Here is a 221,637-nt window from a genome sequence, read left to right on the forward strand (position 1 = left end):
CCGGTGGTGGTGGCGTGGGTCAGAAACAGCAGGTCGCGCCAGATCCGCTCGATCTCCATGGCCTCGCGACCGATGATGGCCGGCACGAGCGTGCGCTTGAGCAGTTCGATGACCGAGTGCCCACCAGTGCCGATGGTATAGCTGTAGCCGGTGCCGGTGATGCCATCGGTGTCGGTGATCCGGACGATCGGCGTTTCCTGACTGACAAAGGACTGGATGGCGTCGACCCGCTTCACCTTGGGCTGGAGATCGACCATCAAGACTTCAACGCGTTCGATCCTGCTCATCTCAGTGACATCCCCGAAGCCTTGTCAAAGACATGCAGGCGCTGCAGGTCCAGAGTGAAATCCAGCACCTCGCCGGGCTGCACAGGACGCGGGTTCAGCATCTTGCCCTGGATTTCCAGGCCGCCGACGGAGGCGAACAGTATTGTCTCGGTGCCGAGCGGCTCGGCAATGGTGACGGCGCGCTGAATATCCAGCGACTGGTCGGCGCCATGCAGCGAGTGACCCTTGGGGGCAAAGCTCTCCGGCCGAAATCCGACGACGACCTCCTGCCCATCGCTGACGCGGACATCGGCAGGCAGCGGCACCTCGACACCGTCCTGCAGACGGGCCTTGCCACCCGAAATCACGGCATCGAGCTGGTTCATTGGCGGCGAACCGATGAAGCCAGCGACGAAAGTATTGACCGGCTTCTCGAAGACCTCTGTGGGCGTGCCGACCTGCTCGACATGGCCGTCGCGCATGATGACGATCCGGTCAGCCAGCGTCATGGCCTCGACCTGGTCATGGGTAACGTAGATCACCGTGGTCTTGACGCGCTGATGCAGCTTCTTGATTTCGACCCGCATCTGCCCGCGCAGCTTGGCGTCGAGGTTGGAGAGCGGCTCGTCAAAGAGGAACACATCCGGATTGCGGACAATGGCGCGCCCCATGGCGACGCGCTGGCGCTGGCCGCCACTGAGGTGCTGCGGCAGGCGATCCATGTAGGGTTCAAGACCAAGTATCTCGGCGGCATCGCCCACCCGCTTCCTGATCTCCTCTTCCCCCTGTCCCGCGATCTTCAGGCCGAAGCCGAGATTTTCGCGCACCGTCATATGCGGGTAGAGGGCGTAGGACTGGAACACCATCGAGATGTTGCGCGAGCGCGGCGGCAGCTGGTTGACCACGCGGTCGCCGATGCGGATCGTGCCGTCGGTGATTTCCTCGAGGCCGGCGATCATGCGCAGCGTCGTCGACTTGCCGCAGCCCGACGGCCCCACCAGGACCACGAACTCATTGTGCGCGACCTCAAGATCGATGCCGTGCACGATCTCGAGCTTGCCGTAGCGTTTGACGACCTTTTCCAGGCGAACTTCAGCCATGGCTTATCCTTTGACTCCACCGAACGTCAGTCCGGCGATGAGGTGCTTCTGCACGATGAAGGTGAGAATGAGAGCCGGGATGATGATCAGCACCGCCATGGCGCTCATGCCGGTCCAGTCGACCGTGAACTGGGCCGTGAAATCCATCAGCCCGACGGGCATGGTCTTGCTGGCTGTCGTGCGGGTCAGCTGGCTGGCGAGGGCATATTCGTTCCACGATGTCAGGAAGGCAAAGATCGCCGCCGAAGCGAGACCCGAGCGGGCCAGCGGGAACTCGACTTTCCAGAACGCCTGCCAGCGGGTGCAGCCGTCAATCTGGGCGGCCTCGCTGAGATCGACCGGGATCTGCCGGAAGAAGCCATCGGTGAGCCAGATGGTGAAGGGGATGTTGACGGCGAGATAGACGATGATGAGGCCAAAGCTGGTGTCGATGATGCCGAGGCGTGCCCAGAGAATGAAGAGTGGCAGGCTCAGCGCCACGCCCGGCACCGTGCGGCTCAGCATGAAGCCCAGGAACAGGGTGGCCTTGCCCTTGAAGCGGAAGCGCGCGAAGGCGTAGCCGCCCATCATGCCGATGGCGATGGCGATGACCGTGGAGGTGATCGAGATGACGAGCGAGTTGATGAAGTAGTTGCCGACAGGCAGCCCCTGCTGCGTCGACAACTGGCCGAATATGCCGAGGAAATTGTGCAGCGTCAGGTTCTGCGGGATCCACACCGCGGGGCGTGCCAGAACTTCGATGTTGGGACGGAAAGCGGTGAGCACCACCCAGGCGCCCGGCACCACCAGGATCAGCATGGCGATGAAGACGCCCAGCCGTATCAGCCAGCGCTGCCAGGACTTTTCGATCGACCGGCTCATTGCGCACCGCCCATGAAGGCGCGGGCCGCCACCAATTTGCGGTAGAAATAGAAGGTAAAGACGATCGACAGCAGGATCGAGACGTAACCCATGGCGTTGGCCATCCCCATCTGGCTGTTCTGGTAGCCGGTGCGTGTCATGAGGGTCCAGATGATCTCGGTACGCCCGGCCGGCCCGCCATTGGTCATGATGCGCACCATGTCATAGGCGCGGGCGACGTCGAGGGAGCGGATGGTCATGGCGATGAAGACAAAGGGCATCAGGAACGGCAGCGTGATGTGCCGGAACACCTGGATCGGGTTGCAGCCATCCACCTTGGCCGCCTCGATCGGATCCTTGGGCAGCGCCATCAGGCCGGCGAGCAGCAGGATGGCAAACACCGAGGTCGACATCCAGATTTCGGCAAGAATGATGGTAAGCGGCGCCAGCGTGCCATCGACCAGCCAGGGGATCGGCGCCGTGATGATGCCGAGGTCGAACAGCGCATTGTTCACGAGGCCGACGGCATCGTTGAACATGTACTTGAACTGGAAGCCGACCAGAATGGGCGAGAACATCATCGGGAACATCATGATGGTGCGCAGCGTGCGCTGCCCCCACGTGATCTTGTTGACCAGCAGAGCCAGACCGAGGCCCAGGACCAGCTCGAGATTGAGCGCGATGGTGATGAAAACGACCGTCCGGCCGAAGGCCCACCAGAACTCCTCGTTGCCCAGCAGGCGCTGGTAGTTCCGCAGCCCGACGAACTGGAACAGGGTTGCCGGCTTGGTGAGGTTGTAACCGGTAAAGCTCGTCCAGAACGAGACGATCAGCGGTACCAGCACGACCGCCAGGATCACGATGATCGATGGCAGCAGCAGGAGGTAAGGGGTCGCGCGCGGCGATCGGAAGATGTTCATCGCAACCTGGTGAACTGCCTATCAGGAAAAATGACCGGCGCCGTCGCGGGGCCGGTGATGACCGGCGCCCCCTGGGACGCCGGCCGTCCGTTTGCTACTGCAGCAGGCCAGCGTCCTGCATGATCACGGTCGCATCGGCCACCGCCTGATCGAGGGCTTCCTTGGCCGTCTTGTCGCCAACGATGGCGGCCTGCACCGCGGGCCAGACAATGTTGGACACTTCGATCCATTGTGCCACCAGCGGCGGCGTCCGGGCTTCGGCGAGCGAGGCTTCCCAGGCCGAGAACATCTCGACCATGAAGGCCTTGTCGTTGGCCTTGAACCATTCCTTGACCGCCGGATAGGTGGCGCTGCGGGTCGGCAGGTTGCCCGCCTGGGCCTCCATCATCTCGCTCTCGTCATTGGTGAGGAACACCGCAAACGAAACCGCCGCCGGCTTGTTGTCGCAGGTCTCGGTCACCGAGAACGAGTGCGAGCCGGACCAGCCGCCGCGCACGCCGGCCGAACCGACCGGTGCCGTGGCGAAGCCGAGGTCGTCAGAGATCTTGGAGGCCGTCGGGTCGGAATAGAAGCCGGCGAAACCCGGCCAGTCGAGGTCGATGGCCAGCTGGCCGGCGGCCATGGCCTGGCCGATGTCGTCCCAGGTGTAGTTGACGGTACCGGCCGGAACGGCCTTGGCGTCATAGATATCCTTGAACCACTGGACGGCAGCGATACCGGCCTCCGAATTGAAGATCGGCTTCCAGTTCTCGTCGAACATGTCGCCGCCATTGGCGCGCAGGATTTCCATGAAGCGGCCGGACATGCCCTCGTCCTTGCCGGCGAAAGCCGTGCCGTACAGGTTCGGCGGATCGGCGAAGAAGATCACCTGCTGCTTGAATTCGTCATAGGTCTTGGGCGGAGCCAGGTCGGTGCCGGTCTGTTCCTTCCACTTGGCCTGGTTCGCCGGATCCTCATAGAGGCTCTTGCGGTAGTAGAGATTGGAAACGTCGGTGACGCGCGGCAACTGCACCAGGCGACCATCCACGACGGCGGAGGCCAGCGTGCCAGGAACATACTTGTCGAGTTCGGCCTGCGGAATGAAGTCCTTCAGGTCGATGTAGAGATCACCGTACTGCGGCGCAAAGCTGGTGTGGTTGGAGCCGACGCACCAGTTGATCGCCCCCGAGGCGATGTCCTGCTTGATTTCGCGATCGAGGTCGAAGTGGTTCTTGGACGAAACGATCTCGACCTTGGCGCCGGTCATCGCCTCCCACTCGGGAATGCGGGTGTAGAGCTTCTCGTACTGCGTGCCACCGATCAGCTTCACCTTGAGCGTGTAGCCGTCGAACTTGCCGTAGTCGAAGTCCTGGGCGAGCGCTGCGCCACCCAGACCGACAATGGCGCAAGACGCCAGCAGCGTCCGCCACAAGTTTCTGTTCATGCTGTTCTCCTCCGAGAGTGCCTTTCACACATCGGCGTCCTCAACGCCCTTGATCATCCATATGTGAAAAGTCTATTCGTAGGTAAGCATAGCGGAGCGCAGATCGTCAACGGTCGCATTTAATCCGCAAGGAGGAGGTTGCAGTGAGCGGTGTCGACGATCTCGACAAGTACCGGGCCCCGGCCCTGGACAAGGGTCTGGATATCCTTGAGCTTCTGGCCGCGACGAGCGAGGCCTTAAGCCAGGCCGAAATCGCCAAGGCGCTGGATCGCACTCCCAATGAAATCTACCGCATGCTCGACCGGCTGGTGCGCCGCGCCTATGTGCGCCGGACGCAAGGCGACCGCTACGAACTGACGCTGAAGCTGTTCGAGCTGGCCCACATGGCGCCGCCTGTGGCGCGGCTTGTCGGGCAATGCATGCCGGTGCTGCGGACCTTTGCCCGCGACGCGCAACAGGCCGTGCATCTGGTCATCTACGATCGCAATGTCCTGGTGGTGGTGGCGCAGGTTGATAGCCCCGGCTACTGGAATGTCTCGATTCGGGTGGGGTCACGCATCGGCATGGTCAATACCGGCTCGGGCCACGTCTTTCTTGCCTATGCCTCGCCCGAGGAGCGGCAGCTGATGCTCGAAGACCCGGTCACCCGCACGCAGGAGGAACTTCCCGAGGGCCTCGAAACCCGCCTCGCCCTGGTGCGAGAGAGCGGCTACGAGAGCATGGCCAGCCTGCAGACCGCCAGCGTGACCAACCTCTCGGTGCCCATCTTCGGCCCGCTGGGCAGCATCATTGCCGCCCTCACCTGCCCCTACACCGACCGCCTCGACTCGAGCGACGCCCCTGACAAGGACGCCGCGCTCGAACTGCTGCGCACGGCCGGTCACGACGTTTCGGATCGCTACCGGGTTTCGGCGCCATGAACGGGAGGACGCCCATGCGCATCGTCGATACGCACCTGCATCTGGTCTACCAGGACCGCTTCACCTACCCTTGGCTCGAGGGGGCCCCGCCGCTGAACCGGCAGTGGACGGCGGACGATTACTTCGCCCAGGCCGAACCACTGGGCATTGAAGCGGCGCTGCACATGGAAGTCGACGTCGTTGACGCCCAGATGCTGGCGGAGACGGAGTTCATGCTTTCGGTGCACCCGCGCATCGTCGGCGCCATTGCGGCGGCACGGCCCGAGTCGAGTGATTTTCCTGTGCATCTCGACCGGCTGCTGGCCCTCCCCGGGGTCAAGGGCGTGCGACGCATTCTCCATACCTCGCCTGACGAACTCAGTGCTTCACCGCTCTTTGCGGAGAGTATCCGTCGGCTCGGCAGCAAGGGCCTGCCATTTGACCTCTGCGTCCTTGCCAGACAGCTACCGGTCGGCATGGCATTGGCCGACAAGTGCCCGCAGACGCAGTTCGTGCTCGACCACTGTGGCGTGCCTGACGTTGCCGGCGTGGTACTCGATCCGTGGCGCGCCGACATCAAGGCGCTGTCGCGGTCGCCCAACGTGGCGGCCAAGATTTCCGGGGTCGTGGCCTATGCCAAGCCGGACTGGAGCGTCGACGACCTGCGACCGTTCATCGAGCATGTGATCGAGTGTTTCGGCTGGGACCGCGTGGTGTGGGGCTCGGACCATCCGGTGTGCACCCTCACGGCCAATCTTGAACGCTGGGTTGCCGCCACCCGGCAGATCGTTGCCGGCGCTAGCGAAGCGGAACAGGCAAAGCTGTTCCACGGCAACGCCGAACGCATTTACAAACTCTAGGGAGGGACAGCATGCAGCGCTACGGATCGGTAATCGGCCTTCGACCGGAGGCTATGGCGGAATACAAGCGCATCCATGCGGACGTGTGGCCGGATGTTCTGGCGCAGATCGCGCGGTCGAACATCCGCAACTACTCGATTTTTCTCAAGGAGCCAGAGAACCTGATGTTCTCCTACTTCGAGTATCACGGCACCGACTTCGAGGCGGACATGGCCGCCATGGCTGCCGACAGCCGGACGCAGGAATGGTGGGCCGTCTGCAAACCGATGCAGAAGCCGCTCGACACCCGCAAGGATGGCGAGTGGTGGGCAGGCATGTCCGAAGTGTTTCATGTCGACTGATCCCGCGACACCGCTGAATGTGAGTGGGTTGCGGCAGGCCTGGCCTAGGCCGGCGCAGCCTCGGCCGATTGTCATCATCGGATGCGGCGGCATCGTCAATGACGCCCACCTGCCCGCCTACCGGCTCGCCGGCCTGCCGGTCGCCGGGGTTTTCGACCTCGACCGCGACAAGGCGCGTGCAACTGCCGCCAAATGGCAGACGCGGGCCTTCGAGACACTCGAGGAGGCGGTGTCGTCCACTCCGGATGCGGTGTTCGACCTGGCCCTGCCCCCGGCGGCGCATCTGGACGTGCTGCCCGTCCTGCCGGATGGCGGGGCCGTGCTGCTACAGAAGCCGATGGGTCGCAATCTGGAGGAAGCGAGCGCCATTCTGGCGCTCTGCCGCCGGAAGTCGCTCAAGGCAGCCGTCAACTTCCAGCTCCGCTTCTCGCCGATGATGCTGGCTGTGGCCGATGCGCTGGAGCGCGGCTGGCTGGGCCGGCTGATCGATGTCGAGGTGCATCTGAACCTGGTCACGCCCTGGCACCTGTTCCCCTTTCTCAAGGGCATGCCGCGCGTCGAAATCGCGGTGCACTCGATCCACTATCTCGACACCATCCGGGCGTTGCTGGGCAATCCGCTCGGCGTGCATGCGCGGACGCTCGGTCATCCCTCGACCGAGCTGGCGCAGACCCGGACCTCGGCGATCTTCGATTTCGCGGCGGATCAGCGGGTGACGCTGTCGATCAACCACAATCATGACTTCGGTCGCCGTTTCCAGGACGCCAGCTTCCGCTTCGAGGGCACCGAGGGCGCGGCAATGGTCAAGCTCGGCCTGCTGCTCAACTACCCCGAGGGTGAGCCGGATGAACTCTGGATCACCAGCGGCGATGCCGACTGGACCCAGGTGCCGTTGCAAGGCGGGTGGTTTCCGCATGCCTTCATCGGCACGATGAGCAACCTGCAGCGCTTTGCGGCGGGCGAGGACGCCGTCCTCGTCAGCTCCGTCGATGACGCGTGGCACACCATGGCCATGGCCGAGGCGGCCTTCGAGTCATCTGCCCGTCCGGCCACCCCTGTGAGGAATGCTCCATGAGCGACAGCAAACCGACGGTCGGCGTGCATTCGACCACCCCCAAGACCATGCCGGTGGAGCACGCACGCTTGCCGGTCTGGAATGCCGAGAACTGGTTCTACGAGGACTTCGAAGTCGGCCACAAGATCCGCTCGCTGCGCCGTACCATTTCGGAAGGCGAGTCGATGCAGTTCAACGCCCTCGTCACCGACATGCATCCCTATGTCGCCGACGAGATCTTTGCGACCAGCGAGGGCCTCTTCGGCAAGCGCCTGGTGGCCGGTGCTTTCGTCTTCTCCGCCGGGCTGGGACTGGTCGCCACCAATTGCATCAACGCGTTCAGCTACGGCTACGACAAACTCCGCTTCATCAAGCCGACCTTCATCGGCGACACCATCTACACCATCCGCACCAATCTCGAGAAGCGGCCGAAATATGCCGAACTCGGCCTCGTCCGGGCGAGCTACGAGGTGTTCAAGGGCGAGGGAGAGCTGGTGCTCTACTGCGAGCACCTGCAGACCGTCAAATACCAGAACCCTGCCGATTGGGCGGGCAAGACCGAGAAAGCATGATGCCTGTAGATCAAGAGCCACCGCTCGCCGGCCTTGTGGTCGTCGACCTCTGCCAGTTCCTCTCCGGCCCTTATGCCTCGCTGCGGCTGCAAGATCTGGGGGCACGCGTCATCAAGATCGAGCGACCGGACGGCGGCGACCTCAGTCGCCGGCTGTACCTGAGCGACACCGAGATCGGCGGCGACTCCACGATCTTTCACGCCATCAACCGCAGCAAGGAGAGCCTGGCGCTCGACCTCAAGAATCCGGACGATCTGGCGGCGCTCAAGAAGCTGCTCGGCAAGGCCGATGTCATGCTGCAGAACTTTCGGCCCGGCGTGATCGAGCGCCTGGGTCTCGACTACGACTCAGTCAAGGCCATCAACCCGCGCCTCGTCTACGGGTCCATCACCGGCTACGGCTCGGAGGGCCCGTGGGTGCAGCGTCCAGGGCAGGATCTGCTGGCGCAGGCGCGTTCGGGCGTCATGTGGCTCAACGGCGATGAGAACCAGGGGCCGGTGCCGTTCGGCCTCGCCATCGCCGACATGCTGGCTGGCGCGGCCATGGCCCAGGGGGTGCTGGCCTCGCTGGTCCGCCGTGGCATCACCGGCGCCGGCGCCCATGTCGAAACCAGCCTGCTTGAAGCGCTGGTCGACTTCCAGTTCGAGGTGCTGACCACGCACCTCAATGACGGGCGCCGGGTGCCGAAGCGCTCCAACTTCCGCTCCGCGCATGCCTATCTCTCCGCGCCTTACGGCGTCTACCCGACGGCCGACGGCTATCTGGCGGTCGCCATGACGCCGCTGGGCCGGCTGGCGGATCTGCTCGAACTCGATGCCCTCGCCCCCTATCGGGATACCCCCGCCAGCTGGTTCACGCAGCGCGACGACATCAAGCGGATCATAGCCGAACGCCTCGCTACCGAGCCCACCGAGCACTGGCTTTCCATCCTCGAGCCGGCCGACATCTGGTGCGCCAAAGTGCTGAGTTGGCCAGAGCTACTGGAGACAGAAGGGTTCAAGGCTCTCGACATGCTGCAGACTGTCACCCGTAACGACGACGTTTCCATTCTCACCACCCGGTCGCCGCTCCGCATCAACGGGCAGCGCCCCGCAACCAGGCGGGCGGCGCCACAAATCGGCGAGCAGAGCGCAGACATCAGAGCGGAGTTCGGCCTATGACCTCCCTGCTCGGTATGACCTGGAGCCATCCTCGCGGTTACGATCCGATGGTGGCAACCGCAGACCTCTGGCGCCAGAAGACCGGCGTGGAAATCGTCTGGGAAAAACGCAGCCTGCAGGATTTCGAGGCTTATCCGGTGGAGGAACTGGCCCGGCGCTATGACCTGATCGTCATCGATCATCCGCATGTCGGCGAGGTTACCGACCAGAACTGTCTGGCACCGCTGGACGTGGCCGGTCGCGAAGATGAACGCTCGGCACTCGCCCGCGCCTCGGTTGGCCAGTCCTATGCCAGCTACACCTACGCGGGACACCAGTGGGCCTTTCCCATCGATGCCGCCACGCAGGTCATGGCATTCCGTCCGGATCTGATCGAGGCACCGCGCAGCTGGGACGACGTGATCGGTCTCGCCAGGCAGGGCAAGGTGGCCCTGCCGATGCTGGCACCGCACAGCCTGATGTGCCTCTATACGCTCTGCGCCAATCTCGGCCATCCGTGCAGCACCGAGAAAGGCGAGTTCATCGAAGCGGCGACCGGCACCCGGGCGCTGGACATGCTGGCCGCCGTCACGGCCCATATCGATCCGGCCAATTTCGAGATGGATCCCATTGCCGTCTCCGAGGCCATGGCAGCCGCCGCAGCGGCACCTGCCGTCATGCCGCTGGGCTATGGTTATGTCAGCTACGCCATGGACGGTTTTCGGCCAAATCGTTTGCAGTTCGGCAACATCCCCCTGCCCGGCTCGCGCGGCGGCGCGCTCGGCGGCACCGGCATCGCTGTTTCGGCCTATTCAAAGCACGTTCCGGAAGCGATCGACTATGCCTACTGGGTTGCGTCGGGCGAGGTGCAGGCCGGCGTCTACGCCGCCTCTGGCGGTCAGCCGGGCCATGCGCAGGCCTGGGAGGCCGATGCCGTCAACGCCGCGACCGGCAATTTCTACCGCGGTACACGCGAGACACTGGAGCGCTCCTACGTCCGCCCGCGTCACCACGGCTATATGGCCTTTCAGGATGCGGCCAGCAGACGCCTCAACGCGGGGTTGCTGCAGGGCGAAAAGCCTGCCGCCATTATCGCCGACCTCAACCGCATGTTTCTGGAGAGCTTCTGATGGAGCGGTCACGCCATTTCGAGGATTATGCCGTCGGCGAGTTGCGCAAGACGACGGGCCGCACCATCACCGAGACCGACTTCGTCGTTCATGCTGGCCATACCGGCGACTTCTTCCCGCATCACATGGATGTCGAGTTCATGAAGGGGTCGGAGTTCGGGCAGCGGATCGCGCATGGCACGATGACATTCGCCATCGGCATCGGCCTGACCGCCAGCGAGATCAATCCGCTGGCCTTCAGCTACGGCTACGAGCGGCTGCGCTTTCCCAAGCCGGTATTCATCGGCGACACCATCCACACCGAACTCACCATCAGCGCACTGGAGCCCGACCCCAAGCGACCGGCCTATGGCCGGGTCATCGAGCAGGTGCGGGTGATCAACCAGCGCGGCGAGACTGTGCTGGCCTGCGACCACATCTATCTGGCGCAACGCAAGGCCTAGAACCGGTCACGAAGCATCTGTGTCGGGTTCCGGGGGCGCCGCCGCAACCCACTGACGGGATGGAAGTTATGTTGGCAGATGCGGCGCGTGCCAACCGGCCGTGACCGGGAAGGGAAACAGTGCGATTTTGCCGGTTTCCCGCGCTGGCCAACGAAATGGCAGACGAGTCCCTCACCGGTCCGCGCCGCATCTTCCCCTTCAATCGGCGAGCGTGACCACGACGGCGCCGCGGCGGGTCGCCACGATGGTGTGTTCGTACTGGACGGTGAACGCATCGCCATTGGCGGACAGCGTCCATTCATCGTCTTCGTACCTTTGTTCGGCCTCGGTGCCGCCGAGCGACAGGAACGGCTCAACGGTAAACACCTGACCGTCGGCGATCCGGCGCCGCTCGGAGCGGTCTGGCCAGGTCGGAATCTCGCCCGGTTCGTCGTGCAGGCTGTCGCCGACACCGTGGCTGGCGAGATTGCTGATCAGCGTATAGCGCTGCTTCCTGGCAAAGGCGCCGATGGCGTTGCCAATGTCGGCATACGCCCCACCGGAGCGGACGGCACGGATGCCCAGCCACATGGCGCGCTTGCCGTCGCGGCAAAGCCGCTCAAGCTTCGCATCGCCGGCCGGCACGAGGTAAGAGGCGCCGGTATCGGCAAAGACGCCGTCCTTGACCGCCGACACATCGATGTTGACGAGGTCGCCGGCGGCAATGACGCGGCTGCCAGGAATGCCGTGGGCGATTTCCTCATTGACCGAGATGCACGTTGCGCCGGGAAATCCGTAAGTCACGACCGGTGCCGATTGCGCGCCATGCGCCTCCAGCACCTGCAAGCCGACCAGATCGAGCTCCGCCGTGGTCATGCCCGGCGTGAGGGCTGCCGCCATGGCATCGCGGGCCAGGGCGCAGACGCGTCCGATGGCCTTGAGCCGCTCGAGGTCGTCTTCGCTGGTGATGGTCATCAGGAACGCAGGCGATGATAGAGCGCCAGCAGGCCCCGGGTGGAGCTGTCATGGCCGTCGCTCTTGGCCGAACCCTCGACCTTGGGCAGCAGCGCCTTGGCCAGCTGCTTGCCGAGCTCGACGCCCCACTGATCGAATGAATTGACGCCCCAGATGGTGCCCTGCACGAAAACCTTATGCTCGTAGAGCGCGATCAGGCTGCCGAGGATTTCGGGGGTCAGCTTGGGGTACATCAGCGTATTGGACGGGCGGTTGCCGGGGAACATCTTGTGCGGGGTCAGCGCCTTGATCGCGTCCTTGTCGAGCCCCTGGGCCTTGAGCTCGGCCACGACCTCTTCCTTGGACTTGCCGAGCATCAGGGCTTCGGACTGGGCGAGGCAGTTGGCGACGAGCTTGGCGTGGTGTGGCGGCAGCGTCTCATGCGGCTGTGCAGCCAGCAGGAAATCCACGGGAATGACGTCGGTGCCCTGGTGGATCAACTGGTAGAAGGCATGCTGGCCGTTGGTGCCGGGCTCGCCCCAGACGATGGGCCCGGTGCTGTAGTCGACGGGCTTGCCGTCGAGGGTGACAGACTTGCCGTTCGATTCCATGTCCTGCTGCTGCAGATAGGCGGCAAAGCGGCTCAGGCGCTGGTCATAGGGCAGCACGGCGTGGGTCGAGAAGCCCCAGGCGTTGCGGTACCAGACACCGAGCAGGCCCATGATGACCGGCAGGTTGTTTTCCAGCTTGGTCTTGAGGAAGTGCTGGTCCATTTCGTAGGCGCCCTTGAGGAACGCCTCGAAATTGTCAAAGCCCACAGCAATGGTGATCGGCAGGCCGATGGCCGACCAGACCGAGTAGCGACCGCCCACCCAGTCCCAGAAGCCGAAAATGCGCTCGGACTTGATGCCGAAATCGGCGCATGCGGCTAGGTTGGTCGAAAGGGCGGCAAAATGATCGGGAATGGCGGCGTTCCCGAGAGCCTCGGAAATCCAGGACCGGCCGGTCGCAGCATTGGTCATGGTTTCGTCGGTCGTGAAGGTCTTTGACGCGACGATGAACATGGTGCGCTTGGGGTCGAGCCCCTTGAGCGTGTCGTGAATATGGGCGCCGTCCACGTTGGAAACGTAGTGCACCCGAAGGTTGTCGCGCGTGTACGGGGCAAGCGCCAGAGTGACCATGGCGGGCCCGAGATCAGAGCCGCCGATACCGATATTGACGACATCGGTGAACTGCTCGCCAGTGGCGCTGCGAATGGCCCCGGACCGGACCGCCTCGGAGAAGTCCTTCATGGCGCGGAGTACGTCCTGCACCTGGGCACGCACATCCGTGCCATCGACCTTGACCGGCTTGTCGCCCAAGTAGCGCAGCGCCATGTGCATGACGGCGCGATCTTCGGTCGAATTGATGTGCTTGCCCGCCCACAGGTCCTTGCGGCGACCCTCCAGGTCAACGGCGCGCGCCAGTTCGAACAGCGCTTCGAGGGCCGGCTCGTCGATGCGGTTCTTGGAATAGTCGAGCACGATGTCGCCCGCGGCGGCTGAATAACGCTTGAAGCGGTTGGGATCGATGGCGAACTGCACACGCATCGGCTGGTCCTCGAGACGCTTGCGGTGCTTCATCAGCTTGTTGAGGAGCGACTTGCGAGACGTGGCCATCGACATTTCTCCTAGAGTGGCGACAGGTCGCCCTGCGACCATTGCGCGCGCGTTTGTGCCGCAAAATCGGCAAAGCCGCCAGCCTCAATTGCCGCACGGGAGCCGCGCACCAGCTCCTGATAGTAGGCGAGGTTGACCTGGCTGAGGATCATGGCGCCAAGCATTTCCTCGGTGCGGATCAGGTGATGCAGATAGGCGCGCGAAAAGCGCCGGCAGTTGGGATTGGGCGACGTCTCGTCGAGCGGTCGCGGATCATCCTTGTGACGGGCGTTCTTCAGGTTGATGACGCCCATGCGGGTATAGGCGTGGCCGTGCCGTCCGGCGCGAGTGGGGTGGACGCAGTCGAACATGTCGACGCCGCGTTCGATAGCGCCAAGGATGTCGTCCGGCTTGCCGACGCCCATCAGGTAGCGTGGCTTGTCGGCGGGTAGCTGCGGCGTGATCTCGCCGAGCACGCGGAACATCGTTTCCTGCGGTTCACCGACGGCGAGGCCGCCGATGGAATAGCCGTCAAAGCCGATAGCGGTAAGGCCGGCTGCCGAGCGGGCCCGCAATTGGGCGTCGTCGCCGCCCTGCACGATGCCGAACAGCATGCGATTGGGCTGGTCCCCGAAGCGGGTCTTGGAGCGCACGGCCCAGCGAAGCGACAGCTCCATTGCGCGTTCCATCTCCTTGTGCTCTGCCGGCAAGGAAATGCACTCATCGAGTTGCATGATGATATCGCTGTCGAGCAGCAGCTGGATCTCGATGGAGCGTTCCGGCGTCAGTTCGTGGGCGCTGCCGTCGATATGGGAGCGGAAGGTGACCCCCTGCTCAGTCAGCTTGCGCAGCTTGGCCAGCGACATGACCTGGAACCCACCGGAATCGGTGAGGATCGGCCGCTGCCAGTCCATGAAGTCGTGCAGGCCGCCCAGCCTGGCCACTCGCTCGGCACCGGGCCGGAGCATCAGGTGATAGGTATTGCCCAACAGGATGTCGGCGCCGGTGTCGCGGACCTGCTCGGGATACATGGCCTTGACGGTGCCAACCGTGCCAACCGGCATGAAGGCCGGTGTCTCGATCTCGCCACGCGGCGTATCGATGCGGCCACGACGGGCCCGGCCGTCTGTGGCCTGGAGGGTGAATGCGCAATTGCTCATGCGGCGGGTCATACCCGCCGCATCGTGCCTTGTCACCTGGAACGGATCAGCGAAAGAAACACCAGTCAGTGTCGCCGATCCATCACGGCGGCTTTCTGCCTCAGTCGAGATCGTCCTCTTCCCGCTGCCGCTGGCGGAACAGCAGGCTGGCGTCGCCGTAGGAATAGAAGCGGTACGCGTTATCGATGGCGTGGCGGTAGGCCGCGTGCATGGTGTCGAAACCGGCAAAGGCCGAGACCAGCATGAAGAGCGTCGACTTGGGCAGATGAAAATTGGTCATCAGCAGGTCGACGACCCTGAATCGATAGCCGGGCGTAATGAAGATGTCGGTGTCGCCGGAGAACGGCGCCAATGAACCGGTCTTGCGCGCGGCGCTCTCGAGCAGACGCAGGCTGGTGGTGCCGACAGCGACGACGCGGCCACCCTTGGCCTGAGCGTCACGGATACGATGCACCACGGCCTCGGGGATCTCGCCCCACTCGGCATGCATCTGGTGATCCTTGATGTCCTCGACCTTGACCGGCAGGAAGGTCCCTGCCCCGACATGCAGCGTGACGCGCTCGACCGAGACGCCATGGTCGGCCAGCTTCTGCAGCAGCGCCTCGGTGAAATGCAGGCCCGCGGTCGGCGCGGCAACGGCACCATCGCGGGCGGCGTAGACGGTCTGGTAGTCGCGCTTGTCGCGCTCTTCGGTGTGACGCTTGGCTTCGATATAGGGCGGCAGCGGCATGGCACCGTGTGCCTTTATGGCCTCGTCGAGTTCGGCGCCACCGAGGTCGAAGGACAGCGTCACCTCGCCGGTGTCGCCCTTGCCAGCGACGCTTGCGCCCAGGCTCTCATCATCGCCGAGGGCCAGGCGGTCGAGCACATGCAGACGTTTGGCAGGCCGAGCGAAGGCTCGCCAGGTGTTGGAATCGACGCGCTTGTGGAGGTTGAAGGCAACCTTGGCGCGGTTGTCGCCACGGATGCGCGTGCCCGCGAGTTCGGCGGGCAGTACGCGGGTGTCGTTGACCACCAGTACGTCGCCGGGCTGCAGGATGGTCAGCAGGTCGGTGACCTTGCCGTCGACCAGCGGCTCGCCGGGCCGCACCACCAGCATGCGGGCCGCATCGCGCGGCTCCACCGGGTGGAGGGCAATGCGGGCGGCGGGGAGTTCGAAATCGAAATCGGAGAGCTTCATGCGCTTCCGATAGTCCGGGCGCCCTCCGGCGTCAAACGCCTCGCGAGGCGCCGCGGAGGTCAGAGAGCCTGATCAGGGACCCGAGCAACTCACAGTCCAGGCGCCGATACCGGGAATGTCGAGCGTGCCGCCATAGACCGGCAGGTCCGGTCCATCGGCAACAAACAGCCGGAGCCGGGCTATCAGAGACCCTTCATAGACCGCGTCGACGAACACCATGCCATTGCCCTGAAAGCTCTGGCCGAGTTCGACTGGATCTCCCGGGCCGTTGGCGACGTCGCTGGCCCAGACCCTTTCGCCGGCCGAGATGGTGATCGCAGCAATGGCCGGAACTTCACCGCCGCCGACGAGGTAGTCGAAGCTGGCGGCACCTGTCGTATCCGCGCAGTTGACCCATTCAGTAGCAAAAGCCGGGCTCGAAAGCCCGGCCAACAGGGTGATGCTGAGTGCACAAGTGCGCAGCATCAGGCGTCCGCGGCAACCCTGACGGTGACCATGCTGTCGGGATCCTTGACCGGCTCGCCGCGCTTGATCTTGTCGACGTTTTCCATGCCTTCGATGACCTTGCCCCAGGCCGTATACTGACGGTCGAGGAAGCGGGCATCGTCGAAGACGATGAAGAACTGGCTGTTGGCGCTGTCCGGGTTCTGCGAACGGGCCATCGAGCAGACACCACGAACGTGCGGCTCGGCGTTGAATTCCTGCTTCAGGTTCGGATACTTCGAGCCGCCCATGCCGGTACCGGTCGGATCGCCGGTCTGGGCCATGAAGCCATCGATCACACGGTGGAAGACGATGCCGTCATAGAATCCCTCGCGGACGAGCTTCTTGATGTGTTCGACATGGTTGGGCGCCAGGTCGGGGCGCATCTCGATGACAACCGGGCCCTGGGTGGTTTCGACCAGCAGGGTGTTTTCGGGATCCTTGTAGTCAGCCATGCATCTGGCTCCTTATTTGTACTCGATCTTGGCGGAAATGATCTTGTCCGGGTTGGCCGGCGGCTCGCCCCGGGTGATCTTGTCGACGGCTTCCATACCCGAGACGACGCGACCGAATACGGTGTACTGGCCGTCGAGGAAGGTGCAGTCGGCAAAGCAGATGAAGAACTGCGAATTGAAGCTGTTGGGGTCCGAGCTCCGGGCTGCACCGACGGCGGCACGGGTGAAGGACTCCTGGTTGAATTCGGCGACAACGTCGGGCTTGTCTGAGCCGCCCATGCCGGTGCCGGTGGGGTCGCCGGACTGGGCCATGAAACCGTCGATGACGCGGTGGAAGACGATGCCGTCGTAGAACTTGGCATCGGTCAGTTCGACAATGCGCTCGACGTGCTTGGGAGCGACGTCGGACAGCAGTTCGATGTCGACCGAACCGTCCTTGAGCTCAAGGATCCAGTGCGGCTTGCCGGACTGAGCCATGGCCGCATGCGGCGTCATGGCGGTGAATGCAAAAATAGCGACCACGGCCGCGGCGAGTATACCGACAATGGCGCCGGCGCGCTTGAGTGCTGGGTTCATGTTGTTTTGAGTGCCTCGAGGACGATGGGCGGAACGAATTTCGAGATATCTCCGCCAAGCTGAGCGATTTGGCGCACGAGCGTGGCCGAGATGTGGCGGACAGGCGGTGACGAGGGCAGAAACACCGTCTGCAGGTCGGGCGCCATCTGGGCATTCATGCCCACCATCTGCATTTCATAGTTGTAGTCGGTTGTGTCGCGCAGCCCGCGGATGATCAGTTTGGCGCCATTCTGGCGCGCCGCGCTGACGGCCAACCCTTCGAACTCGACAATCCTGAACTCGGTGTCGGTGCGCTTGCCCACTGGTTCAAGCACGGCCTTGAGCAAGGTCAACCGATCCTCGTGCGAAAACAGCGGCGTCTTGGTGGCATGCGTGCCGACCGCCACCACCAGCGTATCCACCAGCTTGCAGGCCCGCTCGATGACGTCGAGATGGCCATTTGTCAAAGGGTCAAACGAACCGGGATAGAAGCCGACAAGTTTGGTCATCAGTGAGGTCCCTCCCCCGCAAATCGCGCGGGGTTTGTGTCATGGGGCAGCCAGGATGGCAAGCTTGCTACAGGGTGATCGGTTCGATCAGCCCGTTGCGGAGGGTGACGATGCGGTCGGCCCGGCGGGCCAGATCGTGGTTGTGGGTCGCAATCAGTGCAGCAGCGCCTCGGTCCTTGATCAGCGACGCCAAAGCATCGAACACCTTGTCGCTGGTCGCCGGATCGAGATTGCCGGTGGGTTCGTCGGCGATGATGACGCGCGGATTGTTGGCAGCCGCACGGGCGATGGCGACACGCTGCTGCTCGCCGCCGGACAATTCTGCCGGGCGGTGCTTGGCACGCGGTCCCACCCCCAGCAGTTCAAGCAGTTCCAGGGCATGGCGCTCTGCCTCGGCCTGGCCCTTGCCGGCGATCAGCTGCGGGATGGCGATGTTCTCGAGCGCGGTGAATTCGGGCAGCAGATGGTGGAACTGATAGACGTAACCGATGGTGCTGCGGCGCAGCAGCGTGCGGCCCCGTTCATTCATATGCGTTGTCGGCGTACCGACGATCTCGACTTCGCCCTGCTGCGGGCGTTCGAGCAGGCCACCAATGTGCAGCAATGTCGACTTGCCGGCGCCGGACGGCGCGACGATGGCGACCAGTTCGCCGCCATGCACGGTAAGGTCGGCCGCTTCGAGGACCCTTACCTGCCCGGGTCCTTCGCCGAAGTGACGGTGAACCTGGGTGAGCCTGAGGTGGACCTCACTCATAGCGCAAGGCCTCCACCGGGTCATACTGTGCGGCGCGCCAGGCCGGATAGAGCGTCGCCAGGAACGACAGGCCGAGCGCCAGGCAAGCGACGGTGGTGACTTCTCCGGCGTCGATCTTGCTGGGCAGTGAGGAAAGGAAGAAGACCTCGGGCGGGAAAATGGTCACGCCGAGGGCCTCCGAGATGAAGGCCCGCAGGGATTCGGCATTGACGGCGATAACCAGTCCGAGGACGACGCCGATGGCCGTTCCCATGACGCCGATGGCGGTTCCCGTCATCGAAAAGATGCGCATGATCGACCCACGGGTCGCCCCCATGGTGCGCAGCACGGCGATATCCGCCCCCTTGTCCTTCACCAGCATGACGAGGCTCGAGATGATGTTGAAGGCGGCCACGACGATGATCATCGACAGGATGACGAACATCACCACGCGCTCGACCTGCAGCGCCGAAAAGAAGGTTTCGTTGCGCTGCTGCCAGTCGGTCAGGATCAGCGGCCGGCTGATGCCGGACTGCAGGGCCTTGCGCATGTTGATGATGTTGTCGGGATCGTCGATGAAGACGTCGACGGCCGTGGCCATGGCGACGCGGTCATAGGCGGCAGCGATCTCCTCATCGGTGGCCATGACGCCGGGTGGCTCCACCCCGGGCTTGAGGACATCCTCGAACAGCTTGAAATAGGACTGCGCCGGCTCCATCGGCATGTAGAGATAGAAGGAGTCGAACTCGACCATGCCCAGGTTGAAGACCACATTGACCGGATAGGAGCGGATCTGGGGAGTCTTGCCGAACGGCGTGCTGGTGCCGTTGGGATTGACCACGGTCACCGCGTCACCGACCGTGACCCCCAGTTTTTGCGCCAGTCGCCAGCCGATGGCGACGCCGTTGGAGTCGTCCCACTGGTCCCAGCCACCCAGTTGCGCGGAGTCCTTGAGGAGCGGCATCGAGTTGAGCGATACCGCACTGATGCCACGGACCGAGACTCCGGTGGACTGGATCTGGCCGGACGCCAGGGCCTGGCCCTCGACATAGGGGATGACCGCCACGACCCCGGGGATGCGCTGCATCTCGGCGACAATTTCGTCATAGTCGGTGAAGCGCTGTTCGATCGGATAGGCGGTGAAGTGCCCGTTCAGGCCAAGAATCTTGCTCAGCAGCTCCTCGCGGAAGCCATTCATGACCGACATCACCACAATCAAGGTGGCGACACCGATGGCGACGCCCGTCAGCGTCAGACCGGCAATCACGGAAATGAACGCATCCTTGCGGCGGGCGCGCAGATAGCGTCCCGCAATCAGGAACTCAAAGCGGGAGAATGGCCCGCTGGTCGCTGCCGGTTCGTTCGCGGGGACGGTCAAATGGTATCCAGGCGTTGCGGGACGACGAGAGCAACGATCCGCGCCACCGCGTCGGCAATCGGCAGCGTCTCGCGCTCGCCGGTCTTGCGGTGCTTGATTTCGGCCTGCCCTTCCTTGAGGCCACGGGGGCCGAGGATCAGTTGGTAGGGGATACCGATGAGGTCGGCGGTGGCGAACTTGCCGCCGGCGCCCTGGTCGCGATCGTCGTAAAGGACGTCAATGCCGGCGGCCTGCAGTTCGGCGTAGAACTTCTCCGACGCCGCATCGCTTTCCGCATCGCCGACCTTGAGATTGATGACCACGGCTTCGAACGGCGCCACGCTGACGGGCCAGGCAATGCCGGCGTCGTCGTGGAACGCTTCGATGATGGCCGGCACGAGGCGCGTCGGGCCAATGCCATAGGAGCCCATCTGTACCAGCACATCCTTGCCATCGGGGCCGGTGACGGTCGCCTTCATCGGCTCGGAGTATTTGGTGCCGAAAAAGAAGATGTGGCCGACTTCGATGCCGCGCGCCGACAATTGCTTGTCTGCCGGCACGGCGGCCTTGAATGCAGCCTCGTCCGTCATCTCGTCCGTCGCCGCGAACAGCGAGGTCCAGTCGTCAAAGATCGGCGTCAGGTCACCCTGGAAATCGGTGTCGATCGACGGAATCGGCTTGTTGGCCAGATCCTTGTCCAGATAGACGGCGCTTTCGCCGGTTTCGGCCAGGACGTGGAATTCGTAGCTCATGTCGCCGCCGATGGGGCCGGCGTCGGCCCGCATCGGAATGCCGGTCAGTCCCATGCGATGGAAGGTGCGCAGGTAGGCGACAAACATGCGGTGGAAGGCGCGGCGGGCACCGGCCTCGTCGAGATCGAAGCTGTAGGCGTCCTTCATCAGGAATTCGCGCGAGCGCATGGTGCCGAAACGCGGGCGCACCTCGTCGCGGAATTTCCACTGGATGTGGTAGAGGTTGAGAGGCAGATCCTTGTAGCTGCGCACATAGGTGCGGAACACGTCGGTGATCATTTCCTCGTTGGTCGGACCGAAGAGCATCTGGCGCTCCTGCCGGTCCTCGATGCGCAGCATTTCCTTGCCATAGGCATCATAGCGGCCGCTTTCCTTCCACAGGTCGGCGGACTGCACCGTTGGCATCAGCATCTGGATCGCGCCCGAGCGGTTCTGCTCTTCCTCGATGATGCGGACGACCTTGTTGAGCACCTTGAAGCCGAGCGGCAGCCACGTGTAGCTCCCCGCTGCCTGCTGCTTGATCATGCCGGCGCGCAGCATCAGCTGGTGCGATATGATCTCCGCCTCCTTCGGAGTCTCCTTGAGGACGGGCAGAAAGTAACGGGTGAGACGCATGAAGACTCCTCGGGCGCGCATGCCGGATTCGGTGGACCATCGTATAGCGCACAGGCGCGCCGAGAGGGAACCGCATTTCAGGGCGAAACTGGGGCGACACCGGCGACCATTGGGCGCGGTCGCCGGCCACTGGAACGGCATGAAGCTCCATGTGAATTTGCAATGGCTGCCATGCAGAATCTGCGTGACAGGAGCGTGAAGCGTTGTTAGGTTCCGTCTCAATAAGAATACAGGCAGCTGGAAGTTGCCGGACGTCGACAACGTCAAGGGAGGAGCATTGGCTGCCGCCTACGTGCGTGCCTAAGACCAATGTATTGTCGATCAAACTGATTCAGGCAGGGCTTCGGCCCTGCTTTTTCTTTTCCGGAGGTCCAAGGTGGCGACTTCAGGCGATCTGCGACGAATTGCATTGTCGCTGGAAGGGGTTACCGAGGCTCCCCATTTCGATCGCACGGCCTTCAAGGTGAAGCGCATCTTTGCGACGCTGACCGCAGACGGAACGACCGCCAACCTCAAACTCCTGCCAGAGGAACAGGAATTCAAGGTGATGATGGCGCCCGAGGTGTTTCGGCCGGTCGGCAATGCGTGGGGCCGGCAAGGCTGGACGACGATCGACCTGCCCCGCGCAAGCGAGGCGGATCTGACGGTCGCTCTGGAACTGGCCTGGACCCACGCCTCCGGTCCGGCCCGCAAATCGGGCTAGCGCCAGTACTCGCGCAGCCACTCCGCCGATAATCCCCACATCAGCAAGGCTGTCAGCACGACCGCCAGCAGCGTTGTGGCCAGAAGCTTTGGCCACAGGCTGAAGACCCCGGCGGGCGCGCCGGGATCGGTGCCCGCTACCCAGTTGCCTGCATCCACCTGGTTGCGCACCCGGAACGGCAGCACGAGAAACAGGCAGATCCACCAGACAACAAAGAAGATGGCGAAGGCAGTGACGATCGACATGGCTAGATCCGATGCACGAAAACGGCGACGTTGGGCTTCTTGCCCCAGTAGTTCGAGACTTCGCTGCGGATCGAACGCTGCAGCGCGGTGTTGACGAGGTCGGCGTCGCCACGCCGCTTGGGCGGAATGCTCTTGAGCGTGCCCGTCACCGTGCGGCGAACCAGATCGGCGATGGATTCGTCATCCTCTTCCACTTCCGGCAGTCCTTCGATCGCCATCTGCACGGCGCCGACCAGATGTCCCTGACTATCGGTGGCGAGGCTGACCACAATATGGCCACCGAACATCAGGCGACGCCGGCCACGAACGCCCGATTCATCAGGCGTGCAGAGAATGTTGCCGTCGAGATAGAGTTCGCCGGTGCGGACTTCGCCGGGGAAGTGCGTGGCTTCCGGGAACAGCCGGACCATGTCGCCATTTCGCGCATGCACAACCGTGGCAATGCCGTGCTGACGGCCAAGACGGGCATGTGCTTCCAGATGAGCCGCCTCGCCGTGAACCGGCACCAGTACCGCCGGACGGACCAGGTCATAGAGCCGCTTGAGTTCCTCGCGCCGCGGGTGGCCGGTGGTGTGCACGAGGGCATCGGACTGCGTGATGACCTCGATGCCGCGGTCGATCAGCAGGTTCTGGATGTCGATGACCTCGCGCTCGTTGCCGGGAATGGCCCAGGAGGAGAAAATCACCCGGTCGCCGGCATTGAGGTCGATCATCGGGTGCTCTTCGCGCGCAATGCGGGCGATCGCCGCCCTCGCCTCGCCCTGGCTACCGGTACAGAGCAGCACCACCTTGGAGCGCGGCAGGGTCTTGTACTCGTCCTGATCGAGGAACGGCGCGATGCCTTCCAGCATGCCCAGCTCTCGGGCAATGCCGGAGATCCGGTGCAGCGCCCTGCCCGAGAGGACAACCTGGCGCCCGGCCTGTGCCGCAGCCCGGGCGATGGAGATCACCCTCCCGACATTGGAGGCAAAGGTCGTCATCACCACGCGATGCGGGGCATCGGCAATCAGCGCGGCAAGGTTCGACGCCACCTCGTCCTCGGAGGCGCTGGTGCCATCCTTGAGTGCATTGGTGGAATCGCAGATCAGGGCGATGGGCGAGGAGGTGTCATCGCCGATCTCGCCAAAGCGCTTGATGTCGGTCGGCGGCCCGCCGACCGGATGCGGATCGAGCTTCCAGTCACCGGTGTGGATGGCGCGACCGATCGGGGTCTTGATCAGCAGGGCGCAGCTCTCCGGAATCGAGTGCGCGACGTTGATCGCCTCGATGGTGAAAGGGCCGACATCGAACGGCTTGCCCGTCTGCATGCGCCGGACCTGCACGTTGTCGACGATCTGGTCCGAAGCCCGCTTGGCCGCCAGCATGGCGGAGGTGAAGGCCGTGGCATAGACCGGCCGGTCAAAGGCCGGCCACAGGTCGAGCACGGCGCCATAGTGATCCTCGTGGCTATGCGTGAGGATGAGCGCCAGCACATCGTCGGCGTTCTCTTCGAGAAACGTCGGATCGGCCATGATGAGTTCGATGCCGGGCTGGTTGGGGCCGCCAAAGGTGACGCCACAATCGACCACGATCCACTTGCGACTGCGCTCCGGGCCGAAGCCGTAGGCGGCCATGTTCATGCCGATCTCGCCAACGCCGCCTAGCGCCACAAAAACCAGTTCGTCCTGCTGCTGCTGTCTAGCCATAAAACCTCTCAGGCCCTGACGCTTGCGGTGGCGCCGAAATGCACGTCGCCCGCAGTGATTGCGACACGGGTATTGTCATTCGCACGGACGATCAGGCGTCCGGCGTCGTCTATCGTTTCAAAAATGCCGCGAATGATATCGCCATCGCGGTTGACGGCAACCGGCGCGCCGATTCCGGCAGCCGAGGCTCGCCACAGCTCGAGAACGTCGGCAACACCCCGGCCATTGTCCCAGAGCGCGACCGCTTCGACCCATTCATCGCTGAGCGCACCAAGGATGTCCTGCGGCGTGACGTTCCAGCCAAGGCTGGCGATCGAGGCCGCCGGATAGGGCAATCCCTCAGGCGCCGCGACGACATTGACCCCGATCCCGACAATCACGGCGTGGCGACCATCCGGCCGCTTCTGCGCCTCGAGCAGGATGCCGGCCAGCTTGGCGCCATCCGCGAGCACGTCATTGGGCCATTTGAGCGCGATGCGCGCCCTGCCCGCCGCCTCTTCGTCGATGGCGACAGACGGCACCAGTGATGTCAGCGCCCGGCTCAGCGCCACGCCCGCGACAAAACCGAGCGTTGCTGCCAGGGCAGGATCGCAGTCGGGGACAACAAGCAGGCTGGCCGCCAGATTGCCATGCGGCGTTTCCCACTGGCGGCCACGGCGCCCCCTGCCCTCGGTCTGCTGCAGGGCCGCGAACCAGACATCACCGGAATCGCCGGCCTGGGCAGCACGCGACGCTTCCGTGCTGGTTGAGCCCACGGTATCGAAACCGTGGAGGCGGTAGCCGCGCGCGGATGCTTTGGTGCCGAGCCAGAAGCCCGGCACCTAGAACAGGCTTCCTGCCGCGACACGCGCAGCGCTGGCTAGCGGCGACCCCACCGTCACGAAATAGGTGACGACGAGAAAGCCCGAAATCGCCAGCACGGCGGTCAGTTCGCGCGGCACCGCGGCGAACTCCGTCACCGGCTCGTCGAAATACATCACCTTGACGATGCGCAGGTAGTAGAAGGCGCTCACGGCACTCGCCAGCACGCCGATCACAGCCAGCACGAAGAGGTTCTGCTGGATGGCAGCGAGGAAGACGTGCCACTTGGCAAAGAAGCCGGCGAGTGGCGGCAGGCCGATCAGCGAGAACATCAGCAGCGCCATGATGGCGGCGACGAACGGACGCTTCCTGGAGAGGCCAGCCAGTTCGGCAATGGTTTCCACATAGCCGCTCTCGGTCTTGAGCGAGAGAATGGCGGCGAAGATGCCGATGGTCATGGTGACATAGATCGCCATGTAGACGGCAACGCCTTCGACGCCGGCATCGGTGCCGGACGACAGTCCCACCAAAGCGAAGCCGACATGACCGATCGAGGAATAAGCCAGCAGTCGCTTGAGATTGTTCTGGCCGATGGCGGCAAAGGCCGCGAGGACCATCGAGGCAATCGAGAGGAAGATGATGATCTGCTGCCAATCGCCGGTGACGCCAGAAAAGCTGACCGAGACGACGCGCAGCAGCAGCGCCATGGCGGCCACCTTCGGCGCAGCCGCAAAGAAGGCCGTCACGGGCGTGGGTGCGCCTTCGTAGACGTCAGGCGTCCACATGTGGAACGGCACGGCCGAGATCTTGAAGGCGATGCCGGCGAGCAGGAACACCATGCCGAAGACGAGACCGATCGAGCGGCTCTCCGAGGTGATGGCGGTCATGATCAGGTCGATCTGGGTGTGGCCGGTGAAGCCATAGACCATCGAGGCGCCATAGAGCAGCATGCCCGAGGACAGGGCGCCGAGGACGAAATACTTGAGGCCGGCCTCGGTCGCCTGGGCGCTGTCGCGCTTCATGGCGGCGACGACGTAAAGCGACAGCGACTGCAGTTCGAGCCCGACATAGAGGCTCATCAGGTCGTTGGCCGACACCATCAGCATCATGCCGAGAGTGGCGAGCAGCACCAGCACGGGATACTCGAACTTGTTCAGCCCGTGTTCCCTGGCGCTCGAGAACGACAGCAGCAGGGTGAAGGCGGAACCGCCCACAACCAGCAGCTTCATGTAGCGCGCGAAGGCGTCGTTGATGAAGCCGCCATTGAAAATGACGCCGGGCGTGTCCGAAAACAGCAGGCCACCGGCGACGATGACCAGCAGGATGACGGCCAGGGTCGAAATCGCGGCGGAACTGCTCTCCTTGAGAAATACCCCGACGAGCAGCAGGATCACCGCACCAATGGCGAGGATCAGCTCGGGATAGGCCGGCGCGAGAGAAGCGAAGCTCGAAATATCAGAAATCACGAGACGCCTCCTAGTGCGCCGCCGCAGCCACGGGCGCTACGGCACCCACGGCATTGGCAAAGTTGTCCGCGACGAGTTGCACCGATGCGGCGGTCGCATCGAGGATCGGCGCGGGATAGAACCCGAAGAGGATGGTGAGCAGCAGCAGCGGCACCAGGACGATGGCCTCGCGGCGGTCGAGATCGAGAATGCCCTTGAGGCTGTCCTTGGTCAGCGCACCGAAGATCACGCGGCGATAGAGCCAGAGCGCGTAGCAGGCCGAGAAGATCACGCCGAAGGCGGCGAAGAAGGCCACCCAGGTATTGACCTCGAAGACGGCGATCAGGGTGAGGAATTCTCCGACAAAGCCGGACGTCCCAGGCAGGCCGACATTGGCCATGGTGAAGACCATGAAGACCACTGCATAGAACGGCATGCGCTGGACAAGGCCGCCATAGGCCTCGATGTCACGGGTGTGCATGCGGTCGTAGACGACGCCGACGCAGAGGAAGAGCGCTCCCGAGACGATGCCGTGCGAGATCATCTGGAACAGTGCGCCCTGGATACCCATGACGCTGCCCGAAAAGATGCCCATGGTGACAAAGCCCATATGGGCCACCGACGAATAGGCGATCAGCTTCTTGATGTCGGTCTGCACCAGAGCGATCAGCGAAGTCAGGACGATTGCCGCCACCGAAAGGGTGAACACGAACGGCGCAAACATCTGCGACGCATCGGGGAACATGGCGATCGAGAAGCGGATGAAGCCGTAGCCGCCCAGCTTGAGCAGGATGGCCGCCAGGATGACCGAGCCGCCGGTTGGCGCCTCGACGTGGGCTTCGGGCAGCCAGCGATGGAACGGCCACATCGGCATCTTGACGGCGAACGATGCGAAAAAGCCGATCCACAGCCAGGTCTGCGCTTCAGGCGAAAACTTGAACTGCAGCAGCTGCTGGATGTCGAGCGTTCCGGCCTGCCAGAACATGAACATGATGGCCAGCAGCATCAGCACGGTGCCGGTGAAGCTGTAGAAGAAGAACTTGTAGGTCGCCTGGATGCGACGGGCGCCGCCCCAGATGCCGATGATCAGGAACATCGGGATCAGGGTGCCTTCGAAAAAAACGTAGAAGATCGCCAGATCGAGCGTGGCGAAGGCGCCGATCATGAAGGTCTCGAGCACCAGGAATACAATCATGTACTCCTTCACCCGCGTCTGCACCGAGGTCCAGGCCGAGATCACCACGGCCGGCATCAGCAGCGCGGTCAGCGGGATGAACAGCACCGAGATGCCGTCCACGCCCATGCGATAGCCGATGGATTCGCCGATCCAGTCGAAGTCCTCGACGAACTGGAAGCCGGTATTGGCGGGATCGAACATCGCCCAGAGCCACAGGCTCAGGGCCAGGGTCAGCAGCGTGACGACGAGCGCAATCCAGCGCACCAGTGTGGTGGACGCCTCGCCCCGACCGGGGACGAACAGCAGCAGCAGGGCGCCGACCGTCGGCAGAAAGGTGATGACGGTCAGGAGGTTGGCGCTCAAATTCATCCCAGAAGTCCCCCGGCCGCGATGGCCCAAGTGAGCAGAGCGGCAATGCCGATGAGCATCGCGAATGCATAGTGATAGAGGTAGCCCGACTGCAGCTTGACGACACGCGCCGTCACATCCTTGACCCGGTGGCCAAGGCCCTCGACGAGGGTCTGGTCGACCAGCCAGTCGTCAAAGCCCCGCCACAGGGCGCGACCGAGCCACAGTGCCGGCCGCACGAAGATGCGGTCATAGAGCTCGTCGAAGTACCACTTGTTGAGTAGGAACTTGTAGAGCCCCGGATTGGTGTCGGCGACGCGCTTGGGCATGCCCGGATCGCGAATGTACATCTGCCAGGCAGCGGCAAAGCCGAGCAGCATGGCGATAGTGGCCGACCACTTGACCCAGAGCGGGATGCCGTGCGCGGCCTCGATGGCCTCTTCGGAGACGACGAGCGACCCCTGGAAGAAGTGTTCGATGTGCTCGGCATGGCCGAAGAACAGATCATGGAAGACCACGCCGGCCAGCACTGCGCCAACGGCGAGCACATAAAGCGGGATCAGCATGACACGCGGGCTTTCATGCGCATTGTCGTAGGCGCTGCCGTGATGGCCATGATCGTCATGCGCGTGGTCGTCGGTCGCATGAGCGGCGTCATGACCATGGGCAGGGGCGCTGCGCGGCTTGCCGTGAAAGGTCAGGTGGATCAGCCGCCACGAGTAGAAGCTCGTGAACAGGGCAGCGATGACCAGCATCCAGAAGGCGAACTGCCCCGCACTGCCACCCGCCGCGTAGGCGACTTCGATGATGGCATCCTTGGAGAAGAAACCGGCAAAGCCAAGCGGCGTGCCCGGGATACCGACGCCGGTCAGCGCCAGGGTGCCGATGATCATCATCCAGTAGGTGATAGGGATCTTCTTGGCGAGCCCACCCATGTTGCGCATGTCCTGCTCGTGATGCATCGCATGGATGACCGAGCCGGCGCCAAGGAACAGCAGCGCCTTGAAGAAGGCGTGGGTGAACAGGTGAAAGATGCCAGCCGAATAGACCCCTGCCCCGAGCGCCACGAACATGTAGCCGAGCTGCGAACAGGTCGAATAGGCGATGACGCGCTTGATATCGTTCTGTACCAGGCCGACGGTCGCCGCGAAGAACGCGGTGATGGCGCCGACAAGCATGACCGTGGTCATGGCAAATTCAGATGCTTCGAACATCGGCGACAGGCGGGCGACCATGAACACGCCGGCGGTGACCATGGTGGCAGCGTGGATCAGGGCGGACACCGGGGTCGGGCCTTCCATGGCGTCGGGGAGCCAGGTGTGCAGCAGGAACTGCGCCGACTTGCCCATGGCGCCCATGAACAGCAGCAGGCAGACAACGGTCATGGCGTGGAATTCCCACGACAGGAAGGTCATCGTGTCCCCGGCATGGTCGGGCACGGCATGGAAGGCGCCGTCGAAGTCGAGATGGCCGAGCACGACCCAGGCGCCAAAGATGCCGAGCGCAAAGCCGAAGTCACCGACGCGATTGACGACGAAGGCCTTCATGGCGGCGGCGTTGGCCGATGGCTTGGTGTACCAGAAGCCGATCAGCAGGTAGGACGCCAGACCCACACCTTCCCAGCCAAAGAACATCTGCAGGAAGTTGTCGGCGGTCACCAGCATGAGCATGGCGAAGGTGAAGAGCGAGAGATAGGCGAAAAAGCGCGAGCGGTGCGGATCCTCGGCCATGTAGCCGATCGAATAGACGTGCACGAGGCTCGAGACCGTCGTCACCACGACCAGCATGACGGCCGTCAGCGTGTCGACACGCAGCACCCAGCGCAGGTCGAGGCCGCCGGACTGGATCCAGCGCATGACTTCGACCTTGAACACCTCGGCGTGCTCGGCGCCATGCGCCCCTTCAGCTGCTTCCGGCGCAAACCAGAAGCCGGCAAAGGTGATCCAGCTCAGCACGGCGGCCGCAATCAGCAGACCGGTCGTGATGTACTCGCTGGTCCGGTGCCCGATCACCCGGCCCAGCAGTCCCGCGATCAGCGCACCGATCAGCGGGAAAAAGACGATTGCCTGGATCACGGCGTCAGCCCTTCATCATGTTGACGTCCTCAACCGCGATAGAGCCGCGGTTGCGGTAGAAGATCACGAGAATGGCGAGGCCGATGGCGGCCTCGGCAGCCGCGACCGTCAGGATCAGCAGCGCGAAGACCTGGCCGGCCAGATCGCCCAGTTCGGCCGAAAAGGCCACGAAGTTCAGGTTGACCGCCAAAAGGATCAGTTCGACCGACATCAGGATGACGATGACGTTCTTGCGGTTGAGGAAAATCCCGAACACGCCAAGCGTGAAAAGGATGGCGCCAACGGTCAGATAATGACCCAGCCCGATGCCTGTTGCTGCCAGCATGCTAGAGCCCCTGCCCTGATTTGACCTTGATGACCTCGACGCCCTCGTGGCGCTTGCGACCGGTCTGCTTGAAGACATCCTGCCGCTTGACGCCGCTCTTGTGGCGCAGCGTCAGCACAATGGCGCCGATCATGGCAACCAGCAGCACGCCGCCGGCGGCTTCGAACAGGAAGACGTAACGGGTATAGATGAGCTGGCCGAGGGCGCGGGTGTTCTCGACGCTGGCGTCGATCGGCACCACCGCCGTCGCCGCCGTTTCCGGCGTCAGCGCCACACTGCCGGCAACCAGCAGCAGTTCGAGCAGCAGGATGATGCCGATCACCACGCCAATCGGGGCATATTGCAGCATCCCCTTGCGCATCGAGGCGAAGTCGACGTCCAGCATCATGGTGACAAACAGGAACAGCACCGCGACGGCGCCGACATAGACCACAATGAGGATCAGGGCAAGGAATTCGGCGCCGGCGAGCATGAACAGGCCCGCCGCGTTGACGAATGCCAGGATCAGGAACAGTACCGAGTGCACCGGATTGCGCGACGCGATCACCATCAGGGCGGACGCCACCGTGATGAACGAGAACACATAAAAGAAGAAGAGCGGTAGAGTCATCCCGGCCCCTTAGCGAAACGGTGAGTCAGTGGCTATGTTGAGCGCGATTTCACGCTCCCACCGGTCGCCATTGGCAAGGAGCTTTTCCTTGCTGAAATAGAGTTCCTCGCGCGTTTCCGTCGCGAATTCGAAGTTCGGCCCCTCGACGATGGCATCGACCGGGCAGGCCTCCTGGCAGAAGCCGCAATAGATGCACTTGACCATGTCGATGTCGTAGCGAACCGTGCGGCGGGTGCCGTCGTTCTGGCGCGGACCGGCCTCGATGGTGATGGCCTGAGCCGGGCAGATCGCCTCGCACAGCTTGCAGGCAATGCAGCGTTCCTCGCCATTGGGATAGCGGCGGAGCGCGTGCTCACCGCGGAAACGCGGCGACACCATGCTTTTTTCGAACGGGTAGTTGATCGTCTTCTTGGGTGCGAAGAAGTAACGCATCGAGAGGAAGAACGCCCCGACGAACTCCTTGAGCAGCATGCCATTGAGGAACTGGAAGAACTTCATCAGACGACACCTCCGTGCCAGCCCCAGCCGGTGAGCTGGAGGATCGCTGCGACTGCAATGACCATCACGAGGGAGATCGGCAGGAACACCTTCCAGCCGATACGCATCAACTGGTCGTAGCGGTAGCGGGGGACGAAGGCTTTGACCATGGCGAACATGAAGAACACCACGCAAACCTTGAGAATGAACCAGATCGAGCCCGGCACCCAGGTGAAGGGCACGATATCGATGGGCGACGTCCAGCCCCCGAGGAACAGGATGGTGGTCATCGCGCACATCAGGATGATGGCGATGTACTCACCCAGCATGAACAGCAGGTAGGGCGTCGAGGCATATTCGACCATGAAGCCGGCCACCAGTTCGGACTCGGCCTCCGGCAGATCGAATGGCGGACGGTTGGTTTCCGCGAGGGCCGAGATGAAAAAGATCACGAACATCGGGAAAAGCGGCAGCCAGTACCAGTTGAGGATGGTCAGCCACGGCACGCCGAGCATGTCGGCGAGGCCGCCATGCTGCTGGGCAAACACCACGTCCTGCAGGTTGAGCGAGCCGACGCAGAGCAGGACGGTAATGATGACGAAGCCGATCGAGACTTCGTAGCTCACCATCTGCGCCGCCGAGCGGAGGGCACCGAGGAAGGCATATTTGGAGTTGGAGGCCCAGCCACCCATGATGACGCCATAAACGCCGAGCGACGAGATGGCGAAAATGTAGAGGACGCCGACATTGATGTTGGCGAGGGCCCAGCCGGCATCGATGGGGATCACGGCATAGGCAGAGAGCGCCAGCACCGACGTGACCAGCGGAGCGAGCAGGAACACGACCTTGTCGGCGCTGGCCGGGATCGAGGGCTCCTTGAAGACGAACTTCAAGAGATCCGCAAAACTCTGCAGCAGGCCGAACGGGCCAACCACGTTGGGACCGCGGCGCACCTGAACGGCGGCCCAGACCTTGCGGTCGGCCAGCAGGATATAGGCGGTGAAGATCAGCAGCCCGACGAGAAGCAGAAGCGCCTTCCAGACGAATCCCACTTCGGTGCCCAATCCGATGATCGGCACGCCGAGAAGGTAATTAGCTGCTGCGGCAATGAATTCCATTGTCAGTCCCTACTCCGCCGCCTGCTTGAGGCCCGACGCAAGCGCCGCGCACTCGCCCATCACCGCCGAAGCGCGGGCAATGGGGTTGGTCAAATAGAACTCGGAGATCACCGGCGCAAACTTCGCCCTGGTGGTCTTCACAGCCTTGTTGGCCAGAACGCCGAGATCGGACGCCGCAGACGGCGCGATCTGGTCGAGCCGCGCCAGATGCGGGAACTCGGCATAGATGGCGGCCCGCAGCTGGGTCAGCGAGTTGAACGGCAGAGCCGTGCCAAGCACCGCGCTCAGGGCACGGAATATGGCCCAGTCTTCCTTGGCGTCGCCGGGCGGGAACACGGCGCGCTCGGCGAGCTGCACACGCCCCTCGGTATTGACGTATGTGCCAGATTTCTCGGTGTAGGTTGCAGCCGGGAGGATGACGTCGGCGCGGTGGGCGCCGGCGTCGCCATGCGTACCGACATAGATGACGAACGCCTTGCCCATGGCCGAGGTGTCATATTCGTCGGCGCCGAGCAGGAAGAGCACGTCGAGTTCGCCCTTGCCGGCGAGGCCGATCTGGTCGGCGGAACAGACGCCACCGTCATGCGGCACGAAACCGATATCAAGACCGCCGACGCGCCCTGCCGCGTTGTGCAGCATGGCAAAGCCATTCCAGCCTGCGTCGATGCCGCCATGTCCGGCCAGCAGCTTGGCGGCCAGCGAAATGACATCACGGCCGATCTGCTTGGAGCCGGCGGCGCCATGCGATACGGCGCCCTCGCCCACGATGATCAGCGGCTTCTTGGCCGCCTTGAAGGTCTCGGCCCAGCCCTTGCCCGCGGCAATGTCGGCGAGGATGGAGAAATCGTCCCCGAGATAGTCGGCGGGATAAGTCAGGTCGGCGTTTTCGCCGATGACGGCGATCGGCAGGCCCTTGGCGCGCCAGGTCTTGCGGATGCGGGCATTGAGCACCGACGCCTCGAGGCGCGGGTTGGCGCCGATGATGAGGATGGCGTCGGCATCCTCGATGCCGGCAATGGTCGGGCCGAAGGTATAGGCGGCGCGTGGCATGCCGGGGTCGATGCCCGACATGGCCGGACGGCAGTCGGTCATGCCCGAGCCCAGCGAGGTCATCAGCGCCTTGAGGGCGTACATGTCCTCGACCGAGGCCAGGTCGCCGGCAATAGCGCCCACCTTGTTGCCGCCGCCGGATGCCTTAACCGCCCTGGCGATGGCGGCGAACGCCTCTTCCCAGCTGGCCGGCTTGAGCTTGCCGCCGCTGCGGACATAGGGGCGATCGAGGCGCTGGGCCTTCAGACCATCCCAGACGAAGCGGGTCTTGTCCGAAATCCACTCTTCGTTGATCGCGTCATTGACGCGCGGCAGGATGCGCATGACTTCGCGGCCGCGGCTGTCGACGCGGATGTTGGAGCCGACGGCATCCATGACGTCGATGGATTCGGCCTTGGTCAGTTCCCACGGACGAGCGTGGAAGGCATAGGGCTTGGAGGTCAGCGCGCCGACCGGGCAAAGGTCGATGACATTGCCCTGCAGCTCGCTCGACAGCGCCTTTTCAAGATAGGTGGTGATCTCGGCGTCTTCGCCGCGACCGATCAGGCCCATCTCGGAAATGCCGGCGACTTCGGTGGTGAAGCGGACGCAGCGCGTGCAGTGAATGCAGCGGTTCATCGACGTCTTCACCAGCGGGCCGATATACTTGTCCTCGACGGCGCGCTTGTTCTCGGCGTAGCGGTTCTTGTCCACGCCATAGGCCATGGCCTGGTCCTGCAGGTCGCACTCGCCGCCCTGATCGCAGATCGGGCAATCGAGCGGATGGTTGATCAGCAGGAACTCCATCACGCCTTCGCGGGCCTTCTTGACCATGGGCGTGTTGGTGAACATTTCGGGCGGCTCGCCGTTCGGACCGGGACGCAGGTCCTTGACCGACATGGCGCAGCTGGCCTGCGGCTTGGGCGGACCGCCCTTCACCTCGACCAGGCACATGCGGCAGTTGCCGGCGACCGACAGGCGCTCGTGATAGCAGAAGCGCGGAATTTCGGCGCCGGCGGCCTCGGCGGCCTGCATCAGCGTGAAATAGTCCGGGACCTCGATGAGCTGGCCGTCAACTTTGATATTTGCCATGGGCTAAACTTTCTGCCGCCGCGTCAGGTAGAGCCCGACCAGGGTCAAACCGATGCCGGCATACCACGCGAAGGGCGAATAGACCGGGATAGACGAAGGACCGATGAAGTCCTGGAAACTGCTGCATTCCATCGTGTCGCCATTCAGACAGGCGAACTTGATGTCGAGTAACGACAGGCCCTGCCACTGGCTGTAATAGGCCAGCCACCAGATAGCCGCAGCCGCCATCACCGCCAGCCCGACGAGGAGCAGCGGGTGGAGTTTGCGTCTTGCCGGCGCTGTGTCAGCCATGGCGGTCATGCTCGGCGATTACTCTGCAGCAATGGAGGGAACGGCGCCGTCGGAGGTGGACGACCAGGTGTACTGGTCGATCCGCGCTTCGATGACGTGGCGGAAATTCTTGATCAGCCCCTGGATCGGCCATGCGGCAGCGTCGCCGAGAGCACAGATGGTGTGACCCTCGATCTGCTTGGTGACCTCAAACAGCATGTCGATCTCGCGCTTCTGGGCGCGGCCCTCGACCATGCGTTCCATGACACGCATCATCCAGCCGGTGCCTTCGCGGCACGGCGTGCACTGGCCGCAGCTCTCGTGCTTGTAGAAGGCCGAGAGGCGCCAGATGGCTTTGATGATGTCGGTGGAGTTGTCCATGACGATGACGGCCGCGGTGCCCAGCGAGGAGCCGACTTCCTTCAGACCATCAAAATCCATGATGGCGTGACGGATCTTCTCGCCCGGCACGCAGGGGACCGACGCGCCACCCGGGATCACGGCAAGCAGGTTGTCCCAGCCGCCGCGGATACCGCCGCAATGCTTTTCGATCATCTCTTCGAACGGAACGCCCATGGCTTCCTCGAAGGTCGCCGGCTTGTTCACGTGGCCGGAGACGCACATCAGCTTGGTGCCGGTGTTGTTGGCGCGGCCGATGCCGGCGAACCAGGCGCCGCCGCGGCGCAGGATTTCCGGCACGACGGCGATGGATTCCACGTTGTTGACGGTCGTCGGGTTGCCATAGACGCCCATGGCGGCCGGGAACGGCGGCTTGAGGCGCGGCTGGCCCTTCTTGCCCTCCAGAGATTCCATCAGTGCGGTTTCTTCGCCGCAGATATAGGCGCCGGCACCGTGATGGACGACGATGTCGAAGTCCCAGCCGTGGATGTTGTTCTTGCCGATCAACCGGGCATCGTAGGCCTGCTGCACGGCAGCCTCGAAGTGATGGCGCTCGCGGATGAATTCGCCGCGGATATAGACATAGGCGATATGCGCACCCATGGCGCGGCCGGCCAGCAGGCAGCCTTCGACCAGGTGGTGCGGATCGTGGCGCAGGATCTCGCGGTCCTTGCAGGTGCCCGGCTCGGACTCGTCGGCATTGACCAGCAACTGGCTCGGACGGCCGTCACTGACGCCTTCCTTGGGCATGAAGGTCCACTTGAGCGCGGTGGGGAACCCTGCCCCGCCACGGCCACGCAGGCCCGAACCCTTGACCTCGTTGACGATCCAGTCGCGGCCCCGCTCGATGAAGGTTGCCGTATCCTGCCAGGCGCCGCGCGCCTTGGCGCCGTCGAGGCCCCAGTCGCCGGTACCGTAGAGGTTGGTGAAGATGCGATCCTGGTCAGCGAGCATCAGCGTGGGTCCTTGCCGAAGCGTTTGATATATTCCTCGACACCGCCCGTCGCGAGCGCGTCAGCCTGCTCGATCCACTGGTCGCGCTGCATGCGGCCTTTGAAATTGAGTTCGGCCTCGACCGCGTCGATCTGCTCGGGCGTCAGCTTGGCCACCTGAGCAAAGGTGGTGATGCCGACGGCGTTGAGCGTGCGCTCGAGCACCGGACCGACGCCGGAAATCATCTTGAGGTCATCGGCGGCCGCAGCCGGAGCGTCGAACAGCTTCTTGACGGGCGCTTTACCCGTCGGCTTGCCGACAGCCTTGCCGCCATTGGTCTTGCCTGCTGGCGACTCGGCGCCAGTGGCGTCCTCGCGCATGGCCTTGTTCGGTTCGCCATCGGCGTTGGCCGCAGCATCAGCCTTCTGGCGCTCGCTCTCGGCCTTGGCCGTGGAGACGTTCGGTGTTCCGGTGCCGTCCTTGATGGCCGGTGCGGATTCCTCGGGCACGTCCCGTTTCTTGCCCGGTGTGGTCGGCGCCTGATCGGCAGCCGGCTTTGCATTTGCGGCCGGGCTTGCCGGCGCATCGGTACCCGGGGCGGGTGCTGGCGGGGGCGGCGGCGGGAAGGCCTTGTAGGTGCGCTTGGCAGTTGGCGGCTCAAGCAGCGTCGTCTGGCCGCCTTCGGCAGCCGAGAACTGCCGATTGGCACGCGTGCCGGCCTTGACCGGGCGACCGGCCTCGAAATCGTCGATCATCTGCTCGAGCAGTTCGGGCGTCAGATCCTCGTAGGTGTCGCTGAACACCGCAACCATGGGAGCGTTGACGCAGGCACCGAGGCACTCGACCTCCTCCCAGCTCAAAGTGCCGGCAGCATTGGTCGTGAACGGGTCGTGGTGGATCTTGTTCTGGCAGACTTCCCGCAGGTCTTCGGCGCCGCGCAGCATGCAGGGCGTCGTGCCGCAGACCTGGATGTGGGCCTTGGTACCCACCGGCTTGAGCTGGAACTGGGTGTAGAAGGTCGCAACCTCGAGGACACGGATATAGGCCATGTCCAGCATCCGGGCGACGGTCTCGATGGCCGGACGCGAGATCCAGCCATCCTGCTCCTGGGCGCGGAACAGCAGCGGAATCACCGCCGACTGCTGGCGGCCCGGCGGATACTCGGCGATCTTCTTTTCCGCCCAGCGCTGGTTGTCGTTCGAAAAGGCGAACGACGCGGGCTGGATGGTGTCATCTGCAAGACGGCGGACAGACATCAGCGATCAACCTCACCAAACACGATATCGAGCGACCCGAGGATGGCCGAGACGTCGGCCAGCATGTGGCCGCGGCACAGGAAGTCCATGGCCGAGAGATGGGCAAAGCCCGGCGCCTTGATCTTGCAGCGGTAGGGCTTGTTGGTGCCATCGGACACCAGATAGACGCCGAACTCGCCCTTGGGCGCCTCGACGGCAGCGTAGACTTCGCCGGCCGGCACCTTGAAGCCCTCGGTATAGAGCTTGAAGTGATGGATCAGGGCTTCCATCGACTGCTTCATCTCGCCCCGCTTAGGCGGCACGACCTTGCCGTCGGTCGAGGAGACGGGCGTCTTGCCCTCGGCCGAATTGAGCAGGGTGATAACCTGGCGCATGATGCGGATCGACTGGCGCATTTCGTCCATGCGGCAGAGGTAGCGATCATAGCAGTCGCCGTTCTTGCCGACCGGAATGTCGAACTCCAGGCGATCATAGCACTCGTAGGGCTGCGCCTTGCGCAGGTCCCAGGGAGCGCCCGAGCCGCGGATCATGACGCCCGAAAAGCCCCACTTCCAGGCATCGTCGAGCGAGACGACGCCGATATCGGCGTTGCGCTGCATGTAGATGCGGTTGCCGGTCATCAGGCCTTCGAGATCGTCGAGCACCTTGAGGAACGGGTCGCAGAAAGCTTCGATATCGTCGATCAGGTCCTGCGGCAGGTCCTGATGCACGCCGCCGGGCCGGAAGAATGCCGCATGCATGCGGCTACCCGAGGCGCGCTCGTAGAACACCATGAGCTTTTCGCGCTCATCGAAACCCCAGAGCGGCGGCGTCAGAGCTCCGACGTCGAGCGCCTGCGTCGTGGTATTGAGAATATGGCTGAGCAGCCGGCCGATTTCCGAGAACAGCACGCGGATCAGCTGGCCGCGCAGCGGCACTTCCAGCCCCAGCAGCTTTTCCACGGCGAGGCAGAAGGCATGCTCCTGATTTATCGGCGCGACATAGTCGAGGCGATCGAAATAGGGCACGGCCTGCAGATAGGTCTTGGTCTCGATCAGCTTTTCAGTGCCGCGATGCAGCAGACCGATATGCGGATCGACGCGCTCGACGACTTCACCGTCGAGTTCGAGCACGAGGCGCAACACGCCGTGCGCCGCCGGGTGCTGCGGTCCGAAGTTGATCGTGAAATTTCTGACGTCGGCTTCGCTCATTGCGGCTTGGCCTTTTCATCGCCGGGCAACACGTAGTCGGTGCCTTCCCAAGGGGAGAGATAATCGAAGGTGCGGAATTCCTGCGGCAGGCGCACCGGCTCGTAGACGACGCGCTTGCGCTCCTCGTCGTAGCGCACCTCGACAAAGCCTGTCGTCGGGAAGTCCTTGCGCAGCGGATGACCGTCGAAACCGTAGTCGGTCAGGATGCGGCGCAGGTCGGGATGGCCCGAGAACAGCACACCGTAGAGATCGTAGGCCTCGCGCTCGAACCAGTCGGCGCCGGGGAAGATGCCGGTGATCGACGGGACCGGCGTCTGGTCGTCGGTCGACAGCTTCACCCGCACGCGGATGTTCCGCGTCGGATTGAGCAGATGGTAGACCACCTCGAAGCGCTCTTCGCGCTCCGGATAATCCACGCCACAGATGTCGACAAAGGAGATGAACCCGGACTTCTCACGCAGCGACGCGATGACGTCGACGATGCTGTCGCGCCCGACCGTCAGCGTCAGTTCGCCGAAGGCGAGCTGGGTGCCGGTGATCGCATTGCCCAGCGCCGCCTTGGCTTCGTCGGCAAGGGCTTCAAGTTTGGCAATCGTATCCATGGGGCTACCGCTCGATCGTGCCAGTGCGGCGGATTTTCTTCTGCAGCATCAGCAGGCCGTAGAGCAGAGCTTCCGCCGTAGGCGGGCACCCCGGAACGTAGACATCGACCGGGACGACGCGATCGCAGCCGCGCACCACCGAGTAGGAATAGTGGTAGTAACCGCCGCCATTGGCGCACGACCCCATCGACACCACGTAACGCGGCTCGGGCATCTGGTCGTAGACCTTGCGCAGCGCCGGCGCCATCTTGTTGGTCAGTGTGCCGGCGACGATCATCACGTCGGACTGCCGCGGCGAGGCACGCGGCGCGAGGCCGAAGCGCTCGACGTCGTAGCGCGGCATCGACATCTGGATCATCTCGACGGCGCAACAGGCGAGACCGAAGGTCATCCACATGAGCGAGCCGGTGCGGGCCCAGTTGATCAGCTCGTCGGTCGAGGTAACGAGGAAGCCCTTGTCGGCCAGCTCGTTGTTGATTTCCATGAAGAACGGATCATCGGCCCCGACGGGCTTGTTGGTGCGTGGATCGATCACACCCCGAGGGGCAGGCGCCACCAGCGTACCGCTTTGCGGGCTCAATCCCATTCCAACGCACCTTTCCGCCATTCGTAGATAAAGCCGACGGTGAGCACGCCGAGGAAGATCATCATCGAGCCGAAGCCGAACCAGCCCACGTCCCGAAAGGCCACCGCCCAGGGAAACAGGAAGGCAACTTCCAGATCGAAGATGATGAAGAGAATCGACACCAGATAGAACCGGACGTCGAACTTCATGCGGGCGTCGTCAAACGCTTCAAAGCCGCATTCATAGGCCGAGACCTTTTCGGGGTCCGGCCGTTTGACGGCCACGATGAACGGCGCCACGAGCAGCGCCAGGCCGATAACGGCGGATAGACCGATGAAGATTACGACCGGCAGATAATTGCTGAGCAAGTCAGTCATGCGGCAGCCTGTTCAATAGACCGGTCCGGGTGACCGGGAGCGCGGAGCAGCAGGCAATTTTGGGCGAGCTGCGCGACGCAAAAGCGATGGGGATGGGCTTAGCCCACAGCCATAGCCTATTCAAGGAAAACAAAACCTGAGTTCATTTGTCCAGTTCATGCACTCAGGCCCCGCGGGCCGCGGGTTTGCACGAGGTTGTCCGGACGCAGGGCCGCCCTGCCCCGGCCTGCAACGTCGCGGCGCCGGAGAATCAAAAAGGCCCGCCGCAATGCGACGGGCCAGTTGCATGGGATCGACGTCGCAGAACAGGTCAGTCGAGGTGCCAGAGCAGGCCGGCGGTGATCTTGCCGCCGTTGACGCCGCCGCCCCAGCCGCCGGTGACCATGCCTTCGCCGCGCACGCTGAACTGCTGCGCGACGGCCATTTCGATGCCGGCGCCGAGACCATAGGACGGCGTACCGGTTAGCCAGCCGCCGCCGGCGGTACCGTAGACCATCATGTCGTCGCTGAGATAGCCGCCGAGCTTGCCCAGAAAGAGCGCGTTGACGCCGTAAAAGCCCGCACCGTTCCAGACCGTGTCGCCCTGGAACTCGACGCCGGTGACGATGGCGTCGGTGACTTCGAAGTTGGCGCCGACCACCACGCCGAGGGTGCCGTTGCCGCCCGGACCGGGCTGCGTGCCGAGTCCGGCGGTACCACCGACATAGAAGCCTTCGAAGCTGAACAGCGGGCTGTCGTAGATCTGGTTTGCCGGCATCAGCAGGTCAGCCGCCTGGGCGCCGGAGGTGAAGAGAGCTGCGGCGGCGACGCCGAGCATCAGACTCTTGGAAAAGGTCATCTTGGTCCCCTGGGAGGTGAAGGATCGAATTGACCTTCAGTCTGGGCTTTGCGCGCCCGCAGGACCAGATGCGCGGCAGGAAACTTGCCGAACGCAGATAAGAAAGGCTGAGCAGATGCAGGCGTTTGGCCGCAGATCGGCGCAATTTGTATCAAATTGAAACGATCGCCCAAAAAACAAGGGACCCCGCCGAGGCGGGGTCCCTGTTCGATGTCGTCGGTTCAGGCCGCTGGCCTGAGCTGTCCGAAATCTTAGAAGTGGAAGTTGAAGCCGATCTTGCCGACGTGAGCCGACTGGGCGCTGTTGTCCCAATCCCACTGGTAGGTGTACTCGGCCTTGACCGACAGGTTGTCGGCAACGGCGAATTCAGCACCGACACCAACCGGGACATAAGCACCGGTCGACGAGTTGGCACCAACACCGAGGTGAGCGTAGATGAGGGCAGCGTCAGCAACGAAGCCGAGCTTGCCTTCGACTTCACCCTGCCAGGTCGAGTTCGACAGCCAGGCGACTTCACCTTCGAAGCCGGCCAGCAGCGACTGGTCGATCATGACATTGACGCCGAGGTTGGCGCCCAGCGAGTAAACGGACGGCGTGGTCTGGCCACCGAGCCAGAGGCCGACATACGGGCCTTCCCAGTCAAAACCGACGGAATTGTCGATATAGGCCGGTTCGGCAACGATCAGGTCCGCGGCGAAGGTCGCCGAGGAGAAAGCCACGGTTGCCGCAGTGGCCAGCAGGGCGATCTTGAGAGTGCGCATCTGAGAATCCTTCTATGCATCAGTCAGTCAGGTTCAAGTAGGTCACATCGGCCGCGTGATGCAAGCGGTGCGCCCCACTATTGTGCGATTTGCGGACCGGTTCGGTCTAAATTGAGACGGCCTGTTGCAGACGCGACACAAGTAAAACCAACAAATGGTTAAGCCATGCACAACGAAGGCGGCCCACTGCTGGACCGCCTCGTCAAACAAGGCAAAATTGCGACGCAATCCTAGAAGTTGAAGTGGGCGCCGACGGTGAACTGATCCTTCGGGTTGCCACCCGAAATGGGGAATCCGTGCAGGTACTGGGCGCGCACGCTGATGGCCTCGGCGACGGCGAGTTCCACGCCACCACCAAGGAGGAAATCGTCCTCGGCCGGGGCCCCCAGATCAATGCCGTAACCGGCAGCCGTATAGAGCAGCACATTGTCGGTCAGGATCACACCGGCCTTGCCGATCACCTGGCCATAGGTGGTGTCGATCGTGCCACCGGTGAGGCCATGCAGCGCAACCTCGGCGCCGACAAGGTAGAAGTCGAACTGGGCATTGACGCCGGCATTGATACCCGCACCGTACTGGGTGCCGCCGGCGGGGCTGTTCTGCACCACGCCGTAGACGCCGGTATAGAAGCCATTCCAGTCATATCCGGTCGAGGCGACCGGCACTTCGACCGGCGACGAGGACACGGGCATGGTGATCAGGTCCGCGGCGTGCGCCGCGGTGATGCCGAAGCCGGCAGTGCCGATCAGTGCGGCAGCGGCGATGGTGTTGAACACACGCATTGTGGTCTCCTTGGATCGTTCGGACAAGGAAACGCCGCAAAGCTGCCGCGGTTCCAGGCCGGGTGCTTGGCCGCCCGGCGCCGCGACGGGAGGGTGCGCGTCCCCAGCACGGCCAGAACAGCAGTCTTTTCCGAGGATATGGACGTATTATGCCCGCCGGCCGGCAGGATTATGGCACCTCGCCGGCGTGGCAGAGTTGCAACAGAGGCTCCGAGGAGGCACCCTGCCCTCGGCCCGTCGGACCGCGACACTTGCAACCATCAATGTGAGGGGAAGTGGCGCGAGAGACGGGGCTCGAACCCGCGACCTCCGGCGTGACAGGCCGGCGCTCTAACCAACTGAGCTACTCCCGCAGCAGCGGCTCTGCCGCGCAACGTGGCGTCCGTTTAGAGGGCGGTTCGGGGATAGTCAAGCGCCAAAAACCCGAATTGGAGAGATACAAACATCCGTCCGAGGGCGCGCCCCTGCGGCGTCGCCATTTCAGGCGATCCGGCAGCGTTTTCCGAACCTTGTGGGATTGGCGCCAGGCCATGAATCTGGTGGGCGGTGACGGTCTCGAACCGCCGACCCTCTCGGTGTAAACGAGATGCTCTACCAACTGAGCTAACCGCCCGCTCTGGCGCGAAAGCGCCGACAGCGGCGCTCTACCTAGTTAGTTGCCGGTGGCGCGTCAACCCGCGCCTGAGAAAACGGCCCCGGCGGTGAAGCGCGGAGCCGTTTGCATAACCAGTCGGAAACGATGGCTTAGTTGATCGAGTCTTTCAGGCCCTTGCCGGGCTTGAACTTTGCCTGGTTGGAAGCCGGAATCTTGATCTCGGCGCCGGTGGCCGGATTGCGGCCGATGCTCGCCTTGCGCTTGGACACGGAAAACGTGCCGAAACCAACGAGGCGCACTTCGTCGCCCTTCTTCAGGGTCTGGGTGATCGCGTCAAAAACGGCGTCAACAGCTTCGCCGGCCTGCGCTTTTGTGATGTTCGCGCCGTCGGCAACCACGCCGATCAGATCGTTCTTGTTCATAGCGTTTCCTCACTTTGAAAGCCCGCCCTCGTGGGGCGGACTGAGACGCGCAACCCTTCGTCGATTCTGCTCGGAACGCAAGGAAATCCGGCCTTTTCAACCGGTCCGTCGCTGCAATTCTGTTAATGAAACGGAAATTTAGTCACAAGTTCGAACCGGCTATTGAGCCGAGACAGGTTTCTGCTCCCGCTTGATCCCCAGAAGCAGCGGCAGGGCAATAAGATAGCAGGCCCCGGCGGCCAGCCAGACGGCTCCCGGCCAGTACGACTTGACGGCAAAATAGCCGGCCGAGAAGGCCAGCGGACCAAACACCGCTGCCAGGCTGACGAGGCTGGCCAGGACGCCCTGCAACTTGCCCTGGCTGTCGCCATCAACTTGCCGGGTGGTGAGCGACTGCAGTGCCGGCATGCCGATGCCGCCCAGGGCAAAGAGCGGTCCGAGGGCGAACAGGATCCATCCCTGCGTGGCAAAGGCCAGGATGACCAGCGCCGTCACCTCGAAGGCGAGACCGAGGATGAACGCACGCTTCTCCCCCAGCCGGGCCGCCGCCGGTCCGGTGAGAAACGCCTGGGCGCCGGCATGGAACAGGCCGAACGAGCCCAGCGACAAACCGATCATCAGGCCGGACCAGCCGAACATGTCCTCGCCGAACAGCGCCCAGACCGTACCGTAGCTGGTGCCGACGAAATTGATCAGCACGAAGATCGCCATCAGCGGCAGCAAGGGCCTGAAACTCAGGGCCCAGCGCAGCGGCCGGAATGGATTGAGATTGGCGAAGTCGAATCGCGCCGAGGCATCGCCCTTGCGCGACTCGGGCAGGACGAACAGCGCCAGCGCCAGATTGACGCCATTGAGCAGGGCCGCCGCGAGGAACGGCGCGCGCAGCCAGACCTCGCCCAGCACGCCGCCCAGCACCGGCCCGATGATGAAGCCGATGCCGAACATGGCGTGGAAGTACCCAAAGCGGCGCGCCCGCTCGGCCTCGGCCGAAATGTCGGTGATATAGGCGGTGGCCACGGCCATGTTGGCGCTGGTCGCGCCGGCAATGGCGCGGCCGAGGACCAGCACCCAGAGTTCGGGCGACAGCGCCATGATCAGGTAGTCAATCGCGGCGCCCGCCAGCGAGACCAGCAGCACCGGGCGCCGCCCGTAGCGATCCGACAACACACCCAGCACGGGCGAGAGCAGGAACTGCATGGCGGCATAGAGCGCCAGCATCAGCCCGAACAGCGGCGCGATGTCGGCCGAGTGTGCCACGTCGCGCAGCAGGGCGGGCAGGATGGGGAAAATCAGGCCGATACCGACGGCATCGAGCATGACGGCTGCAAGAATGACGACCAGAGCCTTGTTCATCAACCAGCCTCACCATCGGGATCTGAACGATGTTCCTTATTCGTTCCCTTGCAGCAACGCAAGCTGCCCTGCCGAGAGCTCGTCTAGAGGTAGCCTCTGCCCTCGACCCAGAGCCCGCGGGGGACTGGCAGACCATCGGCGAGCCGCACGCGCAGCAGGTCGGCGCGCAGGCCCGGCGCGATGCGGCCACGATCGGCAAGACCGAGTACTGCAGCGGGGGTCGACGTTACCGTGGCGATGGCGGCCGGCAGGTCCATGGGCCCGTCGGCCAGCACGAAGGCCGCGTGCAGCAGGCTCGCCGGCACATAATCTGAAGTGAGGATGTCGAGCAGCCCTGCCCGGGCCAGTTCAAGCGCCGAGACATTGCCGGAGTGCGAGCCGCCGAGCACGACGTTGGGAGACCCCATGACGATCTTCATGCCGCCGGCGCGGGCATGTTCGGCAGCAAGGCGCGTGGTGGGAAACTCGCTGATGGAGATGCCGTCCGCGATCGCCTGGGCGACGTCTTCGGCACTGGTGTCGTCGTGGCTGGCGATTTCGAGCTGATACTCGGCTCCGAGCCGCGCCACCAGTTCGCGTGCGCCCGGCACATGCCGGTCCTGATGCTCGCGCCGTTCAGCGAGATAGAGATCGAACTCGGTATCGGTCCAGACATTGTTGTTCTTCTTGCGCCGGAACTCGCGATAGAGCGCCACATCATGCCACTGCCGCTGTCCCGGGGTGTGATCCATCATGGAGAGCAGGCGCAGATATGCATTGTCGATGTGCTGCTCGACCAGCGGCGGCAGCCCGCCGTCCGAGAGCTCGCAGCGGAAATGGAAATAGTGGTCGGCCTTGAGCAGCCCGCCCTGCCGGGCGGCCGTGATGCCGTCGATGGCGGCGACCAGCATCCGGGTGCGGCGCCCCTTGCTGTCGTAGTCGCCGAGCGACAGCGCATCGAGAACGGTGGTGATGCCGCTGCCCAGCACCTGGGTATCGTGCGCCAGCACGGCGGCGGTGGCCGACGGCCAGGTGACGCCGGGCCGCGGCTGCAGGTGATGCTCGAGGTTGTCGGTATGCAGGTCGATGAGGCCGGGAAGCAGATAGTCTCCCTCGAGATCGACATCGTCCGCACCGGGCGACAGCCGCTCGCCGATTCGACCTCCGACGATTGCCAGATCACCCTCGATGACACGGTCCTCGAGCACGAGGCGCGCGTTGCGCAGGTTGAGGGTTCTGCTGTCGTCGGTCATGTCGTGTCCTGCGCCTTGATCCATCGTGCCACAGCCTTGCGGCGGGGATGCGTCGGCTACAGCGCCGGCATTGCAGAATTGCGACAAAAAAGAAACGGCGCCCGAAGGCGCCGTCTCCATGGTTCTGTTCCGCTCGCCTAGTGCGGCAGGCCGGCAGTAGCCTCGTCGCCATCGACGGCGGGGTCGATCTTGGCTGCCGCGGCGGCCTTTTCCTCGTCCCACTTCCACTCGATCGGCTCGGGCTGGCTGACCAGGGCGCGGCTGAGCACCTCGTCCATCCGGCTCACCGGAATGATCTCCATCCCCTTGGTGACGATCTCGGGAATTTCCTTGAGATCGCGAACATTCTCCTCGGGGATGAGGACCGTCTTGATGCCGGAGCGCAAGGCCGCCAGCAGCTTTTCCTTGAGCCCGCCGATGGGCAGCACCCTGCCCCGCAGCGTCACTTCGCCTGTCATGGCAATGTCGTGCCGGACCGGAATACCGGTCATCAGCGAGACGATCGCCGTGGCCATGCCGATACCAGCCGACGGGCCATCCTTGGGCGTGGCGCCTTCGGGCACGTGCAGATGGATGTCGCGCGTGTCGAACAGCGGCGGCTTGATGCCGAGGTCGACGGCGCGCGAGCGCACGTAGCCGGATGCGGCAGTGATGGATTCCTTCATCACTTCCTTGAGGTTGCCGGTCACCGTCATGCGGCCCTTGCCGTGTGTCATGACGCCTTCGATGGTGAGAATCTCGCCACCGACCGAAGTCCAGGCCAGGCCCGTCACCGCGCCGACCTGCGGCTCCGCATCGATCTTGTCATTGCGGAAGAAAGCCGGACCGAGATAGTCCTCGATGGTCTGGGCATCGATGACGACCTTCTTGACCTTCTTGACCAGAATGTCGCGAACCGCCTTGCGCATCAGCTTGGAGATCTCGCGCTTCAGGTTCCGGACGCCGGCTTCCCGCGTGTAGTTGCGGACAACCGTCATCAGTTCCTCGTCGCCGAGTTCGAATTCCTTGGCGTCGAGCCCGTTTTCCTTGAGGGTTTCCGGGATCAGGTGGCGTCGGGCAATCTCGAACTTCTCCTCTTCGGTGTAACCGGCGAGGCGAATGATCTCCATGCGGTCCATGAGCGGGCCGGGAATGTTGAGCGTGTTCGAGGTGGTCACGAACATCACGTCCGAGAGATCGTAATCGACCTCCAGGTAGTGATCGGCAAAGGTGTGGTTCTGCTCCGGATCGAGCACTTCGAGCAGTGCCGAGGACGGATCGCCACGGAAATCCTGGCCCATCTTGTCGATTTCATCGAGCAGGAAGAGCGGATTGGACTTGCCGGCCTTCTTGAGCGACTGGATCACCTTGCCGGGCATCGAACCGATATAGGTCCGGCGGTGGCCGCGGATTTCGGCCTCGTCGCGGACACCGCCGAGCGCCATGCGCACAAATTCGCGGCCGGTCGCCTTGGCGATCGAGCGTCCAAGCGAGGTCTTGCCGACACCCGGGGGGCCGACGAGGCAGAGGATCGGGCCCTTGAGCTTGCCGGTGCGTGACTGCACGGCAAGGTACTCGAGGATGCGTTCCTTGACCTTCTCAAGTCCGTAGTGATCGTCGTCGAGCACCTTCTCGGCAAAGACCAGGTCGCGCTTGACCTTGCTCTTCTTGCCCCAGGGCAGCCCGAGCAGCGTGTCGAGATAATTGCGCACCACCGTGGCTTCGGCCGACATCGGGCTCATGGTCTTGAGCTTTTTCAGCTCTGCCTCGGCCTTGGCGCGGGCTTCCTTGGAGAGCCGGGTCTTGCCAATACGCTCCTCGAGCTCGGTGAGTTCGTTCGAACCTTCCTCGCCGTCGCCCAGCTCGCGCTGGATCGCCTTCATCTGCTCGTTGAGATAGTACTCGCGCTGCGTCTTCTCCATCTGCCGCTTGACGCGGGAGCGGATGCGCTTTTCCACCTGCAGCACGCCGATCTCGCCTTCCATCAGACCGAGAATCTTCTGCAGCCGCTCGGCAACCGAGACGGTGGACAGCAGATCTTCCTTCTCGTTGATCTTGATGACGAGGTGGCTGGCGATGGTGTCGGCAAGCTTGCTGGCGTTCTCGATCTGGCCAACCGCAGTGACCACCTCGGCCGAGATCTTCTTGTTGAGCTTCACATAGCTCTCGAACTCGGTCTGGGCCGAGCGGGCCAGAGCCTCGATCTCGACGGCATCGCCTTCCGGCTCCTCGAGGATGGAGGCTTCGGCCTCGAAGTAATCCTCGGTCTGCAGGTAGCGATCGATAGTGGCGCGGTGCAGGCCCTCGACCAGCACCTTGACGGTGCCATCGGGGAGTTTCAGGAGCTGCAGAACCGACGCAATGGTGCCCGCATCGTAGATCTGGTCGGGCGACGGATCATCGTCCTGAGCATTCTTCTGGGTCACGACAAGAATGTGCTTGTCGTCGCGCATGACTTCCTCGAGCGCCTTAACGGACTTCTCGCGCCCCACGAACAGGGGAACGATCATGCCCGGGAACACGACGATGTCGCGCAAGGGAAGGACCGGATAAACCCGGTCCCGGTCGAAATCAGCGGCGCCTTTGGTGACGTCCGACATAAGCGGTCCTTTCCTGGTGCGCGACAGGCGGGAGAAGGAAACGCGCGCACCCTAGTGGCAATCAGCTGGCCCCTCACAGTGAGCAGGATGGCTGATTCTGCATGATAGATAGGTTCTCACCATCCAAGGGCAAGTCAACCTAACCGAAAAGACGGGACAAAGTCTTGATGCAGGTCAGGATATCGGCGTGCGCCGCCCGCCGGCCCGCGCAAGCTGCCCGCAGACTTCCGCTTGGTAGTCCTCCCTACTGTCCCTGACAACCCGGAGGTTGGACACTGCACGCAACAAGCAGCCTGTGCCGCAACTGTGGAGGGATGTGTCATGGCCAGTGTGTTGTCGATCAGTTCGGTGCAGCTGATGCTGCAGAAATCCAGTCCGCCATCGATCATCGTGCTGGTGTCGGGCCAGGTCGGAACGCCGGGCTGGCGAAACATTGAACTGAGGCCGCTGGAAACCAAGTTGTCCGACGACGGCATTCTCGATCTCGATATGGTCGGGACGCCGCCCGAAGGCATCGTCATCCAGCTGGTTACCACGGTCTCCACCGACTTCATCATCACCGAGGACGTCGAGAAAATCGTCGGCGTCGCCATCCATTCGCGCAGCGGGGTTACCACCCAACTGCTCGACAGTGCGCCGACGACCGGGCACCCGCCCGAGCCAGCGTCCCGGCTGACGACATTGGCGCTGGGCGAAGAGGATATGTTCCCGAAACTCCCGCAAGAAAAGCTGCCGTGGGGAGAAAAGCTGCCCTGGGGGGAGAAGTTTCCGCCCGGCGAGAAGTGGCCGCTCGAGACCATGGCCACGCACGGCGGCGAGAGCGGTCCGTTCTCGTTCGAAAAGAACCCGATCACCGATGTGACCGTTGGCGGCCAGACCTTCCCCGGCGAGGACAAGGTTTCCATCAACGACATGCTGATCCACACCTCGCCGTTCTTCGGGTTCCGGCGTGGATGATGGCCTGCTCGTCGCCGGCGGCAGCGCAGACCCCAATCTGGTCTGGCTGGCTGAGGCGGCAGCGGCGCTTGGTGTCGAGTATCGTACCGTCCTGATTGATCCGGACCGTCCGCCCGATTTCTGCTGGCACCTCGACGGCGCGCTGCTGGTCGATGGCGCCCGGCTCGACTGCCAGGCGCTGTTCTGCCGCCACGACGTGTTTGCAACGCTCGCCAATCCCGATCCGATGCTGGCGGGGGCCGTCTCGGCCTGGCATGCGTCACTGATTGGTTACGGATTGAGCCGGGAGCTCAAGATGTTCAACCGCAGCATCGACGCGCAAACCGCCAGCAAGGCCGCCATGCTGGGTCTCGCGGCTCGGCACGGCTTTGCGGTTCCGGAGACGGTCATCACCAATGGCGAGGTCCACCTGCCCGACAGCCACGGTGGATGGATCGCCAAGCCTGTGGCCGGCGGCAGCTACGTGATGCAGTTGAAAGATGCACTGGCAAAGAGCGGATCACGCTCGGCGCGCCTTGCTGCACCGGCCATCGTCCAGCCGGAACTCTCCTATCCCGAACGACGGGTGTATCGGATTGGCGACAGCCTCTACGTCTTCGACATCCGCTCGCGCACCGTCGACTCGCGTCTCGACGGCAATTGCGAGATCGTGCCCCTGCCCCTGGCTGCGCTACCGGAGGGCATGCCGAAAAAGCTCATCGCCCTGACTGATGCCGTCCGCTGCGATTTTGGCGCCATCGACCTCAAGACCGCTGCCAACGGCGAGCTCACGTTCCTCGAGTTGAACAATGGACCGATGTTCGTCGGCTATGACCGGACCACCGGCGGCGTGATGGCGCGGAAGATGGTCGAAGTTCTCACAGCTCGGCACTGATGGAGGGGCCGACATAGCGGGCCCGCGGGCGGACGCGCTGCCCCGAGCTGATCTGCTCGAGCATATGCGCCAGCCAGCCCACGGTCCGCGCCAGAGCGAAAAGCGTCAGCGGCGCATCGCGCGGCATGCCGTAATTGGCCGTCAGGACTGCCAGGGCGAAGTCGATGTTGGGCTTGTTGCCGGTGATCTCCTCGACCGCCCGGCGCAGGTCGCCATAGGCGCGCGGCATTTCCATCAGCGACAGCAGTTCGATCGCCCGGACGTCGCCACCGGGGTAGAGCCGGTGGTTGAACGCCGGGATGGGACGGCCCTGCCCCAGCCACTCGCGCACGGCCTTGGCAGCGCCGATACTTTCGGAGCGATCGACGAGGCTGAACAGCGGTCGCGATGCGTCCCCATGCAGCGGGCCGCTCAATGTGGCGAGGCCGGCCAGCGTTCCGGCCGCCAGGGTCGTGCCAGTGGAGATCGACACGCGCGCGGCAAAGGTCGACGAATTGAGTTCGTGGTCGGCCAGCAGCACCAGGGCGCGGCGGATGAAATCCTTGGCCTCCGGCAGCCCCCACAGGTTGGCCAGCCGGCCGTGCAGCGAGCCGGTCTGCGGACCGGTGAGCGCGCCCGCAACCGTCATGAGGATCGAGCCCGCCTCTGGCCGCAGCACCTCTTCGGAGCGGCCATAGGTCGGCACGTCATGGCTGGCCCTTATGGCCAGTGCCGTGAAAGCCGCAGGAATGCCGCCAGCCTCGGTGGCCGCAGTCTCGTGCGGTCCGTGCCAGTCGCCATCCCAGAGAAGGGTCGCGATATTTTCCAGTCGCGCCGTGCGCGAGAGTTCCACGGCGTCCTTGCCGCGATAATAGAGCCTGCCGCCGATAATGGTGGAGAGCGCCGAGGGCAGCACCGGCTCCCCCCACTTCACCGTTTCCTCGGCTATCACCCTGGAACTGCGCCGCCCCCGCGATCGCTTTGCCAGGCGGTCCACGTCCTCGACGCTATAGAGACTGCGGCGGCTATCCTGCGGGTCGGGCTTGGCGGTGATGCGACCGCGGCTGACATTTGCATAGAGCGTCTGCGGCTTGCTGCCCAGACGCGCCAAAGCTTCAGTCGCCGTCAACCACATAATCCCTCACATTGATAAATTCGGTCAAGATTGACGTCAATCTTACGCCTCCTATTGTCAACTGCAACCACAGAGGTGACGCAAATGACTGATGGACTGGAAAACGTAATCGCGGCGGAGACGGCGCTCTCGGATGTTGATGGCCTCGCCGGGCAGCTGGTGATCCGCGGCCTGCCGCTCGGTGCCATCGCCGGCCGGATGAGCTATGAGGCGACGTTGATGTTGCTGTGGGAGGGCCTGTTTCCCGACCTGCCAGACGACCTGGTGCCGTCGCTGGCGGCAGCCCGCGTATCGGTGTTTGCCGAGCTGTCGCCGCAGTTTGCCGCCGTTTCGCGGCTCGATGCCTTCGACGCCGTCCGCGCACTGATGGCGCATCTGCCGGACGGCACGGACCTGGGCAGCGCACTGCGCCTCGCGGCGGCACCGGGCGTCTGTCTCGCCGCCTGTCTGCGGCTGCAGTCCGGCCAGCAGCCGATCGCGCCGGATGCCGGCAATAGCCACGCCGTCGATGTTCTTCGCATGCTATCGGGCGCGGTTCCGCTCCCGGCACAGGCCGCGGCGCTCGACAGCTATCTGGTCACGGTGATTGATCACGGCCTCAATGCGTCAACATTTGCCGCTCGGGTCGTTGCCTCGACGCAGGCGGGCCTGACGTCGGCGGTGCTGGCAGCGCTGGGTGCCCTCAAGGGTCCGCTGCATGGCGGCGCACCCGGCCCGGTGCTGGACATGCTCGACGCGATCGGCACGGCGGAGAATGCTGCTCCCTGGATCGAAAGCGAACTGGCGAACGGCCGCCGGCTGATGGGGTTCGGGCATCGCATCTATCGGGTGCGCGATCCGCGGGCCGACGCGCTTGGTGCGGCGATCGGCCGGCTCAAGGCGTCCACACCCGTCAACGCAGAGCGGATGGCGCTGGCGGCCGACGTCGAGACGGCAGCGCTTGCCGCCCTCAGGCGCCACAAGCCCGACCGGGCACTGCAGACCAATGTCGAATTCTACACGGCGCTACTGCTCGAAGCGCTCGGCTTTCCGCGCCACACCTTCACGGCGGTGTTCGCCATGGGCCGGGTCGGCGGCTGGATTGCGCATGCGAAGGAACAGGCAGCCGGTAGCCGCCTGATCCGTCCCAAGTCACGCTATGTCGGCCCGGCGCCGCAGGCAGCTGCCTAGGCTGCTGCAGGCTTGGGCGGCAACTGGCCGAACGGCGTCGACATCGAGATCTTCGTCTCTTCCTCGGTCATGTCTGCCGGAACATCGGCAAACAGCGGGGTCGACAGGTAGCGTTCGCCGGTGTCGGGCAGCATGCAGAGAATGTTGCTGCCCGGCGCTGCCTTTTCGGCGACCTTGAGCGCCGTTGCGAAGGTGCCGCCGGAGGTAATGCCGACGAAGATGCCCTCCTTCTGGGCCAGGTCCATGCTGCACTTCATCGATTCCGGCCCGGCGACGGTGATGATCTCGTCGATCAGCCCCTCGCTCTGGGCGAGGCCGGTGATCCGCGGAATGAAGTCAGGGCTCCAGCCCTGGAACGGATGCGGCTTCCACGCCGCGTGGCTGGCGGTGGGGGCACCGTCCTCGCGCCGCGCCTGTTCCTCGCCGCTGAGCAGCATGGGCGCGCCATCGGGCTCGCCGACGATGATCTTGGTGTTGGGGCTTTCATTGCGCAGGACGCGGCCGACGCCCGTCAGGGTGCCGCCGGTGCCGAAACCGGTCACGAAATAGTCGAGCAATTCGCCCTCGAAATCGTTGAGGATTTCCCGCGCCGTGGTGCGCGAATGCGTCTCGGGATTGGCCTCGTTCTCGAACTGGCGGGTCTGGAACCAGCCATTGGCCTTGGCCAGTTCCTCGGCCTTGGTCACCATGCCGCCGGCACGGGCCGCAGCCGGGGTGAGCACCACCTTGGCGCCCAGGAAACGCATCAGCTTGCGGCGTTCGACCGAGAAGCTCTCGGCCATCACCAGCACCAGCGGATAACCCTTGGCGGCGCAGACCATGGCGAGGCCGATGCCGGTATTGCCCGACGTGGCTTCGACAACCGTCTGCCCGGGCTTGAGCGTGCCGGCCTTTTCGGCCGCCTCGATGACGCCGAGCGCCAGGCGGTCCTTGACCGAGCCCAGCGGATTGAAGGCTTCAACCTTGACGTAGAGATTGACGCCCTTGGGACCGAGCTTGTTGATCCGGACGACAGGTGTGTTGCCGACTGTCTCGAGAATGTTCTGATATTTGTGGCCCATGGCAGCCTCCCTCGTTTGCGTGGGCGGAGACTACGCCGGGCGCACGGGCGGTGGAACCCCCTCCGGCAATTGGCGTGCGCCCATGCGCCTGCTACCAAGGTCGTAACGGGAGATAGCGCCATGGTCGACGCAACGACGGCAAAGCGGATCGAATTGCTGGGGCTGGCGACCGATGCCGGCGCGGCGACTCGGGGCGCCACGATGGGTCCGGAAGCGCTGCGGATTGCCGAACTGGCAGAGACGCTCGAGTCGCTGGGGCACACGGTCGTCGACCGCGGGGATTTCCGGCCGGAGGAAAGCGGCCCCAGACCGGAGCGACGCCGGGCCGAAATCCTGACTGTCGCCAGGCACGCCAGCGATACCGGCCTCGACATCCTCCGCTCCGGCGGCCTGCCGATCTTCATGGGCGGCGACCATTCGATCTCGATGGGCTCGGTATCGGCGGTGGCGCGCTGGTGCGCCGAGCGCGATCAGGAGCTGTTTGTCCTCTGGTTCGATGCGCACGGCGATTTCAACACGCCGGAGATCTCGCCATCGGGCAACCTGCACGGCATGGCCTTGGCGCTGCTGTGCGGCGAGGACGAGTTCGACGACGCCTTCGGCGGGGCCTGGCGTGGCGAAGTCGACCCGGCCAAGGTCACCCTGTTCGGCGCCCGCTCGATCGACGGGGGCGAGCGGGCCCTGCTCGAGGCGCGCGGCATCAATGTCATCGATATGCGTATGATCGACGAAGAAGGCGCGACGGCACCCATCCGGCGCCTCATCGAAGAGGTCGAGGCTGTTGGCGGGCATCTGCATCTCAGCCTCGACGTCGACGCGCTGGACCCTGCAATTGCTCCGGCAGTGGGCACGGTGGTGCCCGGCGGCTTGACCTATCGCGAGGCGCATCTGGTCATGGAGATGCTGAACGACGCGCAGATCGTCGGTTCGCTCGATATTGTCGAGCTCAACCCCTTCCTCGATCATGCCGGCAAGAGCGCCCTGCTGCTGGTCGACCTGGCGGCCAGCCTGTTCGGCCGCAAGATTATGGGCCGGCGTCGCTGAAGTCGTCGGGGGCTATTGCCCCCGGTGTTCGAGGCGCCAGACGGCGATGGCGCCCTCAATGGCGCGCTTGAAGTCGTCCTTTGCGGTCGCTGCGCTCTCGACGATTTCGCGGACGCGCCAGAACTCCAGCGCAGCGAACGAGCCAACTTCCGCCCGCACCAGCAGGTTGGGGCGCATCTGGCTGACGGCGGCATCGACGAGGCGCTGCGACATGATTTCTGTGGCGGTGATCGCCGCATCCATGATGGTAGGTTCGGTCGGCGTCAGCGTCAGGTCGGGAAACCGTTGAACGTCGATACCGATCACCAGATCGCAGAGCCCATTGAGGCGGTTGACCGGTAGCGGGTTCGTGACGCCGCCATCGATGTGATAGCGGCCACCGATCAGCACCGGGCGGAAGAGGCTGGGAATGGCCATCGAGGCGGCAATGGCCGGCGCCAGCGGGCCGGACTCGAATACCACCTCCTGCCACGCATGATAGTCGGTGGCGACGGCCTTGAAGGGAATTTTGAGATCGTCGAAATCGGCCGGGAAGTCTATGGGCAGGAACGTGTTAGTGACTTCCACCGCGTCGGGCTGCAGTGACAGGCCGTTGGCGAACAGCCGTTGCAGATTCAGCGGGTTGCGGGTCCAGAAGGTGCTGGCGATCTGCTGCACGCTGCCCAGTACATGGTAGGCATGCTCGCGCAGCTCCGCACCCGTCATGCCGTTGGCCCAGCCGGCGCCGATCAGCGCGCCGATCGACGCGCCGGCTACCGCAGCCGGGCGCAGGCCGAGTTCGTCCATGGCTTCGATATAGGCGATATGGGCCAGTCCGCGCGCTGCGCCGCTGCCCAATGCTACCCCGATCCGCATGATCCCGTCCCCAAAGCAGAAAGGCCCCACCGGGTGCGGCAGGGCCTTTCAGATGTCACTGCGTCGCCGGCATCAGGCGCTGGCGGGCGCGTCTTCCTTCTTGCGCTCGGCGTAGATATAGAGCGGGCGCGCGTCCTTGCCGTTGACGACTTCCTCGCTGATCACGACTTCCTCGACGCCTTCCAGCGACGGCAGGTCGTACATGGTATCGAGCAGGATGCCTTCCATGATCGAGCGCAGGCCGCGGGCGCCGGTCTTGCGCTCGATGGCATGCTTGGCAATCGCCAGCAGCGCATCCTCGTGGAAGGTCAGTTCGACCTCTTCCATCGAGAACAGGCGCTGATACTGGCGTACCAGGGCGTTCTTGGGCTCGGTCAGGATCTGGATCAGCGCCGCCTCATCGAGATCCTCGAGCGTCGCCAGAACCGGCAGACGGCCGATGAACTCGGGGATCAGGCCGAAACGGACCAGATCTTCCGGCGCGACTTCGCGCAGGATGTCGCCGACGCGGCGATCCTTGGGGTCCTTGACGACGGCAGCAAAGCCGATGCCCGAGCCCTCGGAGCGAGCCGAGATGATCCGCTCCAGACCCGCGAACGCACCGCCGCAGATAAAGAGGATATTGGTGGTATCGACCTGCAGGAATTCCTGCTGCGGATGCTTGCGCCCGCCCTGCGGCGGCACGGAGGCAACGGTGCCTTCCATGATCTTGAGCAGAGCCTGCTGCACGCCCTCGCCCGAAACGTCACGGGTGATCGAGGGGTTGTCCGACTTGCGGCTGATCTTGTCGACTTCGTCGATATAGACGATGCCGCGCTGGGCCTTCTCGACATTGTAGTCGGCGGCCTGCAACAGCTTGAGGATGATGTTTTCCACGTCCTCGCCGACATAGCCGGCTTCGGTCAGCGTGGTCGCATCGGCCATCGTGAACGGCACGTCGAGGATGCGGGCAAGGGTCTGCGCGAGCAGGGTCTTGCCGGTACCGGTCGGGCCGATCAGCAGGATGTTCGACTTGGAAAGCTCGACATCCTGGTTCTTGGTCGCGTGATGCAGACGCTTGTAGTGATTGTGGACGGCCACCGACAGCACGCGCTTGGCGCGGTACTGGCCGATGACATAATCATCCAGGATCTTGCAGATATCTGCAGGCGTCGGAACGCCGTCGCTGGATTTGACCATCGAGGTTTTGTTTTCCTCGCGGATGATGTCCATGCAGAGTTCGACGCATTCATCGCAGATGAACACCGTCGGGCCGGCGATGAGTTTCCTCACCTCGTGCTGCGACTTCCCACAGAAAGAACAGTAGAGCGTGTTCTTCGAGGATTCGCCGCTGGTATTGTCCTTGGACATCCTGTCACTCCCGGGAGGCTACCTCCCAAAACCACGCTAGCAATCACGCTAACGCACGACACCTAAAGAAAATGTAAGTCGGACCGACCTTAAAGGCCAGCCCGACTCGCCGCAATTACGGGAGTGTCACACTCCCGTGTCCATTTGAGTTGGCGTTAATGCCTAAAATGCTCACGAAGCCTCGGGGATGGCGCGCTTCTCGAAGACGCTGTCGATCAGGCCGAGTTCCTTGGCTTCCTCGGGGCTGAGGAAGCGGTCGCGCTCGAGCAGGTTCTCGATCTCGTCGTAGCTGCGGCCACTGTGCTTGACGTAGATTTCGTTCAGGCGGCGCTTGAGGTTCTCCGATTCACGGGCGTGAATCATGATGTCGGTCACCTGGCCCTGGTAGCCACCGGAGGGCTGGTGCACCATGACGCGGCTGTTGGGCAGCGAGCCGCGCATGCCGGCTTCGCCGGCCGTCAGCAGCAGCGAGCCCATCGAGGCCGCCTGCCCCATCACCAGCGTCGCCACGGCCGGGCGGATGAACTGCATGGTGTCGTAGATCGACAGACCCGACGTCACCACGCCACCGGGCGAATTGATGTAGAGGCTGATTTCCTTCTTCGGGTTTTCCGACTCGAGGAACAGCAGCTGCGCGCAGATCAGCGCCGCCATGTTGTCCTCGACCACGCCGGTTACGAAGATGATGCGCTCCTTGAGCAGGCGCGAGTAGATGTCATAGGCACGCTCGCCACGGTTGGTCTGCTCGACCACCATGGGCACGAGCATATTCATGTAGGTATCAACCGGATCTCTCATTGGGGTCCCTTGCAAGGATTCGAATCAGCGTCGGGCCGATTGCAGCGGATGCCGCCTTAACGGGCGGTAAAGGCAGACATAGGCGGCACTGTGACGGCAATCAACCGGCCCAAGATGGCTGCTTGATAGGCTGGTAAACAGCTACCTAGATGGGGAGGGCAACGGGCGGGTCGCAGGACTTGTGGCAAGTAAGGAATTTCCTTACATTCGGGCATGATCACCAGCAAGCTCAGCAGCAAGGCACAGACCACCATCCCGCACGCCGTACGGACCGCACTTGGCCTCCGGGAAGGCGACGAGATCGCCTATGTCATCGAAAATGGTCGCGTGGTGCTGAGCAAAGCCGCAGCACCAGTGGTGGACGACCCATTTGCGATGTTCGACGAGTGGAACAGCGAACAGGACCGCACGGCCTATGCCGATCTTTAGGCGCGGCGCAGTCATTGCCGTGCCATTTCCCTATGTCGAGCTACAAGTTCGCGAAAGGCGCCCGGCGCTGATCGTATCGGACGGCGGAGTCGGGGATAACGAACAGCTCTACTGGGCGCTGATGATCACCAGTGCACAGAACAACCCCTGGCCAGGCGATGTCGCCATCCCGTCCAATGTCCTGCTGACCGGTCTTCGCGCCGATTCCGTTGTGCGGACGCGAAAGATCGCCACCATCGACGCGGGCTCTGCGCGCCAGATTGGTGTCGTGCCCGAGCATGTGCTGGCTGCCGTTGACGCAGAACTGCGGCTGGTTCTCGGACTCTAGCTCGCCGCGAAAGTGACGGCGACGCCCTTCTTGCGGAAGTAGGACTGCATCAGCTTGCGGCCCTGGCGGTTGTTCTGGGCCAGCTTCGAGTGCTCGAACACGGCCTCCTTGGCACCCTCGCGCAGCATGGCCGACTTCAGAGCGGCAATGTGCAGGTCGAGCTCGTGGTTGTCGGCCTTCAGCGAGGCGTAGACGTTGTCCATGGCTTCGGAAAGGGTAAGGTCGCTCACGGGCAGGCTCCGGTTCGGCTTTTCATTGGCGCTTTCCCTAGCCTAGTTTTGCGGCACCGCAAGGCCCTTTCTTCAACCGCGGACCTTTGCAGCGATTGCATCGGCCCGGCGAAACCCTAGACTTGCGCGTCCGCAACCCCTTCGAAAAGTCCATGGCCGCCATCCTCCAGCTCAAGCCGGTCACCGGCGTTCCCGACGTCCGCAAAGCCTCCGCCCGCCCCGGCGATCCGGCCTTCTACCAGAACCCTTACAGCTTCTATGACCAGCAGCACGCCAGTCACCCGGTCTTCTTCTGGGAAGAGTACGGCCACTGGTGCTTTGCCGGTTTCAAGGATGTCAGCGCCCTGCTCCGCGACAAGCGCTTCGGCAGGGACATCCTGCATGTGGCCACGCGCGAGGAACTCGGCATGCCCGAGCCGAAACCGCATACCGCCGACTTCGACCTCACCGAAAAGTACTCGCTGCTCAATCTGGAGCCGCCGGCCCACACCCGGCTCAGGACATTGGTCAATCGGGCCTTCGTGTCCCGCCATGTCGAGCAATTGCGGCCGCGGATCGCCAGGCTTGCGAACGAACTGATCGATGGTTTCGAAGCCGATGGCGAGGTCGAGCTGCTCAAGGCCTTCGCCGCGCCGGTTCCGGCGGTTGTCATTGCCGAGATGATCGGCCTGCCGGCCGAGATGGCAACCCAGTTGCTGGCGTGGTCCAACCGCATGGTCGCCATGTACATGTTCGGCGTCAGCGAGGCGACCGAACTCGACGCCAATGCCGCTGCAGTCGCCTTCACGGATTACCTCAAGAGCGTCATTGCCGAACGGCGCAAGGCTCCGAAGGCCGACCTTCTCACCCATATGCTGACCGCCGAGATCGACGGCGAGCGCCTCTCGGAGGGCGAGGTCATTTCGACCGCCATCCTGCTGCTCAACGCCGGGCACGAGGCTACCGTGCACACCACCGGCAACGGCGTGAAGGCCATTCTGGAAAGCGGGCTGGATCCCGAAGTCCTGTTCGGCAGCGACCAGCAGACCGAGGCCACGGTGGAAGAGTGCCTCCGCTTCGACGCGCCGCTGCACATGTTCACGCGCTATGCGCTGACCGATATCGAGCTGGACGGCGGCGTGTCGCTGCGCAAGGGAGATGTCATCGGCCTCATGCTGGGCGCGGCCAACCGCGACCCGGTGCGCTTCCAGGACGCCGGGCGCTTTGATCCCTTCCGCAACGATGGCGCCAATGTCAGCTTCGGTGCCGGCATTCATTTCTGCATCGGTGCGCCGCTGGCTCGGCTGGAAATGCAGGTGGCGATGCAGACGCTGTTCGCCCGCCTGCCAGGGCTGCGACTCTCAGCCACGCCGCATTACAAGGACGTGTACCACTTCCATGGCCTCGACAGTCTGCAGGTCGCCTGGAGGTAAAACGCGCCATACGGCTTCGTGATGCATCGAAACCGGGCCCATGTCCGTTCAAGTGCCACCAGGAGGTGTCGCCATGAGCAGCAACGCAGAAATCGCCAAACGCCTGCATCACTTCGCCGAAAACATCGATCGCTGGCGCGCCGAGGCGACCCGCCTGAAGCAACTTGTCGGCCGCATGCGCGACGACAAGGCCGAGGTCGACCAGCTGGTGGCGCTGGAGGAGACTGCCAACGAGATCTACGCCGACGTTGCTGCCTTTCGCGAGACCGTCGACGAAATTGCCCAGAAAAGCCCCGAGGCCGCATCGCAACTGGCGGGCGTCAGCGACGCCCTGCATCTGGTGCTGCTCGAAATCACCGAACTCGGCCTCAAGCTCTACGAGAAGCACTCGGGCCTTCCAGAACTGGCCGAACCCGCTACAGCCCAGTAGCGCCTAGAGGTCGCGCAGCACCCTGGGCACCAGATCAGGCAGATCCTCTGCCGTCATGCCGGGGCCGCCGAACGCTGCGGCTGCAGCGCCGTGCACCCAGACGCCGGCGGCTGCCGCCTTGGCCCCGTCCATTGTCTGGGCAAGAAAGCCGGCCACCAGTCCAGCCAGCACATCCCCGGCGCCGGCCGTCCCGAGCCAGGCCGGCGCATTGGCATTGATTGCCGCGCGGCCGTCCGGCGCGGCAATCACCGTATCGCTGCCCTTGAAAATGACGATGGCGCCGGAGCGCGACGCAGCGGTCCGTGCCTGATCGACTTTCGAGCCGGCGACCTCGCCGAAGAGCCGCTTGAACTCGCCGCCATGCGGGGTCATCACCACCGGCCGCGGCTGCGCCTTGACGGCCTCGAAAAGCGTCTCCGGGTCGTCCCTGAAGCTCGAGAGCGCATCGGCGTCGAGCACGGCGGCCGCGCCGGACTCGAGGATGGCCAGTACATTGGACCGGCTGGCCTCGCCGATGCCTGCCGCGGGGCCGATGACCACGGCCCTGACCTTGTGCTGATCGATCAGCAGCGACAGGCTGGCCGCCCCCTCGGCCGGCTTGAGCATGATCGCCGTCACGTGGTTGGCATGGACCAGCAGCGACTGCTGGCTGCCCGTCAGCGTCACCAGCCCCGCCCCGGACCGCAGCGCCGCGGTGGCCGACAGGCGCGATGCCCCGGTCTGCAGCGGGCTGCCCGATACCACCAGCACATGGCCGCGGTCGAACTTGTGCCCCTCCGTCGACGGCTTTGGAATGCTCCAGAGCGCTGGTCCGTTTTCCCACAAGGCGGGGGCGATGGTTGCGAGGACGGCGGACGGAATTCCTATGTCGGACAGCGTCAGGTCACCACAGAGCGCCCTGCCCGGCTGCAGCAGATGCCCGGGTTTCTTGCGAAAGAAGGTGACGGTCTGCTGCGCCTTGATGGCCACGCCGCGGACCTGTCCCGTCGCCCCGTCGAGCCCGCTGGGCACATCGATGGCGACAACCTGCCGGCCCGCTGCATTGACCGCTTCGATCAGCGACTGCAGCTTGCCCTCGACATCGCGATCCAGTCCTGCCCCCAACAGGGCATCGATGATCAGTTCGGCGTCGCCGATCTGCTCGGGCGTCGCCTCGGCCACCTGCCCGGTCCATTTTCCGGCCATGGCAGCGGCATCGCCCTTGAGCTTTGCAGGATCGCCGAAGAGCGCCAGCCGCACCGTCCAGCCCCGGTCGCGCAGCAGCCGGGCGACCACGAAGCCGTCGCCGCCATTATTGCCCGGACCGCAGAAAACGAGGGTCTCCACCTTCTCGAAGGCGCCGACAATCGCATCGGCCACGGCGGTGCCCGCCGCCTCCATCAGCTCCAGCGAGGCGATTCCGGCGTCCACGGCCAGCTGGTCGGCGCGGGACATTTCCTGAGGCGTCAGAAGTTCGTGCATGCAGAGGACTTTAGCGCGGTTCGACCGGCGCCGGAAGCATCAGGCGCCGGTATTGCCGCGCGGCGGACCTCAGCCCGGGCCGTTTTCGAAACAGGGCACGTCCTCAAGCTGGCTGTCCCAGTCCGCGCGCGAGCCGATGAAGATGTGCGCGGCGGGCCGCATCTCCACGCCGCTTTCGAGGCTGCCGGCCGGCACCTTGACGCGACCGCCGGGCAGCGCCAGCGGCAGCGGCGAGCCGCAGGTGGCGCAAAAGCTCCGCGAATGGCGCGTCCCCTCTACCGAGAAGACCCGCACCTGATCCTCGCCGGAGAGCCAGTGGAGTTCGGCGTCGTCGGCAAAGAGGTTTGACGCATGGGCCGAACCGGTGCCCTTCCGGCAGCGACTGCAGTGGCAGAGGAAAAAGCGCGTGAACGTGCCCGAAATCTCGAAGCGCACGGCGCCGCAGAGGCAGGAGCCGGTATGTGGGTGCTGGGTATCTGTCATCTTTTCCGCCCGGTTCTGTGTCGCGGTATCGACTGCCTGCGCACGCCGGACCTGTCAACCGGCGCAGCCGGGCCGAGCCCAAACAAAAAAGGGCCGCCCCGAGGGGCGGCCCTGATCCGGTCAGAAAAGCTCACTCAGTGGTGATGCTCTTCCGGAACCTCGTCCTCGTCGGCGGCGATGATCTTGGCCAGTTCGGCGCGGGTCATCTTCTTGTCCTCGGAGGTCGCCAGTTCGCGCACAAAGTCGACGACCTTGTTCTCGAACACCGGCGCACGCAGCCCGGCGAGGGCCTGCGGGTTCTTGCGGTAATAGTCGTAGACCTGCTGTTCCTGACCCTGGAAGCGACGCACTTCGGCGATCAGCGCCTGCTGGTGCTCTTCCTCGGTCACGTCGATCTTGTTGACGTTGCCGATCTCGGCAACCACCAGGCCAAGGCGCACGCGGCGCTCGGCGATCTTGCGATACTGCTCGCGGGCGGCTTCCTCGGTCGTGCCTTCGTCCTCGAAGGAACGGCCATGGCTCTGCACCTCGTGCTCGACCCGCTGCCAGATGCTCTGGAACTCGGCGTCGACCAGATCGGCCGGGACGTCGAACTTGTGGCCTTCATCGAGTGCATCGAGGATCTGGCGCTTGACGGCCTGGCGGCTCATCGAATCCAGCGCCGCAACCATCTGCTCACGCACGGCTTCACGCAGCTTCTCGACGCTGTCGAGGCCGAGCGACTTGGCGAAGTCGTCGTTCAATTCGCCGGCCTTGGGGCCGTCGACATGCAGCACGGTGACTTCGAACTCGGCCTTCTTGCCCTGCAGGTCCTTCTGGGCATAGTCGTCCGGGAAGGTCACGGACACGGTCTTGGTGCCGCCCTTCTTGACGCCGATCAGCTGCTCTTCAAAGCCCGGGATGAATTCGCCCGAACCCACGGTGAGGTGGGCGTGGTCGGCGCTGCCGCCGGCAAATTCCTTGCCGTCGATGGTGCCCTTGAAGGACAGGCCGAGACGGTCGCCGTTCTCGACGACGCCTTCGTCGCCCTTGTCCTCGAAGCCGCGCTGCTGCGCGAAAACGCTGCCGACTTCCGCGTCGACTTCGGATTCCTCGAGCTCGACCACCGGCTTTTCCAGCTTGACGGACTTGAGGTCCATCAGCACCACCGGCGGCAGGATTTCATAGCTGACGTCGAAAGACAGGTCCGACTCGCCCTCGAGCACCTTGTTGATCGTCTGCTGGTCGTCCGGCAGGTCGATCTTGGGCTGCGTGGCAGCGCGCTCGGAACGCTCGTCGAGGGCCTTGCCCACTGTGGCGTTGATGGCATCGCTCATCACTTCGGACATGGCCGAGCGGCCATAGACCTTCTTGAGATGCGTCATCGGCACCTTGCCGGGACGGAAGCCCTTGATGTTGGCCTTGTCCTTGAGTTCGACCAGGCGCTCGTCGAGGCGCTGGTTGAGGTCCGACGCCGGGATGACCACGGCGAGTTTGCGCTTGAGGCCCTCATTGAGGGTTTCTGTGACCTGCATTCGGTACGTCCCGTTCTCGTTTGTCTCGTTTGGCCGAGGTTTCTTGCGCACCGCTCACACTTGCAAGCGTCTGGTGCGGGTGAGAGGGCTCGAACCTCCACGCCTTGCGGCGCTGGAACCTAAATCCAGTGCGTCTACCAGTTCCGCCACACCCGCAAAGGCGCACCCATCGGCCGGGTCGCGTCGCATATATGGGAAGAGCAGCGGACAGTCAAAGCCTCTGTGCAGCCTGAGCCCGCCGCGTCCCCGCTCAAATTCGCAGCAGTCAGGCGTGAGCGCACTTCGTGACTTGATTATTCTCTCGCCAAGATGCCTATTGTTTAGGCATACACCGCCGCGCGGCAATCCATTTTGACATGAACTCTGTCACGCAATACGCTGAAATCCCGCAATAAACTTACCCGTTGGCAGTGCTGGCATGCGCCCTGCATACGAATGGGAAGCGCCCGATGACGGCGCACTTGGAGGCCGGTAATGAAAAAGATCGAGGCTATCGTAAAGCCTTTCAAGCTCGACGAAGTGAAAGAGGCACTGCAGGAAGTTGGCCTGCAGGGCATCACCGTGACGGAAGCGAAGGGATTTGGCCGACAGAAGGGCCATACCGAGCTCTATCGCGGTGCCGAGTATGTCGTGGACTTCCTGCCCAAGGTGAAGGTCGAGGTGGTATGCCCCGATGACCTCGCCGAGAAGGCTATCGAAGCCATACGCGCCGCTGCGCAGACAGGTCGCATCGGCGACGGCAAAATCTTTGTCTACACCATCGAGCAGGCAATCCGTATCCGGACAGGCGAATTCGGCGACGACGCGCTTTAGGGCAGACCCTGCCGCGTCCCAGCCAGATAACAATCAACCCAGACTTACATAGGGGAACTCTATGACCACTGCAGCCGACATCCTCAAGCGCATCAAAGATGAGGACATCAAGTACCTGGATCTGCGCTTCACCGACATGCGCGGCAAGCTGCAGCATGTCACTTTCGACCAGACCATGGTCGACGAAGACCTGTTCGAAGAAGGCACGATGTTCGATGGCTCCTCGATCGCCGGCTGGAAGGCGATCAACGAGTCCGACATGGTTCTGATGCCCGATCCGGACTCGGCCTATATGGACCCGTTCTTCGGCGCCTCGACCCTGTGCATCAACTGCGACGTGCTCGAGCCGCTGACCTACCAGCCCTACTCGCGCGACCCGCGCACCACCGCCAAGAAGGCGGAAGCCTACGTCAAGCAGCTGGGGATCGGTGACTCGGTCTATTTCGGCCCGGAGCCGGAATTCTTCCTCTTCGACGACGTCCGCTACTCGAACACCACTTACAAGGTCGGCTTCGAAGTCGATCACTCGGAACTGCCGACCAACAACGATACCGAGTACGAGTCGGGCAATACCGGCCACCATATCGGCCTCAAGAAGGGCTACTTCCCGGTGCCGCCGCTCGACAGCGCGCAGGACATGCGCGGCGAGATGCTGCAGGCCATGGGCGAGATGGGCGTGCCGATCGAGAAGCACCACCACGAAGTGGCCTCGGCCCAGCACGAACTCGGCATCAAGTTCTGCCCGATCATCAAGGCTGCTGACTCGGTCCAGATCTACAAGTACGTGATCCACCAGGTCGCCCAGGCCTACGGCAAGACGGCAACCTTCATGCCCAAGCCCGTCTATGGTGACAACGGCTCGGGCATGCACTGCCACCAGTCGATCTGGAAGGACGGCAAGCCCCTGTTCGCCGGCGACCAGTATGCCGGCCTGTCGATGGAAGCCCTCTACTACATCGGCGGCATCATCAAGCACGCCAAGGCCATCAACGCCTTCTCGAACCCGACGACCAACAGCTACAAGCGTCTGGTCCCCGGCTTTGAAGCCCCCGTGCTGCTGGCCTATTCGGCCCGCAACCGCTCGGCGTCGTGCCGTATTCCCTTCGGCCAGTCGCCGAAGTCCAAGCGCGTCGAAGTGCGCTTCCCCGATCCGCTCGCCAACCCGTACCTCGCCTTCGCGGCGATGCTGATGGCCGGCCTCGACGGCATCAAGAACAAGATCCACCCGGGCGACCCGATGGACAAGGATCTGTACGAGCTGCCCAAGGAAGAGCTGATGCAGATCCCGACCGTTGCCGGTTCGCTGCGCGAGGCCCTCGAGTCGCTGAGCGCCGACCGCGAGTTCCTGCTCGCCGGTGGCGTGTTCGACGACGACCAGATCGACAGCTACATCGACCTCAAGATGACGGAAGTCATCAAGTTCGAGCACACGCCGCACCCGGTCGAGTACGAGATGTACTATTCGGCCTGAGGCCGGACACAACGCTGGAACTGGAAGGGCCCCGTCGGGGCCCTTTCTCGTTTCAGGGTCTCGGGTTAGCCTTGTGCGTGCAGCCAATCCGGCATTCCCGAGTTCTGGTTGACCTGAACCGCACCGATGTGCCGGGAGACCCTGATGAGCGTTGGACTGCTGAGATTGCTCGATGACGTGACGGCATTGGCCAAGGTTGCCGCCGCCTCGATCGACGATGTGACCGGTCAGGCGGCCAAGGCCGGGCTGAAGGCAGCAGGCGCGGTGATCGACGACACTGCCGTCACACCCAATTATGTCAGGGGCTTTGCGGCCGCACGCGAGCTGCCCATTGTCTGGCGCATTGCCGTCGGCTCGGTCCGCAACAAGCTGCTGTTCCTGCTGCCGGCCGCCCTGGCGCTCAGTCTGCTCGCGCCCTGGCTGATTACCCCGCTGCTGATGTTCGGTGGCGCCTACCTCTGCTACGAGGGCGCCGAAAAGGTCTACGAGGCCGTTTTCCCCCACGAGGGTCACGCCCATGAAGCGGCGGTCGAAGGCGACGCCTCCGATGCAGAGGCGCTGGAGAAGGCCCGCATCGCCGGCGCCATCCAGACCGACTTCATCCTCTCGGCCGAGATCATGACCATCGCCCTCGGGGCGCTCCCGGAAATGCCGTTCTGGGAACAGGCGGTGGTGCTGGCTCTGGTCGGCATCGGCATTACCCTCGCCGTCTATGGCGCCGTAGCGATCATCGTCAAAGCCGATGATGTCGGTCTCGCCATGGCCCGCGGTGCCAGAACCCATCTGGGGCGGGGGATCGGTCGCGGCATCCTGGTGGCCATGCCCTATGTCATGGAGCTCCTCAGCGTCGTCGGAACCGCCGCCATGATCTGGGTCGGAGGCGGCATCGTCATCCACGGTCTCGGCAGCTTCGGCCTGCCGCAGCTCGACCACTGGATCGAAGGCCTGGCTCATGCCGCCGGCAGCATGATCCCGCAGGTCTCGGGGCTTGTCGGCGAACTGACCATCATCCTCGCCGACGGCATATTCGGTATCGCCCTGGGACTGCTGCTCATTCCGGTCGTCGGCACGCTGCTGCTCCCCGCGTGGCGCCGCCTGCGCCAGATCGCAGGTCGCTGACACTGTGATCGCGTATTTAACTTTCTGGTTGACTACGCTCTCGGCTTGGCGTTATAAACCCATCAGTTAAATACAAGGCATCCAGGTTTCATGGCAACTGACCAGCTCAGTCTCACACTGTCGGCTCTCGCCGATCCGACCCGGCGGGCGATCCTCGCCCGCCTGGCCCGGGGTGAGGCTTCGGTGACGGAACTGGCAGCGCCGTTCGAGATGAGCCTGCCGGCCGTCAGCAAGCATCTCAAGGTGCTGGAAACGGCCGGGCTGATCTCTCGCGGCAAGGAGGCGCAGTGGCGGCCTTGCCGCCTCGAGGCCGGACCGATGAGGGACGCGGCGGCGTTTCTGGAAAACTACCGCCAGTTCTGGGAAGGGAGCCTCGACCGGCTCGACGACTATCTGCAGGCCTTGCAGCGTGGAGACCCCGGCGGCCCCAGGAACTAGCCGCCGACGTCCAGACCAGAGAATTGACCCGCGGAACGCGCCTATGGCGCGCATGGCGAAGCCATGCCGCAGCAGAAAGGAACCGCCGGATGGCGCGACATGGGCAGGATCATTTCATTCGGCGCCTATCGGGCACGACTGCGGCGCAGATCACTCTGGATGCGGCAGCTTGAGTTTCACCGGCGGATCTGGGGCGCCAGCCTCAACCGCCTCGCCATCTACATCGACACATTGAGCAGAGAACCGGACATGACAGACAGGAAAGACCTCAAGATTGACGCCCCCGCCGGGCAGCCGCACATGGTGCTGACCCGCACATTCGACGCGCCACGCTCGCTGGTCTGGCGCGCCATGAGCCAACCCGAGCACATCGTCCGCTGGTGGGGCCCGCATGGTCACGCCAACAAGGTACTGAGGTTCGACTGGCGCGTCGGCGGTGGCTGGCGCATCCAGTCGAGCATGTCCGACGGCATGGTGATCGTGTTTCACGGCGAGTACCGCGAGATCGAACCGGAGTGGAAGACCGTCCAGACGTTTGCCGTGGAAGGCATGTTTGACGGCCAGTACAGCGTCGAGACGCTGACCCTCGAAGAGGTCGACGGCAAGACCCGCTACAAGGTCGTGTCCGTCTTGCCCGACGTTGCCGCCCGCGATGGCATGCTGCAGTCGGGTATGGAAGTCGGCGTCGTCGAGGGCTTCGAGCGGCTCGATGCCATCCTCGTCGAACTCAAGGCAGACGCCAGCTAGGCGTCAGGGAGAGAACCCGAAGTGTCGCATTTCGTCACGTCAAACGATGGTACCCGCATCGCCTACGAATATTTGGGCGACGGCCCGCCCCTGATCCTCGTGGATGGGGCCCTCTGCTATCGTGCGTCGGGCCCTGCCCTGCCGCTGGCCGAACAGCTCAAGGACCAGTTCACCGTCTATGTCTATGACCGTCGCGGACGCGGCGAGAGCGGCGATACCCAGCCCTACGCGGTGGAACGCGAGGTCGAGGACCTGCAGGCCATCATCGCGGCGATCGGCAGGCCGGTCCTGCTCTACGGCATCTCGTCGGGCGGTGCGCTGGCGCTCGAGACGGCGAACAAGACGGCCAGCGTCTCAAAGGTCTTTGTCTATGAGGCGCCGTTCATCACCGATACCAGCCGCACGCTCAAGCCGGGCTATGTCGAGACAATGAACGATCTCGTCCGCCGGGGCGACCGCAGCGGCGCGCTCAGGCACTTTATGCGCACCGGCGTGGGCATTCCGGCCTTTGCCGTTCTCATGATGCAACTGATGCCGGTATGGAAAAAGCTGAAGTCCATCGCCCCCACGCTGGCCTATGACACGGCTATCGTCGGCCCGCTGATGCAGAGCCGGCCCATCGCCAAGGGCACCTGGGCCAACCTTGCGCAACCGGCGATGATTGTCGGCGGCACCAGGAGCGACACCTGGATGCGCAACGCCCAGAAGGCCATCGCCGACGCACTGCCCAATGCCCGCCACCGCGAACTGCAGGGCGAGAACCACATGGTCAAACCGACTGCCATTGCCCCGCTGATCAAGGACTTCTTCGCGCCGGACGGCGCGAGCTGAGGAGACAACGATGGAACCGGTTATCCTGCTCCCTGACGAACAGCCGACGCTGAGCATCGAACGGACGTTCGGCGCCCCGCGCGAACTGGTCTGGAAAATGTTCTCGGATCCGCTCCATCTGGTGCGCTGGTGGGGCCCCAACGGTTTCACCAACCCGGTCTGCGAGCTCGATTTTCGCGTCGGCGGCCGCTGGCATCACGTCATGCGCGGGCCAGATGGGCGCGACTACCCCGCCGACAGCACCTTCGTCGAGATCGTCCCGCCGGAGCGGATCGTCTATCGCAACCGGGTGGTGGACGCCGAAGCTTTCGATGGCAATCCGCCACCGAGCTTCAAGCGCACGCTGACCTTTGCCGAGGCCAACGGCAAGACGACGCTGAGGCTCTTCGCCGAATTCGAGACCCTGGACCAGCGCGAAGCTGCCCGCCGCCGCGGCTTCATCGAGGGCACGCTCGAGAGCTACGACAAGCTTGCCGCCCATCTGGAGGCGCCTGCATGAGATCATCCAGCGCGGCCTGACGCTGCCTATCGCACATGACCCAGACGACCTGCGCCCGGCTGCGCCACGGAGCCGCTCGACCGAAATCACCCGTCACCCGGAGAACTCCAATGCTTCGCCGTACCCTGCTTGCCATCGTCACAATGGCCGGCCTAACCCTCACCTCACCTGCCCATGCCCAATCGGAAGGACCGCACATGCCCACACCCAGCACATCCGGCTACGCCCCGGTCAACGGCGTCGAAGTCTACTACGCCTCCTATGGCGCGGGAACGCCGATCGTCCTGCTGCATGGTGGCCTGATGTCGGGGAGTTCGTTCGCGCCGATCCTCGATACCCTGGCCGAGAGCCATCAGGTGGTGACCATCGACCTGCAGGGCCACGGCCACACCCTGCCCTTTGACCGCCCCATGAGCTTCGAGGCCATGGCCGACGACGTCGCCGGTGTCATCGACCATCTCAAGCTCGAAAAACCCGCCGTCCTTGGCTACTCGCTGGGGGCCACGACGGCGCTGCGCCTCGCCATCCAGCACCCTGACCTGGTCGGCAAGCTGGTGCACGTCTCGGCGCCCTACGCCTTTGCGGATGGCTGGCACGACTACAATCTGGAAGGCATGCAATCCATGTCGGGCGCCCTTGCCGAGGGCATGATGCAGTCGCCGATGTATGCCGCTTACGCCGCCGAGGCGCCCGATGCCAGCAACTTCCCCGTGCTGCTCGACAAGGTCGGCGACATGATGCGGGCTGGTTTCGACTATTCGGATGGGGTCAGGCAGCTCAAGGTGCCGACCATGCTGGTCTATGCCGACTGGGATGCCGTGCGGATCAGCCATGCTGCAAAGTTCTTCGAACTGCTCGGCGGCGGCCTGCAGGATGCCGGCTGGGACGGATCGGGCATGAACCAGAACCGGCTGGCCATCATCCCCGGCCTCACCCACTATTCGATGGTGTCGCCGCAGCTGGCCGCCACCGCGCTTGGCTTCATCGATGGCAAGTGATCCCAAAGGCGCGGCCCTCTCCCGCCCTGCCCGTTCGGAGGCTGCAATGAGCAAGTCCATCGTCACGGCGCCGACCGGCGCCAACTGGTTCGAGATCGTCCGCGAGTACGAAGGCCCGATTGCCTTGCTCTGGAAGGTCTTTACCGAGCCGCAGCACATGGTGATGTTCTGGGGCGGCAAGGACGCGTCCAACCCACGCTGCGAGATGGATGTCCGCCCCGGCGGCATGTGGCATCACACCATGGCCTGGCCCGGCGGCAACACCTACAGCTACTCCAACCGCTTCCTCGAAGTGGAGCCGCCCACCCGGCTGGTCTGGCGCGACGCACCCATCGACGCCGGCAGCGACGACGAACTGCCGCCGGTCAACATGCTGACCATCGTCCAGCTCGAACAGGTCGGCAGCAGAACGCGGGTTAGCACGCGGGTGGAACTGCCCTCCAGCGCGGCACGCGATGCCACCATCGCCAACGGCTTTGCGACCGTGGTCGACGGCTCCGGTGAACGGCTTGATGCGTACCTCAAGACGCTCGAAGGGAGCGGGGGCTAGGTCTTGGACTCATAACTTCTGGTCCAGAGTGGGATTGAGGCGAGCAGAACGCTGGCGAGGAAGTTGCGGGCGAGCTTGTCGAATCGTGTGGCGACGCGACGGAAGTGTTTGAGTTTGCAGAAGAAGCGCTCGACCAGATTGCGTTCGCGATAGAGGCCCCGGTCAATGCTGCGCTGGACCCTGCGGTCTTTCTGTGTGGGGATGTGGGCACGGGCTCCCCGTGCCGCAGCCAGGTCGATGAGGACGCGAGCGTCATAGCCGCGGTCGGCAACAAGGTCGCGGGTGCGTGTAAGGCTCTCGATGAGGACGGCGGCGGCCTGCTTGTCGGAGGCTTGGCCGGGAGTGAGCATGATGCGGATCGGCAGGCCGGTCCCATCGACCACGGCATTGATTTTGGTGCTCAGTCCTCCACGAGACCGACCGATGGCGTGATCCGGGCCCCCTTTTTTCCGCCCGCGGCGTGCTGGTGTGCCCGGATGATCGAACTGTCGATCAGCGCCATCGACTGCGGCGAGCGCTCGGCGAGGGCTTCGAATATCCCGAGCCACACCCCGGCCTTGGCCCACCGGTTGTACCGGTTATAGGCGGTCGTATAGGGGCCGTAGCGCTCCGGCAGGTCGCGCCAGGGCGAGCCGGTGCGCAGCACATAGAAGATGGCGTTGATCACCCGTCGGTCATCGGTGCGCGGCACTCCGCGCGGCTTGTTGGGCAGGAGGGGCAGAATGATCCGCCACTCCGCATCGCTGAGATCAAATCGAGCCATCGCCACCTCCATTCAGGAGGTTGAATCAGCCTTCGTACTCAAAGGGAATCCCCTTTATGGGTACAGAACCTAGCCCCGCTCCTCCGCCATCTCGGCAAAGAACCCCTCCGGGTCCTCGACTTCCTTGAGCCGCTTGCCATCGATGCGCAGATAGCGCGTGCCGATATTGCGCACGAAACTGCGGTCATGGGAGACGAGGATACAGGTGGCACCATGCTCGAGGATTTCGCTCTCGAGCTTTTCCTGCCCGGCAATGTCGACATGGTTGGTCGGCTCGTCCATCAGGTAGAAATTGGGCTCGGTGAGCCGCAGCGCCAGCAGGCCGAGCCGCGCCTTCTGTCCGAAGGACAGTTTCGAGACCGGCTTTTCCTGCCTTTCCACCGCAAACCCGGCGCCGGCCAGCAGGGCCCTGCTCCGCTGGTCGCCGACCTTGAAGCGGGCGACCACGTCGCTGGGCGTCGCGTCGGGCGGCAGCTGCGACATGTCCTGGTCGGTGTAGCCGAGCACGACCGAGGGCGTCACCTTGATGCCGGCAACCTCCGCGCCGGTCATGGCGCGGTGGATCAGCTTGACCAGCTGCGACTTGCCGGCGCCGTTCCGCCCCAGCAGCACGATGCGATCACCCTGGAAGACGTGCAGTTTTTCCACCCGGAACAGCGGCTGCCCGGCCGGGGTCGTCACCGCCACGTCCTCGATGCTGAGCAGCACCTTGGCGTGGGTGCCGCTATTGGCGAGGCGAATATCGCCCGAGCGCTCCTTGTGCACGGCGGTCGCCGTCGCCTCGATCTTCGAGGCCCGGTCCTTGAGCTGCTTGGCCTTGACGGTCAGCAGGTCGCTGCCTGAGTTGATGCCGATATTGGTCAGCTTGGCCGCCTGCTTGCGCAATTGCCTGGCGTCCTTGAGCTCGCGTTCAAGCCTGGCTTCGTCGGCGGCGTCGCCCTCCTCCAAAGCCTGTCGCGCCGCGGCATAGGGCAAGGCGAAGTAGCGCGAGTTTTCGGGCCGCAGGAACAGCGTGCGGTTGGTGACGGCGTCGAGAAAGTCGCGGTCATGGCTGGCGATCAGCACCGGCAGGTTCCGCGCCGCCCGGTTCAGCCAGCTCTCGAGCTGCAGGATCTTCTGCAGGTCGAGATGGTTGGTAGGTTCGTCGAGCAGCAGCGCATCGGGCTGCTGCACCCAGACCCGCATCAGCAGCATCAGCCGCTGCCAGCCGCCGCTGAGCGCGCTGACCGGCCGGGTGCGCATCGCTTCGGGCGTCTCGAACTCGTCGAGCACCACGTCGACGCGCCAGCTGTCGGTCTCACGCTCGACCTCCGGCAGCGCGTCGAGCACCGCGTCATGGAGCGTCAGCGCCTGCAGGTCCTGCGGCACATCCTGCTCGACATAGCCGATGCGCAGCCCGCGCGAGCGCACGATGTCGCCGGCGCTCGGTTCGGCGCTGCCGGCAATGCAGCGCAGCAGCGTGGTCTTGCCCATGCCGTTGCCGGCCACGAGGCCGACGCGGTCTCCGTCCTGGATGACCAGGTCGAGGTTCTGGACCAGCGGCACGCCGGCGGTAATGGAAAGGTTCTTGAGGCTGATCGAGCCCATCTTGTCGTCTCACTGGAATTTTGGCGCACAGCGCCTGGCCTGGCGCCGGCACGGCGCCCTCAAGGGCAAACCAGAGGAGATGAGACGAGAAGCGTCGGACCTGCTCGGTCAGCCCTGCAACACAAGCTGCAGGGCGTGCACAGGGCCACGCTGGCGATGGGGGCGGTAAAAGGTCATCCTGCCCCTCCTGTCTGGCTGAAATGCGGGACAAGCCTGATTAGCGCGACGCCTCCGGAAAGGCAACACGCCACTCAGCTGAAGTAAAACAGCGCAGTAACAGACAGCACTGCGAGGCTGCGGGGGAAGGTCAAATGGGCAAGCCGGTACGCAAAACTAGTAATTCCGGCTTGCAGCCACTGATCAGTCAAACTCCGCGCCGACGGTCCGGCCGATAACTCAGTACGTCGACCTTGGTTGGCGCTCATACGGCAACTCCATACACAAACCGTATGGCGACTTTTCTAGCAGGGGCGACTTAAGAAAGTGCTTCCGAGAAGCGAACGGAATCTAAACCGGGTGCGTCAAAACGGGCCGCGGCTAGGCCGGGCGCAACCGCTCGCGGTCGTAGACACGCCCGGAACAGGCATTGACGTCGAGCAGGTAGACCCACCTGCCCTTGGTGGCCCGGGCCTGGATGTAGCGATCGTTCTGCACGTTGAGATAGACGTTGGTGTAGCCCTGCCGCTCGATGGCACGACGGATGGCGCCATTGCCGATCAGGCAGACACGGCTCGGACCGTCCAGAAACAGCGTATCGAACGGCTTAAACAGGTTGCCGGCCTGTGCGGCGGGCATGGCCGACGCCATGGCGAGAGCGACAAGACCGGCTTTGAAGATCGCGTTTTTCACTTTTGTCTCCTCTGAAAGCAAAAATCCCGGCCGCTGGGGCCGGGATCTGGTTCACGCCGGGATCGATGCGATCCTTAGAAGTTGAACTGGAACGACAGGCCGGGGCGGTAGGTGTTGCGCAGGCGCGTCACGCGATCGACTTCGCCCGAACAGCGGTCAACGCGCATCGAGTAGTAGCGGTTGCCCTTGCGAGCGACGACGCCAACCCGGTCGCGGCGCAGGTCTTCGACGATTTCCACATCGCGGTAGCCTTCGCCGCGCAGCGCCCGGACGATGTCACGGTCCGACATGCAATAGCGCTCAAAGCGATCCCGACGGTCGCGGCGGTCGTTGTCCTGGTTGACGCCGACACCGAAGCTCGGCTTGCCATCAGGGCCGACGCCGAACTGGAAGTTGAAGGACGGCTGCGACTGCGCCATGGCGGGAGCGGCCGAAAAGACCGAGGCGCCGAGCGCCAGGGCGACAATCGCGGCGCGGCCGCCGGTCTTGAGAGTGGTCATGAGATGGGTCATTGGTGTTCTCCTTGGAACGTGTTCTTTTGCCGCCGCGAGTGGAAGCGTGCAGCAACACTATTGGTTCCGGACTGAACGCGTCCCGACTGGCCCGTTCATCCCCCGTTCATGATGGCGCAAAACCGGGTCGCGTGAAATAGCGATCATGGCCAGGGCGTAGGGGCGGGATCGCAGCGGACGCGTCCGGCACTGCCTACCGGCCGGAACCTGGCGGGCCGCGATCCCGACGCCGCCTATGCGCAAGTTGCTGTGAACCGGTCGCCAACCCGGCGTTCATAGCGGGTTCATGGCGTTGACGAGGGCAGCGTGCCGCGCAATATGCACACTAACCCTGACCCCTGCCGAATCTGCTAGTGCTGGTGGACGCCCGATTCGCGTCCCTGCAAGGATACCGATGGATCTCTTCTCGCCCGACGATACAGCCAAGCCGCAAGCCGCCAAACCCGCGGTGCCGCCGAAGGACAAGGCGGCCAATGTCGCCCATGCCAATTCCTACTCGGCCGCCGACATCGAGGTTCTGGAAGGTCTGGAGCCGGTACGGCGTCGCCCGGGCATGTATATCGGCGGCACCGACACCAATGCGCTGCATCACCTGTTCGCCGAAGTCATCGACAACTCGATGGACGAGGCGATTGCCGGGCACGCCAATCGCATCGAGGTACACCTGGGTGCCGACGGCTACCTGACCGTCGTCGACAATGGCCGCGGCATCCCGGTCGAGAACCATCCGAAATTCCCGGGTCGCTCGACGCTCGAAATCATCATGACGACGCTGCATGCCGGCGGCAAGTTCGACTCCAAGGCCTACGAAACCTCCGGCGGCCTGCACGGCGTCGGCGTTTCGGTGGTCAACGCGCTGTCCGACGATCTCGTCATCGAGGTCGCCCGCGACCAGATGCTCTATCGCCAGTCGTTCTCGCGCGGCAAACCGACGAGCGCCGTCGAGCCAGTGGGCAAGGTGCAGAACCGCCGCGGCACGACGGTCCGTTTCCATCCCGATCCGCAGATCTTTGGCGACAAGGCCGAACTGGTGCCGTCGCGCCTGTTCAAGATGACGCGCGCCAAGGCCTACCTGTTCGGCGGCGTGGAACTGCGCTGGAGCTGCGACGAGAGCGTTGCCACTGCCGAGGTGCCGGCCAAGGCGACCTTCCATTTCCCCGGCGGTCTCAAGGATTTTCTCGCGGCCCGCATCGAGGGCGAACCGCGCATTGTCGACGAGATTTTCTCGGGCAATGCCGGCAAGCCGGGGACGCATGGCGCTGTCGAATGGGCGGTCAGCTGGAACCTGGGCGACGGCTTTGTCTCGTCCTACTGCAATACCGTGCCCACCGCCGATGGCGGGACGCACGAACAGGGCCTGCGAGCTGCCCTGCTCCGCGGCCTGCGCAACTATGCCGATCTGACGGCGAACAAGCGTGCGGCGCAACTGACGGCCGAAGATGTGCTGGCGCATTGCTCGGCCATGCTGTCGGTCTTTGTGCGCGAGCCGGAGTTCGTCGGCCAGACCAAGGACAAGCTGTCCTCCCCCGAGGCGACGCGCCTCGTCGATACTGCCCTGCGTGATGCCTTCGACCACTGGCTCGCCGCCTCGCCCAACCAGGCTTCCAAGCTGCTCGACTGGGCGCTGGAACGGGCCGAGGAGCGGATGCGCCGCCGCAAGGAGAAGGAAGTCGACCGGGCCAGCGCCACCCGCAAGTTGCGGCTGCCCGGCAAGCTGGCCGACTGCACCCAGTCGGCTGCCCAGGGGGCGGAAATCTTCATCGTCGAAGGCGACTCGGCCGGCGGTAGCGCCAAATCGGCGCGCGATCGCAAGAGCCAGGCCGTGCTGCCGCTGCGGGGCAAGGTGCTCAACGTGGCCGGTGCGACGCGCGAGAAGCTGGCGGCCAACCAGCAGATTGCCGACCTCATCCAGGCCCTCGGTGCCGGGACGCGCGACCGCTACCGCGAAGACGACCTGCGGTACGACAAGATCATCCTGATGACCGATGCCGACGTGGACGGCGCCCACATCGCCTCGCTGCTGATGACCTTCTTCTTCCAGGAGATGCCCAAGCTGATCGATGACGGGCATCTCTATCTGGCGCTGCCGCCGCTCTACCGCATCAGCGCCGGTGCAAAAGTGCTCTACGCCATGGACGACGCGCACAAGGATGCGCTGATCGAGACCGAGTTCAAGGGCAAGAAGACCGACATCACCCGCTTCAAGGGTCTCGGCGAGATGCCCTATGTGCATCTGCGCGAAACAACCATGGATCCGAAGACGCGCACCCTGCTGCAGATCCGGGTTCTGCAGGATCGCGACGACACCAGAACGTCGGTCGACCGCCTGATGGGCAGCAAGCCTGAGGCGCGCTTCGAGTTCATCCAGGCGAACGCTCAGTTCGTCACCGATCTGGATATTTGACCCAAACACCCCATATGGGACGGGTACGCAGCCACAATTGGCTCCGCCCGTGTTCGCGACGTTAACCCCGGCGCCGCGAAACCCGTTGACTTGCAAGGGGTTTCCTCTATGTTCCGCCCGCGTCTTTTAGTGACTGGGTGAGGCGGCACCGGAGTCGCTGCGCAGAACTTTGTTGCGTAAGCGCGCGGTTCGCCGCGCGAATGTTACCGACCACGTGTCGACCCGCACCTTCCTCAAGTAGATGCCTGTCGACCTCCTCCTGATACTTGAGTTGGACCATACGTTTTGGCAGATGACTTTTCCGGGCTCGGACTGAGCGCCAAGGTGACCGAAGCGGTCGCGGCAGCCGGTTATACCAAGCCCACCGACATTCAAGCGCAGGCGATCCCGCATGTTCTTGAAAAGAAAGATATTATCGGGATCGCACAGACGGGCACCGGCAAGACCGCGTCGTTCGTACTCCCCATGCTGACGTTGCTCGAAAGCGGCCGCGCCCGGGCTCGCATGCCCCGCACGCTCATTCTCGAACCGACGCGCGAACTCGCCGCGCAGGTGCACGAGAACTTCGAGAAATACGGCAAGAACCACAGGCTGAACGTGGCGCTGCTCATTGGTGGCGTGTCGTTCGAGGACCAGAACCGGATTCTCGATCGTGGCGCCGATGTGCTGATCGCCACGCCGGGCCGCATGCTCGACCAGTTCGAGCGCGGCCGCATCCTCCTGACCGGCGTCGACATCCTGGTGATCGACGAAGCCGACCGCATGCTCGACATGGGCTTTATTCCCGACATCGAGCGCATCTGCTCGCTGTTGCCGGCCCGCCGCCAGACCCTGTTCTTCTCGGCCACCATGCCGCCCGAGATCCAGCGCCTCACCAGCCGCTTCCTGCGCGATCCGATTAAGGTCGAGGTCGCGCGGCAGAACTCGACCGCCGAGACCATCGACCAGAAGCAGGTTCGCGTGTCGAACAAGCCCGATGAAAAGCGCGCCATCCTGCGCCAGCTCATCCGCGGCGAGGACAAGCTCAAGAACGCGATCATCTTCTGCAACCGCAAGCGCGACGTCGCGACGCTCGCTCGGTCGCTGCAGCGCCACGGCTTTTCGGCGGGTGGCCTGCATGGCGACATGGACCAGAAGAGCCGCACCGAGACACTGGACGCCTTCAAGTCGGATCGGCTGACCCTGCTGATCGCCAGCGACGTTGCCGCACGCGGTCTCGATATTCCGGCAGTGAGCCACGTGTTCAACTTCGACGTGCCCACCCATGCCGAAGACTATGTGCACCGCATCGGCCGCACCGGTCGGGCCGGTCGTTCGGGCACCGCCATCACCCTGGCGACGACCTCGGACGGCAAATATATCGACGCGATCACCAAGTTGATCCAGCGCGACATCCCCAAGATGAATGTCGATACCACCACGTCCGCTCCGTCCTTTGACCCCGCCGAAGAGCGGAGACAGAGCGATGCGCCGCGCGAGGAACGTTCACGCAGTCGCCGCACCCGCGGTCGCCGCACGGAAAAGCCGGTAGAGGCTGCGCCTGCGGCGGTCGAGGCCGACGCGCCGGCTGCTGCCAAGGCGCCGGTTGCTCCAAAGGCACCGGCCGAGCGGAACGCGCCCCGCAACGAGTCTGCACCGAAGTCCGAACGCCGGCCGCGCAAGACCGAGTCGCGTCCCGAGTCGCAGAGCGACTCGCCGTTTGGCTCGGATGGCCCGATACCGGCCTTCCTGTTGCGCCCCACGCGAGTTGTCTGACATATGATTACGTTAATACGCCTCGCGGCGTAAGAACGTGATCATAAATCGACGCCTAAAGCGCTGCCTGTACTGCGGATTTTACTGGGTGTTAATTATCCAGAGCCAAAAGTGCTCCCAATGAAAACGCGAGTGGACGCGCGGGGGAACAGTGCAGGATCAAGAATTCAAACGTGCGTTAGGTTACGCCAACTCGGCAATGGACCTGTTGAAGCGCGCCACCATTCCTCCCTACCCGCAATTCTATGAATTGCTCTACACCTATGCCACTGGCGTCAATCCGCAGCTCAACACGCGGATCAACGCCATCTTCCGCGAGGGCGACCCGACGGTCGACCTGGCGGAGCGCATCTACGACGAATTCCTGAAATCGCAGGATGTGAACGAGCGCATCTCGAGCGTGTCCGAGCGCATGTCGACACGCATCGACGCCGTGCACGAAGCCATCGACACGGCGATGACCACGGCAAACGCCTATTCCGGCGCCCTGCAGGCGGCCAGCGGCGACCTTGATACCGAGACCGATCCGCACGTGCTCAAGGTCATGGCCCGACGCCTGCTGACGGAAACGCGGCGGATGCAGGATGCCAACCACCAGCTGGAACAGAAGCTGCAGGCGTCACGGGACGACATCTCGGCGCTGCAGCGCGACCTCGACGATGTCCGGCGCGAGGCCTCGCTCGACCCGCTGACCAAGATCTGCAATCGCAAGGCCTTTGACGAGGACCTGCTACACGCCGTTGCCGACGCCCGCAGCGGCAATATCCCCACCTCGCTGATCCTGCTCGATATCGATCATTTCAAGCGTTTCAACGACACCTGGGGCCACCAGACCGGTGATCAGGTGTTGCGGCTCGTCGCCATGACGCTGAAGAGCAACATCAAGGGCAAGGACACCGCGGCCCGCTATGGCGGCGAAGAGTTCGCGGCCATTCTGCCCTCGACCGACCGTGCCGGTGCCGTCATCGTCGCCGAGAACGTGCGGAAGGCGATCCAGGCCAAGGAATTGCTGAAGCGCTCGACCAATGAAAAGCTGGGACGCATCACCGCGTCGCTGGGCGTGGCGACTTTCCGGCCCGGCGATACGCCCTCGACGCTGATCGAACGCGCCGACCGCTGCCTCTATGCCGCCAAGCATGCCGGCCGCAACCGCGTCATCGACGAGACCGAAATCAAGGACGACGAGATCGTCGCCGCCTGACCGGACCGGTCAGGCAGGTTTTCCCGAAAAGACTGAAGATATTCAGGCGCTGGCGCGCGCGTCGGCCAGGGCCTTGAGGTCGGCTGGCTTGAGCTGCACGCTTTCGCCGCAGCCACACTCGCCGGTCTGGTTGGGATTCTTGAAGGTGAAGGCGGCCTTGAGGTCGGTTTCCTCAAAATCCATCACCGTGCCGAGCAGGAAGAGCGTTGCCTTGGGCTCGACATAGACATGGACGCCGCCCTGCTCGAGGTGATCGTCACCGGCGACCGGCGCATCGATATAGGACAGCGTGTAGGCCATGCCCGCGCAGCCGGCGTTTTTGACGCCGACACGCACGCCGGTCACCGGCTTGTCGCTATCCTCGATGATCTCGTTGATGCGCGCGATGGCGGCATCGGTCAGGGTCATGATCTTGAGGGCCATCTCGTCACTCTATCGGTTCGGAGTCTTCATCGTCGAAAGGCGATATATAGGCCATCGTGGCCCGGATTACCACCAGTTCAGCGCCACCTGTGCCTCTTCCGACATGCGGCTGGCGTCCCAGGGCGGATCGTAGACCATGTTGACCGTGACATCCTGGATGCCTTCGACCGAACGGGCGGCGTTCTCGACCCAGCCCGGCATCTCGCCGGCGACCGGGCAGCCCGGCGCTGTCAGGGTCATGTCGATGACAAGGTTGCGGTCATCGTCGAGATCGACCTTGTAGATCAGCCCCAGCTCGTAGATGTCGACCGGGATTTCCGGATCATAGACGGTCTTGAGCGCCGCGATCAGGTCGGTGGTGATCCGCTCGACCTCGTTCTCCGGCAGAGCGCCGGTATGCGTGGGGGTGATACGGGACGGCTCGGGCAGTGCTGGTGCCGGGGCGATTTCTGGAACTGTGTTGTCGCTCATGAAAAGAACGTCCTTGCCTTCTCGATCCCCTCAACCAGGGCATCAATGTCATCCTTGCCGCTGTACAGGCCCAGGGAGGCGCGGCAGGTGGAGGTAACCCCGAATCGCTTGAGCAGCGGCATGGCACAATGGGTGCCGGCCCGCACGGCGATGCCATAACGATCCAGGATCGTCGACACGTCATGGGCGTGGGCGCCCGTGATCTCGAACGAGAAGATACCACCCTTGCCCGGCGCTGTGCCGATCAGTCGCAATGAATTGATGCGGCTCAGCTTTTCTATGCCATAGGCGGTCGTCTCGGCTTCGTGCGCCATCATCGCGTCGCGGCCGACGGCCTCGACATAGTCGATGGCGGCGCCCAGCCCGATGGCCTGCACGATCGGCGGCGTCCCCGCCTCGAAGCGGTGCGGCGGCTCGTTATAGGTGACGGCATCCATGCTGACGGTATCGATCATCTCGCCGCCGCCCTGATAGGGCTGCATTTCGGCCAGCAACTCGTACTTGCCGTACAGAACGCCGATACCGGTTGGGCCGTAGAGCTTGTGACCGGTGAAGATGTAGAAGTCGGCGTCGAGGTCCTGCACGTCGACCTTCTCGTGCACGGCGCCCTGGCTGCCGTCGACCAGCACCGGAATATTCCGGGCATGGGCCATCTCGATGATCTGCTTGAGCGGCGTCACCGTGCCCAGCACGTTCGACATGTGAGTGACCGCCACCATCCGCGTCTTCGGCCCCAGCGCCTTCTCGAAGGCATCGAGATCGAAGCTGCCATCGTCCCGCACATCGACCCACTTGAGCACCGCACCCTTGCGCTCGCGGTGGAAATGCCACGGCACGATGTTGGAGTGGTGCTCCATTATGGTGAGGACGATCTCGTCGCCCTCGCCGATCCGCGGACCGGCGAAACTGGAGGCCACCAGATTGATCGCCTCGGTGGCCGAGCGGGTGAAGATGATCTCCTCGGCACGCGCGGCGTTCAAGAACTGCCGCACCTTCTCGCGCCCGCCCTCATAGGCCTCGGTGGCGCGGTTGGCGAGCGTATGCAGGCCCCGGTGGACGTTGGCGTATTCGTGCCGATGGGCGTAGTCCATGCGGTCGAGAACGGCCGCCGGCTTCTGGGCCGACGCGCCGCTATCGAGATACACCAGCCGGTTCCCGTGGATCTTTTCCGCGAGGATCGGGAAGTCGGCCCGGACTTTTGCCAGATCCAGGCTCATGCACCCAGCCAGCCTTCGATGACACCGGTCAGTGCCTCGTTGAGCTCATCGTCCTCAATCGGATCGATCAGTTCGGCGAGGAATGCCCGGATCAGCATGGTCTCGGCATCGGCCTTGGGCACGCCGCGGCTCATCAGATAGAACAGCGAATCCTCGTCGAGCTGGCCGCAGGTCGAGCCATGGCCGCAGACCACGTCGTCGGCATAGATCTCGAGTTCGGGCTTGCAGAGGATTTCGGCTTCGTCCGACAGCATCAGGCCCTGTGCCATCAGCTTGGCGTCGGTCTTCTGCGCATCGCGCGCCACCACCAGACGGCCCTGTACCACGGCCTTGGAACGCCCGCGGGCGATCGACTTGAACAGCGGCTTGGAGGTCGTGTGCGGCACGGCGTGGCTGGCATCCATGGTGATGTCGGCATGCTGCCCGTCACTCACCAGGTTGAGCCCGGTAATGTCGGCATGCGCGCCACTGCCGGCATATTTCGGGAAAAGCTGCGTGCGCGACAGCCCGGCACCGGCATGGATCACCAGCGTGCGCAGTTGCGCGCCTTCGGCGATCACATATTCATTGGAGGCGAAATGGCTCGCCTTGTTCGAGCTCAGGTCGACGGTGATGTGGGTCACCACGGCATTCTTGCCGAGCGCCAGATAGGTGGCGTGGTTGGTCACGTGCGCTTCGTCGCTGCCCGAATAGGTTTCGAGGATCACCGCCGAGGCGTTGTCGCCGACATAGATCTTGGCGGCGCTGGGCGCATGCGCGGCCGGACCTTCGGTGCGCCGGTCGATCTGGATCACCGGATCGACGGAGCCGTCGAGATCGATGCGTAACGCCTTGCTGACCAGTGCCGTGTTGAGCCGCACCATGACGTCGTCGCGCTGGCTGAGCACGCCGCCGTCGGCCGTGCCGACAATGACGCCGGCCGGGGCCGTGCTGCTGGCCTGCGGCACGCCATTGGCGATCATCAGCTGGTAGGCGCCGGGGACACGCATGGCCGGTGGCGAGGTGCCCTCGGCCGGCGCGGCCAGATCGGGAATGCTGCGCAGCAGCATCTTGAGATCGGTGTAGTGATAGCTCTCGACGCGCCGTGTCGGCAGGCCGATGGCGGCCAGGCGCTCGCCCTCGCCGGTCGCCTGACGCGCGGTAAGTTGTTCGATCAGCTTGAGTTCAGCCGGTCCGAGCCGGACGGGGACATTCATACCAATAATCCTTACGCCGCCTGCTCGTCGAAACCGGCATAGCCCTTGGCTTCCAGCTCGAGCGCCAGGCTCTTGTCGCCACTTTCGACGATGCGCCCGGCCGAGAACACGTGCACCACGTCGGGAACGATGTAGTTCAGCAGCCGCTGATAGTGCGTGATGACCAGCATCGAGCGCTCGCCGTCGCGCAGCGAATTGACGCCTTCCGAGACGATCTTGAGCGCGTCGATATCGAGGCCGGAATCGGTCTCGTCGAGCACGCACATCTTCGGCTTGAGCAGCGCCATCTGCAGGATTTCGGCCCGCTTCTTCTCGCCACCCGAGAAGCCGACATTGAGCGCCCGCTTGAGCATATCGCTGTCGACATTGAGCGCCTTGCCGGCCTCCTTGACGGCGCGCATGAAGTCCGGCGTCGACAATTCGCCCTCGCCGCGCGCCTTGCGCTGCGCATTGAGTGCCGATTTGAGGAACGTCATAGTGGCGACGCCCGGGATCTCGATCGGGTACTGGAAGGCGAGGAACAGCCCGGCGCTGGCGCGCTCGCTGGGGTCCATCTCGAGGATATTGACGCCGTCGAGCAGCACTTCGCCCTCGGTGACCTCGTAGTCTTCCTTGCCGGCCAGCACATAGCTCAGCGTCGACTTGCCCGAGCCGTTGCGGCCCATGACAGCGTGAACCTCGCCACGCGGCACCACGAGGTTCACCCCCCGGAGGATTTCACGCTCCTCGATACGGGCGTGCAGGTTGCGGATTTCAAGCATCGGGGTGGTCATTCAGTCTCTCCGGTATCTTCGCCGTCCCAGTAGTCGAGCAGCGGTTTGTCGCGCCCGCGCAGGACGAATTGTGCGCCCATCATCCCGCCTCCGGCGGGTATGCCCGACGCGACCATGAACTTGCCGCTGTCGGGGTATTCAAGGATGTCCGGATCATTCCGGGTCGAAATTGCGAAATACCGCAGGTCGGTATCGCCGGTGCACGTCGCCGGCACCGACCGCAAAGGTCTGGTCGCCAAGGCGGTAGTCGGCCTGGCCTTCGAGGATGATGAACATCTCCTCGTTGTTGCGATGGGCATGAAACGGAAAGCCCGACTTGCCCGGCGGCACAACGATGAATTGCGCACCCAGGTCGCGCATGCCCACCCTGCCGCCAATGCGGCCGGCCTGGCAGGCGAACCGCGTGCCGTGGCTGGTTTCCTTCATCTCCAGATCGGCGATGTTGATGACCGGCTTGCTCATGGCTGGCGCACCCTGCCCTGCTTGTAGTCTTCGATGGTGTGGTGCTTGTCGCCACGCAGCATGACCGCCGCGACCAGCACGGCCGATCCGGAGATCGCAAAGCCGGCAAAGACGGCAGCGCCGATTCCGGGCTCGCGATAGGCAAAGGAGATCGAGAACAGGCCGACGGCGGCCGCCACGAGACAGCCGACGAACACCGTGACAATGGCCCAGCCTTCGCTGGAGACCGGCGCCATGCGGTTGTTCCGGACCTGATCGACCGGGAATATCCTGGCGAACCAGAACCTGTTCATCAGCCGACGCTCCCCTCGAGCGAGATCGAGATCAGCTTCTGCGTCTCGACCATGAACTCCATCGGCAGGTGCTGCAGCACATCACGAACGAAGCCGTTGACGATCAGCGCCACCGCTTCCTCTTCGGAGAGGCCGCGCTGCTGGCAATAGAACATCTGGTCGTCCGAAATCTTGGACGTCGTCGCCTCGTGCTCGAACACTGCCGAGGCATTGCGGCTCTCGATATAGGGCACGGTGTGCGCCCCGCACTTGTCGCCGATCAGCAGGCTGTCGCACTGGGTGAAGTTGCGGGCGCCCTTGGCCTTGGCATGGGCCGAGACCTGGCCGCGATAGGTATTGTCGGAGAACCCGGCAGCGATGCCCTTGGAGATGATCCGGCTGGTGGTATTCTTGCCCAGGTGGATCATCTTGGTGCCGCTGTCGACCTGCTGATAGCCATTGGAAATGGCGATCGAGTAGAACTCGCCCGACGAATTGTCGCCGCGCAGGATGCAGGACGGGTACTTCCAGGTGATGGCCGAGCCGGTTTCCACCTGGGTCCACGAGATCTTGGAGCGGTCGCCGCGGCAGTCGCCGCGCTTGGTGACGAAGTTGTAGACGCCGCCCTTGCCGTCCTTGTCGCCGGGGAACCAGTTCTGGACCGTGGAGTACTTGATCTCCGCATCCTTCATGGCCACCAGCTCGACCACGGCGGCGTGCAGCTGATGCTCGGCCCGTGCGGGTGCGGTGCAGCCTTCCAGATAGCTCACATAGGAGCCTTCATCGGCGATCAGCAACGTGCGCTCGAACTGGCCGGTCTTGGCCTCGTTGATGCGGAAATAGGTCGAGAGCTCCATCGGGCAGCGGACGCCCTTGGGGATGTAGCAGAACGACCCGTCGGTGAAGACGGCGGAATTGAGCGTGGCGTAGTAGTTGTCCGAGATCGGCACGACCGTGCCGATATACTGCTTGACCAGATCGGGGTACTCGCGGATCGCCTCCGAGATCGAGCAGAAGATGATGCCCATCTTGTTGAGCTCTTCGCGGAACGTCGTCGCCACCGAGACGGAGTCGATGACGGCGTCAATCGCCACCTTGGGCTGTTCGACGCCGGCCAGCAGTTCGCGCTCCTTGAGCGGCACGCCCAGCTTCTCGTACATTTCGAGCAGAGCCGGATCGACCTCGTCGAGGCTCTTGGGACGGTTCGACCCCTTGGGCGCCGAGTAGTAGTACATGTCCTGGAAGTCGATCTTAGGGTAGTGCACCTTGGCCCAGGTCGGCTCGGTCATGGTCAGCCAGCGGCGATAGGCTTCCAGCCGCCACTCCAGCATCCACTCGGGCTCTTCCTTCTTGGCCGAGATGAAGCGAACGGTATCCTCGTTCAGGCCCTTGGGAGCCTTGTCGCTCTCGAACACGGATTCGAAGCCGTACTTGTACTTGTCGACGTCGAGCGCCAGGACCTGATCGACGGTCTCTTTCTCGATCTCTTCCTTGAGAGTCGGGATATCGTAATCTGCCATGATCGTCTTCCTATGCTGCTCGGCCCTGGCGGCTCGCATGCCGGCCAAGGACCTCACCAAAACCCTTGAGATAGGCCTCGACGTCCGAAAGCGTCGAATTCCATCCAAAACTCACGCGCATCGCGCATTCACTCAGCTCGGGGGCAACATCCATGGCGGCCAGCACATGGCTTGGCCCCACCTTGCCCGAGGAACAGGCCGATCCCGATGACACCGACAGGCCGATCAGATCGAGTCCCATCATCGCCACCGAACTCTTCAGTCCCGGAACGGCAAAATTGCTCACATTGCCGATCCGGTCTGCCGCCTCGCCGAACACCACGAGGTTCGGCGCGATCAGCCGCATGCCGTCTTCCGCGACCCGCACCAGCTCGCTGACATTGGCGTCATAAAACCGGGCCGGAAACACGCTGGCCGCGGCGCCGAAGGCCGCAATCAGCGCCGCCGATTCCGTCCCGCCACGACGGCCGGTTTCCTGTCCGCCGCCGGGAATGAGCCGCACCTGGTCGGCATGGCCCTTCATCAGCAACGCGCCGATGCCGGCCGGAGCGCCGATCTTGTGCCCGCTCACGGCCATCATATCGGGTGCCCGTGACGAAAATTCGAGACCGATCTTGCCAAAGCCCTGCACGGCATCGACAAAAAGATAGTGCGGGCTGGCCCCGACCAGCGTCTCGATGCGATCGATCGGCTGGATCACGCCGGTTTCGTTGTTCACCAGGTGCACGCAGACGAGGAGCTTCATCCCCACCGAATCCGATGCCTTGATGGCCGCGGCGATCTCGTCGACCGCAATCACGCCATCGGCATCGAGCGGCACGCTCCTGAGCGGCAGGCCGGTCGCCTCGGCCGCCTTGAGCACGGCGGCATGTTCTCCCGCCGACACGAGGATGGCGTCGATGCCAAAGGCCTTGGTGCCACCGACAATGGCCTGGGTAATCGCTTCGGTCGCCGAGCCGGTGAACACCACCTGGCTCCGCTCGGCGCCCGCGACCTTGGCAACCTGCCCGCGCGCCGTCTCCACCAGATTGCGGAGAGCCCGGCCATGGCCATGCACGGAGGACGGATTGCCCGTCAGTTCGAGGGCCGACAGCAGTGCCGTCCGCGCCTCCGGCAACAGCGGCGCGGAGGCATTATGGTCGAGATAGATCGCCGGTTGCGTCATCGAACCTGTTGCCTTCGCCAGTACCAAATGCGGGACGCGACGCGGGTGGCGGTCGCAACGGCCCGAAACACTTCTTGAAATCGGGCGCTCACTTTCTCTAAAAGGAGCGCTCACCATAGCCGCCGTGCGGCCGGAAACTCCGGCAGTGCGTGGCGGAAACCCAGTTTCGAATTATTCTAAACTGGTATTTCGACCTCTGTTTTAGGTAGCAGCGGACCATTCGTCAAGCCGGGAGACCGGCCATCCGCGCGGGGCTGACCTGCGCGAATGGGCAAGGAAACAGTTATGCCAGAAGTGATCTTCAACGGCCCCGAGGGCCGCCTAGAGGGCCGTTACCAGCAGGGCAAGGACCCCAACGCACCGATCGCCATCGTCCTGCATCCGCACCCCGAATTCGGGGGCACGATGAACAATCAGATCGTCTATCACCTGTTCTACATGTTCGCGCAGCGCGGTTTTTCGGTGCTGCGGTTCAACTCTCGCGGCGTCGGTCGCAGCCAGGGCATGTTCGATCACGGTATTGGCGAACTGTCCGACGCGGCCGCCGCGCTCGACTGGCTGCAGACCCTCAACCGCGAATCGCGCGGCTGCTGGATCGCCGGTTTCTCGTTCGGCGCCTGGATCGGCATGCAGCTGCTGATGCGCCGCCCGGAAGTCGAAGGCTTCATCTCGGTATCGCCGCCCGAGAACCTCTACGATTTCTCGTTCCTTGCCCCCTGCCCCTCCTCGGGCCTGATCATTCATGGCGACAAGGACCGCGTGGCGCCGCCGCAGTCGGTGCAGAAGCTGGTGGACAAGCTCAAGACCCAGAAGGGCATCACCATCGAGCAGCAGATCGTGGAAGGCGCCAACCACTTCTATGAAAACAAGACCGAGGAGCTGATCGCGGCCTGTTCGGAATATCTCGATCGCCGTCGTGCCGAGATTGCCGCCGGCAAGGGCCGGTAACCTGTTCAGAATGCGTTCATAGACATGGCCAAATTCAGATCCGACTTCCTCAATGTCCTCGATCAGCGGGGCTTCATTCATCAGGTATCCGACCCTGAGGGGCTCGATGCACTGGCAGTGAAGGGCCCGATTTCGGGCTATGTCGGCTACGACGCGACGGCGACGAGCATCCATATCGGCAATCTCATCTCCGTTACGATGTTGTATTGGCTGCAGGAAACCGGTCACCAGGCGATCAGCCTGATGGGCGGCGGCACCTCGATGGTTGGCGATCCGTCCTTCCGCGACGACCAGCGCCAATTGCTCACCGTTGAGAAAATCGCTGCCAATATCGAGGGCATCAAGAGGGTCTACGGCAACATCCTGAACTATGGCGGCAGCAATCCTGCCATAATGGTCAATAATGCCGACTGGTTGCTGAAGCTCAACTACATCGAATTCCTGCGCGATGTCGGCCGTCACTTCTCGGTCAACCGCATGCTGTCGTTCGAGTCGGTGAAAAGCCGGCTGGATCGTGAGCAGTCGCTGAGTTTCCTTGAGTTCAACTACATGATCATGCAGGGCTACGACTTCGTCGAGCTCAACCGGCGCTACGGCACGGTGCTGCAGATGGGCGGCTCCGACCAGTGGGGCAACATCATCAGCGGCGTCGACCTCAGCCACCGCATGGGCGGCCCGCAGCTCTATGCCCTGACCACCCCGCTGCTGACCAAGGCATCCGGCGAAAAGATGGGCAAGTCGGCCTCAGGCGCTGTCTGGCTCAACGGCGACCTCTTCTCGCCCTATGAGTTCTGGCAGTATTTCCGCAACACCGAAGACGCTGACGTCGAGAAATGGCTCAAGATCTTCACCCGCCTGCCCCTCGACGAAGTCGCGCGGCTGGGGGCTTTGGGCGGCGTTGAACTCAACGAAGCCAAGAAGATCCTCGCCACCGAGGTCACCGCGATCGTGCATGGCCGCGACGCCGCCGAACAGGCCGCAGCCACCGCCGCAGCGACCTTCGAATCGGGATCACTGGATCTGTCGCTGCCAACAGCCGACATTGCCAAGGCCGAGCTTGATGCCGGCATCGGACTGCAGGCAGCTCTGGTGGCCGCCGGCCTCGCCACGTCGAACGGCGAGGCCCGCCGGCACATTCAGTCCGGCGCCGTGCGGCTCAATGACGAGCCGGTCAGCGACGAGCGCGCCACCATCGGCGCCGCGCAGCTGCAGCCCGAAGGCGTGGTGAAGCTCTCGGTCGGCAAGAAGAAGCACGCGCTGTTGAAGCCGGTCTGAGACCGGCTTCCCGATCAGCGGGTCACGAGTACCGGGATCTTGCTGTTGGCCAGCACGTTGCTGGTCTGGCTGCCGAGCAGCAGCCGGCCCAGGCCCCTGCGGCCGTGCGATCCCATGACGATGAGTTCGGCATTGACCTTGTCGGCGGTGGCGATGATGCCTTCGGCCGGGAAGCTGTTTTCGACCACCATGGTCTTGGCCTCGATCCCCTGCGCCTTGGCCGCTGCGACACCCTTTTCGAGCACGGATTCGGCGAGCTTTTTCTGGGCATCGATGAGTTCGGGGATCGGATCAAAGCCGGTGCCGCCAAACGCACCATAGGTGCCACCGATCATCGCCGCCGGTTCGCTGACGGTGACCACCGTCACCTGGCTGCCAAGCGCCTTGGCCAGCTTCAGGCCCTGATCGAGGGCACGATCGGCCAGCTCGGACCCGTCAATCGCAATAACTATCTGAGCATACATGTGTCACCTCCAGAGCCTTATGTGGGTGCAGCTAACACCGGCGACAACCGCTCGGCCTTGACCTTGGTCAAGCCGGCTACTCGACACGCGGAATTTCCTTGGCGCGGTATTCGAACATGCGTCGGAAGGCGCCGGGCACCAGCGCGGACACTGGATTGACCTTGAAGTCGGGTTTGTCGAGCGGCCCGCGGATGGCAAAGGTAATGCCGAACAGTCCCTCGCCGTCCCGGCCGCCCAGCAAGGGCCCGAAGATCGGCAGCTTCTGGAACACGCTGTTGAGCCCGAACAGCGGCACATAGGTGCCGGTGATGTCGTACTGGCGGCTGTCGGTATAGATGAAGCCGCGCGCCGTGCCGCCAACACTGTCGCCGGCCAGCACCGCGTCCTTGATCTCGACCCGGTCCTTGCGGCGGACGAACTCCACCTCGCCGCTGCCGAACGAGAGCTTGTTCTGCCGCGAGATCAGGGCGCGGGACTGCTGATCATTGTTGAGGATCTGCGCGATATTGGCTTCGTCGACGATGGCAAAGCGTTTGAGCGTGAACGTGCCGAAATCGGCCTTCTGGTCATCCACGGTCTGCAGTACCAGCGTGCCTTCGCCGCCCTCGACATTGGGGTAGATGTTCATCATGCGCAGCACGGTACCCATGTCGTTGAAGGCCACCGACATGGTCTTGCCTTCGGGCGTCTGGTTGGTCGTCACCGAGATGCTGGAGCCATTGTTGAACTGCGTCGCCAGCGACACGTTGCGCAGGTCGCTGCCCTTGAGCGACAGCCCCAGATCGACATTGAACGCCGTGGTCTTGTAGAAGCCGAGTGCCCGGTCGAGCTTGGCATCGACGATGATGGTCTGGTTGAAGGAGGTCGCCTGCGGGCCGCCCGTCGAGCCTTCGCCCAGGCTGAAGAAGCGCTGCAGCATCGGCTTGAGGTCGAGTTGCTCGCCGCGCAGCGTCACCGCGAAGCCGTCATTGACCGGCTTCAGGCTCAGTTGTGCCTGATCCCCCTTGGACAGCGCAAAACGGCTGAACTCTGCCGATTCCAGGCCCTTCTTGGTATCGAAAGCGATGCTGCCGAGCAGCTTGACGTCACCGAACGCGACGTCGACCTGCGTGAGTTCGGTGAGCGTACCGGTCTGCTTGACGGAGGCGCGCAGCACGCCGGGGACGCCCTTGGCCTTGGTCAGCGCCAGGTCCTTGATGGTGACCGCGGCTTCCTTGAGGTCGACGTCCATCTGGATCGACCCGTCGGCCATCGGGCGCGCCGCAAAGGTGACCTGCCCGTCGATGAACTCGGAAACGTCAAAGCCCATCTTCTTGAAGTCGGCTGCGGCCAGGGTCGAGCCGAGCGTCATGGTGGGAGGCGGCGCACTCTCGCCGATCTCGCCCTCGATCACCACATTGGCCGGCAGGCCATCGACCTCGGCCTGCCCCTGCACCTTGAATCCCGCCTGCGACGCCACGAATGACAATTGACCATTGGCGATGGTGTGGTTGTCGAGCGGCGCGGTCGAGCCGAAGTCCTGCACCACGCCATTGATGGCGTAGTCCATCTGCTTGGTCTTGCCCGCCTTGTCGAGCACGATGGTCGAGACCAGCGACAGCGTCAGATCGCCCCCCAGTGCCTCGATATCGATGGGCAGCTTGCTGTCCGCGAGGGCCTCGGGCTGCTGATCCTTGGCGAGGGCAATCAGGGCGGGAATGGCACCGGACACATCGCCCGAAATCTCGATCAGCCGCTCGGTGTTCTCGCTGCTCATCACCATGGCCGCGTTGGCCACGGCAATGGGACCGCCCGAGGTCATCACCGTGCCCCCGTCCCCCGAAATCGTGACATTGTTATCGCGGACAATCAGCTTGGTCTCACCATCGATGGTGATCGGCGCCATGGTGTCGGTCGGCCTCACCTTGACGCCGACGCCGGTGATGTCGATCGACATGCCGTTCTTGGGGATCGGCTTGTCCTCGCCCTTGGTGGAGAGGGTCCCGACCGGGAAATCATAGTGCATCGACGACTTGGTGATGCGGCCGTCGAGCACGTTCTTGACGAACCAGTCGCGGGTGTCGGCCGCGATAAAATAGGGCCACAGCCGCTTCAGGTCATCGGCCGAGACGCCGTCGCCGGCGACCGTCAGGTCAAAGCCCATGCCGCGACGCAGCATGTCGATGCGGCCCTTGGAGGCCAGTTCGGACCCGTCCGTCTTCTTGGCGACGAATTGGTCGATGCCGGTAGCGCCATAGAGCGGCGCGGACCAGCCGTGGAAGGAAATGTCGCTGAACGGCTCGGCGGGCAGGCCGTTCTCGGCCGCAATATAGACATCGCGCCCTGACATCGACATGGCGACGGTCGGACCATAGGCCGGGTCCATGCCGAGGAGAAACACACCCTTGATCCAGCCGGTGCTGTTGCCCACGGTGATCTGGGAATCATCCATGGTGAACTGACCCTTGTAGGGGTCCCAGTGGATGTTCATGATGCTGGTGGCGAGCGGAAAATAGTCGTTCTCGATCCGCAGGTCGGTGCCGGTCATGTCGATCTGGAACAGTCCGTCCCGGATCTTGCCGGTCTGGGCATCGAAGGCGACATCGATCGACAGTGCGCTGGCGCCGACGATCCCCCCCATGCCTTCGGCATCATTGATGAACGGCATGAAGGAGGCGAGGTCGAGGTTGGTCACCGAGGCCTTGAGCCGCGCGGTACCGGTATCGTCTTCGACCCGCTCGAGAATGCCGTTCATCACCGTGCCGCCGAAGTCGGCACTGAACAGTCCCGATGCCACCTTGCCGTCCGGGCTTGGCGTCACGTCGAAGGTAATGTCGTTGAACGTCCTGAACAGCCCATAGAGGGCGTCGTTCATGTCCAGCGTGCCCTTGCGGATGATCAGCCGCGAGAAGCGCCCGAGCTTGGCCTGCTCGACAATGCTGGCAAGGCCGTTGCCGGCGCCTTCGAGATTATAGATCAGCCAGTCGTTGTCCGACCGGATCCGCATGGCCGAGTCCGGAATGTCGCCCTTGAGCTCGACGCCGTCGGACTGGAACGACACCTGCGGAAAGGCGTCCTCGCCTTCCAGGATGCGGACCGTCGGGCGGCCGCCATTGGGATCGGGGACGACATCGAAACTGGCGAGGCGCGGGCCAAAGATATCCTGGTTCACCTGGATGTGCGGCCCGACGATGGTGATGGTCGCGCCCGGCTGGCCGATGAAGGCCCGTACCGGCGAGAAGCCGACTTCGAGCGCCTCCATGCGGACCTTGGCGCCTGACTTGGCGTCGGTATAGGTCACCGGTGTGAACTGGATGACCGGAAAGGCGTAGCCTTCGAGCGCCAGCGCCATGTCGCCCAGTTCGATGTCGGCACCGGCAGGCAACGAGCCGGAGATGAAATTTCGGATCTGCTGGCCGACAAAGGGCAATGGAATGGGCGTGACCAGCAGCACCAGATAGGTCACCACCAACAGCACTAGCGGCACGCCAAAAAGCCATGCGGACACGCGCGTGGCGATACGCAGGGGGGATCGTGGGCGAACTGCTCCTGGAAGGGGTGTTGGTTTCACTGCTTTCCGACTTGAGGCAATCCGGTTGCGCGCCCTACTTTAGAATCAAACCGGTGCATGGGCTTGTTCACCCACGATACCGGCTGGAATATGGCACAGACAGCCCCCCGCGCTAGGGGTTTATGACAGTGCTCAACCGCTCAGGGAACGCGACATGACGAAATTGACCTCAGGACAGCCCGCCCCGGACTTTTCGTTGCAGGCCGATGACGGCACGATCTTCAGCCTCTCGGCGCAGCGCGGCAGGCCGGTTGTCCTCTACTTCTATCCACAGGACGACACCGAGGGGTGCACGCTCGAAAGCCAGGAATTCAGCGCCCTGCTTCCCGATTTCCAGGCGCTTGGAGCCGTCGTGGTCGGCATCTCGCCTGACAGCTTCGAGAGCCACTGCAAGTTCCGCGACAAGTTCAAGCTGGCCGCCCCGCTGCTCGCCGATCCCGCCCACGAGGCGGTCGAGGCCTACGGACTGTGGCAACTCAAGAAGCTCTGGGGCGTCGAATATATGGGGCTGGTACGGACCACCTTCCTGATCGGCCCGGATGGCCGGATCGCGGGCGTCTTCAAGGCCACCCGCATCCGCGGACACGCAGCAAAAGTGCTTGAAGCACTCCGCGACCTCGTCAGTTAAGCCCCTGTAAACGCTTCTTTTCGCGTTTATTAACCTTAACTGACCATGATCATTCCCAGTACCAAGTTGCGTTCCGGGAGTATCGGTCGTGCGTCACAAATCCGAGTCTGCAGCGACACCAGCCACCGTCTTCGGCCGACCGCCGCGCAAGCCCAGCCCCCGTACCGGCGGGATATCGCACGGACTGTTCTACAGCATCTTCACTGCGCTGTTCGCCACCAACGCCCTGACCCTTGTGGGATTCCTGATGGCACCCGACATCGCGCGGTTGCTCAACGGCCAGAACGAAATCGTCTACAGCGCGTATGAAGACCGCATCTCGCAGCTGCGCGTCGAGGTCGACAGGCTGCAGTCGCGACAGTATGCGCAGGCCGGCGACATCAATCTGCAGCTGCAGGAACTGACGCAGCAGCAGGAAGTGCTGCTTGAACAGCATCAGTATGTAAAGCAGCTGGCCGAAAAGGCCGCTGCCCTCGGCATCCAGACCGCTGACCTGGCGCCCGCCGGTGTTGACGATGACGCGCCGTTGCAGACCAGCATGGCCGGCATCGGCAAGGCTGACGGCATTGCGGCAGTCGCAAGTTCGGTCAGGTCGATGATGGACGAGAGCCGGCTGGCGCTGGCCGCCATTTCGCAGGAAGCCTCAACCTCGACCGAGGAAATCGTTACCGAGCTGCAGGGCATCGGCATCCGGCCGAAAATGCCCGAGGGCACCGCAGACGGCGTCGGCGGTCCCTACATTCCGGAAGCAGATGCGCCGGCGACCGAGAGCTTGGTCGATGATGCCAATGCGGTCTACGAAGCGCTGGCCCGGTTCAAGGCGGCGCGAGGCGCCATCGACCTGGCGCCGATCCACAAGCCACTGGGCTCCATCTTGCGGGTCAGTTCCCGCTTTGGCAGCCGCTCCGACCCCTTCACACGCGGCAAGGCATTCCACGCCGGGATGGACTTCCCCGCCCCCACCGGCACGACGGTGCTGAGTGCCGGCTTCGGCAAGGTCACCTTCGTCGGCCAGAAATCGGGCTACGGCAACCTTGTCGAGGTGACCCACAGCGCGGGTCTGGTCACCCGCTATGGCCATCTGTCGGCGTTCCTCGTCAAGGAGGGGCAGACGGTCAACACCGGGTCGCCCATCGCCAAGGTCGGCTCCACCGGGCGCTCGACTGGCCCGCACCTGCATTTTGAAGTGCGGCGCAAGGACTCGCCCGTCGATCCGGCAAAATATCTGGCCGCCGGCAAGCGTTTGCAGCGCTTTCTCGGGGTCGGTCCTGCCTGAGGGCGGGCGCACGTCAACAGGCCGGCTGGCAACCGTGCAACGATTTCTGCAAATCAGCCATGCGCATTAATAAAACCTTACGCCTATTCTAGCCTTTCGGAATTGCCGGGTTTAGGGTTTCAGCACGATGCTGATGACCTCCGATATTCCCACGATGTTGCGTCTCCACCGGGCCATGTTCCTGGCGCGCGAGGTTGACCGTGTCGAACAGGCGCTCATCAAGCAGGGTCTGGCGCATTTTCACGTCTCGGGAGCCGGTCACGAGTTGACCGCGCTGATCGCCGACTATCTGGGCGAGCGCGACTGGCTGCACCTGCATTATCGCGACAAGGCGCTGATGCTGGCGCGCGGCCTGCCACTCGTCGAATTCTTCCGTGGCCTCTTGGCGACCGGTCCGTCGCACTCGGCCGGCCGGCAGATGAGTGCACATTTCTCGGCCAGCGACCTCAACATCACCTCGATGGTCGGGCCGGTTGGCAACAATGCCCTGCACGCCGTCGGCAATGCGCTGGCGGTCAGGGACCTTCCCGGAGCGCCTGTCGTGCTCTGCTGCGTCGGCGACGGCACCACCCAGCAGGGCGAATATCTCGAGGCGGTCGCCGAGGCCGTGCGGACGCAGGCACCGGTCGTTTTCGTCGTACAGAACAATCGCTGGTCGATCTCGGTGCGGACGCCGGGGCAGACATTCTTCGATCTGCCGGGCGGTCCGGCGCGTGAGTTCATGGGCCTCGACATCGTACGGGTGGACGGGGTCGATCTCGCCGCCACACGCACCGCCTTCGAAACCGTCGTCGGCCAGACCCGCAAGAGCCGCGGGCCAACCCTGCTGGTGCTCGACGTCGAGCGCCTCTCCAATCACACCAATGCCGACGATCAGGACATCTACCGGACGCCCGAGGACGTCGCCGCCAGCGCCGGACGCGACCCGCTGGAAGCCATCCGCCAGTCGCTGCGCGAGTCGCAGATGGGCGAAGAAGCGCTGACCCAGCTCGAGACGACGCTGATTGCCGAGGTCGCCGGGGCTGCCAAGGCGGCGCGCGCCGAGCCCGGTCCGACTAGCGCCGGCGCCGCCAAGGCGCCCTACCCCGCCGAATTTGCGGCGCGTCGCGACTATCGCGGCGATCCCAAGTCCGCGACGCTGACCATGCGCGAGGCGCTCAATGCGGTGCTCAGGGAGCACCTCAGCAAGAATGCGGGCATCACGCTGCTCGGTCAGGACATCGAGGATCCCAAGGGCGACGTCTTCGGCGTCACGCGTGGTCTCTCCACCGCCTTCCCCGGCCGCGTGCGCAATGCGCCGCTGTCGGAATCAACGATCGTTGGCACGTCGATCGGCCGGGCGCTGGCGGGCGAACAGCCCATCGCTTTCCTGCAGTTTGCCGATTTCCTGCCGCTCGCCTTCAACCAGATCATTTCCGAGCTCGGCTCGATGTACTGGCGTACCAAGGGCGCCTATCAGCTCCCGGTGGTGCTGATGGTCAGTTGCGGCGGCTACAAGGCCGGGCTGGGGCCGTTCCACGCCCAGACGCTCGAATCCGTCATGGCGCACACGCCGGGCATCGACGTTGTCATGCCCTCGAGCGCCGGCGACGCTGCCGGCCTGCTCAATGCTGCGCTGGCCTCCGGTCGTCCGACAGTGTTCCTCTATCCCAAGAGCGCGCTCAACCTGTCCGACCGCAAGACCTCGGACGACACGTCTGCCCAGTTCGTCCATCCCGGCCGGGCGCGGACCCTGGTCGAGGGGAATGATCTGACGCTGGTCACGTGGGGCAACCCGGTGTCGCAATGCCTGATGACCGCCGAAACGCTCGCTGCTGCGGGTGCCTCGGTGGACCTCATCGACCTGCGCTCGATCTCGCCCTGGGACGAGGACATGGTGCTGCGCAGCGTGCGCCGCACCGGCCGGCTGGTCGTCGTCCACGAGGACAATCACACCGCCGGTTTCGGCGCCGAGGTGCTGGCGACCGTCATGGAGCGCGCCGGCCAGCCGGTCGCGGCGCGCCGCGTCACGCGTGATGACAGCTACGTGCCCTTCCATTTCGAGACGCAGATTGCCGCCCTGCCGAGCTACCGGCGGATCATGGAAACCTGCGCCGATCTGCTCGACTTCGACCTGACTTGGGAAGCGCCGAAGGTGGAAACCGGCCCGGTCCCGATTGCCGCCATCGGCTCGGGTCCGGCCGATGACGAAGTCGAAATCGTCGACCTGATGGTCAAAGTCGGCGACCGCATCAAGGATGGCGACCTGATCGCCGTGGTCGAGGCCACCAAGGCTGCCGTCGACGTACAATCGACAGTGTCGGGCACCGTGACCTCCATTGCCGTTGCGCTCAAGGACAAGATCGCCGTCGGGGCGCCGCTGATTTTCGTGGAAGCCGATGCCGGCTCCGGTGTCGAGGCCCGCGCCGTCACGGCCGAGCGCATCGACAACGCCGTGCTCAAGCGGCGCAAGACCGTTGCGGCACCGGCCGTTCATACTCAACCCGCTGTGGTCGTTGGTGTTTCGGGCATTGCCGCGACAACCGGTAGCCGCAAGATTACCAATTCGGACCTCAAGGGCAACTGGCAGACCCGCGACGCCGGCGACATAGTGAAGCTGACCGGCATCGAAAGCCGTCGCTGGGTGGCGCCGGGTGAAACCGTGCTGTCGCTGGCCATTTCGGCCGCCGGCAAGCTGCTGACGCAGCACAAGCTGGCCATTGACGACATCGACCTGGTGATCGCCACCACCGGCACGCCCGATGTCATCACGCCCTCGCTGGCCTGCCGGGTCGCCGATGCCCTCTCGACGTCGGGCAAGGCCCGCCTGCCCGCCTACGATATCAACGCCGCCTGCTCCGGCTATCTCTATGCGCTGGCACAGGCCCGGGATTTCGTCGTCAACAACCCGCGCGCCCGGGTGATGGTGGTGACCTCCGAGGTGCTGTCGCCGCTGCTCGACCAGGACGACTTCAACACGGCCGTGCTGTTCGCCGATGCGGCCAGTGCCTCGCTCATCAGCAGCGCCGAGGTGGATGCGGCGCCGATGTTCACCTATGCCCGCCCGACCATCGCTGGCGCGCCGGAATCGGGTGCGCTGCTCTCGGTGCCGCGCACCGGCGAAGGCTACATCACCATGAACGGCCGCGAGGTCTTTGCCGACGCCGTGCGCGCCATGACGCAGACGCTGGTCTCGGCCTGCGGTGCGGAAGGCATCACCATGGAAGACATCGATCTGATGGTGCCGCACCAGGCCAATCAGCGGATCATCGATGCCATTGCCCGCCGTTCGGGCCGGCCGGCGCATTCGATCATCCGGACCATGGGCAACACGTCGTCCTCGACCATTCCGCTGGCGCTGATCGACGCCCTGCCGACCCGAAAGTCCGGTGAGCGCCTCGGCCTCGTCGCCTTTGGCGGCGGCATCACCTATGCGGCGGCCGTCGCCACGGTTGCCTGACTGCCTTCACAGCTGTTTCCCGTTCGCCTGACGCCGCCCGCGTAAGCGTGATTTTGGCTATCAGCGTGTGATGAGGTACGCTCATCACGCGGCGTGGACGAAAGGGATCGCCACATGCGTTTGGGGGAACGGCATCGCCTCGGTCGAAATCCGCTGGCATTCTGGCGCACGGACCGGCAGTTGCGCCGGGCGTTGTGGCGCTACAGGCGTCGGCTGCGGATCGAGCCCAGGGTCAGCACCAAGGGCCCGATACCGTTAGGCTCGCGCTGGCTCTAGGCGTCAGCGGCCTTGTCGGCGTGGCCGCCGATGCGGCTCGCCAGCGATGCTTCCATGAACATGTCGAGGTCGCCGTCGAGCACCGCAGCGGTGTTGGACGTTTCGGCGTTGGTGCGCAGATCCTTGACCATCTGGTAGGGCTGCAGCACGTAACTGCGGATCTGGTGGCCCCAGCCGACATCGGTCTTGGCTTCGGCAACGGCATTGGCCGCCTCCTCGCGCTTCTGCAACTCGGCCTCATAGAGCCGCGCCTTCAGCATCGCCATGGCCGTGGCCCGGTTCTTGTGCTGGCTGCGTTCCTGCTGGCACGCCACCACGATACCCGAGGGCACGTGAGTGATGCGGATGGCCGAGTCCGTAGTGTTGACGTGCTGGCCGCCGGCACCGGACGACCGGTAGGTGTCGACCTTGAGGTCGGATTCGTTGATCTCGATCTCGATGGTGTCGTCCACCACCGGATAGACCCAGGCGCTGGAAAAGCTGGTATGGCGCCGCGCGGCGCTGTCATAGGGCGAAATCCGCACCAGGCGATGCACGCCGCTCTCGGTCTTCAGCCAGCCATAGGCATTGTGGCCCGACACCTTGATGGTGGCAGACTTGATGCCGGCTTCCTCGCCGTCATGGAATTCCATGACCTCAACCTTGAACTTCCGCCGCTCGGCCCAGCGCGTGTACATGCGCAGCAGCATGCTGGCCCAGTCCTGGCTCTCGGTGCCGCCGGCACCGGAGTGGATTTCGACATAGCAGTCATTGGCGTCGGCCTCGCCCGAGAGCAGCGTCTCGATCTGCGCCTTGCGGGCATCCTGCAGCGTCTCGTTGAGCGACGCTTCGGCATCCTTGACGATCTCGGCGTCGCCTTCGGCCTCGCCCAGTTCGATCAGTTCGACATTGTCGCGGATGGCGGCCTCGAACTGATGCACATATTTGACTTGCACATCGAGTTCGTCGCGCTGCCGCATGATGGCGCGCGCCTTCTCCGGATCAGACCAGAAGTCCGGGTGCTCGGTCCGGGCCGTGAGGTCGTCTAGGCGTGCCTGGGCTGTATCCCAGTCAAAGATGCCTCCTCAGCAGGGTCAGCACCTGCTCGATTTCGGTCACGATCTTTTCGATTTCAGCGCGCATGATTCATTCCGCTTGGATCTGTCGAGGTTGATGTAGAGGACCCGGTCGCCCGGATCAACCCGCGTGCTTCTTCCATTTCCTGAGCACCATGTCGCGTTTGAGCCGCGACAGGCGCGACAGGAAGAAGACGCCGGTCATCTGATCGATCTCATGCAGCGCGATCCGTGCCGGCAGCCCCTCCAGCCGGCGAGTCTGTCGCTGCCCCGACTCGTCGTCATAGGCGATCTCCGCCCAGACCGGCCGGTCGATCTCCACCTGCACCCCGGGCAGCGATACCGACCCCTCCGGTCCCGCCGCCGTTTCGACGGCAGTCGCCACCACTTCAGGGTTGTAGAGCAGCAGATGCTCGGGCGGGTCGCCCGCCATTGCCGTGCTGATGACGACCACCGGGGCGACGGTGCCGATATGGACCGCTGCCAGACCATAGGCCGGCGCCGCTGCGGCCGCATCCAGTAGGTCGGCGCCGACGGCCCGCAGTTCATCGTCCACCGGCCGCGGCACGGCCTTCCGGCTCAGGCGGTCATCGGGATAGAGCACGACCGGCATGGCGGCTAGAACAGCCCGCCGCGGCCCATGGTGATGTCGGTGGCCGGGTCGCCGCCCTGCTGGATGGTGTCAAAGGCGTTGGAGTCGACGCCGATCACCGAGGTGATCAGGTTGGGGCCGGTGCCTGGCTTGAAGGCCTCGTAGATCGCCGCCTCGCCGCCATTCGCCTTCACGCCCGACGCAGGGTCGATCCAGACCTGGCTCATGCCGGGCGGCATGTTGAAGGGTGTCGGCGGCGCGCCCTTGAGGGCCTTTTCGACGAACTCGGTGAAGATCGGCACGGCCATGCCGCCGCCCGTCGCCTGCCGGCCCATGTTGCGCGGCCGATCAAAGCCGACATAGACGCCGACCGCCAGTTCCGGGGTAAAGCCAATGAACCAGGCGTCCTTGTAGTCGTTCGAGGTACCGGTCTTGCCGGCGACCGGGCGTCCCAGGCTCTTGGCGCCGGTACCGGTGCCACGCTGCACCACGCCCTCCATCATCGAGGTGATCTGGTAGGCGGTCATCGGGTCGAGCACCTGATCGCGATTGTCGATGATCAGCGGCTCGGCCTGTTGCGTCCATTCGGTCGCCTGGCAGCCATCGCAGACGCGCTCGTCGTGGCGGTAGACGGTCTTGCCATAGCGATCCTGGATCCGGTCAATCAGCGTCGGGGTGATCCGGCGGCCGCCATTGGCGATGGTGGCATAGGCCGCCGTCATCCGCATGTCGGTGGTTTCACCGGCGCCCAGCGACATGGCCAGCAGCGGTTGCAGGTTGTCGTAGATGCCGAAGGTCTTGGCGTAATCGGCCACCAGCGGCATGCCGATATCCTTGGCGAGGCGCACGGTCATGACGTTCCGGCTGCGTTCGATGCCGCGCCGCAGCGTCTGCGGGCCGTAGAACTGCTGCGCGTAGTTCTCCGGACGCCAGACCGAGCCATCGGAGTTGACGATCTCGAGCGGCGCATCGAGCACCACGGAAGCCGGCGTGTAGCCATTGTCGAGGGCCGCCGAGTAGACGATGGGCTTGAACGACGAGCCGGGCTGGCGCAGCGCCTGGGTGGCGCGATTGAATTCGGATTCGGCAAACGAGAAGCCGCCGACCATGGCCAGAACGCGACCGGTACGCGGATCCATGGCGACCAGCGCCCCTTCGAGTTCGGGGACCTGCTCGAGCGTGTAATTGCCCGGCTTGTCGGCAACCGGCGACACATAGACCACGTCGCCGGGCTTGAGGATGTCGTGCAGCTTCTTGCTGACCCACTTGATGTCGGGGCCGGCCAGTGTGCCGACCGTGCGGTCGGCCGACACCTTGCCGTCGACGTCATTGCCGGGCCGCAGGCCGATCCTCGCCTCGTTGTTGCCCATCTCGAGCACCACGGCGAGGCTCCATTCCGGCACGTCGCTCAACGGCTTGATGTCGTTCACCGCCGTGCCCCAGTCGCCGGCGATGTCGACGGTGGCCACCGGCTCGCGGAAGCCTTCGCCCCGGTCATAGGCGATCAACCCGTCCATCAGGGCCTGGCGGGCATATTCCTGCATTTTGGGGACCAGCGTGGTCCGCACGCTCAGGCCGCCGCCGTAGAGTTCCTCCTCGCCGTACAGCCCTTTGAGCTGGCGCCGCACCTCTTCGGTGAAATACTCGGCGGAATAGAGCTGGCTGCCCGAGGAGCGCGGCACGACATTGAGCGGCTCCTGCTTGGCTTCATCGGCCTCGGCCGTGGTGATGTAGCCGTTCTCGACCATGCGATCGAGCACCCAGTTGCGGCGCTCGATGGCCTGCTTGGGCCGGCGGAACGGATGGTAGTTGTTGGGCCCCTTGGGCAAGGCGGCGATATAGGCGCTCTCGCTGAGCGTCAGCTGATAGAGCGCCTTGTCGAAATAGTTCAGCGCCGCGGCGGCCACTCCATAGGAGTTCAGGCCGAGGAAGATCTCGTTGACATAGAGTTCGAGGATCTTGTCCTTGGAGAACGTGCTGTCGATGCGCAGCGCCAGAATGGCTTCCTGGATCTTGCGGTCCCAGGTCTGCTCGGAACTGAGCAGGAAGTTCTTGGCGACCTGCTGGGTGATGGTCGAACCGCCGCCCTGGATGGCGTCGTTGCCATCGATCTTGGCCATCAGGTTGTCACGCAGGGCGCGGATGACGCCGTCGAAGGCAATGCCGCCGTGGGTGTAGAAATCCTTGTCCTCGGCCGAGATGAAGGCATTGAGCAGCAGGGGCGGAATGGTCTCGATGGGCTGGAACAGCCGGCGCTCGCGGGCATATTCGGCCAGCAACGTGCCGTCGGCGGCATGCACGCGCGTGGTCACCGGCGGCTGGTAGTCCTTGAGCACGGTGTAGTCGGGAAGCTTGCCGCTGAGGTCGGCCAGATAGACCGCACCGACGGCAACCGCGCCAAGCGCACAGAAGATGCCGAAACCAAACAGCCAGCCCAGAAGTCGCAGCATTAAGTCCGATACCCTACCTGGCGCCGCAAATCAGCGGCGCGAAAATCAACGGAATCATAGCAGACGGCGGCAGAAATGTGGACGGCCGCGCCCGATTGCCACATCGCGGGCCGTCCGACGGCCGCTGTGACAGATCGGCCACACTACTGCGCGTCCGTCTCCTGCACATTGTCGAAATAGTCCGCCACCCCGCGCGCCAGGGCTTCCACGACGCGCTCGCGCCAGTCGCCGCGCTGCAGGTTGGCAATGTCGCGGGCGTTGGAGAGGAAGCCCAGTTCGACGAGAACCGACGGCACATCCGGTGCCTGCAGCACGAAGAAATCGGCCTGCCGCACCGGAAACCGGCGCATGGCGACGCTCGGCTCGAGCTGGCGCACCAGAGCCTGTGCGGCGATGAAGGAGGATTTGCGCATCTCGCGCCGCATCAGGTCCACCAGGATGTCGACCACGGCGGGTGTGGTGCTCGGCATGGTGAAACCGGCGACGATGTCGGACTTGTTCTCGTTCTCGGCCAGCACCTTGTCGAGCACGTCGGTGGCCTTTTCATCGCGCGTGTAGACGCTGGCGCCGCGGATTTCCTCCTGCTGAAAACTGTCGGCATGCAGGGAAATGAACAGGTCGGCCTTGTTGGCGCGGGCCAGTGCGACGCGATCGGTGAGCGTGAGGTAGGTGTCGTCCTCGCGGGTCAGCGCCACATCGTAGCGGCCGGATGCGACCAGCAGCGTCTGCAGATCGAGGGCGAAGGCGAGGGTGATGTCCTTTTCATGCACGCCGTTCGGGGCCGAGGCGCCGTTGTCGATGCCGCCATGGCCGGGATCGATCACCACCAGCGGCCGGATGGCCAGTTCGGCGCCGTGCGTGCCGGGATCGGTCGAGAGGGCCTCGGGTGGCACGCCCTGGTTTGCCGCGGACGCCGCCAGGTCGGCGGCAACGCGGGCGGTGAAGCGCTCGGGGGTGTCGGTAATGAGGTCCACCACCAGGCGCGCCGGCTGGTCGCCAATCGCCTCGAGAATATAGGCCTGCTGCACCTGCGAGGGGGTCGCCAGTTCGAGCAGCGTGCGTACCCTGCCCGGCTCGGCCAGCACTACGGTGAACTTGGAGACGATGCCGCCACCGGCAACGTCTGCCGGCACCGCGATGTCGCTGCCGGTCGACTTGACGTCGACGGCGATGCGCTCCGGGCCGGCCAGGGAGACAATGGCGAACTCGGTCGGACCGGACAGGTCGATGATCAGACGCGCCCGCTCCGGCGTCGCCGTGACGCGTGCATCGAGAACCTCGGGAAGCGTGGACACGCCGCCCCGCGGATCGTCGGTCGCGGCCTGCCCCAGGGCCGCCGAGCCCATCAGCACGCCCAGCACCAGCGCAAGCATCATGCGCACAAATCCTGCGGTATCCCCGCGGGAGTGGCCAGAATTGAACAAAGCGGATTGGCTCCCCATATGAGTGTGCGAGAGATCGCCAGAACGATCGGGCGATTCTGGGGCGTTACGCATGAAGATTGTAAAACACAAGTTGGACGCCCGTTCCAGCCAATCGAAAGACGGCGGCAAATGGCCGGTTTCGAGTTTCCTGTTGCCAATCGGCAGCAACACCCCTAAACGCTTGAGATGAGGCGCTTTGCAGCCCATTCCGTGTGCCGGGTCGGTCTCAAGACCGGCTGCCACGGGTCAGGCTGCGGCTGGTCGAGAACAGACAAGTGATTGTTACCGATCAAGGAAATGCGGCACATTTGACGCCTCGACATTGGAATTTCGGCCTGCACCAGGTCGAACGGCAGAACCCGGGCATCCCCCTCGTTCGTGCCCTACAGGAAGAGGTCTGATGACCACTGGGCGGACAAAACCAGACGCGATCCGAACTTCCGGTTGCGCTTTTGTCACGTATCGCTCCCCGGTCCAGGCATTCCACTCCCACAGCGGCGCGCGCGCCACTGATACGTCCGGCGCTTCCCGCGCCATCAGTCCCACACAATTCGCCTCGCATGGCGCCACGCTGAGGAGCCCGGTTCGCCGGGCCTTTGTTGTTGGTGCGCGACGGCGCGGAGTACTATTTTATGGCTACCAAGAGAATGCTGGTGGATGCCATCCACCCCGAAGAGACACGGATTGTCGTCACCAACGGTAACAGGCTCGAGGAATTCGATTTCGAATCCGCTCAGAGGCGGCAGCTCAGAGGCAATATCTACCTCGCCAAGGTGACGCGCGTTGAGCCGTCGCTGCAGGCGGCCTTCATCGAGTATGGCGGCAATCGCCACGGCTTCCTGGCCTTTTCCGAAATCCACCCCGACTACTACCAGATCCCGGTGGCCGATCGCGAAGCACTGCTGCGCGACGAGGAAGCCGAGGAGGCACGTGAAGACGACGTCTCCGACGATCGCGGCCAGGCCGCGCCGGCCGATGCCGACGCCGATGCCGATCCGCAGTCGACCGACGACGACGAGAACGGCCATATCGAGCAGGCGCCTGCCAACAGCGAGCCGGTTGAATCGATCGGTGGCAGCGATGCCCTCGAAGACGTGCAGGAACGCCGCCGGCCGTCGCAGTCGCGCCGCAACTACAAGATCCAGGAAGTCATCAAGCGCCGCCAGGTCATGCTGGTGCAGGTCGTCAAGGAAGAGCGCGGCAACAAGGGTGCGGCGCTGACCACCTACCTGTCGCTCGCCGGCCGCTATTCGGTGCTGATGCCCAATACCGCCCGTGGCGGCGGCATTTCGCGCAAGATCACCAATGCCGCCGACCGCAAGCGCCTCAAGGACATTGTCGGCGATCTCGAGGTCCCGCAGGGCCAGGGCATCATCCTGCGCACGGCCGGTGCCTCGCGCACCAAGGCCGAGGTCAAGCGCGACTTCGAATATCTGCAGCGGCTGTGGGAGAATGTCCGCACCCTGACGCTGAAGTCGAGCGCGCCCTGCCTCGTCTACGAGGAAGGCTCGCTGATCAAGCGCACCATCCGCGACCTCTACTCCAAGGAAATCGACGAACTGCTGGTGGCTGGCGATGACGCACATCGCGAAGCCAAGGAGTTCATGCGCATGATCATGCCGAGCCACGCCAAGAACGTGCAGCTCTACAAGGAAGATCAGCCGCTGTTCTCCAAGTTCAACGTCGAGAGCCAGCTCGACTCGATGTTCTCGCCGCAGGTCACCCTGCCCTCCGGCGGCTATATCGTCATCAACCCGACCGAAGCGCTGGTCTCGATCGACGTCAACTCGGGCCGCGCCACCAAGGAACACAATATCGAGGACACGGCGCTCCAGACCAATCTGGAAGCGGCCGAGGAAGTCTCCCGGCAGTTGCGCCTGCGCGATCTCGCCGGTCTGATCGTCATCGACTTCATCGACATGATGGAAAACCGGTCGAACCGGGCGGTCGAGCGCAAGCTCAAGGACTGCCTGAAGAACGACCGGGCCCGTATCCAGGTTGGCCGCATCAGCCATTTCGGCCTGATGGAAATGAGCCGCCAGCGCATCCGCTTTGGTGTGGTCGAGAGTTCGACCCACAAGTGCCCGACCTGCAGCGGCACCGGCCTCGTGCGGTCGGTCGAAAGCCTGGCGCTGATGGTCATGCGGCAGGTGGAAGACCACGTGCTGCGCAAGCCGGGCCAGTCGATCAACGTCAAGGTGCCGACCGATGTGGCGCTTTACATCCTCAACTCCAAGCGCGGCACGCTGACCTCGCTGGAGATCAAGTACAACCTCTCGATCACCATCATTGCCGACGACCATGTCGGCCCCAGCCACTTCCAGATCGAACGTGGCGAGACCCGCGTCGCCGATCATCGCGAGACGATCGCCGGCACGCATGTCCGGGTCGACAATGTCGATATGGACGCAGCCGACGCGGCCATCGAGGACGAGGAAGACGACGAGGAAGTCGAGGAATCCGCCGTCGTCGAGGAGCGCAAGGGCGCCGATCGCAGCGAGGACGGTGAAAAGACCGGTCGCCGACGCCGTCGCCGCCGCCGTGGCGGTGCCGATCGCGAGGAGCGCGCCGAGCGCCCCGCCGGCCAGGCCGCTGCCGCGCCTGCCAGCATTGCCGACGCCGATGCCGAAGATGACGGCGAAGACGCCAGCGACACCCGGGAAGCCGGTTCCGAGGGTGGCCAGGACGAGAATGGCGAGACGCGCAAGCGCCGTCGCCGTGGCCGTCGTGGCGGTCGCCGCAATCGCCGTCCGGGCGACGAGAACGGCAATGGCGTGAGCGAGAGTGCTCCCGCCGAAGCCGAGGCCGCCGCATCGACCGGCGACGAGGCACCTGCCCTCGCGGCCGTCCCCGTGGCCGAAATGCAGACCGAGGCCGAGCTGGTCCCGGAGGCTGCCGAGGCAAATGCTGAAACGCCGGCCGAGGACAAGCCCAAGCGGGCCCGTCGCAGCCGCAAGAAGCCCGACGCTGCCGCAAGCGATGCAGCAGAGGCAGCGCCGGCTGAAGCTGCGCCGGCCGAGGCCGTTGCCGCAGAGGCAGCACCCGCCGAAGCTGCCGAAGCGCCGGTCAAGAAGACCCGTGCCCGCAAGCCGAAGGCCGCAGCCGCAGCAGATGCACCCGCCGACGAGGCCGCCGCGGCCAAGCCGGCCGCCGCCCGCAAGTCCACATCCCGGACTGCCAAGGCCGCGCCCAAGTCCGAGCCCACGCCCGAGCCGGTCGCAGACGCCGAGCCGGTCGCAGAGGCCGCACCGGAAGCCGCACCAGAGCCGGCCGTCGTTGCCGAAGCGCCTGTGACGGCTGCAGCCGCCGAGCCGGAAGCGTCGCGCCGCGCCAAGAAGGAAGTGCCAGAGGGCGAGATCGTCGTCAGCTCGACTTCGGCCGACGAGGAAGCGCCCAAGAAGAAGGGCGGCTGGTGGCAGCGCGGCTTCTTCGGAAGCTAAAGCTTTGAACCGATAGCCAGATTTTGACGGGCGGGAGGCAACTCCCGCCCGTTCTGTTTGGGCGGTGTGGTGACCTCGAATCCGCTAGACTGTGGTCATGTCCCGCGCCAGCCGTCTGCTTGATCTGATCCAGAACCTGCGCAACCGGCGCTCGCCGGTGACCGGCCCGACGCTGGCCGACGAACTGGGCGTCTCCATCCGCACCCTCTACCGCGATATTGCGACCCTGCAGGCGCAGGGCGCGGACATTCGCGGCGAACCGGGGATCGGCTACATCCTTCGTCCGGGCTTCACCCTGCCGCCGCTGATGTTCTCTCCCGAGGAACTGGAAGCCTTGGTGCTCGGCTCACGCTGGGTGGCCGCCCGGGCCGACGACAAGCGTCTGGGCAAGGCAGCCCAGCAGGCCCTGAGCAAGATCGGCGCGGTCCTGCCGCCGGGTCTGCGCGAGGGCATCGATGCCGCCACGTTGCTCGTGGTCGCACGCTTCTTCGAGGAGGAGACGGTCGATCCGGGCACGATCCGCGACGCCATCCGGCGCGAGCACAAGCTCCGGATCACCTACCGGAGCGAGGGCGGCGACCTCACCGAGCGCGTCATCTGGCCCATCTGCATCGCCTTTTTCGAGTCCGCCCGCATCGTCACGGCCTGGTGCGAGTTGCGCGAGGCCTACCGCCATTTCCGCATCGACCGCATCGGCAGCGTCGAGGTGACAGACCTGCGCTATCCCCGTCGCCGCGACGTCATGTTCAGGGAGTGGCGCGACGCGGAAGGGCTCGCCGAACTCTAGTCGGCCACTGCCGGAAACTGTCAGCCTGCAGGTTTAGGTCTCGTTTTGTTCCAACCAAGGGAGACCAAGATGCAGTCCTCACCATCCGCCTTCGCCTATGTCGCCGACGCACCGGCGGCCACGGCGCTCTACACCAGGCTCTTCGGGGCGGAGCCGGTGCAGAGTACACCGGCCTTTTCGATGTTCGCGTTTCCCAATGGCACGACGTTCGGGCTCTGGGGCCGCAGTGACGTGCAGCCTGCCACCGAAGCCACCGGCGGCGCCGTAGAGTTCGGCTTTCAGGCCATGAACGACGCCGAAGTCAGCAAGCTCCACGACGACTGGCAGAAGCTCGGACTCGATATCATCCAGCCGCCAACCACCATGCCGTTCGGCTTCACCTTCACCGCCAGGGACCCCGACGGCCACCGCCTGCGAGTCTTTGCACCGGCCGCGAGCTGATACGAAGGAGCCCGGCGCCCCGGCGCCTGGCTCTCTGCCAGAGGTGGCTCAGCGTCCGCGCAGGAAGGCGCCAAGCCGATCCAGCGCCTGTTCCATGGTGTCGCGGGTGCCGGCGTAGGAAAACCGCACGAAACGCTTGCCGTCGGTGCGGTCGAAATCGATCCCCGGCGTCGCGGCGACACCGGCTTCCTCCAGCAGCGCCTTGCAGAAAGCCAGCGAGTCGTTGGTGAACGCCGAGACGTCGGCATAGGCGTAGAAGGCCCCATCCGAGGCCGCACCGAGGCCAAGGCCCAGGGCCGTCAGGCCGTCGCTGAGGATCAGCCGGTTCCGGGCGTAATGCGCCTTCTGTTCCTCGGCATAGTCCCTCTCCCCGAGGGCTACACGGGCGGCGACCTGGCTCAGGGTGGGCGCCGAGATGAAGAGGTTCTGCTGCAGCATTTCGGTGCGCCGGAGCAGGTCCTCGGGCAGCACCATCCAGCCGATGCGCCAGCCGGTCATGCAATAATATTTGGAGAACGAGTTGATGACGATGGCGTCGGCGGTCAGTTCCAGCGCGCTGACCGAGGGACCGCGATAGTCGAGCCCGTGGTAGATCTCGTCGGAGATGAAGCGCACGCCGAGCCGCCGGCAGGTGGCCACGATGTCGGCAAGCCCTGCCCGATCCACTGCTGCCCCTGTCGGATTGGCCGGCGAAGCGAACAGCAACCCGTCGAAGGGGTCGCGTGCATGGGCCTCGGCGATGGCTGCGCCGGTCAGGTGCCAGCCATTGGCGGCCGTCACCGGGATTTCCACCGCCTCGAAATTCAACCCGTCCAGCGTATTGAGATAGGCCGGATAGCCCGGACGGGTCACGGCGATCCGGCTTCCCGGGGCGAAGGCCCCGAGGAACGCCAGGATGAAGGCGGAGGACGAGCCCATGGTGGCAATGATCCGCTCGGGATCGACGTCGACGCCGTGCTGGTCGCGATAGTAGTCGGCCAGCGCCAACCGCAATTCCAGCTGCCCCTTGGAATTGGTGTAGCGCTGCGCCTGCGGCAGCGCGTCTCGGACCGCCTCCAGCACCTTCGGGGCCGGCGGAACGAAGGGCTCGCCGACTTCGAGATGGGCGATCTGCCGGCCCTGGGCTTCCAGGACCTTGGCGCGACCGAGGATTTCCATGGCGTGGAAAGGTTGCAGCTTGGAGGTGGCGAACGGGCTCATGTCGCCTCGCTAAACCGGAACGGCCAGCCACTCAACCAGATTTGATGCGGTCATACCGTCGCCGCTTACACTGGGTAAGCAATTGTGACATAGGATCGCCGCGTCCTTCCCGGAGTTCTCTCGCATGCCCCGTACCACTGCCCTGCTGTTTGCCCTCGTTGCGCTTCTCGGCGCCGGTTTCGCCTGGGTGGCGACCCGGCCCGCGGCGACGTTGACCGAGGCGCAGGTGGCAACCCTGCTCGAGGGCAAATCGTCGACCGACGTCGAGGCAGTGACCCGGATCGTTTCCGACGTGCTCGACAAGCAGCAGGCAGCCGCCCTGCCGCAGTCGGTGGCGGCGATCGATGGCGATACGCTCAACCCGCTGATCGAAGACTACCTGCTCAATAACCCGATGATCCTGCAGCGCATGTCGGAGGCGCTCGACACCGAGATGCGCACCGCCAAGGCGCAGCAGACCAAGGCGGCGCTCCAGTCATTGCAGCAGGTGATCTACGACGACCCCGATCATATCGTGCTCGGCAATCCGGACGGCGACGTCACGCTGGTCGAGCTCTTCGACTATAATTGCGGCTACTGCCGCAGCGCCCTGCCCGACCTGGCGACGCTGCTGGCAGAAGATCCGGGGCTGCGTGTCATTCTCAAGGAATTCCCGATCCTGTCGCAGGGCTCGGTGGACGCCGCCAAGGTGGGCGTGGTGATCGCCCGCGACAAGTCGATCGACTACTGGGACTTCCATCAGAAGCTGTTCACCGGCCGCGGCCAGATCGACAAGACGGCCGCCCTCGCCGCCGCGCAGGACCTGGGTCTCAATCCGGTCGATGTCGGGCTGGCCATGGAAGCCAAGGATGTCGACAGCGTCATCGCCCGCAGTTTCCAGATCGCCCAGGGCCTGAACGTCTCCGGCACGCCGACCTATATCATCGGCAATGAGGTGATCCCGGGGGCCATCGGCATCGATTCCCTGCGCGAGCGCATCGCCAACATGCGCAAGTGTGGCGAAACCTCCTGCCCGGCCTGATCGCGCCTTCCTTGCGTTTCCCGTGCATTTCCCTTAGTCGGGCTTGCGCCCGGCCCGGGGTGCGGTGCACAAGGCGAAGATCATGGCCAAACGCGTGCTTGTCCTGAATGGACCAAACCTCAATATGCTCGGCACTCGCGAGCCGCAGACCTATGGGTCGCAGACGCTTGCCGACATCGAGGACATGGCCGTTTCGGACGGCAAGGCCCTGGGTCTCGACGTCACCTGCCGGCAGTCCAATAGCGAGGGCGAGCTGGTCACCTGGATACAGCAGGCGATGGGGACATTCGATGCCATCGTGCTCAATCCCGGCGCCTATTCCCACACCTCGATCGCCATCCACGACGCCATTCGCGCCGTGGGCCTGCCGGTGGTCGAAGTCCATCTCTCGAACATCCACGCCCGCGAGGCGTTTCGGCATCATTCGTATGTCTCGCCAGTCGCCCTCGGGGTGATTTGCGGACTTGGCGCCACCGGGTATAGGCTGGCCCTCCACGCACTGGCCGAAAAACTATAAGAGGCTCTATATGACCAAGGCGTCTTCCACTGCCGATCAGGATCTGATCGAGGCGATTGCCAAGCTGCTCAACGAGCAGAACCTGGCCGAGATCGAGATCGAACGCGAGGACCTGCGGGTCCGCGTGACCCGGTCCTACGCCAATACCGGCGTCCAGCAGGTCCAGGTTCCCGCCTATGCGCCGGCTCCTGCCGCCGCGCCGGCGCCCTCGGCTGCCGCCGCTGCCGCAGCCGCCGCACCGGTCGAGGATCTGGCATCCAATCCGGGCACCCTCACCTCGCCGATGGTCGGCACCGCCTATCTGTCGCCCGAGCCCGGCAAGCCGGCCTTCGCCAGCGTCGGCTCGAAGGTCAGCGAGGGCCAGACGGTCCTCATCATCGAAGCGATGAAGACCATGAACCAGATTCCGGCCCATCGCTCCGGCACGGTGACGCGCATCCTGGTCGAGGACGCCAGCCCGGTCGAATATGGCGAGCCGCTCGTGGTGATCGAGTAAGATGTTCCAGAAAGTCCTCATCGCGAACCGCGGCGAGATTGCGCTGCGCATTCTGCGCGCCTGCAAGGAACTCGGCATCCAGACGGTTGCGGTTCACTCGACGGCCGATTCCAACGCCATGCACGTGCGTCTGGCTGACGAAAGCGTCTGCATCGGTCCGCCCCCGGCCAAGGATTCCTATCTCAACATCCCCTCGATCATGGCGGCCTGCGAGATCACCGGCGCCGATGCCGTGCATCCGGGCTATGGCTTCCTCTCCGAGAATGCGCGCTTCGCCCGCATCCTCGAAGAGCACAAGGTGACCTTCATCGGTCCCTCGTCGCACCATATCGAGATCATGGGCGACAAGATCACCGCCAAGCAGACTGCGAAGGAACTCGGCATTCCGGTGGTCCCCGGCTCTGAAGGCGAGATCAAGACGCCCGAGGATGCGCTCGCGCTGGCCCGGGACATGGGCTATCCGGTCATCATCAAGGCGACCGCCGGCGGCGGCGGGCGCGGCATGAAGGTGGCGCGCAACGACGACGAGATGCGCGTGGCGCTCTCGACCGCCCGTACCGAGGCCAAGGCGGCGTTCGGCAATGACAGCGTCTATATCGAGAAGTATCTGCAGAAGCCCCGCCACATCGAAGTCCAGCTGATGGGCGATGGCAAGGGCAATGCCGTGCACCTGGGCACCCGCGACTGCTCGCTGCAGCGTCGCCACCAGAAGGTGCTGGAGGAAGCGCCGGCGCCGACCGTGCCGATGGACGAGCAGCTCAAGATCGGCGAAGTCTGCGCTGCCGCCATGCGCAAGCTGAAATACTCGGGCGCCGGCACCATCGAATTCCTCTACGAGGACGGCGAGTTCTATTTCATCGAGATGAACACCCGCGTGCAGGTGGAGCATCCGGTGACCGAGCGCATCACCGGCGTCGATATCGTCTACGAGCAGATCCGCGTCGCCTCCGGCGAAACGCTCTCGATCAAGCAGGAGGACGTGCAGTTCTATGGCCACGCCATCGAAGTGCGCATCAATGCCGAGGACCCGCAGACCTTCACGCCGTCGCCGGGCAAGATCACTTTCTACCACCCGGCCGGTGGCGTCGGCGTGCGCGTCGACAGCGCGGTCTACCAGGGCTACTCGATCCCGCCCTATTACGACTCGCTGATCGGCAAGCTCATCGTCTATGGCCGGACCCGCGAAGAATGCCTGATGCGCCTGCGTAGGGCGGTGGACGAGTTCGTCGTGGACGGCGTCAAGACGACGCTGCCGCTGTTCCAGCGCCTGATCAAGGAGCCGGATGTGCTCTCCGGCAGCTACGACATCCACTGGCTGGAAAAGTTCCTCGCGGCCAACAAGGCCTGAGCGGGGCGTCCATTATGGTTAACGCAATCTGAACGGCGCACTCTGCGCCGGTTCAGCGCGACTTTGGCAAGGTCCTCCCATCACACCGGAGGACCAAGCCATGCCGCACATGATCGACCTCATCGACACCGTCATCTTTCTCTCGCCACTGCTCATCGCGGCGACCGCGCTGACACGCATGGCCTGGCGCGCCGTACACTAACCCGACGCATTCTGACATCTGCTCCGGGGCCGGCAGCGAAGCCGGTTGCAATGCGCGCGCCGCTCGGCCACCTTCCGGGTCATGTCGCGAAAAACCGATCCCTTCCATATCGACCTGACGCCCGACCTCGTCATCCGGGCCTATCGCGTCGGCATCTTCCCGATGGCCGAGGACGCCAGTTCCACGGACGTCTTCTGGGTCAGTCCGGAAGAGCGTGGCATCATGCCGCTCGACGCATTTCACGTCTCAAGAAGCCTGCGCAAGGCATTGAAATCTAGTCCATACACGATCCGGGTCGACACCGACTTCATGGGCGTCATCGAGGGCTGCGCCAATTACGGCACCGATCGCGACACCACCTGGATCAATCCGTCGATCAAGAAGATCTATGGTCAGCTGTTCGTTCGCGGCCTCTGCCACACGGTCGAGGTCTGGGATGGCGAGTCGCTGGTCGGCGGCCTCTACGGCCTCTCCATCGGCGCCGCCTTCTTTGGCGAGTCGATGTTCCATCGCGCCACCAATGCCAGCAAGATGGCGCTCGTGCATCTGGTCGAGCGACTGCGGGCCGGCGGCTATCGGTTGCTCGACACGCAGTTCGTCACCGCCCACCTGAAGACCTTCGGCGGGGTGGAGATTCCGCGTGCCGACTACGAGCTGCGCCTGGCCGAGGCGCTGCAGCACGAAGGCGACTTCTTCGCTCTCGACCGCGGATCTAGTCCCGCAGCTTGAATTCCAGCCGGGTCAGCCAGTCGGCCGGATCGCGCACCCAGTCGGGCTCGGTCTCGTAGATTTCCAGCCGGCAGGCAAAGTGATCGTTGCTTCCCTCGGTGTGCATGTCGAAGGCCTGTCCGGTCTCCTTAGCAAAGCCGATCATGACGGCCGTGACGGGCATCAGGTCGTCATAGTGTCCATGCCACTTGAGCCCGAGGAATGTGCCACCCGGCAAGGTCCCCGGCTCTACCCGCCCGTCGGCGGGTGCCGCCCCAGTCACCGGGATACCGGCCTCGACAACGAGCGTCGCATTCATGTCGATGCGCCGGTAGTTGTAGAACGGCGCGCCGGCCGCCTGCAGCCCGTGCTTTTGCAGATAGGCGAACAGAATTGGAAAGCCTTCCTTGGCCGGACGGTCCATCTGGCTCATCGGCACGGTGAACGGGACGAAGACATAGGATTGCGGCTCGCGCTGCAGCGGCTTGGGCAGGGTCAGCATACTTTATTTCCTCCTTGCAATGTGCAGTCCGGCCGACTTTGGCCGGGACTGCGCCTCGTGGCGCTCCGGCGCAGCTGAAGCGTCGGCTTCGGCCCGCTCCCGGGCCGCGCGAATGTCCTCGGCAACGCCATCGACGCGCGCCAGGCCCTTGGGCCGCCAGTCCTCGTCGATGAACTGCGCCACATAGCGGTCGAAGACGTCAAAGCCGCTGCGCCAGCCCCATCCATGGCCGTCGCGCTCCTCGGCGCTGATGAACGGCGTCTGCGTGAACAGCATGCGCGTCCGTCCGGCACCGGCAGTGTGAAACTCCAGTGTGACGACGGACTCAAAGCCGTCATAGTCGTTGATGTAGGTGAAGCGCAGCCGGCTGGGCTCGTCGATCTCCAGATAGGTTCCCGAGATCCAGTGGGCGTGATCGGGTCCATTGCTCATGCAGCGCCGCCAGGTGCCGCCGACGCGAAAATCGATCTCGCAGTGGGTCAGCCAGTAGCCTTCCGGGCCGTGCCAGCGCACCATGTGTTCGGGATCCCGCCACAGGCGCCAGACCAGTTCGCGTGGCGCTTCGAATACCCTTTCGATCTCGAGGACCAAGTCCTGCTGCTCAGGGGTCGGACTAGTTCTTGGCATCGGAAGCCGCCGTCTGCAGCTCGGCCAGATAGGTGTCCATGCGGTCAAAGCTCCTGTCCCAGAACGTCCTGTAGGTCTCGACCCAGCCGGCGACCTCTCTGAGCGGAGCCGCGTCGAGCGCCACCGGCCGGAACTGGGCGTCGCGGCCGCGCGTCACCAGTCCCGCCTGCTCGAGCACCTTGAGGTGGCGGGAGATGGCCGGCATGGAAATCGCGAAGGGCTGGCAGAGCTGGCTGACAGACGCCTCGCCGCGACTGAGCCTGGCAAGGATGGCCCGCCGCGTCGGGTCGGCAAGGGCCGAAAAGGTGGCACTGAGCTGGTCGGGCATCTATTTAACACATTCGTTATTTAACATACGCGTGAAATACAATGCGTCGGTGCGCGGTGTCAATGGTGCTGCGCCCCGAACCTTGCGATCCGGCGACATGGAACATACCTGCAGAGTGCGGCATTTGATCAACTCACCCAGAGTTTACTCACGCAAGGGTGTGTCGGTAGGCCCTGCGGTCTATCGTGAGGGCTCTGGACAGTGAGCAGGAGGTGCTCCGCTGGCGGCGGCGGATGGACTGGTAGGAGGACGCATGCGACCCGGTAGACGATTTGGACTTGGATCTGTGACGGTGGTCCTCGGCGGCGGTCTCGTGGCGCTCATGCTCATTCCGGGCGGCGATGCCGAAGTCGGCGCGACACGCGCCCTGTCCACATCCCCCGAATTGACGCGCTATCTCGACAATGCGGTGTCTCCTCCACCCGTCAAGATTCTGACACCCACTCCAGTCGCGACCGCCGAGCCGACCGTGGTGCCGGATACCGCACCTCTGGCAACTCCCGATGCCGATGCCGCCGTGGCGGAGGTCGAGGAGGCCGAAGTGACGCCGACCGGGCCACGGGAACTGACCACTGCCCGCACTGCACTCAATATGCGCGAAGGTCCGTCGACAAGTAACCCGACGGTTTCCGTTCTTCGTCCCGACGAAAAGGTCGAGGTGCTCGAGCGCAGCGGCTCCTGGGCCCGGGTACAGCGCACGGATGGAGCCTCGGGCTGGGTCTACGCGAGCTATCTGGGGTCTGAGGCCGATGCCCCTGCCCCGCGCAAGCAGGCTCCGGTGCGCGAGGCGTCGGCCGATGCCGGCCAGAAGAGCGAGGACGTGCTGGCGTCGCTGCGGCTGCGCGCCAGCCCGTCCATGCGCGCCCGCACCATCGTGATGATCGAACCCGGTACCTCCCTGCGCGTCGCCGAACGGCGGCCGGGCTGGGTGCGCGTCATCATGCCGGATGGCCTGACCGGCTGGGTACGGACGACGACGCGCTAGCCGCGCGTGTCGGCAGCGGCGTCGGCGGGCGGATTGGCGGTTTCGGGCGGTGGCACGTCAGTGCTCTGTTTGCAGTCGAGCAGCCAGATATCATAGACGGCGTGATCGATGGCGTTGAGCGCCGGACTGTCGGCGAACATCCAGCCGGTGAAGATCCGCGTCACCGTGCCTTTCAGGCTGACCTGGTCGACTTCCAGAAACACCGACGTACGCTGCGTCTCCGTCGGCGGCCGTGAGTAGCAGGCGCGCGGCGTGATCTGCAGGGCGCCGAACTGCACGGTTTCATCGATATAGACGTCGAAATTGGTGATGCGGCCGGTGATCTTGTCGAGGCCCGAAAAGGCCGCAACCGGATTGGCGATCGTTTCCGCCTGCGCCGGCGTGATGCCGAGCATCGCCAGCGCGATCGCCAAGGTTCCGATCTGACGGATCATACGATGGGCTATTGTTCGGGTGACCAGGCGTCGTAGTCGCCAGTGACCCGCGGGCGCTCGCCCGTGTTGAGCAGGCTGCCATCGGGGCGATAGGCCAGCGGCGTGCCGGTCAGGTTGGGCTGGTGCGGTTTTTCCCATTCGCGGGCCACGTACTTGATGTCGCTCGGCGGCGAGTCGGAACGATAGTGCATCCAGCCATGCCAGCCCGGCGGAATGGCGGAGGCCTCGGCATAGCCGCCGGCATAGACCACCATCCGGCGTTCGCGGCCATTGGGACCGGTCGGCTTCCTGGAGCGGAAATAGCGATTGCCCGCCTCGTCCGAGCCCACATAGACGCCGTGCATCCAGGTCCAGAGCCGCGTGCCCCAGGTGTTGCCGCGCCACCATGTGAATATCTCGAGAAGGAAGTCTTTCATCGCGCCCAGGGCCTTGTCGTCGCTCGGAGTTCGGGGCGCAGGACGCCCGTCTGAATGTTCTTGGCTCTAACACGGGCGGCGATCGGAGCCTAGTCAAAACGCGCAACAGCAGCGCCTGCTACAGGTTGTGGTCCGGCGCCTGCCAAGGGACCGCATTTGGTGATCACATTTGTGACCGAAATAATGCGCTTGACAGCTTTCCCCCGCATTTTCCGACCTGCCTTAGCGGCGTCGCTTCATCTTCGTACGCGATCTGAAGACGGCAAAAGAGTGGCAGATTCTCCGATGTTTAGCGGCAAGAGCAGCAGCGGTTTCGAGGTCTGCGTCGCTGAAAATTGACCAATCGGGCGGTCGAATCGCACTTCACACTTTTCCCCGCAATCCACATATGAGATACTGCATTTAGCCTTTGGAAGCCCCGCAAAACACTACCGGTAGTGTGCTGCGGCAAAGACCCGGCATTGACCGACTCGGCGGGAGAGGCCAACCATTTACGGGTTGCGCCAAGGTTTTGACGGCGGACGCGACGAAAGCCCCCGATACGGCAATCCGGCATTCGAGACCGGACACCATCGGGGCACAGGTTGGACATTTGTCAGACTGAGGCCAGAAGCCGTGCGGTACGGCTCACGGGACGTTTTGTGCGTCCCTGTTATTTGGGGAATTCTACTAGAATGCGCATTGAACGTCGCTACACGAAAGCCAACCAGAGCGCCTATGCCGGCATCGAATTCCGCTCGACCACGAGCGAGATTCGCAACCCGGACGGCTCGGTGGTTTTCAAGCTCGAGGACATCCAGGTCCCCGCGACCTGGAGTCAGGTTGCGGCCGACATCATCGCGCAGAAATATTTCCGCAAGGCGGGCGTGGCCAGGGCCCTCAAGAAGGTTGAAGAGAATTCGGTGCCGTCCTGGCTGTGGCGCTCGGTCCCCGACGAGAAGGCCCTGGCCAAGCTGCCCGAAACGGAGCGCTACGGTTCGGAGATCGACAGCCGTCAGGTGTTCGACCGCCTGGCCGGCACCTGGACCTACTGGGGCTGGAAGGGCGGCTACTTCAAGACCGAGGAGGACGCCCGCGCCTTCTTCGACGAGCTCTGCTACATGCTGGCGACGCAGCGCGTGGCGCCGAACTCGCCGCAGTGGTTCAACACCGGCCTGCACTGGGCCTATGGCATCGACGGTCCCGGCCAGGGTCACTTCTATGTCGACCCCTTCACCAAGCAGCTGACCTCGTCGGCCTCAGCCTACGAGCATCCGCAGCCGCATGCCTGCTTCATCCAGTCGGTCAATGACGACCTGGTCAACGAGAACGGCATCATGGACCTGTGGGTCCGCGAGGCCCGCCTGTTCAAGTATGGCTCGGGCACCGGCACCAATTTCTCGAAACTGCGCGGCGGCGGCGAGAAGCTCTCGGGCGGCGGCCGTTCGTCGGGCCTGATGAGCTTTCTCAAGATCGGCGACCGCGCGGCGGGCGCCATCAAGTCGGGCGGCACGACACGCCGCGCCGCCAAGATGGTGGTGATCGACATCGATCACCCCGATATCGAGGAATATATCAACTGGAAGGTCAAGGAAGAGCAGAAGGTCGCGGCGCTGGTCACCGGCTCCAAGGTCGTCTCCCGGCACCTCAAGCTGATCATGAAGGCCGCCGTCAATTGCGACGGCAATGGCGATGACTGCTTCGACGTCGCCAAGAACCCGGCGCTCAAGCGCGAGGTGCGGGCCGCCAAGAAGGCGCTGGTGCCGGAGAACTACATCTTCCGCGTCATCCAGTTCGCCAGGCAGGGCTATACCGATCTCGAATTCCCGATCTACGATACCGACTGGGATTCCGAGGCCTATCTGACCGTTTCGGGCCAGAACTCGAACAATTCGGTGCGCGTCACCGACGATTTCCTCAAGGCCGTCGAAACCGATGGCGACTGGAACCTGACCGCCCGCAAGGATGGCAAGGTCACCAAGACGCTCAAGGCCAGGGACCTGTGGGAACAGGTGGGCTATGCCGCCTGGGCGTCGGCCGATCCCGGCATCCAGTATCACACCACCATCAACGAGTGGCACACCAGCCCCGAGGCCGGTCCGATCAATGCGTCGAACCCCTGCTCGGAATACATGTTCCTCGATGACACCGCCTGCAACCTGGCATCGGTGAACCTGCTGCCCTACCGCCAGGCCGACGGCAGTTTCGACGTCGCCGCCTTCGAGCACACCTGCCGTCTGTGGACGGTGGTGCTGGAAATCTCGGTGATGATGGCGCAGTTCCCGTCCAAGGCGATCGCCGAGCGCTCTTTCGAATACCGCACGCTGGGCATCGGCTACGCCAATATCGGCGGCCTGCTGATGACCTCGGGCATTCCCTATAACTCGGCCGAGGGCCGCGCCATTGCCGGCGCTATCACGGCAGTGATGACCGGCACCAGCTACCTGACCTCGGCCGAAATGTCCAAGGAACTCGGGCCCTTCGCCGACTACAAGCGCAACGCCAAGCATATGCTGCGCGTCATGCGCAACCATCGCAACGCCGCTCATGGCAATGCCACCGGCTACGAGGGCCTCTCGATTGCGCCGGTGCCGCTCGACCTCGGCAATCTCAGCGACGCGCCGCTGGCGGCACGCGCTCAGTCGGTGTGGGACGATGCCGTTGCCGCCGGTGAAAAGCACGGCTACCGCAACGCGCAGGTCTCGGTGATCGCGCCGACCGGCACCATCGGCCTCGTCATGGATTGCGACACCACCGGCATCGAGCCGGACTTCGCGCTGGTCAAGTTCAAGAAGCTCGCCGGTGGCGGCTACTTCAAGATCATCAACCGCGCGGTGCCGCCGGCCCTGCGCACCCTGGGCTATTCGGAAAGCCAGATCGCCGAGATGGAGGCCTATGCGGTCGGCCATGGCAATCTGAACCAGGCGCCGGGGATCAATCCCTCGACGCTGCGCGCCAAGGGCTTTACCGACGACAAGATCGAGGCGCTCAACAAGGCGCTGGGCTCGGCCTTCGACATCAAGTTCGTGTTCAACCAGTGGACGCTGGGCGCCGACTTCCTGAAGTCGCTCGGCGTCACCGCCGAACAGCTCAACGATATCTCGTTCGAGTTGCTGCCCTTCCTCGGCTTCTCCAAAAAGGACATCGAGGCCGCCAATATCCATGTCTGCGGCGCCATGACGCTGGAAGGCGCGCCGTTCATCAAGGACGAGCATCTGCCGGTATTCGATTGCGCCACCCCGTGCGGCAAGATCGGCAAGCGTTATCTCTCGGTCGACAGCCACATCCTGATGATGGCCGCGGCGCAGCCGTTCATCTCGGGCGCCATCTCGAAAACCATCAACATGCCCAACGACGCCACCGTCGAGGACTGCAAGGAAAGCTACATGCTGTCCTGGCGCCTGGCGCTCAAGGCCAACGCGCTCTACCGCGACGGCTCCAAGCTCAGCCAGCCGCTGAATTCCTCGATCCTCTCGGAAGTCGACGACGAGGACGAAGACGACGCCGTCGAGCAGCTGGCGGCGATGAATGCCGACGCCCGCGTGCCGCACGTGGCCGAAAAGATCGTCGAGCGCATCGTCGAGCGCGTGGTGCAGAGCCGCGAGCGCGACAAGCTGCCCAACCGCCGCAAGGGCTATACCCAGAAGGCCAATATCGGCGGCCACAAGGTCTATCTGCGGACCGGCGAGTTCGACGACGGGCGGCTGGGCGAGATCTTCATCGACATGCACAAGGAAGGCGCTGCCTTCCGCGCCATGATGAACAATTTCGCCATCGCCATCTCGCTGGGCCTGCAATATGGCGTGCCGCTCGAGGAATATGTCGAGGCCTTCACCTTCACCCGCTTCGAGCCGGCCGGCATGGTGCTGGGCAACGACCGGATCAAGAATGCCACCTCGATCCTCGACTACATCTTCCGCGAGCTCGCCGTCTCCTATCTCGACCGCGAGGATCTGGCGCATGTCAATCCGGACAGCCCCACGGCCCTGAGCAAGGATGGCGAAGGCGCCCGCCCTGCCCCGGTCCCGGCGCAGCAGCTGGTGTCGCGCGGCATGACCCGCGGCAAGGTCAAGGACCAGAACCTGATGCTGGTCCCCGGCGGCCTCAACGCCCAGGGGTTCAACCCGGTGCAGTCGATGCAGACCTCCACCGTCACGGCGCTGAAGGCCTCGACGGCGCTCAAGACAGAATTTGCACCTGCAGCATTCAATGCTGGTGAACTGGAGCCCATACCATCGCCTCCGCCTTCGCAGAATCCGGCCCAACTCCGCACCCAGGCGCAGATGCAAGGATATACGGGCGACCAGTGCAGCAATTGCAACTCCATGCGCATGAAGGTGTCTGGCCACTGCATGGTTTGCGAGGACTGCGGAACCACAACAGGCTGCTCCTGAGATTCGTTAGATGGCAGTTGGCGATGACTTCAAAGTGCTCCGGCGCTATCGTGAAGATATCGTTGAGTTGGCGGACTCTTGGAGAGCCGCCAACTCTCATCTTCTGACTGGGAGCAGGATCGACATCGTCCATTTGCTGAACTCGGTCAGTCCTGCCAACCCTCTCGAAAAATGGGCGCGAGATCCGTCTCGAGATCGTTTCGGATGATTTCGCAGAGCCTGATGCTTGGGTAGACTTTGGCTCAGGTACAATGTGCGTTCAGCAATATATTTGGAATGCAGCTCTAGCTCAGGAACCACACGCTCGTTTGGTGCTGGCACACGAAATAGGTCACCTACTTCTCCATCGAGATCAAGTTCACGCGTTCTCAAGGGGGCTGGAAAAGAACCTCAACTTTTTGGACCCGCCCGACTCTGCGGAACAGCAGGCAAACTGGTTTGCTTCTGCACTTCTCTTACCTGACAGCGTACTATTGAAACTTTCACACATGGATGAATACGGCGTTGCGACTTTGGCGCTAGTCGGCGAGCAAGTCGTAACTGTTCGGCGCCGCGAGCTACTAATGGACAAAAGATACAGAAATTACTCAGGGGATCAGTGCAGCAACTGCAATTCAATGCGCATGCGGATCCACGGCACCACGACAGTCTGCGACGATTGCGGTCGCCGCGACTGATATAAGTCGCTCCTCCCGTGGTTCGACGAGCTCACCATGAGGTCCTCGCTGGTGCCATGCTCATTGCCACTAGGTCCGATTCGCATCTGTTCCTCACCCTGCCCCTCCGAGCCTCATCCTGAGCCTGTCGAAGGACGAGGCGGGCAAACCCGATCCCCGGCCCTCGTGGTTCGACAAGCTCACCATGAGGTCCACTGAGACAGGCGTGCGCTAGAAACAGTTGTTGATGCCTTTATCGAGCTTTTTCTGCCAGTCAGGACCGAGCGTGTCCTTGGCGTCAATTCCCTCGTCGTAGCCGGGATCGCCGCGATTGAGCATGACCAACTCCATTTCCGCATTGTTGCTGCCGGCCACGTAGGTCATTTGTCCGCCGTAGGTGGTGTGCGTCGAGCCATAGACGCTGCTCCCCATGCGATTGAACGATCCGGTTGTATTGGCGTAGGTGGGCCCTGTGCTGACAACGCGCGTGTTGTTGGCGCTCCCGATGCCGACGACGATGAAGCGCTCGTAACCACCCTTGAGTGTGGTGATCGCCGCCATCTGGTTAGCCACACTCGTTGCACCGGTCGTATGGCAAACAGGTGCCGCAGAAGTCGACACCAGCACTCTGTTGCGCGACAGCTTGGTTACCGAACTGCTCGCGCATGCGGACAGTGAAACCACACAAATTCCGATGATCAATATTGATAAACGCATGATAATGTTCCCCCACGCGCATCATTGCGTGGCCATCTGATTGCGTAAAGGGAAAGTTGTACTTGCTAACGTCGGCCCGAACGGCCCTCGTGGTTCGACGGAGCTCATGAGGACCTCTCTGGCATCGTGGGTTTTGCCACTGCGTCTGGCACTTGCCCGCAGCCTCACCCTGCCCCTCCCAGCCTCATCCTGAGCCTGTCGAAGGACGAGGCGGGCACACCGGTCCCCGGCCCACATGGTTCGACGAAGCTCACCATGAGGTCCTCAAGGGGACCCAGGCTGTGGTGTGTCGCTGAAAGCAGACCTCTCAGCAAACCACCGCTCCCCCAAAGGCCTCATGGTGAGCCTGTCGAACCACGAGGGCGAGCGAGTGGAGCGTGCACAGCGTGGAGGCTCATGATGAGGGCTGGGCTGGTCCACGGTTCCGCCGCCGCGCCAGCAATGCCAGACCTTGCCAGTCCTGCGCCATTAGCGCCTCTTTCTTGGCCCGCGACCAGCCCTTGAGCTGCCGTTCGCGCGCAAAGCCCTCCAGCAGGCGCTCGTAGTATTCGGCATAGACCAGTTCCACGGGGCGGCGGCCATGGGTATAGCCCGGCACGAAACCCTGATTGTGCTCCCAGGTCCGCTCCTCGGGCGCGCGCTTGGTGCTGCCCACGTAATAGGACCCGTCCGCGCAACGCAGCATGTAGATCCAGAGGTGCAGTTCATCGTCCATAGAGCCATGGTGCGCCCGGCCCCATGGTTCGACAAGCTCACCCTGCGGGGCCTCTCCGGTGCGGGCATTTTGGGACTGCGTCTGATGCATATTTGTCCCGCAGCATCACCTGCCCCTTCGCGCCCTCTTGTCCCACCGAGCCTCACGCTACCCCCTCCGAGCCTTATCCTGAGCCTGTCGAAGGACGAGGCGGGCGCACCGAGTTCCCGGCCCTCCTGGTTCGACAAGCTCACCATGAGGACCTAATCTGCGTTGGCGGGCGCAGCGCTCTATGCCGGCAGTACCCGCTCGCTGACAACTCACACCCCGGAGCCCCACCATGCCAACCTACCCCGGCGGCTGCCTCTGCGGAGACGTCCGCATTATCGCCACCGGTGCGCCCGACCGCGTCGGGCTCTGTCACTGTCTTGATTGCCGCAAGCATCACGGGGCGCTGTTCTTTGCCGCCGCCATCTTCCCGCAGCAGGCGGTGGAGATCAGCGGCGAGACGCAGAGCTTTGCCGGGCGGCATTTCTGTCCGCGCTGCGGCTCGTCGGTGTTTGCCCGCTCGGGCGACGAGATCGAGCTGCATCTGGGCGCCCTCGACGCCCCTGACCAACTGATGCCGACCTACGAGTGCTGGACCGTGCGCCGCGAAGCCTGGCTGCCGCCCTTCCCGCTGGCGCATCGCCATGCGCACAATCGCGACGGCAGCGGTCGCGCCGAAGACTGACCGCGCCGCTGCGGCGCGCCCCGGCATGGTCCAATCGTCCAATACCGCCTGCCGCCAAACAATGCTCCAACACCGGCAAAACAGCTTTGGAGGACATGACTTGGCGCTCACCGACCACACCCTGAACGACGGAACCACCCTGCCCGCCATCGGCCTGGGCACCTATGCCCTGCGCGGCGTCGAGGGCGCGAAGGCCATGGCGGCGGCGCTCGACGAGGGGTATCGGCTGCTCGACTCGGCGGTGAACTACGAGAACGAAGGCGCCGTGGGCCATGCCGTGCGCAGCTCGGGCGTGCCGCGCGCGGAGATCCGCGTCACCTCGAAGCTGCCGGGGCGTCATCACAAGAAGGCGGCGGCGATCACCGCCATCGAGGAATCGGTGCTGCGGACCGGGCTCGATTATATCGATCTCTATCTCATCCACTGGCCCAACCCCAACCAGGGCCTCTTCGTCGAGGCCTGGGAAGGGCTGATCGCAGCGCGCGAACGCGGTCTGGTGCGCTCGATCGGCGTCTCCAACTTCCTGCCTGCCCATCTCGACCTGCTGGTCGAAAAGACCGGCGTGGCGCCCAGCGTCAACCAGGTCGAGCTGCATCCCTATTTCAGCCAGGAGACGCAGCGCGCCGCCGACACGTCGCATGGCATCGTCACCCAGGCCTGGTGTCCGCTGGGCAAGGGCTCGGACCTGTTCAGCGACGCGGCGATCACCGGTCTTGCCGCCAAATACAGCCGCAGCCCGGCGCAGATCGTGCTGCGCTGGCACCTGCAGCTGGGCACGCTGCCCATTCCGAAATCGGCCAATAGCGGCCGCCGACTGGAGAACCTCGATGTCGAGGGCTTCGAGCTCGACGCCACCGACATGCGCGTCATCGCCGGCATGACCCGGGCCGATGGCCGGCTGTTCGATGCCGATCCGGCCACGCACGAAGAGTTCTGAACCCTTCCCACCCAAACCGTCCTGCATCCGTTTTTCGAGGCCCGCCATGTCCACTCCCGCATTCCACGTCGACCCGCTCGTCTGGGGCCACGGCCCCCGGATTTTCGAGGCTTTTCTCGAGCCCACCTGCCCCTATTCGGCGCGCGCCTTCGCCAAGCTCGACCAGTTGCTGGCCGAGGCCGGCGAGGACAAGCTGACGCTCAAGATCCGCATGCAATCGCAGCCCTGGCACATGTTCTCGGGCGTCATCGTGCGCACCATCTTCGCCGCGGCCACCCTGCCGGCCGGCAAGGAAGCGGCCAAGGCCGTCTATGCCGCCGTCAGCACCCGCATCCCGGAATTCGAGTTCGAGCACCACGCCACCGGCCCCAATCGCGGCGCCTCGCCCGACGATCTGATCCGCCGCATCGAAGGCTATACCGGCCTCGAGCTGATGGAGGCCTTCAACCTCGTCGGCCTCGACAAGGCGGTGCGCTGGGACACCCGCTACGCCCGCCAGAACGGCATCCACGTCTCCCCCAGCTTCATGATCGACGGCCTGTTCCAGCCCGACATGAGCAGCGGCGACGCCGTCTCCGACTGGCTGAAGAAACTCGTCTGAGGTTTTCGCCCGGGGCCGTACTCACTCCCTTCTCCCCTTGCGGGAGAAGGTGCCCGAAGGGCGGATGAGGGGTTCTGGCAAGGCCACAGCTCCTCACGTCGTCTGGAGCCGCGACGCCACCACGTGTTGCCTACCCCTCATCCGGCGCTGCGCGCCACCTTCTCCCGCAAGGGGAGAAGGAATCAGGGAGATCGATGTGTCCTGCCCACGGTATCTCAGTCCGTCCACCCTCCCCCTTGCGGGGAGGGTTGGGGAGGGGGTTTGAGAGCCCCGCTCGTGCCGCTCCCCCCACCCTTGATCCCTCCCCGCAAAGGGGGCGGGTGACGACTGCAAGCGCCGCTCAACAACTTCCGCACCGGCTCAACCGCGTGCCCGACCTGGTCCTTCCTCCTTCCCTTCTCCCCTTGCGGGAGAAGGTGCCCGAAGGGCGGATGAGGGGTCGTGGCAGGGCAACAGCTCATCACTCCCTGCAAGCGCCGACGTTGTGGAGGCAACACCCCTCATCCGGCGCTGCGCGCCACCTTCTCCCGCAAGGGGAGAAGGAAACCGGAAGATCTACGTGTGCCAAGTGCACTCCAAATCCCTGCCATCTGCCGTTCATCCTGCAGCAAATCCGTTCAGACGGCTGACAGACTTATCCCCGCGCTATCACACCGCATTACACTTCCCCATCGCCGCCCCGAAACGCGAGATCATGACGAGTGATTGGGGGGACGAGGCCGGGTGGTCCGGATGTCGGTCCGGATCAGGCCAAGCCGGGGAGGGTGTGCAGGCCCAGGTGACCTGCCGCCTTAATTTGTTGCCGCGGGCGGACGTCTGTCGTGTTCGCTCAAAGGGGTCGGACTGGAGAAACGCGAAGAGCGAGGTCCGGTCGAGACGGCGACCCTGCGGCGGAGGGGCGATCCGCAAATGCCCTGATCCTTTCCGGTGCACGCCTAAAATCCAGGTGGCAACGGCGGAGCCGAGCTCCAGCCGGGCGCTCCTACCCGCGTCCGGCATTCGAACCATCGACGGGCTCTGCTCCGCCGTTGTTCGCGACTACCATCACAACCGGAGGCGGTGACGCCGGCCGGGGTTTCGGCGTGCGACGCGAACCCGGCGTCATCGCGCGAGGCAACCTCGCCGCGACGACCGCGCCTCAGTCGAGCTTGAGGTCGTGCTCCAGAAAGGCCGCGAAGGCTGCCTTGTGGTCCGGGTGCCAGCGCGACAGCGCCGGGCGGTCGAGGATGATGTCCAGCGCATTCCAGTAGATGCGCTTGTGGTCGGTGGCGGCGCTGGTCTCGTTGTCCGGGCAGAGGATGAAGAACCCGTCCCGCGCCATCGCCGCCTGCATGAAGTCGATCACCTGCTCGGGCATCCAGGCCGACGGGTTGGGCTGAGCGTCGCCGGTGGTGGTCCAGCCCGGGATCAGCAGATGTGCCGTCACCGTGCAGCCGGGCCGCTCGCGCAGGTCGCGCGCCAGGTTCTGGGTATAGGCGTTCACCGCCGCCTTGGAGGTGTTGTAGGCAGGATTGCCGGGCGGATTGGTCAGCCCCTGCTTGGAACCGGTGTTGACGATCGCTGCCGGCCTGCCGGCTTCCAGCATGCCCGGCAGGAAGGCCTGCACGCCATTGACCGGTCCCATGACATTGACGGCAAACACCCGCTGCCAGTTGGCATTGTCGTCGAGAATGCCGCCCGGTCCGCCGCCGACAAAGGCGGCAGCATTGTTCATCAGCAGCGTCACCCGCCCCAGCCGCGCCGCAACCTCGCCGGCCAGTTGCTGCATGGCGGCGAAGTCGGCCACATCGGTCTGGGCTGTCAAAATATTCGCCGCGCCCACAACCGCCGCGAGTTCGGTCTCGATGGCGGCGAGCTTGCCGGCGTTGACGTCGACCAGTGCCAGCTTCATGCCGGCTGCCGCCGCCTGGCGCGCCGCAGCGCGCCCGATGCCGCTGGCGCCGCCGGTGATCACGGCTACGCCGCCCTTGGTGAATGCCTCGGCCATCTGTGCTGCTCCTCGTTCGCCTCGAGCCGCACGCTAGTCGGCCATCCCCGGGGACGCAATGACAGGGCGGGCCCCATCGGGACCCGCCTCGCCTGTTATGGCGCCTAGCGGACGAAAAGCACCACCGACGCACCGCGGACCTTGATGCCGACGACATTTCCCGCGTCAAAGCCTGTGCGGTCGAGGTGCTCGTCGAGCACGTCGTTGGCGGCGATGTGTGGCCGCAGCTGGGCGATGTTGGGCTGCAGGTCCTCGGCGCAGACTTCCACGACGTCGACGTCGTCGCCAGCATCGACGCCGCGTACCTGGGAGCTCTGCACCGGGCGGAGCTTGCCCATACGGGTGTCGCAGCCTTCGGCAAAGCCCGGCATGAACGGGTCGCCGGGGCTGGTCTGGCTACCGCCGCCACCACCACCGCCGCCGCCCGGGTTCGGAGCAAAGCCGCCGGGTCCGCACAGACCACAACCGCCTCCACCACCGCCGCCGCCAGGGGCAAAGTCGCCAGGACCGGCCGCGACCTGTGAAACACCGGATAGGGCAGCAACCGTCGCCACCACTGCAAGGATCGAGAACGTTTTCATCGTCATTTTCCTTCTGTGTGTGGGCGCTGACTGGGCCAGTCGCCTCGTTGATGACGCGACTATGAGCGCGGCCGATTGAACTCACCCTGTGCGCAGTGTTCACACGTGGTTAAGCATCCCGCCCCCCGGAACGATGGGGCTTCCCGGGCGTTGGCCTCAAAGTCCAAAGGAGAAAAGCGCCATGACCGACCCGCACACGCCGCTCAAGCCCGCCGACAAGAAGCCCGGCGAGGTGATGCCGGATGTCCCGGAAACCGAGGCCCCCGCCGAGGTGCCGTCGGAGGGCCAGTTGCCCGGCATGCCACTGTCGCGTGATCCGCTGCTCAATCCGGGCCCTACCCCGCCTACCCGCGAGGTGCCGCCGCTCGACTGAGCGGCCTTCACCGGCATGTGACTATCACCAGCCATAGCGTCCCGGTCTGCCGCTTCTTATATTAGCGGCAGACTTCACCACATCCGGAGGACAATATGGCTTCAACCGAGCGCGCCGTTCTGGCAGGCGGCTGCTTCTGGGGAGCGCAGGACCTGATCCGGCGCCAGCCCGGCGTCATCTCCACCCGAGTCGGCTATTCCGGTGGCGATGTTGCCAACGCCACCTATCGCAACCACGGCACCCATGCCGAGGCCGTCGAGATCATCTTCGATCCCGACACGACCAGCTTCCGCAAGATCCTTGAATTCTTCTTCCAGATCCATGACCCGACGACCAAGAATCGTCAGGGCAACGATGTGGGCCTCAGCTACCGCTCGGCGATCTTTTACACCTCCGACGAGCAGAAGCGCGTCGCCGAGGAGACCATTGCCGACGTCGACGCGTCAAAGCTCTGGCCGGGCAAGGTGGTGACGGAACTGGCGGCTGCCGGCCCCTTCTGGGAGGCCGAAAGGGAGCATCAGGACTACCTGATCAAGCATCCCGGCGGCTATACCTGCCACTTCGTGCGTCCCAACTGGGTGCTGCCGCGCCGAGGCGAAAGCAGCGTCGCCGCCGAATAGGGACCGGAGGCGGGCTCAGACCCGCCTTCTCCCCGTACCCGAGGACCGTCAGGCCATGAAGCCTGGGATGTCGAGCAAGGGCACCAGGACCAGCAACAATACCAGAACGATGACGAAGCCGACGACGGTCTTGATCGTTCGGCCATAGGTGGCGGGTTGCGGCTCTTGCGGCTTGTCGGGGTGATCGACTGGCATATGCTTTTCCTGCGCGCGGGGTGCGCGCCGTCAGGGTACGCCCCGTTGGAGTGTCACCCTAACGTTTTCTTGAGACAAGGCGTCTGGCGCGCTAGCCTAGGCCCATGCCCCGTCTCACACCGTTCGAACGCATCACCCTCGCCGTCCAGGCCCAGGTTCCCATCGTCCGCGCCCTTGAGGCCGAGCTGGGGCGCGACAAGGCGCATGCTCTGGTGCGCCAGGCGCTTGATGCGTCCAACCGGGCCATGGTCGCCAAACGCGGGTCATTGCTCGATATCCCGACACTCAAGTCGGAATTCGCGGGCTTCGGCGAAGGGGTGCGCTACGAGTTCGAGACCGTCGAGGAAAGTGACACGCTGCTCCGCAACGAAGTCACGCATTGCGACTATGCGAGCTTCATGGACAGCATCGGTGCGCGCGACCTCGGGCAACTGCTGATCTGTGACGGCGATTTCGCCATGGCCGACGAACTCGGTCTCACCCTCGAACGCACCAAGACCTGCATGGCAGGCGATGGACACTGCAATTTCTGCTATCACGTCAAGACACCCAAGACCGCCTGATGAAGCTCATAGCCCTTCCTGCCGATGGTCCGCTGCTGGCCAGCGAGGCTGATGCCGTCGATCTGCTCGGACAGCTCTACGGCGCCGATTGCGACACCTTGGCCATTCCGGTCGGTCGCATGGCCCCCGAATTCTGGCAGCTGAAGACCCAGCTGGCCGGTCTGTTCATTCAGAAGCTGGCGAACTACCACGTTCGCCCGGCCTTTGTCGGCGACCTGACTGCCCAGATCGCGGCCAGCGACGCGCTCCGGGACTACGTGCGGGTGTGCAACCGGCGCGGCGACGTCCTCTTTGTCGACACCCTCACCCAGTTGGAGGCGAAGCCGTGACGCTGGATATTCTCTATGTGATGGCTGCTTCGCAGGAGTATGGCCCGCACCTGCAGGCCCGCATCAACCCGCTGATGACCGGTGTGGGCCCTGTCGAGGCCGCCGTCACCGTGGCTGCCCAACTCGCAGAACTGCTCGCCGCCGGCCGCCTGCCGCATCTGGTGGTGTCGCTGGGGTCTGCCGGATCGAGCCGTCTGGAACAGGGCAAGGTCTATCAGGCGTCGAGCGTCTCGTGGCGCGACATGGACGCCTCGGCCCTCGGCTTCGAGCCGGGCGTCACGCCGTTTCTCGGCCTGCCGGCCAGCCTGCCGCTTGGCCATCCCGTGCCCGGCATCGAGCAGGCCAGCCTTTCGACCGGTGGCGACATCGTGTCGGGCGCGACGTACCGCACCATTGCTGCCGACATGGTCGATATGGAGACCTATGCCGTGCTGCGGGCCTGCCAGCGCTTCAATGTGCCGCTGGTGGCCCTGCGCGGCATTTCCGACGGCCGGGCCGAGGTGCGGACCCTGACCGACTGGACGCACTATCTGCATGTCGTCGACGAGAACCTCGCGGCGGCCGTCGACCTGCTCGAGGCCGCCGTCAAGGACGACCTCATTCCTTAGAGCGGCGGCGCAGCTTGCGCTCGCGGCGGCGTTTGGCCCACCAGCGCTGGCCGCGCAGGATCAGATTGTTCAGCGGCCCCTGCAGAAACGGCAGATCGAGCGCCAGCAGCAGCAGCCCCAGCGGCAGCATCCAGATGCCGAGCACCGGCAGGAAGCTGAAGATGCCGCCGAGGACCAGCAACAGCCCGAGCGGGATGCGCAGGATGCGTGACGCGGGCCGACGGACCCATTCCAGAAATCCCCGCGAAATCGGTATGCTGCGGGAAATCCGGTCGAACTGCCGGTTGAGCCGTCTGAAATTCTTGTCGAACACGTGAATTGCCCTGATGTGCTCTTGCATATTGGGGGGCGCCGTCGGCGGCGCAAGGTCCCCCGGTCGGGATGACGGTCGAGCCGCCGCGGCAATGCGGCTAACACACCCTTAACGGAATGGCTTCATGCTTAAGAAAGCGGGTCGAGAGGTCCGCCTCCTTTTTTGTATTGCGTACTGGAGTGTGCCGTGTTCGGCGCTATCAGGCTTTCCGCCGCGGGCCTTGCCCTGGCTGTTTCCGTATCGGGCTGTGCCATGTTCTCGCCGTTCGGCGCGCTGTCGCCGAAGGACTGCATGACGCGCGTCATGTATTTCGAATCCAATCGCTCGAGTGCCGAAGGCATGCTGGCGGTCGGTACGGTGGTGATGAACCGCGTCGCCGACCGGGAGTATCCCAAGACAGTGTGCGGCGTTGTCGGGCAGAAGAACCAGTTCGCCCCCGGCGTGATGTTCAAGCCGATGAAGGAAGGGCGCTCAAAGGCCCTCGCTGCCAGCGTCGCCGAGCAGGTCCTGCACGGCGCGCGTCATCCCGGGGTCCGCGATGCCCGTCACTTCCACACGGCGGGCCTGCGCTTCCCCTACAACAACATGCACTACGTGCTCGAGGCCGGCGGGAACGAGTTCTACGAGAAGTACTGACGGGCGTCAGAAGTCGCCGCCCATGTCAAAGCCGTCGAAGCCGTCACCACCGAAATCCCCATCGCCGCCATCATCCGTGGCGTCTGCCTCGGGTTGAGGCGCCGGCTCCGGGGGCGTTTCGGCCGCATGCGCCGCGCCACCGCCAAACATGCTGCCGATCGCACTGCCGAGCAAGACGCCACCGGCAACACCCATTGCGGTCTGCGCCGCGCCGGCCAGAAAGCCGCCGCCACCCAGGCTACGGCCGCTACGGGACGGCTCTCCTGAGCGGTCGTCGCGATCCCAGGGGCCGCGCGGGCGCGACGTATCGGCCCGCGTCCGGCTGTTGGCCTCCTCGAGCTGACGCTCCAGTTCGCGAATGCGGGTGTCGGCAACCTCGAGGGCATGCTCCTGCACCAGCACTGTCTGCGCCATATAGTAGGGCGCGCCCGGCTGCCGGGCGATCTCCCGGGCAATCAGTTGCTCGGCATCGGGATCGCGATCCGGCGTGCGGCGTTCGACATCGGCAATGCGTGAGAACAGACCTTCAATGGCCCGGCGGTCGTCAGCGTTCAGCATGGTTCCTCTCCTTGCCAGCGCCCTTTGGGACGCGAACGTACAAGACATGGGAACCGATGCCGGTCATGACAATAGCGCGTTGACAGCGCCGCTGGCTGGTTCATTCTCACAGTCATTGCGAAGACGAGGCATTTCATGGCTGACGACCTTCCCCCACCCGACAGCAAGCTGACGAAGACCAAGTCCCGCTGGGCGGAACTGGGCAAGTTCATCACCGGCCTCACCTCCCGACCGGAGGATGCGCGGCTGCCGCCGGGCCAGCATCTGGTCAAGAACTGGCCGATCCTCGACCTCGGCCAGACGCCCAATGTTCCCCGGGACGTCTGGCGTCTCGACATTGTCGGGCTGGTCGACAGGCCACAGACTTGGACCTGGGAGAACTACATGGCCCAGCCGCAGACGGAAAAGACCTCCGACATTCACTGCGTCACCAGCTGGTCGCGCTACGACAACCACTGGCAGGGCGTCACCACCCACGACCTCCTTGAGGCCGTGCAGCCGCAGAGCACGGTCACCCACGTCCTGCTGACCAGCAATGACGGCTACACCACCAATCTGGCGCTGGCCGACTTTGCCAGCCCGGAAGCGCTCGTTGCCCATAGCTGGGAGGGCTCGCCCATCCCCGTGGATCATGGCGGGCCTGTGCGGCTCGTCGTGCCGCACCTCTATTTCTGGAAGAGCGCCAAGTGGCTGCGCAAGATCGAGTTTGCCGATCATGATCACCCCGGCTTCTGGGAAGTCCGGGGCTATCACAATCACGGCGATCCGTGGACCGAGGAGCGCTACTCCTGAGCCTCAGGCGCCGGTGAAGTCGCGCTTGCCGATCGGCACGCCATTGTGGCGCAGGATGTCGAACGCGGTGGTCACGTGGAAATAGAAGTTCGGATAGACGTTGTCGAACAGATAGCTCTGCGCCACCACCTCGGCATCGCGTACCTTGATCACCTGGTCCTCAAGCCCGTTCACGTCGGCTTCTGAAAAGCCGGCGACGTAGTCCAGCGCCTTGCGAATGCGCGAACGCAGGTCTGGCAGCGTCTTTTCCTCGTCGGGCCATGACGGCGCGTCGCGTCCGGTGATGCGCGACAGCGCGAACTTGGCGCGGTCCGTGGCGCTCTGCACCTGGAACGCCAAAGGGTGCATGTCCGGGGCCAGGCGAGACGCTGCGAGCACTTCGGGCCCGATCTTGCGTTCGGTCGCATTGGCCTCGGCTTTTTCAAGGATGCGGTCGAGATTGGTGAGCATGCGCGTGAATGTGGCCACCGTGGCGGTGTACATCGAGATCGTCATTCTTGCCTCTGGGTGTGCCCGTGGCGGGCGGTTGGAAGGTGTTACCAGCTCTGGTTGACATCGCGTGCCGTCGGAGACGGCTGAAACGCCGGCGGCAAAGCTGCAGGGTCGGGTTGTCTGGACTGGGGTTCAGCCGAACCACCCGGCTCGAACTCGAACTCTTCCGGCGCGACGACCTGGAACGTCCAGTCGCCGACCATCACGCCATCGAGGCTTACCCCGATATGGTGCTCGCCCAGCGGATCGCCCGCCGCAACGCACCAGCCGTGCGAGGTCCAGCCGTCCGAGTCCGGTGTCAGCTTCAGGGTCACGACGGCACTCCTGGCGTCGGCGCTGATCTGCATCTCGGAGGCCGGATCGTTCCGATAGTCCTTCCAGGCTTCGAGCGGCACTGGTAACTGAAGTGTTTCGATCAGCGTCAGTTCGGACGTGCTCGACGGATCGAACTGCAGGTACCAGTAATAGCAGGCGGACTCGGGCAGGTTGGGCACGATGGTGCCGACCTGGCTGATGCTGGTGCCATTGTGCGTGTAGTCGACCTCGAAGCGCGAATCGATGACCTCGGCGGCGAGTGCCGTACCGCAAAGGCCGATGGCTGCCAGCGCTGTCAGCACGCGTTTGATCATGCCGATCTCCCTCTTTGCCGGCAGCATAGCATCGGCAAGCTACGATGGAAGCGCGATTTGGCGTGCTGCACCCAAGGCTTTGCCGCTGGCGGGCGTCTCATGTCTTGCCATGTTCGCAGACTTGCCCTCCGATTGGGCAAGCAACCCTACCGGAGGACCTCATGCCGCGTCTGCTCGTCACCTGCCTTGCTCTCGGCCTATTCGCACTCCCCGCGCTGGCGCAGGACGCCCCGGCCGGGCCATACGACAGTTTCGCGCCCGGCGCTGATGGTGAACCGTTCTCGACCACGGGCGAGACGCCGCCGGATGATGCGCTGGTCGCCCGCATCTTTGCGCTCAGCTTTGCCGAACCCTGCGGCTGGGGCATCGAAAGCGGCGCCGAGTTCTCGCCGCCCGTAAGCTACGATCTCAGCTATCGCAACGCCTATGACGAGGCTGGTGACACGGACCACCAGCTCAAGCTCTACCGCTTCTTCTGCGGCGCCGGCGCCTACAACCAGCAGCACGTCTACATGGCCTGGGACAGCGATTTCGGTCTGCGTCCACTCAGCTTCGCGGCGCCGACCTTCGCCGCCGAGCTGGTCGACAAGGACAATTCCGACAGCCCGCTCGCCTCCATCGCCGTCACCGGCGTCGAGGCGATGCAGATCCTCGTCAACTCCTGGTTCGATCCGGCGACCGGCCGCATCACCGCCCGCTCCTGCTGGCGCGGCCTCTGCGATGCCTCTTCGCTCGGCATCTGGGTGCAGGACGGGCCGGGCTTCCGGCTGGAATCCTATGCGGTGGATGCCTCCTATGACGGCGAGGAGAACCTCGTCGAACTCGCCGACTATTCGGCCCCCGTCGACAAGCCGCTCAAGCTCGTCACGCCGCCGGCCTGGCCGGATCTGGAGGGCGAGAACGGCGCGGTCGAGTGATCGCGGCCCCGGAAAAAGAAAGACCGCAGTGCTGTTGCCAGCACTGCGGCCTGAAGAAGGTCCCGCCGCACTGTTGAGGGCTTGGGGGCAGCGGCAGGAACTCCTTGCGGTTCACCGGTGCATGGGTCGTTTGCAGTGATCCAGCGAACTGAGTGTAAGATGGGGGCGATTTGTGGCGGGAGAAGTGGCCCTCACTGATTGGTGAACGCGCGTGTTGCCGAATGTCGGCGAAGTCCCTAAGAGAGTCCCGCAAGGCCATGCTCCAGGGCAAGCCGATTGGCAGGAGTAATTTCCCGCGCCCCGGTCGCCGCTCCGCAGCAGGCAGTGCAAAGAGAACATAATGGACATCATCACACCCAGGGCCCTGCCCCAGAAAGCCTTCACCGACCCGCAGGCGGCTTGGGACTATGTCGCTGAAATCTATACCCGAAACACCGGCTTCATCCGCGAGCAACTGCTCAATCTGACCAAGGGGCACGTCCCCAAGGGGCGCGTCCGGGCCTTCTATCCCGAGGTTCAGGTGACCTCGCGCAGCTATGGCAAGACCGACAGCACGCTGCCCTATGGCTACCTGCATACGCCCGGGCTCTACCGCACCACGATCACCTCGCCCGAGCTCTTCAAGACCTACCTGATCGACAATTTCCAGGTCATTCTCGACAATCATGGCGGCGCCATCGAGGTCGGCGAGTCGACCACCCGCATTCCGCTGCATTTCGCCCTGCCCCCGACCGAGCGCATCGATGGCGAGGCCATCAATGCCCTGCCGATCCCGCTGCGCGACCTGTTCGACGTGCCGGATCTGGCCGATACCGATGACGAGATCGCCAACGGCACCTTCGTGCCGCCGCCGGGCGGCCCCTACCCGCTGGCGCATTTCACCGCGCCACGCGTCGACTACTCGCTGCAGCGGCTCAGCCACTACACCGGCACAGAGGCCGATCACTTCCAGAATTTCGTGATCTTCACCAACTACGGCTTCTACATGGACGAATTCGCCCGCGTCGCCGAAAAGTTCATGGAAGACGGCCACCCGGCCTATGAAAGCTTCGTCGAGCCCGGGGGATTCATCACCCGCAACAAGCGGCTAGGCGGCGGCACCACCGGCACCAGGGCGACCCGCACGCCGCAGATGCCAGCGCTGCATCTGACCATGCCACGCAACCGCGGCATCACCATCGTCAATATCGGCGTCGGCCCGTCCAACGCCAAGACCGCCACCGACCATATCGCCGTGCTGCGCCCGCATGCCTGGATCATGCTCGGCCACTGCGCCGGCCTGCGCAATTCGCAGGAACTGGGCGACTACGTCCTCGCCCACGCCTATCTGCGCGAAGACCATGTGCTCGACGCCGATCTGCCGGTGACAGTGCCCATTCCGGCGCTGGCCGAAGTGCAGGTAGCGCTGGAAAAGGCCGTCGCCGAAGTCACCCAGACCGAGGGTATCGAGACCAAGCGCATCATGCGCACTGGTACCGTGGCGACCTTCGACAACCGCAACTGGGAGTTGCGCGACCAGACCGAGATCACCCGCCAGCTCAGCCAGAGCCGTGCCGTAGCCCTCGACATGGAATCGGCAACCATCGCCGCCAACGGCTTCCGTTTCCGCGTGCCGTACGGAACGCTTTTGTGTGTGTCCGACAAGCCCTTGCACGGGGAACTTAAGCTGCCGGGCATGGCCTCGGACTTCTATCGCACCCAGGTGAACCGGCACTTCCAGATCGGCCTGCGCGCCATGGAAATCCTCCGCGACCAGCCGCCCGAGCGGCTGCACTCGCGCAAGCTGCGGAGCTTTGCGGAAACGGCGTTCCAGTAGGCCGCCATGGCCGACGACCGTTCCATGCTGCCAAGAACCGGGAGTGAATTGCACGACTGGCTCGTGCAGCTCTTTCCTAGCTTCCTCGGGTCATGCGCCTATCCACTCGATACCACGCTGACGCCGCACCGGGTCTGCTCGGAGTTCACCGACTATTTCCGCGACGCCATAGTCACCTACGACAGCCCGGTAGTGATCGAACTCTTTCGGGTAGTTGAGGTGATCGCAGCCGCTGATCCGAAGGACGCCGATCCGGTCGCGAATGCCCTGCTCACCTGCTTTCTTGAGAACATCTCGTGCACCGATCAAGGGCACGCCAGCCGCCGACACATGGGCCCCAGAAGCCTGCGCTTCTTCGACGGCTGGCACTATCCTTACCTCGACCGGCTGGGACTACCGCGATCGGCATAGGCCGTCAGAGCGGCTCGTAATCGATCTCGAGGAACTTGCTGACTTCGGGGATCCAGCGGTCCTTGACGAACGCCACGTGCTTGGGGTGCTGGTCATAGGCCGTGTAGGCAGCCTGATCGGCGAACTCCATCGAGAAGCCGAAATGGTAGTCGTTCTTCTTGCTCACCTGCCTGAGCTGCTCGAACTTCTTGACCCCGGGAATATGCTCCAGCGCCGCCTTGGCGTCGCGCAGGAATGACTTCTCCTGCAGCGACCCATGTGCATGCTTGAGGACGAAAACGACGGTATGACGGATCATGCGACTGCCCCCTCCAGGGCCACTGCCTCGCTCGCGGCGATTGCCGCCATGTTGACGATTCCCCGGCTCGTCGTCGAGGGGGCAAGAATGTGCGCCGGGGCCCGCGACCCCATCAGGATGGGGCCGACGGCCAGCGCGTTGTTCATTTCCTTGAGCAGCGTCATCGACAGGTTGGCCGAGTCGAGATTGGGGAACAGCAGCAGGTTGGCTTCGCCCTTGAGCACCGAGTCGGGAATGTAGCGTTCCCGCAGGTCCTCGTTGAGCGCCAGGTCGCCCTGCATTTCGCCTTCGACGATCATCTCGGGCGCGGCCAGCTTGAGCAGCCGGTAGGCCTCCCGCATCTTGAAGGCGCTGTCGCCATCGCGGGAGCCGAAGTTGGAGTAGCTGAGCAAAGCGGCCCTTGCCTCGATATTGAAGCGCTTGAGGTGATCGCGCGCCTGCAGCGCGATCGAGACGATCTCGGTCGGTGTCGGGTCGAGCGTGACGTAGGTATCGGTCAGGAAGAACGCCCCGCGCGGCATGATCAGCATGGAGAGGGCCGAGACGTCCTTGACCCCGTCCTGCAGCCCCAGGATCGACCGGATATCGCGCACATGCTTGATGTAGCGGCCTTCGAGGCCGCACAGCATGGCATCGGCGTCGCCACGCTTGACCGCCAGCGCGGCGATGGTCGTGGTGTTGGTGCGAACGATGGTGCGGGCGGTGTCCGGCGTGACGCCGGAGCGTCCCACCAGCGAGTGGAACAGCGCCACGTAGTCGCGGTAGCGCGGATCGTCTTCGGGGTTCACCACCTCGAAGTCCCTGCCCGGCTTCAGCGTCAGGCCGAAGCGCTCGATGCGGCTTTCCAGCACGGAGGGACGGCCGATCAGGATTGGTCTGGCGATCCGCTCCTCGAGCAGCACCTGGGCGGCGCGCAGCACGCGCTCGTCCTCGCCGTCGGCGAAGACCACCCGCTTGCCCTGCCCCTGGGCCCGGTCGATGATCGGCTTCATCACCAGCCCGGAGCGGAAGACGAAGCGGTTGAGACTGTCCTGATAGGCCTCGAAATTCTCGATCGGCCGCTTGGCGACGCCCGACTCCATGGCCGCGCGAGCCACGGCCGGTGCGATCCGCAGGATCAGGCGCTGGTCGAACGGATTGGGAATGATGTGCTCGGCGCCAAAAACCGCCGGCTGCCCCGATGGCGAAACTTCCAGCCCGGGGTCATGGGCCAGCCGTGCAATGGCGTGCGCCGCTGCCAGTTTCATTTCCTCGTTGATCGTCGTCGCGCCGACGTCGAGCGCACCGCGGAAGATGAACGGGAAGCAGAGGACGTTGTTGACTTGGTTGGGGTAGTCGGAGCGGCCGGTACACACCATGGCGTCGGGGCGGATCTCCTTGGCCAGTTCGGGCATGATCTCGGGCGTCGGATTGGCCAGCGCCAGGATCAGCGGGCGCGGCGCCATCTTCTGCAGCATTTCCGGCTTCAGGACCCCCGGCGCCGAGAGGCCGAGGAAGATATCGGCATCGTCGATCACCTCGGCCAGCGTCGTCTTGTCGGACGAGCGGCAGAAGCGGCCGCGCCACTTGTCGTTGACGTCGTCGCGCTTGTCGGTGAGCAGCCCGTCCTTGTCGGCGACCCAGATGTTCTCGAGCCTGGCGCCCAGCGCCACCAGGATGTTGAGGCAGGCGATTGCCGCGGCGCCGGCGCCGGAGGTGCAGATCTTCACCTCCTCGATCTTCTTTTTCGCCAGTTCAAGGCCGTTGAGTACCGCCGCGCCGACAATGATCGCGGTGCCGTGCTGATCGTCGTGGAACACCGGGATGTTCATGCGCTCGCGCAGCGCTTCCTCGATCTGGAAGCATTCGGGGGCCTTGATATCCTCGAGATTGATGCCGCCAAACGTGGGTTCGAGCGGTCGCACGATCTCGATGAACTTTCTGGGATCGGTCTCGTCGATCTCGATGTCGAACACATCGATGCCGGCGAATTTCTTGAAGAGGACCGCCTTGCCCTCCATCACCGGCTTGCTGGCCAGTGCGCCAATGGCGCCAAGGCCGAGCACGGCGGTGCCGTTGGAGATCACCGCCACCAGGTTGCCGCGCGACGTGTAGCGCGTCACCGCATCGGGATTGGCGGCAATCTCCTCGCAGGGTGCTGCCACGCCCGGAGAATAGGCCAGCGCCAGATCGCGCTGGTTGCCCAGCGGCTTGGTCGGCTGGATTTCCAGCTTGCCGGGCCGCGGAAACTCGTGGAAATGCAGTGCGGCCTCACGCAAGGCCCGGCGCTGTTCGGACATGTCGGACGACATGGGTCCCCCCTCAATTCACTGACTGCTAGGTGACACTAATCGGACGACAAGGGAAGGCCGCTTGCCGACCATACCGTCTTCAAGCCGCTGCGGCGGCCGAGGCCGGCGGCAACACGGCGGCCGGCTTACCCTGGCTGTTGAGCGCCCGCGCCAGGTCCCGGAACGGGCCCAGCTTGATCGCCGGGGCGAACAGGAAGCCCTGCGCCATGACGACGCCGCGGGCCCGCAGATAGAGCGCCTGCGCCTCGGTCTCGACGCCCTCGGCGACGATTTCGGTGCCCAGGTCGTGCGCCATCGAGATCAGTCCGTCGAGCACCGGCACCTGCGTGGTCCCGGGCTTGATCATGTCGACGAAGACGCGATCGATCTTGATCACATCAACCCCGAGCGTCTGCATATAGGCGAGGTTCGAGTGGCCGGTGCCGGCGTCATCCATGGCCAGCCGGGCGCCAAGCGCGTGCAGGCCGGAAATGACGGCCGTGGTCTGCGGCGCATTGTCGAGCGGCCGGCGCTCGGTGATCTCGAACACCAGCTGGCGGAAGCTGATCGGCGAGTCGGCAAAAATCGCCTGCACGTCCTCGACGATCGACCCATCGCGGAAATGCCCCTCGAAGAGATTGATCGAGACCTTGAGCTCAGGCATCTCCCGGCACAGTTCGGCCAGATCCTGACGCACCTGCTGCATCAGGCTGACGGTCATGGGGATGGCGAGGCCCGTGACCTCGGCGTAATCGATAAACGCCCCGGGCATGACGATCTCGCCGCCCTTCTTTTCCCAGCGGCAGAGCACCTCGCAGCCCGCCAGGGCGCCGGTGCGAAGGTTGATGACCGGCTGGTACCACGGCTTGATCTCGCCGGCCTGGATGGCCCGTTCCAGATCGAAGGCCGGCAGGCTGGAGCGGCGGACATATTGCAGCGCCAGCACCAGGAAGCCGCCACTCATCAGGCAGGCGACTATGGTGAAGCTGGCATCGAGATCGGCATAGTCGGCGCGCACCACGGCAAACGGCACCGCCGACTCGGCCCGGATCGGGATCTCGCCGGCAATCGAGTGCACGGCAACGAACTCAGTGTCGCCCCGATGGTCGTAGGCATTGGCATCCCCTGCCGTCAGCACCGGCGTATCGTTGGTCAGCGTGACCCGCACCATCGATGTCGGTTTCAGGCCGCGCAGCAGGCTGTCGGGCGGGTTGGCGATGATCGGCACAAAGGCCGAGACCCGGCGCTGGCCGCCGAAATTCTGGGTGATCTTGAGCACCGGTGTCGGCAGGCCGCCCAGCTTGACCACCGAGAAGGTCTCGGCGTTGCCCGGAATGCTGAGATTGTCCGACAGCGGCGAATAACTCACCTGCTTGCCGAAGGCATCGCAGTACTGCACGCCGTCGGCGTTCTCCACCAGCACCTGCTTGAGATAGAGGCTCGACTCCATCTGCCTGTGCACATTGGCGATGAAGGTCGGGGTACAGAGCGACGGACTGTCAGCCAGAATCGTGCGCAGCGAGCCGATGGCGTCCTTGGCGGTGGCCTGGATGCGCTCGGTGATGCTGTCCACCGTCTGCTGCAACTGGGCGCGCTCGCGCATGCGCACGTAGGAATCGAGCAGATAGTCGACGCCAAGCACCGGCAGGAACGCCGCAATGGCGCTCAACAGCATGATAGCGTGAGTGTATTTCGACTTCACTGCAGACTCGCGGCCCCCACCAGAGCCCAAGTCGTAGCCTGCAGCACTTTAAGAGAGTGTTAACGCCGGTTAACCACGTGTGCCGGAATGGAGCAGCGCACCCGGCGCTGCTCCAATGCCACTATTCTTTGACGTTCAGCCGGATGCTGAGTTCGCGCAACTGCTTGGGCGAAGCCGGGCTCGGGGCCCCCATCAGCAGGTCTTCGGCCTGCTGATTCATCGGGAACAGCGTGATCTCGCGCAGGTTCTGCACGCCGCAGAGCAGCATGACGATGCGGTCCACGCCGAAGGCCGCGCCACCATGCGGCGGGGCGCCGTACTGGAACGCCCGGAACAGGCCGCCGAACTGCTCTTCGACTTCCGCCGCCGACTTGCCGGTCTTTTCGAAGGCCGCGATCATCGTCGCCGGTTCCTGGTTACGAATCGAGCCCGAGGCGATCTCGAAGCCGTTGCAGACGGCGTCGTACTGGTACGCCTTGATGGTCAGCGGATCTTCATTCCTGAGCGCCTCAAGGCCGCCGCGCGGCATCGAGAACGGGTTGTGGGCGAAGTCGACCCGCTTTTCTTCCTCGCTCCACTCGTAGAACGGGAAGTCGACGATCCAGCAGAACTCGAAGCGCTCGAGGTCGGTCAGGTTCAGGTCGAGCCCGGCCTTGACGCGGGCTTCGCCGGCAAAGCGATACATCTTCTCGGGACGCCCGAGCACGAAGAACACGGCATCGCCGTCCTCCAGCCCGAGCTGGCTGCGAATGGCCGCCGTCCGCTCCTCGCCGACATTCTTGGCGATCGGCCCCGAGCCGGCACCGTCCTTGAAAAAGATATAGCCGAGGCCCGGCTGGCCCTGCCCCTGCGCCCAGGCGTTCATGCGATCGCAGAAGGCACGCGAGCCGCCGGTCTTGGCTGGAATGGCCCAGACCTCCACCTTGTCGTCGCCAGCGATCTGGTTGGCAAACACACCAAAGCCGGAACCACGGAAATGCTCCGTGACATTCTGCATGACGATGGGATTGCGCAGGTCCGGCTTGTCCGAGCCGTACTTGCGGATTGCCTCGTCATAGGGAATGCGCGGCCACTGCTTGGTCACCGGCTTGCCCTCGCCGAACTCCTCGAACAGCGCAGTGATGACCGGCGTCATGGTGTCCCAGATCTCTTCCTGGGTGACAAAGCTCATCTCGAGGTCGAGCTGGTAGAATTCGCCTGGCAGGCGATCGGCGCGCGGGTCCTCGTCGCGGAAGCACGGGGCGATCTGGAAATAGCGGTCGAAGCCGGCAACCATCAGCAGCTGCTTGTATTGCTGCGGCGCCTGCGGCAGGGCAAAGAACTTGCCCGGATGGATACGGCTGGGCACCAGGAAGTCACGGGCGCCTTCGGGCGACGAGGCGGTCAGGATCGGCGTCGAATATTCGGCAAAGCCGATGTCGCCCATGCGGCGGCGCATCGACGAGACGATCCTGGTGCGCTTGACGATATTGGCGTGCAGCGTCTCGCGGCGCAGGTCGAGAAAGCGGTAGCGCAGCCGCACATCCTCGGGATAGTCCGGCTCGCCGAACACCGGCAGCGGCAATTCCTTTGCTTCGCCAAGCACTTCGAGCTCGCGGATGAAGACTTCGATGCCGCCGGTCGGCTGGTTGGCGTTGACGGTCTCGGGCGTCCGCGCCTTGACCTCGCCGTCGATGCGGATGACCCATTCGGAGCGCACCGTTTCGGCCAGCTTGAAGGCGGCGGAATCGGGGTCGATCACCAGCTGCGTCAGGCCATAATGGTCGCGCAGGTCGATGAACAGCAGGCCGCCGTGATCGCGGACGCGGTGCACCCAGCCGGAGAGACGCACATTATCGCCCACGTCCCCCACCGTCAGGGCCGCGCAGGTGTGTGTGCGATAGGGGTGCATTTTGTGACTCTTTGCAGGTGGGTTGGCTGGGTAAAATAGCGGCGCGAAAAGCGCATGCAGGGGCGAGTTTGTCAAGTTTCCGGGGCTTGCGGCACGCCCGGCGATGCTGCAGTGCGGGTAATTGTTTCTGGAATGCATGGACTTCCCCTGATAAGAGGCTGGCCAAGCACTGGGGCCCGAAAGGCGATACATGGAGATCATCACCTCCACCGACGCGCTCGCTGCGTTTTGCGAGCGAGCCGCCGGATATGACTATGTGACGGTGGATACCGAGTTTCTTCGCGAGACGACCTACTGGCCGAAGCTGTGCCTGCTGCAGGCGGCGACGGACGATGAAGCGGTTCTGATCGATCCGCTGACCGACGGGCTGAGTCTGGCGCCGTTCTTTGCGCTCCTCGCCAACGAAGCGGTCACGAAGGTCTTTCATGCCGCCCGGCAGGACATCGAGATTTTCGTCAAGCTCTCCGGCAAGGTGCCTGCCAATATCTTCGACACGCAGGTTGCCGCCTCTGTCTGCGGCTTCGGCGACAGCGTCTCCTACGACAATCTGGTGCGCTCGGTGACCGGCGTCGAGCTCGACAAGTCGTCGCGCTTTACCGACTGGTCGGCCCGGCCCCTGAGCGAGAAGCAGCGTGTCTACGCGCTCGCCGACGTCACCCACCTGCGCGACATCTACAAGAGCCTTGTCGAGCAGGTCGCAAAAACCCGCCGCGGCGACTGGGTGCAGGACGAGCTCTCGGTGCTGCGCTCGATCGACACCTATGTGGTGCAGCCCGAAAACGCCTGGGAGCGGTTGCGCGCCAAGCTCAACCGCCCGCGTGACATCGCCGCCCTGCAGCAGCTGGCTGCCTGGCGCGAGAAGCGCGCGCAGGATTCCGATCAGCCGCGCAGCCGCGTGCTCAAGGATGATGCGCTGGTCGAACTGGCGATGCAGCGCCCGTCGTCTCCCGAAGGATTCGAGAAGCTGCGCGCCGTGCAGCGCGGCTACGGCCGCTCGGCCGCCGCTGCCGAGATCATCGCCATTATCAAGAGGGTCGAGGCGCTCAGCAAAGCCGAACTGCCCGACATGCCCGAGCGCTATCGCGGCCCCTCACCCAAGGGCGCCGTCGGCGATCTGGTGCGGGTGCTGCTCAAGTCGGTCGCCGAGGAACATGGCGTCGCCGCCCGCATCCTCGCCACCTCCGACGAGATCGACGCCCTGGTGCTCGATGACGAGGCCGATGTGCCGGCCCTCAAGGGCTGGCGGCGCAAGCTGTTCGGCGAGAAGGCCCTGGCGATCAAGCACGGCAAGATCGGTCTGGCTGCCACCCGCAAGGGTGTGGTGGAGATCCCGATCCCCGGCTCGTCCGACTAGCTCGCGCGGATTCTGGCGTTCTTGATCCCGGCCACGCCGATCAGCTGATCGAGCCGGGTCTGGAGATGCTCGCCGTCGAGAAACGCCAGATCCTCGGGGAGATGCAGGATCAGCGTGTCATCATCCATCGAGAAGCTGGCCCGCGGCAGGATGCCCGGCATGGCGGCCGACATCGGGTAGGCCACCCGGAACGTGGCGCCCAGCAGCCGCGCCTTGCTGCTGCCCGCCGATCCGGCCAGTGACAGCAGCGCCTGATTCTGGCTCTTGTGCTTCAACCCCATGTAACGCACGGCCATCACCTCGGCGAGAAAGGCCCGCCCTGGGTGATCGACGCCGGTCAGTGAGCCGTAGGCCACCAGGTCGACACTCTGCTCGCCGCGATAGTCGGGGTGACCGCGCCAGCCGATATCGGCGAGGTAGCAGGCCACCTTGCGCAGCCGCAGTTCATCCGCCGATTCCCGCATGCCGATGGCGGTGAGGAATTCGGCCGAAAAGTCGATGAGGTCGGTGGCGTGGGCCGGCGAGCGCGAGCGCAGCACGGACATTTCCTCGGCGCCCTGCAGCAGCGGATCGACCAGGCGCTCGTGGTCGTCGAGCAGCCCGTAGAGATAGCCTTCGCGCACCCCGAGGGCCGAAAACACCACCTTGTCGAACTTCCCGGCCTTGAGCACTTCATAGAGCACCGCAGCGCCGTAAGGGACCAGGTCGCGGCGCCCCGAACTCATGTTCTCGGACCCGGCATAGGTCTGGTTCTTGTCGTACTCGCTGATGATGTCATCGCAGAGCTTGAGCAGGTCGTCGGCCGGCACGTCGTAGTGCTGGACCATGTGCAGGGGGTATTTGCGCAGGATCTGGTGCAGCTTGGCCAGCGACCGCCAGGTACCGCCGATGGCGCAGAACGTGCCGCCGCCCTTGCCGTCGAACAGGCCCGAGGCCTTCAGCCGCTGCTTGGCGATGCTCTGGGCCTTCTTGACCGAGCTGCCGCTGTCGTCCTGCAGGCGGATGACGCCAAGCTCGAGCGTCTCGCCCGCCGCGTCGTCGCCGGCGTTCATGGCCGAGAGTTCTAGGCTGCCGCCGCCCAGATCGCCGACGATGCCGGTGAACCCTGGAATGCCGGCAAGGACGCCGAGCGCGGCATAATGGGCTTCCTCCGCGCCGCTGAGCACCTGGACCTTGGTGCCCATCAGCTCTTCCACGGCGCTGACGAACTCCTTGGAATTGCTGGCATCGCGCACTGCCGAGGTGGCCAGCACATAGACCTTGCCCACCTTCATAAGCTTGGCGACCAGCGCAAAGCGCTGGATGGCGGTCACCGCCCGTTCGACATTTTCCTGGGCCAGCTTGCCTGACGAGGCGACACCTCGGCCCAGCGCGCAGGCGGACTTCTCGTTGTACAGATGGGTCAGCGACCGGGCATGGCGCTCATAGACAACAAGTCGCACCGAGTTGGAGCCGATATCGAGCACCGCCACCGGCTTGGCACCCTTGATACGCCCTTGGGCGGTCGGATCGGCGTCTACGCCCCAGTATCGGTTCAATCGTCACTCTCATCTTTGTCGTGCAAGGCACTGCCGCGTCCCGACAGACTGGCGTTGGTCATGAAGTACTCGTGGGCGCTGAAGGGCTCCTCACCCTCGGCGAGCCGAATGCGATGCGAACTGCCATCAGGAAGCACCTCCCAGCTCTGCTGGTTATCCTTCAGGTAGCTTACCAGCATACGGTCAAGGATCTGTTTGTGCACGGTCTTGTTGACGATCGGCACCATCACCTCGACGCGCCAGTCAAGATTGCGCTGCATCAGGTCGGCCGAGGAGATGTAGACCTTGGCCTTGCGCGAGGGCATGGGCTCGCCCTGCCCGAAGCAGAAAATGCGCGAATGCTCGAGGAAACGGCCGACCACGGACTTGACCCGGATATTGTCGGAGAACCCCGGAATACCAGGGCGCAGGCAGCAGATGCCGCGCACAATCAGCTCGATCTTGACGCCTTTGCGGCTGGCGTCATAGAGCGCGTCGATGATCTCGGGATCGACGAGCGAATTCATCTTCAGCCAGATGCTGGCCGGCTCGCCGCGCTCGGCATAGCCGATTTCCTTTTCGATGTGCTCGATCAGGGTGGAGCGCAGATTGACGGGCGAGGCCGCAATGGCCTCCAGTTCGGTCGGCCGGGCATAGCCGGTGATGAAGTTGAACACCCGCGCCACGTCCCGGGTAATCGCCGGGTCGCAGGTGAAGTAGCTCAGATCGGTGTAGATCTTGGCGGTGATCGGGTGGTAGTTGCCGGTCCCCAGGTGACAGTAGCTGGCGAGCTTGCCGCCTTCGCGGCGCACCACCTGGCTCATCTTGGCGTGCGTCTTGAGCTCGATGAAGCCGAACACCACCTGCGCGCCCGCCCGTTCGAGATCTCGGGCCCAGCGGATATTGGCCTCTTCGTCAAACCGCGCCTTCAGTTCCACCAGTGCCGTGACCGACTTGCCGGCCTCCGCCGCCATGATCAGCGCCTTGACGATCGGGCTGTCGCGCGAGGTGCGGTAGAGCGTTTGCTTGATGGCCACCACATTGGGATCGCGGGCGGCCTGCAGCAGGAACTGCACCACTGTGTCGAAGCTTTCGAACGGGTGATGGACCAGCAGGTCCTTGGCCTTGATGGCGGCAAAGATGTCGCCATTATAGTCCCGCACCCGCTCGGGAAAGCGCGGCACATAGGGCTGGAACTTCAGGTCGGGCCGGTCGATCTCGCACACCTTGGCGGCGTCGGCGAGGCCGAGGAAACCCTCGAACTCGAACGTATCGGCATTGCCGATCCCCAGCCGGTCCGAGATCTGGCGGCGCAGGGCGCGCGGCATCTTCTTTTCGATTTCGAGGCGGATCACCTGGCCGCGCCGGCGCTGGCGCAGTGCCGATTCAAATTCCACCACCAGATCGGCAGCCTCGTCGTCGATTTCGATTTCGCTGTCGCGGATGACCCGGAAAGCGCCGGAGCCGGCCACTTCGTAGCCGGGAAAGAGCTTGTGGAAGAAGAGGTTGATGATCGTGTCGATGGTCACGACCTCGATCCGGCCGTCCTCGCTCAGGCTGGCCGGGAGGGTGATGAAGCGGTCGAGATTGCCGGGGACGCGCACCAGCGCGGTCAGGGCCGCCATGGTGCCGGGGCGGATCATCTCGAAGGCGAGCGAGAAGCCGAGATTGGGGATGAACGGGAACGGATGCGCCGGATCGACGGCAATCGGCGTCAGCACCGGGAAGATTTCCTCGCGGAACAGCCGCTGCAGGAACTTGACCTGCTCCTGTCCGAGGTCGTCGATCTCGTGGATCACGACGCCGGCTTCGAACAGTTCCTCGCGCAGCGTCTGCCACTGGTCCTGCTGCTCGAGATGCAGGTGCTGGGCCAGCGTGGCGACCTCCTCGAGCTGCTCGGTCGGCGACAGGCCGTCGGCGCTCTGGGTGGCGATGCCGGCGCGGACCTGGCCCTTGAGGCCGGCCACACGCACCATGAAGAACTCGTCGAGATTGTTGGCTGAGATCGACACGAAGCGCAGCCGTTCGAGCAGCGGGTGATTGACGTTCCCCGCCTCCTCGAGCACGCGCATGTTGAACTGCAGCCAGCTGACCTCGCGGTTGACGAACCGGGCCGGGCTGTTGCGCAGCTCGTCGACGTCCGGGGCGGCCGGCGTCGGATCGGAAAACTCGCTCTGCTCATTCATCGTCGTCGTCGCCTTCCCGTTCCTCCAGCTCCAGCGCCAGCTGGGCCGTATCGCGCGCCGCGCCGCGCCGCGCCAGCGCCTCGGCCGCTATGGCACGGGTGATCGCCGTACCGCGCGCCAGCGCCGCCTCATCCATCAGTCCCGCCAGCGCCACCGCCTCGTCGGGCGACCGTTCCATGCGGGCGACCAGATAGGCAATGATCTTGGGATCAACCGTCACCTGGCGGTCGCCGAAGAGCTTCACGAACATCTGCGACAATTGAATGTCATCGCTGGTCGCGATCGGGAAATGCGCCGCGAGTCGGGCCCGCGACTTCAGATCATCGGTGTCGAAGCTCCAGTTGGCAACGGCCTCGCGCGCTGTCAGCAGCAAGGGCCGGCCGTCACGCATCGACTGGTTGAGCAAATGGAACAGCGCCGCTTCGTCATAGCCGCGCCGGTCGACGTCTTCGAGCACCAGCGGCGCGGTGCCGCCCTGGCGCGACAGCGCCTCGAGCTCGCCCACGGCCGGCAGCTGTGCCCCTGCCCGCTCGGCCCAGATGCGGGCCAGATGCGACTTGCCCGAGCTGGCCGGCCCTTGCAGCAGCATCCAGGGTGGCGACGGCCAGTCGGGGAAGTGCAGGATATGCCGATAGGCCAGGTCATTGCCTTCGCCGACGATGAGGTCCTCTTCGGCATGGGACGGTGTATGCCCCCATTCGAGGGTCAACTGGCCGATCGGTCCCGGCCCTGGCGTGGCCTGGTTCATTTTGCGGGCTTTGCCCTTGGGCGGCGCGTCGCGGTGGCGGTGGCCTGCTTGACCGGAGCGTCGGTAACCAGCGTCACCTGGATTTCCGGGTTCGGCGCGGCGGCCGGCGCCGTGGCCTCGCCCAGATAGAGCGTGCTGGCCTGGTATTTCTGCACGGCGTAGCGCGTCAGCACGCCGGCTATGGCAGTCAGCGGCACAGCCAGCAGCAGGCCGACGAAGCCGAACAGCAGGCCGAAGGCAAACAGCGCGAACATCAGCCAGACCGGATTGATGTCGATGCTCTGTCCCACCAGCTTGGGATAGAGGATATTGCCCTCGAGGAACTGGCCGACCACGTAGACGGCCAGCACGATCAGAAAGCGCACCCACTCGTCGGGCCAGAACTGCACGGCGGCAATCGTCATCGACAGGGCGAAGCCGACGAGGAACCCAACATAGGGGATAAAGCTCAAGAGGCCGCCGATCAGGCCGATGGCGATGCCAAAATCGAGCCCCACCATCCAGAGCGCCGTGGAATAATAGACGCAGAGCACGACGATCACCGAGCCCTGGCCGCGGATCACGCCGGCCATCGAGCGGTCGATCTGGCGCAGCACGCCGGCAATCTCGTCGCGGTGCTGGCGCGGCAGCAGTTCGTCGACGCGCTTGACCATGCCGTCCCAGTCGAGCAGCAGGTAAAAGGCCACCACCGGGGTGATGAACAGCACGGCGATGGTATTGAGCACCGTCAGGCCACTCTGGGCGATCTGCGCGGTGATGCTGCCGGCCAGCTCGACGCCGGTGCCGATCATCTGCGCCAGAGATGCCTCGAGCTGGGCGGCGCGCTCGGGTCCGAGCCATTCGTTGAGTTGCGGCGCGAGGTCCTGCAGCAGCAGTTGCAGGTCACCGATATAGGTGGGCAGCCGCAGCACCAGGCCCGCAATCTGGGTCGAGACCAGCGGCACCAGCATGAGGAAAATGCCCATCACCACAGCGATCAGCAGCAGCAGTGAAATGGCCGAGCCGAAGGGCCGCGCAATGCGGATCTTCATGAGCAGCGTCACCACCGGATTGAGCAGATAGGCCATGGCCATGCCGACGATGAACGGCAGCAGGATCGAGCGGAAGATCCACAGCAGCAGGATCGCCACGAGCGAAATTCCGGCCCAGACGAACAGTTGATTTCTAAGTGTCATCGACCCGGGCAACCCTTGCGTCTGGCAGGTGGAGCGGCTATCAGCGCCAACAGACCTCTTACCCTAAAAGAATGGCCAGTCCAGCCCATGTCCGACACGCAAAACGTGCCACCAAACGGACTGTCTTACAAGCAGGCGGGCGTTGATATCGACGCCGGCAACGCGCTTGTGGACGCGATCAAGCCGGCGGTGCGCTCGACGCGGCGGCCTGGGGCCGATGGCGAGATCGGCGGCTTCGGCGGATTGTTCGATCTGAAGGCGGCCGGATTTGTCGATCCGGTGCTGGTCGCCGCCAATGACGGCGTCGGCACCAAGCTCAAGATTGCCATCGATACCGGCAGCCATGGCACCATCGGCCAGGACCTGGTGGCGATGTGCGTCAACGACATCATCGTGCAGGGCGCCGAGCCGCTGTTCTTTCTCGACTATTTCGCCACCGGGCGGCTCGACGTCGCCACCGGTACGCAGATCGTCGAAGGCATTGCCCACGGCTGCCGCATCGCCGGCTGCGCCCTGATCGGCGGCGAGACCGCCGAAATGCCGGGCATGTATCAGGACAAGGACTATGACCTGGCCGGCTTTGCCGTCGGCGCGGCCGAACGCGGCACCCTCTTGCCGCGCGCCGATATTGCGGCCGGCGACACGCTGGTTGCCATTGCCTCGTCCGGCGTTCATTCGAACGGCTATTCGCTGGTGCGCAAGATCGTCGAGATCTCGGGCATCGACTGGTACCTGCCGGCGCCGTTCGAAGAAGGCAAGACGCTGTCGGAAGCCCTGCTGACGCCCACCCGCATCTATGTGAAACCGCTGCTCTCGGCGCTGAAGGCCGGCATCGGCATCAAGGCTCTCGCCCATATCACCGGCGGTGGCTTCATCGACAACATCCCCCGCGTCCTGCCGGACGACCTGGCCGCCCATATCGATCTGGGCCAGATCAGCGTTCCGGCAGTGTTTTCCTGGCTGAGCAAGGTTGGCGGCATGGACGAGCGCGAAATGCTGCGCACCTTCAATTGCGGCGTCGGCATGCTTTGCGCCGTCGCCTCGGACGATGCCGACCAGCTTGTCGCGCACCTTGTCGCCGAGGGTGAAACCGCCGCAATTGTCGGCAGCCTCATCCGCCGCACCGGCGAGCCCGTCACTTTCGACGGCAAACTGGCGCTGTGAAGACGCGCGTCGCCATCCTGATCTCCGGTCGCGGCTCCAACATGTCCGCGCTGATCGAGGCGGCACGCGACCCGGACTTCCCTGCCGAAATCATCGGCGTCTTCTCCAACAAGGCGGACGCGCCGGGGCTGGCTTTTGCCGAGGCGGCAGGCGTGCCGACGGCGGTGCGCTCGCACAAGGATTTCTCCAGCCGCGAAGCCTTTGACGCCGAAATCGACACCATTCTGACCGGTTGGCGTACCGATATCGTCTGCCTTGCCGGGTTCATGCGCATTCTCTCGATGCCGTTCGCCATGCGCTGGACCGGCAAGATGCTCAACATTCACCCCTCGCTCCTGCCCGAGTTCAAGGGCCTGCACCCGCAGCGGCAGGCGCTGGAGGCCGGCGTCAGCGAATCCGGCTGCACCGTGCACTGGGTGGTCCCCGACCTCGACGACGGGCCGGCCATCCTGCAGCGCAAGGTCCCGGTGCTGCCCGACGACACCGCCGACTCCCTCGCCGCCCGCATCCTCGTCGAGGAGCACAAGGCCTATCCCGCGGCCCTGCGCCTCGTCGCCACCGGCGCGGCCGTCTACCGCTCCTAGCCCATCACGGCGATTGATCGGGGCCATCGTCAAAATCGGTTCGACGCGGTTCGGACGGCGCACTACCAGTGTGCATCCGCCTGCCAAAGGGCGGCTCTGGTCGGCAAGAGGCTTTTCATGAAAGCGCATTACTGGGCTCTGATCGTCTTTCTCGGCGCCATGTGGGGCTGCTCGTTCCTGTTCAACGCCATCCTCATCCGCGAGCTCGGGCCGCTCTGGGTCTCGGGCGGCCGCGTCACCATCGGAGCGCTGGGCTGCTGGGCCTATTTCGTCGCCACGCGGCGCACCCTGCCCCGCGATCCGATGCTCTACGCGCAGCTGCTGGTGCTCGGCATCCTCAACTATGCCATCCCCTTCGCGCTCTTTCCCTGGGCCGAGAAGGATCTCGCCAGCGGCATTGTCGGCGTCATCAACGGCATGACACCGATGACCACCGTCATCGTCTCGCAGCTGTGGAGAGGCGGTGAAAAAGTGAGCTGGAACAAGTCGATCGGCGTGGTCATCGGCTTTGTTGGCGCGGCCATCCTCGCCTCGCCGTCGTTCGCGGACGGCGCCAGCACGCAGGTCTGGGCCATCGGCGCCTGCTTCCTCGCCACCGTCTGCTACGCGGTGACGCTCAACTACGCGCGCCGGTTCAAGGCAGTGGATTCGGCAACGGTAGCGGCCAGTTCGCTGACCGGCGCGGCGCTGGTCATGGTGCCGGTGGCCCTGCTCTTCGAAGGTGTGCCGGTCATCACGCAGGGCGAAACCTGGGCGGCGCTCTTCGCCATCGGCCTGATGTCGTCGTCACTGGCGTTCCTGCTGCTCTACTGGCTGCTGCCGCGGGTCGGCGCCACCAATATCTCGCTCAACACCTTCATCACGCCGATTTCGGCGATCCTGCTCGGCGTGCTGGTGCTGCACGAGCGCTTCGAGCTCGTGCATGTCATCGGCATGGTCGTGATCTTTGCGGGCCTGGTCTTCATCGACGGCAGGCTGGTGCGGCGCTGGATGCCGCTGCCGCGACCGGCGTAACGCGACGCCGGTCCGGACTGCTCAGACGGGGTCAGGCCGCCTTGGTGCCGATCTGGACCAGCGTGGCGCGGATCTCGACATAGCGCTTCTTCATGTCCTCGAGCTCGCCGGCAACCAGCTTGTTGCTGACCGTATCGGGGAACTTGATGTCGTCGAGATTGACCACCTGCTCGTCCAGTTCGGCGAGGGCGTTGCGGGCCCGTTCGGTGGCCTCGGCACGGGCCGCGGCATCCTTGGCGCCGGGCTGGCTGGCTTCCTGCCAGATGTCGGTGCGGATCAGCCAGCTGGCGATCCGGCGCTTGAACGGCAAAAGAAGTGCGTCGCGCGCACGTAGGGCGTGAAGGTCTGCAGCGGCTGAAGCCAACTCATGTACTCCGGGGGTTTGCGCCGCAGGGTCACGGGGCTTTGTCCCGGATGTACAGTGCGAGGCCCCATGAGTCCCGACAATTCGTCCCGCGGCGTCACATAACTGCCATGTGCGCTTGCGGCGCCGCCGGCAAAAGCGTATGGATTTCGGGCTTTCGGGCTTCGCCGCCCGAAGGTTTGGGCTCGTCCGGAGATTCCACCTCCTGGTCGGGCCCTTCTCTTTTTCGGCCGCCGTTTGTTAGATCGGCGCTTTGGCAAATCCCTTCACCAGTATCGGTCCGGTCGGCTTGCCCGTCGGTGATCCCGGCGATGGTTCAAGTGTGATTTCATAGAGTTGGCCGTCGGCGGGCAGCGGCAGCCTGGGGCCCTGCAGGCGCGCATCCGTGCTGGCGCCGAGCGTCCCCAGCGACACCGCTCCGGTGATTTCGTCCGGCTTGGTCCAGACCTGCAGCACCTTGCCGGCGGGGACAACGAAGTCCTCGAGGGCAACGACATGCACGCTGTCATCGCCAAAAGCCTCGATGATGGCTCCCGGACTGGCGTCGCCCTCTTTGAGCAGCACCGCGATCACCCTTGGCTTCAGTTCAGCGGGCCGCATCGTCTCGCTGGCCATGTAGCCCACACCGATGCCGACGACGACGCTCGCCGCCAGCGCTGCCCACCTGCCCCAGCCGGTCACAGCCCGGTTGTCATTGGCGGGCGCTGGGGTTGGGGTCGCGGGCATCTGGGGAGTGCTGTCCAGCCGAGCCTCGATTGCCGGCCACAGCGCGGCATTGGGCTCACCGGAGGCGGTTTCGTCGAGCGCCTGCATGCGCCGTGACAGCATGGCCACGCGCTCAGCCAGCGCCGGATCACGCTCCATCTCGGCTTCGAAGGCTATGCGGTCGGCGCCCTCGATCAGGCCGAGCACATACTCACCCGCCTGCCCCTGGATGTCCTCGGTGCTCATGTCAGGCACTCCTGCAGCGAGATGACGCCGCGACGGATCCAGGCCTTCACCGTTCCCAGCGGCGCGTCGAGCTTGGCAGCGACTTCGCCGTGATTTAGGCCGGTGACGTAACAGAGCAGGATGGCGTGCCGCTTGGCCTGATCCAGTTGCTCGAGGCACCTGCGCAGGGCATCGCGTTCGGCCAGCAGGTCAAAGGCGCCGGTGGCATCGGCATCCCGGTCGCCCAGTTGCGCCAGCGTCTCGTCATCGCGAAAATCGAGGCGACTGCCGTCGCGCAGCAGGTTGAGCGCCCGGTTGCGCACGATGGTTGTCAGCCAGGCCCGTGCCGGTCCACGCGTTGCGTCAAACTGGGCGGCGCGTTGCCACGCAGTGACGAAGGCCTCCTGCACCACTTCCTCGGCCAGATCGGGGCGTCGCACAATGCGCCGCGCGATGGCCGTCATCCGCCCGCCCTCGAGTGAGAACAGCGCGCCGAGTGCCGCCTTGTTGCCTCCCGCGATCTCCGCCATGAGTCCATTCGCGTCGTTTTCTCCGACCTTGTCCAATGCGCAGCGTCCCTTTGCCTCTGCCGCACACTACACATGGCGCGGGCGAACGGATGCAACTCAACTTTATTTTGTGCGGGTGCATCTGCGCGCCGGGCGTCGCGGGTAATGGGCTCGTAACAGGCGCCTGAGCGCCCCCACACATGGAGACCCCGATCATGCCCCATACCCTCATTCGCATCACCCTTCTCGCCGGCACCGCACTTGCCGGCCTCACCTCGGCTGCACTGGCCGCACCCGCCATCGGCCTTTCCGGCGACAAGACGCTGGTCATGTTCGATACCGAAACGCTCGCCGTTTCCGGCACGATGGATGTCACCGGCGTAGACCGCCTGCTCGGCATCGACGTACGCCCAGCCGATGGCATGCTTTATGGCGTTGCCGATGGCACCAAGGTCGTCACCATCGATCCGACGACGGGCGCCGCGACGGAAAAGAGCACCCTCAGCCAGGGCCTCGCCGATGGCGTCGATGCCATCGTCGATTTCAACCCGGCCGCCGATCGCCTGCGTTTCATGGGCGTTGACGGCACCAACTTGCGCGCCAATGTGGATGATGGCTCCGTCACCGTCGACGGTTCGCTAGCCTATGAGTCGGCCGACATGCATGCCGGCGAAACCCCGGAGATCGTCGCCGCGGCCTACATCAACTCCATCGGCAAGCCGGAAAAGACGGCGATGTACGACATCGACGCGACCATCGTGGCATTGATCCAGCAGGCGCCGCCCAATGACGGTGTGCTCAAGGCCATCGGCAAGCTTGGCATCGATGGCGTCGACAATTACGCGTTCGACATCGCCTCGACGCAGGACCTGACCAATACGGCCTATCTGGTCGCCGGCAAGAGCCTCTATACGGTGGCGCTGGACACCGGCAAGGCAAGCTCGGTGGGCGAGATCACCGGCTTTGACGGCATGCTGCGCGACGTCGCCATCCTGCCGTAAGGCACTACCGGCCCCTTCCTGCGGGAGGGGCCGGATCGTCTTCTAGCCGTCAAACCCCTCGACGATCACGAAGTTGGCGACGCTGGCGGTGACGCGCTTCTGCATTCCCGCCTGGTAGGCGGCGGAATGATAGAGATCCCGCGCTGCCGCAAAGCTCTCGAACTCGATCACCACCTGGCGCGGATGTGCCGTCCCCTCGACGACCTCCTGCTGGCCACCCCGGACGATGAAGCGCCCGCCGTTCTCGGCCAGAAACGGGCGCACAAAGGCCTGGTACTGCCCATAGGCCTCGGGATCGGTGATCTCCAGGTCGACAATCCAGTAACCCTTGGCCATCCGCCCGCCCCTACTCGATGCCCAGCTTGCGCTTGAGGATCTCGTTGAGCGCCTGCGGGTTGGCCTTGCCGCCCGAGGCCTTCATGGCCTGGCCGACGAACCAGCCGACCAGTGTCGGCTTGGCCTTGACCTTCTCGACCTGGTCGGGATTGGCGGCGATGATCTCGTCGACCACCTTCTCGATGGCGCCGGTATCGGTCACCTGCTTCATGCCGCGCTTTTCGACGATCTCGGCCGGGTCGCCAGCCTTGTCCTCGGTGATGATGATCTGCAGCAGGTCCTTGGCGATCTTGCCCGAGATCGTGCCGTCGGCCACGAGGTCGACAATTCCGGCGATCTGCGCCGGCGTGATGTGGGTCTCGTACATCGAGACGCCGATCGAATTGGCATAGGCCGAGATGTCGCCCATCACGAGATTGGTCACGGCCTTGCCGTCGCGCTGCTTGCCGCCATGGGCCACGGCGGCCTCGTAATAGTCTGCCGACTCGCGCTCCAGCGACAGCACCATGGCGTCGTAGGGCGTCACGCCATAGTCGCGGATGAAGCGGGCCTGCTTTTCGTCCGGGAGTTCCGGCAGGTGCTGGGCGAGATCGGCAATATAGGCATCGTCGAACTCGAGCGGCAGCAGGTCGGGATCGGGGAAATAGCGGTAGTCGTGCGCTTCTTCCTTGGAGCGCATGGAGCGCGTCTCGCCGGTCTTGGGATCGTAGAGCCGGGTCTCCTGGTCGATGCTGCCGCCATCCTCCAGGATGTCGATCTGGCGGCGCGCCTCGTATTCGATGGCCTGACCGGCGAAGCGCACGGAATTGACGTTCTTGATCTCGCAGCGGGTGCCGAACGCGCCGCCGGGCTTGCGTACCGAGACGTTGACGTCGGCGCGCATCGAGCCCTGTTCCATGTTGCCGTCGCAGGTGCCGAGGTAGCGCAGGATGGTGCGCAGCTTGCTCAGATAGGCCTTGGCCTCCTCGGACGAGCGCAGGTCGGGCTTGGAGACGATCTCCATCAGCGCCACACCGGAGCGGTTGAGGTCGACAAAGCTCATGTTGGGGTGCTGGTCGTGGATCGACTTGCCGGCGTCCTGCTCCAGATGCAGGCGCTCGATGCCGATCTCGATCTCCTCGTCGCCGACGGTGAGCATCACCTTGCCCTCGCCGACGATCGGGTCCTTGAACTGGCTGATCTGGTAGCCCTGTGGCAGGTCCGGGTAGAAGTAGTTCTTGCGGTCAAAGATCGAGCGCTTGTTGATCGCGGCCTTCAGGCCCAGCCCGGTGCGAACGGCCTGGCGCACGCATTCCTCGTTGATCACCGGCAGCATGCCGGGCATGGCGGCGTCGACGAAGCTGACATTGGCATTGGGCGGCGAGCCGAATTCGGTCGACGAGCCGGAGAACAGCTTGCTCTCGGAGAGCACCTGGGCATGCACTTCCATGCCGATGATCACTTCCCAGTCCCCGGTGGAGCCCGAAATGAAGTTCTTCGGGTTCGGGGTACGCGTATCGACGAGTGTCAAAAGGGTCAGTCCTTATTCGATGTCACTGATGGCGCCGTGATAGGGCGCGAGGCGCTTTTCGAGACGGATCGTGGTCTCGGGATTGTGGGTCGACTTGTCTTCGGGGCGCATGGCCAGAATGCGATAGCCCTGATGCTGGTAAAATGCCACCGCCCGCACGTTGTCGACCAGCGTATTGAGCTGCACCCGCTCGGCCCCTTCCAGCTCCAGCATGGATTCCATGCGGTGCAGCAGCAGCGTGCCGATGCCGTGGTTCTGCAGCAGCGGCGTCACGAACAGGTAGGGCAGATACGAGCGGCCGCGGGCGCGGCTGCACCAGCCGACCGCCACGCCCTCGATCTCGGCGACGATGATCCGGTCGAGATTGGCATGCACCTCGTGACTGAGGCGCCGGCGTTCGAGGTCGCGATTGGCCGCGGCGCCCGACAGCAAAGGACGCAGGTCCTTGTCCCAGGCGACATAGGCAATGTCGGCCAAGGTCTCGATTTCCGATGCGAGGGCCTTGCGGATCACGGCCGACATAGCACTACTCCATGCGCTTGCGCGCCGCGATGATACCCTTCTCGTAATTCACGTTCCAGCTGATCAGCGTCCGCCAGATCAACTCTGCCTGATCCTCGTCGAGCTCGAGTTCCTCGGCGCGATCGCGCTGCTTCTTGATGACGGCATCGATCCGCGCCGGGTCGAGAGCCTCATGCGGATCGGTCTTGATCTGCGCCATCCGCGTCACATAGCGGTGCCGCTCGGCAAACAGGGTCAGCAGCGCCCGGTCGATCCGGTCAATCTCGTCGCGGACATCTTCCTTGGTCTGGCATTCGGCAGGCGTCTTGGTCACGGCGCAGGGCTCTCGTTTGTCAGGTCGATCTGGTTTGCACGGACTGCGGCGCGATTTCAACCGCCGGTTGCCTGATGGGGTCCAAAACGCTATTCATCCGACGTTCATCGACGCGGCTACATTGTGTCGCGATCATCAGGATACGTTTTATGTCTCGCCTGCCGGAGATTGTGTAGCACCCCGTCGCTGACGTGACGGGGATTTGAGAACCGGACCGCCGCCATGCGTTTGCTGGCGGCGTGCCTTGATGTTTTCAGCACTTCCCAGGCTATCTCAAAATGGACATTTCCCGCGATGAACAGCGGGTGCTGCACGCCCTCGCGCAGGGCGGCAACATCACTCCTGTCAAGGACCACAAGGGCCGTATCCAGGCCGTCGACCTCTACAATCGAGACGGCTGGCGGGCTCCTGCCCTGCCCTTGCTCCTGTTCAAAAAGCTCAAGCGAAAGAAGGCCATAGCGTCCCATTCCGGGCAACCCTACCGCATTACGCGGCGTGGTCTGGAACTGGTACGCAGCGAGCTGGACAATCGCTAGAGGCACCCAGACCCGTCACCGATCGGTGACGGGTCGCACTTGACTTCCGACTTTTTTGTTCTCTTTATGTTCTGCCTCCAATCGGCTCACGGGTGCCGGCATGACTGACCTCGCGACCATCCTGCATGCCGACCTCGATGCCTTCTACGCATCGGTCGAACAACTGCTGAATCCGGCACTGCGCGGCAAGCCGATCGCGGTCGGTGGCGGCATCGTGCTGGCAGCCTCCTATGAGGCCAAGGCCTTTGGCGTCCGCACCCCGATGCCCGGCTGGAAGGCCCGGGAGCTCTGTCCCGATCTGATCTTCGTGGACGGACATTTCGATCAGTATCAACGCCTTGGCGACGCGGCCATCAAGGTGCTGGACGATTTCACCCCGCTGGTGGAACGCATTTCCATCGACGAGGCCTTTGCCGATGTCGCGGGCACGGCGCACCTGTTCGGCAGTCCGGCGGACATCGCCGCCGCCATTCGCCGCCGGGTGCGGGACGAACTCGGCCTCCCCATCTCGGTCGGCGTCGCCCGAACCAAACATCTGGCCAAGATCGGCTCGCAGGTGGCCAAGCCGGACGGCCTGGTCGTCATCGACCCGGCCGCCGAGATCGAGTTCCTGCACGCCCTGCCGGTCGAACTGATGTGGGGCGTCGGACCGGTCACCAAAGAAAAGCTGGCGCAGCAAGGCATTGCCACCATCGGGCAACTGGCCAACACTTCCAGCGCCGCGCTGACGCGCCTCCTTGGTCCGGCGGCCGGTGACAAGCTGGCGGCACTGGCGTGGAATCGCGACGCCCGCGAGATCGTCACCGACCGGCGGTCCCGGTCGGCCGGCGCGCAGTCGGCTCTTGGGCGACAACCCGCAGTAGAGCATGTCTTTCGCCCTGCCCTGCTGCATCTGGCCGACCGCATCGGCTCGCGCCTCCGCGCCAGGCTGCTGTCGGGTCGCACCATCACCGCCCGCGTCCGCTTTGCCGATCTGCACGCCGTCACCCGCTCGCTGACGCTCGCCGCACCCATTTCGGCCACCACCACGCTGGCCGAAGTCGCCGAGGAACTGGTGCGCAGCGCCTTGCGCGATCACCCGCAGGAACGTTTCCTCTCGCTCCTCGCCATCTCCGTCAGCCACCTTGAGCGCCAGCCCATGCTGCAACTCGAACTGCCGCTGGGACTGGCCGACGAGAAGCATCGCCCCGGCACGCAGCGCGGCGCTGCCCGCTGGATGGCCGACAAGGCCATCGACAAGGTGCGCGACCGCTTCGGCTGGGAAGCCATCGGCTATGGCCCGGTGGCGCTGGACAAGGCCCGTTCCGTGCCCGACGCCTTCCGCGAACTGGCGCAAAAGGACCTCTGAGCCTAGAATACGAGCATGGATCACAAGGACATCTGGGACGCCGAGGCGGCCGCAAGCTACGATACGCCGGGCACCGGCATGTTCGACCCCGAACTGCTTGAGGCGACTGTTGATCGCCTCGCGGCGCTGGCCGATGGCGGACCAGCGCTCGAATTTGCCATCGGCACCGGCCGTGTTGCCATTCCGCTCGCCCGCCGCGGCGTTGCTGTCGCGGGCATCGAGCTCTCGCCACCGATGGTCGCCGAACTGCGCAAGAATGTCGACGCCACAACCATCCCGGTCACCATCGGCGACATGACTACCGCCAGGGTCGACGGGACATTCTCGCTGGTCTTTCTGGTGTTCAACGGCATTTCGAACGTCCTGACCCAGGCCGAGCAGGTGGCGTGCTTTCGCAACGCCGCCCGGCATCTTGGCCCCGGCGGACGCTTCCTGATCGAACTCTGGGTGCCCGATCTGCGCCGGCTGCCGCCTGGCAATCAGGCCACGGTGTTTGCCGCCGAGGATCGGTATATCGGGCTTGATACGGTCGATGTGCTCAACCAGATCGTCATCTCGCACCACTTCCGCTTTGGCGAAGGTCGCGCGGCCAGCCTGTTCCGCTCGCCGCACCGCTATGTCTGGCCGGCCGAACTCGATCTGATGGCGCAACTGGCCGGTTTCACGCTGGAATCCCGCCACGCCGACTGGCGCGGCTCGCCGTTCACCGCCGAGTCGCGCGCGCACATCTCGGTCTATCGGCTGGCAACTTGACCAACCCAAACTAGTGCTGGGTGACGCCGCTCAGGATCTTGGCGATGTGTTCCCACTCCGCCTTGACGTTGGGCGCGGAGCGGCGCTTGCCGGCGCGGCGATACCAGTAGTCGGCATTGCCCATATCGGCCTCGATCCAGTGCAGCAGCGCGTGCACCCAGTCGAACTCGACCACACCCTCCATCGCCTGGACGATGACGTGCGCCTCTTCCCACTCGGGCCCGATGCGGAACTCGCCCTTGCGAATCCACCACATCGCCTGCAGCGGCTTGGACATGTCCTTGGGCGGGTTCGACCAGTCCTCGGAGGTGAAGATATCTGCCGACATGCTCACCACCACGCTTTAGGCGAGAAATCCATCGCCGCCGACCGCTCGATCACGCGGGCGGTGGCAAACAGGGTTTCCTCGTCAAATGGCTTGCCGATCACCTGCAGGCCGAGCGGCAAACCGCTGGTGTCTTTGCCGGCGGGCACCGCAATGCCCGGCAGGCCGGCCATGTTCACCGTCACCGTGAAGACGTCGTTGAGGTACATCTTGACCGGATCGGCCTTCATGTCCTCGTCGCCCACGCCAAAGGCTGCAGACGGCGTCGCCGGGGTCAGGATGGCATCGACGCCGGCAGCGAAGACGTCCTCGAAATCCTTCTTGATCAGCGTCCGGATCTTCTGCGCCCGCACGTAGTAGGCGTCGTAATAGCCGGCCGACAGCACATAGGTGCCGATCATCAGGCGGCGCCGGACCTCGGCGCCAAAACCCTTGGCGCGGGTCAGTTCGTACATGTCGGTGATGTCCTTGCCGGTCACCCGCAGGCCGTACTTGACGCCGTCATAGCGGGCAAGGTTGGACGAGGCTTCGGCAGGCGCGACAATGTAATAGGCCGGCAGTGCGTATTTGGTGTGCGGCAGCGAGATATCGCGGATTTCGGCGCCTTCGGCCTTGAGCCAGGCAATGCCCTGTTGCCAGAGCTTCTCGATCTCTGCGGGCATGCCGTCCATGCGGTATTCCTTGGGAATACCGATGACGAGACCCTTCACGCCGCGCTCCACGGCAGCGGCAAAGTCGGGCACCGCGGCGTCGACACTGGTCGAATCCTTGGGGTCGAAGCCGCACATCGAGGTCAGCATGATCGCATTGTCCTCGACCGTGCGGGCAATCGGTCCGGCCTGGTCAAGCGAGGAGGCAAAGGCGACAACGCCCCAGCGCGAGCAGCGGCCGTAGGTCGGCTTGATGCCGACCGTGCCGGTCAGTGCCGCCGGCTGGCGGATCGAGCCGCCGGTGTCGGTTGCCGTCGCCGCAGCACACAGCCACGCCGAAACGGCCGAGGCGGAGCCACCCGACGAGCCGCCGGGCACCAGCTGGGCGTTTGAATTCTCGGCGCGCCACGGATTGATGACCGGGCCGTAATAGGACGTCTCGTTGGACGAGCCCATGGCGAACTCGTCCATGTTGAGCTTGCCCAGCATGACGGCACCATCGCGCCACAGATTGGAGGTGACGGTCGACTTATACTCGGGCTTGAAGCCGTCGAGGATATGGCTCGCCGCCTGCGTATGGACGCCCTTGGTGGCGAACAGGTCCTTGATCCCGAGCGGCACGCCCTCGATGGCGCCGCCCTGCCCCGCCTGCAGCTTCTGGTCGCTGGCCCTGGCCATGTCGCGGGCCTGTTCCGACGTCACGGCCACATAGGCATTGAGCTTGGGATTGGCGGCCTCGATCGCCTTGAGATAGGCGTCGGTCAGTTCAAGGGAGGTGAAATCCTTGGCCTTGAGCCCGTTGCGGGCGGCGGCAAGGGTGAGGCGGGTGAGGTCGGTCAACGCGTTCGGCTCGCTCAGTCCAATAAAAGTGCTGAGCCGTTCCTATAGCCGAAGCCGCGTGGCCGCAACTCCGCAGGTGGCGCCCTCAGTGCGACGTCGCGGGGGCCAACGTTTTTTCGAAGAACGCCGAGTAGTCGCTCTCAGGATAATCGAGGAAGGCGCCACGGGGCGAAAAGCCGCTGCGGGTGTAGAGCCGGTGGGCGCCCTCGAAGCCGTCGCCGACCCCGGTTTCGAGCAGCAGTTGCGCGACGTTCTTCTCCCGCGCCAGGGCGGTGATCGCTTCCAGCAGCGCCGAACCGACACGCGCCCCGCGCACTGCCGGACGGGTATACATGCGCTTGACCTCGGCGAGGTCGGCCGCATGCAGCTTCAGCGCCCCGCACCCCACGGCGCGGCCCGTTTCGTCGCGGGCCACGAACACCGTGGTGTCAGCGCCGGCCATCTGCTCGACGGTCATCTTGAACTGGAATTCGATCGGCGACAGCGGCAGCAGGTGGTCGTTGAGTTCGGCGACCAGCTCGCGCACGTCATCCTGGAGCGGCGTCTCGACGGCGACCGTGACGGCCATTTTTGCTACTCGATAACCTTGGGCACCATGAAGAAATTGTCTTCGCTGAGCGGCGCGTTGGCGACGATCTTTTCGGGATAGCCGCCATCGCTGATGACGTCCTCGCGGCGGCGCAGGGTCATCGGCGTGACCGAGGTCATGGCCTCGACGCCCTCGACATTGACCTCGTTGAGCTGCTCGACAAAGCCCAGGATGGCGTTGAGCTCGCCCTGGTACTTTTCGACCTCGTTTTCCTCGACCCGGATCCGGGCAAGGCGTCCGATTCGCTTCACGGTGGCGGCATCGATCGACATGAAGGCACTCCAAAGGCTCGTTTCGCGGCCTTGATAGCAACGGTTCGGGGCAAAGAACAACGAATTTGCTTGATGGGCGCGATCAGATTTCCAGGGCCAATCCCGGCTCCAGCGCCATCAGGCCGGTGCCGTCGAGCCGGTCGCGTACGGCGGCAATGACGGCGTCGACCACCGGTTCACTGCCGGCAATGGCCATCAGGCGCGGTCCGATCTGGTTGATCACGCCACTGGCGACCTCCGGCAGGTCCCGGCCCAAAATCAGCACCACCGCCTCCCGGGCCCAGCGCCCGGCCTCGTTGACCGGACCGTTGGCAAGCAGCAGCGGCGGCTCCCCCATCGCCTCGATCAACACGACATGGGGTCCGGCGCGATGCACCAGCACCTCGGCCTCGCTTTCGTCGATCAGCGCGGCCACCTTGCGCGGCTGCCAGCGCAGCGGATCGACACCCGGCAGGTCGTCCGTCAGCCCGAAGACCCGGTCGGCGCCCGACAGCAGCTCGGCCCGGTCGATGCCGGCCGGTGCGCCGGCAGCATCGACGACCAGCATGCGCCCGCCGATATGGATGCGCAGCGTCGTGCCGCCGAACCAGGTGAGTTTCATTGCAGTCGCCCCGCACAAAGTGCAGATAGTCCTAGCGACACCGGCCCCGATGGCAACCCCAAGGCAGATTCTTGACCGACGTACTCGACCTCCCCGCCTCCGGCAAACTGCTCGGGCTCGACCTCGGCACCAAGACCATCGGCGTGGCGATCTCGGACGGCATGCGCTATTCGGCAACCCCGCTCGAGACCATCAAGCGCCAGAAATTCACCCAGGACGCCGCCCGCCTGCTCGAACTCATCATCGAGAACGACGCGGTCGGCATCGTGCTCGGCCTGCCGCTCAACATGGACGGTTCCGAAGGTCCCCGGGCCCAGTCGACCCGTGCCTTTGCCCGCAACCTGTCGCAGAAAACGCCGCTGCCGATTGCCTTCTGGGACGAGCGCCTCTCCACCGCTGCCGTCACCCGCACCCTGATCGAAGGCGACGCGCGGCGTGACAAGCGGGCCGAAGTCGTCGACAAGCTGGCCGCCAGCTACATTCTGCAGGGCGCCCTGGAACGGCTGCGTCGGGGATAATCGGTCGGCGCACTATACATTTTCGGGTGGGTCGGCTAGACCGCGCCACAGTCGCACGGACGGACGCATGGCCCCTTTCCAGCATCGCCACCTGCTCGGCATCTCCCAGCTCAACCAGTACGAGATTCTCGATCTCCTGGATCGCGCCGAAGCAATGATTCCGGTCTCGCGGCAACCCCGCAAGACGCTGCCCACGCTCTCGGGCAAGACCCAGATCAATCTGTTTTTCGAGCCCTCGACGCGGACCCAGGCGAGTTTCGAGATCGCCGGCAAGCGGCTGGGCGCGCAAGTCACCAACATGTCGGTGCGCACCTCGTCCATCACCAAGGGCGAAACGCTGATCGACACGGCGGCGACGCTCAACGCCATGCAGCCCGATGTCATCATCGTCCGGCACTCGGCCTCCGGCGCGGTGGAACTGCTCAGCCAGAAGGTCGGCTGCGCGGTGATCAATGCCGGCGACGGCGCGCACGAGCACCCGACGCAGGCCCTGCTCGACGCCCTCACCATCCGGCGCCACAAGGGTCATCTGGCCGGGCTGACGGTTGCCATCTGCGGCGATATTGCCAATTCCCGCGTCGCCCGCTCCAACCTGCTGCTGCTCGGTGCCATGCAGGCGCGGACCCGCGTCATCGCCCCGCGCACCCTGCTGTCCAAGGGCATCGAACAGATGGCCACCGAGGTCTTCACCGACATGGAAGAGGGTCTCAAGGGAGCGGATGTGGTGATGATGCTGCGGATCCAGCACGAGCGCGCCAAGGGCCGCATGATCCCCTCGGTGCGCGAGTACTACCGCTTCTATGGCCTCGACGCCGAGAAGCTGGCGCTCGCCAAGCCCGACGCCATTGTCATGCACCCCGGCCCGATGAACCGCGGCGTCGAGATCGACCCGGCCATTGCCGATGGCGACCGGTCGGTGATCAACGAGCAGGTCGAGATGGGCGTCGCCGTCCGCATGGCCGTGCTCGATGCCCTGCTCGCCGATCCCGCACAGGTGGCGTCATGAGCGTCACCGTCCTCGAGAACGCCCGCATTTTCGATCCGGCCACCGATCGCGACATCAATGGCGCGCTGCTGGTGCGCAACGGCGTCATCGACAGCGTCGCCGCAGGCGCCCCGCAAGGCATCCCCGAAGGCGCCACCGTCATCGACGCCAAAGGTCTTGTGGTCGCCCCCGGCCTCATCGACATGCGCGTCTTCACCGGCGAGCCCGGCTACGAGTACCGCGAGACCCTGGCGACCGCCGGCAACGCCGCCGCGGCCGGCGGCGTCACCAGCTTCGTCCTGATGCCCGACGCCAATCCGGCAATCGATGACGGCGCCCTGGTGGATTTCATCATCCGCCGCGCCCGCGACACCGCCCTGGTCAATGTCCTGCCCGCGGCAGCCATCACCAAGGGGCTGCATGGCGAGGAGATCACCGAATTCGGCCTTCTCAAGGAGGCCGGTGCGGTCGGCCTTGCTGACGGCCGCAACTCCATCCAGTCCGCTGCCCTGCTGCGCGCCGCCTTCACCTACGCCCGGAATTTCGACCTGCCGGTGCTGCACCACGTTGCCGATGCCTCGCTGGTCGGCGACGGCGTGATGAACGAGGGCGCGCTGGCCAGCTTTTCGGGCCTCAAGGGCATTCCGGCCGAAGCCGAGACCATTCCGCTGGCGCGCGACCTGCAACTGGCGGCCCTGACCGGTGTGCGCTACCACGCCGCCCAGGTGTCGACTGCCGGCGCCGTCGCCCTGATGACCGCAGCGCGGCAGAACGCGACGGATATCTCGTGCGGCATCTCGATCAATAATCTGGCGCTCAACGAAAACGACGTCGCCCCCTACCGCAGCTACTTCAAGCTGTCGCCGCCGCTGCGCTCGGAAGATGACCGCCAGGCGGTGATTGCCGGGCTCAACTCGGGCGCCATCGACGTCATCCACTCCGCCCACGATCCGCAGGACAGCGAGGTCAAGCGCCAGCCCTTCGCCGAGGCCTCGGACGGTGCCATCGGGCTCGAGACCCTGCTGGCGGCAGCGCTCCGCCTCGTGCATTCGGGCGACGTGCCGCTGATGACCGTGCTGCGCGCGCTCACCAGCCGTCCGGCCGAAATTCTCGGCCTCGCCTCTGGCCGTCTCGCCATCGGGGCCCCGGCTGACCTCGTCGTCTTCGATCCGGATTTCCCCTGGGTGGTCGCCGAAAAGGACATTGTCTCGCGGTCGCGCAATACCGCTTTCGAAGGCGGCCGGATGACCGGCGCCGTCATGCATACGCTCGTTGCAGGAAAGCGCGTGTTCAGCCATTCTGCCACGCCGGAGGGCTTTAGGACATGATCTGGATCGTTGCTGTCGTCGTCAGCTACCTGCTGGGCTCGATCCCGTTCGGCCTGCTGCTGACCCGTGCTGCCGGACTGGGCGATATCCGCTCGATCGGTTCGGGCAATATCGGCGCCACCAATGTCTTGCGCACCGGCAACCGTAGCCTGGCTCTGGCAACGGCCCTGCTCGATGGCGGCAAGGGCGTCGCCGCCGTGCTGCTGGCCCGCTACGTCCTCATTCCCTATCTCGGCGCCCCGGCCGGTGCTCCGGCCGAATGGGTGGTCTATCTTGCCGGTATTGCGGCTTTTGCCGGCCACGTCTTTCCGGTCTGGCTGGGGTTCAAGGGCGGCAAGGGCGTCGCCACCTATATCGGCGTGCTGCTCGGTCTCAACTGGCTAGTGGGCCTCATCTTCTGTGCCGTCTGGCTGCTGATCGCCGTGGCCCGCCGGTTCTCGTCGCTGGCAGCGCTCACTGCGGCCGCGACTGCGCCGATCTTTGCCTATGGCCTCGCCGGCACCGAAGGGGACGCGCTGGCCCTCGCCGCCACCTGCGGCGTCATCACCATGGTCATCTATTACCGGCACTGGACCAATATCCGCCGGCTCTGGGACGGCACCGAGCCGAAGATCGGTTCGGAAAAGCCCAAGGCCTCGTAGCGGCATGGCGCGTCGGGACGGCAATCTGCTGAGCCCGGCCCAACGTACCGACTGGCTGCGTCTTATCCGCACCGACAATGTCGGTCCGCAGACCTTTCGCCAGTTGATCAATCGTGAGGGATCGGCCGAAGCGGCGATCGCCGCCCTGCCCGGCATCAACCAGCGGCTCGGCCGCGCCACCCGCATCCCCTCGATCGGCGAAGCCGAAGACGAGATCGCCGCACTCGAAAACCTCGGCGGCCGCCTCGTCGGCTCGGGCGAGCCCGACTACCCGCCGCTGCTGCGCTATATTTCCGGCGCGCCGCCGCTGGTGTCGATGATCGGTGGCGAGGATCTCGAACTGCTCCGGACGGTCGGCATTGTCGGCGCCCGCAACGCGTCGACCGCCGGACAGAAGATGACGCGCCTCCTGGCCCAGGACCTGGGGGATGCCCGCTATGTCGTGGTGTCCGGCCTCGCCCGCGGCATCGACGCCGCCGCGCACCAGGCGAGCCTGCGCACCGGCACGGTGGCGGTTCTCGCCGGCGGCATGGACAGGATCTATCCCGAGGAGAACATCCCGCTGGCCGAGGAGATCGTCGCGCATGGCGGCATGCTGGTGACCGAGATGCCGCTTGGCTGGGAGCCGCGCGCCCGCGACTTCCCGCGCCGCAACCGGCTGGTCTCGGGGCTGTCGCTGGGCATCGTCGTGGTGGAGGCCGCCAAGCGCTCGGGCTCGCTGATCACGGCTCGTCTGGCACTGGAGCAGAACCGCGAGGTCTTTGCCGTGCCCGGATCGCCGCTGGACCCGCGGGCGGAGGGCGGCAATGCGCTGATCCAGCAGGGCGCGCGGCTGATCACCTCGGCCAGCGATATCATCGAGTCGCTGGCCACGGCCGATCCGTCGCGCGAAACCCTGTTCGAGCCCGACTGGCTGCCCGACGCCGACTTCAATGACGATCCCTATCCCAATGAGAGCGACCGCGAGCGGTTGCTGGCCGCCCTCAGCGTCACGCCGATCCCGGTCGACGACCTCATCGGGACACTGCGACTGCCGGTGGGCACGGTGCAGACCCTGATCCTCGAACTCGACCTCGACGGACGCATCGAATGGTCCAGTGGACAGCTGGTTGCGCTGCGTGTCTGACGTCCCCAAAATTCTTCCCCTTTAGGGGAATGGCGAGCGCCTCTTGTTGGGCAGGTTGACAGCCCAAACCCGCTTCACCATGTTGCGCCGCGTTCAAATCCCTCCTCGAAAGCGGCGTCGAGCATGAAACTGGTCATCGTCGAGAGTCCGGCCAAGGCCAAGACTATCAACTCCTATCTGGGCAAGGACTACGAGGTCCTGGCCAGTTTTGGTCACGTCCGCGACCTGCCCTCCAAGGACGGTTCGGTGCGGCCCGACGAGGATTTCGCGATGAGCTGGGAGGTCGATACGGCCTCCAAGAAGCGTCTTGCCGACATCGGCAATGCCCTCAAGAATGCTGACGAGCTGATCCTGGCCACCGACCCTGACCGCGAGGGCGAGGCCATTTCCTGGCACGTGCTCGACGTGCTGCGGCAGAAAAAGCTGGTCAAGGACAAGCCGGTCAGCCGCGTCGTCTTCAACGCCATCACCAAGACGGCGATCCTCGAGGCGATGAAGCATCCGCGGCAGATCGACGAGCCGCTGGTCGATGCCTATCTGGCGCGCCGCGCCCTCGATTACCTGGTCGGCTTTACGCTGTCGCCGATCCTCTGGCGCAAGCTGCCGGGCTCGCGCTCGGCCGGCCGGGTGCAGTCGGTAGCGCTGCGGCTGGTCTGCGACCGCGAGTCGGAGATCGAGCGCTTCAAGGCCGACGAATACTGGTCCGTCGTCGCCAAGCTCAACGAGAAGGGCAAGAGCTTCGAAGCCCGGCTCTATTCGGTCGACGGCAAGAAGACCGACAAGCTCGATATCAAGACCGGCGACGAGGCCAAGGCGCTGATGGCCGCCATCGACAATGGCGTATTCTCGGTGAGTTCGGTCGACAAGAAGCCGACCAAACGCAATCCCTATGCGCCCTTCACCACCTCGAGCCTGCAGCAGGATGCCTCGTCGCGGCTCGGCTTCTCGCCCAACCGCACCATGCAGATCGCCCAGCGCCTCTACGAGGAAGGCGTCATCACCTATATGCGAACCGACGCCGTGCAGATGGCGCCCGAAGGCATCGAGGCGGCCCGCCGCGCCATCGCCAAGGAGTTCGGCGACACCTACCTGCCGGACAAGCCGCGCATCTACCAGACCAAGGCCAAGAACGCCCAGGAAGCGCACGAAGCCATCCGCCCGACCGACATGTTCCGGCATCCCAGGACAATCCATGACGCCGACCAGCAGAAGCTCTACGGGCTGATCTGGCGCCGGACGCTGGCCAGCCAGATGAAGTCGGCCGAGATCGAGCGCACCACCGCCGATATCCAGGTCTCGGGCACGCCGCGTGCCATCGAATTGCGGGCCACCGGCTCGGTCGTGACCTTCCCCGGCTTCCTCGCGCTCTATGGCGTCGAGGCCCCTGCGGACAAGCAGGGTGACGAGAACGACGAGGACTCGCGCGAACTGCCGCCGCTTGCCGTCGGCGACCGTCCCAAGCTCGACGAAACCGTGATCGAGCAGCATTTCACGCAGCCGCCGGCGCGCTTCACCGAAGCCAGCCTGATCAAGAAGATGGAAGAGCTCGGCATCGGTCGTCCCTCCACCTACGCGGCTACCATCACCGTGCTGCAGGACCGCGACTATGTGCGGCTGGAAAAGCGCGCCCTCTATCCCGAGGACCGTGGCCGGCTGGTCACCGCCTTCCTCGGCAAGTTCTTTACCCGCTATGTCGAGTTCGGCTTCACCGCTGCGCTCGAGGAGCAGCTCGATCTGATCTCGGACGGCAAGCTCGACTGGAAGGAAGTGCTGCGGCAGTTCTGGAAGGAGTTCAACGGCCACGCCGAGGAAATGAAGGACCTGCGGGTCTCGGAAGTCCTCGACGCGCTCAACGAGTTGCTGGCCGACCACATCTTTCCGCCCAAGGCCGACGGTGGCGATCCCCGCCGCTGCCCGACCTGCGGCACCGGCACCCTGTCGCTCAAGCTGGGCAAGTTCGGCGCCTTCATCGGCTGCTCGAACTATCCCGAGTGCCGCCACACCATGCAGTTGTCGGACGCCGCCACCGGCGCCACCGAGCAGGCTGCCGGCGACGGTATCCTGGGCGTCGATCCGGAGTCCGGCGAGAACGTGCTGCTGAAGTCGGGGCGCTTCGGCCCCTATGTGCAGCTCGGCGAGGGAGCGGAGCCGAAGCGCTCATCCCTGCCCAAAGGCTGGACACCGGGCACGTTGACGCTGGAGCAGGCGCTGCAATTGCTCAGCCTGCCGCGCATCGTCGGCGACCACCCCGAAACCGGCAAGGCGATCAGCGCCGGTCTCGGCCGCTACGGGCCGTTCATCCTGCATGATGGCACCTATGCCAACCTGCCCGACGTCGAGGAAGTGTTCACCGTCGGCCTCAATCGCGCCGTTGACCTGCTGGCCGCCAAGGCGGCAGGTGGCGGTCGGTTCGGCAAAGGCGGCGCACGCGGTACGCCGGCGGCGATCAAGACCTTCGAGCACGACGACGGTCCGATCAGCGTTCGCGACGGCAAATACGGTCCCTACGTCAACCAGGGCAAGGTCAACGCCACCCTGCCCAAGACCGCCGTGCCGGCAGACGTGACGCTGGAACAGGCGCTTGAGCTGATCAAGGCCCGGGCCGAGGCGACCGACGCCAAGAAACCGGCCCGCAAGGCGGCAGCCAAGAAGGCTCCGGCCAAGAAGGCTGCTGCCAAATCCACGGCTACCAAGTCGACGGCTGCGAAAAAGCCGGCTGCCAAGAAGGCGCCGGCCAAGAAGCCCAAGGCCGAGGCCGCCGAATAGGCAGCCCGCTGGCCGGAGACGGGAGAACCTCTCTCGTCTCACGGTCAGTATGGATGGATGGGACCTGCTAGTTCCAGGTCCGAGCCAGCAGATCGAGCCAGTTCTCCATGGCGATCTTGCGCACCAGTGGCTCGCCATAGCCCTTGTCGAGCAGCGCCTGCAGCAGCCTGGGGACGCCGGTGATGTCGCCGATCGGCGCCGGCATCATGGCGCCGTCGAAGTCCGAACCCAGCGCCACGCCGTCCTCACCGAGCGCCTCGACCAGCGCATCGACGTGACGCACCATCAGCTCGATCTCGGTGTCGGCCCGCATCTGGCCGTCCGGGCGCAGGAAGCCGGTGGCAAAGTTGAGGCCGACGACACCCTTGCTCTCGGCAATCGCGGCGAGCTGCCAGTCGACCAGGTTGCGGGCGTGCGGGCTGATGGCATGGACGTTCGAATGCGTCGCCACCAGCGGCCGGTCGGTGGTCGCCGCCACGTCGCGGAAACCCGCGGCGTTGAGGTGCGACAGGTCGATCAGCACCCCCATCCGGTTGCAGACCCGCACCAGCTCCTTGCCGGCATCGCTGAGACCGGGGCCGATATCGGGATCGGCATTGTGCCGGAAGGGCACGCCGGTGCCAAAGGCGTTGGCGCGGCTCCAGACGATACCCACGGAACGCAGCCCCGCGGCATAGAGCAGGTCGAGTGACCGGAAGTCGGTATCGATCGCCTCGGCGCCCTCGATGTGAAAGATGGTCGCCAGTCTTTCGGCCGCCACCGCCGCCCTGATCTCGGCAACGTCCCGGCAAATGGTGACCGCCCCGGACCGCTCCAGCCGCAGCAGCAGCGAGGCCATGGCATTGGTCGAGGCCTGCGCGTCAGCAATGGCCAGATCCGGTGGCAGGCTGCCAGCGCCAGAGCCCGTCGACGCCACGACGTTTGCCAGCGCGGTCTTTACCGGCGGCGGGAACATGGCGAAGAACCCGCCAGCCATGCCGGCCGCCTTGGCCCGCGGCAGGTCGATATGGGCCGGCGCATAGCCCTCGACAAAGGCCTGTTCCTTATCGGCCCGGTCGACCTCCAGCAGCTTGAGCAGGGTGTCGTTGTGGCCGTCGAAGAAAGGAATGGAGGACATGGGCTACCAGAATCGCGGGTGAAAAGCCCAGTCTAGCGCCCTTCCGGGCCGCCCGGCCAATGCCGGGCGGCGCGTGCGTATTTCTTCCGGCTACAGCTTGGCTGCCGCCAGTGCTGCCAGGATCTGTTCCCAACCCTTCTGGTGACCGTCGCGCGAGTCGGCATTGGCAAAGCGGACATGGGTCAATGTCAGTTCCGTCTTGCCTGCATCGAGGGCCCGCATGTCGAGCGTCACCGTGCTGTCCTCGACCGAAAACGGCGATTCCCAGGTGAAGACAATCTTCGAATGCGGGTCGATGGTCAGGTAGGTGCCGGCGTGCGGGATCTCGTCCTTGCCGGAGGCCATGACGATGGCGAAGCGGCCGCCCACCTTGGCGTCCACTTCGGCCTTGGGCACGTGCACATCCTCTCCGGGCAGCATGAAACGCTTCAGGGTGTCCGGCGATAGCCAGGCATTGAACACCTTTTCGACCGGCGCGTTGATCTGCCGGGTTGTGGTCAGCGAGAGCTCACTCATTGTCGTCGTCCTTTTCGTGCAACAGCGCTTCGAGCGCATCAATCCTCAGGTCCCAGATGGATTTCAGGTCGGCAAACCAGGTTTCGACAGCCTTCAGCGACTCCAGCCTGGCTTCGATCAGATGCTCGCGGCCAAGCGTGCGACGGGCCACCAGCCCGGCCGCCTCAAGCACCTTGATGTGCTTGGAGATGCCGTTCAGCGACATGTCGAAGTGCCGGGCAAGGTCGGTCACGCGGGTCGGCCCCTGCTGGACCAGTGTGGTCAGCAATTGCCGGCGTGTGACGTCACTGCTTGCCTTGAGGATCAGCGATAGCTGGTTGTCTTCCATTCATTCCACCTAATGGTTGAATATTCATTCCACACCCTATTGTCAACCATTTGGTGGAATGTTCGATGCGATCGCCCCTTCAGCGCTGATTGGCGTTCTCATGCGGATTGCCCTATCTAACAGGAACCTCTCCAGAAACGACGCAATGGCCCGCATCAGCAAACCAAATCCCAAGATCGGCCCGAAACGGGCCCGTCAGTTCACCACCGGCGAGTTGCCGAGCCGCGAGGCGATTCTCGACGTCATGGCCAACGAGCCCGGCATCGACGGCAAGCGCGACCTCGCCAAACGCTTCGGCATCAAGGGCGACATGCGCACGCCGTTCAAGGTGCTGCTCAAGGAGATGGAGGGCGAGGGCCTGATCGCCCGCACCCGCAAGCAGATCCGGCCGACAGCCGCCCTGCCCGCGGTCACCGTACTCGATATTCCCGGCGACGCCGATCCGGAGGCCATGCACGCCTTTCCGGCAAACTGGAACGAGGACGAAGGCGAAAAGCCGCTCGTGATGCTCAACCTGCGGCCCGACGATCGCGTCGTACCGGCCCCCGGTGATCGCATCCTGGCGCGGATCCATGCCGGCGACGACACCGTGCCGCGCTACACGGCGCGGCCGATGAAGATCCTCGACAAGCCGCGCCGCGGCCAGATCGGCATCGTGCGCATGGACGAGGACGGGGCTCGACTCGTGCCGGTCGACCGCAAGCAGAAGGAAATGCGCATCCAGCAGGGAGACCTTGGCGAGGCGCGGGATGGCGACCTCGTGGAGGTCGAGGTCAAGGTCGCGGGCCGGCTGATGATTCCGCGGGCGCGGGTCGTGGCTGTGATCGGCAATCCCAATTCCGAAGGCGCGGTGTCGATGATCGCCATCCACGCGCTCGATATCCCCTACCGCTTCCCCAAGGCCGTGCTCGACGAGGCCGAAGCGGCAACCGAGGCCAGCATCAAGGGGCGCGAGGACTGGCGGCACATCCCGCTTGTCACCATCGATCCGCCCGATGCCAAGGATCATGACGACGCCGTCTACGCCGAACCCGATGACAACAAGGCCAATCCGGGCGGGCACATCGTCTATGTCGCCATTGCCGACGTTGCCGCCTATGTGCGACCGGGCACGGCTCTGGATCGCGAGGCCTACCTGCGCGGCAATTCCGTGTATTTCCCGGATCGGGTCGTACCGATGCTGCCCGAGCGCATCTCGAACGAGCTTGGCTCGCTCAAGGAGGACGCCAACAAGGCGTCGCTGGCCGTCCGCATGGTGTTCGATGCCGACGGCAGGAAGCTCAGCCACAGCTTTCACCGCGTGCTGTTCCGGTCGGCGGCAAAACTCAGCTACCAGCAGGCCCAGGCGGCCATAGACGGCCAGCCGGACGACAAGACCGGCCCACTGCTCGACCCCGTCCTGAAGCCGCTGTGGCGCGCCTATGAGGCCATGGTGCGGGCGCGGACCAAACGCAGTCCGCTCGATCTCGACCTCCCCGAACGCAAGATCGTGCTCGACGACAAGGGCATGGTCGCCAATATCCGGGTGCCGGAGCGGCTCGAGGCCCATCGGCTGATCGAGGAAATGATGATCGCGGCCAATGTCGCGGCGGCGGAAACGCTGGAAAAGCACCACACGCCCCTGCTCTATCGCGCCCACGATACGCCCAGCGACGAAAAGCTGATGGCCCTGCGCGAGTTTCTCGGTTCGCTGGATCTGCCGTTCAACAAGTCCGACGCGGTCCGGCCGCAGGATTTCAACCGCGTGCTGGCCAAGGCGCGCGAGGCCGGCAAGATCGAGCAGGTGTCGGAAATGGTGCTGCGCAGCCAGGCGCAGGCCGAGTACTCGGCCGAGAACTACGGCCATTTCGGCCTCAATCTCGACCGCTACGCGCATTTCACCTCGCCGATCCGCCGCTATGCCGACCTGATCGTGCACCGCGCCCTGATCACCGCGCTCAAGCTGGGTGACGACGGGCTGAGCGAGAGCGAGATCTCCCAGCTGCAGGGCATTGCCCAGCACATCTCGTTCGACCGAACGGCGGGCCATGGCCGCCGAGCGGGAAACATCAGACCGCCTGCTGGCGCAGTTCCTCATGGGCCAGATCGGCGCCAGGTTCGACGGCCGCATTTCCGGCGTCACGCGCTCTGGCCTCTTCGTGCGTCTGACCGAGACCGGTGCCGACGGCTTCATTCCTGCCTCGACGATCGGTGCCGACTACTATCGCTATGTCGAGGAACACCAGGCCATGATCGGCGATCGCACCGGCGAGATGTTCCGGCTGGGCGACACCGTCAATGTGCGCCTGCTTGAAGCGGCGCCGGTTGCCGGGGCCCTGCGCTTCGAACTCCTGTCGGAGGGCAGCCGCGTCAATCCGTCTTCTGTCAAACGCGGGCAGAAACGCCCATCTAGGGCTTCAGGGCCGCGCGGCAAGTCGCCCGGCAAATCCAAGAGGCGCAGATGAGTGTTCAGGTTCATTCGCTCCGCGAACCGCGGCAGTTGTGGAAGTCGATATCGAACGGTCTGAAGTGCCGTTGCCCCAACTGTGGCGAGGGCAAGCTGTTTCGCGCCTATCTCAAGGTTGCCGATACCTGCCCCAATTGCGGCGAAGACCTGCACTGGCACAAGGCGGACGACATGCCGCCCTATATCGCCATTGTCATTGTCGGCCACATCCTCATCGCGCTGATGGTCGAGCTCGAAACGGTGGCGCCGCAGGCGCCCTGGGTCTATCTGGCCACCATGGTGCCCCTCGCGCTGGTGCTGCCGCTGGCCATGCTGCCCTCGATCAAGGGCGCCGTCGTCGGTCTGCAATGGGCCAACTACATGCATGGCTTTGACCCGGCGCACCGCGACCCGGCCGCGCCGGACGATATTTGACCCCTCCGGGCGCCAGCGGCCGAACTTGACAATCGGCGGCAAATCCTTAGTAGGTGGCGCACGAATTTTCGAGGACGCTCCGGCGGCCCTGAGTTAACTGTTTCGCCGCACACCGCGCGGCGTGCCTCCAAGGATGACCGCCATGGCAAAAGCCAATTCGATCAAGATCAAGCTCGTGTCGACCGCTGATACCGGCTTTTACTACGTGACCAAGAAGAACGCCCGTACGCAGACCGAAAAGCTCTCGTACAAGAAGTACGATCCGGTCGTGCGCAAGCACGTCGAATTCAAGGAAGCCAAGATCAAATAAAGATCGGTTTCCAGCACCGGAAATGCAAAAACCCCGCGCTCCGGAGCGCGGGGTTTCTGTTTCTGCGCTCCCAAACGCATTCGGCCCGCGCCTGGGGCGCTGCCGGGAAAGTGTGGCTGATCCGGAGCGGCATGTCGAAGAGGCCACTCTGTCCGCTGCCGGATCAGCCTCCCTACGGGACTCAGGAGTTGCGGCGGACCTGAGAGAAACCGTAGGGGTTTTCGGATTACGCTGTCGTGACCACCAGGGAGGGGCGTGGGCAACGCGATCTCGTTGAGGGCAAACTAGCGAATGCGTCCGGCGACTCAAGCGCAGGCACCAAACGTAATGAATTGGTAACCTTACTCGAACGGGTTTTAACGATTTGTGCTGTGGATTGCCGCAGTTACGGCAGGCTCACGCCGCGTCGAAGACCACGCGGTTCCGGCCCTCGCGCTTGGCGCGATAGAGCGCCACGTCGGCGCGCTTGAGGATCATTTCAGGCGTATCGGTTTCGCTCTCGTTGAGCGCCAGTCCCACCGACACCGTCACGTCCAGTGGCCGTCCCGTGCCGATCTCGAACGGCCGTTCGGCAACCGAGGTACGGACCCGCTCGGCAACGTTCTGCGCCTGGCGGAAATCGGTATCGGGCATGAGCACCACGAATTCCTCGCCGCCGAAGCGGCAGGCCAGATCGACGCCGCGGATGTTGCGGCGCAGCCGCATGGCGAATTCCTTGAGCACGATATCGCCGGCATCGTGGCCATGCGTGTCGTTGACCGACTTGAAGAAGTCCATGTCGATCAGCATGACCGCCATGTCGCGTTCCTGCTCGCGGGCTTTCTCCAGCATCAGCGACAGGTGCCGGTCGAAATAGCGCCGGTTGTAGAGGCCGGTCAGTTCGTCGGTGACCGCCAGGGCCAGCGTGTTGGTGACGCTCTGGCGCAGCTCGACCGCATAGCGGTGGCGGCGGATCTGGGTGCGGACACGGGCCGAGAGCTCGTTGCGCTCGATCGGACGCATGATGAAATCGTTGACGCCCAGGTCGAGACCGCGCACCACGCGTGCCCGGTCCGCCTCCTCGGCGATCAGGATGATCGGCAGGCCGCGGCTGATCTCGGCGGTCCGCATCTGCGAGCAGACGCGTAGCGGATCGAAGTCGCGTAGCGCCATGGATACCAGCGCCAGCTCGTAATTGCCTTCGGCAACCGCCAGCGCGGCATCGGCCGGGTTGGCCAGTACGTCGACATGATGTGCCGGGGCCAGATAGCCCTGGATGCGTTCGGAATGGCGCTGGTCGGTGTCGACCAGCAGGATGCGCCCGCCCTCGGAGTTGATCGAGTCCATGGCGCGCATGGCGTCCTCGATGGCAATCTCCTGGCCAGTCTTGGCGCGGGCCCGCAATTCGTCGGTCAGCGCCTTCAGGCGCACCAGGCTCTTGACCCGGGCCATCAGCTGAACGTCATCGACCGGCTTGGTCAGAAAATCGTCCGCCCCGACCTCGAGCCCACCGACACGGTCGGCGGGCTGATCGAGCGCCGTGATCATCAGCACCGGGATATGGGCGGTGTTCTGGTTGGTCTTGAGGCGCCGGCAGACCTCGAAGCCGTCCATCTCGGGCATCATCACGTCGAGCAGGACGATGTCCACGTTCTCGACGTCGCAGATGGCCAGTGCCTCGCGCCCCGACGAGGCGGTCAGCACGTCAAAATACTCCGCCGAAAGGCGCGCCTCGAGGAGACGCACATTCGTCGGAATATCGTCAACGATCAGCACACGCGCCGTCAAAGACCTTCAGCCTCGCGATTTTCGGGAAGTTGCCCGGATTCAGCTAGTTGGCGGGACCAATGTAGCGGGCAATGGTTTCCAAAAAGTGAGGCACCGAGATGGGTTTGGAAATGTAGCCCTCGCAGCCGCCCTGCAGGATGCGCTCCTCGTCGCCCTTCATGGCGAAAGCGGTCACGGCGATCACCGGAATCGACGCCAGGTCGTCGTCTTCCTTGAGCCACTTGGTGACCACCAGGCCGGAGACTTCGGGCAACTGGATGTCCATCAGAATCAGGTCGGGACGATGCGCCCGGGCCAGCCCGAGGGCCTCCATGCCGTTGCGAGTCTGGATTATGCTGTAGCCGCGTGATTCCAGCAGGTCGTTGAAGAGCTTCATATTGAGCTCGTTGTCTTCAACGATCAAAACGGTCTTTGGCATCTGACCTTCAATTTCTGCCCGGCGGGCCCCGGAGGCCCTTCGTTCTGCCCCATCCCTGCACTAACATCAATGCGTTTCGAAACCCCAAACGAGCCATACCTTGCCCAGTCTCAAGCCCGACCCGCTGACCAGCGAACGCCTTGCCGATCTCTGCCTCGGCTACCTCGCCGAGAATCCGGAACAGTTGGGCGAGTTCATGGTGCAGACCGGCTATTCGCCTGACGCGCTGCGCAAGGCCGTGGGCGGCGACATGCTGGCGCGCGGACTGATCGACTATTTCGCCCAGAACGAACCCATGCTGCTGGCGCTATGCGCCAACAACACCATTTCGCCCGACAGCTTCATGCGCGTCTGGTCCCGGCTCAATCCGGCCGGATAGCGCGCCCCGATGCTCCAGACGCTTTGCCGCAACTGCTTTGCTACCGGAACGGCCCGCACCGATCCGGGGCGCTGCACGGTCTGCGGCTCGCCGCGGCTGATGGCGCATGACGAGCTCCTGTCGCTGTCGATCGCCCATGTCGACTGTGATGCGTTCTATGCATCGGTCGAAAAGCGCGACAATCCGGCGCTGGCGGACAAGCCGCTGATCATCGGCGGCGGCGTGCGTGGCGTGGTCTCGACCTGCTGCTATATCGCCCGCCAGTCCGGGGTGCGCTCGGCCATGCCGATGTTCACCGCGCTCAAGCTTTGTCCGGACGCGGTGGTGATCAAGCCGGACATGGCCAAATATGTCGACGTCAGCCGCAACATCCGCGCCATCATGGATTCGCTGACGCCGCTGGTCGAGCCGCTGTCGATCGATGAAGCCTTTCTCGACCTCACCGGCACCCAGGCGCTGCACAGGTCGCCGCCGGCCGTGACGCTGGCGCGCTTTGCCAAGCGGGTCGAGGACGAAATCGGGGTCACCATCTCGGTCGGTCTCAGCCACAACAAGTTCCTTGCCAAGACGGCGTCCGATCTCGACAAGCCGCGCGGCTTTGCCGTCATCGGCAAGGCCGAGACATTGTCGTTTCTCGCCGGACAGCCGGTGTCGCTGATCTACGGCGTCGGCAAGGTGTTTGCGGAAACGCTGCGCCGCGATGGTTTCGACACGATCGGCCAGTTGCAGGAGACGCCGCCCGAGGACCTGATGCGCCGCTATGGCGATGCCGGCGCCCGGCTGGCGAGGCTGGCGCGCGGCGAGGACGCGCGCGCGGTCAGCATCGACGGCGAAATGAAGACGGTCTCGGCCGAGACCACATTCAACACCGACCTTGCCGGTTTCGAGCAGCTCTCGACCGAGTTGCTGGCGCTGTCGGAGCGTCTGTCGGAACGGCTGAAGGCCAAGGGGATCACCGGCGACACGGTGACGCTCAAGCTCAAGTCCGCCGGATTTCGCTTGCGCACGCGCGCCCGTCATCTGATGATCTCGACGCAGCTTGCCAATGTGCTCTATGAGACCGGCGTGCAGCTCCTCGCCCGAGAGGTCGATGGGACCGCATTCCGCCTGATCGGTATTGGCGTTTCAGGACTCAGCGAGGCCAATGGCGAGGATCCAGTGGATCTGCTCGAACCGCAGATCGCCCGCAGGGCGGCAGCGGAACGGGCGATGGATCGCGTCCGGACCCGGTTCGGTCAGGACGCGGTGATCCGCGGCAAGCTCTACGACCGGGTCAAGGCCCGGGCGGCGAGGACTGCAGCAGGTAAAACAGAAGAAGGTACCCCGAAATGACCACCCCCCTCGAGAAACTCCGCGAATACGGCTACGAGTTGCCCAATGCCCGCCCGCCAGCGGCGAGCTATGCGCCGGTCACCCGGTCGGGGAACCTGATCTTCGTGTCGGGCCAGATCTCGAGCAACGATGCCGGCGTCGTGCAGGGGCGCCTCGGCGAGAACATGAACGTGGTTCAGGGTGGCAATGCTGCAGAGCTCTGTGCCGTCAACATCCTGGCCCAGGTCGTCTCCAGCGCCGGCGTGCCGCTTGAGGATATCAAGAAGGTGCTCAAGCTCACCGTGTTGGTCGCCTCGACGCCGGATTTCTTCGAGCAGCATCTGGTCGCCAACGGCGCCTCCAACCTCATCGTCGGGGTGCTTGGCGACAAGGGCAAGCATGCCCGCGCCGCGTTCGGCGTCGCTGCCTTGCCGCTGGGCGCCGCGGTCGAAGTGGAAGCGATTTTCGAAGTCTGACACAGGCCTGTCACGGAGCGCCGGTAGCACTCGGCGCTCTTGACAAAGTGAGTCCGCCGTGGCCGCCAATTCCTTGTTTCCGCATCCGATTGCTCATCGCGGGCTGCATGACATCGCCACTGGCGTGATCGAGAACACCGCCTCGGCATTCGAGGCGGCCATTGCGGCCGGCTACGCCATCGAGTGCGACGTGCAACTGAGCAGCGACGGCGTGCCCTACATTTTCCACGATGACGACCTGCTCCGCCTGACTGGTCGCGACGGGCGCTCCGACGCCATCTCGATCGGCGAGGTCACCGCCCTGCCCCTGCTCGGCAGTTCCAGCCGTGATACGCCGCAGCGCTTCACCGAGTTTCTCGAGCAGATCGGCGGCCGGACGCAGCTGCAGATCGAGCTCAAGCGGCAAGCCAGCGCAGACCAGACCAGACGGCTCGCCAGCGCCGTCGCCGAGGCGCTCGCCGGCTATGCCGGCCCGCAGGTCATCGAATCGTTCGATCCGCATCTGCTGATCGCCATGCGCCGGGCCGGCTATCGCGGCAAGCTCGGCATCATCACCTACAGCTGGAAGATTCCCGAGTGGGACGGCGACATTCCGGCCCCCCGGAAGCTGGCGCTGCGGCACCTGCTGCACTGGCCGCTCACCCGCTTTGCCTTCATCTCCTGCCACAATGTTGCGCTTGACCTGCCGGCGGTGCGCTTCTTCCGTGCGCTGGGCGTTCCCGTCACGGCCTGGACCATCAGGACGCCCCGGGAGGCAGAGGAGGCGCTGCGCCGCGCCGACCAGCTGGTATTTGAAGGATTTGATCCGCGCTGACCCTTTGCGGGGCCGGCCTTGTGCCCCATATTAGGCGTCCCGTGACAGAATCTCTCGAACTACGCGCGTCCGTCCACGCCTCCACCGCGGAGATTTCCGCAGCGGAGTGGAACCGGTTATTGCCCGCCACCAACGGCCGCCCCGACAATCCGTTTCTGGACCACGCCTTCTTCCTGGCGCTCGAAGCCAGCGGGTCGGCTACCTCCCGCACCGGCTGGCAGCCGCAACACCTCGTGCTGCGCGACCAGGACAACGCGCCCCTCGGCCTGATGCCGCTGTTTCTCAAGTCGCACTCGCAGGGCGAATACGTCTTCGACTATGGCTGGGCCGACGCGTTCCAGCGTGCCGGCGGCGAGTACTACCCGAAGCTGCAATGCTCGATCCCGTTCACGCCGGTCACCGCTCCCAAGCTGCTGGTGCGGGACGATAATCCGGCCCTCAAGCAAGCTCTGCTCAGCGCCGCCGAAACGCTCGCCGCTCAGAACAATGTCTCGTCCGTGCATGCCACCTTCGTGCCCGAAGACGAGGCGCGGCTGGGGCATGACAGCGGCTGGCTGCTCCGCCACGATACCCAGTTTCACTGGCACAATCAGGGCTTTGACTCGTTCGAGGGGTTTCTGGAAACGCTATCGTCACGTCACCGCAAGGTGACGCGCCGCGAGCGCCGCGATGCGCTGGCGGACGGGCTCACCGTCAGGTGGCTCACCGGCGCGGATCTGACCGAGGGTGTCTGGGACGCGTTTTTCGAGTTCTATACCGACACCGGCAACCGCAAGTGGGGACGTCCCTACCTCAACCGCAGGTTCTTCTCGCTGCTGTCGGCGGCGATGGCCGACCGCATTCTCCTGATGTTCGCCTATGACGGTGACGTGCCGGTGGCCGGCACGCTCAGCCTGATCGGCGCCGATACGCTCTACGGCCGTTACTGGGGCGCATCCGGAAACGTGCCGTTCCTGCATTTCGAGCTCTGCTACTATCAGGCCATCGACTTCGCCGTGGCCCACGGCCTGAAGACCGTCGAGGCGGGTGCCCAGGGCGAGCACAAGCTGGCGCGCGGCTACGCACCGTCGACGACGCGCTCCATTCACTGGATCGGCCACCCGGGCCTGCGCCACGCTGTAGCCTCTTTCCTCGATCAGGAACGGGTCTCGGTCTCGGAAGAACAGCGCGTACTGAGCGCATACACACCCTTCCGCAAGGGTGAGCCCTCGTCCAGTTGACCGGAACGATGGCATCTGGCAACGAAAGGCCGGGGGCGTGGCGGGCTCTGGCACTGCCAAAACACGTGTTGGTGAGGTTTGCATGGGCAAACGCGTAGCGATTGCCGCGATTGGAACCATGGGCGACGTTCAGCCCTTCGTTGCCTTGTCCAAGTCTTTGATCAGGCGCGGATTTTCCGTCGTCCTTTGCACCACCAGCGACTTCGAGAGCTTCGTCACCGACAACGGCGTCGAATTTCACAATCTGGGCGCCGATATCCAGGCCTTCATCCGCCAGAGCCAGTTCGACAACGCCATGTCGAAGAACCTGCTGCTCTACGCGCCGACGCTGCTCCGGCAGGGTCAGCAGATTCTCCGCGAGGCCTGCAAGCAGCTTTGGGCGGCGGCGCAAGGTGCCGATGTCATCGTCTTTCACCAGACGACCAATTTTGCCATCGACGTGGCCGAGGCCCTCGACATCCCGGCAATCATGACGGCCTTCCAGCCCATCAATCCGACGGGTGAGTTTCCGCACTTCTCCTTCGACGGCCCGCCGCTCGACCCGCTGTTCAACCGCATTTCGCTCGATCCGCTGTTCAACCGGCTCAGCTATGTCATCCAGGCGGCGCAGCAGAGCTATTACGACTTCCCGCGCGACCGCATGCGGGCCAAGCTGCTGGGTCTGCGCAGCCGCAAGCGCAGCGGCTTTTCCAAGAACGCGTTTGGCGAGAACATTCCGGCATTGCACGCCTATTCGCCGATCATCTCGCCCCGCCCGGGCGACTGGCCGGAATCAACGGTGGTCACCGGCTTCTGGCGGTTCGAGGACAATTCGGGCTGGAAGCCGGACAAGGCGTTCCGCAAGTTCCTCGATGCGGGCCCGCCGCCCGTCTACCTCGGCTTCGGCTCGATGCCCTGGGGCGCAGCGCGCAATACCGAAATCATCACCAAAGCCCTCAAGATCTGGGGCGGCCGTGTCGTCATCGGCAGCGGCTGGGGCGGCATCAAGTCCGACGACCTGCCCGACACGGTCTATTCGATCGCCAAGGCGCCGCACACCGAGCTCTTCAAGTACGTCTCGGCGGTGGTCCACCATGGCGGCGCCGGAACCACCCATACCGGGCTTTACGCGGGCAAGCCGACATTCGTGGTGCCGCAATTTTTCGATCAGCCCTATTGGGGCAAGCGGGTCTACGAACTCGGCTGCGGCCCCGCTCCGGTCCGGCTGCGCAAGCTGACGCCGGGTCTCCTCGCGGCAGCGCTTGAGGACCTGACCACCGAGCGTTCCTATGCCCTGGCTGCTGCGGACCTGCGCGAGCGCTTGCTGCACGAGGACGGGACCGGCTATGCAGCCGATGCGATCGAGGAGACAATCTCGGACTATCCGGGCAATGTCAGTGTCGAAAACGCAATGGGGGCCGTCTCGTGACCGATTACGATCAGCAGAACATCTTCGCCAAGATCCTGCGCGGCGAAATTCCTGCCCACAAGGTCTACGAAGACGACGTGGTGCTTGCCATGATGGATCTCTTCCCGCAGTCGAAGGGTCACCTGCTGGTCATCCCCAAGGCCGCCTCGCGCAACCTGCTGGATGCCGATCCCGCCGTGCTCGCCGCGGCCATGCCGCGCGTCCAGAAGCTGGCGAAAGCCGCCCTCAAGGGGCTTGGTGCCGATGGCGTGCGGGTAGCGCAGTTCAACGAGGCGCCGGCCGGGCAGACGGTCTTTCACCTGCACTTCCACATCATCCCGATCTATGTCGATGCCGTGATTGCCCCGCATGCCGGTGGCAAGGCCGAGGACGCGGACCTCGCCGCGCAGGCCAAGGCCATCGCCGCAGCCATCGAGGGCTGACCGCCATGCCAGGCAGCGGTCACGGCGCATGAAGTCCCAGCGCTATCTCAACATGGGGCTGCTGCTGACCGCCTGCGCCGGCTTCATCGACGCCGTCGGCTTCATCGAGCTGGGCGGTTTCTATACCTCGTTCATGAGCGGCAACACAACGCAGCTGGGCACCGGCCACCTGATGTCCACCGCGCTGGTGCTGCCGCTCGGGCTGATCGTGATGTTCTTCCTAGGCAGCGTGGTGGGCAGCCTGCTCGCCTTGCGTGACCGGAAACGCGGCCCGGTCTATGTGCTCACCTTCGTCATCCTGACCATCGGTATTACCCTGGGCATGCTGATGGGCGGCATCGTTGCCAGCAGCGCCATGCTGGTGCTGGCCGCGGGTGCCGGGGCGCAGAACGCCACACTCCCGTTCAGCGGCGGCGCCCGCCTGGGCACAACCTTTGTCAGCGGAACCCTGTTCGCCGCCGGGCAGGATCTGGCCGGCGCCATCAACGGCACGGCGCCGAAATGGCGCTGGGTGCAGCATATCCAGGTCTGGGCCGCGCTGCTGCTGGGGGCGCTGATCGGCGCCACCATCTATGGCTGGCTGACCATCTATTCGCTGCTGGTCCCGGCAAGCGCCTATCTGCTGCTGCTGATCATTCTGGCCATCAAGCCGCCAGCCGCAGCCACCTGAAGAAGAGGCCGGGATCGCTCCCGGCCTCGCTCACTCAGTTCTTTTCTTCGGCGGCTTTGGAGGCCGCCTTCTTTTTTGGCGCCGGGATGGCCTTGGGCCGGGCCGGACGCGGCGGCACCGCAATCAGTTCCAGCTTGGCTTCCGATCCGACGCCGACCACCGCAACGGTCACCGAGCCGCCATTCTGCAACTCGCCGAACAGCACCTGATCGGCCAGCGGCTTCTTGACGTGCTCCTGGATGACCCGTCCCAGCGGACGGGCGCCCATGCGCTCGTCATAGCCACGCACCGCCAGCCATTCGGCCGCTTCCGGCGTCAGCTCGATGGTCACGCCACGCTCGGCCAGCTGGCCCTCGAGCTGCAGCACGAACTTCTCGACGACGCGGCGGACAACCTGCGGCGGCAGCGGACCGAACGAGATGATGGCATCGAGACGATTGCGGAACTCCGGCGTGAACATCCGGTTGATCGCCTCTTCGTCGTCGCCCTGCTCGCGCTTGCGGCCGAAGCCGATCGGCGACTTCTGCAGCTCCATGGCCCCGACATTGGAGGTCATGATCAGGATGACGTTGCGGAAATCCACCGACTTGCCGTTGTGATCGGTCAGCTTGCCGTGATCCATGACCTGCAACAGGATGTTGAACAGGTCGGGATGCGCCTTCTCGATCTCGTCGAGCAGCACGACGCAGTGCGGATGCTGGTCCACGCCATCGGTCAGAAGGCCACCCTGGTCGAAGCCGACATAGCCCGGAGGCGCGCCGATCAGGCGCGACACGGTGTGCCGCTCCATGTACTCGGACATGTCGAACCGCAGCAGTTCGACGCCCAGCGTATCGGCAAGCTGCTTGGCCACCTCGGTCTTGCCGACGCCGGTGGGGCCGGTGAACAGGTACGAGCCGATCGGCTTTTCCGGTTCGCGCAGGCCGGCACGCGCCAGCTTGATGGCTGACGAGAGCGCGGTGATCGCTGCATCCTGGCCGAAGACCACGGTCCGCAGATTGGTCTCGAGGCTCGAGAGCATCTCGGTATCGGACTTGGACACCGACTTGGGCGGGATGCGGGCCATCGTCGCGATGGTCGCCTCGATATCGCTGACCTCGATCACCTTCTTGCGGTTCTCTGCGGTCAGCAGCATCTGGCTGGCACCGGTCTCGTCGATCACGTCGATCGCCTTGTCGGGCAGCTTGCGGTCATTGATGTAGCGCGCCGACAGCTCCACGGCGGCCTGCAGGGCATCATCGGTGTACTTGAGCTTGTGATAGTCCTCGAAGTACGGGCGCAGGCCTTTCACGATCTCGATCGCGTCCGGGATGGTCGGCTCGGGCACATCGATCTTCTGGAAGCGCCGCACCAGGGCGCGGTCCTTTTCGAAGAACTGCCGGTATTCCTTGTAGGTGGTCGAGCCGATGCAGCGCATGTCGCCCGACGCGAGGGCCGGCTTGAGCAGATTCGAGGCATCGAGCGCACCGCCGGAGGTGGCGCCGGCGCCGATCACGGTATGGATTTCGTCGATGAACAGGATCGCATCCGGATGCTTCTCGAGCTCCTTCATGACGGCCTTGAGCCGCTCTTCGAAGTCGCCGCGATAGCGCGTACCGGCCAGCAGCGAGCCCATGTCGAGGGCATAGATGGTGGCGTCACGCAGCACCTCGGGGACCTCGCCCTCGACGATCTTGCGCGCCAGCCCTTCGGCAATGGCGGTCTTGCCCACGCCGGCATCGCCAACATAGATCGGGTTGTTCTTGGACCGGCGGCAGAGCACCTGGATAGTCCGGCGCAGTTCGGAATCGCGGCCGATCAGCGGGTCGATCTTGCCGTTGCGGGCCTTCTCGTTGAGATCGACGCAGAAATCGGCCAGTGCCGAACTCTGGCCGCTCTGGCGCTCGCCGTCCTCGCCCTGGCCGCCGCCGGTGGTTTCGGCGCCGCGCACCGGGCGTGACTCGTTGGGACCCGACTTGGTGATGCCATGCGAGATGAAGTTGACGGCGTCGAGCCGGCTCATGTCCTGCTGTTCGAGGAAATAGGCGGCGTGGCTTTCCCGCTCGGCAAAGATGGCGACGAGCACGTTGGCACCCGTAACCTCCTCCTTACCAGATGACTGCACATGAATGACGGCCCGCTGGATGACGCGCTGGAATGCGGCGGTCGGACGGGCGTCCTGGCCGTTCGGCACCACAAGGCTGTCGAGTTCCTCGTTGATGAAGTCCTCGAGATCGCCCTTGAGGGCCTCGACATCGACGTCACAGCCGGTCAGCACCGCAATGGTATCGCGATCGTCGGTCAGGGCCAGGAGAAGGTGCTCGAGCGTAGCGAATTCGTGGGCGCGCTCACGCGCCAGGTTCATGGCCTGATGGAGCGCCTTCTCGAGTCCGCGGGAAAATGAGGGCATGTGACTATCCTATTGTTTTTCCATCACGCATTGCAGCGGGTGCTGGTTCTTGCGTGCCGTGTCCATCACGCGTGTGACCTTGGTTTCGGCCACCTCGAATGGATAGATGCCGCACTCCCCTACCCCCTGATTGTGGACGTGCAGCATGACCCGCATGGCGTCTTCTCGCGTCTTGTTGAAGACGTCCTGCAGGATGAGAACGACGAACTCCATCGGGGTGTAGTCGTCGTTCAGAAGCAGAACCCGATAGAGGCTCGGCTTCTTGGTCTTGGATCGAGTCTTGGTAATTGTGCCGGTGTCGTCCTTGGACCCGCCACGATCCTTGCCGCCCTCACCCGGACCGAGGCGCCAGAGCCCCCCCGCCGGCTGCGTAGGATCAGTCACCGCTGCTGCTGCATGGCTCATGGATTCAGTCTCGATGTCATAAAAACGAAGCAGCATGATGGAAGCATTATGTAGGCAAAACTCGGCCGCTGTTAAGGGCCATTGCGTGCCTAAGTTCTACCCAGATGGGCAGGTCTGCTGTCTCTGCGCGACAGCGCGGAATTGTCTCGCATTTTACTAAATCGTAACGCCACCCCGATAGGGTTCGGCTTCAGGTGAGCACGTGAGAGGTGGAGGGCCCCCTCATGGATCGCCGGTGAGTATGTGTTGCGTACGGAGCGTCTGTCGTTCCGATAAGCCTTGGAGTTGTGGGTGTTTTCCCAACTGATCTACCTTTTCAAGCGTGTCTCCCCCACGCGCCTTTTCATTGCACTGCTCCTCTGTCTGGCGGTGGTTGTTCCGGCGACGGCTGCAACCTCGGTGCCGCGCAAATATGCCGGCATCGTCGTTGACGCGAAGTCAGGCAAGGTCCTCTACGAGAGCGCTGCCGATGCGGCGCGCTACCCCGCCTCTGTCACAAAAGTGATGACCCTCTACGTGCTCTTCCAGGAGCTCACGGCCGGCAATATCAAGCTCTCGGACAAGATGACCGTCAGCAAGCACGCCGCCTCCGCCGTGCCGACCAAACTCGGCCTCAGGTCGGGCTCGACGATTTCAGTCGAGAACGCCATCAAGGCGCTCGTCACCCTCTCTGCCAACGATATGGCGCGTGTGATCGCCGAACATATCTCGGGCAGCGAAAGCAAATTTGCCGAGCGCATGACCGCCACGGCGCGGGCCATGGGCATGAACCGCACAACCTATCGCAACGCCTCGGGTCTGCCGGACTCCCGTCAGGTCACGACCGTGCGCGATCAGGCCGTGCTGGGCATCGCCATCTACCAGCACTTCCCCAAATTCTACGAGTATTTCCAGACCCGCAGCTTCTCCTATGGCAAGCGGACATACGGCAACCACAACCGCCTCCTCGGCTCGAACGGCGTGGACGGCATCAAGACCGGCTACACCAATGCGTCGGGCTTCAATCTGCTGACCGCGGCACGGACCGGCGGACGACACATCGTGGTTGTCGGCTTCGGCTTCGACACCAGCGGCAGCCGCGATGCCAAGGTGCGCGAACTGGTCAAGAAGTATGTCAACAAGGGCCGCAGCGGCAGCTACCTGAGCGTCGCCATGGTGCCGCAGCCCGGCCGCAAGGGCGCCACCGTGCAGGTCGCCAGCACCGATCCCGTACCGGTCACGCCCATGCCCTACCCGGCCTGGCGCGACAAGCAGGTCGTTGTGCAGGTCTCCACCCAGCTTGCCACCGCCGATGTCACTCTGGTCGACACCGACAATGTGGCCACTGCCAGCATCGTGCCGGTGCCCACCCCTCGCCCGGTTGATCTGGGAATCGATGGCGGCCCGGTCCAGGCCACTGCTGCCATCAGCCGTGCCTCTCCGTCGCTGCGCGACAAGCCGCATGACGTCATCGGCGCCTGGCTCAGCGAAACCTTCCAGCTCGGAGCCGAACCTGCCCCGCTCGGCCAGACCCAGCCGTCCGCCCCCATGCTGCCGCCTGTGGGCATCGGCAAGGCGGGTGAACCGATCGATCTGATGACCTCGGGCAGCGTCGCCACCACCGCCGTCGCATCGGTCGAGCCGCCGGCCATGCCTGCGCCGCTGCCGGCTGCGCCTGCGGCCGACGCGTGGATCGTGCAGATCGGCGCAGCGCCGACCGAAGCCGGGGCCAGTTCCCTGCTCAGCGGCGCCTCCGCCAATGTCGCGGGCCTGGGCAACATGAAATCCTATGTCGAGCGCTTCGAAAAGAACGGTCAGGTCTTCTTCCGGGCCCGTTTCGCCGGGTTCGACGGCCGCGAGGCTGCAACGGCAATGTGTAACGAACTCAAGAAAGCAAAAATGAGCTGTCTGGCTTTGCAAAGCTAAAAGAGCAGCCGCTTCAGGGAAGCGCGTTTGTGGCCTGTGTTTGGAGTAGCCCAAATGAGCGATACGTCTAGCCTGTCGGAACTTGCCCGCTTCGTCGGACAGTCCGATCTCAACTCGGCCGATGCCGCGGTGCGCCAGCGCACCATGAGCGCCATCGCCGCCCGCCTGATGCCCAAGCGACGCAGCGTGTCCGACCTGCTGGGCGCCGTGCTGGCCCTGTCCGCCCGGACGCGGCGCATGGTTCTGCCCAGGGCCTCGATCGATATAGAAGTTTTCGCGCCCGGCGGCGTCCGCGCGGTGATGGTCAAGCTGCCGCAGGGATAGCCTGCGGCTGCCGCACTGCCCCTACTCGCCGGCCATGTGCTCGAACTGCGCCGGCTTGGCCGCCGATTTGGACCAGGCTGCCTTGGCGGCCCGACGCGCTTCGGCGCGGTCACTGACGGGCAGTTGCAGCGCATCGCAGAGCGTCCGGTATTCCTGCCGGGCACTGACATGCGACATGGACGGCAGCCCGCCCAGCAGTTCCTCGTCCAGCGGATCGAACACGGTCATCCCCGCCGGAAACAGCGAGCGGAAAATGACGCGTTCGGCGATGCCTTCGGCCACCCGGCACCCGAGGCGGACCGCAATCTTTTCAAGCCCGGACTGCACCAGCCGCATGTTGCGCGACGACAGCATGGAAATGCGGTTGCGAACCAGCACCCAGTCGATGGTCTGGCCATCTATGGAAAGCCGTTCGGTGCGGGCGCGCTGCACCAGTCGGGCATAATGGCTCATCTCGCGCGGCTCGCCGGTCACCGGATCGACATGCGCCATGACGTCGAGGTCGATCACGCTGTCATTGAGCGGCGTGATCAGGGTGTCGGCCAGCGAGTGGGCGAGGCGCGTTAGGTGCGTATCAAAGCCCGGGGTATCGACGATCAGGAAATCCGCCTTGCCCTCGACCTCGATCACGGCCTGCCGAAACAGGTCGAATTCCAGCCGCTGGTTTTCCTTGATTGAGTCGGACCGCGTCAGCGGCAGGTGGTAATGCGTCGTGTGCGGCACCTGCAGGTCGCGCGCCTGGGCCCAGTTGCGGCGGTTTTTGACGTAGTTGGTGAAGGTCTGCTGACGGCTGTCGACGTCAATCGAGGCAACCCGGAATCCCTGATAGAGCAGATAGATAGCCAGGTGAAATGCCGTCGTGGACTTGCCGGAACCGCCCTTCTCATTGCCGACGACAATGACGTGCGTCCCAGTGCGGTTCATCAGTCTCTCCACTCCTCCAGACAGCCTGCGGCCGGGACACCCCGGATTCGGGTCTGCCTGTTGAGCCAACTGTGCTGAAAACACTGATTTGGTTCAAGAGGCAGATTGTTCAGAACGCGTAACACAATGATGACGGGTTCAGAGCAGGCCGAGTTTGGCCAGTTCTTCAGCCAGTTCGAGCGAGCCGCTGGACTGGAAGCCGTCGGCATTGTCGAGATCGCGCGGGGCATCCTTGGGCGCCAGGTAGCGCCAGCCCTGGAACGGCGACTTGCGTCGCGGCACTGTGCGGATCAGGTCCGGCGCCATGATGATGTCGCAGCAGGCCCGGCCCTCGGCATCCACCGCCGCCGCCAGCCGCAGGATCGGCTGCCGGCAGCGCACGACCCCCGAGATGACCCAGTAGACCGAGCCCTGCCCTTCCATCTCGTCGCGCCGCTTGGGCATGGTGCGGGTGCGGTGCACGTGGACGTCCTCGCCATAGTCGGCGCCCCACCAGTGCGCCCGCTCGCTGCGGTAGCTCTCGAGCTCCTCCAGCGTCGAAACGCCGACGCAGAGCTTGATCATATGCATCATGAGAAGTCGGTCACCTGCTTGAGGCCCTGCACGAAGTCGATCTCGTCGGCTTCGACCGTCCACGGCTCCTTGAGTGCGTGCGAGAGCAGCTGCTGGAAGGCGGGCAGCGCATAGATCGCCTCGACATATTCGGCAGCTACGTCCGTGGTAGGCAGGTCATAGGTCCGGATGCGGGCGGCGAGCGGCGCGAACATGGCGTCGGCCGCGCAGAATTCCTCGAACAGATAGGGCCCGCCCGACTGTTGCAGCAGGCCGCCCCAGAGGCTTTCGACGCGCTTGAGGTCACCCGCCACCACATCGAGATCGATGCGGTTGGGATAGGACGCCCGCAGATTCATCGGCGCCACGCTGCGCAAGGCGGAAAACCCGGCGTGCATCTCGGCGGCAGCCGAGCGCGCGGCGGCTCGCCGCTTGCGATCGGTCGGCCAGATCTTCTTGTGCGGAAACCGCTCGGCCACGTACTCGATGATGGCGATGCTCTCGTGCACCGTGACGTCGCCGTCAACGAGCACCGGCACGCGCCCCGACGGCGACACCTTGCGCAGCGCCTCGCGCCAGCCCTCGCCGCTCAGCATGACCTGCTGCTCGTCGAACGGAATGCCGAAATGGGTCAGCAGCAGCCAGGGACGAACCGACCAGCTGGAGTAGTTCTTGTTGCCGATAATCAGTTTCATGAGCGTTCATCTTTGTGGCGGGATGGGCAAGAAGAAGGGCGCCGAGTGGCCCCGGCGCCCTTCTCAATTTTTGCTCTGTCGCTGGACCTACTGGTCCCACTAGTTCCGATTGGCGCTAGGCGCCGGCAACGACAGAAAACACGAGCGACATAGCCAGAAGGCAGATCAGTGTCCAGGACACCGTCGGCACCGCAGACCGCCACCATGCGGCCGCGTTGGACTGGTTCCGCATAGATGCTCCTTTTGCCGTTTTGCTACCGGCCCCGCCCCCCGAAGGCGACATCAGGCCAGCAACAGATCGTTAACCCTGCGGCAGGGGCTTGGCAATGTGGCGGAAACGTCACAGTTGAAAACCGCAGAAAAACCTGGGTTTTCCGGGGCTCAGAGCCCGAACCAGAGCTTGGCCAGACCGAGGAAGGCGAAGAAACCGACCACGTCGGTCACGGTGGTGACAAACACCGACGAGGCGATGGCCGGGTCGATCTTGAGCTTGTCGAGGGTGATCGGAATGAGCACGCCGGCCGTGCCGGCGGCCATCATGTTGACCACCATGGCGAGCCCGATGACCATGCCGAGGCCGGGATTGCCGAAACGCAGCGCCGTCACCAGCCCGATTAGGATGGCAAAGATCGCGCCATTGGCGACACCGACGAGCATTTCGCGGGTGACCAGTCGCTGCACGCGGCGGCGGTCGAGTTCGCGCAGCGCCAGCGCCCGCACGGTCACCGTCATGGTCTGGGTCCCGGCATTGCCGCCCATCGAGGCGACGATCGGCATCAGCGCGGCCAGCGCCACCATCTGCTCGATGGTGCCATCGAACAGACCGATCACCAGCGAGGCCAGCACGGCGGTGAAGAGGTTCACCACCAGCCAGGTGGCGCGGCTGCGCACGGCCTGCGCCACGTTGTCGGAAATTTCTTCGTCGCCGACGCCGGCCAGCAGCCTGATGTCCTCGCTGGCCTCCTCGTGGATGACGTCGACCATGTCGTCGATGGTCAGCACGCCGACCAGCCGCCGGTTTTCGTCGACGACCGCGACTTCGACCAGATCGTAGCGCTCGAAGGTGCGCGCGGCCTCTTCCTGGTCCTCGCCGGCCTCGACCTCGATGACATTGGTGTTCATCAGGTCTTCGATCTTCACATGCCGCTTGGTGCGCAGGAACTTGTCCAGCGGCAGCGTGCCGAGCAGGCTGTAGCTCGGGTCAACGACATAGATCTGGAAGAACTCGTCGGGCAGGTCCTGCTCGGCGCGGAGGTAGTCGATGGTCTGCCCGACCGTCCAGAACGGCGGAATGGCAATGAATTCGGTCTGCATCCGCCGGCCGGCGGAATCTTCGGGAAAGTCGAGGCTGCGGCGCAGCGACAGCCGCTCGAACGCCGGCATCTGGGCGAGGATTTCCTCGCGGTCGGCGTCTTCGATGTCTTCGAGAATGTAGACCGCGTCGTCGCTGTCGATCGAGGACATGCCGCGGGCGATGACATCGTTGGGCAACGTGTCCATCAGCTCGTTGCGCAGACCCTCGTCGAGTTCGCGCAGCGCCGTGAAGTCGAAGTGGTCGCCCAGCAACTGGACCAGCGCGACGCGCTCGTCGTGGTCGATAGCCTCCAGCACGTCGCCGGTGTCGGAGACGTAGAGCGGCGCCATCATTTCCACGACATCGGCCTGCTCGCGCGCCGCCAGATGGGCGCGCAGGCGATCCAGCCAGACGAGGTTCAGATGGCCTTCATCATCCCGGATGGCGTCGGGATCGATGCCTTTGACCTCGGTCTCGGGGATGTCGGCGTCGTCGCTCATACGGGCCCCTTCGTGCTGGCGCTCGGCTTATCCAAAGGGTGTAGAACAATAGCGTTCCGATGCGCCAGACCGGATCGGCGCAAACGCCGATTTTGTTCGACGAGGGAGGTCGCTAGCGGCTCGTAGCCGGCGGCGCGGACCGCCAGCATAGACGCCAAAAGCCCAACCCCGGACGGGGCCAGACTGTGTAGGACTCAGGACTGAGAGAAAAGATGGTGCGGTCGAGAAGACTCGAACTTCCACGCCTTGCGGCACAGCGACCTCAACGCTGCGCGTCTACCAATTCCGCCACGACCGCACGCCATGGTAGGGCTCCACCAAGTGGCGAAGCGAGGCAGCGTGTAGCAACTCATTCCGGGTGGCGCAAGCGATTATATCTCGCCGCACACACGCAGGGACGGTCAGGCGCGCTTGAGGATTTTCCGCGTCAGTTCGACCGACAGCTGCCCGTCGTCGACCTTGACTTCGCATTCGGCGATCAGGGTGTTGTTGGCATAGACGCGCAGCGGGCTGTTCTCGGTAGTGTCCAGCTCGATGACGGCGCCGCGGCCCATGCGCAAGAGGTGATGGATCGGCATCGTGGTCGCGCCGAGCTCGACCGTGATATCGACTTCAATTGCCTCTAAGGTGTTCATACATGTTTCCGAGCGAACTCCCCGGCTGAATCGCACCGGGCCCCAACAACGACAATCGGCTGCCCATGATTACCGAAGCGTTAACACCGTCCCAGTTTGGTGCATGTGACACCGAGGAAAAGCTCCGACGCACCGACGGGGTCGGTGTCGAGTGGCTGATTTCGGACGGGCTCGTGCCCTACCCCGAAGCGCTGGCCGCCATGAAGGCGCGCGCCGCCGCCATCGCCGAAGGCACGGCGCGCGAGGCGGTATGGCTGCTGGAGCACCCGCCGCTCTATACCGCCGGGACCTCGGCCTTGCGCGAAGACCTGCTCGAGCCGGGACGCTTCCCGGTCTACGACGCCGGGCGCGGTGGCGAGTACACCTATCACGGCCCCGGCCAGCGGGTGGCCTATGTCATGCTCGACCTGCGGGCCCGCGGCCGCGACGTCCGCTGCCTGGTCAAGGGCCTCGAAGGCTGGCTGATCGACACGCTGGGGGCCTTCAACGTCAAGGGAGAGCGGCGCGAGGGGCGCATCGGCGTCTGGGTGCAGCGCCCGGACAAAGGGTTCAACCGCGAGGACAAGATCGCCGCCATCGGCGTACGCGTGTCGCGTTGGGTGACCTTCCACGGCATTGCCCTCAACGTGGCGCCCGATCTCGGCCATTTCGGCGGCATCGTGCCCTGCGGCATATCCGACCAGGGGGTGACCAGTCTGGAGGATCTGGGGCATCTGGTGTCGATGGAAGAGGTCGATACCGTGCTGCGCCAGGCCTTCGCCCACCGGTTCGGTGATATCGCCGACTGATGCCGTTGCCGCCGGGCGGCGCGCTGATATTCCAGCCATGCGGAAGGCCTTGTACTTGCAGGCGGCGCGCCGCATTTTAGGGCTTCAACGATTCCGAACCACCAAGGAACCGCCCATGACCTTTGATGACATCAAGAAGATCTTCCTCAGCCCGACGATGTTCCGGCTCGACACGATCCTCTCGCCGCGGCTCGTGCCGGTGCTGTACGCCTCCGGTCTGGCGGGATTGCTGCTGCTGGCCATCACCCACCTGTTCGCCTCGTTCGGCCGGACGTTCGGGGATGGCCTGTGGAGCATTCTCGAGATCGTCGTCTACGGCCTCTTCGGTCTGGTCGTGCTGCGGCTGCTCTGCGAGTTCCTGCTGGTGTTCTTCAAGGTCAACGAGACCGCGACCAAGACCGTGTCGCTGAGCCTGGTTTCGGCCTCGCTGCTCGACGACGTGCGCGATGCCATCAGCGACATTGCCGAGGACGCGACCGATCCCGATCTCGGCGCCACCGACGAGACCCCGCCGCCCGCGACCACCAAACGCCCGGCAGCGCGGCGCACGGCCAAGCGGACACCCACCGCGAAATAGACCTCTGTGGCCGGTGACTGCCGCCGGCTCAAGGCTGCCCTGCTTTGATCGCAGGGTGCCGATGATTGCTTTTTTCATGGATCGGCGTATACGCACGCGCCAATGACCCAAGCACCCAAAATCGGTCTCGTCAGTCTCGGCTGTCCCAAGGCACTCGTTGACTCCGAACGCATCATGACCACGCTGCGCGCCCAGGGCTACGCGTTTTCGCGCGATTATGCCGGCGCCGACATCGTTCTGGTCAATACCTGCGGCTTTCTCGACAGCGCCAAGCAGGAGAGCCTCGAGGCCATCGGCGAGGCCGTGAGCGAGAACGGCCGCGTCATCGTCACCGGCTGCCTCGGCGTCGAGGAAGAGCTGATCCGCCAGACGCATCCGAGCGTGCTGGCAGTGTCGGGTCCGCACCAGTACGAGCAGGTGGTCAACGCTGTGAACGCGCATTTGCCGCCGGTGCCGAACAAGTTCGTCGACCTGGTGCCGGAAGCCGGGCTGCGGCTGACGCCGCGCCACTACGCCTATCTCAAGATTTCCGAAGGCTGCAACAATCGCTGCTCGTTCTGCATCATCCCGCAGATCCGCGGCGACCTGGCGTCACGCCCCCTCGCCTCGGTGCTCTACGAAGCCGAGCGGCTGGTGGCTACCGGCGTCAAGGAGATCATGGTGATCTCGCAGGACACCAGCGCCTACGGCGTCGATCTCAAATATGCCAGCAGCAAGTATCGCGGCCGCGATGTCTCGGCGAAGTTCCAGACACTGGCCGAGGAAATGGGCAAGCTCGACGTGTGGACCCGCCTCCACTACGTCTACCCCTACCCGCATGTTGACGACGTCATCCCGCTGATGGCGGAGGGCAAGATTCTGCCCTACCTCGATATTCCCTTCCAGCATGCGTCGCCGACGGTGCTCAAGGCGATGCGTCGCCCGGCCAATCAGGTCAAGACGCTCGACCGCATCAAGCGCTGGCGCGAGATGTGCCCGGATCTGACCATCCGCTCCAATTTCATCGTCGGCTTCCCCGGCGAGACGGAAGAGGATTTCGAGTTCCTGCTCGACTGGCTGGAAGAGGCCGAGATCGACCGCGCCGGCTGCTTCGAATATGAGCCGGTGACCGGCGCCCCGGCCAATGAGCTCGAAGGCATTGTGCCCGACGACGTCCGCCGGGACCGCTACGAGCGGCTCATGGAAGTGGCACAGGACGTTTCGGCGCACCGGCTGTCACTGAAGGTCGGCCGCACCATCGACGTGCTGGTGGACGATGTGAAGCCCGAAGAGGGCAAGGCCATCGCCCGTAGCCAGTGGGATGCGCCCGAGATCGACGGCCAGGTCATCATTTCCAACGCCGCGGGCATCAAGCCCGGCGACAAGGTGTCGGTGCTGGTGACGTCATCGGACGAGTACGACCTCTTTGCCGAGCCGGCCAAGCCGGCTCAGGACGCCGCCAGGCCGATCGTCGCGACCGTCAACTGACGGGCGCGTTCAGCGCCCGTTGCTCTCGTCGAGCGCCCGCAGCAGGTCTGTCGCGGCGCGGAATTCGACGTGGCGCTGGGCCCGGCGCTTGCTGGCTTCGTCGTCCTCCCCCCACAGCCGGACGTTGTGGTCCTCATCGACATGGGCTGCCGTCCAGACGGTATCGGCATCGATCAGTGCCTGCCGCCAGGCGATGGTCAGCAGCGCCGACCCGGTGAGCGACACCATCTGCGTCAGGCCCACCAGCGCCATGTAGTGTTCGTCCGCCAGCGTCTCGGCGAGCTTTTCCAGAGTCGCTTCGGGCTGCGGCTGATGAATGATGCCGACCGTGGGCTGGAACATGACGCCATATTTGCGCGCCAGCGCCACCAGCACCGGATCCCACGCCTCGTCCTGCTCGCGCACCAGCGAGTCCGGACTGTCAGCGCGATAGAGCAGCAGGTCGTTGGCGGCATATTTGACGATCTCGTCGCGGAACGCCCCTGCCCCTTCGGCACCGCTCTCGACGCCGGAATGCGCCAGCCGCACCAGCGGCATGACGCGGAAATCGATCTCGGCGGCCTGCGCCTCCCATTCGCGCCCCATCGCCTCTGCCAGCGCTCTGGTCGGCACGATCACCGGCTTGCCGCCGGGCGTCTTCATGTTGCGGCCGTCCAGCAGGATCAGGTAGCCGTTGTCGCCGGGCTCGACCGTCACGGCCTTGTAGAACCGCTTCATCAGCGGCACCTTGTTGGCGGCCTGGGCGCGGCCGTAACCGTCTTCGCGGTGGGCGTGGGCGTCTTCGAGGAAATCGCGCATCGGCTTACTCCATCAGGCGGGCGATGGCCGCATCCAGCTCCTCGACGCGGGCCACCAGCGTGCTGGCGCCTTCGCGGAGCAGGTCGTCGGGCGCATGATAGCCCCAGCCGACGCCGATGCCGGCCACGCCGGCGGCCTTGGCCATGCGCATGTCATGGACCGTATCGCCGATCATGACGGTCTGCTCGCGGCCGGCGCCTACCCTGGCCATGGCCGTTTCGATCATCTGCGGGTCCGGCTTGCCGCGATTGTGGTCGGGGGTCTGGACGGAGTCGAAGCGGTCGAGGATCTCGTGGCGCTCCAGCAGCGTTATGGCGCCCTGGTAGCCCTTGCCGGTGGCGACGGCGAGGATGGTCGAAGGGTCGGCCTGCAGCCGGTCGAGCAGGTCGAGGGCGCCGGCAAACAACGGTTCGCGCAGTACGCCGGCACGGGCCCGGTAGTGGCTGCGATAGCTCTCGAGGATCACATCCACGCGCTCGGGCGGCGTATCGGGAGCCAGCAAGGCCATGGCATCCCACGCGGTGATGCCGGAGACCGAGCGGATCGTCGCCTCGTCCGGCACGGCCTGGCCGATCGCGGTGAACGACGCCGTGACGGTGTCGACGAAGTGGCGCACCGAGTCGATGAGCGTGCCATCGAGATCGAAGACGACCAGTTTCATCGTTCCGGATCCAGGTCCTGCACGTCAAAGCGGTCGGCATCGAAGCCGAGCGCGTCAAAGCTCTGCTGCATATGCGGTGGCAGTGGCGCCGAGACATCGAGGATTTCGCCCGAACGCAGGGGAATGGTGATGCGACGGGCATGCAGGTGCAGCCCCTCGCCCAGCCCGGGTGCCGCCTCCCAGTTGACGATGTTGAAGTAGCGCGGATCGTCGATGATGGGCGTGCCAAGCTGCGCCATGTGGACGCGCAGCTGATGCGTGCGGCCGGTCACCGGTTTCAGCGTCACCCAGGCGAAGCGGCGGCTGGCCGTGTCGGTGGTCGAATAGTGCGTCATCGAGTGCTGGGCGCCCGGCGTGCCGTTGGGCACCACCACCATCTGTTCGCCGTCACGGGTCTCCTGCTTGGCCAGGAAGCACGAAATGGTGCCCTGGTTGGGCTGCGGATTGCCGGCAACGATGGCCCAGTAGATCTTGCGCGCCGCGCGCGAGGTGAAGACGGCCCCGAAATGGGCAGCAACGGCCTTGCTCTTGGCCACCACAAGACAGCCCGAGGTATCGCGGTCGAGCCGGTGGACGAGGCGGGGCGCCTCACCCTTCTTGTTGGTCAGGCTCTTGAGCAGGCCATCCATATGCCGCTTGGTGCCCGAACCGCCCTGCGAGGCCAGCCCGTGCGGCTTGTTGAAGACATAGATGTCGTCGTCTTCGTAGAGGATGAGGTCGCGCAGGTAGTCGGCGTCCTTGGTACTCACCTGGCCCTCGGGGCGCTCCGGCGCATCGCCGATCGGCGGCACACGAACGACCTGGCCGGCGGTCAGTCGCGCATTGGTCTTGACCCGGCCGCTGTCGACCCGGATCTGGCCCGAGCGCATCAGCTTCTGCAGATGGCCGAAGGTCACCTGCGGAAAGTGCGTGGCGAACCAGCGGTCGAGACGCATGCCGTCTTCGTCGCGCGCCACCACCTGCATGCGGACGCCGCTCATGCCGTCACCCGCACGGCCCAGAGGCCCATCATCAGGCCGGCAATGCCAAGCAGGACCGATCCAGCCACATAGGCTGCCGCCAGCAGGTAATCCCCGCGCTCGACCATCGTGATAGTGTCGAGGGAAAAACTCGAAAACGTCGTGAAGCCGCCGAACAGCCCCACTGCAACAAACAGCCGGATTTCATTCTGATATTGCGGCGTGGTGCGGGCGAGGATGCCGATCAGCAATCCCATGGCAATTGATCCGAGTATGTTGACCACGAAGGTGGACGTGGGGAAACCATTGCCCAGACTACCCAGCAGCGCGCCGGCAGCGTAGCGCCCCATGGCGCCCAATGCGCCGCCAAGTGCGACCAGGAGATAGGCGTTCATGTGTCATTCATCATTGTGGCCATTCGGTGCCCTCTTTGACCTGAGGCGGGCGAAATACTCAAGGCGCTTCTTGATTTCACGTTCGAATCCGCGCTCGACGGGCTGATAGAAATCCTGCCGTCCGAGTTTTTCCGGGAAATATTCCTGCCCCGAAAACCCCTCCGGCGTGTCGTGGTCATAGATGTAGCCGTCGCCATAGCCCTGCCCCTTCATCAGCTTGGTCGGGGCGTTGAGAATGGTCATCGGTGGCGTCGGCGAGCCGCTGGCCTTGGCCACCGCCGTGGCGGACTTGAAGGCGGTGTAGACCGCATTCGATTTCGGCGCCGAGGCGAGATAGACCACGGCCTGCGCCAGCGCCAGTTCGCCTTCGGGTGATCCCAGCATCTCGTAGGCATCGCGGGCAGCGATCGCAAACGGCAGGGCCTGCGGGTCGGCCATGCCGATATCCTCGGACGCCATGCGGATCAGGCGGCGGGCGAGAAACAGCGGATCCTCACCTGCCTCCACCATGCGGGCGAAGTAGTAGAGGGCCGCGTCGGGATCGGAGCCGCGGATGGTCTTGTGCAGGGCGGAAATGAGATTGTAGTGGCCGTCCTGCTTCTTGTCGTAGATCGGCGCACGGCGCTGCACGACGGTCAGCAGCTTGGCCTTGTCGAGCACTTCGCCCGGTTTGGTCGCAGAGAACACTTCCTCGACCAGCCCGAGCAGCGCCCGCCCGTCGCCATCGGCCAGTTCGTAGAGCCCGGCGCGGGCATCCTCGTCGAGCGGCAGCCTGGCGCCCAGCATCTCCTCGGCCCGGGCCGCCATCTGCTCGAGTTCTTCGGGCGTAAACGACTGCAGGCGCAGCACCTGGGCGCGGGACAGCAGCGCGGCGTTGAGTTCGAAGCTGGGGTTTTCGGTGGTGGCGCCGACGAGAACCACCGTGCCGTCCTCCATCACCGGCAGGAAGCCATCCTGCTGCGCCCGGTTGAAGCGATGGATTTCATCGACGAAGAGCAGCGTGGTGTGGCCCATACGCTTTTCCATGCGCGCTTCGTCGAAGGCCTTCTTGAGGTCGGCAACGCCGGAAAACACGGCGGAAATCTGCTTGAACCGGTAGCCCACCGCGTCCGCGAGCAGCCGGGCGATGGTGGTTTTGCCAGTGCCGGGTGGCCCCCAGAGGATCAGAGACCCCAGGCGGCCCGAAGCGATCATCCGCCGCAGCGTGCCGTCCGGGCCCAGCAGGTGGGTCTGGCCGATGACCTCATCGAGGGATTTTGGCCGCAGCCGGTCGGCCAGCGGCCGGGCGGTCTCGTCCCCTCCATCGGGCGCAGGATCGCGTGCGAAAAGGTCCGACATCAGCCGCTCACGAAGGAACGGAAGGTGCGGCCGCCGCGCTGCAGCACGATCTGCCAGCCTTCGGAGCGGGTGCTGACCGTGTCGCGGAAAGTCTTGGCGTCTTTCATGTCCCTGCCGTTGAGATTGAGGATGACGTCGCCGGACTGCAGGCCCATGCGCTGTGCCGGCGAACCCGGCTCCACCGATCGTACCACGACACCCTGCGCATCGAGAGGGAGCCCCAGTTCCTGCGCTATGGCCGGGTTGACGGTTTCCACAGTAGCGCCGGCAAAGCGGGTATTTCCGCCAACCGAGGCGATGGCGTCGGCGTCGGCACCCGGCACACCTTCGAGCGTGACGACGGTGCTGGCGGCCTTGCCGTCGCGGATATAGTCGATCTTGACCTCGCTGCCCAGCTTTCGCGTGGCGAGGCGGAAGTCGAAGGCGCTCGGCTGATTGATGGCAAAGCCATCTGCGGCCAGCAGCACGTCACCCGTCCTGAAGCCGGCGCGCTCGGCCGGCCCGCCCGGTGCGATCTCGGTGATGATGGTGCCGCGGACGCGGTCGAGGCCGAGGCCTGACGCGATATCGGACGTCACCTCCTGCAGGCGGGCGCCGAACCATGGCCTCACCAGCGTGCCGCCGGAAATGCCGGCCTCGCCGACAACGCGGGCCATGTTGGCCGGAATGGCAAAGCCGATACCAACCGAGCCACCCGAGCGCGAGAAGATGGCGGTGTTGATGCCGACCAGCCGGCCCTGCAGATCGACGAGCGCGCCGCCGGAATTGCCCGGGTTGATTGCCGCGTCGGTCTGGATGAAGAACTCGTAGTTCGAACTCTCCACGCCGGTACGGGCAAGCGCCGAGACGATCCCCGACGTCACGGTCTGGCCAACGCCGAACGGATTGCCGATCGCCAGGACCAGGTCGCCGACCTGAAGGGCATCGGAATCGGCGAACGGAATGGTCGGGAAGCTCGCGCCATTGGCATCCTTGATGCGCAGCACCGCGAGGTCGGTCTTCGGATCGTCGAGCACCAGATCAACCGCGAACTCGCGCCCATCCGCCGTGGCAATGCGGATGTCGGTGGCGCCCTCGACGACGTGATGGTTGGTCAGGATGACACCCGAGGCCTCGACGATGACCCCGGACCCCAGCGACTGGGACTCGCGCGGGCGGCGGTCGAAGGGCAGTCGGTCGCCGAAAAACCGCTGGAAGAAGGGATCGCTGGCAAACGGCGAGGACGCTGCCGCGGTCACCGTGGTCGCATAGACATTGACCACCGAAGGGGCCACCGACTTGACCACGGGCGCAAAGCTCAGTTGCACCTGCCCTTGCGTGTCCGGCGCAACGCGGGTGACCGGTTCGGGCACCTCCGCCGGCGGCGCTTGTTCGACCGCCACTACGGTGGGCGGAAGGGTCAGGGACGGGATGGCCAGGTTGCCGACGGCGAGGCCGGCCAGGGCGGCAATTACGGCGACAAGGATGATGCGATAGGACATTGTGAAACCGGAGTTGCGACGACAGCGACACCGCTCAATTGCAGTGGATTCTATTGCCATTAAGGTGACACACCTAAACAGGACATTGCGGGGAAATTATTGTTTGCAGCGGGGGGCGATCGTCCCTATATGCAGCGCTCGTTTTGCCCCGGTTTCCCGACCTCAAGACCCCCATGAAAGGTTCGCCGCCCCATGACAGAGCCGACCACGGTCTACGCCAATACCTCGCAGCTGATTGCGGCAGAGGAACCGGATTTTCCGGCCTTCCTGTTCTCCAAGAAGGAGCTGCATCGGTCCACCAAGGTGTTCAAGAAGGGTTTTGACGGCCTGCTGACCTATGCGGTCAAGTGCAACCCCTCGCCGCATGTGATCAAGCAGCTGCATGAGGAGGGCCTGAAAGCCTACGACGTGGCGTCCAACACCGAGATGGAACTGGTGCGCGATTACGCCCCGGGCGCGGCGATGCACTACAACAACCCGATCAAGAACAAGCGCGAAATCCAGCGCGCCTACGAAGAGTTCGGCATCCGCTCCTTCACGATAGATCATCCGCAGCAGCTCGATCAGCTGGCAGCGGTGGTTTCTCCGAGCAAGGACATTGAGGTCACGACGCGCTTCAAGGCTGGCAAGGCTTTGAAATCATACGATTTCGGCATCAAGTTCGGCGTCATGCAGGACAGCGCCGCCGAGATTGTGTCGCTTGTCGAGCAGATGGGCTACACGCCTTCGCTGTGCTTCCATGTCGGCAGCCAGTGCGAAGACGCCTACGCCTATGAGCGTCACATTTCTGCGGCTGCCAAGATCGCCGAGGAGAGCGGGATCTCGCTCAAGCGCCTCAATATCGGCGGGGGCTATCCGGCCCCCTACCCGACCAGCGAAGCGCCGCCGATGGACTACTATTTCGACACCATCGCAACTGCCGTGAAGGACAATTTCGGCGGCCACAAGCCGGAACTCATCATCGAGCCCGGTCGCGCCCTGGTGACGTCATCGACGTCGCTGCTGCTGCGGGTCAAGCATCAGCGCGGCGGCCAGTCGGTCTATCTGAACGACGGCGCCTATGGCGCGCTGATGGAAGTGAAGTTCATGCACTTCACGCCGCCGGTCCGCGTCTGGCGCGGGCCGCGCCTGCACGACAACAACGAAGAGTTTGCCGATTTCACCATCTGGGGGCCGACCTGCGACAGCTATGACGTGCTGCCGCAGACCTTCACCCTGCCGTCCGACATTGACGAGGATGACTGGGTCGAGTTCGGTTTGATGGGCGCCTATACGCAGGCTTCGCTGACGCCGTTCAACGGGTTCGACCGACGCGACCAGTACTGGGTAGACGAAGTCTACACCGGCAAGGACATGCAGCCGGAATAAGGCAGCGTACAATCTGGACAAGTTCGCGAGGCCGCCTTCAAGGTGGCCTCGCTGCATTTGGGGAGGTTGTCTTGAGCGATTTTCTGCCCATCGAGGCCCTTGGCCCGCGCATCATGATCTGCGGACCATCCAACTCGGGCAAGTCGACGCTGGCCCAGGCGATGGGAAGGCGCCTTGACCTGCCCTTCGTGCATCTCGACCTGCTGCACCATCAACCCAACACCAACTGGGTGCCGAAGCCGCGGGACATCTTCCTCTCCTTGCACCAGGACGCAATCGAAGGCGACCGCTGGGTGATCGAGGGGAACTACTTCATCACCATTCAGCAGCGGCTGGAGCGCGCCAGCGGCATCGTGGTACTGGGCAGCGAGCCGCTACGTGCGGCAATGCGCAACGTCCGACGTACGCTGTTCGAGACCACGCATCGCGCCGGCCAGCTGGAGGGCGGCATCGACAAGCTCAACTGGCCGTTCCTGCACTTCATTCTCTTTGAGCAGCCCAAAAAGCGCGAAAGGGACCTGACGATCCTCCGGGGGGCGGGCCTACCCATGGTCGAGTTGAATTCGATGCGAGAGCTCTCGGCGCTCTACAAGGCGTGGGGTCTGACGCGCCGGCGTTAAGGCGGTCAGACCATGCCCAGGCGGATCACGCTCTCGGCGGTGGCGAGTATCGAGTCCTTCCCGGAGAGGAACTTGCGACCCAGCAGGCGCTCGCCCTTGGAGCCGTCGAATACCTTCTCGTTGCCGATGTCATTGATGATCTGGCGGGCCGGGCCGCCGAACATGGCGATGATCTTGATGATCCAGTCCGGCACCGATTTCGAGGATATCTTGCGCTCCGGATAGGCCTGCTGAAGGATCTCGGCGACCTTGGGGAACGGGGTGTAGTCCGACGTGGCGAGATAGCGCTCGCCAATCGACTGCGGGTTCTCCAGAGCGGCGACATGCAGGTCGGCCACATCACGGACGTCAATCAGGCAGAAGCCGTTGCTGGGCACTGCCGGCGTCGTTCCGTCAAGCAGCCCTGAAACCAGTCCCACGGAAATACTCGCATCGGCGTCCAGCGCCGGACCGATGATGGCGCCGGGGTGAATGGTTGTGAGCGCCATGCCATTGGCCTTGACGAAATCCCAAGCGAACCGTTCGGCGCGCGTCTTGCCGATGCAGTAGGCCCACTTGAACTTCATGGCATCGAGATTGGTGAAATGGCTCTCGTCATAGACCCGCCGTCCGGAGGTATGACCGTGGCCATATCCCACGGTGGCAATCGAGGAGGTCATGATGACGCGCTGGATGCCGGCGGCATGGGCGGCCTTCAGGACGCGTTCGGTGCCTTCGAGCGCCGGACGGATGACCAGATCCTGGTCCTTGGGCTCGTCGCCCCGAATGGCAGCGGCGACATGCATGACGGCACTGACGTCGCGCATTGCCTCGGACCATCCCTTGTCGGCGAGAAGATCGGCTTCGACCAGTTCAAGGCGCGCCGCGTGGTCGCGGCCGAGCTGATCGCCGACCGTGCGGAACACGTCCGGTGCCCGCCCCATCGACCGGATCGTGCCTCTCACGGAATAGCCCGCCTCAAGGAGCCGCAGGACAGTCCACTTGCCCACGAACCCCGTGGCGCCAGTTACCAGCACCAAGTTCTTTTCAACCAACGTGCATTCCCCCGAGCTAACCGCGGCCGGAGCGGGTCCGGCGGCTTTTCATTAGGTGCGTGGCTGTGATCCGCACGTTACGCCAAGCCTAAAGGTATCAGTTCACTTTCCGTACGGTCCGAAGCAGCGTCAGGCAACTCATGGTTGGCCTTGGTCGATCACATCTGCTGCCGAACTCCACTGCCAATCTCTCCTGGCTGGCAACAAAAAAGGCGGCCGGGGACACCCGACCGCCTTGAACTGGTCTGAAGTTGCTCGAGCGATCAAGCCGCTTCGGCTTCGTCCTCTTCACGGACCTGCACCGGGCCGGAGTCGAGGCCCTTGGCATCGACGTCGCGATCGACGAATTCGATGACGGCCTGAGGGGCATTGTCGCCGAAGCGGAAGCCGGCCTTGAGGATGCGGATGTAGCCGCCATTCCGGTCCTTGTAACGCGGGCCGAGGATGTCGAAGAGCTTCTTGACCTGCGTCTCGTCCTTCATCTGGGCAATGGCCTGACGACGGGCATGCAGGTCGCCGCGCTTGCCGAGCGTGATCAGCTTTTCCACGATCGGGCGCAGTTCCTTGGCCTTGGGCAAGGTGGTGATGATCTGCTCGTGCTTGATCAGCGCGGCAGACATGTTCGCGAACATCGCCTTACGGTGGCTCGCAGTCCGATTGAGCTTACGGTTTGCATTACCGTGGCGCATTGTTTGACTCCCTACAGGGGCGCGTCTCTCGACGGGCTAGTTGTCTCTTCGTGGTCGCGCGTTCGAACCGGAAATCCGGAACACAGCGCGCTTAATAATGGTCTTCGTAGCGCTTGGCCAGATCGTCGATGTTCTCAGGCGGCCAGTTGGCGACGTCCATCCCGAGGTGGAGGCCCATCTGCGCCAGCACTTCCTTGATTTCGTTCAGCGACTTGCGCCCGAAATTCGGCGTGCGGAGCATCTCGGCCTCGGTCTTCTGGATGAGGTCGCCGATGTAGACGATGTTGTCGTTCTTGAGGCAGTTGGCCGAACGGACCGACAGCTCGAGTTCGTCCACCTTCTTGAGAAGCGCCGGATTGAAGGCAAGCTCCGGGACGGCGTCCTGGGTCTTTTCCTTGCTGGGCTCTTCGAAGTTGACGAAAACGGTCAACTGGTCCTGCAGGATGCGCGCGGCATAAGCCACGGCGTCTTCCGGCGAAATGGCGCCGTTGGTTTCGACCTGCAGGGTCAGCTTGTCCTTGTCGAGGCTCTCGCCGGCGCGGGTGGCGTCCACCTTGTAGGAGACGCGACGCACGGGCGAAAACAGCGCGTCGACCGGGATGTAGCCGATCGGCGCATCATCGGGACGGTTGCGATCGGCCGGCACATAGCCCTTGCCGTTGTTGACTGTGAACTCGATGTTGATCTCGGCGCCGTCGTCGAGGTGGCAGATCACCAGCTCGGGATTAAGCACTTCGGTATCGCCGGTCACCTTGATGTCGCCAGCCGTCACGGCACCCGGACCCTGCTTGGTGAGGGTCAGGCGCTTCGGGCCTTCGGCCTCCATGCGCAGGGCGATTTCCTTGACGTTGAGCACGAGGTCGGTAATGTCTTCACGTACGCCCGGAAGCGACGAGAATTCGTGCAGGATGCCGTCGATCTGGATGGCGGTGACAGCTGCGCCCTGAAGGGACGACAGCAGCACGCGACGCAGGGCATTGCCCAGGGTCAAGCCATAGCCGCGCTCCAGCGGCTCAGCGACCACCGAGGCAGTGCGATTGTCGTCGCTGCCCGAAACGATATCCAGCTTGGTCGGCTTAATCAGTTCCTGCCAGTTTCTCTGGATGGTCACGGTTAAGTCCTTTCAAAATCGCGGTCCGCCAGACCGCTCATCCGTTCATGCAATGTCACCCCGGCCGTGGCGCGCCGGGGACAAACCCAAAGAAGGGCTAGACGCGACGGCGCTTGCGCGGACGGCAGCCGTTGTGGGGAATGGAGGTGACATCGCGAATGCTGGTGACGTTGAAGCCAGCAGCCTGCAGCGCGCGAAGCGCCGATTCACGGCCCGAACCGGGACCGCGCACTTCGACCTCAAGGGTCTTCATGCCGTGTTCCTGCGCCTTGCGGGCAGCATCTTCAGCAGCAACCTGGGCGGCATAGGGCGTCGACTTGCGCGAGCCCTTGAAGCCCATCACGCCCGACGAAGACCAGGAGATGGTGTTCCCCTGAACGTCGGTGATGGTAACCATGGTGTTGTTGAAGGAGGCGTTCACGTGGGCAACGCCATTTGTGATATTCTTGCGTTCCTTACGACGAACGCGCGCGACTTCAGCTTTAGCCAATTTTATTCCTCAGTTCGATATCGACGCTGCCGTGATGCCAGCAGCTACATCGGGAGCGCATGAAGCGCCCCGCTCTTACTTCTTCTTGCCGGCGATCGGCTTGGCCGGACCCTTGCGGGTACGGGCATTGGTGTGCGTACGCTGGCCGCGGACCGGAAGGCCACGACGATGGCGCAGGCCACGATAGTTGCCAAGATCCATCAGGCGCTTGATGTTCATCGCCACATTGCGGCGAAGATCACCTTCCACGACGTATTCACGGTCGATGGCTTCGCGGATCTGGATGACTTCAGCGTCGGTCAGTTCATTGACGCGACGTTCGGCCGGAATCCCGACCTTTTCAGTAATGTCAGTGGCGAATTTCTCGCCGATCCCATGGATGTACTGAAGCGCGATCACCACGCGCTTGTTCGTCGGGATGTTGACGCCAGCAATACGAGCCACGTCCGCTCTCCTTTAGTCAGCCGGGTGATTCCCCGAACCGTTCATAACAACAAGGGACCGGACACCGATCCCTCAACTCAATTGAGGAAACCGAATCCAGCCCAACTATCCATGAGACTGGCGCGGTTCTATGGGCTGGCCCGGAGCTTGTCAACTGTCAAGCCTCGGACCAACGGAATACTAGTTATGCAGAACCTCGCGTATCGCGGCCGTTACGTCGCCGATTGGCTTGGTTCCGTCCACGGACCTGAGAAGCCCCTTGCCCCGATAGTAGTCGACCAGAGGCGCGGTCTGCTGCTTGTAGACGTCGAGGCGATTGCGCACGACTTCGACATTATCGTCGGCGCGCGCGCCGCCCGCATTTTCCTTTGCCCGATTGGCAATACGCTCGACCAGCACGTCGGCATCAGCCGTGATCTGGACGACGGCATCGAGCGCCATACCCTTTTCCTCAAGCATCCGGGCAAGGGCGTCGGCCTGCGGAATGGTCCGCGGAAAGCCATCGAGAATGAAACCCGGCTTGCAGTCTTCGCTGTCGAGACGCTCCGACACGATGCCGTTGACGATCTGATCCGACACCAGGTCGCCGCGATCCATGACTTCCTTGGCTGCAAGTCCCATCGCCGTCTTGTTGGCGATTGCCGAACGGAGAATGTCACCGGTCGAGAGCTGCGGTATGCCGTAGGCTTCAACCAGGATTTTGGCCTGTGTGCCTTTGCCCACCCCAGGCGGTCCCAGGAGTATCAGTCTCATCGGCGTTTGCCCCCCAGTCGCGACTTCTTGACGAGCCCCTCGTACTGCTGAGCAATGAGGTGGCTTTGAACCTGGCTGATCGTATCCAGTGTCACCGTCACCATGATCAGCAGCGATGTGCCGCCGATGAACTGGCTGACATTGAGCTGGCTGTGGATCAGTTCCGGAATAAGGGCAACGACCGTCAGGTAGAGCGCCCCGACCACGGTGATACGCGTCAGCACGTAGTCGATGTGCTGGGCAGTACGCTCACCAGGGCGAATGCCTGGAATGAAGCCGCCGGACTTCTTGAGGTTGTCGGCGGTGTCCGTCGGGTTGAACACGATGGACGTATAGAAGAACGCGAAGAAGATGATCAGGACGGCGAAGAGGGTCAGATAGAGCGGCTGACCGCGACCCAGCAAGGCTGCCGTGACCTGCAACCATTGCGGCGCGTCACCCTGCGATGCGAACGAGGCAATGGTGGCCGGCAGCAGCAGCAGCGACGAGCCGAAGATCACCGGAATAACACCGGCGGTGTTGAGCTTGAGCGGCAGGTGCGAGGTATCGCCCTGGAACATCTTGTTGCCCACCTGGCGCTTCGGATACTGGATCAGCAGCCGGCGCTGGGCGCGTTCAAAGAAGACGATTACCGCGATCACCACGATGGCGATGACGAGGAGGCCGACGACCCAGATGGTCGGCAGAGCCCCGGTCCGGCTCAGTTCGAGCGTCTGGACGATCGTTCCCGGCAGATTGGCCACAATACCGGCGAAGATGATCAGCGAGATGCCGTTGCCGACACCGCGCGACGTGATCTGTTCGCCCAGCCACATCAGGAACATGGTGCCGCCGACCAGCGTGATGACGGTCGACAGGCGGAAGAACCAGCCCGGATTGAGCACGACGCCCTGACTGGCCTCTAGACCTACGGCAATCCCGTAGGCCTGCACGGCGCAGAAGACGACTGCGAGGTACCGGGTGTACTGGTTGAGCTTGCGGCGGCCGCTCTCGCCTTCTTTTTTCAGCGCCTCGAGGCGCGGCGAGGCGGTCGAAATCACCTGCACGACGATCGAGGCGGTGATGTAGGGAATGAGGTTCAGCGCAAAGATGGCCATACGCTGCACGGCGCCACCGGCGAACATGTCGAACATGCCGGCAATGCCCTGCCGCGCAGTCTCGAAGCTCTGCGCATAGGCTGCCGGGTCGATCCCCGGCACGGGAATGTAAGTGCCCAGACGATAGACGAGCAACGCACCCAGTGTGAACCAGATGCGCTGCTGAAGGGCCTTGGCTTTTGAGAACGTGCCAAAATTCAGGTTTTTGGCCAGTTGTTCGGCTGCGGACGCCATAGTCGCTCCCTAGAGCGCGTTCGTTTCGATCCGGATCGAAACTACGCTCCATTTCCTTGTGTACCGCATGATCCCAAGCCGGAACGGTCCGGGATCATGCCTGGATTTGGGGCCAGGCGCTCTTAGGCGTCAGCCTTGGTCTCAGCCTGAGGCATATCGACCTTGCCGCCGGCAGCTTCAATAGCTGCGATGGCGCCTTTGGTTGCGTAGGCAACCTTGAAGGTGACCTTCTTGGCGGTCAGGCCAGCACCGATCAGCCGCACACCGTCGAGCTCGCGGCGAATAACGCCGGCCTTGACGAGTGCCTGGGCATCAACCACGCCCTTCACGTCCAGCTTGCCGCTGTCGATATAGGCCTGGATGCGATCAAGGCGCAGAGCGACATAGTGCTTGGGATTGGGCACGTTGAAGCCGCGCTTCGGCATACGCATGTGGAGCGGCATCTGGCCGCCTTCGAAGCCGTTGATGGCGACGCCGGAGCGTGCCGTCTGGCCCTTGCCACCACGGCCACCGGTCTTGCCGACGCCCGAACCAATACCACGCCCAACGCGCACGCGCTTCTTGTTGGCGCCGGGATTGTCGCGAAGTTCATTCAAACGAGTCATGGTCGCGGTTCCCTGTTACTTGCTGTCGACGACGCGGACGAGGTGCGGCAGCTTGGCAATCATGCCGCGCACTTCGGGGGTGTCCTTCAGCGTCGACTGCCGGCGGATCTTGTTGAGACCAAGACCGATCAGCGTGGCGCGCTGGTCCTTCGGACGGCGCGTGGGGCTTGCGATCTGCTCAACTGTGACGGTCTTGTCAGCCATCGTGGTTCTCCGAACTCTCTATCAAGCCTCGGTCGCTGCTTCCTCGCCGCGGCGAGCCTGCAGTTCCGAGACCTTGATACCGCGACGCTGCGCGACTGAGCGCGGGCTATCAACGCGCTTGAGCGCGTCAAAGGTGGCCCGCACCATGTTATAGGGGTTCGCAGTACCCTGCGACTTGGCGACGATATCGTTGATGCCCAGCGTCTCGAAGACGGCGCGCATCGGACCACCGGCGATGATACCGGTACCGGCAACGGCAGCACGCAGGATAACGCGCCCTGCCCCGTGACGGCCGACCACATCGTGGTGCAGCGTCCGGGCTTCACGCAGCGGCACCCGGATCAGCTGGCGCTTGGCCTGCTCGGTCGCCTTGCGGATCGCCTCCGGAACTTCACGGGCCTTGCCGTGACCGAAGCCAACGCGGCCCTTCTGGTCACCAACCACCACCAGGGCAGCGAAACCGAAGCGCTTACCGCCCTTAACCACCTTGGCCACACGGTTGATGTGCACCAGGCGATCGACAAACTCACTGTCGCGTTCGTTGTGAACGTCTCTCATAGCGTGTCAGCCTTCCTAGAACTGCAGGCCGCCCTCACGGGCAGCATCCGCCAGGGCTTTGACCCGGCCGTGAAAGAGATAGGAACCGCGGTCGAAGATGACCTCGGATACCTTGGCGGCAATTCCGCGCTCGGCAATCAGCTTGCCGATGGCCGCAGCGGCGTCGGATGTCGCGCCGTTCTTGACCTTGGCCTTGACGTCCTTGTCCAGCGTCGAAGCTGCAGCGAGCGTACGGCCCGTCGCGTCGTCGATGATCTGGGCATAGATGTTCTTGTCCGAGCGGTGGACGGACAGACGCGGGCGACCGTTTGCACGAGCCTTGAGCGCCTTGCGAACGCGAGCCTTGCGGCGATCCGCTCCCTTGAGGGTAATTGGCATGGCGGCTCCTTACTTCTTCTTGCCTTCTTTGCGGGCGATGTACTCACCCACATAACGGACGCCCTTGCCCTTGTAGGGCTCCGGCTTACGGTAGGCGCGGATATTGGCCGCAACCTGACCGACCTGCTGCTTGTCCGAACCGGAGATCGTCACTTCGGTCTGGGTCGGAGTCGCCAGGGTGATCCCCTTGGGCGTCTCGTACACAACTTCATGGCTGAAGCCGAGCGAGAGCTTGAGGTCCTTGCCCTGCATGGCAGCACGGTAACCGACGCCCTGGATCTGCAGCTTCTTTTCGAAGCCATCCTTGACGCCAACAACCATGTTGTTGATCAGAGCGCGGGTCGTGCCCCAAGCGGCGCGAGCCTCCTGGGTATCGTTTGCCGGCTCGACGACAAGGCCGTCGTCGGTCTGCTTGACGTTCACGATATCCATCAGCGTCAGCGACTGTTCACCCTTGGGGCCCTTGACGGACACCTGGCGGTCGTTGATCGCCACTGTTACGCCACTCACCGGCGCAATCGGCTTCTTGCCTGTACGAGACATTCCATTCTTCCTTTGGAGTAATCGTCTTACCCCGCCTTCAAACTAGAAGACGCGGCAGAGTACCTCACCACCCAGATTCTGGGATTTTGCTTCATGATCGGCCATCACGCCCTTGGGAGTCGACATGATCGACACACCCAGGCCATTGGCAACCGAGGGGATATTCTTGACCGAGGCATACACCCGACGGCCCGGACGCGAGACACGCTCGATCGTACGGATAACCGGGATGTTCTCGGAATACTTCAGTTCAATCGCAAACTCGGCAATGCCGTTATCGAGCTTCTGCTCGGTATAGCCGCGGATGAAACCTTCAGACTGGAGGACGTCCAGCACGCGGCCGCGAAGCGTCGACGCAGGCGTCAGGACGACTTCCTTGCGGCGCATCTGGGCGTTACGGATGCGGGTCAGCATATCCCCAAGCGGATCAGTAAGGGCCATTCTCTTTTCTCCTTACCAGCTCGACTTGACCAGGCCCGGGACCTGCCCGAGATTGCCCAGTTCGCGCAGGGCGATACGGCTCATCTTGAGCTTGCGATAGTAGGCGCGCGGACGGCCCGACACTTCGCAGCGGTTACGGACGCGGTTCGGCGAAGAATTGCGCGGCAGGGCAGCAAGCTTCAGCTGGGCGGCGAAACGCTCCTCCAGCGGGAGCTTCTGGTCCATCGCAAGGGCCTTGAGTGCAGCGCGCTTGGCGCCATACTGCTTGGCCATCTGCTTGCGGCGGTTGTTCTTCTCGATTGAGCTGGTCTTTGCCATGTCTCTTCCTTCTCTCTTCCGTTACTGCCGGAAGGGGAAATTGAATGCCTTAAGGAGGGCCCGGGCTTCGTCGTCGGTCTGCGCAGTGGTGCAGATGATGACGTCCATGCCCCAAACCTGATCGATCTGGTCGTAGGCGATTTCCGGGAAAATGATGTGCTCCTTGATGCCCATGGCATAGTTGCCGCGGCCGTCAAAGGAGTTCGGGTTCAGTCCACGGAAGTCACGGACGCGCGGCAGAGCGATGTTCACCATGCGATCCAGGAATTCGTACATGCGCGTTTTGCGAAGGGTCACCTTCACGCCAAGCGGCATCTCTTCACGCACCTTGAAGCCGGCGATTGACTTGCGGGCGTGGGTGATGACGGGCTTCTGACCGGCGATCAATTCGAGATCGGCAGCGGCAGCGCGCACCTTCTTGGTATCATTGACGGCTTCGCCGACGCCCATGTTGAGCACGATCTTGTCGAGCTTGGGCAGCTGCATGACGTTCTTGTAACCGAACTGCTCAGTTAGACCCTTGCGGATCTCCTGGTCATACTGCGTGCGAAGGCGCGGGACGTAAGAGGTCTCAGCCATCGATGGAATCTCCGGTCGATTTGGCGACGCGCGACTTGACGCCGTCTTTGATCTGGAAGCCGACACGGGTGGCTTTCCCGTTGGCATCCGCAACTGCGATATTGGACAGATGGATCGGGGCCGGCTTGGTAAAAATGCCGGACTCCTGATTGGCCGTCTGCTTGGTATGGCGGCGAACGAGATTCACGCCCTGCACGACAGCACGCGACTCATCGGGAATAACCTGCAGGACTTCACCAGTCTTGCCCTTGTCCCTGCCGGCCAGAACGACGACCTTGTCGCCCTTTTTAATCTTGGCGGCCATTACAGCACCTCCGGCGCGAGCGAGATAATCTTCATGTGGTTCTTGGAACGCAGTTCGCGCGGCACTGGCCCGAAGATACGGGTACCAATCGGCTCGGACTGGTTGTTGATCAGCACAGCGGCATTGCGATCAAAACGGATGATCGTGCCATCCTGGCGACGCACCGGGAACGCGGTCCGGACGACCACGGCCTTCATGACCTGGCCCTTCTTCACACGACCACGCGGAATGGCATCCTTGACCGATACGACGATGATGTCGCCGACCGATGCATACTTGCGATGCGAACCGCCCAGCACCTTGATGCACATGACACGACGCGCCCCGGAATTATCCGCTACGTCGAGATTTGACTGCATCTGAATCATGGCTTGATGCCTTCTTTGTTTCTTGCGACCTGCCCTATCCGGCGAGCCGTAAATCCGAAGTTACGCGTGAGACACAAGGGTCCAGCGCTTATTCTTGCTAATGGGTGCGCATTCCTCGATCCACACCATGTCGCCGACCTTGGCCGCATTGGCCTCGTCGTGAGCGTGGTACTTCTTGGACCGGCGCACCGTCTTCTTCATCACCGGGTGGGTGAAAGCGCGATCGACGCGCACCACGACGGTCTTTTCATTCGTGTCGGAGACCACCGTCCCCTGCAACTGGCGCTTGGGCATCTTGGCTCCTTACTTTGCTGCGGACTTCTCGCCCAGGATCGTCTTGACCCGCGCGATTTCGCGGCGGACCTTCCGGATCTGAGCGGGAGCTTCCAGCTGCTGGGTCGCACGCTGGAAACGCAGGTTGAACTGTTCTTTCTTCAGACCGACGAGCTGATCCTTCAGTTCGTCGGGGGTCTTGGCGCGCATGTCGGCGTGCTTGGAGACCTTGTCTCCGCCCGCCTTGGCCGCTGATTTACTGGTCTTGGCTGCCATGGTTCTCAGTCCGCAATGCGGGTGACAACCCGCGTGATGATTGGAAGCTTCATGGCGCCGAGACGCAGGGCTTCCTTGGCAACGTCCTCGGGGACGCCGTCGATTTCGAACAGGATGCGGCCCGGCTTGACGCGCGCCGTCCAGTATTCCACCGAACCCTTGCCCTTACCCATGCGGACTTCGGTCGGCTTCTTGGAAACCGGCAGGTCCGGGAAGATGCGGATCCAGACGCGACCGGCACGCTTCATCTCACGCGTGATCGCGCGGCGGGCCGCCTCGATCTGGCGAGCGGTGACACGCTCCGGCTCCTGGGCCTTCAGGCCATACTGGCCGAAATCCAGGTTGGTACCGCCCTTGGCATTGCCATGGATGCGGCCCTTGTGCGCCTTGCGGAACTTAGTACGTTTTGGTTGCAGCATTTATCTGATGCCTTCTCAGTTCGCGCGATCGCGGCGATCGTCACGACGATCATCGCGTTCACGGCGCTGGCCCTGACCACCCTCGCCGCCTTCGGTGGCGCGACGCTCGTGCGCCGTGGGGTCGTGCTCGAGAACTTCGCCCTTGAAGATCCAGACCTTGATACCGATGATGCCGTAGGTCGTCTTGGCTTCAGCAGTGCCGTAGTCGATGTCCGCACGCAGCGTATGCAGCGGCACGCGGCCTTCACGGTACCATTCCGTCCGGGCGATATCAGCGCCGCCGAGACGGCCACCGACGTTCACGCGGATGCCGCCGGCGCCCATACGGATAGACGTCTGCACTGCGCGCTTCATGGCGCGACGGAACGCCACACGACGCTCGAGCTGCTGGGCAATGCCCTGCGCCACAAGAGCGGCATCGGTCTCGGGCTTGCGCACCTCAACGATGTTGATGTGCACTTCGCTGTCAGTGAACTTCTTCACCTTGGCGCGGATCTTGTCGATATCAGCGCCCTTCTTGCCGATCACGATGCCCGGGCGGGCAGTGTGGATCGACACGCGGCACTTGCGGTGCGGACGCTCGATGACGATCTTGGAGACCGCAGCCTGCTTGAGATCTTCAAGCAGGGTCTCGCGAATTTTCAGATCTTCCTGCAGCAGCGAACCGTACTCACCCTTGTTCGCGTACCAGCGCGAATCCCAGGTGCGGTTGATGCCGAGGCGCAGACCGATCGGGTTGATCTTCTGACCCATTATGCGGTCTCCTCAACTTGGCGAACCACAATCGTCAGGTTCGAAAAAGGCTTCTCGACGCGGGCAGACTTGCCACGGCCACGAGCCATGAAGCGCTTCATCACCAGGCTGTCGCCAACATAGGCCTCGGCAACCACCAGAGTATCGGTGTCGAGACCATGGTTGTTCTCGGCATTGGCAATGGCGCTCTCGAGCGTCTTCTTGACAGCACCGGAGATGCGCTTGCGGGAGAATTCGAGCTCGGCCAGGGCCTTGTCGACTTTCTTGCCACGGATCAAAGCGGCAACGAGGTTCAGCTTCTGGCCCGAGCCGCGCAGCATGCGCAGCGTGGCCTTGGCCTCGTTGTCCTTGAGAGCGCGCGGAGTTTTCGGCTTGCCCATCTTTATTTCCTCTTGGCCTTCTTGTCGGCCGAGTGACCGTAGTAGGTGCGGCTCGGAGCGAACTCGCCAAACTTGTGGCCGATCATGTCTTCATTGACCGCAACAGGCACGTGCTTGTGGCCGTTGTGGACGCCGAAGGTGAGACCAACGAACTGCGGCAGGATCGTCGAACGACGGCTCCAGATCTTGATGACTTCGTTACGGCCGCTTTCGCGAGACTTGTCTGCCTTCTTGAGCAGATAACCGTCAACGAACGGACCCTTCCATACTGAGCGAGTCATGGCTTAGCGGCCCTTCTTCACGTGACGCGAGCGGACGATAAACTGGTCCGTCGACTTGTTACTGCGTGTCCTCTTGCCCTTCGTCGGCTTGCCCCAAGGGGAAACCGGATGACGGCCACCAGAGGTGCGGCCTTCGCCGCCGCCGTGCGGGTGATCGACCGGGTTCATGGTCACACCACGGTTGACCGGCTTGCGGCCGAGCCAGCGGCTGCGACCGGCCTTGCCGATCGAGGTGTTGCCATGGTCCTGGTTGGAAACTGCACCAACCGTAGCCAGGCAGGTCCCGTGCACCTTACGCTGCTCGCCCGAGTTCAGGCGAAGGATCGCCCAACCCTGGTCGCGACCAACGTACTGCGCGTACGTACCGGCCGACCGTGCGATCTGACCACCCTTGCGGGGCTTCATCTCGACGTTATGGACGATGGTACCGACCGGCATACGCTCCAGCGGCATCGCATTGCCGGGCTTGACGTCGACAGAACCCATCGACGAGACAACCTTGTCGCCAGCCGACAGACGCTGCGGAGCAACGATATAGGCCTGCTCACCGTCCTCGTAGTTCACCAGTGCGATCCAGGCCGTGCGGTTGGGATCGTACTCAAGGCGTTCCACAGTGCCGACGACGTCGAACTTGACGCGCTTGAAGTCGACGATGCGGTAGGACCGCTTGTGACCACCACCGCGGTGATAGGCCGTAATGCGACCGGCGTTGTTGCGACCGCCCTTGGAGCTCAGACCAACGGTCAGAGCCTTCACCGGAGCGCCGTTCCAAAGCTCAGACCGATCGGTCGTGACAAGCTGG

At 64.1% G+C, this 221,637-nt stretch carries 236 protein-coding genes, 4 tRNA genes and 1 pseudogene (2 of these 241 cut by a window edge); 91 read left to right on the forward strand and 150 right to left on the reverse strand.

Features of this window, described 5'->3' with window-relative positions; genetic code table 11:
* From AC0L4C_RS14775 to AC0L4C_RS14795, 5 genes are all read right to left on the reverse strand, one after another.
* A protein-coding gene (locus AC0L4C_RS14775; RefSeq protein ID WP_473400429.1) for a mandelate racemase/muconate lactonizing enzyme family protein crosses the window boundary here: on the reverse strand, positions 1–287 show its start. The gene continues 820 nt to the left of window position 1, outside the view; 287 of the gene's 1,107 nt are visible here — the first part of the coding sequence; the start codon lies at positions 285–287; the stop codon falls past the left edge of the window.
* Positions 284–1,366, reverse strand: coding sequence for an ABC transporter ATP-binding protein (locus tag AC0L4C_RS14780; protein ID WP_473400430.1), 1,083 nt, complete (start codon positions 1,364–1,366; stop codon positions 284–286). The genes AC0L4C_RS14775 and AC0L4C_RS14780 overlap by 4 nt, the downstream gene beginning before the upstream one ends.
* 3 nt (positions 1,367–1,369) lie before the next feature.
* A complete protein-coding gene (locus tag AC0L4C_RS14785; RefSeq protein ID WP_473400431.1) occupies positions 1,370–2,227 on the reverse strand; it encodes a carbohydrate ABC transporter permease in 858 nt (285 codons plus the stop codon).
* On the reverse strand, positions 2,224–3,126 hold the full coding sequence (locus AC0L4C_RS14790; RefSeq protein WP_473400432.1) for a carbohydrate ABC transporter permease: 903 nt from the start codon (positions 3,124–3,126) through the stop codon (positions 2,224–2,226). The genes AC0L4C_RS14785 and AC0L4C_RS14790 overlap by 4 nt, the downstream gene beginning before the upstream one ends.
* Positions 3,127–3,220: 94 nt before the next feature.
* Complete coding sequence (locus AC0L4C_RS14795) at positions 3,221–4,549, reverse strand: ABC transporter substrate-binding protein (RefSeq protein WP_473400433.1); 1,329 nt, start codon at positions 4,547–4,549, stop codon at positions 3,221–3,223.
* 143 nt (positions 4,550–4,692) lie between these two features.
* Between AC0L4C_RS14795 and AC0L4C_RS14800 the strand changes: the two genes are divergently transcribed.
* The 8 genes from AC0L4C_RS14800 to AC0L4C_RS14835 are packed head-to-tail and all read left to right on the forward strand — an operon-like array spanning position 4,693 to position 10,987.
* On the forward strand, positions 4,693–5,469 hold the full coding sequence (locus AC0L4C_RS14800) for an IclR family transcriptional regulator (RefSeq protein WP_473400434.1): 777 nt from the start codon (positions 4,693–4,695) through the stop codon (positions 5,467–5,469).
* A 14-nt stretch (positions 5,470–5,483) separates the two neighbouring features.
* Positions 5,484–6,308: an amidohydrolase family protein gene (locus tag AC0L4C_RS14805; RefSeq protein ID WP_473400435.1), complete on the forward strand. Its 825-nt coding sequence runs from the start codon at positions 5,484–5,486 to the stop codon at positions 6,306–6,308.
* Positions 6,309–6,319: 11 nt separating this feature from the next.
* Entirely contained in the window at positions 6,320–6,649 is a 330-nt protein-coding gene (locus AC0L4C_RS14810) for an L-rhamnose mutarotase (RefSeq protein ID WP_473400436.1), read from the forward strand.
* The gene (locus tag AC0L4C_RS14815) at positions 6,639–7,724 is read left to right on the forward strand and encodes a Gfo/Idh/MocA family protein (protein ID WP_473400437.1); all 1,086 of its coding nucleotides are present in this window, start codon (positions 6,639–6,641) and stop codon (positions 7,722–7,724) included. The genes AC0L4C_RS14810 and AC0L4C_RS14815 overlap by 11 nt, the downstream gene beginning before the upstream one ends.
* Positions 7,721–8,275, forward strand: a complete 555-nt coding sequence (locus AC0L4C_RS14820; protein WP_473400439.1) for a MaoC family dehydratase — start codon at positions 7,721–7,723, stop codon at positions 8,273–8,275. The genes AC0L4C_RS14815 and AC0L4C_RS14820 overlap by 4 nt, the downstream gene beginning before the upstream one ends.
* On the forward strand, positions 8,275–9,435 hold the full coding sequence (locus AC0L4C_RS14825) for a CaiB/BaiF CoA transferase family protein (RefSeq protein WP_473403528.1): 1,161 nt from the start codon (positions 8,275–8,277) through the stop codon (positions 9,433–9,435). Before AC0L4C_RS14820 ends, AC0L4C_RS14825 begins: the two co-directional genes overlap by 1 nt.
* Positions 9,432–10,544 carry an extracellular solute-binding protein gene (locus AC0L4C_RS14830; RefSeq protein WP_473400440.1) on the forward strand — a complete coding sequence of 371 codons (1,113 nt, stop codon included), beginning with the start codon at positions 9,432–9,434 and terminating at the stop codon, positions 10,542–10,544. The genes AC0L4C_RS14825 and AC0L4C_RS14830 overlap by 4 nt, the downstream gene beginning before the upstream one ends.
* Complete coding sequence (locus tag AC0L4C_RS14835; RefSeq protein ID WP_473400441.1) at positions 10,544–10,987, forward strand: MaoC/PaaZ C-terminal domain-containing protein; 444 nt, start codon at positions 10,544–10,546, stop codon at positions 10,985–10,987. The genes AC0L4C_RS14830 and AC0L4C_RS14835 overlap by 1 nt, the downstream gene beginning before the upstream one ends.
* Positions 10,988–11,185: 198 nt before the next feature.
* Here the strand turns inward: AC0L4C_RS14835 and map are convergent, their stop codons facing one another.
* The 11 genes from map to proS form a co-directional block, all read right to left on the reverse strand.
* Positions 11,186–11,941, reverse strand: coding sequence for a type I methionyl aminopeptidase (map, locus tag AC0L4C_RS14840; protein ID WP_473400442.1), 756 nt, complete (start codon positions 11,939–11,941; stop codon positions 11,186–11,188).
* Positions 11,941–13,578, reverse strand: coding sequence for a glucose-6-phosphate isomerase (pgi, locus tag AC0L4C_RS14845; protein WP_473400443.1), 1,638 nt, complete (start codon positions 13,576–13,578; stop codon positions 11,941–11,943). The genes map and pgi overlap by 1 nt, the downstream gene beginning before the upstream one ends.
* A gap of 11 nt (positions 13,579–13,589) precedes the next feature.
* Complete coding sequence (gene tgt, locus AC0L4C_RS14850) at positions 13,590–14,717, reverse strand: tRNA guanosine(34) transglycosylase Tgt (protein WP_473400444.1); 1,128 nt, start codon at positions 14,715–14,717, stop codon at positions 13,590–13,592.
* 100 nt (positions 14,718–14,817) lie between these two features.
* Positions 14,818–15,897: a tRNA preQ1(34) S-adenosylmethionine ribosyltransferase-isomerase QueA gene (gene queA / locus AC0L4C_RS14855; RefSeq protein WP_473400445.1), complete on the reverse strand. Its 1,080-nt coding sequence runs from the start codon at positions 15,895–15,897 to the stop codon at positions 14,818–14,820.
* A 72-nt stretch (positions 15,898–15,969) separates the two neighbouring features.
* Entirely contained in the window at positions 15,970–16,362 is a 393-nt protein-coding gene (locus AC0L4C_RS14860) for a hypothetical protein (protein WP_473400447.1), read from the reverse strand.
* Positions 16,362–16,835 carry a peptidylprolyl isomerase gene (locus AC0L4C_RS14865; RefSeq protein WP_473400448.1) on the reverse strand — a complete coding sequence of 158 codons (474 nt, stop codon included), beginning with the start codon at positions 16,833–16,835 and terminating at the stop codon, positions 16,362–16,364. Before AC0L4C_RS14865 ends, AC0L4C_RS14860 begins: the two co-directional genes overlap by 1 nt.
* A gap of 12 nt (positions 16,836–16,847) precedes the next feature.
* The gene (locus AC0L4C_RS14870) at positions 16,848–17,411 is read right to left on the reverse strand and encodes a peptidylprolyl isomerase (RefSeq protein WP_473400449.1); all 564 of its coding nucleotides are present in this window, start codon (positions 17,409–17,411) and stop codon (positions 16,848–16,850) included.
* Positions 17,408–17,899, reverse strand: a complete 492-nt coding sequence (coaD, locus tag AC0L4C_RS14875) for a pantetheine-phosphate adenylyltransferase (RefSeq protein WP_473400450.1) — start codon at positions 17,897–17,899, stop codon at positions 17,408–17,410. The genes AC0L4C_RS14870 and coaD overlap by 4 nt, the downstream gene beginning before the upstream one ends.
* A gap of 67 nt (positions 17,900–17,966) precedes the next feature.
* Positions 17,967–18,653 carry an ABC transporter ATP-binding protein gene (locus AC0L4C_RS14880; RefSeq protein ID WP_473400451.1) on the reverse strand — a complete coding sequence of 229 codons (687 nt, stop codon included), beginning with the start codon at positions 18,651–18,653 and terminating at the stop codon, positions 17,967–17,969.
* The gene (locus AC0L4C_RS14885) at positions 18,646–20,010 is read right to left on the reverse strand and encodes an ABC transporter permease (protein WP_473400453.1); all 1,365 of its coding nucleotides are present in this window, start codon (positions 20,008–20,010) and stop codon (positions 18,646–18,648) included. Before AC0L4C_RS14885 ends, AC0L4C_RS14880 begins: the two co-directional genes overlap by 8 nt.
* On the reverse strand, positions 20,007–21,356 hold the full coding sequence (proS, locus tag AC0L4C_RS14890) for a proline--tRNA ligase (RefSeq protein ID WP_473400454.1): 1,350 nt from the start codon (positions 21,354–21,356) through the stop codon (positions 20,007–20,009). The genes AC0L4C_RS14885 and proS overlap by 4 nt, the downstream gene beginning before the upstream one ends.
* A 376-nt stretch (positions 21,357–21,732) precedes the next feature.
* Between proS and AC0L4C_RS14895 the strand changes: the two genes are divergently transcribed.
* Positions 21,733–22,059 carry an MmcQ/YjbR family DNA-binding protein gene (locus tag AC0L4C_RS14895; protein WP_473400455.1) on the forward strand — a complete coding sequence of 109 codons (327 nt, stop codon included), beginning with the start codon at positions 21,733–21,735 and terminating at the stop codon, positions 22,057–22,059.
* Here AC0L4C_RS14895 and AC0L4C_RS14900 read toward each other — a convergent pair.
* From AC0L4C_RS14900 to lon, 27 genes are all read right to left on the reverse strand, one after another.
* The gene (locus AC0L4C_RS14900) at positions 22,056–22,304 is read right to left on the reverse strand and encodes a DUF1467 family protein (RefSeq protein WP_473400456.1); all 249 of its coding nucleotides are present in this window, start codon (positions 22,302–22,304) and stop codon (positions 22,056–22,058) included. The genes AC0L4C_RS14895 and AC0L4C_RS14900 overlap by 4 nt on opposite strands.
* A 2-nt stretch (positions 22,305–22,306) precedes the next feature.
* Entirely contained in the window at positions 22,307–23,989 is a 1,683-nt protein-coding gene (locus AC0L4C_RS14905; RefSeq protein ID WP_473400457.1) for a ribonuclease J, read from the reverse strand.
* Between the two features lie 8 nt (positions 23,990–23,997).
* Positions 23,998–24,810, reverse strand: coding sequence for a biotin--[acetyl-CoA-carboxylase] ligase (locus AC0L4C_RS14910; RefSeq protein ID WP_473400459.1), 813 nt, complete (start codon positions 24,808–24,810; stop codon positions 23,998–24,000).
* The gene (gene nuoN / locus AC0L4C_RS14915) at positions 24,811–26,256 is read right to left on the reverse strand and encodes an NADH-quinone oxidoreductase subunit NuoN (protein WP_473400460.1); all 1,446 of its coding nucleotides are present in this window, start codon (positions 26,254–26,256) and stop codon (positions 24,811–24,813) included. It lies immediately after the preceding gene.
* A 10-nt stretch (positions 26,257–26,266) separates the two neighbouring features.
* Positions 26,267–27,781, reverse strand: coding sequence for an NADH-quinone oxidoreductase subunit M (locus AC0L4C_RS14920; RefSeq protein ID WP_473400461.1), 1,515 nt, complete (start codon positions 27,779–27,781; stop codon positions 26,267–26,269).
* The gene (gene nuoL / locus AC0L4C_RS14925) at positions 27,778–29,835 is read right to left on the reverse strand and encodes an NADH-quinone oxidoreductase subunit L (protein ID WP_473400463.1); all 2,058 of its coding nucleotides are present in this window, start codon (positions 29,833–29,835) and stop codon (positions 27,778–27,780) included. Before nuoL ends, AC0L4C_RS14920 begins: the two co-directional genes overlap by 4 nt.
* Positions 29,836–29,839: 4 nt before the next feature.
* Positions 29,840–30,160 carry an NADH-quinone oxidoreductase subunit NuoK gene (gene nuoK / locus AC0L4C_RS14930; protein WP_473400464.1) on the reverse strand — a complete coding sequence of 107 codons (321 nt, stop codon included), beginning with the start codon at positions 30,158–30,160 and terminating at the stop codon, positions 29,840–29,842.
* Position 30,161: 1 nt separating this feature from the next.
* Complete coding sequence (locus tag AC0L4C_RS14935) at positions 30,162–30,770, reverse strand: NADH-quinone oxidoreductase subunit J (RefSeq protein WP_473400465.1); 609 nt, start codon at positions 30,768–30,770, stop codon at positions 30,162–30,164.
* Positions 30,771–30,779: 9 nt separating this feature from the next.
* Positions 30,780–31,268: an NADH-quinone oxidoreductase subunit NuoI gene (gene nuoI, locus AC0L4C_RS14940; RefSeq protein WP_473400467.1), complete on the reverse strand. Its 489-nt coding sequence runs from the start codon at positions 31,266–31,268 to the stop codon at positions 30,780–30,782.
* Positions 31,268–32,365: an NADH-quinone oxidoreductase subunit NuoH gene (nuoH, locus tag AC0L4C_RS14945; RefSeq protein ID WP_473400469.1), complete on the reverse strand. Its 1,098-nt coding sequence runs from the start codon at positions 32,363–32,365 to the stop codon at positions 31,268–31,270. The genes nuoI and nuoH overlap by 1 nt, the downstream gene beginning before the upstream one ends.
* Before the next feature lie 9 nt (positions 32,366–32,374).
* Positions 32,375–34,486: an NADH-quinone oxidoreductase subunit NuoG gene (gene nuoG / locus AC0L4C_RS14950; protein ID WP_473400470.1), complete on the reverse strand. Its 2,112-nt coding sequence runs from the start codon at positions 34,484–34,486 to the stop codon at positions 32,375–32,377.
* 3 nt (positions 34,487–34,489) lie between these two features.
* Complete coding sequence (locus AC0L4C_RS14955) at positions 34,490–34,777, reverse strand: hypothetical protein (RefSeq protein WP_473400471.1); 288 nt, start codon at positions 34,775–34,777, stop codon at positions 34,490–34,492.
* An 18-nt stretch (positions 34,778–34,795) separates the two neighbouring features.
* Complete coding sequence (gene nuoF / locus AC0L4C_RS14960; protein WP_473400472.1) at positions 34,796–36,109, reverse strand: NADH-quinone oxidoreductase subunit NuoF; 1,314 nt, start codon at positions 36,107–36,109, stop codon at positions 34,796–34,798.
* On the reverse strand, positions 36,109–37,344 hold the full coding sequence (nuoE, locus tag AC0L4C_RS14965; RefSeq protein ID WP_473400473.1) for an NADH-quinone oxidoreductase subunit NuoE: 1,236 nt from the start codon (positions 37,342–37,344) through the stop codon (positions 36,109–36,111). Before nuoE ends, nuoF begins: the two co-directional genes overlap by 1 nt.
* Positions 37,344–38,534 carry an NADH-quinone oxidoreductase subunit D gene (locus tag AC0L4C_RS14970; RefSeq protein WP_473400475.1) on the reverse strand — a complete coding sequence of 397 codons (1,191 nt, stop codon included), beginning with the start codon at positions 38,532–38,534 and terminating at the stop codon, positions 37,344–37,346. The genes nuoE and AC0L4C_RS14970 overlap by 1 nt, the downstream gene beginning before the upstream one ends.
* Positions 38,531–39,136: an NADH-quinone oxidoreductase subunit C gene (locus AC0L4C_RS14975; RefSeq protein WP_473400477.1), complete on the reverse strand. Its 606-nt coding sequence runs from the start codon at positions 39,134–39,136 to the stop codon at positions 38,531–38,533. Before AC0L4C_RS14975 ends, AC0L4C_RS14970 begins: the two co-directional genes overlap by 4 nt.
* Positions 39,137–39,140: 4 nt before the next feature.
* On the reverse strand, positions 39,141–39,722 hold the full coding sequence (locus tag AC0L4C_RS14980) for a NuoB/complex I 20 kDa subunit family protein (protein ID WP_473400478.1): 582 nt from the start codon (positions 39,720–39,722) through the stop codon (positions 39,141–39,143).
* Positions 39,713–40,078, reverse strand: a complete 366-nt coding sequence (locus tag AC0L4C_RS14985) for an NADH-quinone oxidoreductase subunit A (RefSeq protein WP_473400479.1) — start codon at positions 40,076–40,078, stop codon at positions 39,713–39,715. The genes AC0L4C_RS14980 and AC0L4C_RS14985 overlap by 10 nt, the downstream gene beginning before the upstream one ends.
* A gap of 310 nt (positions 40,079–40,388) precedes the next feature.
* Positions 40,389–40,916, reverse strand: a complete 528-nt coding sequence (locus tag AC0L4C_RS14990) for a hypothetical protein (RefSeq protein ID WP_473400481.1) — start codon at positions 40,914–40,916, stop codon at positions 40,389–40,391.
* 251 nt (positions 40,917–41,167) lie between these two features.
* A complete protein-coding gene (locus tag AC0L4C_RS14995; protein WP_473400482.1) occupies positions 41,168–41,677 on the reverse strand; it encodes an outer membrane protein in 510 nt (169 codons plus the stop codon).
* A gap of 230 nt (positions 41,678–41,907) precedes the next feature.
* Complete coding sequence (locus AC0L4C_RS15000) at positions 41,908–42,459, reverse strand: outer membrane protein (RefSeq protein ID WP_473400484.1); 552 nt, start codon at positions 42,457–42,459, stop codon at positions 41,908–41,910.
* 276 nt (positions 42,460–42,735) lie between these two features.
* Positions 42,736–42,812 (reverse strand) — tRNA-Asp (locus AC0L4C_RS15005).
* Between the two features lie 184 nt (positions 42,813–42,996).
* Positions 42,997–43,072, reverse strand: a tRNA-Val gene (locus AC0L4C_RS15010).
* 131 nt (positions 43,073–43,203) lie between these two features.
* Positions 43,204–43,476 (reverse strand): HU family DNA-binding protein, encoded by a 273-nt coding sequence (locus tag AC0L4C_RS15015; RefSeq protein WP_473400485.1) that lies wholly within the window; start codon positions 43,474–43,476, stop codon positions 43,204–43,206.
* A gap of 159 nt (positions 43,477–43,635) precedes the next feature.
* The gene (locus AC0L4C_RS15020) at positions 43,636–44,829 is read right to left on the reverse strand and encodes a TCR/Tet family MFS transporter (protein WP_473400486.1); all 1,194 of its coding nucleotides are present in this window, start codon (positions 44,827–44,829) and stop codon (positions 43,636–43,638) included.
* Positions 44,830–44,912: 83 nt separating this feature from the next.
* Positions 44,913–46,061 carry an alpha-D-ribose 1-methylphosphonate 5-triphosphate diphosphatase gene (locus AC0L4C_RS15025; RefSeq protein ID WP_473400488.1) on the reverse strand — a complete coding sequence of 383 codons (1,149 nt, stop codon included), beginning with the start codon at positions 46,059–46,061 and terminating at the stop codon, positions 44,913–44,915.
* Between the two features lie 137 nt (positions 46,062–46,198).
* A complete protein-coding gene (gene lon, locus AC0L4C_RS15030) occupies positions 46,199–48,640 on the reverse strand; it encodes an endopeptidase La (RefSeq protein ID WP_473400489.1) in 2,442 nt (813 codons plus the stop codon).
* Positions 48,641–48,961: 321 nt separating this feature from the next.
* Between lon and AC0L4C_RS15035 the strand changes: the two genes are divergently transcribed.
* A complete protein-coding gene (locus tag AC0L4C_RS15035) occupies positions 48,962–49,597 on the forward strand; it encodes a hypothetical protein (RefSeq protein WP_473400490.1) in 636 nt (211 codons plus the stop codon).
* Entirely contained in the window at positions 49,590–50,471 is an 882-nt protein-coding gene (locus AC0L4C_RS15040) for an ATP-grasp domain-containing protein (protein WP_473400491.1), read from the forward strand. The genes AC0L4C_RS15035 and AC0L4C_RS15040 overlap by 8 nt, the downstream gene beginning before the upstream one ends.
* Here AC0L4C_RS15040 and AC0L4C_RS15045 read toward each other — a convergent pair.
* Entirely contained in the window at positions 50,455–51,588 is a 1,134-nt protein-coding gene (locus AC0L4C_RS15045; protein WP_473403529.1) for a citrate synthase, read from the reverse strand. The two genes, AC0L4C_RS15040 and AC0L4C_RS15045, sit on opposite strands and share 17 nt — an antisense overlap.
* Positions 51,589–51,669: 81 nt before the next feature.
* On the opposite strand from AC0L4C_RS15045, the gene AC0L4C_RS15050 reads away from it, so the two are divergent.
* A complete protein-coding gene (locus tag AC0L4C_RS15050; RefSeq protein WP_473400492.1) occupies positions 51,670–52,755 on the forward strand; it encodes a citrate synthase/methylcitrate synthase in 1,086 nt (361 codons plus the stop codon).
* Here AC0L4C_RS15050 and cysK read toward each other — a convergent pair.
* Complete coding sequence (gene cysK, locus AC0L4C_RS15055) at positions 52,752–53,816, reverse strand: cysteine synthase A (protein ID WP_473400493.1); 1,065 nt, start codon at positions 53,814–53,816, stop codon at positions 52,752–52,754. The genes AC0L4C_RS15050 and cysK overlap by 4 nt on opposite strands.
* Positions 53,817–53,936: 120 nt before the next feature.
* On the opposite strand from cysK, the gene rocF reads away from it, so the two are divergent.
* A complete protein-coding gene (rocF, locus tag AC0L4C_RS15060) occupies positions 53,937–54,860 on the forward strand; it encodes an arginase (protein WP_473400494.1) in 924 nt (307 codons plus the stop codon).
* A 12-nt stretch (positions 54,861–54,872) separates the two neighbouring features.
* On the opposite strand, the gene AC0L4C_RS15065 is transcribed toward rocF, so the two are convergent.
* From AC0L4C_RS15065 to AC0L4C_RS15075, 3 genes are all read right to left on the reverse strand, one after another.
* Entirely contained in the window at positions 54,873–55,715 is an 843-nt protein-coding gene (locus AC0L4C_RS15065) for a patatin-like phospholipase family protein (protein WP_473400495.1), read from the reverse strand.
* 72 nt (positions 55,716–55,787) lie between these two features.
* Positions 55,788–57,065, reverse strand: a complete 1,278-nt coding sequence (gene clpX, locus AC0L4C_RS15070; protein ID WP_473400496.1) for an ATP-dependent Clp protease ATP-binding subunit ClpX — start codon at positions 57,063–57,065, stop codon at positions 55,788–55,790.
* 171 nt (positions 57,066–57,236) lie between these two features.
* The gene (locus AC0L4C_RS15075) at positions 57,237–57,863 is read right to left on the reverse strand and encodes an ATP-dependent Clp protease proteolytic subunit (protein WP_473400497.1); all 627 of its coding nucleotides are present in this window, start codon (positions 57,861–57,863) and stop codon (positions 57,237–57,239) included.
* Positions 57,864–58,076: 213 nt separating this feature from the next.
* On the opposite strand from AC0L4C_RS15075, the gene AC0L4C_RS15080 reads away from it, so the two are divergent.
* Together AC0L4C_RS15080 and AC0L4C_RS15085 are read left to right on the forward strand one after the other, a co-directional pair.
* Positions 58,077–58,292, forward strand: a complete 216-nt coding sequence (locus tag AC0L4C_RS15080) for an AbrB/MazE/SpoVT family DNA-binding domain-containing protein (protein WP_473400498.1) — start codon at positions 58,077–58,079, stop codon at positions 58,290–58,292.
* Positions 58,279–58,620 (forward strand): type II toxin-antitoxin system PemK/MazF family toxin, encoded by a 342-nt coding sequence (locus AC0L4C_RS15085; protein WP_473400499.1) that lies wholly within the window; start codon positions 58,279–58,281, stop codon positions 58,618–58,620. Before AC0L4C_RS15080 ends, AC0L4C_RS15085 begins: the two co-directional genes overlap by 14 nt.
* Here AC0L4C_RS15085 and AC0L4C_RS15090 read toward each other — a convergent pair.
* Positions 58,617–58,850, reverse strand: a complete 234-nt coding sequence (locus AC0L4C_RS15090; protein ID WP_473400500.1) for a hypothetical protein — start codon at positions 58,848–58,850, stop codon at positions 58,617–58,619. The two genes, AC0L4C_RS15085 and AC0L4C_RS15090, sit on opposite strands and share 4 nt — an antisense overlap.
* Before the next feature lie 152 nt (positions 58,851–59,002).
* Here AC0L4C_RS15090 and AC0L4C_RS15095 point away from each other — a divergent pair, with 152 nt between their 5' ends.
* Together AC0L4C_RS15095 and AC0L4C_RS15100 are read left to right on the forward strand one after the other, a co-directional pair.
* Positions 59,003–60,262: a cytochrome P450 gene (locus tag AC0L4C_RS15095; RefSeq protein WP_473400501.1), complete on the forward strand. Its 1,260-nt coding sequence runs from the start codon at positions 59,003–59,005 to the stop codon at positions 60,260–60,262.
* A gap of 73 nt (positions 60,263–60,335) precedes the next feature.
* A complete protein-coding gene (locus AC0L4C_RS15100) occupies positions 60,336–60,692 on the forward strand; it encodes a hypothetical protein (protein ID WP_473400502.1) in 357 nt (118 codons plus the stop codon).
* A gap of 3 nt (positions 60,693–60,695) precedes the next feature.
* Here AC0L4C_RS15100 and AC0L4C_RS15105 read toward each other — a convergent pair whose 3' ends face one another.
* The 4 genes from AC0L4C_RS15105 to AC0L4C_RS15120 all read right to left on the reverse strand — a co-directional run bounded on the left by AC0L4C_RS15105 (position 60,696) and on the right by AC0L4C_RS15120 (position 64,306).
* Complete coding sequence (locus tag AC0L4C_RS15105; RefSeq protein ID WP_473400503.1) at positions 60,696–62,153, reverse strand: NAD(P)H-hydrate dehydratase; 1,458 nt, start codon at positions 62,151–62,153, stop codon at positions 60,696–60,698.
* A 69-nt stretch (positions 62,154–62,222) separates the two neighbouring features.
* A complete protein-coding gene (locus tag AC0L4C_RS15110) occupies positions 62,223–62,636 on the reverse strand; it encodes a GFA family protein (RefSeq protein ID WP_473400505.1) in 414 nt (137 codons plus the stop codon).
* A gap of 134 nt (positions 62,637–62,770) precedes the next feature.
* Positions 62,771–64,150 carry a trigger factor gene (gene tig / locus AC0L4C_RS15115; RefSeq protein WP_473400506.1) on the reverse strand — a complete coding sequence of 460 codons (1,380 nt, stop codon included), beginning with the start codon at positions 64,148–64,150 and terminating at the stop codon, positions 62,771–62,773.
* Positions 64,151–64,221: 71 nt separating this feature from the next.
* Positions 64,222–64,306 (reverse strand) — tRNA-Leu (locus tag AC0L4C_RS15120).
* Positions 64,307–64,624: 318 nt separating this feature from the next.
* Here AC0L4C_RS15120 and AC0L4C_RS15125 point away from each other — a divergent pair.
* From AC0L4C_RS15125 to AC0L4C_RS15165, 9 genes are all read left to right on the forward strand, one after another.
* A complete protein-coding gene (locus tag AC0L4C_RS15125; RefSeq protein ID WP_473400507.1) occupies positions 64,625–64,963 on the forward strand; it encodes a P-II family nitrogen regulator in 339 nt (112 codons plus the stop codon).
* Between the two features lie 61 nt (positions 64,964–65,024).
* The gene (glnA, locus tag AC0L4C_RS15130; RefSeq protein ID WP_473400508.1) at positions 65,025–66,434 is read left to right on the forward strand and encodes a type I glutamate--ammonia ligase; all 1,410 of its coding nucleotides are present in this window, start codon (positions 65,025–65,027) and stop codon (positions 66,432–66,434) included.
* Between the two features lie 144 nt (positions 66,435–66,578).
* Complete coding sequence (locus tag AC0L4C_RS15135) at positions 66,579–67,553, forward strand: DUF808 domain-containing protein (protein ID WP_473400509.1); 975 nt, start codon at positions 66,579–66,581, stop codon at positions 67,551–67,553.
* Positions 67,554–67,643: 90 nt separating this feature from the next.
* The gene (locus AC0L4C_RS15140) at positions 67,644–67,991 is read left to right on the forward strand and encodes an ArsR/SmtB family transcription factor (RefSeq protein ID WP_473400510.1); all 348 of its coding nucleotides are present in this window, start codon (positions 67,644–67,646) and stop codon (positions 67,989–67,991) included.
* Between the two features lie 99 nt (positions 67,992–68,090).
* Positions 68,091–68,738 carry an SRPBCC family protein gene (locus AC0L4C_RS15145; protein ID WP_473400511.1) on the forward strand — a complete coding sequence of 216 codons (648 nt, stop codon included), beginning with the start codon at positions 68,091–68,093 and terminating at the stop codon, positions 68,736–68,738.
* Positions 68,739–68,759: 21 nt separating this feature from the next.
* Entirely contained in the window at positions 68,760–69,569 is an 810-nt protein-coding gene (locus tag AC0L4C_RS15150; RefSeq protein ID WP_473400512.1) for an alpha/beta fold hydrolase, read from the forward strand.
* A gap of 10 nt (positions 69,570–69,579) precedes the next feature.
* Positions 69,580–70,068 (forward strand): SRPBCC domain-containing protein, encoded by a 489-nt coding sequence (locus tag AC0L4C_RS15155; protein WP_473400513.1) that lies wholly within the window; start codon positions 69,580–69,582, stop codon positions 70,066–70,068.
* Between the two features lie 110 nt (positions 70,069–70,178).
* On the forward strand, positions 70,179–71,066 hold the full coding sequence (locus tag AC0L4C_RS15160; RefSeq protein WP_473400514.1) for an alpha/beta fold hydrolase: 888 nt from the start codon (positions 70,179–70,181) through the stop codon (positions 71,064–71,066).
* Positions 71,067–71,112: 46 nt separating this feature from the next.
* The gene (locus AC0L4C_RS15165) at positions 71,113–71,616 is read left to right on the forward strand and encodes an SRPBCC domain-containing protein (protein ID WP_473400517.1); all 504 of its coding nucleotides are present in this window, start codon (positions 71,113–71,115) and stop codon (positions 71,614–71,616) included.
* On the opposite strand, the gene AC0L4C_RS15170 is transcribed toward AC0L4C_RS15165, so the two are convergent.
* From AC0L4C_RS15170 to AC0L4C_RS15185, 4 genes are all read right to left on the reverse strand, one after another.
* Positions 71,613–72,379 (reverse strand): IS5 family transposase gene (locus AC0L4C_RS15170; protein ID WP_473399404.1). Its coding sequence is split into 2 segments (ribosomal slippage): positions 71,613–72,070 and positions 72,070–72,379, totalling 768 coding nucleotides; the frame shifts between segments, so codons are not numbered across the junction. The two genes, AC0L4C_RS15165 and AC0L4C_RS15170, sit on opposite strands and share 4 nt — an antisense overlap.
* Positions 72,380–72,448: 69 nt before the next feature.
* Entirely contained in the window at positions 72,449–73,966 is a 1,518-nt protein-coding gene (locus AC0L4C_RS15175; RefSeq protein ID WP_473400519.1) for an ABC-F family ATP-binding cassette domain-containing protein, read from the reverse strand.
* A 537-nt stretch (positions 73,967–74,503) separates the two neighbouring features.
* Positions 74,504–74,815 (reverse strand): hypothetical protein, encoded by a 312-nt coding sequence (locus AC0L4C_RS15180; RefSeq protein WP_473400520.1) that lies wholly within the window; start codon positions 74,813–74,815, stop codon positions 74,504–74,506.
* 74 nt (positions 74,816–74,889) lie between these two features.
* Positions 74,890–75,327, reverse strand: a complete 438-nt coding sequence (locus AC0L4C_RS15185) for a hypothetical protein (protein WP_473400521.1) — start codon at positions 75,325–75,327, stop codon at positions 74,890–74,892.
* A gap of 394 nt (positions 75,328–75,721) precedes the next feature.
* On the opposite strand from AC0L4C_RS15185, the gene parE reads away from it, so the two are divergent.
* The 3 genes from parE (at position 75,722) to AC0L4C_RS15200 (ending at position 80,687) form a co-directional block, all read left to right on the forward strand.
* Positions 75,722–77,731 (forward strand): DNA topoisomerase IV subunit B, encoded by a 2,010-nt coding sequence (parE, locus tag AC0L4C_RS15190; RefSeq protein ID WP_473400524.1) that lies wholly within the window; start codon positions 75,722–75,724, stop codon positions 77,729–77,731.
* Between the two features lie 285 nt (positions 77,732–78,016).
* Positions 78,017–79,486 (forward strand): DEAD/DEAH box helicase, encoded by a 1,470-nt coding sequence (locus AC0L4C_RS15195; RefSeq protein ID WP_473400526.1) that lies wholly within the window; start codon positions 78,017–78,019, stop codon positions 79,484–79,486.
* A 199-nt stretch (positions 79,487–79,685) separates the two neighbouring features.
* Positions 79,686–80,687 carry a GGDEF domain-containing protein gene (locus tag AC0L4C_RS15200; RefSeq protein ID WP_473400528.1) on the forward strand — a complete coding sequence of 334 codons (1,002 nt, stop codon included), beginning with the start codon at positions 79,686–79,688 and terminating at the stop codon, positions 80,685–80,687.
* A gap of 42 nt (positions 80,688–80,729) precedes the next feature.
* Here AC0L4C_RS15200 and AC0L4C_RS15205 read toward each other — a convergent pair whose 3' ends face one another.
* From AC0L4C_RS15205 to AC0L4C_RS15245, 9 genes are all read right to left on the reverse strand, one after another.
* Positions 80,730–81,110, reverse strand: coding sequence for a HesB/IscA family protein (locus AC0L4C_RS15205; protein ID WP_473400529.1), 381 nt, complete (start codon positions 81,108–81,110; stop codon positions 80,730–80,732).
* 66 nt (positions 81,111–81,176) lie between these two features.
* The gene (locus AC0L4C_RS15210) at positions 81,177–81,581 is read right to left on the reverse strand and encodes an SUF system Fe-S cluster assembly protein (protein WP_473400530.1); all 405 of its coding nucleotides are present in this window, start codon (positions 81,579–81,581) and stop codon (positions 81,177–81,179) included.
* Positions 81,578–82,798 carry a cysteine desulfurase gene (locus tag AC0L4C_RS15215; RefSeq protein WP_473400532.1) on the reverse strand — a complete coding sequence of 407 codons (1,221 nt, stop codon included), beginning with the start codon at positions 82,796–82,798 and terminating at the stop codon, positions 81,578–81,580. The genes AC0L4C_RS15210 and AC0L4C_RS15215 overlap by 4 nt, the downstream gene beginning before the upstream one ends.
* On the reverse strand, positions 82,795–83,994 hold the full coding sequence (gene sufD, locus AC0L4C_RS15220) for a Fe-S cluster assembly protein SufD (RefSeq protein ID WP_473400534.1): 1,200 nt from the start codon (positions 83,992–83,994) through the stop codon (positions 82,795–82,797). Before sufD ends, AC0L4C_RS15215 begins: the two co-directional genes overlap by 4 nt.
* Positions 83,995–84,005: 11 nt before the next feature.
* Positions 84,006–84,755, reverse strand: a complete 750-nt coding sequence (gene sufC / locus AC0L4C_RS15225; RefSeq protein WP_473403530.1) for a Fe-S cluster assembly ATPase SufC — start codon at positions 84,753–84,755, stop codon at positions 84,006–84,008.
* A gap of 165 nt (positions 84,756–84,920) precedes the next feature.
* The gene (locus tag AC0L4C_RS15230; protein WP_473400535.1) at positions 84,921–85,229 is read right to left on the reverse strand and encodes a cupin domain-containing protein; all 309 of its coding nucleotides are present in this window, start codon (positions 85,227–85,229) and stop codon (positions 84,921–84,923) included.
* Positions 85,226–85,522 (reverse strand): hypothetical protein, encoded by a 297-nt coding sequence (locus AC0L4C_RS15235; protein ID WP_473400537.1) that lies wholly within the window; start codon positions 85,520–85,522, stop codon positions 85,226–85,228. The genes AC0L4C_RS15230 and AC0L4C_RS15235 overlap by 4 nt, the downstream gene beginning before the upstream one ends.
* On the reverse strand, positions 85,522–87,021 hold the full coding sequence (gene sufB / locus AC0L4C_RS15240; RefSeq protein ID WP_473400538.1) for a Fe-S cluster assembly protein SufB: 1,500 nt from the start codon (positions 87,019–87,021) through the stop codon (positions 85,522–85,524). Before sufB ends, AC0L4C_RS15235 begins: the two co-directional genes overlap by 1 nt.
* 10 nt (positions 87,022–87,031) lie before the next feature.
* Positions 87,032–88,186, reverse strand: coding sequence for a cysteine desulfurase family protein (locus AC0L4C_RS15245; RefSeq protein ID WP_473400539.1), 1,155 nt, complete (start codon positions 88,184–88,186; stop codon positions 87,032–87,034).
* 285 nt (positions 88,187–88,471) lie between these two features.
* On the opposite strand from AC0L4C_RS15245, the gene AC0L4C_RS15250 reads away from it, so the two are divergent.
* On the forward strand, positions 88,472–89,134 hold the full coding sequence (locus AC0L4C_RS15250; protein ID WP_473400540.1) for an alpha/beta hydrolase: 663 nt from the start codon (positions 88,472–88,474) through the stop codon (positions 89,132–89,134).
* A gap of 24 nt (positions 89,135–89,158) precedes the next feature.
* Positions 89,159–90,409, forward strand: a complete 1,251-nt coding sequence (gene tyrS / locus AC0L4C_RS15255) for a tyrosine--tRNA ligase (RefSeq protein WP_473400541.1) — start codon at positions 89,159–89,161, stop codon at positions 90,407–90,409.
* A 14-nt stretch (positions 90,410–90,423) separates the two neighbouring features.
* Here the strand turns inward: tyrS and AC0L4C_RS15260 are convergent, their stop codons facing one another.
* Together AC0L4C_RS15260 and AC0L4C_RS15265 are read right to left on the reverse strand one after the other, a co-directional pair.
* A complete protein-coding gene (locus AC0L4C_RS15260; RefSeq protein WP_473400542.1) occupies positions 90,424–90,873 on the reverse strand; it encodes a universal stress protein in 450 nt (149 codons plus the stop codon).
* Positions 90,874–90,949: 76 nt separating this feature from the next.
* Positions 90,950–94,339 (reverse strand): hypothetical protein, encoded by a 3,390-nt coding sequence (locus AC0L4C_RS15265; protein ID WP_473400543.1) that lies wholly within the window; start codon positions 94,337–94,339, stop codon positions 90,950–90,952.
* Positions 94,340–94,577: 238 nt separating this feature from the next.
* Between AC0L4C_RS15265 and AC0L4C_RS15270 the strand changes: the two genes are divergently transcribed.
* The 3 genes from AC0L4C_RS15270 to AC0L4C_RS15280 all read left to right on the forward strand — a co-directional run bounded on the left by AC0L4C_RS15270 (position 94,578) and on the right by AC0L4C_RS15280 (position 99,766).
* Complete coding sequence (locus AC0L4C_RS15270) at positions 94,578–95,051, forward strand: peroxiredoxin (RefSeq protein WP_473400544.1); 474 nt, start codon at positions 94,578–94,580, stop codon at positions 95,049–95,051.
* An 88-nt stretch (positions 95,052–95,139) separates the two neighbouring features.
* On the forward strand, positions 95,140–96,327 hold the full coding sequence (locus tag AC0L4C_RS15275; RefSeq protein ID WP_473400545.1) for a M23 family metallopeptidase: 1,188 nt from the start codon (positions 95,140–95,142) through the stop codon (positions 96,325–96,327).
* 133 nt (positions 96,328–96,460) lie between these two features.
* Positions 96,461–99,766: a beta-ketoacyl-ACP synthase 3 gene (locus tag AC0L4C_RS15280; RefSeq protein ID WP_473400546.1), complete on the forward strand. Its 3,306-nt coding sequence runs from the start codon at positions 96,461–96,463 to the stop codon at positions 99,764–99,766.
* A 272-nt stretch (positions 99,767–100,038) separates the two neighbouring features.
* Here the strand turns inward: AC0L4C_RS15280 and prfB are convergent.
* The 4 genes from prfB to AC0L4C_RS15300 all read right to left on the reverse strand — a co-directional run bounded on the left by prfB (position 100,039) and on the right by AC0L4C_RS15300 (position 105,515).
* Positions 100,039–101,164, reverse strand: a protein-coding gene (gene prfB, locus AC0L4C_RS15285) for a peptide chain release factor 2 (RefSeq protein WP_473400547.1) whose coding sequence is annotated in 2 segments (ribosomal slippage) — positions 100,039–101,094 and positions 101,096–101,164 — 1,125 coding nt in all. Because the reading frame shifts where the segments join, the coding sequence is not laid out codon by codon here.
* Between the two features lie 54 nt (positions 101,165–101,218).
* Positions 101,219–101,710: a peptide deformylase gene (locus AC0L4C_RS15290; RefSeq protein ID WP_473400548.1), complete on the reverse strand. Its 492-nt coding sequence runs from the start codon at positions 101,708–101,710 to the stop codon at positions 101,219–101,221.
* A 5-nt stretch (positions 101,711–101,715) separates the two neighbouring features.
* Entirely contained in the window at positions 101,716–104,139 is a 2,424-nt protein-coding gene (locus AC0L4C_RS15295) for a penicillin-binding protein 1A (RefSeq protein WP_473400549.1), read from the reverse strand.
* Positions 104,140–104,282: 143 nt separating this feature from the next.
* On the reverse strand, positions 104,283–105,515 hold the full coding sequence (locus AC0L4C_RS15300; RefSeq protein WP_473400551.1) for an N-acetylmuramoyl-L-alanine amidase: 1,233 nt from the start codon (positions 105,513–105,515) through the stop codon (positions 104,283–104,285).
* Positions 105,516–106,195: 680 nt separating this feature from the next.
* Between AC0L4C_RS15300 and AC0L4C_RS15305 the strand changes: the two genes are divergently transcribed.
* The 3 genes from AC0L4C_RS15305 to AC0L4C_RS15315 all read left to right on the forward strand — a co-directional run bounded on the left by AC0L4C_RS15305 (position 106,196) and on the right by AC0L4C_RS15315 (position 110,231).
* Positions 106,196–109,003 (forward strand): Rne/Rng family ribonuclease, encoded by a 2,808-nt coding sequence (locus tag AC0L4C_RS15305; RefSeq protein ID WP_473400552.1) that lies wholly within the window; start codon positions 106,196–106,198, stop codon positions 109,001–109,003.
* Positions 109,004–109,100: 97 nt separating this feature from the next.
* Positions 109,101–109,790, forward strand: coding sequence for a helix-turn-helix transcriptional regulator (locus tag AC0L4C_RS15310; protein ID WP_473400553.1), 690 nt, complete (start codon positions 109,101–109,103; stop codon positions 109,788–109,790).
* 69 nt (positions 109,791–109,859) lie between these two features.
* Positions 109,860–110,231, forward strand: coding sequence for a VOC family protein (locus tag AC0L4C_RS15315; protein ID WP_473400554.1), 372 nt, complete (start codon positions 109,860–109,862; stop codon positions 110,229–110,231).
* A gap of 48 nt (positions 110,232–110,279) precedes the next feature.
* Here AC0L4C_RS15315 and AC0L4C_RS15320 read toward each other — a convergent pair whose 3' ends face one another.
* Positions 110,280–111,431 (reverse strand): pyridoxal phosphate-dependent aminotransferase, encoded by a 1,152-nt coding sequence (locus tag AC0L4C_RS15320; RefSeq protein ID WP_473400555.1) that lies wholly within the window; start codon positions 111,429–111,431, stop codon positions 110,280–110,282.
* A 124-nt stretch (positions 111,432–111,555) separates the two neighbouring features.
* On the opposite strand from AC0L4C_RS15320, the gene AC0L4C_RS15325 reads away from it, so the two are divergent.
* The 5 genes from AC0L4C_RS15325 (at position 111,556) to aat (ending at position 115,744) form a co-directional block, all read left to right on the forward strand.
* Positions 111,556–112,452 carry a DsbA family protein gene (locus AC0L4C_RS15325; RefSeq protein ID WP_473400556.1) on the forward strand — a complete coding sequence of 299 codons (897 nt, stop codon included), beginning with the start codon at positions 111,556–111,558 and terminating at the stop codon, positions 112,450–112,452.
* An 82-nt stretch (positions 112,453–112,534) separates the two neighbouring features.
* The gene (gene aroQ / locus AC0L4C_RS15330) at positions 112,535–112,969 is read left to right on the forward strand and encodes a type II 3-dehydroquinate dehydratase (protein WP_473400557.1); all 435 of its coding nucleotides are present in this window, start codon (positions 112,535–112,537) and stop codon (positions 112,967–112,969) included.
* Positions 112,970–112,979: 10 nt separating this feature from the next.
* A complete protein-coding gene (gene accB, locus AC0L4C_RS15335) occupies positions 112,980–113,465 on the forward strand; it encodes an acetyl-CoA carboxylase biotin carboxyl carrier protein (RefSeq protein WP_473400558.1) in 486 nt (161 codons plus the stop codon).
* Position 113,466: 1 nt separating this feature from the next.
* The gene (gene accC, locus AC0L4C_RS15340) at positions 113,467–114,813 is read left to right on the forward strand and encodes an acetyl-CoA carboxylase biotin carboxylase subunit (protein WP_473400560.1); all 1,347 of its coding nucleotides are present in this window, start codon (positions 113,467–113,469) and stop codon (positions 114,811–114,813) included.
* A 283-nt stretch (positions 114,814–115,096) separates the two neighbouring features.
* Complete coding sequence (gene aat, locus AC0L4C_RS15345; protein WP_473400561.1) at positions 115,097–115,744, forward strand: leucyl/phenylalanyl-tRNA--protein transferase; 648 nt, start codon at positions 115,097–115,099, stop codon at positions 115,742–115,744.
* Here the strand turns inward: aat and AC0L4C_RS15350 are convergent.
* The 3 genes from AC0L4C_RS15350 to AC0L4C_RS15360 are packed head-to-tail and all read right to left on the reverse strand — an operon-like array spanning position 115,728 to position 117,180.
* Positions 115,728–116,225, reverse strand: coding sequence for a GyrI-like domain-containing protein (locus AC0L4C_RS15350; protein ID WP_473400562.1), 498 nt, complete (start codon positions 116,223–116,225; stop codon positions 115,728–115,730). The two genes, aat and AC0L4C_RS15350, sit on opposite strands and share 17 nt — an antisense overlap.
* Before the next feature lie 3 nt (positions 116,226–116,228).
* The gene (locus AC0L4C_RS15355; RefSeq protein WP_473400563.1) at positions 116,229–116,816 is read right to left on the reverse strand and encodes an SRPBCC family protein; all 588 of its coding nucleotides are present in this window, start codon (positions 116,814–116,816) and stop codon (positions 116,229–116,231) included.
* A gap of 22 nt (positions 116,817–116,838) precedes the next feature.
* Complete coding sequence (locus AC0L4C_RS15360) at positions 116,839–117,180, reverse strand: ArsR/SmtB family transcription factor (RefSeq protein WP_473400564.1); 342 nt, start codon at positions 117,178–117,180, stop codon at positions 116,839–116,841.
* A 286-nt stretch (positions 117,181–117,466) separates the two neighbouring features.
* On the opposite strand from AC0L4C_RS15360, the gene AC0L4C_RS15365 reads away from it, so the two are divergent.
* Positions 117,467–118,165: an SH3 domain-containing protein gene (locus tag AC0L4C_RS15365; protein WP_473400565.1), complete on the forward strand. Its 699-nt coding sequence runs from the start codon at positions 117,467–117,469 to the stop codon at positions 118,163–118,165.
* Here AC0L4C_RS15365 and AC0L4C_RS15370 read toward each other — a convergent pair.
* Both AC0L4C_RS15370 and AC0L4C_RS15375 read right to left on the reverse strand, forming a co-directional pair.
* Entirely contained in the window at positions 118,162–118,599 is a 438-nt protein-coding gene (locus AC0L4C_RS15370; RefSeq protein WP_473400566.1) for a DUF2155 domain-containing protein, read from the reverse strand. The genes AC0L4C_RS15365 and AC0L4C_RS15370 overlap by 4 nt on opposite strands.
* Before the next feature lie 8 nt (positions 118,600–118,607).
* Positions 118,608–119,015: an NADH:ubiquinone oxidoreductase subunit NDUFA12 gene (locus tag AC0L4C_RS15375; protein WP_473400567.1), complete on the reverse strand. Its 408-nt coding sequence runs from the start codon at positions 119,013–119,015 to the stop codon at positions 118,608–118,610.
* 674 nt (positions 119,016–119,689) lie between these two features.
* Between AC0L4C_RS15375 and AC0L4C_RS15380 the strand changes: the two genes are divergently transcribed.
* Together AC0L4C_RS15380 and AC0L4C_RS15385 are read left to right on the forward strand one after the other, a co-directional pair.
* Positions 119,690–123,388 (forward strand): vitamin B12-dependent ribonucleotide reductase, encoded by a 3,699-nt coding sequence (locus AC0L4C_RS15380; RefSeq protein ID WP_473400568.1) that lies wholly within the window; start codon positions 119,690–119,692, stop codon positions 123,386–123,388.
* Positions 123,389–123,639: 251 nt separating this feature from the next.
* Complete coding sequence (locus tag AC0L4C_RS15385) at positions 123,640–124,065, forward strand: ImmA/IrrE family metallo-endopeptidase (protein ID WP_473400569.1); 426 nt, start codon at positions 123,640–123,642, stop codon at positions 124,063–124,065.
* A 210-nt stretch (positions 124,066–124,275) separates the two neighbouring features.
* Here AC0L4C_RS15385 and AC0L4C_RS15390 read toward each other — a convergent pair whose 3' ends face one another.
* Positions 124,276–124,605, reverse strand: a complete 330-nt coding sequence (locus AC0L4C_RS15390; protein WP_473400570.1) for a hypothetical protein — start codon at positions 124,603–124,605, stop codon at positions 124,276–124,278.
* On the opposite strand from AC0L4C_RS15390, the gene AC0L4C_RS15395 reads away from it, so the two are divergent.
* A complete protein-coding gene (locus AC0L4C_RS15395) occupies positions 124,592–124,801 on the forward strand; it encodes a hypothetical protein (RefSeq protein WP_473400571.1) in 210 nt (69 codons plus the stop codon). The two genes, AC0L4C_RS15390 and AC0L4C_RS15395, sit on opposite strands and share 14 nt — an antisense overlap.
* A 354-nt stretch (positions 124,802–125,155) precedes the next feature.
* On the opposite strand, the gene AC0L4C_RS15400 is transcribed toward AC0L4C_RS15395, so the two are convergent.
* The gene (locus AC0L4C_RS15400) at positions 125,156–125,464 is read right to left on the reverse strand and encodes a GIY-YIG nuclease family protein (protein ID WP_473403531.1); all 309 of its coding nucleotides are present in this window, start codon (positions 125,462–125,464) and stop codon (positions 125,156–125,158) included.
* Between the two features lie 331 nt (positions 125,465–125,795).
* Between AC0L4C_RS15400 and AC0L4C_RS15405 the strand changes: the two genes are divergently transcribed.
* The 3 genes from AC0L4C_RS15405 to AC0L4C_RS15415 all read left to right on the forward strand — a co-directional run bounded on the left by AC0L4C_RS15405 (position 125,796) and on the right by AC0L4C_RS15415 (position 127,726).
* Positions 125,796–126,188: a GFA family protein gene (locus tag AC0L4C_RS15405; protein ID WP_473400572.1), complete on the forward strand. Its 393-nt coding sequence runs from the start codon at positions 125,796–125,798 to the stop codon at positions 126,186–126,188.
* A gap of 100 nt (positions 126,189–126,288) precedes the next feature.
* Entirely contained in the window at positions 126,289–127,125 is an 837-nt protein-coding gene (locus tag AC0L4C_RS15410) for an aldo/keto reductase (RefSeq protein WP_473400573.1), read from the forward strand.
* Between the two features lie 46 nt (positions 127,126–127,171).
* Complete coding sequence (locus AC0L4C_RS15415; RefSeq protein WP_473400574.1) at positions 127,172–127,726, forward strand: DsbA family protein; 555 nt, start codon at positions 127,172–127,174, stop codon at positions 127,724–127,726.
* Positions 127,727–128,864: 1,138 nt separating this feature from the next.
* On the opposite strand, the gene AC0L4C_RS15420 is transcribed toward AC0L4C_RS15415, so the two are convergent.
* Together AC0L4C_RS15420 and AC0L4C_RS15425 are read right to left on the reverse strand one after the other, a co-directional pair.
* The gene (locus AC0L4C_RS15420; RefSeq protein WP_473400576.1) at positions 128,865–129,713 is read right to left on the reverse strand and encodes an SDR family NAD(P)-dependent oxidoreductase; all 849 of its coding nucleotides are present in this window, start codon (positions 129,711–129,713) and stop codon (positions 128,865–128,867) included.
* Between the two features lie 104 nt (positions 129,714–129,817).
* Positions 129,818–130,294, reverse strand: a complete 477-nt coding sequence (locus tag AC0L4C_RS15425) for a hypothetical protein (protein ID WP_473400578.1) — start codon at positions 130,292–130,294, stop codon at positions 129,818–129,820.
* Positions 130,295–130,475: 181 nt separating this feature from the next.
* Here AC0L4C_RS15425 and AC0L4C_RS15430 point away from each other — a divergent pair, with 181 nt between their 5' ends.
* Complete coding sequence (locus tag AC0L4C_RS15430; RefSeq protein WP_473400579.1) at positions 130,476–130,667, forward strand: hypothetical protein; 192 nt, start codon at positions 130,476–130,478, stop codon at positions 130,665–130,667.
* 95 nt (positions 130,668–130,762) lie between these two features.
* Positions 130,763–131,287, forward strand: a complete 525-nt coding sequence (msrA, locus tag AC0L4C_RS15435; protein WP_473400581.1) for a peptide-methionine (S)-S-oxide reductase MsrA — start codon at positions 130,763–130,765, stop codon at positions 131,285–131,287.
* Between the two features lie 48 nt (positions 131,288–131,335).
* Here the strand turns inward: msrA and AC0L4C_RS15440 are convergent, their stop codons facing one another.
* A complete protein-coding gene (locus AC0L4C_RS15440; RefSeq protein WP_473400583.1) occupies positions 131,336–131,482 on the reverse strand; it encodes a hypothetical protein in 147 nt (48 codons plus the stop codon).
* Positions 131,483–131,586: 104 nt separating this feature from the next.
* Here AC0L4C_RS15440 and AC0L4C_RS15445 point away from each other — a divergent pair, with 104 nt between their 5' ends.
* The 3 genes from AC0L4C_RS15445 to AC0L4C_RS15455 are packed head-to-tail and all read left to right on the forward strand — an operon-like array spanning position 131,587 to position 132,982.
* Positions 131,587–132,045, forward strand: a complete 459-nt coding sequence (locus AC0L4C_RS15445; RefSeq protein WP_473400584.1) for an L-2-amino-thiazoline-4-carboxylic acid hydrolase — start codon at positions 131,587–131,589, stop codon at positions 132,043–132,045.
* The gene (locus AC0L4C_RS15450; RefSeq protein ID WP_473400585.1) at positions 132,045–132,374 is read left to right on the forward strand and encodes a DUF4180 domain-containing protein; all 330 of its coding nucleotides are present in this window, start codon (positions 132,045–132,047) and stop codon (positions 132,372–132,374) included. Before AC0L4C_RS15445 ends, AC0L4C_RS15450 begins: the two co-directional genes overlap by 1 nt.
* Positions 132,375–132,394: 20 nt before the next feature.
* Positions 132,395–132,982, forward strand: a complete 588-nt coding sequence (locus AC0L4C_RS15455; protein WP_473403532.1) for a 5'-methylthioadenosine/S-adenosylhomocysteine nucleosidase — start codon at positions 132,395–132,397, stop codon at positions 132,980–132,982.
* Here AC0L4C_RS15455 and AC0L4C_RS15460 read toward each other — a convergent pair.
* On the reverse strand, positions 132,972–133,295 hold the full coding sequence (locus tag AC0L4C_RS15460; RefSeq protein ID WP_473400586.1) for a hypothetical protein: 324 nt from the start codon (positions 133,293–133,295) through the stop codon (positions 132,972–132,974). The genes AC0L4C_RS15455 and AC0L4C_RS15460 overlap by 11 nt on opposite strands.
* Before the next feature lie 186 nt (positions 133,296–133,481).
* Between AC0L4C_RS15460 and AC0L4C_RS15465 the strand changes: the two genes are divergently transcribed.
* Positions 133,482–133,931 carry a cell wall hydrolase gene (locus AC0L4C_RS15465; protein ID WP_473400588.1) on the forward strand — a complete coding sequence of 150 codons (450 nt, stop codon included), beginning with the start codon at positions 133,482–133,484 and terminating at the stop codon, positions 133,929–133,931.
* A gap of 6 nt (positions 133,932–133,937) precedes the next feature.
* Here AC0L4C_RS15465 and AC0L4C_RS15470 read toward each other — a convergent pair whose 3' ends face one another.
* The gene (locus tag AC0L4C_RS15470; RefSeq protein ID WP_473400590.1) at positions 133,938–134,489 is read right to left on the reverse strand and encodes a DUF2076 domain-containing protein; all 552 of its coding nucleotides are present in this window, start codon (positions 134,487–134,489) and stop codon (positions 133,938–133,940) included.
* 135 nt (positions 134,490–134,624) lie between these two features.
* Between AC0L4C_RS15470 and AC0L4C_RS15475 the strand changes: the two genes are divergently transcribed.
* Positions 134,625–135,281, forward strand: a complete 657-nt coding sequence (locus tag AC0L4C_RS15475; protein WP_473400592.1) for a sulfite oxidase-like oxidoreductase — start codon at positions 134,625–134,627, stop codon at positions 135,279–135,281.
* Positions 135,282–135,284: 3 nt separating this feature from the next.
* On the opposite strand, the gene AC0L4C_RS15480 is transcribed toward AC0L4C_RS15475, so the two are convergent.
* Both AC0L4C_RS15480 and AC0L4C_RS15485 read right to left on the reverse strand, forming a co-directional pair.
* The gene (locus AC0L4C_RS15480; protein ID WP_473400594.1) at positions 135,285–135,776 is read right to left on the reverse strand and encodes a DUF1993 domain-containing protein; all 492 of its coding nucleotides are present in this window, start codon (positions 135,774–135,776) and stop codon (positions 135,285–135,287) included.
* A gap of 41 nt (positions 135,777–135,817) precedes the next feature.
* Positions 135,818–136,402, reverse strand: a complete 585-nt coding sequence (locus AC0L4C_RS15485) for a hypothetical protein (protein WP_473400596.1) — start codon at positions 136,400–136,402, stop codon at positions 135,818–135,820.
* A gap of 161 nt (positions 136,403–136,563) precedes the next feature.
* On the opposite strand from AC0L4C_RS15485, the gene AC0L4C_RS15490 reads away from it, so the two are divergent.
* The 3 genes from AC0L4C_RS15490 to AC0L4C_RS15500 all read left to right on the forward strand — a co-directional run bounded on the left by AC0L4C_RS15490 (position 136,564) and on the right by AC0L4C_RS15500 (position 139,546).
* Complete coding sequence (locus AC0L4C_RS15490) at positions 136,564–137,319, forward strand: DUF1176 domain-containing protein (protein ID WP_473400599.1); 756 nt, start codon at positions 136,564–136,566, stop codon at positions 137,317–137,319.
* A gap of 340 nt (positions 137,320–137,659) precedes the next feature.
* The gene (locus AC0L4C_RS15495) at positions 137,660–139,135 is read left to right on the forward strand and encodes an AMP nucleosidase (protein ID WP_473400601.1); all 1,476 of its coding nucleotides are present in this window, start codon (positions 137,660–137,662) and stop codon (positions 139,133–139,135) included.
* Between the two features lie 6 nt (positions 139,136–139,141).
* Positions 139,142–139,546, forward strand: a complete 405-nt coding sequence (locus AC0L4C_RS15500) for a DUF7674 family protein (RefSeq protein ID WP_473400602.1) — start codon at positions 139,142–139,144, stop codon at positions 139,544–139,546.
* Positions 139,547–139,550: 4 nt separating this feature from the next.
* On the opposite strand, the gene AC0L4C_RS15505 is transcribed toward AC0L4C_RS15500, so the two are convergent.
* The 4 genes from AC0L4C_RS15505 to aspS form a co-directional block, all read right to left on the reverse strand.
* A complete protein-coding gene (locus AC0L4C_RS15505; protein ID WP_473400603.1) occupies positions 139,551–139,844 on the reverse strand; it encodes a Dabb family protein in 294 nt (97 codons plus the stop codon).
* Entirely contained in the window at positions 139,841–142,135 is a 2,295-nt protein-coding gene (locus tag AC0L4C_RS15510) for an NADP-dependent malic enzyme (RefSeq protein ID WP_473400605.1), read from the reverse strand. The genes AC0L4C_RS15505 and AC0L4C_RS15510 overlap by 4 nt, the downstream gene beginning before the upstream one ends.
* Before the next feature lie 79 nt (positions 142,136–142,214).
* Positions 142,215–143,816 carry an EAL domain-containing protein gene (locus AC0L4C_RS15515; RefSeq protein WP_473400607.1) on the reverse strand — a complete coding sequence of 534 codons (1,602 nt, stop codon included), beginning with the start codon at positions 143,814–143,816 and terminating at the stop codon, positions 142,215–142,217.
* Positions 143,817–143,937: 121 nt separating this feature from the next.
* Positions 143,938–145,707 (reverse strand): aspartate--tRNA ligase, encoded by a 1,770-nt coding sequence (aspS, locus tag AC0L4C_RS15520; protein ID WP_473400608.1) that lies wholly within the window; start codon positions 145,705–145,707, stop codon positions 143,938–143,940.
* A 190-nt stretch (positions 145,708–145,897) separates the two neighbouring features.
* On the opposite strand from aspS, the gene rnd reads away from it, so the two are divergent.
* Positions 145,898–147,061, forward strand: a complete 1,164-nt coding sequence (gene rnd, locus AC0L4C_RS15525) for a ribonuclease D (RefSeq protein ID WP_473400609.1) — start codon at positions 145,898–145,900, stop codon at positions 147,059–147,061.
* Here rnd and AC0L4C_RS15530 read toward each other — a convergent pair.
* The 4 genes from AC0L4C_RS15530 to AC0L4C_RS15545 are packed head-to-tail and all read right to left on the reverse strand — an operon-like array spanning position 147,058 to position 152,687.
* Entirely contained in the window at positions 147,058–148,599 is a 1,542-nt protein-coding gene (locus AC0L4C_RS15530) for a Ppx/GppA phosphatase family protein (RefSeq protein ID WP_473400610.1), read from the reverse strand. The two genes, rnd and AC0L4C_RS15530, sit on opposite strands and share 4 nt — an antisense overlap.
* The gene (locus AC0L4C_RS15535; protein ID WP_473400611.1) at positions 148,596–150,764 is read right to left on the reverse strand and encodes an RNA degradosome polyphosphate kinase; all 2,169 of its coding nucleotides are present in this window, start codon (positions 150,762–150,764) and stop codon (positions 148,596–148,598) included. The genes AC0L4C_RS15530 and AC0L4C_RS15535 overlap by 4 nt, the downstream gene beginning before the upstream one ends.
* Positions 150,757–151,512: a P-loop NTPase family protein gene (locus tag AC0L4C_RS15540; RefSeq protein WP_473400612.1), complete on the reverse strand. Its 756-nt coding sequence runs from the start codon at positions 151,510–151,512 to the stop codon at positions 150,757–150,759. The genes AC0L4C_RS15535 and AC0L4C_RS15540 overlap by 8 nt, the downstream gene beginning before the upstream one ends.
* Positions 151,509–152,687, reverse strand: coding sequence for an AI-2E family transporter (locus tag AC0L4C_RS15545; protein ID WP_473400613.1), 1,179 nt, complete (start codon positions 152,685–152,687; stop codon positions 151,509–151,511). Before AC0L4C_RS15545 ends, AC0L4C_RS15540 begins: the two co-directional genes overlap by 4 nt.
* An 87-nt stretch (positions 152,688–152,774) precedes the next feature.
* Here AC0L4C_RS15545 and purM point away from each other — a divergent pair, with 87 nt between their 5' ends.
* From purM to AC0L4C_RS15560, 3 genes are all read left to right on the forward strand, one after another.
* Positions 152,775–153,851: a phosphoribosylformylglycinamidine cyclo-ligase gene (gene purM / locus AC0L4C_RS15550; RefSeq protein ID WP_473400614.1), complete on the forward strand. Its 1,077-nt coding sequence runs from the start codon at positions 152,775–152,777 to the stop codon at positions 153,849–153,851.
* Positions 153,848–154,435: a phosphoribosylglycinamide formyltransferase gene (purN, locus tag AC0L4C_RS15555; protein WP_473400615.1), complete on the forward strand. Its 588-nt coding sequence runs from the start codon at positions 153,848–153,850 to the stop codon at positions 154,433–154,435. The genes purM and purN overlap by 4 nt, the downstream gene beginning before the upstream one ends.
* 117 nt (positions 154,436–154,552) lie before the next feature.
* Entirely contained in the window at positions 154,553–155,449 is an 897-nt protein-coding gene (locus tag AC0L4C_RS15560) for a DMT family transporter (RefSeq protein WP_473400616.1), read from the forward strand.
* 31 nt (positions 155,450–155,480) lie between these two features.
* On the opposite strand, the gene AC0L4C_RS15565 is transcribed toward AC0L4C_RS15560, so the two are convergent.
* From AC0L4C_RS15565 to AC0L4C_RS15575, 3 genes are all read right to left on the reverse strand, one after another.
* Positions 155,481–155,759, reverse strand: a complete 279-nt coding sequence (locus tag AC0L4C_RS15565; RefSeq protein ID WP_473400617.1) for a hypothetical protein — start codon at positions 155,757–155,759, stop codon at positions 155,481–155,483.
* Between the two features lie 294 nt (positions 155,760–156,053).
* Positions 156,054–156,764 (reverse strand): anti-sigma factor, encoded by a 711-nt coding sequence (locus AC0L4C_RS15570; protein WP_473400618.1) that lies wholly within the window; start codon positions 156,762–156,764, stop codon positions 156,054–156,056.
* The gene (locus tag AC0L4C_RS15575; protein ID WP_473400619.1) at positions 156,761–157,273 is read right to left on the reverse strand and encodes a sigma-70 family RNA polymerase sigma factor; all 513 of its coding nucleotides are present in this window, start codon (positions 157,271–157,273) and stop codon (positions 156,761–156,763) included. Before AC0L4C_RS15575 ends, AC0L4C_RS15570 begins: the two co-directional genes overlap by 4 nt.
* 194 nt (positions 157,274–157,467) lie before the next feature.
* On the opposite strand from AC0L4C_RS15575, the gene AC0L4C_RS15580 reads away from it, so the two are divergent.
* A complete protein-coding gene (locus tag AC0L4C_RS15580; protein ID WP_473400620.1) occupies positions 157,468–158,253 on the forward strand; it encodes a DUF4394 domain-containing protein in 786 nt (261 codons plus the stop codon).
* 42 nt (positions 158,254–158,295) lie between these two features.
* Here AC0L4C_RS15580 and AC0L4C_RS15585 read toward each other — a convergent pair whose 3' ends face one another.
* The 4 genes from AC0L4C_RS15585 to AC0L4C_RS15600 are packed head-to-tail and all read right to left on the reverse strand — an operon-like array spanning position 158,296 to position 160,934.
* Positions 158,296–158,589, reverse strand: coding sequence for a DUF1330 domain-containing protein (locus tag AC0L4C_RS15585; RefSeq protein WP_473400621.1), 294 nt, complete (start codon positions 158,587–158,589; stop codon positions 158,296–158,298).
* A 10-nt stretch (positions 158,590–158,599) separates the two neighbouring features.
* Positions 158,600–160,099 carry an Asp-tRNA(Asn)/Glu-tRNA(Gln) amidotransferase subunit GatB gene (gatB, locus tag AC0L4C_RS15590; protein ID WP_473400622.1) on the reverse strand — a complete coding sequence of 500 codons (1,500 nt, stop codon included), beginning with the start codon at positions 160,097–160,099 and terminating at the stop codon, positions 158,600–158,602.
* Positions 160,100–160,111: 12 nt separating this feature from the next.
* A complete protein-coding gene (locus AC0L4C_RS15595) occupies positions 160,112–160,621 on the reverse strand; it encodes a GNAT family N-acetyltransferase (RefSeq protein WP_473400623.1) in 510 nt (169 codons plus the stop codon).
* 4 nt (positions 160,622–160,625) lie between these two features.
* A complete protein-coding gene (locus AC0L4C_RS15600; RefSeq protein ID WP_473400624.1) occupies positions 160,626–160,934 on the reverse strand; it encodes a chorismate mutase in 309 nt (102 codons plus the stop codon).
* Between the two features lie 278 nt (positions 160,935–161,212).
* On the opposite strand from AC0L4C_RS15600, the gene AC0L4C_RS15605 reads away from it, so the two are divergent.
* The 3 genes from AC0L4C_RS15605 to AC0L4C_RS15615 all read left to right on the forward strand — a co-directional run bounded on the left by AC0L4C_RS15605 (position 161,213) and on the right by AC0L4C_RS15615 (position 163,571).
* Positions 161,213–161,470, forward strand: a complete 258-nt coding sequence (locus tag AC0L4C_RS15605) for a YjhX family toxin (protein ID WP_473400625.1) — start codon at positions 161,213–161,215, stop codon at positions 161,468–161,470.
* Positions 161,471–161,570: 100 nt separating this feature from the next.
* A complete protein-coding gene (gene dinB, locus AC0L4C_RS15610; RefSeq protein ID WP_473400626.1) occupies positions 161,571–162,818 on the forward strand; it encodes a DNA polymerase IV in 1,248 nt (415 codons plus the stop codon).
* Between the two features lie 15 nt (positions 162,819–162,833).
* Positions 162,834–163,571 carry a class I SAM-dependent DNA methyltransferase gene (locus AC0L4C_RS15615; protein ID WP_473400627.1) on the forward strand — a complete coding sequence of 246 codons (738 nt, stop codon included), beginning with the start codon at positions 162,834–162,836 and terminating at the stop codon, positions 163,569–163,571.
* A 10-nt stretch (positions 163,572–163,581) separates the two neighbouring features.
* On the opposite strand, the gene AC0L4C_RS15620 is transcribed toward AC0L4C_RS15615, so the two are convergent.
* From AC0L4C_RS15620 to AC0L4C_RS15640, 5 genes are all read right to left on the reverse strand, one after another.
* Positions 163,582–163,899, reverse strand: coding sequence for a hypothetical protein (locus AC0L4C_RS15620; protein ID WP_473400628.1), 318 nt, complete (start codon positions 163,897–163,899; stop codon positions 163,582–163,584).
* Between the two features lie 2 nt (positions 163,900–163,901).
* Positions 163,902–165,386, reverse strand: coding sequence for an Asp-tRNA(Asn)/Glu-tRNA(Gln) amidotransferase subunit GatA (gatA, locus tag AC0L4C_RS15625; protein ID WP_473400629.1), 1,485 nt, complete (start codon positions 165,384–165,386; stop codon positions 163,902–163,904).
* 85 nt (positions 165,387–165,471) lie between these two features.
* Entirely contained in the window at positions 165,472–165,954 is a 483-nt protein-coding gene (locus tag AC0L4C_RS15630; RefSeq protein ID WP_473400630.1) for a GNAT family N-acetyltransferase, read from the reverse strand.
* A 5-nt stretch (positions 165,955–165,959) separates the two neighbouring features.
* Positions 165,960–166,247 (reverse strand): Asp-tRNA(Asn)/Glu-tRNA(Gln) amidotransferase subunit GatC, encoded by a 288-nt coding sequence (gatC, locus tag AC0L4C_RS15635; protein WP_473400631.1) that lies wholly within the window; start codon positions 166,245–166,247, stop codon positions 165,960–165,962.
* A gap of 82 nt (positions 166,248–166,329) precedes the next feature.
* Entirely contained in the window at positions 166,330–166,848 is a 519-nt protein-coding gene (locus AC0L4C_RS15640; protein ID WP_473400632.1) for a hypothetical protein, read from the reverse strand.
* 71 nt (positions 166,849–166,919) lie between these two features.
* Here AC0L4C_RS15640 and ruvX point away from each other — a divergent pair, with 71 nt between their 5' ends.
* From ruvX to topA, 6 genes are all read left to right on the forward strand, one after another.
* Positions 166,920–167,366, forward strand: a complete 447-nt coding sequence (ruvX, locus tag AC0L4C_RS15645; protein ID WP_473400633.1) for a Holliday junction resolvase RuvX — start codon at positions 166,920–166,922, stop codon at positions 167,364–167,366.
* Between the two features lie 67 nt (positions 167,367–167,433).
* A complete protein-coding gene (locus AC0L4C_RS15650; RefSeq protein ID WP_473400634.1) occupies positions 167,434–168,372 on the forward strand; it encodes an aspartate carbamoyltransferase catalytic subunit in 939 nt (312 codons plus the stop codon).
* Positions 168,369–169,679, forward strand: a complete 1,311-nt coding sequence (pyrC, locus tag AC0L4C_RS15655; protein WP_473400635.1) for a dihydroorotase — start codon at positions 168,369–168,371, stop codon at positions 169,677–169,679. The genes AC0L4C_RS15650 and pyrC overlap by 4 nt, the downstream gene beginning before the upstream one ends.
* Entirely contained in the window at positions 169,676–170,320 is a 645-nt protein-coding gene (gene plsY, locus AC0L4C_RS15660) for a glycerol-3-phosphate 1-O-acyltransferase PlsY (RefSeq protein ID WP_473400636.1), read from the forward strand. The genes pyrC and plsY overlap by 4 nt, the downstream gene beginning before the upstream one ends.
* Positions 170,321–170,324: 4 nt before the next feature.
* Positions 170,325–171,446 carry a DNA-processing protein DprA gene (dprA, locus tag AC0L4C_RS15665; protein WP_473400637.1) on the forward strand — a complete coding sequence of 374 codons (1,122 nt, stop codon included), beginning with the start codon at positions 170,325–170,327 and terminating at the stop codon, positions 171,444–171,446.
* Positions 171,447–171,569: 123 nt separating this feature from the next.
* Positions 171,570–174,212, forward strand: coding sequence for a type I DNA topoisomerase (gene topA / locus AC0L4C_RS15670; RefSeq protein WP_473400638.1), 2,643 nt, complete (start codon positions 171,570–171,572; stop codon positions 174,210–174,212).
* A 67-nt stretch (positions 174,213–174,279) separates the two neighbouring features.
* Here topA and AC0L4C_RS15675 read toward each other — a convergent pair whose 3' ends face one another.
* The 3 genes from AC0L4C_RS15675 to AC0L4C_RS15685 form a co-directional block, all read right to left on the reverse strand.
* Positions 174,280–175,329: a dipeptidase gene (locus AC0L4C_RS15675; protein ID WP_473400639.1), complete on the reverse strand. Its 1,050-nt coding sequence runs from the start codon at positions 175,327–175,329 to the stop codon at positions 174,280–174,282.
* Positions 175,330–175,419: 90 nt separating this feature from the next.
* Positions 175,420–175,845, reverse strand: a complete 426-nt coding sequence (locus AC0L4C_RS15680; RefSeq protein ID WP_473400640.1) for an SRPBCC family protein — start codon at positions 175,843–175,845, stop codon at positions 175,420–175,422.
* A complete protein-coding gene (locus AC0L4C_RS15685) occupies positions 175,838–176,173 on the reverse strand; it encodes an ArsR/SmtB family transcription factor (RefSeq protein ID WP_473400642.1) in 336 nt (111 codons plus the stop codon). The genes AC0L4C_RS15680 and AC0L4C_RS15685 overlap by 8 nt, the downstream gene beginning before the upstream one ends.
* Before the next feature lie 145 nt (positions 176,174–176,318).
* On the opposite strand from AC0L4C_RS15685, the pseudogene rnr reads away from it, so the two are divergent.
* From rnr to rpmG, 3 genes and pseudogenes are all read left to right on the forward strand, one after another.
* Positions 176,319–178,617: pseudogene (rnr, locus tag AC0L4C_RS15690) on the forward strand (ribonuclease R).
* A complete protein-coding gene (locus AC0L4C_RS15695; protein WP_473400643.1) occupies positions 178,614–179,033 on the forward strand; it encodes a DUF983 domain-containing protein in 420 nt (139 codons plus the stop codon). Before rnr ends, AC0L4C_RS15695 begins: the two are co-directional and overlap by 4 nt.
* 142 nt (positions 179,034–179,175) lie before the next feature.
* A complete protein-coding gene (rpmG, locus tag AC0L4C_RS15700) occupies positions 179,176–179,343 on the forward strand; it encodes a 50S ribosomal protein L33 (RefSeq protein WP_192656531.1) in 168 nt (55 codons plus the stop codon).
* A 396-nt stretch (positions 179,344–179,739) separates the two neighbouring features.
* On the opposite strand, the gene AC0L4C_RS15705 is transcribed toward rpmG, so the two are convergent.
* Together AC0L4C_RS15705 and AC0L4C_RS15710 are read right to left on the reverse strand one after the other, a co-directional pair.
* Positions 179,740–181,110, reverse strand: a complete 1,371-nt coding sequence (locus AC0L4C_RS15705; protein WP_473400645.1) for a PleD family two-component system response regulator — start codon at positions 181,108–181,110, stop codon at positions 179,740–179,742.
* 43 nt (positions 181,111–181,153) lie between these two features.
* Entirely contained in the window at positions 181,154–181,528 is a 375-nt protein-coding gene (locus AC0L4C_RS15710) for a response regulator (RefSeq protein WP_473400646.1), read from the reverse strand.
* A 100-nt stretch (positions 181,529–181,628) separates the two neighbouring features.
* Between AC0L4C_RS15710 and AC0L4C_RS15715 the strand changes: the two genes are divergently transcribed.
* The 8 genes from AC0L4C_RS15715 (at position 181,629) to AC0L4C_RS15750 (ending at position 188,228) form a co-directional block, all read left to right on the forward strand.
* Entirely contained in the window at positions 181,629–181,907 is a 279-nt protein-coding gene (locus AC0L4C_RS15715) for a DUF3572 family protein (protein ID WP_473400647.1), read from the forward strand.
* Between the two features lie 9 nt (positions 181,908–181,916).
* Complete coding sequence (locus tag AC0L4C_RS15720; protein WP_473400648.1) at positions 181,917–183,239, forward strand: DNA polymerase IV; 1,323 nt, start codon at positions 181,917–181,919, stop codon at positions 183,237–183,239.
* A complete protein-coding gene (locus AC0L4C_RS15725) occupies positions 183,236–183,694 on the forward strand; it encodes a RidA family protein (protein WP_473400649.1) in 459 nt (152 codons plus the stop codon). Before AC0L4C_RS15720 ends, AC0L4C_RS15725 begins: the two co-directional genes overlap by 4 nt.
* A 58-nt stretch (positions 183,695–183,752) precedes the next feature.
* Positions 183,753–184,508 carry a glycerophosphodiester phosphodiesterase family protein gene (locus AC0L4C_RS15730; RefSeq protein WP_473400650.1) on the forward strand — a complete coding sequence of 252 codons (756 nt, stop codon included), beginning with the start codon at positions 183,753–183,755 and terminating at the stop codon, positions 184,506–184,508.
* Between the two features lie 41 nt (positions 184,509–184,549).
* The gene (locus tag AC0L4C_RS15735) at positions 184,550–185,728 is read left to right on the forward strand and encodes a GNAT family N-acetyltransferase (RefSeq protein ID WP_473400651.1); all 1,179 of its coding nucleotides are present in this window, start codon (positions 184,550–184,552) and stop codon (positions 185,726–185,728) included.
* A gap of 82 nt (positions 185,729–185,810) precedes the next feature.
* A complete protein-coding gene (locus AC0L4C_RS15740; RefSeq protein WP_473400652.1) occupies positions 185,811–187,136 on the forward strand; it encodes a glycosyltransferase in 1,326 nt (441 codons plus the stop codon).
* Complete coding sequence (locus AC0L4C_RS15745; protein ID WP_473400653.1) at positions 187,133–187,558, forward strand: HIT family protein; 426 nt, start codon at positions 187,133–187,135, stop codon at positions 187,556–187,558. Before AC0L4C_RS15740 ends, AC0L4C_RS15745 begins: the two co-directional genes overlap by 4 nt.
* Positions 187,559–187,586: 28 nt before the next feature.
* A complete protein-coding gene (locus AC0L4C_RS15750; protein WP_473400654.1) occupies positions 187,587–188,228 on the forward strand; it encodes a YoaK family protein in 642 nt (213 codons plus the stop codon).
* A 34-nt stretch (positions 188,229–188,262) separates the two neighbouring features.
* On the opposite strand, the gene clpA is transcribed toward AC0L4C_RS15750, so the two are convergent.
* Both clpA and clpS read right to left on the reverse strand, forming a co-directional pair.
* Entirely contained in the window at positions 188,263–190,617 is a 2,355-nt protein-coding gene (clpA, locus tag AC0L4C_RS15755) for an ATP-dependent Clp protease ATP-binding subunit ClpA (RefSeq protein ID WP_473400655.1), read from the reverse strand.
* A gap of 9 nt (positions 190,618–190,626) precedes the next feature.
* The gene (clpS, locus tag AC0L4C_RS15760) at positions 190,627–191,022 is read right to left on the reverse strand and encodes an ATP-dependent Clp protease adapter ClpS (RefSeq protein ID WP_473403533.1); all 396 of its coding nucleotides are present in this window, start codon (positions 191,020–191,022) and stop codon (positions 190,627–190,629) included.
* A 291-nt stretch (positions 191,023–191,313) separates the two neighbouring features.
* On the opposite strand from clpS, the gene AC0L4C_RS15765 reads away from it, so the two are divergent.
* On the forward strand, positions 191,314–192,927 hold the full coding sequence (locus AC0L4C_RS15765) for a serine hydrolase (RefSeq protein ID WP_473400656.1): 1,614 nt from the start codon (positions 191,314–191,316) through the stop codon (positions 192,925–192,927).
* A gap of 54 nt (positions 192,928–192,981) precedes the next feature.
* Positions 192,982–193,251, forward strand: coding sequence for a hypothetical protein (locus AC0L4C_RS15770; protein ID WP_473400657.1), 270 nt, complete (start codon positions 192,982–192,984; stop codon positions 193,249–193,251).
* A gap of 21 nt (positions 193,252–193,272) precedes the next feature.
* Here AC0L4C_RS15770 and AC0L4C_RS15775 read toward each other — a convergent pair whose 3' ends face one another.
* The 6 genes from AC0L4C_RS15775 to AC0L4C_RS15800 form a co-directional block, all read right to left on the reverse strand.
* On the reverse strand, positions 193,273–194,175 hold the full coding sequence (locus AC0L4C_RS15775; RefSeq protein ID WP_473400658.1) for a division plane positioning ATPase MipZ: 903 nt from the start codon (positions 194,173–194,175) through the stop codon (positions 193,273–193,275).
* A 138-nt stretch (positions 194,176–194,313) separates the two neighbouring features.
* Positions 194,314–194,748, reverse strand: a complete 435-nt coding sequence (locus tag AC0L4C_RS15780; protein WP_473400659.1) for a DUF1489 family protein — start codon at positions 194,746–194,748, stop codon at positions 194,314–194,316.
* Positions 194,745–195,422: a glutathione S-transferase N-terminal domain-containing protein gene (locus AC0L4C_RS15785; protein WP_473400660.1), complete on the reverse strand. Its 678-nt coding sequence runs from the start codon at positions 195,420–195,422 to the stop codon at positions 194,745–194,747. Before AC0L4C_RS15785 ends, AC0L4C_RS15780 begins: the two co-directional genes overlap by 4 nt.
* A gap of 381 nt (positions 195,423–195,803) precedes the next feature.
* Positions 195,804–197,216 (reverse strand): magnesium transporter, encoded by a 1,413-nt coding sequence (gene mgtE / locus AC0L4C_RS15790; RefSeq protein ID WP_473400661.1) that lies wholly within the window; start codon positions 197,214–197,216, stop codon positions 195,804–195,806.
* 213 nt (positions 197,217–197,429) lie between these two features.
* Positions 197,430–197,514, reverse strand: a tRNA-Leu gene (locus AC0L4C_RS15795).
* A gap of 103 nt (positions 197,515–197,617) precedes the next feature.
* The gene (locus tag AC0L4C_RS15800; protein WP_473400662.1) at positions 197,618–197,851 is read right to left on the reverse strand and encodes a FliM/FliN family flagellar motor switch protein; all 234 of its coding nucleotides are present in this window, start codon (positions 197,849–197,851) and stop codon (positions 197,618–197,620) included.
* A 65-nt stretch (positions 197,852–197,916) separates the two neighbouring features.
* Here AC0L4C_RS15800 and lipB point away from each other — a divergent pair, with 65 nt between their 5' ends.
* The 3 genes from lipB (at position 197,917) to rimO (ending at position 200,683) form a co-directional block, all read left to right on the forward strand.
* Positions 197,917–198,639 carry a lipoyl(octanoyl) transferase LipB gene (lipB, locus tag AC0L4C_RS15805; protein ID WP_473400663.1) on the forward strand — a complete coding sequence of 241 codons (723 nt, stop codon included), beginning with the start codon at positions 197,917–197,919 and terminating at the stop codon, positions 198,637–198,639.
* Positions 198,640–198,754: 115 nt separating this feature from the next.
* Positions 198,755–199,216 (forward strand): DUF4282 domain-containing protein, encoded by a 462-nt coding sequence (locus tag AC0L4C_RS15810; RefSeq protein ID WP_473400664.1) that lies wholly within the window; start codon positions 198,755–198,757, stop codon positions 199,214–199,216.
* Between the two features lie 102 nt (positions 199,217–199,318).
* The gene (rimO, locus tag AC0L4C_RS15815; protein WP_473400665.1) at positions 199,319–200,683 is read left to right on the forward strand and encodes a 30S ribosomal protein S12 methylthiotransferase RimO; all 1,365 of its coding nucleotides are present in this window, start codon (positions 199,319–199,321) and stop codon (positions 200,681–200,683) included.
* 9 nt (positions 200,684–200,692) lie between these two features.
* On the opposite strand, the gene AC0L4C_RS15820 is transcribed toward rimO, so the two are convergent.
* From AC0L4C_RS15820 to AC0L4C_RS15845, 6 genes are read right to left on the reverse strand one after another with little or no spacing between them, the layout of a single operon-like run.
* Positions 200,693–201,481, reverse strand: a complete 789-nt coding sequence (locus AC0L4C_RS15820; RefSeq protein WP_473400666.1) for an ATP12 family chaperone protein — start codon at positions 201,479–201,481, stop codon at positions 200,693–200,695.
* Between the two features lie 4 nt (positions 201,482–201,485).
* Complete coding sequence (locus AC0L4C_RS15825; RefSeq protein ID WP_473400667.1) at positions 201,486–202,142, reverse strand: HAD family hydrolase; 657 nt, start codon at positions 202,140–202,142, stop codon at positions 201,486–201,488.
* Entirely contained in the window at positions 202,139–203,122 is a 984-nt protein-coding gene (locus AC0L4C_RS15830) for an RluA family pseudouridine synthase (RefSeq protein ID WP_473400668.1), read from the reverse strand. The genes AC0L4C_RS15825 and AC0L4C_RS15830 overlap by 4 nt, the downstream gene beginning before the upstream one ends.
* Entirely contained in the window at positions 203,119–203,496 is a 378-nt protein-coding gene (gene crcB / locus AC0L4C_RS15835) for a fluoride efflux transporter CrcB (RefSeq protein WP_473400669.1), read from the reverse strand. The genes AC0L4C_RS15830 and crcB overlap by 4 nt, the downstream gene beginning before the upstream one ends.
* 3 nt (positions 203,497–203,499) lie before the next feature.
* Positions 203,500–204,834, reverse strand: coding sequence for a replication-associated recombination protein A (locus AC0L4C_RS15840; protein ID WP_473400670.1), 1,335 nt, complete (start codon positions 204,832–204,834; stop codon positions 203,500–203,502).
* Entirely contained in the window at positions 204,834–206,315 is a 1,482-nt protein-coding gene (locus AC0L4C_RS15845) for a DegQ family serine endoprotease (protein WP_473400671.1), read from the reverse strand. Before AC0L4C_RS15845 ends, AC0L4C_RS15840 begins: the two co-directional genes overlap by 1 nt.
* A 192-nt stretch (positions 206,316–206,507) precedes the next feature.
* Between AC0L4C_RS15845 and AC0L4C_RS15850 the strand changes: the two genes are divergently transcribed.
* A complete protein-coding gene (locus tag AC0L4C_RS15850; RefSeq protein WP_473400672.1) occupies positions 206,508–207,683 on the forward strand; it encodes a type III PLP-dependent enzyme domain-containing protein in 1,176 nt (391 codons plus the stop codon).
* Positions 207,684–207,754: 71 nt separating this feature from the next.
* Complete coding sequence (locus AC0L4C_RS15855; RefSeq protein WP_473400673.1) at positions 207,755–208,303, forward strand: P-loop NTPase family protein; 549 nt, start codon at positions 207,755–207,757, stop codon at positions 208,301–208,303.
* 5 nt (positions 208,304–208,308) lie between these two features.
* On the opposite strand, the gene AC0L4C_RS15860 is transcribed toward AC0L4C_RS15855, so the two are convergent.
* The 24 genes from AC0L4C_RS15860 to rplB all read right to left on the reverse strand — a co-directional run.
* Positions 208,309–209,319, reverse strand: a complete 1,011-nt coding sequence (locus AC0L4C_RS15860; RefSeq protein ID WP_473403534.1) for an NAD-dependent epimerase/dehydratase family protein — start codon at positions 209,317–209,319, stop codon at positions 208,309–208,311.
* 281 nt (positions 209,320–209,600) lie between these two features.
* Positions 209,601–210,026 carry a 50S ribosomal protein L17 gene (gene rplQ, locus AC0L4C_RS15865; protein WP_473400674.1) on the reverse strand — a complete coding sequence of 142 codons (426 nt, stop codon included), beginning with the start codon at positions 210,024–210,026 and terminating at the stop codon, positions 209,601–209,603.
* Positions 210,027–210,117: 91 nt separating this feature from the next.
* Positions 210,118–211,137 (reverse strand): DNA-directed RNA polymerase subunit alpha, encoded by a 1,020-nt coding sequence (locus tag AC0L4C_RS15870; RefSeq protein ID WP_473400675.1) that lies wholly within the window; start codon positions 211,135–211,137, stop codon positions 210,118–210,120.
* 97 nt (positions 211,138–211,234) lie between these two features.
* Complete coding sequence (rpsK, locus tag AC0L4C_RS15875) at positions 211,235–211,627, reverse strand: 30S ribosomal protein S11 (RefSeq protein ID WP_072338673.1); 393 nt, start codon at positions 211,625–211,627, stop codon at positions 211,235–211,237.
* 75 nt (positions 211,628–211,702) lie between these two features.
* The gene (rpsM, locus tag AC0L4C_RS15880) at positions 211,703–212,071 is read right to left on the reverse strand and encodes a 30S ribosomal protein S13 (protein ID WP_473400676.1); all 369 of its coding nucleotides are present in this window, start codon (positions 212,069–212,071) and stop codon (positions 211,703–211,705) included.
* Positions 212,072–212,251: 180 nt separating this feature from the next.
* Positions 212,252–212,824 (reverse strand): adenylate kinase, encoded by a 573-nt coding sequence (locus AC0L4C_RS15885; RefSeq protein WP_473400677.1) that lies wholly within the window; start codon positions 212,822–212,824, stop codon positions 212,252–212,254.
* A complete protein-coding gene (gene secY / locus AC0L4C_RS15890) occupies positions 212,821–214,155 on the reverse strand; it encodes a preprotein translocase subunit SecY (RefSeq protein ID WP_473400678.1) in 1,335 nt (444 codons plus the stop codon). The genes AC0L4C_RS15885 and secY overlap by 4 nt, the downstream gene beginning before the upstream one ends.
* Before the next feature lie 122 nt (positions 214,156–214,277).
* Positions 214,278–214,760: a 50S ribosomal protein L15 gene (gene rplO / locus AC0L4C_RS15895; protein ID WP_473400679.1), complete on the reverse strand. Its 483-nt coding sequence runs from the start codon at positions 214,758–214,760 to the stop codon at positions 214,278–214,280.
* 15 nt (positions 214,761–214,775) lie between these two features.
* Positions 214,776–214,964, reverse strand: a complete 189-nt coding sequence (gene rpmD, locus AC0L4C_RS15900) for a 50S ribosomal protein L30 (protein WP_473400680.1) — start codon at positions 214,962–214,964, stop codon at positions 214,776–214,778.
* A 21-nt stretch (positions 214,965–214,985) separates the two neighbouring features.
* Entirely contained in the window at positions 214,986–215,522 is a 537-nt protein-coding gene (rpsE, locus tag AC0L4C_RS15905) for a 30S ribosomal protein S5 (protein WP_473400681.1), read from the reverse strand.
* 15 nt (positions 215,523–215,537) lie between these two features.
* Positions 215,538–215,900 carry a 50S ribosomal protein L18 gene (gene rplR, locus AC0L4C_RS15910; protein ID WP_473400682.1) on the reverse strand — a complete coding sequence of 121 codons (363 nt, stop codon included), beginning with the start codon at positions 215,898–215,900 and terminating at the stop codon, positions 215,538–215,540.
* A 9-nt stretch (positions 215,901–215,909) separates the two neighbouring features.
* Positions 215,910–216,443 (reverse strand): 50S ribosomal protein L6, encoded by a 534-nt coding sequence (rplF, locus tag AC0L4C_RS15915; protein WP_473400683.1) that lies wholly within the window; start codon positions 216,441–216,443, stop codon positions 215,910–215,912.
* A gap of 42 nt (positions 216,444–216,485) precedes the next feature.
* Positions 216,486–216,884: a 30S ribosomal protein S8 gene (rpsH, locus tag AC0L4C_RS15920; RefSeq protein ID WP_473400684.1), complete on the reverse strand. Its 399-nt coding sequence runs from the start codon at positions 216,882–216,884 to the stop codon at positions 216,486–216,488.
* 12 nt (positions 216,885–216,896) lie between these two features.
* Positions 216,897–217,202, reverse strand: a complete 306-nt coding sequence (rpsN, locus tag AC0L4C_RS15925; RefSeq protein ID WP_473400685.1) for a 30S ribosomal protein S14 — start codon at positions 217,200–217,202, stop codon at positions 216,897–216,899.
* A gap of 21 nt (positions 217,203–217,223) precedes the next feature.
* The gene (gene rplE / locus AC0L4C_RS15930; RefSeq protein ID WP_473400686.1) at positions 217,224–217,781 is read right to left on the reverse strand and encodes a 50S ribosomal protein L5; all 558 of its coding nucleotides are present in this window, start codon (positions 217,779–217,781) and stop codon (positions 217,224–217,226) included.
* A complete protein-coding gene (rplX, locus tag AC0L4C_RS15935; RefSeq protein ID WP_473400687.1) occupies positions 217,774–218,085 on the reverse strand; it encodes a 50S ribosomal protein L24 in 312 nt (103 codons plus the stop codon). The genes rplE and rplX overlap by 8 nt, the downstream gene beginning before the upstream one ends.
* Positions 218,085–218,453 carry a 50S ribosomal protein L14 gene (gene rplN, locus AC0L4C_RS15940; RefSeq protein WP_473400688.1) on the reverse strand — a complete coding sequence of 123 codons (369 nt, stop codon included), beginning with the start codon at positions 218,451–218,453 and terminating at the stop codon, positions 218,085–218,087. The genes rplX and rplN overlap by 1 nt, the downstream gene beginning before the upstream one ends.
* A gap of 60 nt (positions 218,454–218,513) precedes the next feature.
* The gene (gene rpsQ, locus AC0L4C_RS15945) at positions 218,514–218,747 is read right to left on the reverse strand and encodes a 30S ribosomal protein S17 (RefSeq protein ID WP_473400689.1); all 234 of its coding nucleotides are present in this window, start codon (positions 218,745–218,747) and stop codon (positions 218,514–218,516) included.
* Between the two features lie 9 nt (positions 218,748–218,756).
* The gene (gene rpmC, locus AC0L4C_RS15950; RefSeq protein ID WP_473403535.1) at positions 218,757–218,936 is read right to left on the reverse strand and encodes a 50S ribosomal protein L29; all 180 of its coding nucleotides are present in this window, start codon (positions 218,934–218,936) and stop codon (positions 218,757–218,759) included.
* Between the two features lie 71 nt (positions 218,937–219,007).
* Complete coding sequence (rplP, locus tag AC0L4C_RS15955; RefSeq protein ID WP_395814098.1) at positions 219,008–219,421, reverse strand: 50S ribosomal protein L16; 414 nt, start codon at positions 219,419–219,421, stop codon at positions 219,008–219,010.
* Between the two features lie 15 nt (positions 219,422–219,436).
* Entirely contained in the window at positions 219,437–220,174 is a 738-nt protein-coding gene (gene rpsC / locus AC0L4C_RS15960; RefSeq protein WP_473400690.1) for a 30S ribosomal protein S3, read from the reverse strand.
* Positions 220,174–220,554: a 50S ribosomal protein L22 gene (gene rplV / locus AC0L4C_RS15965; RefSeq protein WP_473400691.1), complete on the reverse strand. Its 381-nt coding sequence runs from the start codon at positions 220,552–220,554 to the stop codon at positions 220,174–220,176. Before rplV ends, rpsC begins: the two co-directional genes overlap by 1 nt.
* Before the next feature lie 2 nt (positions 220,555–220,556).
* Positions 220,557–220,835 (reverse strand): 30S ribosomal protein S19, encoded by a 279-nt coding sequence (rpsS, locus tag AC0L4C_RS15970; RefSeq protein WP_473400692.1) that lies wholly within the window; start codon positions 220,833–220,835, stop codon positions 220,557–220,559.
* 3 nt (positions 220,836–220,838) lie between these two features.
* Positions 220,839–221,637: the 3' portion of a 50S ribosomal protein L2 gene (gene rplB, locus AC0L4C_RS15975; RefSeq protein ID WP_473400693.1), read on the reverse strand. The gene runs 41 nt beyond the window's last position; the window shows 799 of its 840 coding nt (coding positions 42–840); its start codon lies off the right edge, out of view; the stop codon is at positions 220,839–220,841.

The sequence above is a fragment of the Devosia sp. J20-27 genome (assembly GCF_055808595.1).

Coding starts and splice junctions, on each gene's coding strand:
- AC0L4C_RS15440 (WP_473400583.1), bottom strand. CDS start 131,482: ATGCCAGTCGATCACCCCGACAAGCCGCAAGAGCCGCAACCCGCCACC.
- AC0L4C_RS15165 (WP_473400517.1), top strand. CDS start 71,113: ATGAGCAAGTCCATCGTCACGGCGCCGACCGGCGCCAACTGGTTCGAG.
- rplP (WP_395814098.1), bottom strand. CDS start 219,421: ATGCTGCAACCAAAACGTACTAAGTTCCGCAAGGCGCACAAGGGCCGC.
- rpsQ (WP_473400689.1), bottom strand. CDS start 218,747: ATGCCCAAGCGCCAGTTGCAGGGGACGGTGGTCTCCGACACGAATGAA.
- AC0L4C_RS15585 (WP_473400621.1), bottom strand. CDS start 158,589: ATGGCCAAGGGTTACTGGATTGTCGACCTGGAGATCACCGATCCCGAG.
- rpsE (WP_473400681.1), bottom strand. CDS start 215,522: ATGAGAGACGTTCACAACGAACGCGACAGTGAGTTTGTCGATCGCCTG.
- AC0L4C_RS15270 (WP_473400544.1), top strand. CDS start 94,578: ATGACGAAATTGACCTCAGGACAGCCCGCCCCGGACTTTTCGTTGCAG.
- AC0L4C_RS14795 (WP_473400433.1), bottom strand. CDS start 4,549: ATGAACAGAAACTTGTGGCGGACGCTGCTGGCGTCTTGCGCCATTGTC.
- AC0L4C_RS15505 (WP_473400603.1), bottom strand. CDS start 139,844: ATGATCCGTCATACCGTCGTTTTCGTCCTCAAGCATGCACATGGGTCG.
- secY (WP_473400678.1), bottom strand. CDS start 214,155: ATGGCGTCCGCAGCCGAACAACTGGCCAAAAACCTGAATTTTGGCACG.
- clpS (WP_473403533.1), bottom strand. CDS start 191,022: ATGAGCCATGCAGCAGCAGCGGTGACTGATCCTACGCAGCCGGCGGGG.
- parE (WP_473400524.1), top strand. CDS start 75,722: ATGGATCTCTTCTCGCCCGACGATACAGCCAAGCCGCAAGCCGCCAAA.
- tyrS (WP_473400541.1), top strand. CDS start 89,159: ATGGCCAAATTCAGATCCGACTTCCTCAATGTCCTCGATCAGCGGGGC.
- AC0L4C_RS15490 (WP_473400599.1), top strand. CDS start 136,564: ATGCCGCGTCTGCTCGTCACCTGCCTTGCTCTCGGCCTATTCGCACTC.
- AC0L4C_RS15085 (WP_473400499.1), top strand. CDS start 58,279: ATGCCGATCTTTAGGCGCGGCGCAGTCATTGCCGTGCCATTTCCCTAT.
- rpsH (WP_473400684.1), bottom strand. CDS start 216,884: ATGGCCCTTACTGATCCGCTTGGGGATATGCTGACCCGCATCCGTAAC.
- AC0L4C_RS14785 (WP_473400431.1), bottom strand. CDS start 2,227: ATGAGCCGGTCGATCGAAAAGTCCTGGCAGCGCTGGCTGATACGGCTG.
- glnA (WP_473400508.1), top strand. CDS start 65,025: ATGACCACTGCAGCCGACATCCTCAAGCGCATCAAAGATGAGGACATC.
- AC0L4C_RS15605 (WP_473400625.1), top strand. CDS start 161,213: ATGGACATTTCCCGCGATGAACAGCGGGTGCTGCACGCCCTCGCGCAG.
- AC0L4C_RS15540 (WP_473400612.1), bottom strand. CDS start 151,512: ATGAACCAGGCCACGCCAGGGCCGGGACCGATCGGCCAGTTGACCCTC.
- AC0L4C_RS15495 (WP_473400601.1), top strand. CDS start 137,660: ATGGACATCATCACACCCAGGGCCCTGCCCCAGAAAGCCTTCACCGAC.
- AC0L4C_RS15720 (WP_473400648.1), top strand. CDS start 181,917: ATGCTCCAGACGCTTTGCCGCAACTGCTTTGCTACCGGAACGGCCCGC.
- AC0L4C_RS15380 (WP_473400568.1), top strand. CDS start 119,690: ATGCGCATTGAACGTCGCTACACGAAAGCCAACCAGAGCGCCTATGCC.
- coaD (WP_473400450.1), bottom strand. CDS start 17,899: ATGACCAAACTTGTCGGCTTCTATCCCGGTTCGTTTGACCCTTTGACA.
- AC0L4C_RS15500 (WP_473400602.1), top strand. CDS start 139,142: ATGGCCGACGACCGTTCCATGCTGCCAAGAACCGGGAGTGAATTGCAC.
- rplF (WP_473400683.1), bottom strand. CDS start 216,443: ATGTCTCGTACAGGCAAGAAGCCGATTGCGCCGGTGAGTGGCGTAACA.
- clpA (WP_473400655.1), bottom strand. CDS start 190,617: ATGCCCTCATTTTCCCGCGGACTCGAGAAGGCGCTCCATCAGGCCATG.
- lipB (WP_473400663.1), top strand. CDS start 197,917: ATGATTACCGAAGCGTTAACACCGTCCCAGTTTGGTGCATGTGACACC.
- AC0L4C_RS15560 (WP_473400616.1), top strand. CDS start 154,553: ATGAAAGCGCATTACTGGGCTCTGATCGTCTTTCTCGGCGCCATGTGG.
- AC0L4C_RS15125 (WP_473400507.1), top strand. CDS start 64,625: ATGAAAAAGATCGAGGCTATCGTAAAGCCTTTCAAGCTCGACGAAGTG.
- proS (WP_473400454.1), bottom strand. CDS start 21,356: ATGCGTCTCACCCGTTACTTTCTGCCCGTCCTCAAGGAGACTCCGAAG.
- rpsC (WP_473400690.1), bottom strand. CDS start 220,174: ATGGGTCAGAAGATCAACCCGATCGGTCTGCGCCTCGGCATCAACCGC.
- AC0L4C_RS15575 (WP_473400619.1), bottom strand. CDS start 157,273: ATGGCGGAGATCGCGGGAGGCAACAAGGCGGCACTCGGCGCGCTGTTC.
- accB (WP_473400558.1), top strand. CDS start 112,980: ATGACCAAGGCGTCTTCCACTGCCGATCAGGATCTGATCGAGGCGATT.
- rpmD (WP_473400680.1), bottom strand. CDS start 214,964: ATGGCTGACAAGACCGTCACAGTTGAGCAGATCGCAAGCCCCACGCGC.
- AC0L4C_RS14865 (WP_473400448.1), bottom strand. CDS start 16,835: ATGGCTGACTACAAGGATCCCGAAAACACCCTGCTGGTCGAAACCACC.
- AC0L4C_RS15315 (WP_473400554.1), top strand. CDS start 109,860: ATGCAGTCCTCACCATCCGCCTTCGCCTATGTCGCCGACGCACCGGCG.
- AC0L4C_RS15095 (WP_473400501.1), top strand. CDS start 59,003: ATGGCCGCCATCCTCCAGCTCAAGCCGGTCACCGGCGTTCCCGACGTC.
- AC0L4C_RS15685 (WP_473400642.1), bottom strand. CDS start 176,173: ATGGAAGACAACCAGCTATCGCTGATCCTCAAGGCAAGCAGTGACGTC.
- AC0L4C_RS15480 (WP_473400594.1), bottom strand. CDS start 135,776: ATGACGATCTCGATGTACACCGCCACGGTGGCCACATTCACGCGCATG.
- nuoI (WP_473400467.1), bottom strand. CDS start 31,268: ATGAAGTTCTTCCAGTTCCTCAATGGCATGCTGCTCAAGGAGTTCGTC.
- AC0L4C_RS15840 (WP_473400670.1), bottom strand. CDS start 204,834: ATGTCGGACCTTTTCGCACGCGATCCTGCGCCCGATGGAGGGGACGAG.
- AC0L4C_RS15230 (WP_473400535.1), bottom strand. CDS start 85,229: ATGAGCAAGCCGGTCATCAACATCGCCGATCTGGAGATGAAGGAAACC.
- rpmG (WP_192656531.1), top strand. CDS start 179,176: ATGGCAAAAGCCAATTCGATCAAGATCAAGCTCGTGTCGACCGCTGAT.
- AC0L4C_RS15105 (WP_473400503.1), bottom strand. CDS start 62,153: ATGCACGAACTTCTGACGCCTCAGGAAATGTCCCGCGCCGACCAGCTG.
- AC0L4C_RS15175 (WP_473400519.1), bottom strand. CDS start 73,966: ATGGGCTCGATCAGCCTCAAGAACCTTTCCATTACCGCCGGCGTGCCG.
- tgt (WP_473400444.1), bottom strand. CDS start 14,717: ATGAGCAATTGCGCATTCACCCTCCAGGCCACAGACGGCCGGGCCCGT.
- rpsS (WP_473400692.1), bottom strand. CDS start 220,835: ATGACTCGCTCAGTATGGAAGGGTCCGTTCGTTGACGGTTATCTGCTC.
- AC0L4C_RS14815 (WP_473400437.1), top strand. CDS start 6,639: ATGTCGACTGATCCCGCGACACCGCTGAATGTGAGTGGGTTGCGGCAG.
- rplX (WP_473400687.1), bottom strand. CDS start 218,085: ATGGCCGCCAAGATTAAAAAGGGCGACAAGGTCGTCGTTCTGGCCGGC.
- AC0L4C_RS15300 (WP_473400551.1), bottom strand. CDS start 105,515: ATGATGCTTGCGCTGGTGCTGGGCGTGCTGATGGGCTCGGCGGCCCTG.
- AC0L4C_RS15485 (WP_473400596.1), bottom strand. CDS start 136,402: ATGATCAAACGCGTGCTGACAGCGCTGGCAGCCATCGGCCTTTGCGGT.
- AC0L4C_RS15135 (WP_473400509.1), top strand. CDS start 66,579: ATGAGCGTTGGACTGCTGAGATTGCTCGATGACGTGACGGCATTGGCC.
- rocF (WP_473400494.1), top strand. CDS start 53,937: ATGGTCGACGCAACGACGGCAAAGCGGATCGAATTGCTGGGGCTGGCG.
- AC0L4C_RS15035 (WP_473400490.1), top strand. CDS start 48,962: ATGGCCAGTGTGTTGTCGATCAGTTCGGTGCAGCTGATGCTGCAGAAA.
- AC0L4C_RS15510 (WP_473400605.1), bottom strand. CDS start 142,135: ATGTCGTCCGACATGTCCGAACAGCGCCGGGCCTTGCGTGAGGCCGCA.
- AC0L4C_RS15450 (WP_473400585.1), top strand. CDS start 132,045: ATGAAGCTCATAGCCCTTCCTGCCGATGGTCCGCTGCTGGCCAGCGAG.
- AC0L4C_RS15110 (WP_473400505.1), bottom strand. CDS start 62,636: ATGACAGATACCCAGCACCCACATACCGGCTCCTGCCTCTGCGGCGCC.
- AC0L4C_RS15615 (WP_473400627.1), top strand. CDS start 162,834: ATGGATCACAAGGACATCTGGGACGCCGAGGCGGCCGCAAGCTACGAT.
- AC0L4C_RS15080 (WP_473400498.1), top strand. CDS start 58,077: ATGATCACCAGCAAGCTCAGCAGCAAGGCACAGACCACCATCCCGCAC.
- AC0L4C_RS15675 (WP_473400639.1), bottom strand. CDS start 175,329: ATGTCCTCCATTCCTTTCTTCGACGGCCACAACGACACCCTGCTCAAG.
- AC0L4C_RS15825 (WP_473400667.1), bottom strand. CDS start 202,142: ATGAAACTGGTCGTCTTCGATCTCGATGGCACGCTCATCGACTCGGTG.
- AC0L4C_RS15580 (WP_473400620.1), top strand. CDS start 157,468: ATGCCCCATACCCTCATTCGCATCACCCTTCTCGCCGGCACCGCACTT.
- rplE (WP_473400686.1), bottom strand. CDS start 217,781: ATGGCTGAGACCTCTTACGTCCCGCGCCTTCGCACGCAGTATGACCAG.
- AC0L4C_RS15650 (WP_473400634.1), top strand. CDS start 167,434: ATGGCCCCTTTCCAGCATCGCCACCTGCTCGGCATCTCCCAGCTCAAC.
- AC0L4C_RS15845 (WP_473400671.1), bottom strand. CDS start 206,315: ATGTCCTATCGCATCATCCTTGTCGCCGTAATTGCCGCCCTGGCCGGC.
- AC0L4C_RS15310 (WP_473400553.1), top strand. CDS start 109,101: ATGTCCCGCGCCAGCCGTCTGCTTGATCTGATCCAGAACCTGCGCAAC.
- rplN (WP_473400688.1), bottom strand. CDS start 218,453: ATGATTCAGATGCAGTCAAATCTCGACGTAGCGGATAATTCCGGGGCG.
- AC0L4C_RS15210 (WP_473400530.1), bottom strand. CDS start 81,581: ATGAGCGACAACACAGTTCCAGAAATCGCCCCGGCACCAGCACTGCCC.
- AC0L4C_RS15770 (WP_473400657.1), top strand. CDS start 192,982: ATGAGCGATACGTCTAGCCTGTCGGAACTTGCCCGCTTCGTCGGACAG.
- AC0L4C_RS15295 (WP_473400549.1), bottom strand. CDS start 104,139: ATGCTGCGACTTCTGGGCTGGCTGTTTGGTTTCGGCATCTTCTGTGCG.
- crcB (WP_473400669.1), bottom strand. CDS start 203,496: ATGAACGCCTATCTCCTGGTCGCACTTGGCGGCGCATTGGGCGCCATG.
- AC0L4C_RS15065 (WP_473400495.1), bottom strand. CDS start 55,715: ATGCGGATCGGGGTAGCATTGGGCAGCGGCGCAGCGCGCGGACTGGCC.
- aspS (WP_473400608.1), bottom strand. CDS start 145,707: ATGCACCCCTATCGCACACACACCTGCGCGGCCCTGACGGTGGGGGAC.
- AC0L4C_RS15820 (WP_473400666.1), bottom strand. CDS start 201,481: ATGCGCGATTTCCTCGAAGACGCCCACGCCCACCGCGAAGACGGTTAC.
- AC0L4C_RS15350 (WP_473400562.1), bottom strand. CDS start 116,225: ATGCTGACCCTGCCCAAGCCGCTGCAGCGCGAGCCGCAATCCTATGTC.
- rnd (WP_473400609.1), top strand. CDS start 145,898: ATGGAGATCATCACCTCCACCGACGCGCTCGCTGCGTTTTGCGAGCGA.
- AC0L4C_RS15430 (WP_473400579.1), top strand. CDS start 130,476: ATGACCGACCCGCACACGCCGCTCAAGCCCGCCGACAAGAAGCCCGGC.
- AC0L4C_RS15290 (WP_473400548.1), bottom strand. CDS start 101,710: ATGCCGGTCGTGCTCTATCCCGATGACCGCCTGAGCCGGAAGGCCGTG.
- AC0L4C_RS15620 (WP_473400628.1), bottom strand. CDS start 163,899: ATGTCGGCAGATATCTTCACCTCCGAGGACTGGTCGAACCCGCCCAAG.
- rplR (WP_473400682.1), bottom strand. CDS start 215,900: ATGCCAATTACCCTCAAGGGAGCGGATCGCCGCAAGGCTCGCGTTCGC.
- AC0L4C_RS15215 (WP_473400532.1), bottom strand. CDS start 82,798: ATGAGCCTGGATCTGGCAAAAGTCCGGGCCGACTTCCCGATCCTCGCG.
- AC0L4C_RS14970 (WP_473400475.1), bottom strand. CDS start 38,534: ATGAGCGAAGCCGACGTCAGAAATTTCACGATCAACTTCGGACCGCAG.
- queA (WP_473400445.1), bottom strand. CDS start 15,897: ATGAAGCTCTCCGATTTCGATTTCGAACTCCCCGCCGCCCGCATTGCC.
- AC0L4C_RS15445 (WP_473400584.1), top strand. CDS start 131,587: ATGCCCCGTCTCACACCGTTCGAACGCATCACCCTCGCCGTCCAGGCC.
- mgtE (WP_473400661.1), bottom strand. CDS start 197,216: ATGAGCGACGACGCCGACATCCCCGAGACCGAGGTCAAAGGCATCGAT.
- aroQ (WP_473400557.1), top strand. CDS start 112,535: ATGGCCAAACGCGTGCTTGTCCTGAATGGACCAAACCTCAATATGCTC.
- AC0L4C_RS15280 (WP_473400546.1), top strand. CDS start 96,461: ATGACCTCCGATATTCCCACGATGTTGCGTCTCCACCGGGCCATGTTC.
- AC0L4C_RS15140 (WP_473400510.1), top strand. CDS start 67,644: ATGGCAACTGACCAGCTCAGTCTCACACTGTCGGCTCTCGCCGATCCG.
- AC0L4C_RS15405 (WP_473400572.1), top strand. CDS start 125,796: ATGCCAACCTACCCCGGCGGCTGCCTCTGCGGAGACGTCCGCATTATC.
- AC0L4C_RS15570 (WP_473400618.1), bottom strand. CDS start 156,764: ATGAGCACCGAGGACATCCAGGGGCAGGCGGGTGAGTATGTGCTCGGC.
- AC0L4C_RS15250 (WP_473400540.1), top strand. CDS start 88,472: ATGCCAGAAGTGATCTTCAACGGCCCCGAGGGCCGCCTAGAGGGCCGT.
- clpX (WP_473400496.1), bottom strand. CDS start 57,065: ATGTCCAAGGACAATACCAGCGGCGAATCCTCGAAGAACACGCTCTAC.
- AC0L4C_RS15640 (WP_473400632.1), bottom strand. CDS start 166,848: ATGAAACTCACCTGGTTCGGCGGCACGACGCTGCGCATCCATATCGGC.
- AC0L4C_RS14990 (WP_473400481.1), bottom strand. CDS start 40,916: ATGACCTTTTCCAAGAGTCTGATGCTCGGCGTCGCCGCCGCAGCTCTC.
- pgi (WP_473400443.1), bottom strand. CDS start 13,578: ATGGCCACGTCTCGCAAGTCGCTCCTCAACAAGCTGATGAAGCACCGC.
- AC0L4C_RS14980 (WP_473400478.1), bottom strand. CDS start 39,722: ATGGGATTGAGCCCGCAAAGCGGTACGCTGGTGGCGCCTGCCCCTCGG.
- AC0L4C_RS14870 (WP_473400449.1), bottom strand. CDS start 17,411: ATGAACCCAGCACTCAAGCGCGCCGGCGCCATTGTCGGTATACTCGCC.
- AC0L4C_RS14985 (WP_473400479.1), bottom strand. CDS start 40,078: ATGACTGACTTGCTCAGCAATTATCTGCCGGTCGTAATCTTCATCGGT.
- AC0L4C_RS15025 (WP_473400488.1), bottom strand. CDS start 46,061: ATGACCGACGACAGCAGAACCCTCAACCTGCGCAACGCGCGCCTCGTG.
- AC0L4C_RS15545 (WP_473400613.1), bottom strand. CDS start 152,687: ATGACACTTAGAAATCAACTGTTCGTCTGGGCCGGAATTTCGCTCGTG.
- AC0L4C_RS15425 (WP_473400578.1), bottom strand. CDS start 130,294: ATGAAAACGTTCTCGATCCTTGCAGTGGTGGCGACGGTTGCTGCCCTA.
- AC0L4C_RS15050 (WP_473400492.1), top strand. CDS start 51,670: ATGACTGATGGACTGGAAAACGTAATCGCGGCGGAGACGGCGCTCTCG.
- nuoH (WP_473400469.1), bottom strand. CDS start 32,365: ATGGAATTCATTGCCGCAGCAGCTAATTACCTTCTCGGCGTGCCGATC.
- AC0L4C_RS15630 (WP_473400630.1), bottom strand. CDS start 165,954: ATGGCCGTCACGGTCGCCGTCGAGACGCCGCTCCAGGATGACGTGCGC.
- AC0L4C_RS14790 (WP_473400432.1), bottom strand. CDS start 3,126: ATGAACATCTTCCGATCGCCGCGCGCGACCCCTTACCTCCTGCTGCTG.
- AC0L4C_RS15475 (WP_473400592.1), top strand. CDS start 134,625: ATGGCTGACGACCTTCCCCCACCCGACAGCAAGCTGACGAAGACCAAG.
- AC0L4C_RS15200 (WP_473400528.1), top strand. CDS start 79,686: ATGGACCTGTTGAAGCGCGCCACCATTCCTCCCTACCCGCAATTCTAT.
- AC0L4C_RS15155 (WP_473400513.1), top strand. CDS start 69,580: ATGGAACCGGTTATCCTGCTCCCTGACGAACAGCCGACGCTGAGCATC.
- AC0L4C_RS15305 (WP_473400552.1), top strand. CDS start 106,196: ATGGCTACCAAGAGAATGCTGGTGGATGCCATCCACCCCGAAGAGACA.
- AC0L4C_RS14900 (WP_473400456.1), bottom strand. CDS start 22,304: ATGTCGATCGTCACTGCCTTCGCCATCTTCTTTGTTGTCTGGTGGATC.
- AC0L4C_RS15075 (WP_473400497.1), bottom strand. CDS start 57,863: ATGAGAGATCCGGTTGATACCTACATGAATATGCTCGTGCCCATGGTG.
- sufB (WP_473400538.1), bottom strand. CDS start 87,021: ATGGCAGATTACGATATCCCGACTCTCAAGGAAGAGATCGAGAAAGAG.
- AC0L4C_RS15385 (WP_473400569.1), top strand. CDS start 123,640: ATGTGCGTTCAGCAATATATTTGGAATGCAGCTCTAGCTCAGGAACCA.
- AC0L4C_RS15850 (WP_473400672.1), top strand. CDS start 206,508: ATGACAGAGCCGACCACGGTCTACGCCAATACCTCGCAGCTGATTGCG.
- AC0L4C_RS15235 (WP_473400537.1), bottom strand. CDS start 85,522: ATGAACAGGTTCTGGTTCGCCAGGATATTCCCGGTCGATCAGGTCCGG.
- AC0L4C_RS15695 (WP_473400643.1), top strand. CDS start 178,614: ATGAGTGTTCAGGTTCATTCGCTCCGCGAACCGCGGCAGTTGTGGAAG.
- AC0L4C_RS14860 (WP_473400447.1), bottom strand. CDS start 16,362: ATGCTGCGCACTTGTGCACTCAGCATCACCCTGTTGGCCGGGCTTTCG.
- AC0L4C_RS15740 (WP_473400652.1), top strand. CDS start 185,811: ATGGGCAAACGCGTAGCGATTGCCGCGATTGGAACCATGGGCGACGTT.
- dinB (WP_473400626.1), top strand. CDS start 161,571: ATGACTGACCTCGCGACCATCCTGCATGCCGACCTCGATGCCTTCTAC.
- AC0L4C_RS15260 (WP_473400542.1), bottom strand. CDS start 90,873: ATGTATGCTCAGATAGTTATTGCGATTGACGGGTCCGAGCTGGCCGAT.
- AC0L4C_RS15535 (WP_473400611.1), bottom strand. CDS start 150,764: ATGAATGAGCAGAGCGAGTTTTCCGATCCGACGCCGGCCGCCCCGGAC.
- accC (WP_473400560.1), top strand. CDS start 113,467: ATGTTCCAGAAAGTCCTCATCGCGAACCGCGGCGAGATTGCGCTGCGC.
- aat (WP_473400561.1), top strand. CDS start 115,097: ATGTCGCGAAAAACCGATCCCTTCCATATCGACCTGACGCCCGACCTC.
- AC0L4C_RS15780 (WP_473400659.1), bottom strand. CDS start 194,748: ATGATGCATATGATCAAGCTCTGCGTCGGCGTTTCGACGCTGGAGGAG.
- AC0L4C_RS15595 (WP_473400623.1), bottom strand. CDS start 160,621: ATGTCGGCCGTGATCCGCAAGGCCCTCGCATCGGAAATCGAGACCTTG.
- AC0L4C_RS15160 (WP_473400514.1), top strand. CDS start 70,179: ATGCTTCGCCGTACCCTGCTTGCCATCGTCACAATGGCCGGCCTAACC.
- rpsN (WP_473400685.1), bottom strand. CDS start 217,202: ATGGCAAAGACCAGCTCAATCGAGAAGAACAACCGCCGCAAGCAGATG.
- AC0L4C_RS15830 (WP_473400668.1), bottom strand. CDS start 203,122: ATGAGCGGCGTCCGCATGCAGGTGGTGGCGCGCGACGAAGACGGCATG.
- AC0L4C_RS15100 (WP_473400502.1), top strand. CDS start 60,336: ATGAGCAGCAACGCAGAAATCGCCAAACGCCTGCATCACTTCGCCGAA.
- AC0L4C_RS14935 (WP_473400465.1), bottom strand. CDS start 30,770: ATGACTCTACCGCTCTTCTTCTTTTATGTGTTCTCGTTCATCACGGTG.
- AC0L4C_RS15680 (WP_473400640.1), bottom strand. CDS start 175,845: ATGAGTGAGCTCTCGCTGACCACAACCCGGCAGATCAACGCGCCGGTC.
- AC0L4C_RS15710 (WP_473400646.1), bottom strand. CDS start 181,528: ATGCCAAAGACCGTTTTGATCGTTGAAGACAACGAGCTCAATATGAAG.
- AC0L4C_RS15020 (WP_473400486.1), bottom strand. CDS start 44,829: ATGAACAAGGCTCTGGTCGTCATTCTTGCAGCCGTCATGCTCGATGCC.
- AC0L4C_RS15810 (WP_473400664.1), top strand. CDS start 198,755: ATGACCTTTGATGACATCAAGAAGATCTTCCTCAGCCCGACGATGTTC.
- AC0L4C_RS15185 (WP_473400521.1), bottom strand. CDS start 75,327: ATGACCCATCTCATGACCACTCTCAAGACCGGCGGCCGCGCCGCGATT.
- AC0L4C_RS14955 (WP_473400471.1), bottom strand. CDS start 34,777: ATGGCTGACACAGCGCCGGCAAGACGCAAACTCCACCCGCTGCTCCTC.
- sufC (WP_473403530.1), bottom strand. CDS start 84,755: ATGCTTGAAATCCGCAACCTGCACGCCCGTATCGAGGAGCGTGAAATC.
- AC0L4C_RS15725 (WP_473400649.1), top strand. CDS start 183,236: ATGACCACCCCCCTCGAGAAACTCCGCGAATACGGCTACGAGTTGCCC.
- purM (WP_473400614.1), top strand. CDS start 152,775: ATGTCCGACACGCAAAACGTGCCACCAAACGGACTGTCTTACAAGCAG.
- AC0L4C_RS14880 (WP_473400451.1), bottom strand. CDS start 18,653: ATGAGTGAGGTCCACCTCAGGCTCACCCAGGTTCACCGTCACTTCGGC.
- cysK (WP_473400493.1), bottom strand. CDS start 53,816: ATGGGCCACAAATATCAGAACATTCTCGAGACAGTCGGCAACACACCT.
- dprA (WP_473400637.1), top strand. CDS start 170,325: ATGGCGCGTCGGGACGGCAATCTGCTGAGCCCGGCCCAACGTACCGAC.
- AC0L4C_RS15420 (WP_473400576.1), bottom strand. CDS start 129,713: ATGGCCGAGGCATTCACCAAGGGCGGCGTAGCCGTGATCACCGGCGGC.
- rimO (WP_473400665.1), top strand. CDS start 199,319: ATGACCCAAGCACCCAAAATCGGTCTCGTCAGTCTCGGCTGTCCCAAG.
- AC0L4C_RS14805 (WP_473400435.1), top strand. CDS start 5,484: ATGCGCATCGTCGATACGCACCTGCATCTGGTCTACCAGGACCGCTTC.
- AC0L4C_RS15470 (WP_473400590.1), bottom strand. CDS start 134,489: ATGCTGAACGCTGACGACCGCCGGGCCATTGAAGGTCTGTTCTCACGC.
- AC0L4C_RS15885 (WP_473400677.1), bottom strand. CDS start 212,824: ATGAGACTGATACTCCTGGGACCGCCTGGGGTGGGCAAAGGCACACAG.
- AC0L4C_RS15325 (WP_473400556.1), top strand. CDS start 111,556: ATGCCCCGTACCACTGCCCTGCTGTTTGCCCTCGTTGCGCTTCTCGGC.
- rplQ (WP_473400674.1), bottom strand. CDS start 210,026: ATGCGCCACGGTAATGCAAACCGTAAGCTCAATCGGACTGCGAGCCAC.
- topA (WP_473400638.1), top strand. CDS start 171,570: ATGAAACTGGTCATCGTCGAGAGTCCGGCCAAGGCCAAGACTATCAAC.
- AC0L4C_RS15245 (WP_473400539.1), bottom strand. CDS start 88,186: ATGACGCAACCGGCGATCTATCTCGACCATAATGCCTCCGCGCCGCTG.
- AC0L4C_RS14835 (WP_473400441.1), top strand. CDS start 10,544: ATGGAGCGGTCACGCCATTTCGAGGATTATGCCGTCGGCGAGTTGCGC.
- AC0L4C_RS15455 (WP_473403532.1), top strand. CDS start 132,395: ATGGCTGCTTCGCAGGAGTATGGCCCGCACCTGCAGGCCCGCATCAAC.
- AC0L4C_RS15320 (WP_473400555.1), bottom strand. CDS start 111,431: ATGAGCCCGTTCGCCACCTCCAAGCTGCAACCTTTCCACGCCATGGAA.
- plsY (WP_473400636.1), top strand. CDS start 169,676: ATGATCTGGATCGTTGCTGTCGTCGTCAGCTACCTGCTGGGCTCGATC.
- sufD (WP_473400534.1), bottom strand. CDS start 83,994: ATGAATGTCCCCGTCCGGCTCGGACCGGCTGAACTCAAGCTGATCGAA.
- rpmC (WP_473403535.1), bottom strand. CDS start 218,936: ATGCGCGCCAAGACCCCCGACGAACTGAAGGATCAGCTCGTCGGTCTG.
- rplO (WP_473400679.1), bottom strand. CDS start 214,760: ATGACTCGTTTGAATGAACTTCGCGACAATCCCGGCGCCAACAAGAAG.
- AC0L4C_RS15375 (WP_473400567.1), bottom strand. CDS start 119,015: ATGAAAGACTTCCTTCTCGAGATATTCACATGGTGGCGCGGCAACACC.
- AC0L4C_RS15015 (WP_473400485.1), bottom strand. CDS start 43,476: ATGAACAAGAACGATCTGATCGGCGTGGTTGCCGACGGCGCGAACATC.
- lon (WP_473400489.1), bottom strand. CDS start 48,640: ATGTCGGACGTCACCAAAGGCGCCGCTGATTTCGACCGGGACCGGGTT.
- AC0L4C_RS15390 (WP_473400570.1), bottom strand. CDS start 124,605: ATGGCGGCGATCACCACACTCAAGGGTGGTTACGAGCGCTTCATCGTC.
- msrA (WP_473400581.1), top strand. CDS start 130,763: ATGGCTTCAACCGAGCGCGCCGTTCTGGCAGGCGGCTGCTTCTGGGGA.
- map (WP_473400442.1), bottom strand. CDS start 11,941: ATGACCATCACCAGCGAAGACGACCTCGAGCGGCTCAAGGCCATCGGA.
- AC0L4C_RS14920 (WP_473400461.1), bottom strand. CDS start 27,781: ATGAATTTGAGCGCCAACCTCCTGACCGTCATCACCTTTCTGCCGACG.
- AC0L4C_RS15370 (WP_473400566.1), bottom strand. CDS start 118,599: ATGATCCGTCAGATCGGAACCTTGGCGATCGCGCTGGCGATGCTCGGC.
- tig (WP_473400506.1), bottom strand. CDS start 64,150: ATGCAGGTCACAGAAACCCTCAATGAGGGCCTCAAGCGCAAACTCGCC.
- pyrC (WP_473400635.1), top strand. CDS start 168,369: ATGAGCGTCACCGTCCTCGAGAACGCCCGCATTTTCGATCCGGCCACC.
- AC0L4C_RS14905 (WP_473400457.1), bottom strand. CDS start 23,989: ATGGCTAGACAGCAGCAGCAGGACGAACTGGTTTTTGTGGCGCTAGGC.
- AC0L4C_RS14810 (WP_473400436.1), top strand. CDS start 6,320: ATGCAGCGCTACGGATCGGTAATCGGCCTTCGACCGGAGGCTATGGCG.
- AC0L4C_RS14820 (WP_473400439.1), top strand. CDS start 7,721: ATGAGCGACAGCAAACCGACGGTCGGCGTGCATTCGACCACCCCCAAG.
- gatC (WP_473400631.1), bottom strand. CDS start 166,247: ATGTCGATCGATGCCGCCACCGTGAAGCGAATCGGACGCCTTGCCCGG.
- nuoG (WP_473400470.1), bottom strand. CDS start 34,486: ATGGCAAATATCAAAGTTGACGGCCAGCTCATCGAGGTCCCGGACTAT.
- AC0L4C_RS15360 (WP_473400564.1), bottom strand. CDS start 117,180: ATGCCCGACCAGCTCAGTGCCACCTTTTCGGCCCTTGCCGACCCGACG.
- nuoF (WP_473400472.1), bottom strand. CDS start 36,109: ATGCTCGCTGACCAGGATCGCATCTTCACCAACCTCTACGGTACCGGC.
- AC0L4C_RS15205 (WP_473400529.1), bottom strand. CDS start 81,110: ATGGCCCTCAAGATCATGACCCTGACCGATGCCGCCATCGCGCGCATC.
- AC0L4C_RS15415 (WP_473400574.1), top strand. CDS start 127,172: ATGTCCACTCCCGCATTCCACGTCGACCCGCTCGTCTGGGGCCACGGC.
- AC0L4C_RS15000 (WP_473400484.1), bottom strand. CDS start 42,459: ATGCGTGTGTTCAACACCATCGCCGCTGCCGCACTGATCGGCACTGCC.
- rplV (WP_473400691.1), bottom strand. CDS start 220,554: ATGGGCAAGCCGAAAACTCCGCGCGCTCTCAAGGACAACGAGGCCAAG.
- AC0L4C_RS15800 (WP_473400662.1), bottom strand. CDS start 197,851: ATGAACACCTTAGAGGCAATTGAAGTCGATATCACGGTCGAGCTCGGC.
- AC0L4C_RS14995 (WP_473400482.1), bottom strand. CDS start 41,677: ATGCGCACTCTCAAGATCGCCCTGCTGGCCACTGCGGCAACCGTGGCT.
- AC0L4C_RS14825 (WP_473403528.1), top strand. CDS start 8,275: ATGCCTGTAGATCAAGAGCCACCGCTCGCCGGCCTTGTGGTCGTCGAC.
- AC0L4C_RS15750 (WP_473400654.1), top strand. CDS start 187,587: ATGAAGTCCCAGCGCTATCTCAACATGGGGCTGCTGCTGACCGCCTGC.
- nuoE (WP_473400473.1), bottom strand. CDS start 37,344: ATGTCTGTCCGCCGTCTTGCAGATGACACCATCCAGCCCGCGTCGTTC.
- AC0L4C_RS15785 (WP_473400660.1), bottom strand. CDS start 195,422: ATGAAACTGATTATCGGCAACAAGAACTACTCCAGCTGGTCGGTTCGT.
- AC0L4C_RS15145 (WP_473400511.1), top strand. CDS start 68,091: ATGGGCAGGATCATTTCATTCGGCGCCTATCGGGCACGACTGCGGCGC.
- AC0L4C_RS14975 (WP_473400477.1), bottom strand. CDS start 39,136: ATGGATACGATTGCCAAACTTGAAGCCCTTGCCGACGAAGCCAAGGCG.
- AC0L4C_RS14830 (WP_473400440.1), top strand. CDS start 9,432: ATGACCTCCCTGCTCGGTATGACCTGGAGCCATCCTCGCGGTTACGAT.
- AC0L4C_RS15775 (WP_473400658.1), bottom strand. CDS start 194,175: ATGAACCGCACTGGGACGCACGTCATTGTCGTCGGCAATGAGAAGGGC.
- AC0L4C_RS14780 (WP_473400430.1), bottom strand. CDS start 1,366: ATGGCTGAAGTTCGCCTGGAAAAGGTCGTCAAACGCTACGGCAAGCTC.
- nuoK (WP_473400464.1), bottom strand. CDS start 30,160: ATGCTGGCAGCAACAGGCATCGGGCTGGGTCATTATCTGACCGTTGGC.